Genomic DNA, 230,686 nt, shown 5'->3' on the forward strand with positions numbered 1-230,686 from the left:
GGTGAGCAACTGCCAGAACTACCTGATGGTAATCAGCCAGTTGCGCTCATCGTACGTAATTTAGAACCGTTGTCAGACGCTGATATAGACAAACTAAAAGTCTTTTTTGCAGCGCGTAATTGGCAGCTGTATTTGCAGTCGAAAGGCGTTGATAGCATCCAACGTATTGCGTTGACAGACGCTGATGATTTGAGCGAGCAATTTGGGCGTTTATATTATCAATTGCCAGAGTATGATCTGACTTTTGAATTTATCCCTACTGACTTTACTCAAGTAAATCTATCCGTAAACCGTCAGATGACCAAGCTTGCCTGTGACTTATTGGACTTAAAAGCAGGCGAACGCGTACTAGATTTATTCAGTGGTTTAGGTAACTTTAGCTTGCCACTAGCGCGCCTCGTTGGCGAGACAGGCTCAGTAGTCGGTGTCGAAGGCAGTGAGGCCATGACCAAACGTGCTGCTGACAACGCCCGTCGCAACGGTATCAACAATACTGAGTTTTATAGTCAAGATTTGACTCAAGACTGTACTGATAAGCCATGGGCCAACCAAGGCTTTGACGCACTGTTGATTGATCCACCGCGCTCTGGTGCTTGGGAAATTATGCAATATTTGCCAAAATTCAATGCTGAGCGCATTGTTTATGTCTCTTGTAATCCAGCGACCCTTGCCCGTGATACAAAAGCATTGTTAGAACAAGGCTATCGTCTGACTCATGCTGGCGTGATGGATATGTTCTGCCATACCGGTCATGTTGAATCTATCGCTCGCTTTGAAAAAGTAGCGGTTTAATATTACTAATCTTCAAAAGTGATTAATAGTTAGTAACAACTAATAGTTGAACCTGATTAAAGAGACAATTAAGCGTTATTACAATTATCTAAGTTAACTCAAAGCTTTGATAAGTTTATGCTAATAAATAGCCATTATTTAGCGTAATTGACCACAGCCGTACAGAGGCTCGCTTGATTTGTCACTTTAAAATGAGATAATAGTAAACAATCTTCCTATGTTTTTGATGATGTTTCCAATCGCTACATAGCAAGCATTTGCACTCATAGCTTTATATATTTTACGCGCATTTTATAGCTGCTAAAAATAACATTTTTAGCAGTTGTATTGGTTTATAGCTGACACTTTATGGATCGTTAATTCAGAGTGTGTGCATAGTAGATGAGGTTATAATCAATTCAAAATAGCTAAGAGGAGTCGGCTATGGTAAAAATTCGTGAAGGATTACCGCTGGTGGATGGACAGACCACGCAGGCCGATAGTGCAACACTTGCGGCGCAACTGGTGGCGAGCCAACGCTCTCACCAGTCAGCCAATAGCTATGCCCAAATTCCCCTCGACATCAAATACCAGTTGGCAACTCACAAGTTACATACTACTTTTGATCGCTCAGCTGCACACACTTATCATTTGCATGACCCTCACATTGAAGACGAGTATTTAAATGATACCAATGCGCTATCAAACGAAGAGCTTGAGGCGGTCGACTTAGACCAGGCCAATATCGACGTACCTACTTGGCTAGATAATGTGGCAAAGCGTATTGGCCAAGAGTCAGTACCCAACCTAAGTGCAGCTTGCGAGTTTATTCGCAGTCATATGAATACCAGTGAATCTGAGCGTTCAGGCGCTTATGTGACCGGTATTGGTATGACTGATATCTTGACCTATCTTTACCAAGATGAAGACGCATTGGTCGCGGCCATGCTGTATCGCAGTGCGCGCAAATCAATCATTAGTCTCGCTGAAGTTGAAAAAAACTTTGGTCCAGATATTCTGACGCTTGTTAAAGACACCCTTGCAATGGGTAAGCTGTCGGAGATTATCGAGAGCAATAAACGCTTAGAAGACCATTTCGTCAATAACCAACGTGATCAGCTATCAAATATTTATAGTATGCTCATCTCTGTTACTAACGATGTGCGCGTGGTACTGATAAAACTGGCTGAACGTACTTTCGCCATGCGTGAATTGACTTTTTCTAATCAAGAACGTCAAACGCGTGTCGCACGTGAAGTCATGACTATTTATGCGCCATTAGCCCATCGTTTAGGTATTGCACAGCTAAAATGGGAGCTTGAAGATTTAGCTTTCCGTTATCTCGCGCCTGATCGGTATAAAGAAATTGCTAAGCTACTGTCAGAAAAACGTAGCGAACGTGAGTCCTATATTCAGCGCGTACAAGACAAATTAAATGAATCATTAGCAGACGCCAGTATCGAAGGCGAGGTATCTGGGCGCGTCAAACATATCTACTCTATTTATCGAAAAATGAAGCTCAAAGGCTTATCGTTCGACCAACTTTATGACATTCGTGCCTTGCGCGTCTTGGTCAATAGCCCTTCTGACTGTTATCACGTTTTAGGCCTAGTACACGGCTTATGGCGTTACATTCCTGAACAGTTTGATGACTATATTACTAACCCTAAGTCCAATGGTTATCGCTCGCTACATACTGCTGTAATCGCGGAAAACAAGTCACTAGAAGTCCAGATTCGTACTCATGAGATGCATTTTGAGGCCGAGCTTGGCATGTGTGCGCACGTTAATTACAAAGAAGGTCTGAAGAACAAGAAAGACAATTATCTGAATCAAAGAATCAGCTCATTACGTCAATTATTATCTATCAATAATGAGACACGCAATCAGCCACGCTCAGCTGTGGTAGCGGGCGAAGAGATAGATGATATTGAGTTTGACGAAGAAGAGCAACTCGTTGATTTTGATGAACTAGAACGTATTTATATCTTTAGTCGTGACGGTGATATTACTGAGCTACCAAAAGGCGCGACCGTTCTTGATTTTGCCTACTATGTGCATACTCAAGTTGGCAACCGTGCGCAGGCAGCCCGCGTCAATCAGCGCTATGTGCCACTGACCTATCAGTTGAAAACAGGTGAGCAAGTTGAGATTATCACTAAGGCATCACGTGAGCCCAATCGTGATTGGTTGGTAGCCTCGTTAGGTTATATTCATACCAATCGGGCCCGTTCAAAACTGCGCCAATGGTTTAATAAGCAAGACCGTGATAAGAATATTGAAATAGGTCGCCAAATGCTCAGTAAAGAGCTTGAGCGCCTATCTGTTCATCCTAATAGTATTGATCTAAACGACTATATTCAGCATTTTCATGTCAATACGACCGATGACATTATTGTAGGTCTGGTGACAGGCGATATCGGCCTGAATCAATTGACCAGTCATATCTCTCGTCAGCTACATCTAGAGCCTGAGATTCCATCAGAGAGCTTTGTACCGCATGTAGATAACAGAGATACAGGTAAGCTCGATGCGTATAAAATCCATATCGATGGTTTGGATAATATCGAAATCAATTTGGCAGGTTGTTGTCATCCTGTGCATGGCGAACCGATTGCTGGTTACATCACTTTATCGCGTGGCGTTAGCGTGCATAATCGAGGCTGCCCAGAGTACTTACGTCTGGTCGAGCGTGACCCTGAGCGCAAGATAGAAGCCGCTTGGCAAGTACAGACTGGTCGTTATCAGCCTGTTGATATTCATGTCGAAGCATATGACAGACGCGGTTTGCTACGTGATTTGACACAGATAATTGATAAAGAAAACGTCAATATTCGCCAAGTTCAAACACTAAGTAACGACGACAATATTGCTTTTTTAAAGTTTCATATTGAAGTCTCAGGCTTAGCGCATTTGTCTAAGTTGCTCGCAAAATTAGAACAGCAACATGGTATTTTGCACGCGCGCCGTGCAGTTGTGTAAATAAAACCTTAAGCCAGTCGTTATTTATTCCATAATAGAGTTGTTAAAAAATACTATGCCTGAATTACCTGAAGTAGAAACCACTAAAGCCAGTCTTGCTCCATTGTTGGGGCAACAGGTAGTTGATGTTAAAGTATTTCAGCCAAAGCTGCGCTGGATGATGCCAGATAACTTGAACGAGCTGGTTAATTACACATTAGAGAGTGTTGAGCGCCGAGCAAAGTATCTGATTCTTAGTTTTCTACCAGTAACTGCACAGAATAACGCTCCCATGTCAGCCAGCAAAGTCGAACCGCGTCAGCTTCTTATTCACTTAGGAATGTCAGGTAGCTTACAACAGCACAGCTATGGTACTGATAAGCGTAAACATGATCATTTAGTTGTTATTTTTAATGATAATGCTGATAAAAAGTCTCAGCTACATTACTATGATCCTAGACGTTTTGGTTCAGTACTATGGCATGAGGATTACGGCAATAAACTACTAGATCATCTGGGTCCTGAGCCGCTTTCAAAAGATTTTACCGCAAACTATTTATACAGCTTAATTCAGCGTATTGATTTATCTAGTCAAGATAGCAATGGGGCATTGTCAGATAGTACTAAAACGAATAAGCGACTAAAACCCATTTCCCGAGCGATTAAATCTGTCATCATGGAACAAGAAGTCGTGGTCGGTGTTGGCAATATTTATGCAACTGAAAGCCTGTACTTGTCCGGCATTCACCCTGCTACACCAGCCAATCAACTTTCATACGATCAGATTGTCATTTTAGTGAATCATATTAAAGAAATTCTAAAGAAAGCGATAAAATTGGGCGGTTCGACACTACGAGATTTCACAGTAGCAAGTGGTCAAACTGGTTACTTTCAACAAACTTTAAATGTGTACGGTAGACAAGGAGAAAGCTGTCTACATTGCAGTACGACACTAGAAAACATCAAGCTTACTGGTAGAGCCAGTGTTTATTGTCCAAATTGTCAGCCGTTAAAATAACTAATAATTGATATCCGTTTGTTTGTACTGTGTCTAGATTAAGATAATATCTAGATACAGTATCTATTTTTAAAAGTCTCAAATACTGCCAAAGCTATAGTTAGATTATTCTCATTTTTGTTGCTTATTAGCGCGCATCTTGCTTTAATAGTGCTAGCGCTTACATAAATAGTGCGTATTGTTTATTTTTCTGTAATATTTAGCCTAACTATTGTTGCCGCAAGATTCCTGTGTGAAGATAGCAGCAGCCATTAATCATACTACTATGAGTTTCAGGATATCGTTATGACTGTTAAAGCAAAAACTCAACGCACAGTTAAGCAGAGATTTTTTACTGTATTGGCAACTCTAGGATTGGTAGCTGCAACTATCCAGCCTACTTTTGCAGCTATAGAAATTGATGAAACTGATTTTGGTCCTTCATACGAGACGATGGTAGTTGATACGATTGTCGGTAAACCACTGCAACTCGTGAATGCTGTGGCTGGTACGGCAGCTTATATCGTTAGCTTACCTTTCTCACTTATTGGTGGTAATGCAGATCAAGCACAGCAGAAGCTATTTGTTGAGCCTTGGGATGCGATGGGACGTTGTTTAGGCTGCACAGTTGCAGAAGACAATTATTACAAATCTCAAGTCGTTGATAATAATGTAGTACGTATCGTGGTCGATCAACCGTCAGAAATTCTGATTAATACCAATGATTATGTAGTGGTTACTCCGTAACAATTTGCTTTTAGTAGGCACATCAAATAGTTCACAAAAAATGACTGTGACTATTTCATAGCAAAAAGGCTAACGAGAAGTTAGCCTTTTTTATTGTCAACGAGTTGATAATTTATTTCATAATACTGGTATTACTTAATTTGGCACTGATTTCACGCAGCAACTTCACTTCCTCTGATGGCTCTTCTATTGCTTCTTCTATAACTTCCTCTACCTCTTCAGCACGGCGCATTTTATTGACACCTCTAACCATCATAAAGATGATGAAAGCTAAGATTAGAAAGTTAATAAGCACGGTAATAAAACTACCGTAAGCCAATACAGGAACACCTGCTTCTTTGAGCGCATCATAAGTCATAGCAATACCGTCAGGTGCATCGCCTAAAACTAAGAACATGTTTTCAAAATTAATCTCGCCGCCAAAAATAAAAGCGACAATCGGCATAATAATATCATCTACCAAAGATTTTGTTATGGTAGCAAAAGCCCCGCCAATGATGACACCGACTGCCAAATCCATCACATTGCCCTTGACAGCGAACTCTCTAAACTCTGAAACCATACTCATTGTTTTTTCCTCAAAATTTATCTACAAACCAATAGATATTTATATAATTAGTGTCACACCTAGCTTTCATGTTAATAATTGAATACATTAATACCACTATTCATTCTGTCTGTATTTTTCCAAGATTACAACACAAAAAAAAGCAGTATAAAGTGAACCACTAATAGCTCACCTTATACTGCTCATTTCTTAACCGCTTAGTGCCAGTAAAAACTACTGACACTAAGTGTTCGCGTCAAACATCAATGCTATGAATCACTAAGTAACTCATTTATTGATATTAAGCACCTTTCTTACCACGGCCGTGACGCTTACGCTCACTTTCAGTCAAGTAGCGCTTACGAATACGTACCGCTTTTGGCGTTACTTCGACTAGCTCATCATCTTGAATAAATTCAAGCGCTTGCTCAAGAGTGAACTTCACTGCTGGCGTCAACGTCAATGCTTCGTCAGTACCACTAGCACGTACGTTGGTTAGCTGTTTAGCAGTCGTCGGGTTAACAGTCATATCATCGTTACGAGAGTTAAGACCAACAATCATACCTTCATAAACTTCAAGTTGTGGTTCAGCAAACAACTTACCACGTTTCTGTAGGTTAAATAGAGCAAAACCTAGGCAAGTACCATTTGCCATAGAAACCAATACGCCGTTAGAACGACCACCAACATCACCGATCTTCTGTGGACCGTAATGTGAGAAGCTCGAGGTCATGATACCACTACCTGAAGTCAGGGTTAGGAACTCAGAACGGAAACCGATTAAGCCACGCGCTGGTATGGTTGCCTCAATACGCATACGGCCTTTACCGTCCAGCTCCATGTTAGTCATCTCGCCTTTGCGTAGACCAACTTGCTCCATGATAGAACCTTGATGCTCTTCTTCGATATCGAAGACAACGTTTTCATACGGCTCTTGTAGCTTACCATCAACTTCTTTAACGATAACTTCTGGACCAGAAACACCTAGCTCAAAACCTTCACGGCGCATGTTTTCAATAAGTACTGATAAATGAAGCTCACCACGGCCTGATACTTTGAATTTGTCAGGAGACTCTGTGTCTTCTACACGCAATGCTACGTTATGAATCAACTCACGCTCAAGACGCTCACGAATGTTACGTGAAGTCACGAACTTACCTTCACGACCAGCAAATGGTGAATTGTTTACTTGGAAGTTCATAGATACTGTAGGTTGATCTACTGTTAGTGCTGGTAGTGCTTCAACGTTGTTAGGATCACAAATAGTATCAGAGATGTTTAGCGCATCGATACCTGTGATACAAACGATATCACCTGCTTGTGCATCTTCAACGTCAATACGATCAAGACCATGGTAACCCATGATTTTTAGGATACGGCCGTTACGCGTTTTGCCATGCTTATCAATGACAGTCACTGGCGTGTTAAGTTTAACTTTACCACGCTGAATACGGCCAATACCGATTACACCAACAAAGCTGTTGTAATCAAGGCTTGAGATTTGCATACGGAAAGGAGCGTCAGCATCAACCTGTGGAGGCTGAACAACGTCAACGATAGTTTTGAACAATGGGGTCATGTCGTCAGCTAAATCATCTGCTTCTAGACCTGCGATACCGTTCAATGCTGAAGCATAAACAACTGGGAAATCAAGCTGCTCATCGTTTGCACCTAGGTTATCAAACAAATCAAAGATTTGATCCATTACCCAATCAGGACGTGAGCCAGGACGATCGATTTTGTTAATAACAACGATCGGCTTTAGACCTTGTTCGAATGCTTTTTGTGTCACAAAACGAGTCTGAGGCATTGGACCATCAACAGCGTCAACAACCAAAAGTACGCAATCAACCATAGACATTACACGCTCAACTTCACCACCGAAATCGGCGTGACCTGGGGTATCTACAATATTGATACGATATTCAGTTTCTGAAGTTTTATCTGTCCAGCGGATAGCTGTGTTTTTAGCCAAAATGGTAATACCACGTTCTTGCTCAATATCACCTGAGTCCATTGCACGCTCAGCAATGTTTGCACGGTCGCCAAAAGTACCAGACTGATGTAATAACTTATCAACCAAAGTTGTCTTACCGTGGTCAACGTGGGCAATAATTGCAATGTTACGCAGGTGTTTGATATCGTTCGCCATATAAAATGCTCGTTTCGTCTTAAAAAAATGCAGTAGCAGTAAGCGCTGCTGAATAAACTTTCATCATCAATCAGATAGATATTGAATCTAAGATGACGCAAAAAAGAATGCTATCAAATAAAAAAGTTCAATACAATCAAATATCTATACTGACGAATTCATCATACAGATTGCTATGCTAATGTACATACTGTTAATTTACAGAATGTTTGGGTGGCTAGTATAACATTATTGATTCATAAATTTATGTAATAACTCACTTTTCTCAATACATAAATAAAAAAAAGCCACCCATTGGGTGGCTTTTTTTGTAACTGTATATTTGACTATACGGTTATTTTGCTAATACTTACTGAACAACCATATCTTTAGTTTGTTCAACAGTCATTGTTTTGTCACCAGTGATAATGGCATAAACACGACGGTTCATAGCACGACCTTCTTCAGTGTCGTTTGAAGCGATTGGGTTGTCATAACCATAACCAACAGTCGATAGACGGTTTGGAGCGATACCGAATTCGTTAGTTAGCATAGATTTAACAGCAACGGCACGAGCTTCAGATAGACGTTGGTTATAACGCGCTGAAGGACCAGTCTTAGAAGCATGACCTTCTACACGGGCGGTAGAGTTAGGATACTCACGCATCTTCTCTGCTACTTTAGCGATTTCTGGCTTGTACTGGTTTTTGATAGCTGACTTGTCGTTATCAAAGAATACACGTAGTTCCATTTTCAATTCATCAGTAATATCTACTGGTACTGGACAACCGCGCTCATCAACTACTACATTCATTGGAGTGCCTGGGCATGCATCGATGCTATCAGGTACGCCATCACCATCAGAATCAAGATCAGCTTCAACAACCACTACTGGAGTATTGTCAACTACTGGCTCTTGCATAGGTGGTACTGCTACTGTAGGTGCTAGATGGCCACCTAGTACTACTTCTAGACCGGCCAAAGCCATGCCTTCCCACCAGTTGTTATCAAAGTTATGAATCGCACGAGCTTCACCACGTAGGCTTAGCGCATCGTTGATACGATACATAGCACCTAGACCTAGGTTACCGATAGTATCTTTAGTACCACTGATTTTATCGCCTGAAGAGTCTTTGATTTCAAGTTTAGATTGACCAGCACCAACTAATACATAAGGCTTAAATGCATTATCAGTATAGCCAGTAAACTCTTCAGTACCGATCAAGAAGTTACCAGAAATCATTTCTTGTTCTGCATCAAAATTATCAGAACCATCCTGATCAATAGCATCAGTATCTGATACACCATACTCTACCTGAAACTGAGTAGAAGGAGTCAATTCGATACCTAGTGCTGCTCCAGTATACAAACCGTCTTCTTTATAGTAGTTATCTCCACTACCATCATAGTTTCCTAATAATTCGGCTTGATCGTCATCAGCACCTTCACTGTAATGATAACCTAATAGTAGTGGGCTAATAGTAACGCCAGCGTTAGCTGCTAGTGGAGCAGCAGTTACGGCAAACAAAGCTAAAGCAATTTTATTCAGTTTCATGGACTTCCTCCAAAGGATAATTTTAGTGATGCATTAAGCAAAACCGATTTTCAAGACGTACTAAGATAGACATCTTTTATACGTTTTAAGTTACAAAGCAAAACCAATTAAGAAGTAGCTTAGCTATTATTAATTCAGTTTACAACTTTTTTCGTTAACGAGCTACACATTATTACACGATAATGTTGTAACTAAAACATAATCAGCAGTCTAAGTTACCCAGAACTAACACACCTTACGCTTCTTACCTTTTATATGTCAGCTTATGATAGATAGACAGACGATTGACATCTATTCTCTTGAAGCATTTTATTACATTCGATTTTTTTTCTCTACGAGTTATATGAGATATTCACTAATTGAAACATTTTTTGACAATACCTATATATTACGTTTATATTGTAAAACCTCAATATTTATCCAGTAATCAAGCTGTTAGGTATTACAACTGTTATATATGATCAATTATTAGTAAATGAAGTTATATAGGACAGTCTGTTTATCAGAATGTAAATGATCTATAGAGATGGGAAGGAGTTTTTACTGGAGTATCTGACAGCTATAGGATGTAGCGACTCATGATTCTATTTTACAAGATATTATCTAGGTATAAGTTAGCAACTGCTTGTGTTTTCTCTATATTTATTTATATGAAAAGAAAGTGTACTCTCGATAGTCTCCCAATTTCTAGAATACACTCACTCAACATATTATTTAAATCATTCAAGTATAGCGAAGCATCTTGTGAAAACATTGATAATTTCAATGTTAAACATTTGAAGGGCTTCACTCTCGTTGAACTTATTGTGACTATACTGGTAATAGGCATCATCGTAGCTATTGCAACGCCAAGTATCTTAACGCAGTTAGCACGTATGGAAGCTAAACGCGTTAAACAACAACTCGAAGATGCTCTATCATTGGCCCAAGCTGAAAGCTATATCAGCCGAAAAAACGTATTAGTTTGCTTGTCTAACAACGCGAGACAATGTCATAGAAACAGTGACAAAATGCTCTTACTATTTGTGGATAAAAACGGTAATAATCGCTTTGATCCTCAAGTCGATAATTTGTTGACTCAGCAAATTTTGAATCTGAAATATAGCACAGTAAAATTAAGGGTCGGAGGTAAGCGACACTATATTAAGTTTTGGGGAGATAGTGGTAAGCCACGAGGACATTTCGGTCATATAAAATACTGTCCTACTTCTTCTTATAACAAGTCAATGTATCAAATTTCCTTTAATCAGTCTGGCATTGTTCGGCATAAACGAAATATAGATCATCCTACCAAATGTAATAGCTGATATATACCGTATCCTTAAACCTACTTGTACATTGCCTCTTTCATCATTATCACAGCATTTTCTAATCCTACAAACACCGCATCTGCAATAAGTGCATGACCAATATTCAACTCATATATACCATCAATCTTTGCAATGGCATTAACATTGTCACACGTTAAACCATGACCTGCGTTAATAAGCAATTTATCGTCTAGGCTCTGTGCTGTAGTTACTGCATGTTCGATTCTTTGAAGCTCAGCCAACTGTGCGGCAGTATCATTTGCTAAGCCTGCTTCCGCATAAGCACCAGTATGCAATTCTATCGCGTCTGCACTACATTCTATTGCAGCAGCAATCTGCTTGTCATCAGGATCAATAAACAAAGAAACCTTAATATTAGAGTCTTGTAGCTTATGAACATATTCTTTTAGAGACGTAACTTGCCCTGCAACATCAAGACCACCTTCTGTCGTTAACTCTGCACGCTTTTCAGGTACTAGACATACCCAAAAAGGTTTAACTTCGCAGGCAATTGCAAGCATCTCATCTGTCGCCGCCATCTCTAGATTCATTCTCGTCGACAACTGCCCTGCCATTTCATAAACATCTGCATCTTGTATATGACGACGATCTTCACGTAAATGTATAGTGATACCATCTGCCCCTGCCTTTTCGCACAGTAATGCAGCAGCTAGAGGACTTGGGTAACTTACACCACGCGCTTGACGCAATGTCGCCACGTGATCAATATTCACGCCTAGCAAAGGTTTTTTTGAATTGTTTTCAGATGAGGTAGATACAGAGATACTCATAAAAAATCCTTTGGACAATTAAGCCTAACTTATATAGTTGATACTACGATGATATTGAAGACTATCATTATTGATAACGCTGCTGTTGCTGCCATAACAGACGGCTTTGTAGCGGCTGATAATCAAGTAAATGATCAATAAGATGTCGATGTAGTTTTGACCAATGGCTCAGCGTCTGTTCAGTAATACCTAAGCGTGCCATTTCTATAATATCTGCGCCCTTAAAAACAGTCTGTCCAGACTCACTGGCTAAATGCACAGACTCTTCATTATGTACCAATACAGGAAGCAAACCTACATCCGGTAAAAAACGGTAAGTACAATCAGACTCGATGGGGTCTTCAACGTTGTCATGCGTTAACGTTAAAGTGAATCCTAATTCGGTAAATAGATACTGCTCAAACTGACGTAGACAGAGACGAAGCTCGCTATTACTTAAGGGCTGCTTGAGTTGTTGTAGACTGATTTGATAATGCTGCCACAATACTGGCATTGGGTCTTCAGTAGGTAACAGCCGCCACAGAATCTCGTTTATATATAGTGCGGCATACTGATGTTGACCGCTGATATTAGCGTAAGGTACGGCGTCTAAGACAGCAGGTGTACTACCTTCTTGAACACTATCAGCTTGAGTCGTATCATGCGAGGCAATATTAATTTGACTAAAAGTTTTTAGGTCGCGTTTGCCAGTAGCAAAAAGCTGTAACGGCATAAATAGTGGCGCGCCTTTTTTCCCAACACCATGTATCACACCATGTTGTTGGGAAAAAAGATAATATAAAGCACGCTTTTCCTGATAAGGGTGCTGATGCAATAAATACCCGACGAGCGCTTCATTACGCATTTTTTATTACCTAAATAGCTAAAAGGCAGACAGTATTTTTGAAGCGTTCGTTTTTAACCGCTATCAATAGCCCAAACTGGTCAACGCACGTTCGTCATCAGACCAACCACGTTTCACTTTGACCCACAGCGTTAACATGATTTTTTTACCGAATAACTGTTCCATATCTTTACGAGCATCCATACCAACTTGTTTGATACGCTGACCTTTGTCTCCGATAACGATGGCTTTTTGACCACCACGTTCAACATAGATAGTCGCATCGATAAAAGTACAAGCTTTGCGTGGACGCCCTGTTTTTGGATCAGTATGTGCAGGTTCGTCTTTAAACTCATCAATCTGTACCGTTAAATCATAGGGTACTTCATCGCCTGCACTACGCATGATTTTTTCGCGAATAATTTCACTGGCCAAAAATCGCTCAGAGCGATCAGTGATTTGCTCTGTATCATAAATAGGAGCAGCGACTGGTAAATGCGAAGCAATCACTTCTTGCAAACGATCTAAGTTTTGATTTTTTAGTGCAGATACAGGAACGATATCAGCAAAATCGAAACTGTCGTTAAAAGTTTCGATAAGTGGTAACACACTGCCTTTATCTTTTAGAGTATCTGACTTATTAATAACCAAGACGACTGTTAGATTAGTCTCACCGAGCTTTTGCAAGGTCAATAAATCATCGTCACGCCATTGATCTGAATCGACAACAAACAGTACTAAATCTACATCTACTAACGCTGATACCGCCGCTTTATTCATACGCTCATTAATAGCACGTACTTCGTTACGGTGAATACCTGGTGTATCGACAAACACGGCTTGCATTTCATGGTTTGACAAAATGCCATGAATACGATGACGGGTGGTTTGCGGTTTACGTGAGGTGATAGAGAGTTTTTGACCTAATAAGTGATTCATCAAAGTTGACTTGCCCACATTTGGACGTCCAACAATGGCGACATAACCTGCTCTAAAATCATCAGCCATACGAGCAGTGCCACTCGGTGCAAAAAACTCTTCAATCGCCATATCGTTTTCTACTGTGATATCTTCTACGTTATCGGCGTTCGTATCGACATCTCTATTTTCAATCATATTTTGAGTACTATCTTCATTATTTGATGGCACATCAGTGTGATTGCTCATAAGTTAATCCTATAGGGTTTGTGTCTAGCCCAACTGTCTTTGATACTAAGTTTATTCAGTCACCATTAAAAAAGGGCTAGAGACATTTAAAGTTTTAAAATAAATAATATGTGAGGTAGTTTTAATGTATGCTTTGTAAGCTATAAACCAATCTAAGCTAATACTCTGCATCTAAAAATGCATTAATAGACATCGGCTATACACGTTTTTTGGCAGATCCTGGCAATTTATGTAATTGGTTAATCATAAGCTCTGCTGCTTTCTGTTCAGCAATACGGCGGCTCTCACCAGATTCAGTAATATCAGGGCAGTTATTGATATTAACATGGCAACGTACAACGAAAATTTGATGCGGTGCATTACCACGCGTTTCCATGAGCTCGTAGTTAGGCAAGTCAAACTGTTTAGATTGTAACCACTCTTGCAGCCGACTCTTAGCATCCTTCAACGCTTTTTGGTCATTAACGTTGTCAATCAAATCACCATACCAAGAGAGAACACATTTACGAGTAATATCCATATCTTGACTGTCTAAATAGATAGCACCAATCAGAGACTCTACGGCATCCGCCAGTATAGAAGCACGATTGCGACCACCACCTTTGCGCTCACCTACTCCTAATATAAGATGGTTAGAAAGCTCTAGGTTTTGAGCGATGATAACCAACGACTCTTGGCGCACCAGTGTTGCACGCATACGCGTTAAGCGCCCTTCGTTTTGACTAGGATAACGATGATATAAAGCTTCACCCACAATCATGCCCAAAAGCGCATCACCTAAAAACTCTAGACGCTCATAATTTTTTTTGCTATCAAATGAGCGGTGCGTCAATGCAAGTTTAGGAAGGCTCAAATCATTAAACACATAGCCTAACTTGCGCGTTAAGACTGCTAACCGCTGAGTAAATTCTGAGCTAACAAAAAGCGTGTCGACAGACGTGCTATTTTTTTTAGGAGTAAGAACCGCTTGGGAATGTTGCGAAGTTGGTTTCATGCGTGGCTTGTGGTTATCCCTTCTGTTTTACAGATTTAGTTTAATAAAAGTATATATTGGATTTTGTTGAGGACACTAAAGCGCTGTCCCATATTATGATTATTTATTCTGCGGTAACCATATCAACGTCCCCTTCGAAACGATTCACGATATCGACATTGCTAAAGAACGTATTAGTTACTGCATATTCTTTATGAATGGCCAATTGGCCCGTTTTTTTATTGGTAAAAGTGAATACATCTTCTGCATTGGTGTCATAGTCAGCATTGATAGATAGCTGTTTATTGACACGTTCAACGAATTGCTTGGCTGTCTCGTTATTGTCATTGGCTACTTTAAGCTCTGCACTCAAGAGCTTAGTTAGTTGATAGTCACCAATTTGAGCAGGTACAATGGCCACCATCAGTTTAACCGCGATACCCAACATCATAATAATGAGAACGATGTTTGTCACACTAGCACCGCGCTGCGTGGCAAGACCAGATAACTGCTGCATTATGGAAATCCTCGATTGATAGATGACTATTTTTGATAGCGTTCTGTACCTATAGATTAGATAGTAGAACGCGATTTATTGAATAGTAACGATATTAGCATAGAACCATTATCGATAAATCAATCAATAGCGAATCTTGAGTGCTTAATTGATAGTTCCATTGCGTTCAAAGGTTGGCAAGTTAAGACCAGGTGGTTTATGCATCCAAATATAGACCGCTTTACCCGCTAGATTCTCATCAGGAACGAAGCCCCAAAACCGACCATCAGCACTACGGTCACGGTTATCACCCATGACAAAATAATGACCTTCTGGGACATTAATACGCCATTCTGTCCCTTCTGAGCTAACCACTTCTGGTGACTGCTGCTGTAGAAATGGTGCGTACTGAGCACTGTTCATACCAGTCAAGTAGCGAACAAGATGCTTGTTCTCACCTGGTGTTTCCTCAAAGTACTGCGCCTCACCTTCTTCTTGCTGACCCATTGCAGCTGCACTTTCTTCGGTCAGCTCTTGTCCTGGAGCAATTTGTCCCGGCAGATAAAGCTGTGAAGTCAACTCAGCACTTGCCGAAAAATCTACTGACTGAGTATCAATCGGAATATCATTAATCGCAAGTACACCTTGATCGTAGCTGACAGTATCACCAGGCAGACCGATGACACGCTTAATATAATAAATACTAGGATTTTCAGGGTAGCGAAATACAGCGACATCACCATGCTCAGGAGAGCCTGTATCTAATATTTTATTATAAGTCAGCGGTAGTCTTACGCCATAAGAATACTTGTTTACAGCAATAAAATCGCCCGTATATAGCGTCGGTACCATAGAAGATGATGGAATGTTGAAAGGCTCAATCAAGAATGAGCGCACAATCAATACCACTGCTAATACAGGGAAAAAGTCATAAGCCCAGCGTACTAGTAAGCCTTCTTGACCACGTCCACGAGTTTTACGCTGTTTGAGCGCCAATTTGTCTAATAGCCAAACTATACCCAAGACTACGGTTAACGGCACTAAAATTAAATTGAAATCAAAATCCATACTAGTTTGCCTATTAACGAGCTGCTGCTTTAACGGTTGCTATTTATCAATTAATTGTATTAATCATTGTCAGTTTTACACTAACAATAATTATTCACGACTTACTCCACTTGTAATACAGCTAAGAAGGCTTCTTGTGGAATTTCCACATTACCCACTTGCTTCATACGTTTTTTACCAGCTTTCTGTTTAGATAGTAGCTTTTTCTTACGCGAAACATCGCCACCATAACATTTGGCTAGTACGTCTTTACGCATGGCTTTCACCGTGCTACGACCGATGATTTGGCTACCAATAGCGGCTTGAATAGCTACATCAAACATCTGACGAGGAATCAACTCTTTCATCTTAGTAACCAATGCATTACCACGATAACGTGACTGAGTTTCGTGCACAATCATTGCTAATGCATCTACTTTATCACCGTTAATTAGCACATCTACTCTGACCAACTTATCGACTTGATAACGCTCAAAGTTATAATCTAAAGAAGCAAAACCTCGTGAGACCGACTTTAGGCGATCAAAGAAATCCATGACAACTTCGCCCATCGGAATATCAAATATCAGTTGTACTTGTCGACCCATAAAGCGCATATCAACCTGAACACCGCGACGCTCAATACACAAGGTCATGACGTTACCCAAGTACTCTTGTGGTACTAGAATCTGACAGCGCGCTATTGGCTCACGAAACTCTTCAATATTGTTCGGCTCAGGTAAATGTGACGGGTTATCTACGTAGACAATGTCACCGTTCTTTTTCTCAATTTCATAAATTACTGAAGGCGCTGTGGTGATCAAATCCAAATCATATTCGCGCTCTAAGCGCTCTTGGATAATCTCCATATGCAGCATACCTAAGAAGCCACAGCGGAAACCAAAGCCTAATGCATCAGAGGTGTCAGGCTCAAAAAATAGCGAAGCATCATTAATTTGCAGTTTTTGTAAAGCTTCACGGAATTTTTCGAAATCTGTAGACTCCACTGGGAACATGCCAGCATAGACTTGTGGTGTGACTTGTTTAAAGCCTGGAATACGATCCACATCAGGGGTCTTAGCATGAGTGATAGTGTCGCCTACTGGCGCTCCAGCAATATCCTTAATACCCGCAATAACAAAGCCAACTTCCCCTGCTTCTAAAACACCCGTATCTACAGGCTTAGGCGTAAAGACACCAATCGAGCCGACTAGATGCGCTTCTTGAGTTGATTTGATATATAACTTGTCACCTTTACGTATAGTACCTTCACGCACCCGTACTAAAGAGACTACGCCTAAATAGTTATCGAACCAAGAGTCAATAATTAGTGCTTGCAGTGGCGCTTCACGATCACCAGTTGGTGCAGGAATAAATTCGACCAACGCTTCTAATAGCTTGTCGACACCCAGACCAGATTTGGCTGATACTCGCGGTGCATCAACCGCGTCAATCCCGATGATATCTTCGATTTCTTGAATGACGCGCTCAGGCTCAACTTGTGGCAAATCAATTTTATTCAGTACAGCCATGACTTCTAGGCCTTGATCAACTGCCGTATAGCAGTTGGCTACTGATTGCGCTTCTACGCCTTGCGCGGCATCAACGACCAACAGCGCACCTTCGCACGCCGCTAATGAACGCGACACTTCATATGAGAAATCAACGTGTCCTGGTGTATCGATAAAATTGAGCTGATAACGCTCGCCATTAGGGTGATCGTAGAATAAGGTTACGGACTGCGCCTTAATAGTGATACCGCGCTCACGCTCAATATCCATGGAGTCAAGTACTTGCGCCTGCATCTCGCGATCTTGCAAGGCACCGCACATCTGAATAAAACGATCAGCAAGGGTCGACTTGCCATGATCAATGTGGGCAATGATTGAAAAGTTACGAATATTGGCTAATGCAGTCACAAAGCGCCTACTAAATTAAAGGTGATAGAATAATAAAACTAAAAAATAGATGCCGTTTATCGCAATCAATAAAGTATTGTTATAGTGTTCTAAATGGCTGATCAAAAATAACCGCTCTGGCTCAAACCATCGTTTGAAATATATAACTAAGCACACTAATACTATTGCGTAGACATAAAAGAGTATTCTAGCAGTTTTCCACTGCAAAGTAAGGCGATTTTGTTAGAAGAGATGTGACTTAAAGATAAAATACAGACAGTTTGCTACTTATAGAGGAGGTTTAAGATAACAATGATTCATAGGAATTTTTGAGCATACCATTTATCCGAAGCAAAAAAAAACCAATCTCGATAGATTGGTTTTTTAGTATTGCTATATATGGTGGCGATGAAGAGACTTGAACTCTTGACCTCACGATTATGAGTCATGCGCTCTAACCAGCTGAGCTACATCGCCGTTTTAGGCTGCACATTATGCCCAAGCTGTTGACTGCAGTCAACCCCTAATAAGCATTTTTTGCAAAAAAACGAATTTAATTCAGATTAATTGCAACTATTACTATAACAAACAATAAAAAAGGTTTGGTAAACCGATAAGCCGGGTTCTGTCGTGGACGATCATTCCTCTAGGCGTATCATCGCTAATACGCTCAAGCAACCTACCCGCATCGAACGCGGGCCGCGCCATGCCGATGCCTATTTGGTCTTGCTACGCGTGGAGTTTACCATGCCGTGAACTGTTGCCAGCCACGCGGTGCGCTCTTACCGCACCCTTTCACCCTTACCGATAATACCCTAAGATACTAAAGGCGGTCTACTCTCTGCTGCACTGGTCGTCAAGTTACCCTGCCCAGCCGTTAGCTGGCACGCTGCCCTATGTAGCCCGGACTTTCCTCCCCTGCTCATCTGTTGCCAGTGTGCAGCGGCGATCGCCTAGTCTACCAAGCGCGCTAGTATAGCAAACTTATGACAGTCTGCGAATGTCTTTCGGATTTATTTTTGTGGACAACATAAATAGGCTAAACAAAATTTTCTGGCAGTGTTTCAATATTACCGACCACTTTATCCTTCAGATACGGTATCTGCAGCCAATGCGCTTCGGAATAATGATTGTCCAAATATTTTCGTAGAAACTCAATAGTACTATTTGCGATTTCAGTATCCGTTTGCTCAGCATCATCATGAATATGATTATAAATGACACTATGTACTATTAATCCGCGCGACTTTATAGCTTCTAAACTCAGCAAAGTGTGATTGATGCTGCCCAATCGACCAGAGGTGACCAAGACAATAGGATAGCCTTGCTCGGCAATATAATCTAATATCAGTAGATTCTCTGTGATCGGTACAAGTAAGCCACCTGCACCTTCTAGTAGTACCAGCTCATACTCAGATTGCAGTCGCTTAGTAGCATTGGTAATCATATCAGGATCAAGTGTTTCCCCTGATAATTTAGTAGCCAAATGAGGAGACGCAGGCTTTTTATAACGATGAGCACAAGTCGTAAAATCGAGGTCACATGGCTGCAGAGGAATATCCATTAATTGACGATGCGTAATGATATCATCAGCGATATTCATCTCACCATTATCTGGATTTATCGATACGCCCGTTTGTACTAGCTTTTGAGTGATGACATTTAAGCCTTGCTGCATAAGGGCCTTAGCAAGCAGCCCAGTAGCATAAGTTTTACCGATATCGGTATCGATACCAGAAACAAATAAAACACTCATGGTTGACCTCGGTCTTCTAAATACGTACGCACTACTTTTAGCAACGCTTGGCATAAGATAGCCAGTTCATCATCAGTAATCACGTAGGGTGGCATAATATACACCAGCTTACCAAATGGTCTGACCCAGATACCGTTATCAATCAATAAAGATTGAAAAATGGGCATATCGACCGCCTCATGTAGTTCGACCACGGCGACTGCACCCAAACAACGTACCTCGGCAACACCGTCTAATAACGCGGCTGGTACTAGCTGTTGCTCCATAATGCGTTGCATATTTGCGGTACGCGTTTCAATATCATAAGACGTAATCAAATCAATCGATGCGCATGCAACTGCACAGGCCAGTGGATTACCCATAAAGGTTGGGCCATGCATCAGCGCTGGATAGTCACTATTATGAATGGTATCGGCAATTTTGCGGGTACATAGCGTGGCGGCAAAAGTCATATAGCCACCCGTCAAAGCCTTGCCAATGGTCATGATATCAGGGCTAATAGCCGCATGTTCACATGCAAACAGTTTACCACTACGCCCAAACCCAGTGGCGATTTCATCCGCAATCAATAGTACATCATGCTCATCGCACAGTTGACGCAGCAATTGCAGATATTCAGGACTATAAAAACGCATCCCGCCTGCACCCTGAATAATTGGCTCAATAATAAAACCCGCCAGCTGCTCACCATACTCTACAAAAAACTGAGCTAATGATTCACGCTCATCTACTGTCAAGGCGCGATCAAAGCCAAGTGGCGGCGCAGGAACAAAATGCTGCATCGGTAATTGCTTGCCATATAGGCTATGCATGCCATTGACCGGATCACAGACACTCATGGCATGCCACGTGTCTCCGTAATACCCTGAATGGGTTGATGCAAACTGTTGCTTGGTTGGATGCTTGGCGGCCACTTGATATTGCAGCGCCATTTTTAGTGCCACTTCTACCGCAATGCTGCCACTATCTGCATAAAAAATAGCGTCTAAACCAGTAGGCACAATGTCGAGCAATTTTTTGCCTAAGTCTATCGCTGGCTGATGGGTCAAACCACCAAACATGACATGCGCCATTTTACCCAATTGCTTAATAAGCGCTTCATTCAGTTTTGGATGATTATAGCCATGCACGCTCGCCCACCATGACGACATGCCATCGATCAAGCGCGTGCCATCTTCGGTGATGATATAAATACCCTCAGCTCGATCGATTACAATATTAGAATAAGTGGGTGGCAGGCTAGCATATGGGTGCCAAAGATGTTGCTGATCGAAGTCATTTACGACTTGGATGGATTGCGTGGTTGTTGTTTGCGTGGTTACTTTTTCCATAGTCATCGTGTTGTCCCTAAAACGTTGTAAATCCAAACGTCATCAATCGCTTATAAGTACTCTATTGACCCGTAATACGTTTGTACTTAGATAGCAGGTCGCTTTCAGTCTCGACATGATTGGGATCGTGAGGAATACAGTCGACTGGACAAATCACAACGCATTGTGGCTCGTCAAAATGTCCGACACATTCTGTACATAGATCAGGGTCGATGACATAAATATCATCCCCTTCTGAGATGGCTTCATTGGGGCAAGCAGGCTCGCACACATCACAGTTGATGCACTCATCAGTGATTAATAGTGCCATGAACTGTTCCTTATATTTTTGCTCGTATTAGGGCTTGTCCCTAATTCAAACGTTTATCACTAAATGGGCTAAAAATGGCTAAATCTTTGACAAACGGCGTCAAATAACTGGTCAATATCTCGATATTGTCTGCACTATTTTTCTTGTTTGCCTGCGATTTATCTAATTTTTATCACTATTTTTAAAATAGGGACATGCCCTATTCCTATATGGCTGCTCCTTGCTATTTTAGCAAGTGCTAGCAGCATATCTTTAATACAGCATCTTTTATTTAATATTTAACTTTTTGTCAAATGCTTGCAAAACACAGGGTGGAACGAATTTATTGACGTCACCGCCAAGCTTAGCAATTTCGCGAATCATGGTAGATGAGATAAAGGAGTAATTTTGAGATGGGGTCAAAAACACTGCCTCAAAGTTTTCATCAAGCTCACGATTCATATTGGCTAGCTGAAACTCGTACTCAAAATCTGACATTGCACGCAAGCCACGCAAAACTGCCGTAGCGTTTTTTTCACGCATAAAGTCAACAAGCAGCCCCTCAAAACCAATCACAGATACCTGCGGTAAGTCTGCAAATACGGTTTCGACCAAAGCAACGCGCTCTTCAAAATTGAACAAGGGTTTTTTATGATGGCCTGAGGCAACCGCGATAACGACCTCATCAAATAGCTTGACGGCGCGTGTGACCAAATCTACATGACCGTTGGTAATCGGATCAAAGGTGCCAGGGTATAGAATTTTGGTGTGTAGCTTTGAGGAATTAGGAGAAATAGAGTGGCTCATAGCATGGCTGATATAATCGGTAATATTAGGCCATATGCTAGCAAATTTTGCTCAAACTTAATACTTATCTGCTACATTTGTCCTAACAGCTGATTTACCTTTTCATCAGAGGCTTTGATACAATAGGCAGTTCGACTCATCCATCTCATAATCGAAATAAAAAAAGAGACTATTTATTGGATTAGGATGAGGAATTATTGGGACTGATTAAATAAGGAGCCTGTGTTTTAGGTCATCCTTATGGAGAAATTATGTCAAAAAAATCAAAAAAGCCAGATAATCAGATTTGCGCCAATAAAAAGGCGCGTCATGAGTATTTTATCGAAGAAACCTTTGAGGCAGGACTGGCATTACAAGGTTGGGAAGTCAAAGCCATTCGCGCAGGAAAAATGACCATTACTGAAGCGTACGTCATATTTCGCAATAACGAAGCCTTCTTGTTCGGGGCGCACATTCAGCCATTACTATCGAGCTCAACGCACGTTAGTCCAGACAGTATTCGTACCCGTAAACTGCTGCTAAATCGTCGTGAGATCGAAAAACTATCTGGGGCAATCAACCAGAAAGGTTATGCTTGCGTACCGTTGTCTTGCTACTGGAAAAACTCACTGGTGAAATGCCAAATTGGCCTAGCCTTGGGTAAAAAGCAACATGATAAGCGTAAAACACTAAAAGATCGTGACTGGGAACGTGATAAGCAGCGCGGTTTCAAACAGCATTTAGATTAAGCATTATTTAATCTACGTTAAAAAGGACGGCTCAAGATTTACTGAGCCGTCCTTTTTTGTTGTCTACGATATCTATAAATATTATCGCCCAGCTTTAGCTACCAATAATAACTCATACAAGCATTTAGCAATCCATACTATTATGCAATTTGCTCTTCTAGAGACAATGCTGTCTTTCTACTAGCCTGACGTAATTGCCTAACACCATGAGCAATCAAACACCCAATACCTAACCAAATCAGACCATAGCTATAGATCATCGCTGACTCAAATGGGTTACCTAGTACGGTCACTGCCAAAATAAATAGCAACGCTGGCTCTAGATAGCTCATCATGCCATAGACATTGACTGGTAGCATTTGACTGGCATCAATATTGGTCTTCATCGCCAAGACACTAAGCACACCCAAACCTACTAGCATCATGATAAAGAAACCAGAGCCGCTAACCAATGCCAAACTGCTTGGGGCAAAGAAGAACAAGTAAGCCAGCGCAAAGGGCGCAAATATCGTTAAATCAACCAATAACCCAGTCACGGCACCGACTCCCTGCAGTCGGCGTAAAATGTAATAAACAGGATACGTACCGCATACCCATAGCGTCGCCCAAGAGACACTTTGGGTACGAATAACTTCGCTACCCACGCCTAATGCAGCAAAGGCTACTGCCAACCATTGCAAACGGCTTAGTTTTTCGCCAAAGAGGACACAACCAAACACCACCATCATTAATGGGAATAAGAAGTATCCCATCGCGGTTTGCACACCTTGGCCATTCACTGGCGCCCACATAAATAACCAAAATTGGCTAAGAAATATCGGCGTAGGTAATAGCAACCAAGCCCACTGCTTAGCGCCTTTTAACGCTTTTAGTTTATCGATGTGCAATCCCAGACGTCCACTTACTATTAAGTATCCGACCAACGCTGCCCACATCGCGAGCATGCGCCAGATAAAAACCTGCGTCCCTGACAGTGGCGCTAAGAAACTGCTATACGCATAGAGGACGCCAAACAGTACATTGGACAATATGGCAAAAGACACCCCTAGTATTAATGTGCGTTGTTGTGCGCTACCTGTCGTCCAAATCGCAGGTAGTGGCAAACGTGCAGCAGTCGTTGCTAGCGTATTAGCGAATACATTGGAGAGCATTGAGATAGACATGATAAGCACCGTAGCTATTAATAGATGGTAGAAAACCAATTGCTAGCTCTTTTTTTAAAGCAGCTCTGATTGGTACAGTCTATTTTACTAGGGTGCTTTAATATATTATCTCTATATAGATGTATTAATGAATAAAAATATCAAATATGTATCATATAAATGATTATTTTCTTATATTAGTATTTTTAGTGATAATATTTATAAAAATAGATAGAAAACTCTGCTATTAAGGATGTCCTGATATGAGCCATACTTTAGATAATATTGATAAAGCCATTTTGAACTTGCTGCAAGATGATGCGACATTACCGCTAAAAACTGTCGCAGAGCAAGTGCATGTATCTATCGCGACGGCGCAGCGGCGCATACAGGCGCTGATAGATAGTGATGTGATTACCAAACAAGTGGCCATCGTCAATCCTGACAAAGTGGGCTATGGCCTGACAGCAGTAGTGATGATAGAAATGGAGCGCTCTAACACTTCAATGCAACATCGATTTGAGCGCCTGATGGACGCGCAATCACGAATCATGAGCTGTTATGAAGTATCGGGCGATTTTGATTTCATGCTGATGGTCAATGCAAAGAATATGAGCGACTATCATCAGTTCACGCGCAGCTTACTGACTTACGAAAATAATGTGCGCAATTTCAAAAGCCAGTTTGTGATGAACTTTACTAAGAGTGGGACAAAAATCACGCTAGATTAATTACAATTAGTTAGTCACCGCTACACTTACCTATCATATGACAATGGATGATAAGTAGCTAAATTACATATAAACACTGTACGATATTCACCAGACATCCGAGAAGAAATAAAAACTCGATAGTTAATTTCGTAAGCCCATTTATTAGACAAGGAAGCCTAATCATGACTGACCACACAAATGCTACTCAGAAGAATATGCAATCGTCATTAAAACCGTTAAACCCATTAAATTCAAAAAAGGTAATAGCAGGTGCTCTGTTTGCTACGGTACTAGCCAGCTCAGGCTGTGCGACCAGCTCATTGTTAGACAATAGCGGGCATGTCACCACGAACACAACAAAGCAGATACTGTCTGAAGATCAAATTGTTGCCTTTGGTCGTCCTGCTCAGGCGTTACCAAAAATGCCAAACGCGTCAATGGTTATCGTAGGAGAGAAGAACAGCTACGTTCTCACCCAAGGTGGAACAGAAATGGTGAATTTACTGAGTAATCTCACGCAAGAAAACATTCAAGTGGATAACGACATGAGCTTTCATGTACCCAATAATGATGGGTACTTTCAAGGTGAGATGAAACTGTCTTATGCCAAATTAAAAGATGAGTTTGGGCGCTCAGACTATCAGTTCTTTTTGCAAAATAATGGTAAAGAGTGCACCTCAGCGAGCGATCAACGTATCAATGCTCAGCGCTTTTGTTTTAGCGTTCCTGTCAAAGGCGCTATCTATCCGCAAGTTAGTAACTTAGGGTTAATTCAGTCAAACTATCGCGCACTGACCAAGCCATATACGGTGAGCTTTTATACACAGACTCAGCAAGATGTCGTCACTCGTAGCGGTCCAAATGACGCACAAAAGCTAGTATTGCTACCCTTTGCCCTCGCCTTTGACGTAATTACTTTCCCACTTCAGTTATTAGATTAGATCGTTAAACTACTAGACCGCTCATCGTCTAGTATCAAGGTACACCATGAAAGCTACGTTATAAAAGCCCCTTTATATAAGGCACGTTATCGAAAGGTTTTCCACAATCAATCGTAACGTGCCGACTCAACATTTTAGAATAACTTTTCGACCAGTATTTTCGGATAGTTTTGTTTCGCTTTCTCTGCTGCTCGAAACATCATCTCATCTGCTTCGACAGGACCTGCAACATCGCATAAACATACATAAGCCAACTGCATCAAATTATTTAACAGGTGCTCATTATCAGGTACAGACGGGCGATTGCCTTCTAAAAACTGACTGATGTTAAGACTATGCCCTTTGAAGGTGCGCTCTTGCGAAACAGTTTGGTGCATGGTCAGAAATAGGTTGCGACTTTCTGTTTCTGATAGCTGACTGCGCAGTGCTTCTATGACGGTATAAAATGCCAGAACCAACTCAGAGACAGGGACTGGCGCTTTGATTGCTTTATTATGACCATTATGGCTATTGTGACTATCAGACTCGACAGTCTGCTGACTGTCCGCTTGCAACGTAGCCCAAAAGCCTTTCCTAATATCAGACTTATAAGCTTGCAGCTCAGGATAGCGCCTTGTCACATCCAAGACGCACTGTTGCATCATTTTTACAGAGACAGTCGAGTATCGCTGCCACTGTGATTTAAGCAGTCGCACCTCTTCAGGATGTAGATAGTCGGCAAGTACTTCTGCCATCGCAGTCACAGCTTGGTCTACGGATTGAGTATCAATGTTCATCAGCTCTCTCCTATAAATGCCGCTCAGTTAAACTCTTGGAATCAAACATCTGTTTCTGAAATTCAGGATAACCAAGCTCTGCATGCTCGGTATAATCAAGGCCGCGTTGCTCATGTAAACGGCTTGCTTTTAACCCAAAGCTTAGATCGATAAGCTTATACATCACCAAACCCAGTCCCAGTCCCCAGCCTAACGCTACACCGACGCCCAGCGCTTGTACGCCAAGCCGTGATAAGTTAAATACATCTCCTGTATAAAACAATCCTGCGGCGAGCGTACCCCATGCCCCGCCAAAGCCATGTACTGCCACTGCCGAGACCACATCGTCTACTTTGAATTTTAATAATGCTTGCGATGATAAGATATACACCACTGAAGCGACCGCACCGATAATAATGGCAAATACAGGCGTTGTGGTCGCACAACCTGCAGTAATCGATACCAGACCAATCAAACTGGCATTGACACTATCGCTCAGCAAAATGGCTTTGTTAAGCGATCGTGAAATAAGCATATAGCTCACCACCGCACTCACTGCAGCGACAAAAGTATTGACTGCGATTAAACCAATATTGCCGGTGATAGATAACGTCGATCCCGCATTGAACCCGAACCAACCAAACCATAAGATAAATCCACCAAGCGCCAGTAACGTCATGTTATGCCCTGCGATGAGTCTTGGCGTGCCATCAGGGGCAAAGCGGCCTAGTCTTGGGCCAATGACCAAGATGCCTGCCAATGCCAACCAGCCACCGATAGAATGCACGACGGTAGACCCAGCAAAATCAATAAAACCAAGCTCAGCTAGCCAGCCCGTCCCGCCGAAGTAACCACCCCATACCCAACTGGCAAACACAGGATAAATGAACAAACAAATCAAACATGCCGCCACTGCATAACCGATAAAGGAAACGCGCTCTGCCATTGCACCACTAGCAATCGTCACCGCTGTCGCTGCAAACATCATCTGAAAGAACATCAGTGCCCAGTCCATATTAGACAACGTGACTGGCATAAAGTGATCCGTGCCGACAAACCCTGAATTATTGGTACCCATCATTAGCCCAAAACCAACTAAGTAGAACGCCAGACCACCGATACACATATCGGTATAGTTTTTCATCATCACGTTTACCGCATTTTTCGCTCGTACTGATCCGCTCTCCAGTAGTGCAAAACCTGCCTGCATAAAGAACACCAATACCCCGCCCCAGATAATCCAGGCGATATTTTGATATTCGAGCAGCTGTGCCACGGTCAATGTGTCGGTCCCAGCGGCTTGGGCGCTACCCATCATTGCAAACGATAATGTACTTAGCACCAGCCTATTGTTTAGCGATAATTTTAATAGTTTTGATAATGTCTTTATCGTGTCCAGTCCAACAGATGATGTTCTCATTTTATCTCCAAACACTTATCTATCCGTTCAAATTTTATCGGTGCACTATTTTTACTCATTAATGCACACAAATAAGCCCTAAAAGGGGTGGAGCAAAACCTGTGCCAAAACCTATTATTAGAAATTGAAGGAAGTGTTAAATATAAGAAAACAAATGACCAGTATCAGCCAAATAAGTATTTTGATAAAAATGCTTGAGAGGATGTGGCTATAAATTGAACTAGGGTAGAGAATCATTGTTGGAAGTAAGTTTGATTGAACTAATAATGTGACTGTTCTGTCTAGACTGTTTTTGCCATTATTTTGCTGTGCGGATAGCTTACTTTGCATGAGCAGTTTATCTCACGCTATCAATAACTTATCGGCAATCGTCCCTAATAGAATAGGTCGCATAGTGAAGGCGATTCATGTTAAAATGAGCGCTTTTAAATTCGCCTTTATTATCATTGGGTAATAAGGGCTGTATTTTTAGTGCCATTTTTCTAATTAACAGGTCCGCCCATGTCTGCCGATACCATCGCCCGCACTGCCTTTAAACAAGGCACCAAGCCACTTTATGATTATGACAAACACTGGGCGAGCTGCTACGAGCCGGCGCCTTATCTACCGATGAGCCGCAAAGAAATGGACGATTTGGGCTGGGATGCTTGTGACGTTATCATCATCTCAGGTGATGCCTATGTTGATCATCCAAGCTTTGGTATGGCCATCATCGGTCGCCTATTAGAGTCGCAAGGTTTCCGTGTTGGTATCATCGCTCAGCCAGATTGGAAGAGCAAAGACGCCTTTATGGAATTGGGCAAACCTGTCTATGCGTACGGCGTGACCGCGGGCAACATGGACAGCATGATCAACCGCTATACGGCAGATCGCAAAATCCGTAGCGATGATGCTTACTCTCCAGGCAACGTGGCAAACAAACGCCCTGACCGCGCGGCTATCGTCTATAGCCAACGCTGCCGTGAAGCCTATCCTGATGTGCCTATTATCTTGGGCGGCATCGAAGGTAGTCTACGCCGTATCGCTCATTATGACTATTGGTCAGACAAAGTGCGCCGTAGTATCTTGCTGGATGCGCGTGCTGATGTCTTATTATATGGTAATGCTGAGCGTGCGATCGTCGATGTGGTACATGGTCTGTCTAAGGGCTATAGCTTTGAGCAGATGAGCAAATTGCGTGGTACGGCTTACTTATTGACCCCGACTCGTCGCCATTGGCAAGAAGATATGACTGAGGTTGCGAGTAATGATGTCGATACCGTTGGCCGTGTCGATCCAATTATCAACCCTTATGTAATGACCGAGGACGTTGATAGCTGTTCAATTGAGCAGAGCAAACCATCAGACTCGCCTGTTGGCCAAGCCATGCCTTCATCTATGTCATCGCAATATCAGGGCTTCGTCGCTGAACCAGTTGCCAATAAAGTCATCAACGCTGAGCAAGTCGATGAAGAGACGCAAGTGGTGCAAATGCGCGGCTTTGATAAGCCAATGACGGCACGTAAGCATAAGCTAAAAATGCCACCACGTGAAAAGACGGTGATTCGTCTGCCTGACTACGAGCATGTCAAATCTGACCCTGTACTTTATGCTCATGCAAGTCGTATCCTGCATTTAGAGACCAATCCGGGTAACGCCCGTGCGCTCGTACAGCGTCATAGCAGCGGTGCTGGTAATTCGCATACCTCTATCGACGTTTGGCTCAATCCGCCACCAGTGCCACTCTCGACAGAAGAGATGGATTATGTGTTTGACTTGCCGTATGCGCGCCTGCCGCATCCAAGCTATGGCGATGCGCGCATCCCTGCTTATGACATGATTAAGTTTTCGGTCAATATCATGCGTGGCTGTTTTGGTGGTTGTACTTTCTGCTCGATCACTGAGCATGAAGGCCGTATTATCCAGAGCCGTTCAGAAGATTCAATCTTGCGCGAAGTAGAAGCAATTCGTGATACCGCACCGAACTTTACTGGTGTGATATCTGACCTTGGTGGCCCAACAGCCAACATGTACCGCCTCAGCTGTAAAGACGAAACGATTGAAAAGAACTGCCGTAAGCCGTCTTGTGTCTATCCGGACGTCTGTGAAAACCTGATTACCGATCACAGTAATTTGACCAAGCTATATCGCAAAGCGCGTGATATCAAAGGCGTGAAAAAAATCCTGATTGCTTCAGGCTTACGTTATGACTTGGCAGTAAAAGATCCTGAATATGTGAAAGAGTTGGTCAGTCATCACGTCGGTGGTTATCTCAAGATTGCGCCTGAGCATTCTGAAGAAGGCGTGCTATCGAAGATGATGAAACCGGGCATGGGCAGCTATGATCAGTTCAAAGCCATGTTTGAGCAATTCAGCCAAGAAGCAGGCAAAGAGCAATATCTGATTCCTTACTTCATCGCCGCCCATCCGGGTACCAAAGATGAAGATATGATGAACCTTGCGCTTTGGCTCAAAAGTAATGGCTACCGTGCTGACCAAGTACAGGCGTTTTATCCAAGTCCAATGGCGACCGCGACCACCATGTATCACACGCACAAAGATCCACTACATAAGGTCAGCCGTGATGAAGGTGACATGGATATCGTCAAGTCTGGCAAGCAGCGCAAACTGCATAAAGCATTCTTGCGCTATCATGATCCAAAAAACTGGGTATTACTACGTAAAGCCTTACAAGACATGGGTCGTAGTGACTTGATTGGTAAAAACCGTGGTTGTTTGATTCCACCATTTAACGCCAGTTTAGAAGGGCGTGATGCCGCGCAAGATACTTATCAGTCAGCGCGCAAAAAGAACAGCCGTGTTGGCAATGATTCAGTGAAGCGCAGTAATGGCTCGTCAAACAACAATGCGTCAGCTAAAGGTGCAGCGGGCAAAGGCATGGCGGGTAAAAAGAAAGTCAGCAAAGGTAATTTTCAGACTCAGCATACTGGTCTGCCACCACGTAAAACCAAGTAGTGTTCATAGCAATTAATGTTCATAGTATAAAAACGCATGCTCAATCTAGCGCATGTTAAGTGAAACAAAAAAGCGTCTATCAGCCACTCGTTGATAGGCGCTTTTTTACGCGCTAATTTTATAGACGTGCATTTCATAATTAACACTGTTTACTTTTCACCCTGTCGCAAATTGCAAGTTACATTAGACAGCGGTTGGGTAACGAAGCTAACAGGTAACGAACAATTTCTAACACTGAAATGGTTCGTTTTCGCTACTATAACCCTCATATGCTAAACGCATCATTAAGAACAAGTAAATGACATTAGTAAAAAGCTTTGGAGAGCACTATGAAAATGATAACTAAAATTGCGACTACCCTACCAGTCCTTGCCCTATTGAGCGCTTGTGCGACTACCGCACCAACTACCCCAGATGCAACTGATACGCCAGTTCCAGAAAAAGTAACCGCTGCCTATGATCGTATGGCGCCAGCACCATACGCCTGTACCGATGATAGCAAAATCATGGCAAAGCAATCTATTAATAAAGAACAAGTGATGCTCAACGTCACCTTGCCAAAAGTAAAATGGGCTGAGCAGCCGATCATCCTAAATGGTAAAGTGAAAGGCGAAGTTGCAAGCTATGTAAATGACTCAAACCCAGAAGTCGTCTATGCATGGCACATGAAAGGTGACAAAGGTATCTTTGCGATGAAGTGGGCTGACGGTAAAGAATACCAAGTAAACTGCCAAATCTAACCAGCTAGAGATACGCTCATATCGTAATAGACAAATAGTCGTAATAGACAAAAGCAGTCATCATATAGTGGCTGCTTTTTTATGCTTGTTCGTTTGATGTTTTTATAGAAATGGCTATAAAAGTCAGCATCAGATAGATAGTTGTATAGTCAGTTCAACATAATTTCGATACAAGGAAACCGAGTGCAAGTTATACATTAGTATGCTTAGCGAGGATGACGCTGTAGCGGATTTATATAGACTTGACTATATAGTTGATTCAATTTAAAAGTGGTACAAGGCAGCCGAGTGCAGATATAACTGTGATACTGCAAGCGAGGTTAACGTTGTCATTCTTTTATAGAGGATTAGACTATATCAAAAATTACCATCTAATGTATTTCGCTAGAGAAGCACAAAGAAAGCTGTCAAAATAGCAGGTAGAGCAAATCAATCATGACCAACAATCAAAAGGGTAACTCGATGGCGAAGCGTCTGATAAATATGATGGTAATTGCAACGGCAAGCATGTGGGCGCTGACAGGCTGCGATAACACCGCCGAATCTGTCGATGCCACTGAGCAAACTGCGGAGACAGGAGCAGATCCAACTGCATCGGCAGCTGATACCATCGACTGGTCACTGGTAGATAGCGATGCAAAGCCTGCTGACCCTACCAATTATAAATATCCGTTTGCCATCGATAGTCAAAACGTCCGAGACTATGCAGATTACTTCAAAGTGGACGCTGCGACCGCTCAGCATAATCTGACGGTAAGCATGGCAAGTAACGAAGCGCTATCGAAAGCATTAGATCAACTCAGCGAAACCTATGTCTCACACGAGCTAACCGATGGCAATGAGATGACGCTTATCATTCATACCACGCCTGATGTCGCTGCCAGTCGCTATGATTATGTGCTGTCTGATGACTTTGCTAAAGGACTGGTGCTGCCTATCGTGATACAGCCAGATGGTAAGAAAGGTGATGTGAAAGCGCATGGAGAGATAGCAGAATAAACAGGTTTTTCACTTAGCACGTGGCACCATATCATAGCGCTGATGGCATTACAGTCGTTATGATATAAATGCCCGAATCAGCATATAACCACCCATACCGAACATCATGACGTTTTCGGTTAAAGAGATCGCGCCCAGTGGCACATTACTATCGCCGCCGACGCAGGCGCATTTTAGCTCGCGCTTGTCGATATAGACCGCTTTTATAACAGACACTCCGCCAACTAAGCCAATGCTAAAAGCAACGATACCTGCAATCGGATTGAGCCAAGGTTGATCGGCAAGCATAGCAATACCTGCAAACGCTTCTAAAAACGGATAAACATAGGCATAGCGTACTACGCGGCGTGCCAATAAATCATAACCCAAAAATCCCGTGCTAAACCCTTCTAAATCCTCAAGCTTTTTAATCGCTAATACACACATAGACAACGCAACAAACCACATAAGCGCTTGTATCGACAAGACGCTGACGGCAAAGGCCCAGCATAACGCCAGCGTCATCAGCGCGGTAACAGCAAATATCGCAATGATGGGTGCGTAAGTGGTGTCGTCGTCTGTCTCGGGTTCATGATTGCCCAAAAAGACTTGCAGATCATCATTACCGCCAACGCGCTTGCCATCAATAAAGGTCTGCGGCGTGGTCTTGACCCCAAGCGTATCTTTGACCAATGTATTCTCATCTTGGGTCGTGATATGGCGATCAATGATGTCATAGCCTGCGTGCTTCAGCGCATCCAATGACTTGAGACCAAACGGACATAAATGGTCGGACATCACCATACGAAAGATGATGGCGGACTGCCCGCCTTCTTTGCCGATATGCTCGCCTTGTAGGGTATCGATGAGATGCCGTACTTGTTGGCTTTGGCTGTTGTCTATGGTGTCAGTATTAGATTTATTGTTAGTATTGTCTGCCATAACGCGCTCCTTACGTTTTGCTTATTCGCTGCTTGATAACAGTTTTTCTTATGACTGTGACTATTATCTTATAAGCATCGGTAAGGATGATCTGAATCAGTCTTGTTAACTTTGTTAGGTTTAATGATAAGTAACATTGGGTTTTGTGGGGATGGACTTTTGCTGCGTAGTGAGAAGCAAGCAAAATTTAGGTAAAGTAAAAAGCGTACACTGGAGTAGCACACGCTTTTTCTTAATAGCTAGTAGATAAACGGAAAGGATTGTTCGAGAGTTCAATTTTCACATTAGTATCGCACAGTAGCTTAGCTAAATAAGGTTGGTATTGCGTTGCTGCTGGTGCAATGTATATTTTGTCCAAATGCGCTTTTACCTCTGGCTCATATTCCACGTATAAGAATTTCCCAAATTCCATTCTTATATTCTCATTTTTCAAAGAGGTAATATATACAATACGACATTCTTGTTCTTCTTGGAAAGCTGAATGCTTAACAAGGTATTTAAGAGGTAATAAAATTTCATCAGCTATGCTATTTAGCTCATCTATAATTCTTGAATAATTAATATTTAATATTCGATATTGCTCATTTAAAGAATTAAAGTTCGTTTTTAATTTATCTAAACTTGTTATTACAACCTCCTTTTTACTATCTACGTATTTTGTATACTCTTCCCAGTGCTTTTGAGCTTCATTTTTATCCTCAAACTCATTATAAAAAGTAATTTTGTTTCTTTGAGCTAAATGTATATAATCATTTTTAGCATTTAAATACATACACCTAAATACATTCTGCTTATCTATATTATTATCGTCGGTTTTATCCGTTAATAAGTTAAAATTAACATCTTTCGTCTTTTCTATGTTAATAATATTTATTGGGTCATTTAGTAATTTTCTGTACTTACTATATATATTTCTATCTAAGAAAAAACTCTTATTAAATACTAAGCTAACACCCGAAGCTTCTTTATTATTTTCTTTTCCATATAATCTAAACTGATTAAGACTATCATGATTAAAAGTAAAGCAACTTAAAAAAGCATGGTAATCTACATCTAAATCAACATTTTTTTCAAAATTATCTTTTTTTTCTTTAAGGTAACTAGTTAATAAACTACCTTCACTAGGATCATTGACATTATATATAGTATTAAGTCTAAATAAATTTTTATTATTTTCGGGATTAGTTAATAAGACGTTAGCAACTACAGTACTAGTATAATGTGCAAGTTTTCTTTCATACTTATTTTCATGACTACAATCAACAATTAAATTATCCTGTATTATTAATACATGTCTTAAGGAGTCAAGAAAATATTTAGCGATTTTTTTAGTGTTCTCTTCAAGAAATAGCATACATATTTTTATCAAACAATAGTTTTCATAGGAGTAAGAAGCACCTAGTGAATTAAATAATTTCAAAGCTTCCTTATATTCCTCTTTATTAATAAGCTCACTCCCAAACTTAAACATAACATCTTCTACAGAGAGAAAACCTCCTTTTAGTACCACTTTACTTATGGGTTCAAACTCCTTATTTTCATATAATTTTATGAGCCTTTCGGAAGCCTTATAAACACTATTTACAATATCCTTCTCAATAAGCGCTAAATTTATTTGAGCAAGATAGTAACTTATCTTGTTATCAGTTTCTTTAATCTTACTTAAAGCTTCATATCCCAAACTATAGTCTTCATTAGAATAACTAGTACTAAAAATTTTTAATTGAGCTTCTGTAAATGCTTCACCGCCATCCTTCTCACGAGTAACCTTCTGCAATCCTTCAATCTCTTTGCGAGTTTCTTCGTCCAGACCTTCCATGTCATCAATATTCATAATCTACGCCCCAACCATCGTCAAAAACTCTTCCTCAGCTACAATTTTGACGCCGAGTTTTTCTGCTTTGGTCAGTTTAGATCCAGCCTTATCTCCTGCTAGTAGCGCTGTGGTTTTTGCCGAGATGCTACCTGATACTTTTGCACCCAGTGCTTGCAGTTTGGCTTTGGCTTCATCACGCGCCATGCTATCGAGCGCGCCTGTGATAACCCACGTTTGCCCATCGAGTGGTAGCCCTTCTGATGCGACCTGCTCGACCTTATCCCAATGAACGCCAGCTTCAAGCAATGAATTAATCACTTCGATATTATGCGGCGCACGAAAGAATTTATAGGTCAGCTCGGCAGTGATTTCCCCGACATCTGGGGTTTTTATCAAAGTCTCAATACTGGCCGACATTAGACTATCTAAATCACCAAATTGCTGAGCAAAGTTCTGTGCTGTGCCTTCACCAACACCGCGGATGCCAAGTGCATAGATAAAGCGAGCCAACGTCGTATGCTTGCTAGCTTCGATAGCGTTGATGATATTTTGTACCGATTTTTCACCCAGTTTCTCAAAGGTGACCATCTCATCCGCATGATTGTGCAACTGATAGATATCAGCGACGGTTTTGACCAGACCATGCTCAAAGAAGCTAATCAGCCAACTTGCACCAAGTCCATCGATATCCATCGCACGACGTGAGACAAAGTGTATTAGCGCCTCCGTCTGCTGCGCTGGGCAAAATAGTCCACCCGTACAGCGTGCCAATGCTTCATCTTCTGGCAGCACCACAGGAGAGTCGCAGACAGGACAAGTAGATGGTAGCGTGACTGGCTCGCTATCCGCTGGGCGCTGATCGTGCCAGACACGAGTGACTTTTGGGATGACATCGCCTGCCCGATGGACGCTGACCATATCGCCCGCCCGCACGTCTAAACGTTGAATCTCGCCAAAGTTATGCAAGGTGACATTGCTGACAGTGACGCCGCCAACTTTGACAGGTTCAAGCTTGCCGACTGGTGTGATTTGACCTGTACGGCCGACTTGCCACTCGATATCGTTTAGACGTGTCATCACCGTTTCGGCAGGGAATTTATAGGCCGTCGCCCAGCGTGGCTCGCGTGATAGGTAGCCAAGCTGCTGCTGTAACGCAAGGCTATTGACCTTGATGACCATGCCATCGATTTCAAAAGGCAAACTGGCACGGCTCTCAATCACTGACTCATAATAGGTCTGCGCGGCGCGTGGATTTGCCACTACTTCTACCGCGCTGACCGTAAATCCAAGCTCGGTAAGCCATGCCAACGCCCCTGACTGAGTGTCGATAGTATCTGGCAAACCTTGATTGACCGAATAGCCATAGAAAGCTAATGGACGACTGGCTGCTATCGCTGGATCTAGCTGACGTAAACTACCAGCGGCGGCATTGCGCGGATTAGCAAAGGTTTTGCCCTCGTTCTCTTCTGCCAATCGATTGAGACGCTCAAATCCTGCCTTTGGCATCAATACCTCACCACGTACTTCTAGCAACTCAATATCAGCAGCATCAGCTATCCATAGTGGCAAGTTACGAATGGTCTTAGCATTTTGAGTAATATCCTCGCCTGTCTGCCCATCACCGCGCGTAACCGCTTGGACAAACTTACCGTGCTCATACTTCAGTGAAACCGCCAGTCCATCAAGCTTTAGTTCCATCTCATACTCAGGGTTTTGCTGTGAGTCGCTGAGACGATCATTGACGCGGCGCATAAAATCGCGCAAATCATCATATTCAAAGACATTGCCTAACGACAACATCGGAATGTCGTGAGTGACTTGGGTAAAGGCCGATAGCGGCATATCGCCGACTTGATTAATTGGGCTATCTGGCTGCACCAAATCTGGATATTCTTCTTCAATCTCAAGCAACGAGCGACGTAATTGATCGTACTCGCTGTCTTCTAATATCGGATTATCGAGCACGTAATAGGCATAGTTATGCGTCTTAATCGCTTCAATAAGCGCACGCATTTTTGAGACAATCTCTGCACTATTATTGATACTACTGTCGGTCGAACTGGGTATATTAGATGTCGCAAGTGCTTGGCTTTCTACTTGAGCAGATAGATTTTTAGAATTATTTGATGAGGTAGAGTCAGTCATAGTCGGCGTCTTTTTCGCAATTCAAGATGTCGATATGATAACAAGTTTGTAGGAAGCTCGGTATAGTCAATCCTATATAAATCAGATACTATGTCAGGCTCGCTCAGTCTGCTATCTATGGTTAGCACTTTGCAGAAACTATAGCCCAATAAAAAAGGCAAATAACGTTAATCGCTATTTGCCTTTTATATGATTTCTGATATTAATCAGCTTTTAACTTTCTTAGCTTAGCCTTCGCGCTGCTAACCCTCATAATCACGAACTTGATTACGTAGCTGCTGCTTGTATTCAGGCGTGATTGGTTCGTTCTCTTCATCCAGCATAATCGCATCAAGGTCGCTTGCCATCATATAAGCAATGCTCATCATACTATCGAAGCTGCGCACGGCTTGTGGATGCGGAAGTGATAAGAACACGACGACACCGTTATAAGTGTTGGTCGCGACACTATGCGGATCAAACGGTGCGATACCACTATCGGTGATACCCATCATACTAAACCACAGCATACCCGTACCGTCTTTTTGCTCGTAGCGATGGAACATATTCATCGCGCCATAGCGTAGACCGTATTTATCAATCAACGCTAACAGATCACGACCACGGATAATCGCCGCTGGGCGGTCACGATATTGGTGCGGCAAGATGGTGATATTGATATTGTCTTTGGCATTAATCAACGGGCCGTTTTGCGCGTCATCACCTGACTCTGATAGATGCTGATCCAGTATCGGGCTGTTATCATCGAAGCTCGGCTCTTCTGCCGTATCGATGGTTGGCATCAGGCTATCGGTCGCTGACATTAGGCTAGAGAACGCATCAGGCTCTTGCTCGATATGCATCTGATCTGCGACTTCTACAAACTCAGCACTATCGGCACGGCGTTGCTCTTCTTGCCAGCGCGCGTAGTCTGCTTCATCGATGACGTCATGATCGTCAGCTGCTACATGATCACGCTCGGCCGTTAGTTGAGCGTCAACGTTGGTATGCGTTTGCGTCAATGGCTCTTCTTCAACCACAGCATCTAAGTAACTACGATCTGGACCGATGCTCGTCTCACCTGCGACCGTATCATCAAGGTCTGGCTGATCAACGATGTTGCGCTCGTGACGCGGTATGATGGGAATACCATTTTTATCATAATTGACCGCAGCAGCTTCGGTAGCACCGCGGCGCTTAAAGCTACGAATGACCATAAACAGCCCTGCGAGCACGATAAACGCGGCAATGGCAATCAATATAAACTGAATAACGGTCATGATAAATACATCCTAGTATATATAACAAAAGGGAATACACAAACGAGCATAAATGGCAATATTCTAGCATGGCTGACCTATATCGTCACCACATTGTGTACTTTATAACCAGTATGCTGGACTGAGGTCAAGCTTATTTGCATTTATGCCAATTGATTGATTATATTTGCATCGCGCTGATTCTCATAGCACTTTTAATGTCGGCTATTTTACGCTTAGCTCTCTACATAACGCGCAGCTTCATCGAGCGACACACTGACTAGTGTAGAAATGCCCGCACTTGGCATGGTAATACCTTTTAGCTCATCAGCAATTTGCATCGTTAATTTATTATGACTGATAAAAATAAACTGTAAATCATCTGCTAGCTCATGGATGAGACTGGTAAAGCGCGCGACGTTGGCATCATCGAGCGGTGCATCGACCTCATCAAGGACACAGAACGGTGCAGGATGCTGCTTAAATATCGCAAAAATCAAACTCAATGCAGTAAGGGTTTTTTCACCGCCCGATAGTACCGCCAAGCGACTGTTGCGTTTGCCCTTCGGCTGCGCCATTAAGGTAAGCCCTGCCCGCCATTGTTCGGACTTTGGCGTATTAGCTGGCATCTCGTCAGTGTTCAGTGTCAGGCTAGCTTGTCCACCACCAAAGACTTTGGCAAATAAATTGGCCAGTTCGTTATTGACCGCATCAAGCGTCTGCATAAACAGTGTCTTGGTCGTCTCATCAATAGAGGCAATCGCTTCGGTCAATGTCTGCATACTGGCTGCGATATCTGCCGTCTGCTGTGCGAGTGGATCCAGGCGTTCGTTTACCTCGGCCAACTCTGCGACCGCTGCCAAATTGACTGGCCCAATTTTGCTCAACTGCTGGGTCAACTTGGCGCGCTCAGATTCAAGCTCAGCGATTTTGTCTGGACGGACGCGGCGATCATGAGCGATAAAATCTGCTAGCAAGTTTGAGACGCTCATGCTTTGTTGAGGTTGCTCAGCTTGCGCTTTATATTTATGACTCACACGATAGTAGGCATCTAAAGCGCTTTGCGTATGTGCGCTAGCATCCTCTAACCGCGCTGCACTTAGTGCCAACTCAGTAGCATGACGGGCAAGCTCGCTTTGCTGCGTTTGCAATGTATTTTGCAATGTATCAAATACTGTCTGCTGCTCAGCGTACGTTTGTTTTAATGCCATTAGCGCAGTATCGCGCTCGTTCAATAGCACTTGCTGCTCATCGCGCGTTGTCTGGGCAGACTGTAGCGCTGCTTGTAGCTCTGGCAACTTGGCCTGCTGCTGATCGTGACGCGTCTGTAGACTTTGCTCATTCTCTAACGATTTATCATGTTGTTCAGTTGCACGAGCCAGACTGCTAACACTATGTTCTAAACGCATCTCGTATTGCTGGATACGCAGCTGCAGTGCTTGCCAAGCGTCATCATCAGCTTGACGCGCGCGGTTTAGCTCGCTACGCTCAGCTTGCAGTTGCTGGTTTGTCGCTCGCGCATCTGCTATTTGCGGCGTTAGAGTAGCGATCTCGCTTTCAATGTGTTGTTGTTCTTGCTCAAGGGTTTGTTGCTCTTGCGCCAGTTCTTTCTTTTCCTGCTCGAGCGTTGCTTTATCAGCGTTCAGGCGTTGGCTATCTGCTTGTAAACGCTCGGCATTGGCTCGCTCGGTGGTTAATTGCTGCTGGTATTTATGCTTATCGCGGGTTAACTGCTCAGCTTGCGCGCGCGTTTCTTCCAAACTAATCATCAACGCATCATAATCGCGCTGATTTTTGGCGATAGATTTTTGCTGCTCTTGTATTTTAGTTTCAAACTCATCAAGCAAGTCTTCTAACGCTTGTAGACGCGTACGCTGCTGCAAACGCTGCGTGAGGAATTGGCTATTACTATCGTTCTGCTCATCCTGTGCACCAGCGAATTTGCTTAAATTAATCGTCCCATGACGACTGATGAGCCAACCATCTGCGGTAAGTAGGATAGCGTATAGTGGTAATGATCTTAATACATCAGTAAGTGTATCAACCTCATGCTGCTCACTGGTTTCAAACTGCGCCGTATATATATAACATTGCTGCCAAAGCGCTAATGTAGGCTGTTTAACCAACTGCGATAATGGCAATACTTTATCAATCAAATTATCTGGCAATTCGCTGACAAACTTATGGTCACTAATATTACTTTGCGCCGCGGGCAACCATAAGCTATGACCCGTCTCTATTAGAGTTTTATCTTTTGCACTGGCAGGCGTATTTTGTGCCGTTTGATAAGTCAGTAAATCTGCAACGTCATGCTCAAGCGCTTGCCATAAGCTATTCGCTTGTTGAGAAATGCCATTAGTGTTATTAACGTCTGATTGCTTGGTTTGATTAGCTTGTTGATTAGAGATCAGAACATGGCTGTCTAGCCACAACGCCAAGATATTATCGAGTAGCGTTGCATGCTCCTGCCCTTTCGCACTCAGCTCAATCTGCTCACGTAGCGTTGTGATGGCTAACGGCTGATGATGTATGCCATCGTTATCTGCATTATCCGTCGCGGTAGGTTGAGTCTTTGCTGATTGCTGTTGTGTAGGTTTTGGATGCAATATCTGATGCAAAGTATCGTATTCGCCTGCCAGTAGCGCATGACGCTTTTCATCATCGCTCAGCTCGCTCTGTTGTGCGTTTAGTCTCTGCTGCAAACTATGCGCTTGCGGTTGTATCTCGGACAAGCGTTCATCGACGGCTTCACGTTGACGCTCAACCTGCTGCAACTGCATGCTTAGCTCAGTGACTTGCTGTTCTAGCACCTGACTGAGATCTTGCACCTTATCCGTCTTACTCACATCAGTACTGTCAGATGCAGATGGCGCTATAGACTGCTGTAATTGCTGCCACAGGTTTTGCCAGCTTTGCTCGCGGCGTTGCCATTTATCATAGCTTTGCTGATGACGCTTTTGTGCTTGAGCGTTAATGGCTTGCTGCTGTTCAAGCGAACGGGCTTTATCTTGCAAGCGTGACAGATTGTTTTGCGCTTCGTGCCACGCGCGTTGTAGTGGCTGCTCATTGCGCTTATAGTTATCGCGTTTGTCTGTCAGCTCAGTCAGCTGCGGACGCAACGCTTCTAGCGCTTGATTCTGCTCAGCTTGTTCAGCTTTTAGGCGTTCGATATCAGCGAGTGATTGCGCACGCTGTTGAGCCAAGCCAAACAGTTGCTGCTCAATAGCGGTCAGCTGTGACTTAGCATCACTTAGCTTATGTTCCGCTTGTTGATAGCCGAGCTGCTGCTGATAGTGAGCGCTTTGGGCATCGTCTTTGAGCCATTGCTCTTGATTGATTCGCGCAGTGAGCTTATCTTGCTGAGCTTTGAGCGTGTCGTAGTCAGCTTGAAGTGTCGACACCTCCGTAGCACTACGTTCATGCGCTACTTTCTGCTGTTGATGTGTTTGCTTAGCTTGATACAGCTGCTGAATGGCGAGCTGCTGCTCGATATCAGCTAGTGTTAAAGCCAACTCTTCATAGCGCTGCGCACTAGCCGCCTGCTTAGACAGTGTCTTTTGTTGGCGTAGTAATTCGCTTTGCATATCGTGCAGGCGGGCTAGATTATCCTTTGTTTTCTCTAACTTCTTTTGCGTTTCTTCACGGCGAGCCTGATAGCGTGAGACACCTGCCGCCTCTTCGATAAACTCACGCAGCTGCACGGGGCTAGACTCAACGATGCGCCCAATCATGCCTTGCTCAATTACCGCATAGCTACGTGCACCCAGCCCTGTACCTAAAAACACATCGACCACATCACGGCGACGGCAACGCGTACCATTGATAAAATAATCTGAGCGGCCATCTTTATTTACCTGACGGCGAACCGATAGCTCTTGGTACAAGTTAAACTCGTGGCGAATACCAGTCTGCTCATCTTGGGTATGCTCGAAGGTTAGCTCGACACTGGCGACGCTTTTGGCTGTTTTATCTTGCGTACCGGCAAAGATAACATCACTCATCGCCCCGCCGCGTAACTGCTTGGCAGAGGTCTCGCCTAGCACCCAGCGGATAGCATCAATCACATTGGATTTGCCACAGCCGTTCGGCCCGACGATGGCGGTGATACCATGACGAAAAGTAAAAGTGGTTGGATTGGCAAAGGATTTGAAGCCTGCCAGCTTTAGAGATTTTAAACGCATGAAGAGTCAATAAACTTAGCAAAAACAGGCGGCTATTCTACCTGAAATTGTAGTAGGTTTTTAGGGTTAAACGGCTAAGTGCATAAACGATTTCGATTCAAGGCTTTGATGGAACCCTCGTAACAGTTTTTGCTCCACTTGGCAGACATTATTTTCTACTAAGTAGCGATTATTAAACTCGATAAAGGCTGACCAAGAGATATTTGCTACTTCTAAATAATCGACTATTTCTAACAGCTCTGGCCTTAGTAAATACTGATACTTCCTAGGCCGTTTATAACATAGAGACAGCTCTCGATCTACGAGCGTTTGCTTATTTTGCTTTAGTGCGTCACCACCGATAAATAACAGCAAAAACTTTGCCCCTTTATCGATAAAGCCTTTTGCTAATAAATGCTCGTACATCAAGCAGTACTTTAGGATTGGGTCTGGGTTTTTCCGGCTAGCGAGTTTTAACTCATTGGCTATCAGCACATTCGCCTGATGGTTATAGGCGAGGTTGTCCATATACATTGCTTTTAGCTCTGTACTGTTTTCGAACATACCGCTATTACCATGTGTCGACCATGACCCACTTGGCTCAAAGTTGATAAATTGCTGATAAAATAAGTTTAGATAAACATCGCTGCACAAACTCAAAAAAATATCGAACTCTTTATTGAGATAGTCTTCAGAAAAGAACGTTACGCGGCGCACGGCTTCTCTCGCATTACAGATACCCATCGTTTGCGTTGAATACGTCTCTAGCTGCTCAGTTTCATTCATTTTCGTATTGAGCTTTTTGATGACTGATTGCTCAATCTCTTCTATATTTTTATCCTTTAACTCTGGGTGGGCCGCCCATTCAATGATTTGGCGTACGTATTGCTTTTTAGTGATGCCTAAAATACGCTGCGGCTCCCATGCCAAAAACTCTACCATATTAGAGAGACCCGTCGTCCACGATAACTGGTCTTTTAGATGATTTATTGAGCCGAAAACACGGCGGTATTTTTCTGCAGCTTTCATACTAATAATGTCTCACGGTTTGCATACTAGCTTTATAAAGGTTTGTCATTGCTATAGTCATGCCACTGTAAAAGTATTACAGCGTTAACCTCGCTTGAGGTATCACATATACGTCTACACTCGATTGCCTTGTACTATTTTTAAATTGAATCGACTATACAATATGTCAAGTTTATCTAAGGATTTGAAGCCTTTTAGCTTTAAAGGTTTTAGACGCATAAAGGAACAATAAACATAGCAAAAACAGGCGGCTATTCTACCTGAAATTGTGGTATTTATGGCTGTCATAGACGATACCACCACTCTCTAAGACTATAATCTTTTAAAAGGCAGTCAATGGAAGTTAGTAAAGGAAATAAGGCTACTCTTAAGAAGTGACTATCTGCGTATATTCATCAGCATGTCGTTTAACAACTTTTAATAGGTTATCAGCTTCTCTATCAAATGCTTCTTTAGCAACCTCACACTGTCCGAAACTACCAGAAAATAATTCGATATATAATTTAACGAGTTGTTTAGAAAATTTTTCGTAATCATCTTCTAACAAAGGGAAATGAAGCATGACTAAGGTATCAACTTCAGCCATTAACATCATGAATGTCTCCATTGTAAAATTCAGGTTTTCATTTTTTGAACGATAATATACGCCTTCGTAAGCCATATAAGCTAGGCGATACAACTTAACAGTTAATTGCTCATACTTTTCACGTGTAAAAACTTTCACTTCCTTATTATGTTCTAACTTTAATTTATCAATATCATGCTTATGTATTTGTTTATTCGTTATATAAGGAAGTAGTCCACCAATGAGAACTCCTAACAGACTAGCTATTACTGCAAACATTTTTAACTCTCTATATAATAATCAAAATTAAAAACAATTGGTTTCTTACAACATTCCAAGCCCACTCAATAACAACTGCCCTCCAGCAAATATCAATAATATGCCAAATGCGCGCTTAAGTATCAGCGCAGGTAAGACATGGGCAAGCTTGGCACCGACTTTTGCCATCGCAAAGCTGGCAACTGAAATAAACAAGAATCCTGTGACATGGACAAATCCTATCGTGCCTTGAGGTAGATTGACCACGTCTTGACCGAACCAAGCAAACCCTGCTGCTCCAGCCAAGGCAATTGGTAGACCGCACGCTGCTGACGTGCCGACCGATTGTTTCATCGGCAGCCCTGCCCAGTTCAAGAATGGTACGGTCAAGCTGCCGCCACCAATGCCAAAAATAGAGGACGCCATACCAATACCCGTACCAGCACCAAACTGGACACCGGCCGATGGTAACGGTTTGCCCACCTGCTCTTTATTCGAAAAGAACAGCATTTTTAGAGCGACCAATAGCGCACCGAAACCAATGATAGCCTGTAGTACTTGCCCATCAATCATATCCGCGATACCAGCACCGACCAAACTACCGATGACCAATCCAAGCGCCATCTTGCGCCATACTTCCCAGCGCACGCCGCCGCGCTTGTTATGGGCAGTCAGCGAGCTGATCGAGGTCACAACGATGGTCGCCAATGACGTCCCGATGGCCAGATGAGTGATTACTTCTGGCGAAAAGTCATAAGCGGTAAAAATCCATACCAATGCGGGCACGATAATCATGCCACCGCCGACGCCAAACAAGCCCGCGCTGACACCCGCAAACGCGCCTGCAATCACAAACCACACATATAACATCATAGAACGAACCTTTTATAATACTGACTGGCGCTATAGTACTCACTAGCGCTTAGGCGTGCTTAATTGTATTTGCCAAATCTCAGCGTGACCTTTATGCTGTTTACTCGGTACTGTCTGACCGCAACAATCGCTCAGTATATCAAAGTTTCCTTTAACCACATCGACTAAACTTATGCCGCCACTCACTAGTTTTTCTACCTATTTATCCGAGCTCAATCACCGTCATGTGGCTAGTAGCGCCTCGACCAATAGCGAGCTGATGGAAGCCTTACAAAACGGGTCATTAGATGTCGCCACCGTACACGTTTTGACCGCGGAAACCCAAAGCGCAGGTCGTGGTCAGCACGGGCGCTCGTGGCAATCACCGCGCGGCAATGTCTATCTGTCGCTATACCATCCCGTGCATATGCCAATCAGTGGCTTGCTATCGCTTATCATTGGTCTTGAGCTGGCGAAGATGCCTATCATTCAAACACTGAACGAGCAACTGCAAGCGCAAGGACTGACACCAATTGGGGTGAAATGGGCAAATGACTTGGGGTTTTATCAGCAAGCTCAGAGCCAATCTGAAGAGCTATCTAAAGTGCAATCTGTAACGGACAGCTCGGTATTAGACTCAGTATTAGACTCAGCATTGAATAGTAATGTAGCAAATCAGCGTACCCTACCCTTTAATAAACTGGCTGGGATTTTGATAGAGCCAGTGACGAAAGCTGGCAGGTTGGTTGGTGTGGTGCTAGGTATTGGCCTAAACGTACAGGCAGCACCAAAGCTCACCACACAAACGTCTGAGGGCATGAGTTATCAAGCGATTAGCTTACAAGGCATTAATGAGATGCTACCTTTAGAGACACGATCTGCGAGCCTACCAGACCTACCAATGCTCTATCAACAGATGTGCAAAGCATTGATGGCGGCGATGACACGCTTTGAGCATTTGGGCATAGAGCAGCCAACGGGTCATACTTATTACTTGGATAGTTTTTTGGAGCAGTTTGCGATGATGGATGCGCTATCGGGTCTGCGCTTACGCGTCACCCAAGACTATAATAACGAAGAAAAAGTCGTGACGGGAATCGCTTGCGGTGTCGACACACATGGCTGTTTGCAATTGCGCCAAGATAGCGGTAAGATTTCTACGCTTTTTACTGGACGCATCGACGTTATTTATTAGGCTTAGACAACTATATTGATGAACACCATCATTAACGAGCACTATATAAAGGGACTTTTATGCTCTGGCTTGATCTTGGAAATACCCGCCTAAAATACTGGCTAACCGATGATATCGGACAAATAGTCGCGCATGATGCTAAGCAGCATTTGCAAGCACCTGCCGAACTACTTATGGGTCTGACGGATCGCTTTGAGCGTTATGCGCCTGACTTTATTGGTATCTCATCAGTATTGGGTGACAATCTCAATGCCAAAGTATCAGAGACACTCAGTCGTTTGAATATTCCGTTTGAGTTTGTCCATGTCGATGCAGCACATGCGCTGATGAAAAGTGCTTACAATGATCAGCAGCTCGGCTGTGATCGTTGGCTACAGATGCTCGGTGCGGTCGATAAGAAAAAGCGCCAGTGTGTGATTGGTTGTGGCACAGCGGTAACCATTGATTTGATTGATCATGCTGAGCATTTGGGCGGTTATATTTTCCCTAGCATCTACCTGCAACGTGAATCACTGTTCTCTGGTACTAAGCAAATCACTATCTCGAACGGTACTTTTGATAGCGTCAGTCAAGGCTTGACCACTCAAGACGCGGTGCATCGCGGTATTTTGCTCTCTATCGTTGGCGCGATCAATGAGATTAGCCACCGTCACCCTAATTTTGAATTGATTATGACAGGTGGTGATGCCGCCATTATATCCCAGCATGTTAATCGTCCAGTGCGCTTACGTGATGATTTGCTATTGAACGGTTTGGCAAGATACTTTGATTATCGCAATAAGTCTTAACCGCTTATAGATAATTCGGTTTAACGTTGACATGAAAAAAGCAGCACGTTTTACACGTGCTGCTTTTTTATTTTACTATCATAAAATAGCTAACGTATTGCTAGCTATTGCTTCCATATCTTCTTATTTGGTCTCGTTAAACAGCTCGCGACCGACTAGCATACGGCGAATTTCACTGGTACCTGCGCCAATCTCATATAGCTTGGCATCGCGCCAGTAGCGACCAAGTGGATACTCATTGGTATAGCCATTACCGCCAAATATTTGAATGCCCTCGCCTGCCATCCATGTGGCTTTTTCGGCACACCATAGAATCACACTGGCACAGTCTTTACGTACTTCTCGACTATGACCAGCACCGCGCGCGTCCAACATATCGAGGTTTTTACCCACGGTGTACAAGAAGCTGCGACCCGCTTGCAATATCGTATACATGTCTGCGACTTTGCCCTGAATCAGCTGGAATTCACCGATCGCTTGACCAAACTGCTTACGATCATGGATATAAGGCACGACATTGTCCATCACTGCTTGCATGATACCAATAGGACCTGCAGCCAATACAGCGCGCTCATAATCTAGGCCGCTCATCAGTACCTTGACGCCTTCATTAAGACCGCCCAAGATATTTTCGCTTGCTACTTTTACATTATTAAAAATCATCTCACCAGTATGGCTACCGCGCATGCCGAGCTTGTCTAGCTTTTGTGCGGTACCAAAACCTTCCATACCTTTTTCAACGATAAAGGCCGTCATGCCTTTGCCGCCTAATTCAGGATTGGTCTTGGCATAGACCACCATCACGTCAGCATCAGGACCATTGGTAATCCACATTTTGCTACCATTTAAAATATAGCTGCCGTCTTTTTCTTCTGCTCTTAGTTTCATACTGACGACGTCTGAGCCAGCACCAGTCTCACTCATTGCCAATGCACCGATGAACTCGCCGCTGATTAGCTTTGGCAGATATTTCTGCTTTTGTTCTTCAGAGCCGTTACGTTTGATTTGGTTAATACATAGATTAGAGTGTGCGCCATAGCTAAGCGCTACCGATGCCGAAGCTCGGCTAATCTCTTCCATCGCGACCATGTGGGCGACGTAGCCCATGTTAGAGCCGCCGTATTCTTCAGGAACGGTAATACCATGTAGACCGAGGTCGCCCATTTTTTGCCACAAATCCATTGGAAACTCATCGCTGCTGTCAATCTCGGCAGCACGTGGAGCGATTTCATTTGCTGCAAACTGCTGTACGACATCACGTAGCGCGTCAATATCTTCGCCAAGTTGAAAATTCAATCCAGGTAAACTCATAACCATTCCTTGTGTATAAATATTTAATTTTCGAATTTTAATCTATTTTTTAAAGCCATATTATTTTTAATGTTATCTTTGATGTCATAGTCCATTCAATGTGAAAGTATGGCAAGGCAACCGAGTGTAGATGTATATCGAATACTTCAAACGAGGTTAACGCTGTCATACCTTCACAGTGGGTTGACTATCTACTTAAGACTGACGTTTATTGATTAGAGCACGTGCCACATTTGAGCCATTTGGTCGCTTTAAAAATTCACTGATGCGCTCACCTGCTACGACCAATTTTTCCAAATCGATACCCGTGCTGATACCCATACCATGCAGCATATACACCACATCTTCAGTCGCGACATTGCCCGTTGCGCCTTTAGCATAAGGACAACCGCCCAAGCCAGCGACAGAGGTATCAAACTCACTCACACCCATTTGTAATGCAGCCAGAGTATTGCTCAATGCTTGACCATAAGTATCATGAAAATGACCCGATAGCATAGAGATATCAGCATACTCAAGTGCTGCTTGCAACGCTCGTTGTACTTTAAGCGGTGTGCCCACACCGATCGTATCGGCAATGCCAATCTGCTCTGAACCGATCTCAATCAATCGCTTGGTGACATAAGCTACTTGGCTAGGGTCAATCTCACCTTCATAGGGACAACCAACCGTACAAGAGATCACGCCGCGTACCTTGATGCCTTGTGCTTTTGCTGCCGCAGCCACTGGTGCAAAACGTTTAATACTCTCATCGATACTACAATTGATATTTTTTTGACTAAAGGTTTCGCTGGCTGAGCCAAAGATGACTATTTCATCCGGGCGATGTACGATAGCATTTTCAAAGCCACGCATATTGGGCACCAGTACCGAGTAGCAAACGTCCGTCTGCCGCGTCGGTGCTAGTGCGTCGAGCAACTCGCTGTTATCACCCATTTGTGGTACCCACTTTGGCGAAACAAAACTGGTCGCTTCCAATTTTTTGACACCCGCCGCAATTAAATCATTAATGAGCGTTTGCTTAACTTCAGTCGGTACCGTCATGGATTCGTTTTGTAGTCCATCACGTGGACTGACATCAACAATGGTGACATGGCTTGGATACAAATGGCTCATACTTGTCGTCCTTTTTGTTATTTGCGCTTTGATGAGGCTTTCTTATTAGGCTTCGTCAGCTATGCGCTCTCACTATCGATACGCAATAGCTCATCACCATCAGCGACCAAGTCACCTGCTGCAAATAATAGTTCTGCTACCACACCATCCGTCGGTGCAGTAATGGTGTGTTCAATTTTCATAGCTTCGATGACGGCAAGTGGCTCGCCTTTTTTCACAGTATCGCCAACAGCTACTTTGAATGCAACCACTTGTCCTGGCATTGGCGACTTCAAACTGCCAACTGCTGCTGTATCTTCGCCCACATGTGCCATAATATCAATAAGCGTAATTTCATCACGTCCGCTATCTGTGAATACGTAGACTGTCTCGTTATTTACCCAGCTTTGGGCACTGATACGTGCACCCTCTAACCATAAAGTATGATTGTGCGCGTCACTGCTATCATAGCTGATCTGACCTTCATAAACCGTTTCGGTCTGAGCCGCTACATTGATATTGCTATCATCCTGCGTATTCGCGATTTCTTGACCAATGACGAGCGTAAAACTACTGAGATTATCGCCGCCTTTTTTGCTATCAGCACCACTCGCATTGTGCCAATTACTGATGCGGGCGCTATAAGCCTGCTCATCATAAACCAAGCTAAATGAACGAGTATAATCGCTGTAAGCACGGAAACCCGTTGGCTTGCTAAACGGATCTGAGCCCTGCGTGGTCGCTTCGCTCGCAAGCTGCTGCGCAATAGCAGTCACCACAAGTGTCGATAATCCGAGAGGGTGCTGGTCAAAAAGCTTATCCTGCTCACGCTCTATCAATGCCGTATCGAGATTGGCTTTGCTAAATGAATCGGTATTTAAAATATAACGCAAAAATGCCACGTTGTTTGGCAGACCAACGATACGCGTCTGTGCCAATGCACGATCTAGTCTTGCCAACGCTTGCTCGCGCGTAGGAGCATGCACGATAAGCTTGGCAATCATAGAGTCATAAAAAGGGCTGATCACATCCCCCTCACGTACGCCATCATCGATACGCACATCGGTAATGTTAAAGGTACTATGCTCAGGCTTTTGATAAGTGAATAAAGTTCCTGTCGCTGGCAAGAAATTGTTATCAGGGTTTTCGGCACAGATACGCGCCTCAATTGCATGACCATTGATGGCCAGATCATCTTGCGATTTTGGCAATGGCTGACCCGCAGCAACCAAAAGCTGCCACTCGACCAAATCGACACCAGTAATGGCTTCACTGACTGGATGCTCAACTTGCAAGCGCGTATTCATTTCCATGAAATAAAAATTCATAGAGTCTTCACGCTGCTCAACGATGAACTCAACAGTACCTGCACCAACGTAATCGACAGCACGTGCTGCTTCGATTGCCGCTGTGCCCATCGCTTCACGCATGGCAGTATCAACACCGGGCGCGGGCGCTTCTTCTAGTACTTTTTGATGGCGGCGCTGTACTGAACAATCACGCTCAAACAGATGCACATAATTACCGTGCGTATCGCCAAATACTTGGATTTCGATATGACGTGGTTTTAGCGCGTATTTTTCGACCAACACTTGATCATTACCAAAACTGGTAATCGCTTCACGGCGGCATGAATCTAACAGGTCAATAAAATCGCTGCTTTTTTCAACGATACGCATACCTTTGCCGCCGCCACCTGCACTCGCTTTAATCAAGACAGGATAGCCAATGCTATCGGCCTGCTGCTGCAAAAACTGTGCATCTTGGTTATCACCATGATAGCCCGGTATCAGCGGCACGCCAGCCGATTCCATCAAGCGCTTAGACTCAGACTTGCCGCCCATAGCACGGATAGCATCCGCCGATGGACCAATAAACACCAAACCAGCATCTTGGCAGGCTTGTGCAAAGTCTGCATTTTCGCTCAAAAACCCATATCCTGGATGAATTGCTTGGGCGCCTGTTTGCTTAGCGATAGCAATAATAGCATCGCCTTTTAGATAACTGTCTTTCGGTGCCGAACCACCCAAATAGATAGCCTCATCACAGACAGCCACATGCTTGGCCTCACGATCCGCATCGGAATAAACAGCAACGGTACTGACGCCAAGACGCTTAGCAGTCGCGGCCACTCGGCAAGCAATTTCACCACGGTTGGCGATTAGAATTTTAGAAAACATAACTATCCCTGTGTCTTGTCGTTATTATTTGACGTCTTGTCTATTTGCCCATTTTCCTATCATTGTTCTGCTACTAGTTAGTCTGCCATTAGCCAATCAGGTTTACGCTTTTGCAAAAACGCTTGAACTCCCTCTTTGCCTTGCTTTGATGAGCGGATATCAGCGATACCTTTGACCGTGTCAGCAATCAGCTCATCTGTAATAGGCGCACCAGCGACATCGTGTAATAGCTGCTTGCAGGTTTTGACTGCATCAGGGCTATTTTTGACGACCTTGTTACAGAACGCAGCCACCTCATCGCCCAGCCACTCTTCGCTAACACGTTCATGGATAAAGCCAAGCTGACGTGCCTTCTTAGCATCAAACACTTCAGCACTTAAGAAATAACGCTGCGACGCTCTAGCACCTAGCGCTCGGATAACATAAGGACTGATAGTGGCAGGAGCCAACCCTAAACGCACTTCACTGAGGCAGAAGTTTGCAATTTTGACAGCGATGGCCACATCACAGACAGCAACTAGCCCCATGCCGCCAGCATAAACATCACCTTGAATAGCCGCGACTGTTGGTTTCGAACACTCGTAAATAGTTTTAAGCATTTGTGCCAATTTATCGGCGTCCGCTAGATTCTCTTCATAGCTATAATCTGCCATGGCACGCATCCAATTGAGGTCAGCACCTGCACAGAACGCTTTGCCAGCAGCTGCTAGCACAATGACACGTACCTCATCATCAGCACCAAGTGTATTGAACGCATCGGTTAGCTCAGCAATCATTTCATCGTTAAAGGCATTACGTATCTCAGGACGATTCAATGTCACTGTCGCCACATGCTGCTCCACTTTCACCAGTAGGCTTTTATAATTTTTATCACTGTCTTTTTGCATAACTTTCTCTATATTTTTTATATAAATATTTAAACAAACTCTTGGTCAATCCATAATAATATTAATACAAGGAAACCAAGTGCAAAGACTAAGCGTAGATGTACAAACCATACTTCAAATGAGGTTAACGCAATAGTCGCTTATTATGGGTAGACCTTAGAATGCTTACATTCTAAAAACCCCAAATGTCGTCTCTTCAATTGGTGCGTTATAAGCTGCGCTTAATCCTAAAGCCAATACATTACGGGTATCAGCAGGATCAATTACGCCGTCATCCCACATACGTGCGGTAGCATAATACGGATGACCTTGCTCTTCATACATCTCACGAATCGGCGCTTTAAATGCCGCTTCGTCCTCATCCCTCCACACTTCACCTTTACGATCAAAATTATCACGTTTGACCGTTGCCAGTACTGAAGCTGCTTGCTCACCGCCCATGACAGAGATACGGGCATTTGGCCACATCCATAAGAAGCGCGGGCTATAAGCACGGCCACACATACCGTAGTTACCAGCGCCGAACGAGCCACCGACGATGACTGTGAATTTTGGTACTTTGGCATTAGCCACCGCCATTACCATCTTGGCACCATGACGAGCGATACCTTCGTTCTCGTATTTACGACCCACCATGAAGCCAGTAATGTTCTGGAGGAATACTAATGGGATTTTGCGTTTACAGCACAGCTCGATGAAGTGCGTGCCTTTTTGCGCTGATTCACTGAATAAGATACCGTTATTGGCAATAATACCAACAGGCATCCCTTCGATATGAGCGAACCCACAAACCAACGTCGTACCAAAGCGCGATTTAAACTCATCAAAGGCACTGTCATCAACGATACGCGCGATGATTTCTCTGATATCAAATGGCTTGCGCTTGTCTGTTGGAATAACACCATAGAGCTCTTTGGCATCGTAACGTGGCGGACGCGGTGTGATTTGATTAGGAATATTTTTTGTAGGGCGATTGAGATGACTGACGATATTACGGGCAATCGATAACGCGTGGGTATCGTTTTGGGCTAGATGATCAACCACGCCTGATAGACGGGTATGTACATCGCCGCCGCCCAAATCTTCTGCCGTGACCTCTTCACCAGTCGCTGCTTTTACCAGTGGCGGACCACCCAAAAATATCGTACCTTGCTCTTTAACGATAATAGATTCATCACTCATGGCAGGCACATAGGCACCGCCAGCCGTACAGCTACCCATGACCACAGCAATCTGTGGAATGCCTACCGCACTCAGATTTGCTTGATTAAAGAAGATACGACCGAAATGCTCTTTATCAGGGAACACATCATCTTGGTTCGGTAAGTTTGCACCACCTGAATCAACCAGATAAACGCATGGCAGATGGTTTTCTTGCGCAATTTCTTGTGCTCGCAGGTGTTTTTTGACCGTCATTGGGTAGTACGTACCGCCTTTTACCGTGGCATCATTACAGACAATCATACATTCGATGCCATTGATACGACCAATACCTGCAATTACGCCAGCCGCTGGAATCTCTTCGCCATACATATCATGTGCGGCCATTGGTGCCACTTCTAGGAACGGTGTACCTACATCCAATAAACGCTCGACGCGCTCACGTGGTAACAACTTGCCACGCGCTAAATGCTTGGCTCGTGCGCGCTCTGAGCCACCTTGGGCAACTTTACGCAAGTGTACATACAAGTCATCGACTATCTCTTGCATCGCGGCACTGTTTTGCTGAAAATCGCTTGAGTTTGGACTCAGTTTACTGGTTATGATAGCGCTCATGATATCCCTTTTTTTCTTATACATAGATAGATACGTAGATGTGAGTAGCTTTTCATATAAATGATACTAACTACTATTTTTAAGCGTTGCTCACATATAGTCGATTTAATTTAAAAGTAGTACAAGGCAACCGAGTGCAGATGTATGTGTGATACTTCAAGCGAGGTTAACGCTGTAATACTTTTATAGTCAAATGAATATGGTTAGTCTTTTATTTTTTAGAGCAGATAAGCAAGCTTACTACAAACCCAACTCTTCTTTCATTTGCTCAATGATTTTATATTTTTGAATTTTGCCAGTGATGGTCATTGGATATTCAGTCACAAAGCGATAGTAAGTCGGCACTTTATAATGAGCGATATGCTCACTACAGAACTCGCGTACTTCCTGTTCAGTCAAGCAGCCAGGCTCTTTCGGAATAATCCACGCTGCCAGCACTTCACCATAACGCTTATCCGGTATACCCACGATTTGCACATCACGAATCTTCGGATGACGATAGAGATAATTTTCAATTTCTACTGGATAAATATTTTCGCCGCCGCGAATCACCATATCTTTACTACGACCAACGATTTTGACATAACCATCCTCATCCATGGTGGCCAAGTCACCGGTATGCATCCAACCATCTTGAATCGCCTCACGCGTTTTAAAGCGGCTGCCCCAATAGCCTTTCATCACTGAATAGCCACGCGTGAGCAGCTCACCCGTCTCACCTAACGGAACAATTTCACCTGTTTCTGTATCAACGACTTTCACCTCAAGCGCAGGCTGTACCAGTCCTACCGTCGAGACTTGTTTATCAAGTGGCGTATGCTCATTGGTCTGGCAAGATACTGGACTGGTCTCTGTCATACCATAGGCAATGGTGACTTCGCTCATGTGCATCTTATCGATGACACGGCGCATAACTTCAATCGGACAGCTAGACCCGGCCATAATGCCCGTGCGCAAGGTAGACAAATCAAAGTTTTCAAATTCAGGATGGTCAAGCTCTGCGATAAACATCGTTGGCACGCCGTGCAGACCTGTACATTTCTCTTCTTCGACTGCTTGCAATACGGTTAACGGCTCAAAGCCATCGTTTGGATATACGATACAACCGCCATGTGTGAGAATCGCTAGATTACCAAGCACCATGCCAAAACAATGATACAGAGGTACTGGAATACACAGCCTATCCTCTTCAGTGAGGTTCATGGCTTCACCGATGAAGTAGCCGTTGTTAAGGATGTTACGATGGCTTAAGGTTGCACCTTTTGGCGTACCTGTCGTGCCACTGGTAAACTGTACATTGATAGCATCGGTGTTCTTAAGCTGAGCTTGGCGCTCGGCAACACGGGGATCGTTGGCATCGCCCTCGCTCATCCACGCAGAGAATTTCTGCATAAAACCGAAGGTCTCATCCGACTCTGGCTCATCAATCCAAATGATACGTTCAATCGTCGGAATCTCAACCAAATCAAGCTGAGTGTAGTCTTTGTGGTAAATCTCAGGACACAGCTCGCGAATTAAACTGGCGTAGTCACTGGTTTTGAAATGGCGCATCAGTACGAGCGCTGAGCAGCCCAATTTATTTAAGGCATATTGCAATTCAAAAGTACGGTAGGCAGGATTGATATTAACGAGAATAACGCCGACTTTTGCCGTGGCCAATTGCATGAGCAGCCATTCAGCATTGTTGTGTGACCAAATACCGATACGATCACCAATCTCTAGTCCCATCTCAATCATACTACTGGCTAGCTGATTCACTTGCTGCTGTAGCTCACGATATGTCCAGCGGATATTTTGTTGACGGACGACCAGTGCTTCGCGCTCAGGATATTTGGAAACAATAGCATCAAAAAAATCACCGATTGTCGCTTCAATCAGCGGTACATCAGGACCTTTGTCATAGCTTTTGGTAAGGGGTGCATTGGCTGAGCGTGCGCCCATATTGATACTAGGAATGTTGTTTAAAATGGTATCGAAATCAGGATTTTGAATCATAGCGAGTCCTTTCGTTTTACTTTTTATATTATTTATAAATCGCACTTATTAACAGCCTGCGAGCAAACCTTCTTCCTTGAGCAGGCCTTACATAGCATTCAGCTACTATAACGCCATCAATGAAAGCCTGTCAACAATATCAATACGGTATGTATCATTTAATTAAGAAGTCTGTATTTCTACTTAGTAAAAGGTAACATAGAATCATGGCAAATATTTGACATAAAAAAGCCAGCCACAATATTTATACTATGGCTGGTTTCTACAGAAAATATGGTGTCAATAATGCATAAACCTTTTGTTTTTAATACTGGTTATTGCTCATAGTTTTAAATTACTCTAAACCCAACTCTTCTATCATTTGTTCAACAATCTTGTATTTTTGAATTTTGCCAGTCACGGTCATTGGATAGTCATTGACGAATCGAAAGTAGGTCGGCACTTTGTAGTGAGCAATATGCTCCTGACAGAACTGTCTGACTTCTTCTTCGCTCAAACTGTCTGGTTCTTTTGCAATAATCCAAGCCGCTAGTACTTCACCATAGTGCTTATCAGGTACCCCTACAATTTGCACATCTCGAATCTTAGGATGACGATAGAGATAATTTTCGACTTCTACAGGATAGATGTTTTCGCCGCCACGAATGATCATATCTTTACTACGACCAACTACAGTGATATAGCCATCCTCATCCATCACTGCCAAATCACCAGTATGCATCCAGCCATCAGAAATTGCCGCGCGTGTTTTAAATCGGCTACCCCAGTAGCCTTTCATCACCGCATAGCCATAAGTAAGTAGCTCACCCGTCTCGCCAATCGGTACGACATCTCCCGTTTCCGTATCTACGATTTTAACCTCAAGCGCTGGAAGCACCATCCCAACGGTAGAGACTCTTTTTTCGAGTGGCGTTTGCGAGCTAGTTTGACAAGATGCAGGACTGGTCTCTGTCATACCATACGCAATAGTGACTTCGCTCATATGCATCTTATCCATAACACGGCGCATGACTTCTATTGGACAGCTAGAGCCACCCATCACACCTGTACGCAAGCTAGACAAATCAAAACTATCAAAATCTGGATGGTCAAGCTCCGCGATAAACATCGTCGGTACACCAAGCAAGGCGGTGCACTTCTCCTCTTCAACCGTTTGCAATACGGTCAGCGGATCAAAACCATCATTGGGATAAACGGCACAACCACCATGGGTTAAAATGGCCAGATTACCACCTACCATGCCAAAGCAATGATAAAGCGGTAATGGAATACATAGCCTATCATCGCAGGTTAGCTTCATACCTTCACCAAGGAAATAGCCATTATTTAGGATATTACGATGGCTTAATGTGGCACCTTTTGGCGTACCTGTCGTCCCACTGGTAAATTGCACACTGATTGAGTCTGTATTTTGAAGCTGGGATTGACGCTCGGCAACACGTGGATCGTTGGCATCACCTTCTGCCATCCATGCAGAGAACTTTTGCATAAAATTAAAGTCTTCGTCAGAGTCTGGCTCATCAATCCAAATGATACGTTCAATCGTTGGAATCTCAACCAAATCAAGCTGAGTGTAGTCTTTATGGTAAATTTCAGGACATAGCTCACGGATTAAACTGGCGTAGTCACTGGTTTTAAAATGACGCATCAGTACCAATGCCGAGCAACCCAATTTATTCAGAGCGTATTGCAGTTCAAAGGAACGATAGGCAGGATTGATATTAACAAGGATCACACCGACTTTTGCCGTGGCTAATTGCATCAGTAGCCATTCAGCATTGTTATGCGACCAAATAGCGATACGATCGCCAATCTCAAGCCCCATCTCAATCATACTGCTTGCCAGCTGATTCACTTTCTGTTGTAGCTGTTGATACGTCCAGCGGATATTTTGATGACGAGAAACTAAGGCTTCACGCTCAGGATATCTCTCAACAATAGCATCAAAAAAATCACCGATCGTCGCCTCAATCAGCGGTACATCAATTCCTTTGTCATGGCTTTGGGTAAGCGGCGCATTCGCTGAGCACGCGCCTATGTCAACTTTGGGAACAGCACTAAGAATACTGTCGAAACTGGTTAGCTGGTTCATAACGAGTCCTTTCGTTTTGATACTTGATGTTGGTATTGCCATTTAACTGTTTATGTCAATCTATTATCGTAGAAAGTAGAAGTGCACTACTACAGTAAACACAATATTCTTCCTTGAATATCTTTTATTACTAGACATGATAGTCAAATCACACCCTAACCAATATAGCGCCTTAAATAAAAACATGTCAACAATATCAATACATAATGTATCATTTAATTAGTCACATAAAACTCTTGCTTAAAGAAATCATTATAAGAACATGGCAAATATTTGACAAAAAAAAGCCAGCCACATCATAAATAAGGGCTGGCTCAATCATTAATACTGCGTTTTAAACGTGCTCTCTTAAAACACGCCTATCATTATGCTTTAGGTACGGCAGGGGCAGGCACTTTTATCGTCACAGTTGCACTCACTGCACTGTTATCATCAAGTAAATCCATGATTAGCTCATCGTCGCTTTCAGTCTTCACTTGCCAATTACCTGCTGCTTGCGGTACACCCGTCACAATCACAGAGATGGCTTTATTTTTTAGGCGAATCATCGGCGGCTTATGGTCATAGCCACTATGTTCGTGACCTAAAATATCGTCAGCGATAGTCGCAGCTTGCGCGCGTAATGGCGCAACGTAACGACAAGCGACCCCATTGATAGACATACAGTCGCCGATGGCATAGATATTCGCTGCATTGGTACGTAACGTCGCTGCATCCACTACGATACCCGTACGGCGATCGAATTCCACACCAGCCGCCGCAGGTAATTGCTCATCGACTGTCAGACCTGTACTGGCAATCACATGATCTACAATCAGTGGTTCGAGCGGCTGAGTATCAGTATTGTCTGCATCCGATGATAACGATGCATAGTCCACTTGTAGTTTCTCGGCATCTTCGCTGTCATGGTTATTGTCATCGTCATTAACACGAGTGACAGCTGATACTTGATAACCGCCTAAGAATTGAATACCCTGCGACTCGATCGCTTTGGCGATACGTGCGGTTGCTTTTGCTGGTAACATCTGTGAAAGCGGTGCATCGTTTAGATCAATGAGCGTTACTTTATGACCAGCTTTAAGCAAGTCTTCTGCGATTTCTGTACCCACCATACCAGCACCAACGATCGCAACGTGCTGGCTACCTGTTGCTAGCTTTTCTTGTAGCTGACTAAAACGCTCGATATGATTGACATGCCAGACCAAATCTTGTGGCAGACTTTTAGGAAAGATAGGGTGCGCGCCCATCGCCAGTACCATTTTCTCATAGCCGATAGTTGTCAGCGCATCATCTGACTGTGCAGTAGATCGTACCTGTACAGTTTGGCTCACTGGATCGATATCTGTCACTTGCGTATTGGCTAGCAACGTCACTTCTGCTGTGTTCGCCGCCTCGCTACCAGATGCCCGTACCAAGTCTGATGCTCGTTTGTTTTGGCTGATTGCCATTGTCAGCATTGGCTTATGATAACGGTCGGCACTATCAGCCGTGATTAGGGTAATTGGAATCTCTGTGTCTTTGGCACGAATGGCATCAATGACATGCCAGCCTGCCAGTCCTGCACCAATAATAACGACACCTTTTTTTGCTACTGTATTCGATGCTACAGATAGGTTTTCTACGCTCATACAAACTCCAATATGGTTTATGAATTATTTTAATTATCAAAAATATTGACCGCTATTGTATCAGTAAACAGCCATTCACTCACCTATCTAGCAATTCACTTAGTCAATATCGAACTCCATGCGATGCGCTGTTGCACGCATAGTTTCACTATCTATTAATTTTTCTATACAGTATAGACTTGCATGGATGCCTGCACTTATCCCCGCTGATGTGATGATATTACCAGTATCATCACTAGCATCTACAAAACGAGTATGCGAGATTACATCGATATCAGGATAGGATGCTAAATTATCCAAATCCATCCAGTGCGTGGTTGCTGGCTTACCAGCTAGCAAACCTGCCTTAGCCAATAGCAACGCTCCTGTACACACTGAAAGCGTCAGCTCTGCCAAACTTGCTTGAGTGATAATCCAATTAATTACCACCTTATTATATATTTCTGTTTTTTCGGCACCGTAACCACCAGGGACGATTAAAACATCAATGTCTGGGTGATTGGCAAAACTATAGTCAGGAATAACTTGTAGGCCATTCCTAGCGGATATAGTGGCTTGATGCTCAGCAATAGTTATAACCTTAAAGTGCTTATCATCACTGGCACTGGCAGCATTTTCAGCCAACGAAAACACCTCAAAAGGTCCTGCAAAATCCAGTACTTCTACTTCATTGAACAGTAGTATGCCGACGGTTCGTTTTAGCGTCATATTCAATCCTAACTAAGTTGATAGCGTTAAATAAAATTAAACTCATCTATATTATGACTACTACCTTTCCAAACTTGTTTGATTAATCAGATGAGCCATTTCATCTGCCTTTACCGTTTGCTATCTTTCTAATCCGACAACAATTCTCGCTCTATTTTCAGCGGCTTTATAGTCTCAAAGCTACCTTATTCAAACTCCTTGTGTGTAAACATCATAGGCTCAAAATCGTTTTTCAAATAGCTATACAAAAAAAGCTCAATACAAAGCGCCCTATTAAAGATAGCGTTTAACTGTCTTTAATAAGGCGCTTTGTATGATTATTAGCAGTGGAAAGAAAAGTAAGCTTTAGAACACGTCTTCATATTAGAAATACTGCTATAAACAATCGTAAACCAAAGTGTATTTAATGATTCAAAATCTTCGATAAGAACATCTGCGCACGGTCACTTTTTGCCCCTTCAAAAAACTCATCCTTACTACAGTTTTCTACGATATGCCCTTCATCCATAAAGATAATACGATTGGCTACCTGACTGGCAAAGCCCATCTCATGCGTCACGCACATCATGGTCATACCGTCACGAGTCAGCTCGACCATCACATCTAGCACCTCTTGAATCATCTCAGGATCAAGCGCGGAGGTTGGCTCATCAAACAGCATTGCGACGGGATCCATGGCCAACGCTCGCGCAATCGCAACGCGCTGCTGCTGACCACCAGAGAGCTCCGCTGGATATTTCGCCGCTTGTACCGTCAGACCAACACGATCTAGATAGGCCATCGCTTTTTGTTTGGCCTCAGACTCTTTACGGCCCAACACTTTGATTTGTGCCACGGTTAAATTATCAATAATAGTCAAATGTGGAAACAACTCAAAATGCTGAAATACCATGCCGACACGGCTACGTAACTTGGGCAAGTTAGTCTTCGGATCACCGACAGAGATACCATTGACCATGATGTCACCTTTTTGAAAAGGCTCAAGTCCATTCACTGTCTTAATCAAAGTTGATTTACCACTGCCCGATGGACCACAAACAACAACGACATCACCTTTATGTACATGCGCCGTACAGTCAGTCAGTACTTGAAAATCTCCATACCATTTACTGACATTAGATATCTCAATGACCATCTCATCACTAGCATGACCACTATTGGTAACCAGCCCGCCAAAGGCATTTAAGTACGTATCAGCATTGCTCATCACTGGCTCCTAACCACATTATTTTCGATAATCATTATTTAAAAAAGGTAAATCAAATGCTCAATTCAAGCTCCCAACACTCAAAAGCGCAAGCGATAGCTCTATTAAAATACGCTCAATTAAAACCGCAAACGCTTTTGTAATTGTTGCACGCCAATAGAAGCACTTAAGCTAATCACAAAATAGACAGCACCAGCACCTAGGATATACGGCGTGAGTAATCCCATTAGCTCTCCGCGCACGTAGGCTGCGCGGAAAAAGTCAGTCAAACCAATGGCAAATACCAGTGTCGTATCTTGGAATAAAATAATACATTGCTGCAAAATCAATGGCAGCATCTTACGAAAGGCTTGTGGCAAGATGACAAGACGCATGGTCTGCCCATAAGTCATACCGAGCGCTTTTGCCGCATTGACCTGCCCGCTACCAATCGATTGAATACCAGCACGCACCACTTCTGAGAAGTAAGCCGCCTCAAACATCATAAATGCGACCACACAAGAGGCAAACGCAGCGTCGAGTTGCAGGTACTTACCCGCTACCCAAAGATAAATCATCGGTACAGCAAAGTAGAACCACAGTAATACCAATAGCAAAGGTACAGAGCGAAAGTAATTGACGTATAGTTTGGCTGGAATTTCAAGCGCTTTGATACCTGACAAGCGCATCAATGCCAGTACAGTTCCTAAACTGATACCACCCAAAATAGCCAAGAACAATACTTTTAAGGTGGTAAGCATGCCACCCATCAAACCAGGATAGGCTGTTGCCAATTCGGTCATATTCATTTCTGACCTCCCGCAATAAGCCCAGGCACACGCAATTTACGTTCAATCAATCCCATAATAGCGATTAAGGATAAATTGAAAACCAAATAAATAATCGTCGCGTAAGTATATATCTCGATACTATTTTGAGTGTACTCGCTGATGGTTTTGGTTTGGCTAATCAGCTCCATTACCCCCACGAGCGAAGCCACAGAGGCGTTTTTAAAACAGTTGGTCAGCTCAGAGCTGAGCGGTGGCAAGATAATACGGAATGCTTGCGGTAGCAGCACTTCTTTATAGACTTGAGGAATACTAAACCCTAACGCATAAGCCGCATTAATCTGTCCATCCGGTAATGACTCAATACCTGTCCGTACCTGTTCAACAATACGAGCAGCAGTAAATAAGCCCAAACCGATACTGGCGGATAACATGGCTGAGGTATTCGGAGACAAGTCCTTATACCACCATTCTTGTATCGTCGGCGTGAGCCAGCCAGGGGCGATATAAAACCAAAAGAACAGTTGAACAAGCAGTGGAATATTGCGAAAAAATGTCACATAAGCCGTACCGATTGCACGAGCGGTCTTGTTGGGCAAGGTGCGCATGATACCAAAGATGGTACCCACAACCATAGCGATGGCCCATGCGATACTGCCAATTAATAACAGCCAGCCAAGACCAGTGATCATCCAATGGATATAGAGCTCGTTGCCAATACCAGTCTGCTCAAAGAGCACACCCCAGTTCCAGCTATAATTCATGGTTGTCTCTCCGAGCAACGATTGATAAGCCTATACGTCAAATAAGATTACTGACTATCTGAACGTATAGGCAAGCTATGTTGAGGGACAATGAGCGTTACTGCGCTACTGTTTCTTTAGGCTGAGCGCTGTCATGCGGATTGGCAATCAAGGCTTTTAAGTTGTCTGACATCTCAAAGTTTAGATTGACATTCTTTGGCGGGACTGGGTTCAAGAACCATTTGTCATAAATACTATTAATCTCACCTGAGCTAAAGACATTATTCAACGCTTCATTGACGACGGCTTTGAATTCAGGATCATCTTTACGCATCATACAACCATAAATTTCAAAAGACTGTGGCTCACCAACGATAACCCATTCATCAGGATTTTTTGCTTTGGCTTTTTCGCCAGCAAGGAGTACATCATCCATCATAAAGGCATCAGCACGACCATTTTCTAACATCAAAAATGCTTCGCCGTGGTCTTTTGCTGAGATAATGTTCATATCCATCTTGTTGTCATCGTTGTATTGACGGATATAGCGCTCTGAAGTCGTGCCTGCTGTCGTTACCAGAGTCTTGCCTTTTAGACCTTCAAAGTCTTGAATACCAGAGTCTTTTTTGGTCAACAGACGCGTACCAATTTCAAAGAAACCGTTTGAGAAAGCGACTTGCTTTTGACGTTCTTCGTTATTGGTGGTTGAGCCACACTCAAAATCTACCGTGCCGTTTTGTACCAACGGGATACGAGTCTGCGAAGTGATTAGGTTATAGCGAACGTTAAGATCTGGCATATTTAGCTTTTGCTTAACTGCTTCAACCACTTTCATTTCTAGGTCGTGCGCATAGCCAATCGGCTGATTAGGATCATCAGCAATATAAGAAAAAGGAATAGATGAGTCACGGTGACCGACAACGATGGTGCCAGAGTCTTTGATTTTTTGTAGCGTGCCGTTAGTCGTGGTTTCTGTCGTGGTAGCATCATCTGCTGGCGCAGCATCTGTATTGGTCTGGCTACTGTTGTTACAACCAGCTAAGCTCAATGCCATAAAGGCAGCCAAAGTCAACGGTTTAGAAAATAAGTGGGTCATGGAATACATCCTTTTATCACAAGCTTTTATCACAAGATTGAATGAGTGCTTTGAAGACATGAGTCTGATTGACTGACCTCATTGCCCCGCATCCGTACGGTTGTTGCTATTGTTTATCACAATGCAACTTAATGTTACTGTACAACAAATTTGCAGTAGAGGGTGAATTTTTTTTGAGAGAGTACATATTTATGAATATATTTATATTCTGGCTATAAAATGTTGGCTTATAGCGGCTACCTACTCAGAACTTTGTACAAACAGCTGCTTGGTTATTTAAGCTCGTTATTAACCTTTGCTGCTTATAATCGTCAAGACAGTCTACTAAGTGAGATTGATAAATCGGCAGTAATCCCCATAAAGCAAACAACTTCTCTATACTACAAATGACTTATGACTCAAGATATCCAAGTCCCAAATACGGACAGCCAAACTACTGGCAACCATGGCAGCAACGACATTCGCCAACGTTTCTTTGTTGAAGACTCTCCCGTGCGCGGTGATGTGGTACGCCTATCACGTAGCTACGCGAGCACGATTGCACAAAAGCCCTACCCTGAAGCCATCAAACGCTTATTGGGTGAGATGCTGACGGCAGCGAGTTTGCTAATCAGTACGGTCAAAATCAACGGCCGCCTATCTATTCAGTTGCAGTCATCAGACAGTGACAGCTTACTAAACTGGGCAATGGCAGAGTGCGATCAAGACGGTATCATTCGTGCACTTGCTAGCTGGAAAGGCGAGACGGATGAGCAAGTACAAGCATGGGACAATATGATCCATGCCAAAGAAGCATTTGCTGAGCTTGGTGCGATGGGACAAGGCGTATTGTTTATCAATATTCAGCCTGATGGCGGTGAGCCATACCAAGGTATCGTTGAGCGTAGCCACGACAATCTAGCTGACTGCTTAGCGCATTATCAAAAGCAATCAGCACAGATTCCAACGTTGATTAACTTGGCATCTGACGGCCTGCAAGCCGGTGGTATCTTAGTACAAATGCTACCGCGCACTGCTGAAGAAACGTCTGAAGTTGAGCAAAATCAAGATGCAGGTATCGATGATGATTTGTGGACGCGCTTGTCTGTATTGACGCGCACAGTCAAACCAGAAGAGTTAACCACACTGGATGCCAACGAAATACTCTATCGCTTGTATCACGAAGAAAACATCGTGGCACCTGAGCCTGCGCCTCTATCATTTGGTTGTACTTGCTCACGCGAGAAGTGTGAAATAGCAATCGAGCAAATCGGCGAAGCGGAAGCGTTAGATATCGTCGAAGAGCAAGGCGGTACATTTGAGATGGATTGCGGATTCTGCGGTGAAGTCTATAAGTTCAACAAAAATGACGTAGCAGCAATATTTGCTGAGTAAGTTTTCTTGCTTGCTATAAATCAGTGTTTATAGAATACAAAAACCCCTCAAGTGTGATGCTTGAGGGGTTTTTATTTTTATCATTAAATCGCTACACCGCCACATCTAAACTTCTAGGATAAGAATGTATGCGCGGACGTCCAGCATAGTCACTTCGACCATTATCAAGTAGCCATTCAACCACTTGTTCGCGTACTCGCCTACTATGAATCAGGTTCATATGATTAACGCCATAAAACACTGCTTTATGACCATCTGGCACAAACAAAGCATGCTCAGCGTCATCTTCACCTAAGGCTGAAGCTACCGATACCAAGCTGTCTCCTAGCAGGTCCGTTACCTTAGAATCATAATGCGTCTCAAGCAACGCACTAGCAATAAAGTAAGTCTTGATACCACTTGGCAAGCGCGCAGGATGACGAAAATCTTGTGGTAGTACGCTACGTCCTTCTAATGCTTTCCAATCTGCATCGCGAATACTGCCATGACGTAGATCAATAATACCGGCACTGCGCATATCACCGAGCTTGGCTAGTGAGCCTGCAAACGGCAGCTTGGCAATGATGTCTTGCACATAATTACCGATACGCTCAAGCACTGCTCCATGATGCGGCGAACCTAGCGTGATGAGATTGCCCACGCGTTTTATCCAGTCTAGGCGATCTTGCTCACCATAAAACAGTGCACTGCGAGAGACCAAGCCGCCCATACTATGTCCAACCAGATCTATCTGACTAATATTTGGGTTGTCATCGACCAGCGCTTGTAGCAATTGAGAAAACTTACGGCCGCTACGTGAGATACGTCGGCCCGTATTGTAATCCAAATACAGCACCGTGGTATCAGGCTGGCTGATATGAATGGCCTCGCCCAAATCATTATCCGCTTGGGCTTGCCAGCTCAAATGACTCATACATAGACCATGGCACAAAATAGCGATGCGGCCTGATAGTACTTCATTTTGTGGCTGGCCATCTTGAGTGTATAGCATCATCGGAATGGCGAGCGCATTCTGATTATTGACCAGATGATCACCCATGACACCATTGAGTACATTCACCAGTTTTTTTAGTGAGTCTGGTAGTGGCTGCACTGACTTTTGGAGAATTAGGTTTTTGTATATGCGTAGTACAGACGCCAGATTATTACCGACCATCTGCATGACATGACGTATCGTGCCATAGATACGTCCAGTAAATCCGCGCGACCATTTATTTAAATGTTTGTCATTGAATCGGCCTAGCGGACGAAGAATAACTTCACGGTGGATGGCTTCTACGATTTCTGTAATCTCAACCACACCCATGGTGGCAAGCTGAGCCAATCCTTCAAAAAAATCAGCCAAAGACACAGGTGTTTTGTTGATTCCATCACTGTCATCCGAATCTGCTAGTAGCTTTACCAACTCATCCATATCGATGGCTTCGAGTTGGTCAATTTGCTCATATAGATGACTGTGTAGCGGTACACTCGCATCTGGGACAAAATGCGCATCGAGCTCATGGTGAGTACGAGTATAGCTGCTATCATTTTGAGCGTCGCTGTCACTAACACCGTCGTTATAAAACACATTTGGACTGCTCATAATATTTGCACATTCAGCGAGAAAAGTAATGGTCTATATTATCCTGTAACTGCAGCAAATAGAAGTGAATGGTTTGACTTTAGAGCGGGATGGCGACTAGCAGAGCCAGATTACTGATAGACGGTCTCTTTAACTATTAAATCAATATAATAATAAAAAAACCCAAGCCTTAACTTGGGTTTTTTATGGTTGTGAGCATTTTAGTTGTTTCTATTATCCGCCTATAGCTTATCTATCTACGTCGTACTGTCAGCCGTATCAAATGATTCTGCCAGTATGACATCACCATCCTCGCGAGTAATCATCACAGTCGCTGAGCGAGGAATACTACCACCAGCGACAGCGCCCCATGTGTTGCCAGGATGCTGAATGTTGATAAACAACGTTTTGAAATCTGGTGCCATGGTGATGCCTGTTACTTCGCATCCTTCAGGACCGACAAAGAATCGTTTAATATTATCATTGCTAGCAGATGTGCCAACTCGGGTCGACTGCCCTGCCGATGTGGTCGTCATCGACCCATCACTGACATTGCCTGGCAGAGCCGCGAGCAACATGCAGCTACTGGTATCGGTATAAGCGCCGTCATCTGTCTGAATCCATAAGACACCGCGCGGGTCAAAATATAGCCCATCAGGTGAAGAAAAGTCATTATTGTCATTTAACTGAGAGAGGTTTTCTGCCGATAGATCACTTGGCGCACCAAACAGATAAATATCCCATTCGAAGCTCGTTGCAGCATGGTCGCCGCCCGCTTCTGCCCAGCGAATAATGTGACCATTGTCATTACCAAGCGCTTTTCCGCTTGATTGATAGCTACGCGGATTGGAGGCTGAGACAGGCTGGTCGTCACGTACGCCGCGATATTTATTATTGGTCAATGTCACATAGACATCGCCTGTCATAGGACTGACCGATACCCATTCAGGACGATCCATTTTAGTAGCACTAGCAGCATCGGCAGCTGCACGGGCAAAGACCAATACTTCATCTTGTCCATTGAACGGCAATACGCTGTTGAAAGCATCCAGTCCGTTTTGACCATGGACGAGTGCTTTCCACTCGCCGCTACCATCTTCGTTAAATACCGCCACGTATAGCGTGCCGTCATTCAGATATTTGTCACCTGATTTTAGTCCACCACCGATGTCCGATTTTGACCACATCGCTTTGGAGACAAACTTATAAATGTACTCACCTCGGGCGTCATCACCCATATAGAATACCACTGGCTTACCTTGCTCAACAGGAGCATACGCGCAGTTTTCATGAGCGAATCGGCCCAGTGCGGTACGTTTTTGCGGTATAGAGTTTTGGTCAAATGGGTCAATTTCAGTAATATAACCAAAAGTATTGAAGCCATAGCGATAATCTTCAGCAGCACTGGCACCGACTGCGGTCATATCCCAGCGTGAGAACTCGTCTGCTATTTTGGCATCCTTTGCCTCTGGGGTATGCCATAGATACTCCCAACCTGGGAAGTCCTCCACCGCACCGTAGCGCTCGCGAGCATAGTTATCACCAGCGCTCAATTGACTGGCATCTTGTCCACGGGCAAACACACCCAAAAAGTTCTCTTCGGTAGTCAGATAAGTACCCCACGGTGACAGACCTGCACCGCAGTTATTATTGATACCGCGAGTTTGATAGCCTGTCGGGTCAAACTTGGTCTTGACCAGAGCAGAGCCTGCCACAGGGCCAGCCAATTGCGCTGTTGTACTACTAGTAATGCGGCGATTGTATTTAGAATCAGGTACCATCTCATAACCCATACCATCTGCACGGCGAGTTAACTCAACCACTGAGACGCCATGACAGTTGACTTCACGGCGGACGTCGCTTGCGAGACGGCGGTTTTGAAAGATAGGCGCAGCATCGTTATCTTGAGTGACGTAATAGCCAAATGGACTAAGCTCACTGCTGTTGACGTATTCATGGTTCATGACTAGCAAGCTGTTTTCTGACGCTTTAGCATCGTAAGCGTTACCGTTTTTACCAAAGAACCACATCCCATCATGATTGTCACCCATACGCCATTCAAATGACTCTGCTGATTGCTCACGATTGTCTTTCCAATCCTCGATACCAGAGTTTAGTGGCGTACCAAGTGGTAATATCATCTCTGCCTTGTAGCCTGCTGCTACGGTCATCGTATCCGCTGTTGAATGCGCGACTGCCTCAAACTTTAAAGTATCAGGACGCTTCAAATCACCTTGTGCAGGGATAGCGGCATTATCGTCATTACCAACAATACTGCTATCGTCGTCTTCACTACAACCGACCAAAGGTAATGCGCCAAAAAATGCAGCAGCCGTCAACCCTGTGCCACCTTTTAGGATACTACGGCGGTTCAATCGACGATTGATAATCGTCTGAAAGTCAGTATTATTAGTAGGATTTGAGTCTTCAACCACTTCGTGGGCAAGCGTTCGCTCATTGTTCAATAATGTCATTATCAGTCACCTTGCTATTAGGCTAGATTGGCAGAGAGTTGATCGCGGCTTTATCATTACGACCACAAAAATACGAATTCCGCTTAAGTCTACTCAACCTTTATGACAGCACGCTGAACAATAGGTGACAAACTGATGACAATCGACTGTACTGATGATTATTTAAAAATAGAATAATTAGATAGGTAGCATTGTTTGGCAGTTAGCAAATTTAAAAAATAAAGGCTTAAAAACAAAAACCCCAAGCAATTGCTCGGGGCTTTTAATATGTATCTGTTATCGCAATCAGGCTTACTGTACTTGTGATACCCACTCATGAGCACCCAGTTTTAGCTTAAGCTGATCGCCTGCTTGCAAGACGCCTACGCCACTTGGTGTACCAGTCATGATCACATCACCTGCTTGCAAATTAAAGGCATGACTGATATTGACCAGTAACTCATAGACGGGAAACAGCATCAAAGCACTATCACCATCTTGAGTTAATTTATCATTGATAGTCAGCTGGTACTGTACGTTTTGAAGATTGCCAAATGCTTGCGGATCAAGCCAATCGGCAATCACGCATGCCCCATCAAAACACTTGGCACGCTCCCACGGATGACCTTTTTCTTTTAACTTGCTTTGCAAATCACGCAAGGTCAAATCCAGACCTAATGTCACCCCGCCGATTGCGTGCTGCGCTTGCTCAATCGTCGCCATAGACAAATCAGCGGACAGCTGAATGCATAGTTCAGCCTCATAATGCGTCTCGCCAAACTGCTCTGGATTGGGTCGGATCACATCGCTACGCATAGAAACCACCGAAGACGCTGGCTTCATAAATAGTATTGGCGATGACGGCACTTCATTGCCTAATTCTGCAGCATGCGCCGCATAGTTACGACCTACACAGACCACTTTGCCAATAGTAGCGCGGAGACTATCGTTATGGTTATTAACGCTTTGCTCTTGATTGACACCCGCTGCGATAGCATTGGCTAACGACACATGTGGTGATTGGCTCATATTAGACTCTCCCTGTAAATAATGAATACTTACCAGCACTCCATACTGTCTTGTCTACTGTCACCCTAATGATTTCGATAATCAGCTGCTAACTGCTAACTGCTAACTGCTAACTGCTAACTGCTAACTGCTAACTATGGAATCGTATTGGTAACCACATCTGGTGGCACATAGCTGGTATGACGATTCATGCGCTTTTCAAACAATCTAAAGCTAAATAAGATCACCCATGACAACAGTAAATAAACGATACCCGCGGCAAAGAACAGCTCCATCAAGGTATAAGTACGCGCACTAATTGTACGAGCGACACCCGTGATATCCATCAAAGCGATGGTCGAAGCCAGCGCACTACCTTTTAGCATAAAGATAACTTCGTTGCTGTAGGCCGGTATCACGATACCAAACGCACGCGGCAGTGTAACCCGTGTAAGCTTCTGCCATTTTGACATACCAAGTGCATCAGCAGCTTCAAGCTCTCCAATAGGAATCGTCTGAATCGCACCGCGTATAATCTCAGCGAGATAGGCACTGGTATTGAGGGTAAAGGCGATGATAGCACACCAGTATGCTTGGCTAAGTACTGGCTCCCATAAAAACGACTCGCGTACCGCCTCGAACTGACCCAAACCATAATAAATCAGGAATATCTGTACCAGCAGCGGCGTACCACGAAAGAAAAAGATATATAAAAACGGAAGTATCTGTACGAGCCAGTTTTTCGACAGGCGTAACAATGCCAAAACCAAGCCGAAGAGCAACCCAATAATACCTGAGATCACAACCAGCTGTACGGTCAATACCGCGCCGCCTAGTAAATCAGGGATATGATCAAAAATGACCTGCCAATTCCAATCCATAGTATCTCTCCTCTATCCTATGGTCGATTGACTGTGAGTGGATTGACGGCTTATCTTTTTGGCATAGCGTGCCGCAGGATTGGCGCGCCATTCAAGCCACATCATAAAGCCAGTAATCAACATGGTCAGACCCAAATAAATAATCGCGGCGGCCATATAAAAGGTAAATGGCTGCTGTGTTGACTGCGCTGCTCGTGAAGACTGATACATAATGTCTTTGAGACCCACGACCGATACCAATGCCGTATCTTTGAGCAATACCAAAAACAAATTACCCAGACCAGGCAGTGCAATCTGCCATACCTGCGGCAATGTAATGCGATAAAACGTCTGAAAAGGACGCATACCAATCGCTTGCGCCGCTTCGCGCTGACCTACCGGAATTTCTTGGATGGACATGCGAAAAATCTCAGTCGCATAGGCACCAAAAGCAATAGACAGTGCCATGACACCACCCCAAAAAGCACTGATCTCGACATAGTCGTTATAGCCGAACTTTTTGAGGATGCTCATCAATAATATAGAGCCGCCATAATAAATAAAGAGCACCAATAACAGCTCAGGAATACCGCGCATCGTCGCAGTATAGACAGTCGCAAGCTTACGCAGTAACCAGATGTTGGACATCTTTGCAGTTGCGCCAAGCAAGCCTAAGCCCAGACCAATAATTAAACTGGTCACGGCAAGCTGTATGGTGACGGTAGCGCCGCTTAATAAAAGCGCGCCAAATCCTTGTAAGTCAAACACGATTATCCACTCAGTCTCTTTATATTAGCAATTAGGGCATGTCTTCAATTCAATCGATAGACATCTAAATGGTTTAAAAACGGCTAAATTTTGCCAAACGGCGTCAAATAGCTGACTAATATCTCGATATTATTTGCGCTATTTTCTTTGTTTGACTGCAATTTATCTCATTTTTATTACCATTTTTAAAATGAAGACACGCCCTAGCAAAATATGAGTTAAAAGAATCAGCATCAATAGCTGAACGCGGCGAAACACCGTATTTTATACCAAATCAGTAGGGATGGTCGGCGTCAAAAAACGACGTCAGAAGAATACGATTAGCGCTACGATAATTGACACGGTAGAAATGAGCGCTGATTTTATCATATTCACTCGCCGTGATGTTAATACTGACGCGTAAAAGCTGTGCCTAAACCGTACCTAAACAGATACTTGGACTGATAACCAGGAAAAAAACTGACTAAATTTGAGTAAAACGGATGGGGAATAACGATGACTATGCTCTGAGTATAGAGCACGTTTAGGAATTGATAAAAAAGGACATCGCCATGACAGCGATATCCTTTTGCGAATCAAAACAGTAATTTTGAATCAGTAATTTTTATTGCTATTAGACATCAGCTAGCATCTGCTACCGCTGGCTGTTCAGCAGCTCCTGTGCTGACCGTGCTCGTCTCCGCTGCTGATACCGCAAAGTACTTCTCATTGATTGTATCGTATGTACCATTAGCCTTGATATTGGCTAGAGACTGATTGATTTTTGCCTGTAGCGGATCGCCCGGGCGTACTGCTATGGCAAAGTTATCATTGATATCAATCTCGTCACCTTTTAGCGCGTATTTGCTACCAGCAGGTGAGCCGAGCCACTCTATCGCTGGTAGCTTATCGGAGATCATGGCATCAACACGGTTCGACCCAAGATCCAAAAACGCATTGCTTAGCGTATCATAAAGCTTCATCTCAGCTTGTGGGTAGGTGTCTTCAAACCACTGTGATGAGATAGTCGAGCGCTGTGCGGCAATCGAATTAGAGTCGATATCGCTAGGGTTGCTGGGGTCGAAGCTACTGTCTTTTTTGGCCAAAAAAACCAAAGCATTACTGAAGTACGGATCGGTAAAGCTGACCTGCTCTGCGCGCTCTGGTGTGACCGACATCGCCGCCACAATCGCATCATACTTGCCTGCTTTTAGACCAGGGATAATACCGTCCCAGTCTTGCGCTACAATCTCACAAGTCACCTGCATATCGGCACAGAGTGCCTCTGCTATCTCAACATCAAAACCGCCAAGTGTCCCATCCGCATTGGTATAGTTGAAAGGTGCATACGCCCCTTCAGTACCGATACGTAATACGTCCTCTTTTGTGACTGCCGCTGTATCGGTAGCCTCTGGATTGGTATCGCCTGCATTGTCTTGACCGTTGCTACAACCAGAGACTGCAAAAACAGTCGCTAATGCAAACAACGGTACAGATAGACGACTGGTCGTTATGGTACTCATAACAGATTTGCCAATCGTGGCACAGGCTGGGGCACAATGGTCGCTCATGATCATCCTTGGGTTTTCTTAGTTAAACAACATCCTTTTGAGGAACAAGAATTCGCTCGCTAGACGTCCTTTTAGTTAGTTGCCGCCTCGTCGGCGACCACTACCTCTTCGGCACCATCCGTGACGACTACTTATTGTGCAGCAGCGGTCGAGCTGGTACCAAAGTAGCTGCCAGTGATTTGGTCATAAGTGCCATTGTCTCTTAGCTCAGCCAATGCCGCATTGAATTTTGCAGCCAATGGATCGCCTTTACGGAATGCAATACCCATCGCATCATCGTCACTGCTAATCTCTTGACCTTTGATTTCGTAATCTTTGCCGGCTTCGGTTTTTAGCCAATCAGTACCAGTGACTTTGTCAGACATCATACCGCGTACTCGGCCTGACGTTAGGTCTAGGTACGCATTGTCTTGCGTGTCATATAGCTTGATATCAGCATCTGCATGTTCGTCTTGTAGATACTGTGAAGATACCGTTGAGCGCTGTGACGCAATTGGCTGACCTGCTAGCGCATCGACACTGAGGTCATCGCCTTTTTTGCCAATTAGGATGATGCCGCTATAGAAATACGGGTCACTAAAATCAACCACTTCTTGACGCTCAGGGGTGATCGACATACCAGCGATGGCTGCATCAAATTTTTGTGCGTTCAATCCTGGAATCAAACCATCCCAATCTTGTGAGATCACTTCACACTCAGCTTTCATCTGTGCACACAATGCGTCAACCAGTTCAATCTCATAACCGATTAGCTTGCCATCAGCGTCTGTGTAACTAAAAGGCTTATAGCTTGATTCTGTGGCGATCTTGATATCTAGAGGTGCTTCGGTAGCGGTATCAGCTTCAGCGCTCTCCTCTGGTGCTGCGCTATTGTTACAACCTGCCAACATTAGCATTGCTGCGCTAAGCGGCGCTAGCCACAATGCTTTTTTGCTCATTGAAATTGTCATATCTCTTATTCCTTAATATATTTACCAGCCGTATCATCACTTATTACTGACTACTTTATACTCAACTGTTTCTGCAATACTGAACCGTTTTTTACTTATCAGCATCGCTTGTTTTGAGTACAAACATTCAGGAAAACATTATTGACCAAAGTTCTTTTGCTCAAGGCGTGCAAGCTCACCGTTACTACGGATTTCGCTCAATGCTTTATCAAATTCTGCTTTGAGGCCATCCCCTTTACGCACAGCAATCGCAATGTTGTCATCGTTATCAATTTCATCACCAACAATACCAAAGCCTTCTGTATTGTCTGCTAACCATGATTTGGCAGAGACTTTTTCGGCCAATACCGCATCGCTACGACCAGACTTTAGATCCAAGTAAGCATTGTCATAGTTGTCATACAATTGAACCGTGTTGCCTTCTTTGCCTTCGTAGTTATCCTGTAGATAAGCCCCTGGCGTGGTAGAGCGCTGTCCACCTAGTGTGACATTGTTGATCGCCATCGGATCAAAATTGCCATCATTGTTGGTTAGCCATACCATCGTGTTGGCAAAGTACGGCTCAGTGAAATCGACTTTTTCTTGGCGTTCAGCAGTGATAGACATCCCTGCGACAACCGCATCATATTTTTGTGCCAATAGACCTGGGATAATACCGTCCCAATCTTGAGCGACGATTTCACATTCAGCTTGCATCTGATCACATAGCGCATTTGCGACATCGACATCAAAGCCTGACAAGCTACCATCGGCATTGGTATAGTTGAATGGAGGGTAAGCGCCTTCGGTTGCAATACGAATGGTTTTACCAGTGGTTTCTGCTGCAGGGGCGTCAGCGTTGGTATCGGTTGTTTCATCGGCAGGTTGGCTACAAGCGCTCAACATCAATGCAGCAGTAACGGTCATTGATGACCACAATAGGCGAGAATTCGACATCATACGTTCCTTAAATTCTGATGGGTTTTACATAAGTTTTTGACAGGATTTTCTGACTTAGGGTTCTGATATTTTGTTCTCTGACGTCCCTGCCAGACAAGCAATATAGATAGCAGAATAACAGACAGCCACGAGACGCGACGGCCTATAAACCTTTTGATAATACCTGAGTAAAATATCAAAAACAAACGTTTTGCATACTCATAGTTATCATTGGGCAATAAACAGTCAACAATGGTTACGTTACAGTGATTTTACGTTTGGCAGGGCAAATGGTGGCAAGAGCGTTGCCACCATCTGTATTAGACATGATATTAGGCAAAAAACTAATAATTAGTAACTAAGTAGGACGGTGTGACGCCATAAAGTCTTTAACACGCTCAGAGGTAGGGTTGTCAAAGACCTGCTCAGGTGTGCCAATTTCTTCAACCACACCTTGATGTAAAAAGACGACTTTGCTTGATACTTCACGGGCAAAGCGCATTTCGTGAGTAACGATAAGCATCGTACGTCCCTCTTCTGCTAATTCGCGCATTACCGCAAGTACTTCGTTGACCAGTTCAGGATCTAGCGCAGAGGTTGGTTCATCAAATAATAGAACTTGTGGCTGCATAGCAAGTGCACGGGCAATTGCGACACGCTGACGCTGACCACCAGATAAGTTGGCTGGATAAGCGTCTTTTTTGTCGAGCAGGCCTACTTTATCGAGCAGCTTTTCTGCATCGCTAATCGCTTGGTCTTTTTTAATCTTTAAGACCTGCGTTGGCCCTTCGATGATGTTTTGTAGAATGGTCTTATGCGGCCATAGATTAAAGTTCTGAAAGACAAACCCCACGCGTGCGCGCAAGCTTTCTAGTTGCTTCACGTCTGCTGCTTGTAGCTCACCTGATTTGGCAGGTTTTAGCATCAGCTCTTCATTACCGATCAAGATACGGCCATGATTGGGGTTTTCTAGAAGATTAATACAACGCAGCAACGTCGACTTACCTGAGCCAGATGAGCCCAAAATAGAGATAACATCGCCATCATAGGCAGTCAGGGATACCCCTTTTAATACCTCTAATGAGCCGTAGCTTTTATGGATGTCTTGTAAGTCTAGGGCGATAGGCCGAGTCGGGTTTTTTGCAGTATCAAGCATGGTTCAGCAGACTTCCAATAAATATGAGTGAAAACACGAATAAAATAAGAGCTATATCTATATATAGTACAAGCATCTAGATGCATTATCGTAATATGCCTGATGAGGCAAAGAGAAAAATGCCATATTGTCTCTTATTACGCAGTAAAAAGGCAAATATTGTATTTAACCAACGGGTTAATCAGCTTCTAACAAACTACGAATACAAAAAAGCCCAGACTGCATTTATCGCTCTGGGCTTTATTTTATCACTTTAGAATGCGAGGCGTTGTGTTATCTGATAACTGCCTATTTATAGTATGTGCTTAGTACATTTAATATGGCGCTAGTACATTCTATAGCATGCGATTAGTACGTCGATACATGCTCTGAGTCTTCAGTACCGTCCATCATATCTGCATCTTCTGCTGTTGCCACTGCCACATCATCGTTATTGGTAACGTCCATACCCTCATCATCGGCACTAGCAACGGCAACATCGTCATTGTCGCTCGCTGTTGCACTTTCTTCTACAGAGGTTTGAGCGTCTACAGTAGTATCAGCTTCAGTCTCCATCGGTGTGTCATCTTTTTTGCTACAAGCGCCTAGTGCCAAAGCACCTGCGACCAAACCAACCGTTAACCAATTTTTATAAGTTGTATTTTTCGTAGACATGTTCGTTCTCCATCACTCATCATAATAAGATTAAGTACTATCTACTGATAGCCTTGCTGTTTTAATGCTTACTATACTGAGGATATCTCGCGGCTACCTTAGTATTTACAGCGCAATTCTGTTAAAAACACGTAAAGATATAGTGTAGTACTGATAACGCGATTGTCTTGAATAAATACCGCTTAGCATCAGCAATATTACTTTAAATAAGCCCCTACAAGAGCGCTGCAAAGCGGATTCTGTTCACAAAATCATCTTTACTATCGTCTCAATCTGCTCTATGTTAAATAGCATAATGACCTATCGCTATTTCAGTAGGCATTCAAAACTTCTTTTTTTGCGACATTTTTCGCCTTTTTAGGTACTTTTACCTATATAAAACTGGGTGCTTTTAGTTATAAAAAACCTGTATCACATAAGGAAAATAATTTATGAGTCAATCGAATACTACGGATATTACGACCTATATGCAGTCTGTCGGCAAGCAAGCACGAGCCGCTTCTCGCGCGCTGGCTGCTGCCAATACTGGCGATAAGAACTCAGCACTCTTGGCCATTCATGATGAGCTGGTCAATGCCAAACAAGACATCTTGGCAGCTAATAAAATCGATATGGACAACGGTCAAAAAAACAATCTTGATAGCGCACTCCTCGATCGCTTGGAATTAAACGAAGCACGATTTAACGGTATGCTACAAGGTCTTAAAGACGTCGCTGGCCTTCCTGACCCAATCGGTGAAGTCACTGACATGACCTATCAGCCATCGGGTATACATTTGGGAAAAATGCGAGTACCACTTGGCGTAGTCGGTATGATTTATGAGTCGCGCCCTAATGTAACATTAGAAGCTGCCTCACTGGCACTCAAGTCAGGCAACGCCATTATTTTACGCGGCGGTTCTGAAGCATTTGAGTCTAACCAAGCCATTGCTAAATGCATCATCAAAGGTCTTAGCCATACTGATCTATCAGAACATAGCGTGCAAGTGCTACAGACGACCGATCGTGCAGCTGTTGGTGAGCTGATTACTATGACTGAATATGTCGATGTCATCGTGCCACGTGGTGGTAAAGGTCTGATTGCGCGTATCAGCAACGATGCAAAAGTACCTGTAATTAAGCATTTAGATGGTAACTGCCATACCTTTATTGATAGTGATGCAGATCCTGAGATTGCAATCAAAGTTAGCGTCAATGCCAAAACACATCGCTACGGCACTTGTAACACGATGGAGACGCTACTGGTCGATGAAACAGTCGCAGATGAGCTATTGCCTAAAATAGCTGAGGCCATCGTCGCTGCTGATGATGCAATGCAACTACGTCTTGATGACAAATCACAAGCTATCCTAAATGACAATGCTAAACTTCAAGGTCATTTATCAGCTGCCACTTCTGAGGATTGGGATACTGAATATTTAGCTCCTATCCTAGCGGTAAAAGTGGTCGCAGGTATTGACGAAGCGATTGAGCATATCAATACGCACGGCAGCCATCATACCGATGTCATCATCACTGACAACTATACCAAATCGCAACGCTTCATCCGTGAAGTTGACTCGGCCAGCGTTATGATTAACGCCTCTAGCCGTTTTGCTGATGGTTTTGAATACGGTCTCGGTGCTGAGATTGGTATCTCAACGGACAAAATCCATGCACGTGGCCCTGTCGGTCTCGAAGGTCTGACTTCGCAAAAATGGATTGTTTATGGTCATGGCGAAACCCGTGCTTAATCATATCAGCATTCACTATCAAAACGAGTAATCAGAAACGTCAGCAATTATGCTGGCGTTTCTTCGTTTAAATCATAAATATTTTAGTCAATGCATTTAAATTATAGGGAGCGGTACGACTATGCAAAGTGGCAAGATTAAGCACTGGAATGAAGATAAAGGCTATGGCTTTATCGATGTAGATAATCAAAGTGAAGATGTGTTCTTTCATATTAGCAAAGCAAGACTGGCGAAGCCTATAACGATTGGACAAAGTGTCTATTTTAACAGTGCCCGTAACGACAAAAATCAATTGAGAGCCACTGAAGTGACCTCATCTTCGTTGAGCCTTGACCAAGATACTGCATCAGATGTTCCAAGCTATACACCTACTAATGCTAATAGAAATAGCCATCACAGCACTCGTAACTCAAATCGTAGCAGTCACAATAGCAAACCCAATAAAAGAAGCTTAGGCTCTACGCTATTTAGCCTTATCGCTATAATCGCCGTCGCTTTCTATTTTTTTGGCGATTTAAATTCGACATTGTTTGCTGATAGCATCGAGTCGACAACGGTATCGCAGGACGTCACTAATAATACGAACCAAGCCGCCAATGCTGGTATAACGAGTGATGCACAGGTCGACAACACGATTGCGCTTATTCAGCAAGGCGGCCCGTTTCCTTATCCAAATAAAGATGGCACGACGTTTTATAACCGTGAAGGCAGACTACCTGCTCAGTCGCAAGGCTACTACCGTGAATATACCGTGCCCACCCCTGGTGTCTCTCATCGCGGCGCACGGCGTATCGTCACAGGCGGTAACCCGCCTACTGTCTATTACTTGACTGTCGATCACTATGATAGTTTCCAAAGACTACAGGTGCCTTAATATGAAACGAGCTGATATGAAACAAGCCAATACGGACAAAGCCGATATGAATCGAGAAAGTATGAACCAAGCCATCCACTATGTTAGTCAAAGCCATGTTAATCAAGACCACATTAACCAAAACGGTACAGCACTGGGTACTAGCATTCCTGCGCAGGCTGTTACTATAGCCGTCGGTGACACGCTCGACAAAACTGAGCTATTGACGAGTTTAGCCAAAGCCTGTGACTTCCCTAGTTATTTTTCACACAACTGGGACAGTGCATGGGATTGTCTAACAGACAGTGAAGCAGTTCATTTAAGGCTAGATTTGACAGACGTCAAAAGGATAAACACTGAGGACTTCAATGTCTTTAAAAGCATCATTGAGGATGCCTTTAGAGAATTTGGCAAACCACAATTGTGGGTCATCGTGCCATCTGAGGATGAAGCTTATGCGTTAGAAAATTAGTCATTAAAAGCCTGTATATTGCAAGCTTGACCGCCGATAGTCACCGATAATTATTCGTCATCATAGAAACCTGAATTCGAGATAAAGCCATATTTATCCCGAATTCAGGTTAATTTATTTTATAGAAAGGATTAACCTATGGAGATTACCTTAAACGGTTATTACACCCTGATATTGGCCACCTTAGTGCTGCTGCTTGGGCGGTTTTTGGTGCGACGAGTCAAGTTTTTAGAAGACTTTAATATTCCAGAACCGGTTGCTGGTGGTCTGGTCGCGGCGATTGTTGTCTATGCTCTCAATATGGTTTGGGGATATAGTTTTAACTTTCATCAAGGACTACAGACCGCCACTATGTTGATGTTCTTTGCGTCCATCGGTCTGAGCGCTGATTTTAGTAGGCTAAAAGCAGGCGGCACACCATTACTAATTTTTACTATCGTTGTTTCAGTGTTTATTGTACTGCAGGACGTCGTTGGTGTGGCCATGGCAAGTGCGTTAGGACTTGATCCTTTGCTCGGTCTAGTGACAGGGTCTATCGCTCTAACTGGTGGTCATGGTACAGCAGGCGCTTGGGGAATCACGTTAGAACAAGACTACGGTGTAGTCGGTGCGACGACGCTTGGTATTGCGGTTGCTACTTATGGTTTGGTCGCGGGTGGTATCGTTGGCGGTCCTGTTGCCCGTCGCTTGATTAATCGACTTGGACTAAAACCAACGCCAGCTAACCCTGATCCTAGCGATATCGAAAAAGTTGCTGGTGCACAGTCGTTATATAGCACCAAACACGATGAAGAGTCTGCAGGTAGTAATAAAGATATCTTTGAAAGACCTGATAGCATGCGCTTTATCACAGCGTCCTCTACTATCGAAACCTTGGCACTATTCGCAGGTGCTTTGGCTTTTGCTGATGTAATGGCCATAGTTGCTGAAGGCACCTGGTTTGAGTTGCCGACGTTCGTCTGGGCACTGGCAGGCGGCGTCATCATTCGCAATGTACTAACGATGGTCTTCAATTTTGATATGTTTGACCGCTCAATTGATGTACTTGGTAATGCTTCTTTAAGCCTATTTTTAGCGATGGCATTGTTGTCTTTAAAACTTTGGCAATTGACCGATTTGGCAGGCCCTGTACTAGTCATATTGGTTGTACAGACCATCATTATGATTATCTACGTTTACCTCATTACCTTTAAAATTATGGGTAAAGACTACGACGCGGCTGTATTATCAGCGGGGCATTGTGGTTTTGGTATGGGTGCGACACCGACTGCAATTGCAAATATGCAGGCAGTCACTGATCGCTATTTACCTTCACCTAAAGCATTCCTGATTGTGCCAATGGTTGGTGCGTTCTTTGTTGATATCGTCAATGCCACGATCTTGCAGATATTTACCAAGTTGCCGTTTATGTAGGCTGATGCGGTCACAGAGTAAAACTTGATCCAACGAAAAAAAACCACCTAACAAAAGCTAAGCGGTTTTTTTGTATAAACAGGCAACTCTTTACAGATCGCTTCTACCTAAAGTTTAATAGCTATCTAGAAAATACCAGCCATCGAAAAGCCCGCCAAGAATCATCTTGGCGGGCTTTTTTAATTATCAAGTTATAATAGAATGTTCAATCACATCCATTATTTATACTTTTTAACTTCACCACTTTTCACACGAGCTATGAAAGAATTAACCTCTCTTTTCACAACTGGCATCAAGAAGTATAGACCGATGATGTTAAAGATTGCCATAGCGAACAGAGCTGCATCTGAGAAGTCGATAACAAAGCTAAACTGTACGATGGTACCGATAACAACGAAGATTAAGAAGATAAGTTTGTATATCATCTCGCCGCCTTTACCTTCACCGAAGAGGTAAGTCCAAGCTTTTAGACCATAATATGACCATGAAATCATCGTTGAAAAAGCAAACAACAATACCGCGACAGCTAAGAAATACTGGAAAATAGGCGCCGTTTCCATAAAGGCCGCACGGGTTAGATCCACACCAGTAAGCGCTTGGGTTTGCAAGTTTGCGGCAGTGTTCACCCCAGAGATAGTAATAACAAGCGCCGTCATCGTACAGATAACAACCGTATCAATGAAAGGCTCTAACAGCGCTACTAGACCTTCAGTAGCAGGCTCTTTGGTTTTTACCGCTGAGTGAGCAATAGCGGCTGAACCAACACCGGCTTCGTTAGAGAAAGTTGCACGTTTCAAACCTTGAATCAATGCGCCAATGAAACCACCAGCCACACCAGCACCAGTGAATGCACCCGTGAAAATCTCGCTAAATGCAGCGCCGATATGATTAAAGTTAGCAATCAGTACGATTACCGCCATAGTAATGTACAACAAGGCCATAAAGGGTACGACTTTTTCGGTAACGGTTGCGATGCGCGGCATGCCACCAATGATAACCATACCGACTAAAAACGCTAAACCAATACCAAAGAATACACTGTAATCCGTTGGAATGCTAAAAGTAGAGCTCATGACTGCGAAGGCCTGGTTACCCTGAAACATGTTACCAGCACCAAAGGTCGCCAATATACACATAAGTGCAAAACCAACAGCCAGAAACTTACCTAATCCACCCATACCACGTTCAGCCATACCTCGGCTTAGGTAGTACATAGGGCCACCTGATACGACACCAGATGGTAGTACCGTACGATATTTGACACCTAGCGTACATTCTACAAACTTAGTCGCCATACCGAATAGGCCGACCATAATCATCCAAAAGGTAGCGCCAGGTCCACCAATAGCAAGTGCTGCACCAACGCCTGCGATATTACCAAGACCAACGGTACCTGATAAAGCAGTAGCTAAAGCTTGAAAATGGCTGACCTCGCCTTCTTCTTTGTTGGCGGGATTGGGATCGGTATATTTGCCTCTGACAATATCTAGAGACAAGCCTATTTGGCGAAACTGAATAAATCCAAAGTAAAAGGTGAAGATGAGTGTGGCAACTAATAACCAACCTACAATGAGCGGGAAGCTGACATCCCCAAGAGGTACTGAAAAGAAAATAAGGTCGACGAACCAGCCAAATATATTGGCCATAAAGCCATCGAGACCTGCTCCAAATGCTGCTAAACCTGATTGTTCTGCTGCTTGCGCAAGAGTCGTGCTGAGTAATAGCATCGTTGCGACTAAAGATTGTTTTTTCATGTAAATCCTTTTAGTGAAAATAACATTTATATAATTATTTAATCAATTACAGCGATACTAATACAAAGTGTAACTATTTATTATAATTTGTATTAGTATTATTACTGAATGTTCCATATTGACTATATACTAATACTTTTATATAAACAAAAAAATTTACATATTTTTCTTAATTAAACATCAACTTAGCTCCTTAAAATTAATAGCGAAACTCAATCAAGCTCACTACATTTATCGAAAAATGTTGGTAGTAATTTTCAGGTTAAATAACAGACTTAAATATAATTAAAAGGGCTAAATGGCAATATCAACATAGGTTTGCGTTAAATGCTCTAATATTTATAGAGAGCAATAACAAAAAAACCGCTAAGCAAAAGCTTAGCGGTTTTTTTTATTACCATTCTAAAGTTTACTGATTTTTAGCATAGACTGGTAATTCTGCACAGATAGCTTCTACTTTAGCGCGCACTTCAGTAGCGACCGCTTCGTCACCACGGCTGTCTAGTACGTCACAGATCCAACCTGCCAACTCGCCCGCTTGTGCTTCGTTGAAGCCGCGAGTAGTAATGGCTGGTGTACCGATACGAATACCAGAAGTCACGAATGGTGATTTTGGATCGTTTGGTACAGCGTTCTTGTTGACAGTGATGTGTGCTTCACCAAGCCATTTGTCCGCTTCTTTACCCGTCATTTCTTGCTTAACGAGACTGATCAGCATTAGATGGTTTTCAGTACCACCAGAGATGACTTCATAGCCGCGCTCTTGAACTACTTTTGCCATTGCTTGCGCGTTTTTCACTACTTGCTGCTGATACGTTTTGAAGTTATCTTCTAACGCTTCTTTAAAGCAAACCGCTTTTGCAGCGATAACATGCATCAACGGGCCACCTTGGTTGCCTGGGAATACAGCTGAGTTTAGCTTTTTAGCCAGTACTTCATCACGTGCCAAAATCATACCTGAGCGTGGGCCACGTAGAGTTTTGTGCGTGGTAGTAGTTACTACATCAGCGAATGGTACTGGGTTTGGATAAACACCACCAGCAACTAGGCCTGCAACGTGAGCCATATCGACCAATAGAGACGCGCCTACTTCGTCCGCGATGTCACGGAAACGCTGCCAATCAACTACTTGTGAGTATGCTGAGAAACCCGCGATGATCATTTTTGGCTTATGCTCACGCGCCAAGCTCTCTACTTGATCATAATCAATAAGGCCAGTGCCATCTACCAATCCGTACTGTACGGCATTGTAGTTCAGACCTGAGAAGTTGATATGGGCGCCGTGCGTCAAGTGACCACCAGCGTCTAAGCTCATGCCTAGTACAGTGTCATTTGCCTCTAACAATGCTAAAAATACGGCTGAGTTTGCTTGGCTACCAGAATGCGGCTGAACGTTCACATACTCTGCACCGAACAACTCTTTAGCGCGGTCAATAGCCAATTGCTCAACTACATCTACATGCTCACAACCACCATAATAACGCTTGCCAGGATAACCTTCTGCGTATTTATTGGTAAGGTCAGTACCTTGTGCTTCCATCACTGCTTGTGAGCAGTAGTTTTCAGAGGCGATAAGCTCGATGTGGTTTTCTTGACGAACGCTTTCTGCGGCCATCGCTTCAGCAAGTACTGGATCAAAATCTTTGATAGAAATATCTTTAAACATAGTGATGTCCTAAGTAGTGACTGTCATTAAAAAACGTCATTGAAAAGAAGCTTATAGCCTGCCCACAATAAAACAACTACGGCGTCAACGTCGCTGAAGTACTATTAATACCTCTGCACGCTGTTCTTCTGCAGTCTGTTTTATGGTATGACCATTATTGTGAATGGAGTCTATTAGCAAAGATTGAAATAAGAATAAATACAGGCGACTGACCTGTTATTAACTTGACTGATTCGTCAATAAAATCGATGTACATTTGCATCGATATCATCGCGAAAGATTAAGTGTAACATGAAAATTTGTGCTGTGAGCGCAAAAAAACCTCACCTTAGGATGAGGGAATTAAATGACTATATAACACAGATAAATAGCCAATAAAATAAAGGATTTACCCGCTGAATGTTTTCGCCAATATGCCTTCTTATGTTAATTCAAGCATAAAATATTTTTAAGTGTGGCTAGATATAATCGATTCAATTTAAAAGTAGTACAAGGCAGCCGAGTGTAGATGTATATCAAATACCTTAAGCGAGGTTAACCTAGTAATATTTTTATAGGTCGCTAGTTAAAAACACAGGTAGGAACGTTTCACTGATCATTATCTTACGACCATGCCAGTCATAACGCGTCTGTCGTTGCCAACCGTCATTCGTATGACTGATAAAACGCTCATTTGGCAAGGTACGGCGACGCTTAAATAAAACGTAGCCAATAGGTGTGTTCTTCAAATGCTGAAGACGACGCGACTGACCTTTTAAACTGTTTAAAGGAAAGATACTCTGTGCTTGCACCCATGGCATTTCATCATTGCCATATAGCTGCACTTCCCGCATCCATGCTAGCATTGGACGATTTAGCATCATGCCTCGTACACCCAGCTGCTTTTTTTGACCTAAAGTCAGCGAACGATAGCCTTCAAAGCTGCGTTTTACGCGCAGCGGCTGCCCTGCCTTCTCTTCTAATATAGCAGTGAGAGAACCTTCAGCATTTAGCCAAGGTAAGAGTTCAGTAGGAGGTAGATCATTGGTAGAACTAAAAGAATTGCTGGTCATAGTTTATGGCTAGTATTTTTTAAAGAGTGTTTAACAGTTAAAAGGTGCTTGCAAATAGAAGCAGAGTGAGTCACAGCTGATTGCTGTTATGAATTAGTGCTATGAGTCACTACCATCAAATTCAGGCATATTGTCTGCATTAAAAGGCAGAGCTTCAAAGGCCTGCTGACGATACTGCGCCATATGCATCCGATCTCTAGCACAAAAATCGCCAATCGCTGGTACAAAACGCGGATCATAGATACGGTGGATAGAATGTGTCGTGGTTGGAATAAAGCCACGTACCAGCTTGTGCTCGCCTTGCGTCCCTGGATCAAAAGATATCAACCCTTGCTCAATAGCAAACTCAATACCTTGGTAATAGCACAGCTCAAAATGCAAGCTGTCATATTCACCTAGCGCACCCCAGTAACGACCATATAAGGTGGCATTATTATCGCTATCAGCCTTGTCACCATCAATATTGTCGCTATCAGGTCTGTCATACAAGAACAAACTACTCGCGATAATCTCACCACTGGCGTCGAGTGCTTGCGCAAGCATTATATGCTCAGGCATGCTCGCTGCCAATGCCATAAAAAAATCTATCGTCAAATAAGGTTGTTGCCCGCGTACTGCATAGGTCATCACATAACAGTGATAAAAAGCTTTCCAATCAGCGTCGCTAATAGCATTACCGCACTTTCGCTGGCAGCTAATGCCTTGCTCGGCAACTTTACGGCGCTCAGCCCGAATGGTTTTACGCTTTTTGGCTTTTAAAGTCATCAAAAAAGCATCAAAATCTGCAAATGGCTTACTGTCATTAAGCAAGTCTTTGTTTTGCCATAAGAACTGGCAACCTTGACGCTCAAATATCGGTAGCTCAATAGCAGCTGATTCTACGCCGCTTTCTTGAGCCGCTATCGCATGCTCTACATCAATTTCAGTTGGCATAGATGTGGTGGCGATAGAGGCAAGCTCAGGTGTCACAAACAGTCCATGCCAGCTGGAGGCGCCCACTTGTTGAGCGATATCATCGATACCTGCGATGGCTGTTCTGAGGATATCTTCATTCAAGGTTTCACCTTTTGCCAACCAAACCCTTTGACCAGTAATCGGTGTATACGGTGCGCTAGTGACCAATCGCGGATAATAATCAACACCATAGCGTGCATAAGCTTCAGCCCATGCATGATCAAATACAAACTCACCGCGATGATGACCTTTTATAAATACTGGCATGACGGCCACAGGCTGCAATGTATTTTCTGCCGCGCTATCTACTAAGGTATCGGTGCTCTCTTCACTATCGGCACTATTAGTAGCGCCTGTGACACGATGTACCAAAATAAATATCGGTAGCCACCCTGCCTGCTCACCAATTGCTCCGGTATCAGTCAGCGCTTGCCAAAAAGCAAATGACATAAAAGGGGTATCTGGCGTCTGCCACTCTGTTTGGCTCTGCCAGCTGGTATCATTAATCAGCGCATACTCTAAACTCATATTCACCGTCACTATTATAATCGCGATATATTTATCGATAACCAATCTATTGATGACCTAGACTAGCAAATTTTTACGTCATTGCTGTCACAATTTGCAAAAACTTATCCGCACCTAATAAAAAACCACCAACAATAACGCGGGTGGTTTGTACGACTGCGCTCATGGGCAGTAAGATCAATATAAAACGTCATGAAAAAACAGGAGTTGTATGGAAAAGATGATATCGAAGCCGATGACTGGTAGAATAAGGTTGTTATTAGCTTAGTATAATTCGAAACCATAGGATACGAGCTAAAACAGTATACTTAGTTCATGGTATACGATTGACATCCTATCGGATTTATAGTGGATTGATTATAATGTAGCGTCAGTGATTCACTTTTAGGCAATTTTGCACTGACCGTTAACGTGTTGCCTTTAAATGCTTTTTTCATGAATATTATTAAAAGAAAATGCCTGACTTGTCTTAAAAATTTCTAAGAAGCTACATATGAAGTACTTGTTCTAACCATATCATGGATTATTGCATAGTATCATTGACGCATATTCAACACTATATTTGAGCTTTATTATTAACTACAGCCTAAAGGAAGATCTAACTAAAATGTCAAAAATTATTTATACAAAAACTGACGAAGCCCCAGCGCTGGCGACTCTGTCGTTCTTACCTATTGTCGAAGCATTCACAAAAACAGCAGGCGTTGAAGTTGAAACCAGCGACATCTCTGTTGCAGCGCGTATATTGGCAGAATTCCCTGAATACTTGACCGAAGAACAACGTGTTCCGGACAACTTAGCTGAGCTAGGTCGTCTGACTCAAGATCCAAATACCAACATCATCAAACTGCCAAACATCAGTGCTTCTGTACAGCAGTTAAAAGCCGCTATCAAAGAGTTACAGAGCAAAGGCTATGCCATCCCTAACTTCCCAGAAGATCCACAAACTGACGAAGAAAAAGAGCTACGCAAGCGCTATGGCAAAAGCTTAGGCAGTTCAGTGAACCCAGTACTGCGTGAAGGTAACTCAGATCGCCGCGCTCCTAAAGCAGTTAAAAACTATGCACGCAAGCATCCACACTCTATGGGTGAGTGGAAGCAATGGTCAAGCACGCACGTATCACACATGCATGGCGGCGACTTCTACGATGGCGAGCAATCTATGACATTAGATAAAGCTCGTACGGTACGTATGGAGTTGTTACTTGATGACGGTACTCAAAAAGTATTAAAGCCTAAAATTGCTTTGCTTGATAAAGAAGTCATCGACCTGATGGTCATGAGCAAAAAAGCATTGTTAGAGTTTTATGAGCGTGAAATGGAAGATTGCCGCGAAGCTGGTATCTTGTTCTCACTACACGTAAAAGCAACCATGATGAAGGTCTCACATCCTATCGTCTTTGGTCATGCAGTTAGAATCTATTACAAAGAAGCCTTTGAAAAACATGGCGCTTTCTTTGATGAGCTAGGTATTAACGTCAACAACGGTATGGCAGATCTATACGACAAGATTTCAACGCTACCAGCTTCAAAACGTGAAGAAATTGAGCGTGATTTACATGCGTGTCAAGAGCATCGCCCACGTCTGGCGATGGTTGACTCTTCAAAAGGCATCACCAACTTCCATTCTCCAAGTGATGTAATCGTTGATGCTTCTATGCCAGCGATGATTCGTTCAGGCGGTAAAATGTGGGGCGCTGATGGCAAAATGTATGACTGTAAAGCAGTCATGCCAGAGTCTACCTTTGCCCGTATTTACCAAGAAATGATCAACTTCTGCAAATGGCATGGTAACTTTGATCCAAAAACGATGGGCACCGTTCCTAACGTTGGCCTAATGGCTCAAAAGGCTGAAGAATATGGCTCGCATGACAAGACTTTTGAGTCTAGCGATACTGGTATTGCACGTATCGTCGATGTTGATACTGATGAAGTGTTGCTCGAAAAACGCGTTGAGAAAGGTGATATCTGGCGCATGTGTCAGGTCAAAGATGAGCCTATCCAAGACTGGGTAAAACTTGCCGTACGCCGTGCTCGTGAATCAGATACGCCTGTTATCTTCTGGTTAGACCCATACCGCCCACATGAGAACGAGCTAATCAAAAAAGTTAGAACGTATCTAAAAGATCATGATACTACTGGCTTACACATCGAGATTATGTCTCAGGTTCGTGCGATGCGTTATACCCTAGAGCGTGTGGCTCGTGGTCTAGATACTATCTCTGCGACCGGTAACATCTTACGCGATTACCTAACTGACTTGTTCCCTATCCTAGAGCTAGGTACCAGTGCCAAGATGCTATCAGTTGTACCATTAATGAAAGGCGGCGGTTTGTTTGAAACTGGTGCTGGTGGTTCTGCACCGAAGCACGTTGAGCAGCTGACAGAAGAAAACCATCTACGTTGGGATTCACTTGGTGAGTTCTTGGCCTTGACGGTATCTTTGGAGCATCTAGCAAACAACGACAACAATGCTAAAGCTCAAATCTTGGCGGACACGCTAGATACAGCAACAGAAAAACTGCTACTAAACGATAAGTCACCATCACGCAAAACTGGCGAGTTGGACAACCGTGGTAGCCACTTCTATCTAGCGATGTACTGGGCAGAAGAGCTTGCAGCGCAAGATAAAGATAGCGAGCTAAAAGCGCAATTTACACCATTTGCGCAAAAGCTAAAAGAGAACGAAGAAGCCATCGTTAAAGAACTTAACCAAGCTCAAGGCAAGCCAGTAGATATCAAAGGCTACTACTATGCTGATGAAGCATTGGCTAAGAAAGCAATGCGTCCAAGCGCTTTGTTTAACGAGACATTGGCATCGCTATAATTTTAAGCGATTGCTCTTAAACCATTAAGCCTAATCGCTTTTGGTTTTTATACCCAGAAGCGATTAAGCAAGTTTAAGCTTTAGTAAAAGAACACCTCAACCGTCTTCGAACGTTGGGGTGTTTTTTTGTACTTTCTAAAAACTCTATAAAGAGTGAAATAAAAAAAGCCACCTATTTATATAGGCGGCTTTTAATACATAGTAATAAAATAGAATGCTTAGAGTTTAAGTAGTCTTAGGCTTCCATATGCTTAATAATCGCCTTACCAAACTCCGAAGTACTCATTAAGGTAGCATCTGGCATCAGACGCTCAAAATCATAGGTGACTGTTTTATTGGCAATCGCCCCTTGGATACCACTGATAACAAGATCAGCTGCTTCCGTCCAGCCCATATCACGAAGCATCATCTCAGCAGACAATATCAATGAGCCTGGATTTACTTTATTCTGACCAGCGTACTTGGGCGCAGTACCATGCGTCGCTTCATAAACAGCAATCGCGCCACCTTTGTTTGCACCAGGTGCAATACCAATACCGCCTACTTCAGCCGCCAAGGCATCAGAGATATAGTCACCGTTTAGATTAAGCGTTGCTACTACAGAATAATCTGCTGGACGCATCAAAATCTGCTGCAAAAACGCATCAGCGATGACGTCTTTAATAATAATATCGTTACCTGTTCTTGGATTTTTCATGGTCATCCATGGACCGCCATCTAATGGCTCTGCACCAAAACGCTCTGCCGCTAGCTCATAACCCCAGTCCTTAAATGCGCCTTCAGTGAACTTCATGATATTGCCTTTATGCACTAGGGTCACATTTGGCAAATCATTATCGATAGCATGCTGAATCGCTTTGCGTACTAAGCGCTGTGAGCCTTCTTTTGAGACAGGCTTGATACCGATGCCGCAGTCTTCAGGGAATCGAATACTGGTCACACCCATCTCATCTCTTAAGAAGTTAATAACTTTTTTGGCATCATCACTGCCCGCTTTCCACTCGATACCCGTGTAGATATCTTCTGTGTTTTCACGAAAGATAACCATATCCGTCAGCTCTGGATGCTGTACTGGGCTTGGTACGCCCTCAAACCAGCGAACGGGACGTTGACAGACGTATAGGTCAAGGTTTTGGCGCACCGCGACGTTTAACGAGCTAAAGCCACCACCCACTGGTGTGGTCAATGGACCCTTGATACTAATGACATAGTCTTTTAGAATCTCTAGCGTCTCGCTTGGCAAATAGTCGCCGTCATATACTTTCGCTGCTTTTTCACCAAGATACGTCTCCATCCAAATGATAGACTTCTTGCCGTGATACGCTTTATCAACCGCAGCATTGACTACTTTTATCATGACAGGCGTGATATCTACACCGATTCCATCACCTTCCACAAACGGAATAATCGGATGGTTAGGAACATTTAATGTGAGATCTGCGTTTACGGTTACTTTTTCGCCGTCTCTTGGCACGATAACCTTATCATATGACATCGATGATACTCCTTGGTTGTATGTTGGACGTCGCAAGCGAACTAGACACTTTGTTATGCTAACCGTTTTATTATAGTTGTAACGCTCTGAGCGCTTATCGGCTAAGCAAAACTTTGATGAGTACGACACTTGCGTCATTGATTTGAACAATGTTTAAAGTAGCTTTAAGCTAAAAAAATTAAAGTAAAGACCCAAACAATGATTGTCGCTTGCAGATAGTAGATATCTCTCTATTAAAAATATAAATACCACTATTAGAATGCGGATTTAGAATAACAGCAAATTTATATAAGCGCTGTCCTACTTTTGTAGCAGGTCATGTAGCATACAGCACATTAAATATATCGCCTTTAGTCTTGTCTCTTAATACTAGCTCTACATCAGAAAACATACGCTACAATGATTCATTGTCCATCAAAAACTAGGAAACACCTTTTTATGTCTACTTCTAGTCTCATTTTATTCAACAAGCCTTACGGCGTGCAAAGTCAGTTTAGAGATGATAGTAACAACGACCACACTACCCTATCGCAATACTTTACCGATAAGGCCTTGCGAGTTGCTGGTAGGCTAGATGCTACTTCGGAGGGCTTGCTGATTTTGACTGATGATGGTCGCGTTAATAAAGCAATTACTCATCCGCCAAAAGCCAATGCAGGGCGCAAGCAAGGTAAAACTTATTTAGTACAAGTAGAAGGAACGCCTACTACTGAGCAACTCAATAAGCTCAAACGTGGCGTAGTTTTAAAAGATGGTAAAACGCTACCTGCTGAGGTCAAACACGTCAGTGAAGATGAGCTACCGATGGTACTCTGGCAGCGCAATCCGCCAATACGTGAGCGTAAAAGTGTACCGGACTCATGGCTAATGCTAACTATCTATGAAGGTAAAAATCGCCAAGTTAGACGTATGACAGCGCATGTCGGTCTGCCTTGTCTGCGTTTGATACGTTGGTCGGTTGCAGGGTTTGAGCTAGGTGAGTTAGCTGTTGGAGAGTTTGTACGCGTTCATCTAACTAGCGAACACTGTCGTCAGCTAGGTATTAGCAATTAGTTTGTACCGGACAAACGCTTAGCTGCAAGTATATAATTCTCATATAAATTAAATATATTACGAGCTATTAAACATAGCGTCTCGAATGGGTAAGATTTATCTGCTAAGATTCAGAACTCAATTGGCTGTGTGCAGCCATTAGTTATATAAAGTGGGTCTCGTCCATTTATCATCTAATTTTGTAATAGGGATATGTCATGATTGCTTCTCATCGTTTTGCTTTGCTGGCCACCAGTATTTCTGCTGCGCTTTTATTGAGTGCGTGTCAGCCAGCAGCAGAGAACAATCAATCAATGCCTGTAGAAGAAAGCACTCCTCCAGTGAATGACGTGACACATGCCGAGCATGACAGTATTGGCGACGAGGCATTAACAGACAGCGAAAGCGTCACCGATGAGTCTCAGATGACAGATATGCTAAGAGACTATACGAGATCGATGACTAGAATGCATGATGAGATGATGATTGGTATGGGGTATAACGATCCTGATACCGCTTTTGCTAAAGGCATGTTGGGACATCATCGCGGCGCGGTAGATATGGCAAAAATAGAGCTCAAGTACGGTACTGACGAAGCGATGCGCCAACTTGCTCAAGATGTCATTACGGCACAGCAAGCTGAGATCGATGTCTTAAACAAATGGCTAGCTAGCCACCCTGATGCTGCCAAACCTAAGCCAAATACTGTGGCGATGCAGCAAGCATACGCTAAAAGCATGGAAAACATGCATGGCGAAATGACTTTGGGTGTGGCTGATCCCGTGCCTGATATGGCATTTGCACGCGGCATGCTACCGCATCATATTGCCGCTGTTGATATGGCAAAAGTTCAGCTCGAATATGGGACAGATGAAGAAATGCGTCAGTTGGCGCAAGACGTCATTGATACCCAGCAAACTGAAATTGATGTGATGAAAAACTGGATTGCTGCGCTTGAGGCTGCAAGTAGCAACGAAGATAGTAGCTCTGTAGATGAAAACATAGCGCCCGAAACTACCGATAATAAGAACCCAGATAACCCAGATAATCTAGATAACAGAGCTAAAGAGCAGTAAACGTATATCTTCTCGCCAACCTCTGACCTATCGAGCATTTAAATTGCTTGGATATATCTACAATATTAAAAGTGATTAAAAAACCCTCTTCTAAGCATGATTGCTCGGAAGAGGGTTTTTTATATGGAAGGGTTTTTCGTATGGAAAGGTATTTTATATAGCATTGAGGCTACCGCTTCATAACATTGAGCCATGTCTCCCAACCTGCCTCACCTTTTAATTGCTCATTATCATTGTCTAGCGTCTTATCTCCTTTTGCTAAGCGTAGGCTTACTTTATGAGGAAGTACTGCTCCAGTCATGCCAGTTGTCTCATCTCGCGACTTAACTTTAGTTATCGTTTCGGGTTGAACCTGAACACACATCAGCTCATCACGGCGGAACAAATAGCACTCAACAGGATGCGCTATATTAACCAAGGCGGTAAGTTGTTTCGTATCTGCTTTGATGCCGTCAATCGCAATAATAACATCATGCGCTGAAATACCAGCTCTAGCCGCAATACTATCTCGCATCACACGATTTACCTTAAGCCCAGCTGGCGACTCATTACATCGCATACCCCAAGGCACATGCTTGTCAGCCGTTTCTTTAGTATTCTCCTGTATTTTGACGCCGTTTGCCACTAGCAACGCTTCAATTGGCAACTCTTCCACCCCATTGACGTAACGGCGTTCAAAATCTTCCCATTCTGCTATCGGCATAAACTGCTCAATGACTGAGCCCATATCAGCACTACTGATGCCAATTCGCTTACTGTCATTCTGCTTGGCCTGAGTATAAAAAGCTTTGACCACATCAAACAAACGATAACGACCATCACTATTTTTGAGTAAGATTAGGTCCAGACATAGGGCTACCAACGCGCCTTTATTATAGTAACTGATACCCGCATTGCCTGTGTTTTCATCAGTACGATACAGCTTAATCCAAGCATCAAAGCTCGACTCTGCCACGCTTTGATTACCGCGCCCTGGGGTCTGATAATAGCGATTGATTTGCTCGGCTAGCAGTCGCAGATAATTGACTTTATCAATCACACCTGACGCTTGCAACATAAAGTCATCGATATAAGACGTAAACCCTTCGAATACCCAAAGTAATGGCGTAAATGCCTCACGGCGTAAATCGACATCGATCATGACATCAGGACGCACCGTCTTCACCCACCATGAGTGAAAATACTCGTGACTACATAAGCCTAAAAACCGCTGATAATCTGTACTCGGTAACTTTGGCTCATTGGCACTTGGCAAGTCATTGCGCGGGGTGATAAGGCTAGTCGAGTTGATATGCTCAAGCCCACCATAATCCTGACCGCTAGCAAAGGTCATAAAGGTATAATCGTCAAATGGCGCATCGCCTAACCAATCTACATAGGTCTGACAAATCTGAGTAATATCCTGCTGTAATCGACCTAGATTGGCATTCTGCTTGCCTGACAGATAAAAACTATGATGTAGCGTCTGATGCTCATTATCATGAATAATAAAATCAAACTTTTCTTGTTCTGCGATTTCGAATGGATAATCAATCAACTCGTGATAGTTGGCTGCCTGTAACTTATAGAGGTGCTGACGGTTCGCTTGCTGATTGTCTTTTTGCTGCTGATCAATCTGCAGGTGCGTAGCGTCCAAACCACAGGCCAACAGTACTTTGCTACTTTCTTTGTCTGCAAAAAATGTCTCAGGAACGATTAAGCTAACTTGGGCAGGTGCTTTCTCTTGCCCTTCGACGGCTAGCGCAAGTGAAGTGAAATTGCCATAAAGTCGTTGCTGATCGACATAGGCTGTACGCACAGACAAGTCATAGCAATAGACTTCGTACTCGACGATGACCCTCTGCCCTGCTTGCGCCGCTGGCAGCTGCCATGTATTTTTGTCGATTTTTTGCGCGCGATAAGTCTCTGGCTGCTTGTCACTATCCGCTATTTGAGCCTCTAGTACTTGATAATGTACCGCAGTGATGTTTCGAGCAAACTCGCGCATCAAATAGCTGCCTGGTATCCACGCTGGTAACCAAAGCTGCGGCGCATCGGATACTGCTGTAAAACTCAGTGATACATCGACCAAATGCTCGTAGAAACGGGCGAAATCAAATTGATAGCTTATATCAGCTATCATTTTAGCCTTAGTATCATGATGATTGGTTGAAACATTGCTCGCTAGTTGTTTAGTAGTGGTATTAGCAAATGCAGTCATCGTGTCTCTCATCCTTATTTTTATAATTATGCTAGAAGTCCTGCTCTAAAAAAGCAACTCCTAAACCATGAATAGCCAATCGCTATGCATTAACTATAGAAAATAGCAGTTATTATTGTAAATTGTGGCATTAATTGGCATTTTTTATGTTTTTTGCCTTGAAAGTTATGCGGGCCATCTCAATTAAAGATGCTAACTGCTAAAGTTACTTTAATAAACTGATGATAATTGACTAATGACGTGGCCTTTTGGCTTGCAGATTGGCTTTTTTAGGTTTATTGCAACCGTATTTAATTTTTTACATAGATATATTTAGGATATTTTATGACTACTATCGCAAAAGACACTGCCGTCAAATTCAATTACACACTAAAAGACGACGAAGGCAATATCCTTGACCAGTCACCAGAAGGTCAGCCACTTGCTTATCTACATGGTCACAGCAACATTATCCCAGGCCTAGAAGCACAATTAGAAGGTAAGTCTGCTGGCGAAAAAGTTAATGCAGTCGTTGAACCTGCTGATGGCTACGGCGAATACCAAGAGCAAGCAGTACAGCACGTACCACGTGACAACTTCCAAGGCGTTGATGACATTCAGCCTGGTATGCAGTTCCAGTCAGAAGCTGGCGGCCAAGTAATGTTGGTTACTGTGACTGCTGTAAACGATCAAGAAGTGACTGTTGATGCAAACCATCCATTGGCTGGCAAGCGTTTGACATTTGATGTTGAAATCCAAGAAGTACGTGCAGCAACTGAAGACGAACTAAACCATGGCCATGTACATGGTGCAGGTGGCGTTGAGCACTAATCTCTTCTAGAGTGTAGTGAAAATAGTTAGATAATAAGTTATTAAATTTATCATCTAATCTAAAAGGTCAGTAGCCGATAAGGTTACTGGCCTTTTTTTATACTTATCTCATGGTAAGTTTTGAATTAATATAAATGTATTCATCTATGAGCTGAGTGCTAATTCCGTATACAGGGCTATTCAACTTGAATATACCCAATTAAAAAGTCCCCCATAAAAATTATTAATATCCAGACGTAACAAAGCCGCATAACGACAAGCGTCATGCGGCTTTTATTACCAACCATCCATGTTAGCGTTACGTGATACCTAATCCCGGGGCATCTCATAACTGACAGGCATCCAGCCTTATCATCCTTAATCAGCAAACTACTTATCCCTAGTGCGACCTTTAAGATACCAATCCCTAGTATCAATGAACCGTTTCGTTCAATCGTGCCGTACAGTTATAGTCGCAGATTGACCCTTCGTTGGTAAGAGGTCTAAACGTCAATCTATGTAAGCATATGCTTACATAGATTACGTAACGCTATAATAACTTCACATTATAGCTTCTCTTCAGGGCTAAGCATTGTCTTAGGTTCAGCGCTGAGCATGAGGTAAGCTGCCTCATTGATAAACGCTTCATCCTCTGGTAATTCTGGACGTTCAGCGGCTTTCATACGGCTACGTTCTTCAAATTTTGCGTCCATCGCTGCTTGATAAGTATTCCAGTTAGAGTATGGACGCTCACTAGTTGCGATAAGGCGTTTGTTTTCTGCTTCTAATGAGCGTTTTTCAATTAGCTGCATTTTGGCTCGGCGGCTATTGATATCTAATCGAACAGGTTTCTTTTCATCATCCATGTTACGAATATCATTTAGCGTCGACAGATAAGTAAACTGCGGGTCTTTTTGTTGGCGAATCTTAGACTGCTGATTGAGCGTCGCCAATGTATCACTGGTAAACTTCCCTTCAGGCTTATACGGTGCTGTTCTGATAGTGTCCCAAGGTAATGCTTTTTTCTGAGCGCGCTCGCCAAAGGTCGCATCGTCATAGATATTGACTAGCTCAACGTCTGGTACGACCCCTTTATTTTGCGTACTACCGCCAGTAACACGATAAAATTTACGCTGAGTTAAGGTGGCAGATCCTAAAGCTAAGCTATCGAGCTGAATCTGCGCCGAGCCTTTACCAGTTGTCGTACTACCAACCACTAATCCGCGACCATAGTCTTGAATAGCAGCGGCAAAGATTTCACTGGCTGAGGCCGATGCTAAGTTGGTAATGACCGCCATCTTGCCATCATACAATTGCTCGCCGCCATCGTTGTCACGGTATACTTGAATGTTGCCACGATTATCACGAATCTGTACCAGTGGTCCGCTCTTGATAAAGAAACCTAACATCTTGGCAACTTCATCTAATGAGCCACCAGGGTTATTGCGCAAATCAACCACTAAGCCATCGATATTTTGTTTATTCAGCTCTTTTAACGCTTTTTCAGTATCGATACTGACGCTACGATAGTCTTCACCGTTACGGCGCGCACGATAGTTCAAATAAAAGCTTGGTATCTCTAAAACACCGATGCGCTTTGGTGTCTTATCAATATTAGGACGCTGCACTTCTACCACTCGCTGAGTGACGCCTGACTCTTCTTGCTGAATAATGTCTCGTACTACCGTGACCGTACGGGCGCTAGCATCTGGCGTGTTGGGTTGACGTAGTTTCAGTGTGACCGATGTACCGCGTTTTCCGCGAATCAAGCTGACAATTTCACGCGTTGACCAGCCAACCACGTCCGTCATGGTTTCGCCATCTTTTGCGATACCAACGATCAAATCATTGGGCTTGATTTGACCTGACTTAGCGGCTGGACCACCATCGACCAAAGTCACAATACGGGTATAATCCGGATTTTTGCGATCTGGACGAATAGAGACACCTATGCCTTCCAACTGAAGACTGGACTGGATTTGCAATTCAGTCGCTTGAATCGGTGCATAGTAATTACTGTGCGGATCATAAGTGAGCATCGCCGTATTTAAGATCGTTTCCATGATTTCATCATCTTTAAGACGCTTAAACTGTTCTTGTTGACGCGACAAACGATTTTGCAAAATCTCATTTGGTGTACGATCATCGTTACGTACCAAGTCTTGTCCACGAGTGATATCTGGGTTGCTTAAAAATACTTTCTCTTTAGCTTTTTCGTCTTCTTGACCGAGCGTAATGCTCATCAACTGAAACTTTAACTGACGTTCCCAGTAATCGCGCTGCTCTTTTTTGGTTTTAAAATGGCCGAGTTTTTCACGATCAAGAATGATTGTGTCATTACCTGTCAAATCAATGTCTGTTTTGAGCATTTTGGTGGCCATCGCAAAGTACTCGTTTGAGCGTTTGCGATAACGATCAAACACCTCTACCCCTGCAGATAGATCACCTTGTTTTAGACGAGCGCCAAAGTCTTCAGCGTGTTTTTTCTTCAGCTCATCGACATCAGATTGCAAAAATAACGTATGGTTTGGGTCAAGGCTATCGATATACATTGATAGGATTTCGCTACCAGTCTTACTATCTAAAGGCTGATTAAGATAATGACTGCGATCCAGCAAGGCGGCTACTTGACGGGTAGTGACCTTTTGCTCAGGGGTCTGAACGAAGCTTCCTGTATTGGTCTCGGCGACTGCAGTACCGTAGCTTTGGGTCAGGATAATACCGGCGATGCCCACTGACGCTGCACTGAGTAACCACTGTGCTGGTTGTTTTTTCATCATATGTACCTAGTTATTTGAAGTTAATAGTATTGGGTAATTCATCAGAATTAGAAATGCTCGAATCTGTTATGACCTATAAATGCTGTGTTTTATTCTTATATTTTATGCATCATTAAATACTGATATATAGTCAAAAATCAATCAATATTATCACGCGCATAAATACTGAACTGTCTCAAACTGTATAAGCAATCTTACACGCTACGTCTGTACATACCAAACTTTCTATCACTTTTATCATACATAGCAATTGAGGGCTACCAACATCGATTTGATGACTGAATCTAATAGCTATTAGCAAATTGATTTGACCCCAATAATCTGCCACATTATGCTCAGTTAATAATAGCTGTCATAATAAGACATCTGAACAATGACTGCTAAGCGATAAGACAGCCATAGATAGATCATCAGTCACCCTCATAATATAACCATATATAAAATAATAAGGATCACGCGATGTACGGCGTTTTAATGATAGATATCGATAGTACCGCTTTGACCGCTGAAGATGTTAGCTTGATTAAACAAGCACAGGTCGGCGGAGTAATACTGTTTGGTCGCAACGTCACAGATGCTGCCCAAGTCAGAGCACTATGCGACGATATACGTTATCACAATCAGGATATACTTATCGGTGTGGACCAAGAAGGTGGACGAGTCACGAGGCTACGTGAAGGCTTCACGCCTCTACCTGCTATGGGACGATTGGGTAAGTTATTCAATCAAGACCCAAGTCAGGCCCTTAGCTGCGCCTACGATTGCGGTTATCTAATGGCAGCTGAAGTGCTGGCTGTAGGAATCGATTTGAGCTTTGCACCCGTATTGGATAGAGATGGTATTAGCCAAGTCATCGGTGATCGCAGTTTTCATCATGAGCCGCAAGCCATCACCGCGCTTGCAACACAGTTCATGCGCGGAATGAAAACAGCTGGTATGGCAACCACTGGTAAACACTTCCCCGGTCATGGTGCCATCGCCCCTGACTCTCACGTATCAGAAGCCATTGATACGCGTAGCTTAGATGAAATCATCAATAGCGACATGCAACCTTTTACTCAAACACTACATAGTCTGGACGCTCTTATGCCAGCACACGTGATATTTTCGCAAGTAGACGACAAGCCAGCAGGATTCTCCAAAATTTGGCTACAAGATATTATTCGAGATGAGCTTAAATTTGATGGCGTACTTTTCTCTGATGATTTATCGATGGCAGGTGCAAAGGCAGCGGGTGATGTCAGTGCTCGCGTAAAAGCGGCAATTGATGCTGGTTGTGATATTGCTCTCGTGTGCAACGATCGTGTGGCTGCTCATGAGGCTGCTAAAGCTGCGCAAGATCTGCCTTATCCTAACCAGCAACGTATCAAAACCATGCGCGGCAACATCCCAACATGGAAAGGCGACCTTGAATCTACCTGCCAGCAGTTTGAGTACTGGCAGCAAGCCAAGCAAAATGTTACTCAGACTTTTTTTGATGCGCAAGCTGATGCTCAGACTGCCAAAGCATCCATAGATCCTACTATGTATAAATAATAGCTGGTTCAACTTTCATCGAGCAGCATACAAAAAACCGCACCTTTGTAAAATGCGGTTTTTGTCGTTTGGCTACCTTTGTCTAATTACAAGCAAAATAGGGACATATAAATTAATTGGTTGGGTCTATTGCGGTACCTTGGGTAGCGTCATCACCATCTGGTAGAACATCGTCATTATTATTATCTAGCGGGTTGAGATCCGGATCAAACGACTCATTATCCATCATTGCACTATCGTCTGAACCAATACCTTCGTTATTTACTAAAAACTCTATACGACGATTACGAAAACGACCTTGTTCGGTCGAGTTGTCGGCAATAGGCTCTGATTCTCCCATGCCTTTAGTATCTAATTTACTAGCGTCTACACCCTGAGATACCAAATACTCTTTTACTGATTCAGCACGCTCGAGAGACAACTCCATGTTATAAGAATCAGAAGCTTGACTATCTGTATGACCAATAATCATTAGCTTCATATCAGGTACTTCATTAATGATTTTTGCTGCACGATCAAGTACTGCTTTGTTTACCTCAGGGATAACGGCCTTATCGACTTGGAAATTAATCACTTGAATACTTAAGGCACGAGCCACATCACGTGGATCTGGGTTTTCACCTAGATTATTCATAGCGACATCTGCAGCAGCCAAACTGTCATCAATCTCGCCTTGTAAGTCTAGCGGTCCTTCAGCTTGAACTCTCATGGCAGGTGCGGCTGCTTGTAAGTCGGCGACTAGTTTGTCTAACACAGCTTTGTCAGGAGCATTGACAGTAATGTTATCGCCTTTAATAATCATGCTCGCATTCGGTACGTTTTTAATAATCGGTAGTATCGTTGCTAACTGAGCAGACGCTGGCATATCTACTGCAAAATTATCATCAACATCAGCGCGGCACTTATTAGCTTCATCACCAAATACACCAGTCAAAGCATTCATAACATTGGTTTGTAATGTCTCATCACCTACACTTACACGGCAAGCGTATAACTCATTAGTTTCTCCTGTTGCAATACGCAAAGAGGCAGGTTCGACAGCAGCAACTGCTAATTGCTCGTCACTCTGCGTTTCTTCTTGAGTTGTAGCAATTGGCGTAGCAACAGGTTCAGGATTTTCTTGACACCCTCTTAACAGAGCCCAAGCCAGCGCACCTAAAATAATTAGACCAATAATAGGTAGTAAAGCTTTCATAAAACTGCCGTTTTTATCTTCTTCATGCTGTAACGGTGCAGTACTGACAGTATCTGATATGTGCGCTCCAGCTGGAGCAGCTACAAGAGCACTGGCTGGTAACACTGTGGCTGCCCAAGCAGGAATGTGATGTTGATAGCTATTGAGGTTGTCACTTAAGAATATTGGTACAGGTGTACTACCTGCCAAGCTTTTAATTTCATGAAATGCTAATGGTGCCGCCATTGCAATTAAGCCACGAGACTCGGTGGCATCCACACCATGCTTATTCGCCAACTCACGAGATATTTGATCACGGTGAGTGCCTTCTGTCCATACACGGTCATAAAAAGCGTTGTCATCACGAGCGATGTTTTCGTTCGAAAAACGGTTGAAAGTCTCACTGTCTGACAGACGAGCAGCAAAAATCGCATAGAATTGTTCTAGTAAGTTTTTCTTAGCAGGATTCCCACCATCTTCTACTACTGCGGGACTGACGGTACGTGTCAAATGATTGATGATATCCATAATATGATCCTCTCCTTACTTATTTTTTATTCATTTATTGAGCGTTTGTTTCACAAGATCTTTGCAAGTGATAAGTTATAGCTTCAACATTAGCTACAAATCCAGCTAAACCGAGACTCTTGTTTCGCTACGTTTATTTTTATCTATTATAAGACCATTAAGACTACGTTCACAGTCACCGCGTTGTTGTGCAAATGATACAGTAAGTAATGTTTCGGTTGGCTCACGTAACTGTAGTCTAGAACACATGCCATGTAAAAGAGCGTACCTTATAAATAGTTACCTAACTTGAGCTGGTTCAGCAACGATGACCGTGTTTGCCATCTCATCCACTTCTGAAGGTGAGAAAGGTCCTGATGGTCTAGTCGTTCGATTATTCGAAGGGAAGTTATTCGGAATACTATTAGTGCCATTAGCAGGTAGACTATTGGGCGTATTGTTAAAGCTATTATTATTAGGTAAAGGAGCTGGTATCACACGATCTCCAGTATCATCGTCTGATGCTTGGTATTCGCTAGAGTTGCTAATTATCCCATCATTATTGTATTGACTATTAACTCCCGCCCCGTCATCTACAAACTGGTTATTTGCGTTTGCCCTGTTGTTTGCAGCATCACCAATATTGCTATTATCAGGTAACGGTAATGGTGCTGTACTTTCGACTACCATCGCTGGTACTAAGCTTCGTATTTCTGTGACCAGTTTTTGCAGTAGCATATTGTCTGGCGCTTCTAATGTGAGACGATCATTTTGCACATGCAAACGTGCAAATGATGTTGACCTAAGCATCGTCAAGACATTGGGTAATATCTCCGCAGGCATATTAGCGATTGTGCTTGCCACCCCATCCTTTATGGTCAATTCGCAAATGCTTGCCTGTTCTCCAAAGCTTGTATTGAGCGCCTGTTGCAACGTGCTTTGCAGCGCAGAATCGCCAACGGTTGCACTACAAGTGTACAAATTGCCACCGTTATCTACACCGACAATGAGCTCAACAGGGGTGGTTGTTGGCACTAGAGGCAAAGGCGCTGGCGTTGGTTCACTAGGCACTGTAACAGCAGGCTCCACTGGTATTTCATTATTGGGTTTCACTAATAATGCCCATGCTGCTAATGCAAGCGCAGCAAGAGCTACTATTAACAAAAATACGCGTATTAGTAGATCGTTTCGCTGGTTACGAGTACGCACCTGCGCATGCTTCAAGCTACTGTTTTCTGCTAAATGATAAGCAGCTGGGTTAGCATGAATGGCATCACTACTGGCAATCGTATCATCATCAACTGTTTCGGTGCTTACGTGCTCAACAGTTGATATCTGCTCTATAATTTCTACCTCATTGTTTGACGTCGGTGTGATTATAGCAACCTCTGGAGTAGAATCATCAGGTCTATCCCCTGTGTTGTCATTCATTGACACATTATAACTATCTGAACCGAAGCTTGTTTTTACTTGCTGATTGACACCCTGAGTAATAGTAATCACAGCTGCTGACCAAATAGGTAAATATGGGCGTAATTCAGACTGTCTTTCTTGCAAAAATGCTGGTAAAAACTGCCCATTTGCTAAGTAATGCAGCTCTTGATGAGCTATAGAGGCGGCATTGACAAGTAATTGAGCAGTGATCAACTCATCAATGTGATGTGTGATTGCAAGCTGTTGGATAATAACTTTTTGCAGCCCTCTATCTTCCCACAACTGTTCAAATAAAGAACGTTCGACGCTGCTATCACCTACTATTACTTGATCACTGCGAAGTAATTGTGAATAAATCTGGGGCACAGCTAGACGCGACGCTAAAATCGCATAGAACTGCTCAAGTAGACTAATAGTTGCCACACTGTCACCGCTATTATGTGCGCCCAGTATTACTGGGGTAACGGTTTGTTCTAAATGGTCAATGATGTTCATGGATCGCTGCCTTTTTCGACCTTATTAAAATGCATAAAATAATTGGAATATATAAAATATTCAGCATTTATTTTTCCTTTTATCTGCAGTGTTTAGATAAGATATTTCTTACCTGCATTAGAAAACACTTACAAATAACCTAGTCTTGAACTTAACTCTAAAGTTTTCAATTATTTCGCATGATACACTGCTACATTACTCACTATAAAAGCATAAAAATGCATCGTTTTGTCACATAATAAACATTTGCACTCTTCTAACTGCTGTTAGTATTACTCTATTAGTAATAGAGTAATCAGTAAGAATTTGGAGTCAGCACTATATTAATTATCGGTCATATTTCGTTTTCACTTAGCCCTAACGCTTAGGCTTTGAACTTTGTCATCTAAAGCATTGTCACATATCGGGCGCGACCTAAGGATTTTCCTTTGTTAAACCATACGACCATTATTATCATTATCACTGTTATTGTCAGTTTATTGGCATGGCAAAACAAAAAACTACTCAATCGGCTTATATTTTATCCGCCTGCCGTAAATAATGGGCAGTGGGATCGTTTTGTAACACACGGCTTCATTCATGCTGACAGTATGCATTTGTTGTTTAATATGTTTACATTGTATTTCTTCGGTCGTGCTATTGAAGGGCTATACCAACCGTTTTTGTTTGGCTACGGTTTTGTGGTCTTCTATGTACTAGCTATTATTGTTGCCATGATTCCAAGTTACGTTAAAAACAAGAACAACGCCAGTTATTTGAGTCTGGGCGCATCAGGCGGTGTATCAGCGGTGCTGTTTGCATTTATTCTCTTGGCACCTTGGGAAAGAATTTACTTATTTGCCATTATTCCGATCCCTGCGATACTGTTTGCTGTTGCTTATATATTTTATAGTATCTATGCTGATCGACGCGGCGGCTCAAATATCAATCATATGGCTCATATGTGGGGCGGGGCGTTTGGGGTTATTGCTACGATTGTTTTAGAGCCCAAAGTATTACCACATTTTATAAATGCTTTATTATCACCTGGTTTTTAGAAAATTGTTTAATTTGACTGCTTACTCTTACGTTTGAGACTTAGTAATTTATTATGATTGTAGATATTATCGGTGACATACATGGTTATGCAGATAAGCTGGTTGGTCTGCTAAACCAACTAGGGTATAAGCACAACGGTCAGCACTTTGTGCCACCAACTGATCATCGAGCCTTGTTCATCGGTGATCTGATCGATCGTGGTTCGCAGCAATTAGCCACGTTAGAGATTGTCTTTGCGATGTTAGATGCCGATGTAGCCGATGCAGTAATGGGCAACCATGAATATAATGCGTTGGCATATGCCACGCGCGATCCTGATAATACTAGCCAGTATTTACGCTCGCACAATGATATCCATAGACGCCAACACGAGGCATTTTTGGCAGAGATACCATTTGGCTCAGAGCAACATGAGTACTGGTTGCAGCGTTTATACGAAATCCCATTGTGGATTGAGACCGACTACGCCTGTTTTGTGCATGCCTGCTGGGATACAGACAGCATGGCGTTACTAAAGCCCCTTCTGACTGACGATAACTGTCTGACTCCAGCAGGTTTAGTCGAAACTGCTAAAGAAGATACCATAGCCTTTGACGCTTTGGAACGAGTGTTAAAAGGGGTTGAAACGGGTTTGCCTGATGGCATTGTGATGGTAGACAAAGAAGGTACCGAACGTACGCGAGTGCGAGTACGCTGGTGGCTAGATGAGCTGAATACACGTACCCTGCGTGAAGTGTCTCGTGCTCCATCGTCCGCATTGGCACAAATACCGCCTGATGCACTGGCTGAAAATATTGAGTTTGCGCTAAAAACTCATAAACCTGTGTTTGTTGGGCACTATTGGCTCACTGGCGCCCCTAAGCCACTCAGTCCACAAGTTGCCTGTACTGACTACTCTGCTGCAGTAGATAGCGGTCATCTGACTTGCTACCAGTTAGATACCGAACAACCATTACCATTGACGGTCAATCACTTTGTTCAGCATTATCACGATGAAAAGCATATATAAAATCGTGATATCACTGCAATTAGCGCCATACAAGTATTAAAAGTCAAACTTGGCTTTACGACTGTAGCAAAATTTTTGTATGATGGTCTTTTTGAGGATATCCAATCATGAGCACCACGAATACTGCTGCTAACCAGAACGGTCCAATCACCTCCCCTGCTGGTCAGCCAAAAGTCGGCATTATCATGGGTTCGCAGTCTGACTGGGCAACTATGAGTGCTGCTGCGCAATTGCTTGCAGACTTTGACATTGCTTTTGATTGTGAAGTGGTCTCTGCACACCGTACGCCTGATAGATTGTTTGATTACGCTAAAAGCGCGAAAGATAATGGTCTACAAGTGATCATTGCTGGTGCAGGCGGCGCTGCTCACCTGCCGGGTATGTGTGCGAGCCAAACGCCGCTACCTGTATTTGGTGTCCCTGTAAAATCCTCTATGCTGAGCGGTTGGGACAGTTTGTTGTCCATCGTACAGATGCCTAAAGGCGTCGCTGTTGGGACATTGGCGATTGGTAGCGCAGGTGCTTATAACGCTGCCCTGCTTGCGATTCAAGTCTTAGCCTTGCATGATGACACGATTGCTACTAAGCTGGATCAGATGCGACAGAATCAGACCGAAACCATCCTTGCTAGCCCAACACCAGGTATTATCAGCCCTTAGATAAGTATAGATTGACTAGCATTTTTATCAGAGTCTTTCATATTGATAGCCTAAAAACAAAAGCTATCACGTTATATTTTCAAGCAAATCTTACTAGAGACAAGGTGCATACAGTGCACCTTTTCCTATTTTCACCCATTGCGTTTTAGATTTTAATACATCCCAGACCTCATTCACTTTTATTCAAAGAGCCTGCCATGACTACAGCAAACGCTTATCCTGTTACCCAAACCATTCGTACCATCGGTATTTTAGGCGGTGGTCAGCTTGGTATGATGCTTGCCGAAGCCGCAATGCCATTGGGCTACCAATGCGTGTTTTTAGAAGACAATCCAGAATGCCCTGCCAGCCTATACGGTCGCGTTTTTCATAATGAGCAATTAGAAGACTTTATCGCAACGGCTGATGTGTTTACGTTAGAATTTGAAAACACGCCGACGTCTATAGTCGAACAGCTTACTGACCTATCAAAATCTGGTAGCAAGCAAGGTATGTTCCCACCGTTGATTGCACTTGATATCGCTCAAGATCGCTTAAAAGAAAAGCAGATGTTCAATACGCTTGATATTGCGACAGTGCCATTTATGGAAGTTAATTCCGAAGCTGAGCTCAAGCACGCTTGTAAAGAGCTGGGTCTGCCTATTGTCCTGAAAACCAGCCGAGGTGGTTACGATGGCAAAGGACAATTCGTTATCAAACAAGACAGTGACATTAAAACTGCTTGGTTAGACCTAAAAGACGCCGTCAGTGGTAAAGGCTCGCTCACGCCAACACCTGCTCCATTGATTGCCGAAGGCTTTATTAACTTTAGCCGTGAGGTGTCTATTATTGCAGCGCGAGCGCAAAACGGTCAGGTACGCTGTTACGATTTGGTCGAAAACCATCATCACCATGGTATTTTGGCAAAAACCCAAGCACCTGCGGTTGGTACGAGCCACCTGTTTCAACAGGCAACAGACGCCATTACCAAAGTCATGAATCATCTAGACTATGTCGGTGTCATGGCACTTGAGTTATTTGTCACCAAAGACGCTCGTGGTCATAACACTATACTAGCTAATGAAATCGCGCCACGTGTACACAATTCTGGTCACTGGAGTATCGAAGGCGCTATTACTAGCCAGTTCGAAAATCATATCCGTGCCGTGGTCAACCTACCATTAGGCGATACAGACAACGTGCATCCGGCAATTATGGTCAATGTATTGGGACAGTATCCTGATATCAGCGCAGTCCTAAATATCGATGGCGCTCACTATCATAGCTATCACAAAGCTGAGCGTGATGATCGAAAGATTGCCCATATTACATTGATGCCCAATGACGTGACTGACTTAGAATCTGCCATGGAAAAGCTGGTTGCCATACTGCCAAACAAAGTTGGTTTGGATAAAGAGTACGCGAGTGTCGATACTCCATCTAACACCGCAAATGTAGAGACTAAAAACGACGATTTAGAAAATAATGACGTTAAAAAAGACAGTTTGGCAGAAATTTCACCAAAGACTGAGAAGGCCAAAAAATAATGCAAATTTGGGTGGATGCAGATTCGGTACCATTGATTGCAAAAGATTTAATTATCAAAACAGCTGAACGGACAAAGACCATGGCAATATTCGTGGCCAATCAGCCAATCAAATTACGCAAGTCACCCCTACTTGTCATGACTGTTGTTCCATCAGGATTTGACAAAGCAGATGATTATATCGTCGAGCAGATACAGGCAGGTGACTTGGCTATCACTAGCGACATACCTTTAGCCAATGACATTTTGGACAAAGGCGGCATGGTACTGACGACACGCGGCATGGTCTATGATAAAAATAACATCAAGCAAAAACTCAACATGCGCGATTTTATGGACACCATGCGTGGCACTGGTGTCCTAGAGTTGCAAGAAATGAGTGGACAAAAACCCTATGGCGACCGTGACAAAAAAGCCTTTGCCGATGGCCTAAATCGCTTGGTTCGTTAGTGCTTTTATATTTTATTTGATACCTGTCTATTCTAAACTTGTTAGATGATGTTCTTTTAACAATGCTTGCTTCCTTGCAAACCGTATACACTCTATAACCAAACACCATTCAATCAGCACGCTTTATAACGAAGCGTGTTGACTATTCTTGTTACGCTATATTCAGTTTTTCAGATAAATAAATTTATTGAATAAATTAAATAACAGAATCTAGATAAAAATAGGAATTATTATGAAAATATTAGTCGTTGGTGCAAGTGGTCGTGTGGGCGGTGATTTGGTTAAGCAGTTATTAGCTGATGAACACCAAGTAATCGGTACGACTCGTCAAAAAGAAAAATTGTTTGATAACGATAGCTATACTCAGCTAGATTTAGACATTACCGCCAGCAAAGATTCCATCGAAAAACAACTTGATCAAGATATTGATGCTGTTTACTTTGTCGCAGGATCTGGTGGCAAGAATGTACTAGAAGTTGATTTACATGGTGCAGTCAAAACCATGCAGGCAGCACAAGATAAAGGTATCAAACGTTACATTATGCTGAGTACCGTATTCTCATTGCAGACTGATAAATGGGAAGAAAACCCTGGCATCTCTGACCTGAAGGAATACTATATCTGTAAGCATTATGCCGATCACTGGTTGGTCAACAACAGCACGCTTGATTACACCATTGTACAACCAGGTGCGTTAAAAGAACGCGCTGGCACTGGTAAAATCACTATCGACGATACTAGCTCTGGTGAAAACGCTATTGAAGATGTCGCAACAACATTGGCTGCTGTCCTAACTGCAGATAACACCATAGGTAAAGTATTCAACATGCATAATGGTGATAGCGATATTAATGAAGCGATTACCACTGTATAAGTAAATTTTTTGCGATGTAATTATACATATCAGCTCGTAAAAGCAGCTTGTAGGAAAGGTCGTTATCGATTCGCCAATATCTAATTGGTAAATCGGTAACGACCTTTTTGTTATGTAATCACTCTACAAATAAGCCAAAGACCTCTTATTTAATTACGCTTGTCCACTGGGAAAAGGAATGACTTCTTCCAAACTCTTTGCGCCTGTTATGACCATTAGTAACCTATCGATACCAACAGCGATACCACTAGAAGGCATCAAGTCGTCGGATGCGGCCAACAGATGCTCGTCGATCGGCATTTGAGGCAGATTGTGGCGCTGGCGCAATTGATTGTCTTGTTCAAAACGTGCTCGTAACGCCTGACCATCTGCCAGCTCATCATAGGCGTTGGCAATCTCAATGCCATTGATATACAGCTCAAAACGCTTAGCGATTTTATTACCATCTTTGTCTAAAGCCGTTTTTGCCAGTGCGGCCGTCGCAGGTGGATATTCTATAATCAACGTCGGTAGATCATGTCCTAGATTTGGCTCTACTGCATGACTAAACAGTAAATCCAACCAACTCTGACGACGATTTTCTTCGCTATCATCAGCATTATTAAAATCAAATCCTGTCAAACCCATATCTTCTGCAACGGCTTGCAATGCAGTTAAACTCGCTGTCAACGGATGGATGCCCACGAAGTCCATAAAAGCATCGACATAGCGATAATGACTCATCACAACAGAATGACCATAGAGCGTCTCCAACAACTCATTAAGTTCAGTTGCCATCTCGTCCAGACTATAATGAGGTTGATACCATTCAAGCATCGTAAATTCAATATTATGACGCGTGCCTATTTCGTTATCACGAAAGACAGGACAAATTTGATAAATAGGCACTTGCCAGCTGGCTAATAAACGCTTCATCGCAAACTCAGGTGAGGTATGCAAATAATAAGTGCGCGGGCGGTCCTGATAGGTCACATGAGCTGCTACAGACTGCAAAAAAGTGTCTGTATTGCCTGCTTGGGATAATAGCGGTGTCTGCACTTCTAGCACTTGTCGACTGGTAAAAAACTGACGAATATTGCTGACGAATTGCGCGCGCTGTTGTGCCATCGCAAGTGTCATGGTTGGCGCGTAGCTAGGCTGAGAAGTAATAGGCTGCGAAGAAATGTTATTTGCTTGAGTCATTGGGCTCTACTGCGACTGATGAATAATTGGTTGCTCAGTATCTTGTTTAATTAAAACTGCCACTCACGGCGCAAGTGATAATCACGTCTCAGACCGTCGAAGTCAGCACCATTTACTTGCCCATCAACTGCTTTATTTCGCAATGGGGTATCATCTTGCATGATGTCATAAAATTTTGGCAATCTGTCTGGATACGATTTTAATTCAGACCATAAGAACATATTTAGCGGTAGCAAGTTAGACATAGATTGAGCTGGAGGTATCGCTAATTTTTCACACAAGGCATCATAAATGATTTGTGTGCCACGTAGTTTACCTTCTAGCGTATAGCCTGCGATATGCGGTGTGGCAATAGCAAGCTTAGATAATAAGCTTGCTGCAATCTCTGGCTCATGCTCAAACACGTCTAGCACCACTTGACGTCTAGTACGCTCAATATCTGCTTTAAGTGCGCTTTCCTCAATCACAGGCCCTCGCGCACTATTAATTAACATCGTATCAGCAGGCATCATTGCCAATGCAGCTGCATTAATCAGATGACGTGTTGGGTAATCACTACCTTTAGGGTTCGTCGAATTCTTTTCATTGGTTAAAGGCACATGCAGACTAACCACGTCACTTTGGCTAAGTACCTGCTCCAAGCTAGCATTGTTAGTTTTAGAGGCTGGTAACAGGGGATCATAACCTAGCACCTGCCAACCCAAATCACAGGCATATTGAGCAAGCGTACTACCGATATTACCAAGGCCAATGATACCTAATGTTAATGACGCCGACTGCTGCCAATACTGCGGACGCAAAGTGGAAATAGCCGTCAATACGTATTGAGCCACAGAATGCTTGCTACAACCAGCCGCATTGGCAAAAGTGATATTGCGAGATGCTAGATAATCTTGATCTACATGGTCGGTCCCAATAGTCGCAGACCCAACAAACTGCACACTGTTATTATCAGCCAATAGCGCTTCGTTTACTTTCGTCACCGAGCGTATCAGCAGTACATCTGGCTGTACTTCGGTAAGTAGCGCTGCATCGATATCTCGACCAGCGACAGTAATGATATCAATCGTATGCTCAGTCAGCTGACCAAGCATAGCGTCATTAAAAAAATCATTCAGACTGGCGATATTGCTATCCGCCAAAATAGTGATATTTTTAATTGTACTTAACTTATCGATCTTATTATTCGTCGATTCTGCCCTACTCTCATTTGTCATTATTCATCGTCTCTATCGATAATTTTTACATCGTATTTGCTAGCGACTTGTTATTCTGGTTCATGCACTGAATCTATCGCACGAGGCTCCGAAAGCATCACCTCTTGCTGAGCAAATATCTCATTCTTATGCTGCGATATCCACTCGCGCCATACTGCAAGCCCGATAGCCAACACGACAGGCCCGATAAACAAACCAACAAAACCAAACGCTGTTAGACCACCTAGTACACCAATAAAAATAATGATAAAAGGAATTTTGGTCGCGCCGCTAATGACGATAGGGCGAATCAAATTATCCACCCAGCTAATCACCAGTACACCCCACAGTGCCAAACCAATACCTTCTGCAGTATGCCCTTGACTCAATAGCCAAATCGATACACCGCCCCAAACGAAGGGCGTGCCAAATGGAATCAAGGCAATAATAAAGGTAACAATAGTTAATAAGATAGGACTTGGCGCACCAGCAAAGTAATAGCCGATACCAGCCAATAGCGCCTGTGCCAATGCAGTCAATCCAATCCCGTATACCACCGCACGCGTAGTTGTACCCACAGAGTCAATATAGCCATCGATACGATTACCGATGATATTGCGCAGCGCTTGACGAATCTGCCGAACCAGACTGGTTCCATCTCGGTAAAAGAAGAAAAGCGTCATCAACGCCATACCGAGTTTGGCCAAACTACTGAACACCACATCGAATGCTATTTTGCCATAATATAAATGCGACTGAACCCAAATGCGAAAAGCTTCTAGCGTTCCTTCTGGGTTTTTATTGATACGCCAAAGTACATCTTTGACTTGCTGGCCGATGATAGGTAAATCTTTAAGAGAGTCAGGCACATCTAAGTAACCTACCTTGATACGGTAAATCAAGTTACTAATTAGACTCAAAGCTTCTTGCTGCAAGATAAATACACCGATAACCAGTGGCACGCCTATTATCAGTGAGATGCTCACCGTCATAATAGCGGCGCTAAAGTCTGGGCTTAGCTTCACCTTTTCATGGAAGAAATTATAAATAGGAAAAGTTACATAGGCCAAAATCGCTGCCCACAGCGCTGGTACAATAAAAAACTGCACCACTTGAAAACACAATACGAATAGCACCACTAGCAACGTAATTGCTAATAAGCGCTGAATAATAAATTCTTTTGTCCAGTTTTCAATCATAGCGTATAAACCAAAAGCGGACAGCAAACGATAATTTTGCTGGCGAGTTTATAAATGTGTGATGAATATCAGCTCTTAGACACTGTCTGTAAGCCATATCCATTAGCGAGAGTTGCGAATCATACAAAAAAGCATTGTGTCGGACTTATATTGCTACGGACTTATGAAGTCATATGAGGATTAAGTAATATGACCATTAAATAGTATGACTATGCCCAGTTTCATACCACGAATTCATAGCCATTTATTATTGTAGATAAAATAATAAAAATGCAGCTAACACACTTTATTATGCAATAAAGCGTGTGAATTATATAACGCGTTGTTGTAATCTTTACTTACAACTTTGTCTATGCAAGCTTACTAGATGACGACGATAATGACTAGCGCATAATGCATGAATTTAGTGTGTAAAAATGATGTATTGAAAACTGCTTTTATGTTCAGCTTTTAAACTGTTATCTTATAAGGGAATCCACTGGTGCGTTCTATTTGTCGCGACAATTGATGTTATACTAAAGCAATTATTTTAAGCTTTTCAGTGTAGTTAAGTTTATTTGCACATATTTATTTACATCGTCGTACAGACATCGAATCCTCTGAGCCAGATTTCAACACCTGCTTATACCGTCTTCTTTTAGACTATCATAAGTTCTAATTTTAGGGTGTCGCTATCACTTAGAGTGAGTTACTTGAGCAAAATCATAAGTCTTTTATAAAGGCTTATACGAGATTTAGACTCAGCATATCAGCTCAATATTTGAGCTTGGTATGCCAGAGCGCAGTTTTGAGTTAATTTCGGATTTACTTTGATTTTATTTGAAATCAATACAGACACACCAAATTTTAATAATATATCGATAGGAACAATAACAATGTCAAAAGACACTGATAACCCCAACTCTAACACCTCAAACGAAGCCAGTAAGACCAATAAACCACAAGATACTGTCACTTTTGCTTTAGCTCAATCGCATTTTTTGGTCGGTGATATCGCAACCAATGTCGAAAAAATGCGTACCCTAGCATTACAAGCCCGCGAACAAGGTGCTGACGTTATCGTATTCCCAGAGTTAGCGCTACTAGGCTACCCTCCACAAGATTTATTGCTACGTCCAAGCCTATCAGGCCGCGTCAAGAGCGCTTTATCTACTTTGAGTGATATCGATGATATCGTCATGATTGTCGGCTATCCGCATGTCGATCATCACGGAACTTTTAACTCTGCTGCCATCCTACATAATGGTCATCAAAAAGGCTTTTATCATAAGCAAATTTTGCCAAACTATGGCGTGTTTGATGAGCGTCGCTACTTCGATAAAGGTCGTAATCAAGTTTTATTTGACTATAAAGGCATTACTATTGGTCTGCTTATCTGTGAAGATTTGTGGGAAAAAGGTCCTATCTCTGAGCTTAAAAAGCAAGGTGCTGATTTAATCGTAAGCTTAAACGCTTCACCTTTTGAGATTGAAAAGCAAGACAATCGCAAAACTATGCTGGCCAAGCGTAGCCGTGAAAACAAACTACCTATCGTCTATGTCAATGCTGTCGGCGGGCAAGACGATCTAGTGTTTGATGGCGGATCTATGGCTGTACAAGCTGACGGTAGCATTGCTCATGAAGCACCACGCTTTATGAACCAGTTGCTACTGGCTACGTTAGATGTGAAAACTGCTAAGTTTAACGAGCAGACCAAAGCGCCTCTAACCTTGAGCAGTGAATCTGAAATGTATCAGGCGTTAGTCGTCGGTCTACGCGACTATGTCAACCATTCAGGATTCTCTGGTATTATTGTCGGGTTGTCAGGTGGTATTGACTCAGCATTGACGCTTTGTATCGCTGTTGACGCGTTAGGCGCTGACAAGGTATACGCAGTCATGATGCCATACGAGTACACCTCTCAAATCAGTCTAGAAGATGCTCAAGCACAGGCACGTCGCTTAAATGTTTCTTATACCGTCTGCCCTATTTTTGACGCTGTCGAAGGTATCCGTCATACGCTAGCGCCGTTATTCAATAAGTCACCAGCGGATACGACAGAAGAAAACATCCAAGCGCGCGCTCGCGGTGTTATTTTGATGGCCTTGTCCAATAAGTTCGGGCATTTAGTTATCACGACTGGTAACAAGTCAGAATTGGCAGTTGGTTACTCAACACTATATGGCGACATGGCTGGTGGCTTTGACGTACTAAAAGACGTATATAAGTCTCAAGTTTATAAATTAGCGAGCTATCGTAACCGTTTAGAAGATACGCCTGTTATTCCTGAGCGCGTTATTACTCGTCCGCCATCGGCTGAATTACGTCCAGATCAAAAAGATCAAGACAGCCTACCTGACTACGATGTTTTAGATGGTATCTTGACGTCATATATCGATGAAGATATGGGCTATCAAGAAATCATTGATAAAGGCTTTGATGCTGAGATGGTCGCCAAAGTCATCAAAATGGTAGACAACAGCGAATACAAACGCTTGCAATCTCCTATCGGTACTAAGATTAGCCACAAAGCCTTTGGACGTGAGCGCCGTTATCCATTGGTTAATAAGTGGTCAATCAAAGGTTAATTACTACACACCTCTCAACTTCTACTATCTATAAGTTGAGAGGTACTAGTTAACCAGTTTTACAAGATATCGAATTTTTTACTATTAGCTGGGTGCTTGCCCAGCTTTTTTGGTTTTTATCCACCAAAAATTTCTACACATAGCCATATTTTTTCTACACAGTTTCACCAACTATTTGCCTTAATTATCTTTATTCCTTTTTCGAGTACGTCATGAGTTTGCTAACCGCTAGTGTCTTTCTTCTTTTACTGCTTGCCTTAAGTACCTTTGTCTCTGCTGCTGAGATTGCCATCGCCGCAGGCCGCAAAATCAAGCTCCAAATTATGGCAAAAGAAGGCGATGTTCGCGCACTTGATGTCCTCAATATGCAGGAGCATCCTGGTAGTTTCATCACAGTCGTACAAATAGTACTAAATGCGGTCGCTATTTCAGCTGGTGCCGTGGGTGAATCAGCCATCAGCCCTTATCTCGAGCAGCTATTAAATAGTGAAACGATAGCATCGGTCATATCATTTGTACTCATCACAAGTCTGTTTTCACTACTTGCCGACCTAATGCCTAGGCGTTTGGCCATGTCAAATGCTGAGACGATAGCGGTACGGCTAGTACGCCCGATGATGTTGTTAATATTTATACTAAAGCCCATTATATGGGTGTTCGATGGAGCCGCGAATATCCTGTTTAAGCTTTTTGGCATCTCAACCATACGTCAAGATGATATGACACCAGAAGATATTTATGCAGTGATGGATGCTGGTGCCGAAGCAGGTGTACTAAAGAAGCAAGAGCATCATCTGATAGAAAATATCTTTGATATGCAAGAGCGTACCGTCACCTCAGTGATGAACCCTCGAGAAAATATCGTTTATTTTGATACCAAAACAAGTACCGAAGAAGTCGTGAATATCATGATTGAGCAGCCACACAATAAGTTTTTGGTCTGCCATGATGATGATTTAGAACATATCGTTGGTTATGTGGAATCTCGTAGCTTTCTAGCGTTGGTTTTGAACCAACAAGAAGTTAGCCTGACAAACAAGGCTCTATTGAAGCCAGCACTTTTCGTTCCTGATACGTTGTCTTTGTTTGAAGTATTAGAGATGTTTAAATCTACTGGCGCTGATTTTGCAGTTATTGTAAATGAATATGCACTAGTCGTTGGTGTTATCACCTTAAAGGACGTGATGAGCATTGTGATGGGTGAGTTGGTAACGCTCGAGGAACAACCTATCGTCCAGCGCACTGACAATTCGTGGTTGATCGATGGCATGACCCCTATCGAAGATGTGATTCGTGCATTAGATATCGTTGACTTACCACGCAGTCAAAATTACGAGACTATCAGTGGATTTATGATGTACATGCTCCGAAAAATCCCTAAAAAGACCGACACGATTGAGTATGCCAATTATCGATTTGAGATTATTGCGACTGATAATCTTAAAATCACACAGATGCTAGTAACCAAATTAGCAGATGTCATTTAATTTACGGCTAGTTAAAGAGTGCTTAACTAGCCTATTCACATTTTTTCAAGCACGTTGTCCAAAGATAGCGGTGCCGACACGTACCATCGTTGTGCCGTTTTCTATCGCTTCTGCCATATCACTACTCATACCCATACTAAGCGTGTCCCAGCTATCTAGCTCTGGATAGTCGGCTTTAACCTCTTCAAACAACTGCTTAGTTCGAGCAAATGCGTCCGTGTTTGCTTTAGCAGGGATAATCATCAGACCACGTAACTGTAAACGCTCGTACCCTTTGATCGCTTTTATCAGCTCTGGCAGCTGTGCTGGCAAACATCCGGATTTGCTGTCTTCATTATCGATATTTAACTGTATCAACACATTCAATGGTGGTAGGTCAGCTGGTCGTTGGTCATTTAACCGTTTGGCGATGATATCGCGCTCAACCGTTTGCACCCAATCAAAGTGCTCTGCAATGTCACGTGTCTTATTACGTTGAATACTACCAATATAATGCCAAACGATACTCTCGCCTGCAGGTCGAGCTTTAAGAGCAGTAATTTTTTCGATGGCTTCTTGTAGGTAATTTTCACCAAAATGGTGCTGTCCCTGTTTTGCTAAAATTGCAATCATGTCGGCAGGCTTAGTTTTTGAAACTGCTAGCAAAATTGTATTATTGGGAGATCTACTATCTCGCTCAGATGCCTGTTCATAGGCTTGAGTAATTTGCTCTTTGACTTGCTGCCAATTATTGATAAGCGTCTGGCTATTAACATTGTGATCTTCTTCTTTCATATTCAGCCTTCAATAATTATTAGGTTTCTAAAAAATTTTCAAAAAAATGATTACCCGATATACATGACTATTTTATGCAAATCGTTTAATAAGAAAAAACTAAATATTCTTCATATAGTAATAACCTTAATAAAACTAATTTTGAGTTTTATTAACTTAGTAGATGGTTAAATACTCACAGTCTTGTTATGATATTGTTACATGCTTTAACATATGCTACTGAATGTGCTAGCGATAGTAAAAATAAAATTGGTTATCTCTTTAGCGTTTCTTGTTCCATTGAAATTGCTAATAGATAGTTTACCACGTGCTCTTATAGCATTCTGTTTTACCCGAAATAAGTGATAGGAATAGCGAATTATGGCTGAAAAAAATAATCTAAGCATCGAAGATTTGCTGCGTTTTACAGTTAAACACAAGGCATCAGATTTACATATTTCAGCAGGTATGCCAGCAATGATTCGTGTCGATGGAGAGATGACACGCATCAATATGCCAGAAATGAATCATCAAGCCGTGCATCAACTTATTTACGACATCATGAACGATAAGCAACGCGCTGATTTTGAAGAATTTTTTGAGACAGATTTTTCCTTTGAAATTCCTAATTTAGCACGTTTTCGAGTCAATGCGTTTAATCAGAATCGCGGTGCTGGTGCAGTATTTCGTACCATTCCTTCCAAAGTCCTAACGATGGAAGATCTAGGTATGGGTGATGTATTCAAACGTGTTTCAGAGTTTAAGCGTGGTGTTGTATTGGTAACGGGTCCCACAGGGTCTGGTAAATCAACAACATTAGCAGCGATGATTGACTATATCAATGAAACCCGCAAAGAGCACATTCTCACTATCGAAGATCCGATTGAATTTGTGCATCAATCTAAGAAAAGCCTAATAAACCAACGTGAAGTGCATCGTGATACCTTAGGTTTTGAGCCAGCACTGCGCTCTGCACTACGTGAAGATCCTGATGTCATCCTAGTTGGTGAATTACGTGACCTTGAGACCATCCGCTTAGCTTTAACGGCAGCAGAGACTGGTCACTTAGTATTCGGCACCTTGCATACCAGTTCAGCCGCTAAGACGATTGACCGTGTTATTGACGTGTTCCCAGCTGCTGAAAAAGACATGATTCGCGCGATGCTGTCTGAGTCGTTGCAAGCCGTTATTTCACAAACGCTCTTGCGTCGTCAAACAGGCGGCCGCGTAGCAGCCCATGAAATTATGCTAGGTACCCCTGCTATCCGTAACTTAATACGCGAGAATAAAATTGCCCAGATGTATTCTGCCATTCAAACTGGTGCTGGTGAAGGCATGATCACACTTGATCAGACGTTAAAGAACTTGGTAGGCAGAGGTACTATTAGTAAAGACGTTGCTCGCCCTTACGCAAAACAGCCTGAGGCTTTTTTATAGTTTCAAAAAGATTATAAAAAATGAGCACTAGGGACTATATTTTCATTGGTCTCTACTAGTGACCTCACCCTTATGATTTTAAATAACTTTTAATCGACTTACATCGGATGCAGGTACGATATGGACATTGATAAACTATTGCAGTTAATGATCAATAAAAATGGCTCTGATCTTTTTATTACTGCTGATGTAGCACCTTCCATGAAAGTGAATGGAAAGATACTACCTGTCGGGAAAACGCCCTTGAGTGCTGAGCAAACCATGAGGTTGGTCAAGGGTGTGATGACGCCAAGCCAACGAAAAGAGTTTGAAGATACCAATGAGTGTCAGTTTGCTATTGCTGATGAGGCGCAGCAAGCACGTTTTCGAGTCAGTGCATTTATACAGCGTGATATGGCAGGAATGATTTTACGGAAAATTGAAAATAATATTCCAACGGTCGAAGAGTTACGTTTACCGCCAGCACTAAAAGAGCTGTCCATGAAAAAACGCGGTATTATTTTATTAGTTGGCGCAACGGGTACGGGCAAATCTACTACCCTTGCAGCAATGATAGGACATCGCAATCAAAACTCTCATGGTCATATTATTACGATAGAAGACCCTATTGAATTTGTCCATAAGCATCGCGGCTGTATTATCACCCAACGTGAAGTTGGTATCGATACCCATTCATTTGAAGCGGGCCTAAAAAACACGCTACGCCAAGCACCCGATGTCATCTTAATCGGTGAGATTCGTAACCGTGAAGTCATGAGCTATGCTATTCAGTACGCAGAAACTGGCCATCTAGTGTTTGCAACGTTGCACGCAAACAACGCTAACCAAGCAATTGATCGTATCATTCACTTCTTTGAAACCAGTCGCCATAACCAGTTGTTTATGGATTTGTCATTGAACCTGCAAGCTATTATCGCGCAGCAACTTATCCCCACACCTGATGGTAAAGGAAGACGCGCTGCTATTGAAATCTTGCTAAATTCGCAGCTGATCAGTGACTATATTCGTAAAGGGGAAGTTCATGAAATTAAAGATGTGATGACACGCTCACGAGACAGTGGCATGCAAACCTTTGATCAGGCACTTTTTGATTTGTACGAACAAGGAGAGATAACGTATAAAGAAGCGATTCTACATGCCGACTCCCCTAACGATCTACGCCTCAAAATTAAGCTAAGTAGCAAAAACGGCAAGGCTAATTTAGATGAAGGTGCTGATAGTTTATCGTTAGATGTGAGCTAAGTTATTGAGTTTCCCATACAGAATAGACATATATAAAAACCCTCGTTATAAATAACGAGGGTTTCTTTTATTGTTCGATATCGTAGTACTGGCAGAAACAATCATTGCTAGTGATATAGCAGAAAGTTATTTCGCGCTATCTCTACAGGCTTGATCCGCACAAATACCATATAGCACGAGAGAATGCCCAGATAGTTTAAAACCATGTTTTTCTGCTACTTTCAGCTGCTCTTCTTCAATGACTTCATTATGAAACTCTATAATCTTGCCACACACATCACAAACTAGATGATCGTGATGCTCTTCTTGGGTAATCTCAAATACAGATAGATTGTTTTCAAAGTTATGACGCTCAACAATACCTGCTTGCTCAAACTGTGTTAGGACACGATAGACAGTGGCAAGACCTACGTCTTCACCTTGTTCGATAAGTGCCTTATATACTTCCTCTGCGCTCATATGATGCAGCTCTGCGCTTTCTAATAGCTCTAAAATTTTGATACGAGGTAACGTGACCTTGAGTCCTGCTCTACGTAAATCTTGATTGGTAAAAGAAGCCATAATATCCCTTTTGACTGTGACAGCCTTAACAAATAGAAAATATGAGATAAATAATCAACAAAGATTATTTTTATTTAATATAAAGTAAATGATTAATAATAAACTGATGAAACTTATGCAGACATCTCTCTTATTATTTTCTAAATATCGAGATGCAAGCCTATGAATTTAAAATATAATTAATCTAACTATTCAGATTGTGTTTGGTAAATAATGTCGTAAGTGGTAGGCAATTGCAAGTAAATGACGTATCATTTGTCCAAGATTGTCGGTCAGACTGGTACCACCTAACGCTGGCCACACCTAATTCATTTCTTATGAGTCATCTTACCATGATAAAGACATTAAATTTCCGTCCGTTAAGCCACACAAGCGCATTACGTAAGATCGTTATCACCAGTATGCTTAGCGCTACTGTTGCTATGTCTGGCTGCTCATTATTGAGTGTTTATAAGATTGATTTGCCACAAGGCACAGCGATTACTCAAACCCAAGCCCAGAAGCTAAAAGTGGGGATGAATCAAAACCAAGTTCTTTATACTCTTGGCAGCCCTGCGATTCGAGATACGCTTGAGCCTAAACGCTGGGATTATATCTATGACTACAAAGCAGGCACTGAAGGTAGCCGTAAAGGCATCGCAGATGTCAAAAACGCTAGCCAGCATTTAGTTGTTTACTTTGATGATAATGGTTTGGTCACGCGCATCGAAGGTATTGAGAGTCTGCCAGCATCATAGTTAGCGGAACCTATTAGCTTAGATAGTTAACGGTTTAGCTACGAGATTTATTTTTGCGCTGAGACATAGGATCAGCGCTTAAACTACGATATACCTCGATACGGTCAAAAGGCTGTAGCAAATAGCTTAATGGCTGTTTCTGTGCATAAATCCCTACATGCCAACGTTTCGCAGTTGGCGTGGTGATACCTATTACTTGCTCACACCATTCTGCCAGTTCTACAAATTTCTCAAGCCACCCTGCTTGCGACAATGCTTCATGCAAACTAGTACCTTGTTTAACCTGCAAAGCTAGATAATACTGGCGCTGCTCATCTTCAGCATACGCCAGATATACTGTCATTAGATTGGCTTGCGTAGACTGTGGCACACTGCTGTCACGACCTTCAACTGTTAGCTCAACCACTGCATCACCCAACCTATCAATGCTAGCAGTAATGCTAATGGTACGACTAAACGTATCGCCACTCGCCACAAGTTATAAACTGCTTCATTGCTGAAATTTAACGACTTACGTAGATGGCTAATCTTCATCTGCCAACCCGCAAATACTGATAATAATAGTACAGCAATGCTACTAATAATGACCAAGATCCCTACTAACCATGCTGCCGGAATCGCAACCACTAGTAATAAAGCTACAGCAAAAGTGATTATCAAACTAACTAATAATCCAAATTTATGCGTTAACTGTTGCGTGCTGTAATGTAGCAAATAACTGGCCACAAATAACACCCCACCCCAATATAACAGCTGTCCAATTGGCGGTAGCGACATACCACTAGTAAATAAAGCCACTACTCCTATCAGCAGTTGCAACACCCAAATCGGTAATACTAGCTTGGTTGCACGGTACTCACGAGTAGCCGCTCTGTTTTTTACTTGCTGATTGTTTGCTTCTACCGCTGTGACTGTTTGCTTACTCACCAAGTTCTGACCGAACCAGTATAGTCCTGTACCTGCACCAACACTGACTAATGCTAACGCGACTGCGCGTGCCCATTCCGTCAAACTGACATCAGTCATGGCAAAACCAGCATTTGGCACACCGTTTGCGAACCCTAGCAGCAAACCTATTACTATCAATCCTAAACCAATAGGTAAAGGCGTAACACCCAGCAAGCTTAAAAGTAACGCAATGACCATCAGGCCTGCAGCAACTGCGAAGCTAGGTACATCGGGTACGCTATTTAGCTCAGTTAATGCAGACAATATACCTGTACTTGCGCCAGATATAACCAGCGCTGCAATCACAATAGAAACCAGCGCTGCTAACCAACCAAAGCTGCGCCATATCGGACTGACATCTGCTTCACGAGTGAGCTTTTGCATACCCGCTAGAGGTCCTTCGACACTGCGATAGGCCAATGCTATCTCAGCGTAAACAACTGGTAGCGCAACCAATACCATGGCTAATAGCCATAGTAACCAAAAATCAATCTCACCAATTGACGCAGGTGCAAACCAACGAAATAGCAATAACGGTAGTAGCGCCGAGATAAAATAAGAGGCATAACGGATCATCATAATTTCAATCCAAACGATCTAATTAATACCATTCACAAAAACTGGGTTAGCAAATAAAACAAGTGCAAGTACTACGCATAATAGACTGAACATGTTTGGCAAGGCTAATCGTATTTTGAGAATTGGTATAAAGTGAATAACGATAATTTATAATTATACAGAGCAACGACTGGCTTCTGTAAATGAATTCAGCTAAATACTGTCTTAATGTAAGGGACAAACAGTTATAAAAAAACCCCGAAATCGGGGTTTAGTCATTCAGATATAATCAATATGCGATTCAGTACTCAGTGGCTTTACTCAATGGCCTTCTATGCAAAGCAAAGCATGTATCAGATATTGAATGAGTGCGACTCAATTAGTGAATAGCACTTACATAATCTGACAAGATACGAATGTCACGATCTGATAGTTTCGATGCAACCGTTTGCATCATACCCATCTCACCTTCTTTGGCTGCATCATTGACTCGTTTTTGATCATCGCTATCGATATCATCAACACGTCCAGCGGCACGGAATAGTTTTAGCTGAGTAGCAATATACTGAGCATGCTGTCCACCTAGTTTTGGAAATGCGGCCCAAGTATTACCTGCAGCATCTGGACCATGACAGCCTGCACAGCCAATAACACCGCGCGACTTATCACCGCCCAAGAATAGCTTAGTCGCTTCTTGGTTGGTTGCAGGATTGCCGTAGCCAACGCCCCAAGGCGCTTGACTGGCGTAATAACCTGCTACGTTTGCTAGGTCTTGCTGAGATAGATTAGCAACCTGTGATTGCATGATACCGTTTTTGCGATAACCTGCTTTAAAGTTGACTAGCTGTTTATATAGGTACTTTACGTTTTGGCCGCCAAGGTTTGGCTGTGCAGGAACAATGCTGACGCCATTAAGACCATGACAAGCGGCACAAACGGTTTCTGCAACTTTTTGACCTGCATTGACGTCATATTCAGGAACAATAATAGCAGCTTGTACGCTGAAACTTGCAACGCATAAGCTGGCAGCAGCGATTAACTTTTTCATTGATACAAATCCTACTAGCTCGGCGTAAGCATTATTTAGAGTGATTGCACTGGTAAGATACCTGATATAGCCGCCTCTTTAATCATGAGAATGGCATATATTTTGAGGTCTTGGACACAAGCAGTCTGAAAGTACTTACTAACATCAGGGTTTATTTTCGATTATTATAGCAAGACTTTGTATCATTTGCCTACTTAATCATAGTATCCATCAGTTTTCTGGCAACACAATATACAATATGACGCAAAAACAAAAAGCGCAGATAGGTCATCAACCCAGCGCTTTATTTTCTATGTTCAAATTATATTTATAAGTCAATTATTTGCTCATATATTCGATAAGTTTACGATAATCGTCATCACTACATTTGGCGCAAAGACCACCTGCTGGCATCTGTGGCATACCACCTTTGACGGACTTGATAAGCGTCGGCATACTTTTTTGTTTAATCAGCTGTTGCCATTTGGCACTATCACCTTTTTTAATGGCATTTAACGCCCCACTATCGTGACAGGCTGCACATGAGTTATTATAGGTAGTGGCGATATCCGCCGCACCTGCGCTGCTAATCATAATGCCACTTAATAATAGTGCAGCACTGCTAGCCATTATAGCGGGATAACTCGTGCTAAGAAGTTTACTGATTGAAAACATAGAGCACCTCCTCGTGATATTTCACGTGTCTCATCAATCGTTCTATTAAACATCTCTCGTTAAACATTGTAACAATATATGTCACATAAACATAGAGAATTTGGATATGGCTTTGTTAAAGCTGAGAACTTGTCGTAATGACTGGCCAACTTTAATGTTATCCTACTATTTATATGATGCTAATCGCAGTTATTTCAATAAGTAAGACACGGAATAGTATAGAATAGCCAGTAATATTAAATAGCTACTTTTATGATTTGCACATAACTGTATTGATAAAAAACTGCCTTTTAACTTGATTTACCTATTGCTTTACCAATTACCTGACCGCACCGATGACTTGAATCATCAGCTGACTAAAATTTTATAATCGCATCCAATTTTTTAAGATTAATGAGCCATTTATGAGTACCCCGTTTAACGATGTCGCCGCTGAACATGCCTTGTTCAATACCAAATCTCGTCAGAAAATTCAGCAAACTGAGTTTATGATGTCAGCACCTACCTTTCGTCTCTGTCCTCCTGATATGGGATTGGAAGTCGCTTTTGCAGGTCGATCAAATGCTGGCAAATCATCAGCCATCAACGCCTTAACCAATCAGCGTCAATTGGCTCGCTCGTCTAAAACACCTGGACGCACGCAGATGATTAACTTTTTTAGTATCGGTGATACTGACAGACGTTTGGTCGATTTGCCTGGTTACGGCTATGCAGCTGTTCCGCTAGAGATGAAAAAAGAATGGCAAGTTGAGCTAGAAGAATACTTAGTATCACGCTCAAGCCTTGCAGGTCTGGTTCTGATGACAGACATTCGTCATCCGCTTAAGTTTTTTGATGAGCAAATGCTGCACTGGGCAAACGATGGTGAACTACCAGTACATATTCTGCTGACCAAAGCAGATAAACTGAAGTACGGTGCTTCTAAAAACGCCCTCCTTGAGACTCGTAAACGCCTGAAAAAACTGGGCTTAAACTGTACCATTCAGTTGTTTTCGGCCCTCAGAAAAGAAGGTCTCGATGAGTTGGCTGGGATAATGGGCAACTGGTATGAGTATCAGCTTGATGCAGACAAAATCATCGAGTCTTCTTTTGCATTGCTAGAAGGCGCTGAGTTAGAAGATGCTATTGAAAAAGAAAGCGTTGAAAAAGAGAGCGTTGATAAAGAAAACAAATAGATATCGTTGTTTTTAACAAAAAAGGGTTTATCGCTATTACGATAAACCCTTTTTTATTGTCTGTTTATTAACTCATTATTATCATCGGTGTGCTATCAGAATAACGAGAATTATAAAATTAGCTCTATCCGCATAGCAAATCCACTAGCGCTTGTGGAGTATCAACCTGATAGGTTGGGTTTTGCTTAGCAAGCTCTGCACTGGTTGCCGTACCATAGTTCACCGCTATACTGGTCATGCCTAGTGCTGTTGCCATTTGAATGTCATAGATACTGTCGCCGATAAACACAGCATCAGAAACCTGCTGCTGCGTATAATCCAAGATATCGGTCAACATCTGCGGATCAGGTTTGGAGCCTGACTCATCAGCACAACGCGTAATCGCAAAATAATCATGGCTATCTGAGGCATCTAATACACGATCTAGCCCTTTTCTTTTTTTACCCGTTGCTACGGCGAGCGTTTTGCTTTGCTGTTGCAAAGTTTGCAACATACGCTCTATTGGTTCAAAGAGCGGCGTACTGTGACTATTGGCAATATAGTACTCTGCATAGGTTTGCTGAATGGCAAGCAACTGCGCATCGTTTGCTTGCGGATATAAAATCTTAATCCCATTCATTAAGCTCAGACCAATGATATCTTTTACGGCTTTATCAGTCGTCTTAAACCTGTGTGCTTCCCCAGCTACATGCATAGAATCAACAATCAGGCCGATTGAATCCATTAGCGTGCCGTCCCAATCAAAAATAATCAACGTCTTATCAGACAGATTGTGTTCTGCTGATGGTTGAGTATTTATGACGCTTTCTGAAATTGTAGCTGGTTTGGTCATGGAGTTACCTTAATGAATAAAAGTAGTAAATAGCAGATACTAAAACGTCACGGTGGCTTATTCGTAAAAATAAGATATCGTGACGTTTAGGAAAATACAAAATAGTTTGACTTAAGAATTTATTTTGAAAAACTATTCAGGCAATTTCGTTGTTTCTGGCAACCAATCTGCCATCTCTTCTGGCAATGGCGCAGTAATAGTCTTGTAGCCTGGAATATCTAAGCGCCATGCATGTAAACATAGACGATGGACACCTGATTTATCATGGACGTTATATTTGTCATCACCCAAGATGGCATGACCGATATGTGCTAAATGCACACGGATTTGATGAGTGCGACCCGTCAATGGCTTGGCTTCAATTAAGCTGACTGGCTGACTATTAATCATAAAGCGATCATGAATAATAATATCAGTCTGGCTTTCTTTCGCTTGTGGGTCTTGGCTATCTACTTTCACTCGGCGCTCACCACTTGCAAGCGTGTAACGTAGCAATGGCGCATTGATACGCTGCTCATTAAGCGCAGGTTGACCTTTGGCAAGACATAGATAGTGCTTTTGAATGGTCTTATCTACCAAATGCTGCTGCAATACTTTGAGCGTTGAGCGTTTTTTGGAAATCATAAGTAGCCCTGATGTGTCTTTGTCGATGCGATGGATCAGCTCTAAGTATTTTTTACCTGTCACTTCACGCATGGCTTCGATAACCCCAAAGTCCAAGCCGCTACCGCCATGCACAGCGATACCAGAGGGCTTGTTTAGCACTAACAAACCGTCATCTTCATAGACCACACGAGCCAGCAAGCTTTTGGCAAATTCGGTACTAATAATTGGTTTTTCACGCGTTGCTAGCTCTACAGGGGCGATACGTACCACATCTTCACGCTGCACTCTATCGTGTGCTTTACAGCGCTTATTATTGACGCGTATCTCATCTGAGCGAATCATTTTATAGATATGTGACTTTGGCAAACCTTTTAGACGGTTTAACAAAAAGTTATCCAAACGCTGGTCATGTTGATGGCGCGTTACTTCGAGGTAGTTCACCTTACCGAAGTTGCTAATCTCATCGTCAGCGCTTTGTGGGCGTGTTTTGCTATTAAAAATAGCAGGGGCTTCATGGGTAGTAGCGTCGTCAGTCATTTTTGAGTTTGTCATTTTTAGTTAGGTATTTACACAAAGATTTGCTATAGTTTAGCATGTTGAGCGACAATTAAGCAGAGGCGACAGCAATAATCATTGTTGTTACAAATAGTTGACCACCATTTTATTGCTTGTTAGTTTTCCACTACTTGCCAGTAAAGAGGTTGACGCTATTTATCCTGCTGACCTGACACGTTTCATCTGATTTTAGGGCGCGTTATTTATTTAGAGGTATTACTTACCAAATATAGCCCTACAAATTAAAAATACTGTACTGAATGTTATTCGGTACCATAAAATAAATAGTGACACTAAATACCTTCGAGTTAATAACGCTGATAATAAATCAGCTTATTAACCGATTACAACACAACACTGACTCACTAATTGCATGACAACGACCGTAATCGATAACCAATCATTATTTAATGACTATTTATCTGATGGTTCTTTATGCCAGCATAGTTGAGCAAGTATGGGTAGTTTAGCGTTAGGATCGAAAAGTATATCGATAGCTGCCTAAGTATTGGTGGTCAAACAGATGACGATAACAATGTAAATACGATACCACGCTGACAAGCTGGTCCATTACTCTGTTTGCCAAGTACGCCCCGCTGATAACAAAAGCTGCGACACCTAACCTTGAGACACCCAAGATATTATTGACGTTATACAAAGAACGATAAACAAAGAGTAACCAATTGCTTCGCCTGAATAAACAACCGCTGAATGACGCCACTATATAGTAGCAACCATGACCGCGATATTATTGTTAGACTTTGATGGATGAATGGCAACAGCACCACGCCTTTTTAATATCAGTATTTTTTAGAACTGTAACTGACCCTCGCCCACGCTTACAACGTGCGCTGAAATCACTACCAATAGAACGTACTGAGAATAAGAACGCTTTGACTCGCTGACCCAATCATATATGTACCAAGTTTACTGATGATAAAATATAAGTACCGTAGCCTTACACCCTATATTACTGATATTAACGTGAGCACCGCTCATTACTTCAGGTAAAAAAGAAGCCATTGAAAAAGCCCATGTGCTTTATAAACCCACGATTTACGTTCTACCGTTAATGAACATCTAAACACGCTAATCACAATATTAGCCACACTTGCCACTATGTCCTAAAGACTGTCTTATCGTTGTCATGCGTACTCATAGGATACAAATATGAAACGCATTTTGATCAACGCTACTCAAAACGAAGAGATTCGGGTCGCCTTATGTAAAGGCAATCATCTGTACGATTTCGACCTAGAAAACCGTACTCGCGAGCAAAAAAAATCTAACATCTATAAGGGTCATGTGACCCGTGTCGAGCCATCGCTCGAAGCAGTATTTGTCGAATATGGTTCTCAGCGCCAAGGTTTTTTGCCAATTCGTGAAATCTCTGCTGAATACCTAAGCGGCAACCCACGTGACGAAAACATCAAAAAACTGATCAAAGAAGGCGACGAGCTAATCGTCCAAGTCGAAAAAGAAGAGCGCGGCAATAAAGGCGCTGCCCTATCGACGTATGTCTCATTAGCCGGTCGTTATCTGGTATTGATGCCAAACAACCCTCGCGGCGGTGGTATCTCACGTCAAATCTCAGGCAAACTGCGTGAAGATATGAAGCGTATGCTGAGCAATCTTGATTTACCAAAAGGCATGAGTGTCATCATCCGTACTGCTGGTATTGGTAAAACGCAAGAAGACTTGCAGCACGATCTAAACCACTTGCTCAATATTTGGCAAGCCATTCAAGAACAAAACCAAAAATACCCATCACCGCGCTTGGTTCACCAAGAAGCGGGCGTTGTCACACGTGCTGTTCGTGATTATCTACGTGATGATATCGCTGAGATTTGGATTGATAACGAAAACGCTTATATTGAAGCGGCCGGTTTTATCGATGCGGTAATGCCAAAACAAGCCGAAAAGCTACGCAAATATACTGATTATGAGCCGATGTTTTCGCGCTTTAATATCGAAAAGCAAATCGAAACCGCTTATCAGCGCGAAGTTCGCCTGCCATCAGGTGGTTCAATCGTTATTGACCAAACAGAAGCACTGGTTTCTATTGATATCAACTCAGCTAAGTCAACCAAAGGCTCAGACGTTGCTGAGACTGCTTACCATACCAACTTAGAAGCAGCTGATGAGATTGCCCGTCAGCTTCGTTTGCGTGATATGGGTGGTTTGATCGTCATTGATTTTATTGACATGAATGACAATAAGCATCAAAAAGAAGTAGAAAAACGTCTGATTGATGCGACCAAATATGATCGTGCGCGTGTTCAGTTTGGTGATATTTCTAAGTTCGGTCTGATGGAAATGAGCCGTCAGCGTCTACGTCCTTCATTAGAAGAGTCAACAGGCTATATCTGCCCACGTTGTCATGGCAACGGTATGATTCGTGACTTACGTTCATTGTCACTATCTATCATGCGTCAAATTGAGCAAATAGCTCTTAAAGAACGTCAAGGTGAAGTACAAGCAGAAGTCCCGACAGACATCGCTGCATTCTTGTTAAATGAAAAGCGCGATAGCTTGGTTTATCTTGAGCAAGACAGTGGCACGCGTATCACTATTTTGCCACACGCGCATTTAGAATCACCAAACTTCAAGCTTCACTTCAATCGTGATGGTTTTGCACCATCGAGCTATGAGCGTATCACTGATACTCAGCAACAAGAGCATAGTGACCTTGGCTACAACGTTGACTGGCAGACTGCTGAAAAAGAGCGCCCTGAACAGCAGCCTACTCGCCAGCCTCGTAAAACTGCAGATGATAAGCAGAGCCGCTCAAACACACAGCCGAATGCAGCCACGCAAGCACAGAACGATACGGTAAATCATAGCAATGATCGTCGTAATCATAAAAATACTAACGACGTGTCGCCTGCACATGCACCGCAAGCTAATAAAACTGCTAGTGTTGCCGCTCCAGTAGCACCGCAGACACAGAGTGTCGAAGCTACTGCTCAACCAAAAGCCGTCGCGTGGTTATCAAACCTATTTGCTCAAGCACCGCAAGCTACTACGACACCTAGTGTCAGTAGCCGAGATGCCGCTGAAGCAATCGAAGCGCTAGTAAACACGGGCGCGCAAAGCTTAGGCTCGTTTGGTCAAGTTGATAGCAATGCCTTGAATAGTGCCGCTGCAACTAGTGAGCAGCCAACTCAACAAAACAACAGTCAGAAAAACGACAGCCAACAGTCAGATAATAACACTAACCGTCAACAGGCGCGTCGTAATGACAGCGATGCTGACGACAGCAGCAATGAAGACAGAAGAAGACGTAAGCCGCGTAAGTCTAGATCTTCTAAACCGCGTCAAAGAAAAGAGACGACTGACGAGAATACTGGCAACGTAAACAGTAGCTCAGAAAGTGCTAACTCAAATAATGTTGATGACAAATCGTCTGATACTCAAGACCAAAGACAGCAAGACAAGCGTCAGAACGATAACAGACGCACGAACGATCGCAATCGTAATAACCGCCAAGATAGCAATCAACAGAGCAGCAATCGTAACGCAAGCGAGCGCAGTGATGCTGATAACGAAAACAGCTCTAAAGCAGATGAGCAAACTCGTACTAAGCGTAAATCGCATAGCCAACGCGGCTCACGCGGTAAGCTAGAGCGCGGTGAGACACTAACGGCTGACAGTGTCAAACAGAGCAAGCAGCAGAACGCTAGAAACAACGATGCTGCCAATAGCAAAAATCAATCTAGCGCACGTCGTAATCAAGACCCTAACGAGGTCGTGCTACAGGTTAATGAAGCGCCAACTGAGCTAAAAGCCCCTGAAGTGGTCCATCTATCTTTAGATGATAGCAAATCCACACAGGCCAAAACTCAGCCTAGTGAGAAGCAAAGCGCGACAAATAATGTAGCAAAAGATGAGCGTTCAAACGAAACAGCTGCTCAAAAACCTACTGATAAGCATAGTAGCAATGAGCAGAATATTGATAAGCAAAACACCAGTGCTTCGAATGCTGTTAAGAAAAATGATAACGAAAAAAGTACGGTGGAAGCAAATGCTAATCAGGTAAATAATGATAAGCGTGCATCTACCGAACAAGCTAAGGTGCAAAACGATGTACCTAAGCATGAGCAGGCTGCTGAAGAGAAAAAAGCACCTGTAGTTGTAGAAGCTCAATCGACCTCTACGAGTTACACCGAAAGTAAAGCGGAAGCTCCAACGTCGGCAACTGCTGATACTGAAAAAGCTACAGAGACTCCAAAACAGCAGGAAACCAAGACTGCTGAAAATGTGAGTAAGGGCGATGAAGCTCAAAATACCCAGGCTGACATTAATAGTGCAAGCACAAGTAATGTAAGTAACTCAGCACTCGAGCTGACCCATGAAGCACTATTTGGCGCACGTTACGTGACTGCTGAGAAATTTGGTCAAGCGAGTAACGATCCACGTGTAGTACTTGATCAGCAAGCCGCTCGAGCGGACAAGCCAGCTGCTACTAATGTGCCAGCTGCTACTAATGTGCCAGCTGCTACTAATGTGCCAGCAATACGTGGCACGGTTGGTGAGTTTATTCGTGCCACGCTACCAGAGGCACAAACTCGCTTAGCAGAAGAAGGCATTATCAACTGCTTTATCGCGACTATTGCGTTGCATAATGAGCAAGCTCAGAGTGCTGATAATAGTTCTGATACTGCTAGCCAGAGCTTTGACTTTAGCAACTATGGCTATCAACCATTGGCTGCCGACTACCTTGCACGCTTTGAATTGATGACCCAAGCTGTCAGTCAATTCGCAGCAGCACAAGGTAAGACAGACGTTGAGCCACGTGCTATCACTAAGCGTGCTAGCAACGATCCGCGCGGACAGCACCCTGATTATCAGGAACCCGCTGTATTGAGCGTACCTGCTGAACAAGTAAGTGACGCGGAACCAGCTATCACTGAGCAAACCGATAGCGAAGTCGATGCGCATGACATTGAAGCGACTGCCCTCGCCAATCAGGCTCAAACTGATGATATCAGTGCTAATAGTGAGCAATTGCTAGAAGTCGAGCGTGCTCAGTCAGAGGCTAAGGATGCAGAAGTCGAAATCCCTGCAGAGCAAACTGTCAATGAGGTAGAAGACGCTGCAGAAAACGTGTTAGAGACTGAGCAAACGACTGAATCGGTAGTAGTAGAAGCTAGCAAAGACGACAGTCAGGCAGCTAAGTCTAAGACGACCATAGCCAGCTATAAAAACATGATCGAAAATGTGGCTGAGCAATTACTACCACAGACCGGTATGTTTAATCTGACTACGCCAAAAGTACCAAAGGCGCGCAGTCGTAAGCCTAAGACGGATCACAAAAAGCTGACGCAGGCTGAAAAGCTCGCATCTGATGATACCGACAGCGATAGCTAGTCACATAAGCTCAAACGTAAAAGCCCCAAAGCTATTCGTAGCTTTGGGGCTTTTTATTTTAATACAGTCAAAATTACTTGCTAATTTAAACGAAAGACAATAGAAAGCAGATAAGCTTAGTGTGCAGAAGACGCTGTATCATCTTTACCACGGATTTTATTGACAACAGTAATCAATGCGACAACTGCTGCACCAATGATAAATCCAATAACACCGTTCAGCAGCGTAGTCGTTAGGCTCTCAAAGATACCTGTCAACCCTGCCAAATCTTCTACACCATGATGCAAAAAGCCAATACCATGTACTAAGATACCACCACCTACTAAGAACATAGCCAGTGTACCGGCGATAGATAAGAACTTCATCAGTTTAGGGGCAGCAGCAAACATTACCTTACCGACTTTCTGTTTGACCGTGCTTTCTTGCTCCATCAGATGTAGGCCTGCATCATCAATTTTTACGATACCAGCCACTAGGCCGTAAATACCAATCGTGATACCAATCGCCAAGATAGATAGTACAAGACTACGCTCTAGCAAGGTAGCACTTGCCGTTGCACCCAACGCGATAACGATAATCTCAGCTGATAAGATAAAGTCTGTACGTATCGCGCCTTTGATTTTGTCCTTTTCAAACGCGACCAAATCTACCGTCTCATCCGCATTCGCTTTACGACGAGCATTTTGCTCTTCATCATGCGGCAATGCATGGGGCCAAAAACGATGGATGACTTTTTCTGCCCCTTCATAGACCAAAAACAAACCACCACACATCAATAAAAAAGTAACAAGCGGTGGGTAGATAGCACTGATCAACAATGCTGCTGGTACTAAAATAAGCTTATTGATAAATGAGCCTTTAGCAACCGCCCAAATTACTGGAAGCTCGCGATTGGCTTTGACACCTGTAACTTGCTCAGCATTCAGTGCCAAATCATCGCCCAAAACCCCTGCGGTTTTTTTGGCAGCGACTTTGGTCATGACGGAAACGTCGTCCAATATCACACTGATATCATCAAGTAAGGTTAATAAACTGGCGCCTGCCATGTGTGCTCCTTAAAGCAAATTCGTTATAGTAAGTCGTTCTCAAATGATTCATACAAAGCATTTTATATAGATTTTATGAAAACAATCTAATTAGCATTAGACTACAAGTTCAAGCATATATATTAAATAGCACAAATGTATCTTATTTTTTGAATTTATGTTGATAGCTATTCTTTTATGTTGATAGCTATTCTTTAAAGTTGGCTTTATTGATACTTCTTGGCAGCCTTCCGTTCGCTATTATTTAGCGTAAATATGGTAATATGAAAGCTGTGACTACCTATCTTTTATTATCAATAAGTTATAAAAACCTCTTTAATGTTAGACCTTTAAAACACTGCCAAGACACATTACTATATAGAAAAGTTTATAGCATTTTTTATAACGAACTCATGATTAGGCGCGACGCCTATAGGAAACCCGTATGCCGTTCCCCACTATCAAAAAGACCACTTTGCGTAACCCTCTTTCTCGTACCGTTCTATCTCGTTTTATAATGAGCGCGCTGTTAGTTGGTATCGCTGCTGGCTGCTCAAACAATGCCGCTGATGCAACCAGCAATACCAGTGTTGTAAACGCTGCCCAGACAAAAGCCACTGCTACTAAGCCCTCAGCTGACAATGATGCAACCGTGGTGAAAGCGTTACAGGCGAACCTAAAAAGCTCTGGTATCGAGGAAACTATTGTTTCAGCCGTACCGACAGATATGGATGGCATTTATTGGGTGACCGCTGAAGGTCTACCTTCTTTCTTTACTGATAAAGCTGGCAAGCATATTATTCAAGGTCAGATCATCGCTGTGGGTGATGCCGCTCCGGTTGATATCAGTGCTGCATTGGTTGCGACGACAGCACAAGAAGCGCTAAAAGCCGTCGATAAAAAAGACATGGTGATTTATCCAGCAAAAGGCGAAACCAAGGCCGTCATCTATGCCTTTACCGATGCAGACTGTGGCTACTGTCGCAAACTACATTCAGAAATGGATGATATCAATGCGCGCGGTATCGAGGTTCGTTATCTGGCATGGCCACGCAGTCAAGAGTCTGTACCAAAGATGGAAGCTATCTGGTGTAGTCAGGATCGTAAAGCGGCGATGGATCAAGCAAAAAACGGTGCCAATATACAAGCACCTAGCTGTACCAACCCTGTCCAAGAACATATGGCTCTAGGCTCAAGACTTGGTGTGCGCGGTACGCCTGCTGTGTTTACCGAAACAGGACAACAAGTAGGTGGCTACTTACCTGCAGCAGAATTGGCACAAGCAGTAGGCGCTAATTAATAATTTGAGTTATCAATATTAGTAACTAATATTGGCAATCAAGCATAAATGACATATACATATGCCAAACAAGATTGAAGCTACCGCTTTTTTATAATCGTAAGCTGATATAACCTTGATGACGTTGTCTTTCTAAACTTGGCCTTTATGGTATTAGCCTTCAAGACATTGGCTTTTATGACGTTGCTCTTTATGAGTATGAGATTGTATAGACGTCACAATGCCTTGACGGTATGATACGATAAAGCGCGATGCAAAATGAGCAACACCCTTTTTATTTGAGCTTTTTTTATTCAACTATGATGAAGTAGATAGGCAGGCAGTACTAGGCAATGCGCACAGACATTCTGTTTGATGTCGCAGACTCATTTGACACTGTCGCCGCTTATACTGACTTCATTGTATTTAACCTCTTGAGGATACTGTGAGTAATTCCATCAAACTAGCGATACTTGGTCTGGGCACCGTCGGAACGGGCGTGATCAATCTGATCAATGACAATTTAAATGAGCTAAAACGCCGTAGCGGACGCGACATTATTATTACCGAAGTCGGTACGCGTCGTCAGCGTGATGATATTGATACCAATATCATGCAAAACAGCGATCTGATGGCAATTGCCGCAAGCGACAACGTCGATATTGTTATCGAAGTAATTGGTGGTACCACCTTAGCCAAAGACGTCATTATGCAGGCCATTAAAAACGGCAAACATGTGGTCACGGCAAACAAGGCTCTACTCGCTGAACACGGTAATGAGATTTTCGCCTTCGCTGAAGAAAACAATGTGCACGTTGCTTATGAAGCAGCCGTAGCAGGCGGTATTCCCATTATCAAGGTAATGCGTGAGGCACTTGCTGCCAACAAAATCGACTGGCTCGCTGGTATCATCAACGGTACGGGTAACTTTATCATGACCGAAATGCGTGATAAGGGCCGTCCTTTTGCTGACGTATTAAGCGAAGCACAAGAGCTAGGTTACGCAGAAGCAGATCCTACTTTTGATGTTGAAGGGATTGATGCTGCTCATAAATTGGCACTACTCGCCTCTATCGCTTTTGGTATCCCGCTACAGTTTGATAAAGTCTACTGTGAAGGTATTACTGGTATTACCCTGCAAGACGTAAACTATGCCGAAGAGCTTGGCTACCGTATCAAGCATTTAGGGTTTGCAGTACGCCGCGATAGCGAAAACGATGGTGACGCAGGGGTTGAACTACGCGTACACCCGACACTTATTCCACAAGATGCGCTATTGGCTAACGTCAATGGTGTGAAAAACGCAGTATTGGTTAACTCACATCCACTTGGGCAGACACTCTATTGCGGCGATGGCGCTGGTGCTGGTGCAACTGCTTCTGCAGTGATGGCCGATGTCATGGATTTGGTTCGTGTACTGGGTAGCAAAGACCGCGACGATCAGAGCAACACTGGACATCATGTTCCACATTTAGCATTTATTCCTGACCAGCTATCGGACACACCTATATTGCGCGCTGATCAGATGGTAACTGGATATTATTTGCGTGTGCATGCTTATGATAGCCCAGGCGTATTGGCAGATATCACGCGCATCCTAAGTGATGCTGGTATCAATATTGATGCAATCTTGCAAAAGCCTGCGCATAAAGTAGGTCAAGTGCCGGTGATTATTCTGACGCTACCTGTGGTCGAGAGTCAGATGAATCTCGCTATCGAAAAAATTGAAAAGTTAGAGACCATTACTGATAAAGTGGTACGCATACGATTAGATGAGCTAGCATAAACCACATACTGAAGAAGACAGATGCTTATAATATAAGCAAAAGCTAGCCAATCGGCATCTGATTTCTTGGTAGATACTTAATCAAAACGCACAACAAGGAATAATAACGATGTCAAATGATGCAATTGTAATCCTAAACGGCGCACGTACACCAATGGGTGGCTTTCAAGGCGCACTAAAAGACATGAGTGCTACCGAGCTGGGCGCCGCCGCTATCAAAGCTGCTGTTGAACGCTCAGGTGTTAGCGCTGACAGTGTTGATGAAGTCATTATGGGTTGTATCTTGACGGCAGGTCTGGGTCAAGGCCCTGCTCGTCAAGCCATGCGCAAAGCAGGTCTACCGGATGCGACTGGTGCTGTCACGATCAATAAGCTTTGTGGTTCAGGCCTAAAAGCAGTCATGCAAGCGCATGATGGTATCAAAGCAGGCAGCTTCAACGTCGCTGTTGCAGGTGGCATGGAGTCAATGACCAATGCACCGTATATCATGCCAGGTTCACGTGGCGGCTATCGTATGGGTCATAAAGAAGTCAAAGACCATATGTTCTTAGATGGTCTAGAAGATGCCGATACTGGTAAGCTTATGGGTATGTTTGCTCAAGAAATGGCTGATGAAAAAGGCTATACACGCGAGCAAATGGATGAGTTTGCTATTGAATCATTGAACCGTGCGCTGACTGCAATTAAAGACAACCACTTCAAAGATGAAATCGAGCCTGTTACGTTTGCAACGCGTAAAGGTGAGCAAACTGTTGATACCGATGAGCAACCTGCCCTTGCTAATGCTGATCGCATTCCTACTTTACGTCCAGCATTTGCTAAAGATGGTACGATTACTGCTGCAAACGCTAGCTCAATCTCAGACGGTGCTGCAGCCGTCGTAGTAATGAAAGAGTCACAAGCGAAAGCTGAAGGCCTTGATTATCAAGCTCGCATTGTTGCTACTGCCTCAAACTCACGTCACCCAAGCGAATTTACTATTGCGCCAATCGGCGCCATTGAAAAAGTATTAGCAGGCGCTGGCTGGTCAGTAGATGATGTAGATCTGTGGGAAATTAACGAAGCCTTTGCGATGGTTACTATGGCTGCGATGGACGAGCTAAAACTTGACCATGCTAAAGTAAATATCGAAGGCGGTGCATGTGCCCTTGGTCATCCAGTAGGCTGTTCAGGTGCTCGTATTCTGATTACGCTTATCAACTCTCTAAAACGTACTGGCGGCAAAAAAGGCATCGCAACACTATGTATCGGTGGTGGTGAAGCGGTAGCCGTTGCTATCGAGCTTGCTTAAATAAAGCAGGTCTAACTGACTTAAAGTAAGTTAGCTAACTAATACTTAGATAATTATTGTTTATTGAGAAACCGCATTGCTAATGGTAATGCGGTTTTTTTGTGTCTCTTTTCTTTCGATGAATGTTGAATATTACTCTGTGTAAAGTCTCGTTAACTTCTACCCCCTCCTATGTTATGCCACTTACAGCCTATTACACGCAATTACTGCAAGTGCACATTTTGCTACCTTGCTCATATATCTCATCAAAAATCACGGTGTTAGGATAGCTACAAGTTGATAGGGAAACTATTGATTTGGTCTACCGTTAACTGTAGTACATATGGTTTTGCTAAAAACTAATAACAATATTAACCATTACATTATAAAAAATAAACTCGCAAATAAGGAATACAATAATGAGTCAACTAATCCGTTTAAAAGATATCCAAGCTACGCATCAAGACTTAATTGGTGATGATTATTACGATCCAACACACAAAACAGCCTATGGTGTCAACGAAGAAAAGATCGGTAAAATTGAAGGCGCACTAGTAGAAGACACCACTGGCCGTATACGCTATTTGATTGTCGATGCTGGTGGCTGGTTTAGCTCAAAAGAAGTGCTAGTACCTGCTGGCCTAGCACGTATCGTAGGGGACGACGTGTTCTTTGATAGCTTGACCAAAACGCAAGTAGAAGCCATGGAAATATACGATCACGACTACCAGTACAGCTACAAAGAGCAGTACGAAAGAGATCGTCAAGCATTTACTGCTGATACACTCCCTGTAGAAGATCGCGTTGATATTGCCGATCACTCTTATGACGCGCCAAATACGCTAGAGCTATTAGAAGAGCGTCTAACGGTAAACAAAGACCGTATCGTCGCTGGACTAGTAAAAGTAGGTAAGCATGTCGTCACTGAAGAGCGTAATGTCGATGTAGATCTAGAAGAAGAACATGCCAATATTCAACGTACTAGCGTAGATCGTCCAACAGACCGTCGTATTGGTGACCTCGATGCTACCGAAACAGTTGAAGTTGAACTACAAGCCGAACGTGCTCGCGTCAGCAAAGAAACCTATGTTTCTGAAGAAGTAAACGTTGGCAAGACGACGGATCATCACACTGAAACTTTGATTGAAACCATTCAACGCGAAGAGCTAGATGTTGATGGCGAGGGCAATGTGGTTGACCGTGAAGGTAACTTGGTAGACCGTGATGGTATCACAGCAGAAGACGTGCGCCGTGCTCGTGGCATGTAATATGCTAATAAGTCATAGTTTAATGACCTAAATTTCCTATATCGTCATTTAAATATGATAGTAACAAGTAGCTAAGCTCATCTGTTTAGCCATTAAGATCAGAGCATGTCTCTGGTCTTTTTTGTATTCATAATATGAGCGAATGGTTTATAGTATTAAATGTAGCTAGTTAACATGTGTGGTTGACATACAGCGTTTTAGATTATTAGAAATTCATCATTTTACAATTATAAAGGAATCATAATGACTACTGAAAATGGAAACAGCCTTTACCAAGATGACTTGGATAAAGAACAAAATATCTCAACGAAGCAGACGAATAATACCGTCAATGTTGGACACTTAGAGCTATTAGAAGAGCGTCCTGTAATTAACAAAGAACGCTTAGATGTGGGTAAAGTAACCGTCACCAAGCGTTCACGTACTAAGACTGTTGAAGTGCCAATTGAGTTGGTAGAAGAGTATATTACTATACGTACTGAGTACAATGACGCAGAGAGCCAAGATTTACTCTCTGGTAACTATGATGAAAAAGACATACTGCGCCACGTCGAGCCTTCTTTAGATAGCAAAGCTGTAGTGACCATTAACGGTAAACAAATAGAGATTGGTGATGAGCCGATTGATATTGTAATTTCTAGGCAAGTCGCCACTATCACCAAAGATACCTACGCTATCCAAGAAATCGAAGTCAATAAGAGTACCCATGTACATTCTGATAGTATTCAAGTGGCACTCAAGCATGAAGAGTTAGAGGTGACTGAAGAAGGGTTTCTAGCCAATCAACGCGACACTTAATCTCATAAGAAAAAAGCAACGTAAACGTTGCTTTTTTTGTAATAAGTAACAAACCAAATTTATACTGCTTCATCTGTCTTTTTACATTCATAAGTACGAGCATTATCTGAATCCGAACCAGCGGTACGCATGACGCCAGTTTCACGAGCTTCATGACCAACACGCCATTGGGTAAATCCTTGACCGCCATCGATCGTTGTCGCCACTTCAAACACTTCAGGATTGCTACCTTCATTGGTCTGGTTCAACGTTACTGTACCCATAGCAGTTGCAACCACTACTTGATCACTATCTTCTTTATAGGTAGCTTCGATTTTTAGCTCAGGTGTACATAGGTACGTCATTTGCGTGACACCACTGTTTACCGAGGCAGCCGTATCACCTTCTACTTCATTAAGTGAAGCGTCTTCGGTATCAATGACAGCATCACTAGGTTCAGCAGGCTCCGCTGACATTGGAACGGACTCTTCCGTATTAGCACCCTCATCCATTCCCGACTCTGGCTCTGACTGTTGTTGACAAGCACTGACCGTCAATACGCCAGCCAACAAACTTGTTAAAACTACTGAGCTGCGTACTTTTTTTAAGAATTCTACACTCATGACACTCTCCCAAATAAATATGTTAAACACTATAGCGTGTCCATAAATTCACGCCTATGCTGAATTTGTAAGTAATCAATACAAAGTGTTTGTTGGTCTTAGTCTAGCAAGTTTTAAGTTTGCATAAGCTATCCAACAGATATAAAAAAGCCCTTATCTAATTAAGATAAGGGCTTTTTTAATAGCATTTCAGTATATAGCTAATAATTTGCCATGACTAACGACTAGATTTTACCATGACACTGCTTGTACTTAAGACCTGATCCACAAGGACACGCTGCATTACGACTGATATTCATACCTGCATATGGGTTTGGTTCATTAGCATTACTACTGTTACCTGCTATAGCAGCGCTAATACCAGCTGCGGCAGTACCACTGTTTAGACTACGGCTTTGTGGTTGCGGCTGAGCAGCTGAACCACTCGCATTGCTATCCAAATTATCTACATCGTCATGTTCGAACTGCATTTGCATATGGGCAGCGTTCTCACGTTGCTGAATTTCTAATGCTTCCAGCTCTTCCTTAGTTGGGATATGAACACGTGACAAGTCTTGTACGGTCTCAGACTTAATCGCACCAAGCATCATCTGGAACAATTCAAACGACTCACGCTTATATTCCTGCTCAGGGTTTTTCTGTGCATAACCCCGCAGATGAATACCTTTACGTAGCTGATCCATCTGCGTTAAGTGCTCTTTCCAATGCTTATCTAGACTCTGTAGCATGAAATGACGCTCAAGCTGAGCGGCGTCTTTTTCACCCATCTGCTCACGGCGACTGTGATAACGATCTATCGCCGTTTGAACGATTTTGGTGCGTAGGCCTTCTTCATCCAGTCGGCGATCTTCATCTAACCAATCATTAATTGGCATTGAGATTTTGAACTCGTCTTCTAACTCGTCTTCTAATCCGTCAATATTCCACTGGTCATCAATAGAACCAGGTGGAATGAACTGGTTGATCATGGCGTTATAGACTTCATTGTGCATGACTTCGATAGCTTCTAATAAGTCCATCTCTGCTAATAAATCATCACGCTGACCATAGATAACTTTACGCTGCTCATTGGCAACATCATCGTATTTCAGTAGGTTTTTACGAGCATCAAAATCGCGACTCTCAACTTTGCCTTGCGCGTTTTCGATCGATTTAGAGACCATTTTATGTTCGATGGCTTCATCTTCTTTGAGACCCATTGCACGCATCATATTGACCACGCGATCGCCTGCGAAGATACGCATCAGATCATCTTCGAGCGATAAGAAAAAGCGTGACATACCAGGGTCACCTTGACGACCAGCACGTCCACGTAGCTGGTTATCGATACGGCGTGACTCATGGCGCTCAGAGCCGATGATATGTAAACCACCAGCTGCTACGACTTGATCATGCTTTATTTGCCACTGGGCTTTTAGACGCTGCATCTCCTCTGGACTCACCGCATCGATATCCTCGATAAATGACTGCCAGTTACCACCAAGGATAATATCCGTACCACGGCCCGCCATGTTGGTCGCGATTGTGACTGATGTTGGGCTACCTGCCTGTGCGATGATTTCTGCTTCACGCTCATGCTGCTTAGCGTTTAGAACGTTGTGCTTAACGCCTTCTTGATCGAGCAAGTAAGACAACTCTTCACTGGCCTCAATCGTCGCTGTACCAACCAGTACTGGCGCGCCTTTGGCTTGAATCTCTTTAATTTCGCGAATGATGCCTTTGTATTTGCCTAACTTAGTTAAGAAAATCTGGTCATCCATATCGATACGAGCAATTGGCTCATGCGTTGGAATCACGATAACATCCAAATCATAAGTCGATTTGAATTCTGCCGCTTCGGTATCAGCGGTACCCGTCATACCAGAGAGTTTGTCATATAGACGGAAGTAGTTCTGGAAGGTCGTTGTGGCAAGCGTTTGGTTTTCTGCTTGGATCTCAACGTTCTCTTTCGCCTCGACTGCTTGATGCAAGCCTTCTGACCAGCGACGACCAGGCATGGTACGGCCTGTATTTTCATCAACGATGACCACTTCGCCTTCATCGACGATATAGTGAACGTTTTTGACAAATACGTGATGCGCACGAATGGCCGCTTGAACGTGAGCCAAAAGTGGCAAACGACTTGGGCTATATAAGCTTTCATTTTCACCAAGCTCGCCTACCTCGATTAAGAAGCGCTCGATTTTCTCGTAGCCTTTTTCGCTAATCTCAATCTGGCGATTTTTTTCATCAATCCAGAAATCTTCTTCTTCGTTGTTCTTGTTTGCTTCTTCGTCTTTTGAACGAATTAGCACAGGAATAATCGTATTAATCAACGCGTACATGCGTGATGAATCTTCAGCTTGACCCGAAATAATAAGCGGCGTACGAGCCTCATCAATCAAGATTGAGTCAATTTCATCGATAATACAAAAGTTTAGCGGGCGCTGTTTTTTCTCAGCAAGACTAAACACCATGTTATCGCGCAGATAATCAAAACCGTATTCATTATTGGTACCATAGGTAATGTCGGCTTGATAAGCTTCGATTTTTTCTTGTGGCGGCTGCTGTGAGTAAATCACACCAACAGTCATACCCAAAAATCCGAACAACGGACGGTTCAGCTCAGCATCACGTGCAGCCAAATAATCGTTAACCGTGACCAGATGAACCCCTTTACCGCTGATCGCGTTTAGGTACATGGCCAAGGTTCCCATTAGGGTTTTACCTTCACCAGTTTTCATCTCAGCGATTTTACCTTCGTGCAAGGTGATACCACCGATCAGCTGCACGTCATAGTGACGCATGCCGTTGACACGTAACGATGCTTCGCGGCAGACAGCAAACGCCTCTGGCAATAATGCATCTAAGCTTTCGCCTTTTTGATGCCTGGCTTTAAATTCTTCAGTTTTTTGTTGTAGTTGCTCATCAGACAGGGCTTGTATTTCAGCCTCTCGTGCGTTGATCTTGCTGACCACTTTACGCATGCGTTTTAATTCGCGGTCATTTTTGGTGCCAACCACACTGCCTATAATCTTTGATAACATAATTTTTTGACCTATGGAATATTCGATAATTAGTGCGCATTAGCCAAAGCTTAGCTCTCTGCCTTGTCATCACCCGACTAAGTACTACCTAATTTAGTATCGCCCAATTAAGTGTGCCGTCATTATATATGGTTATGACGCTGATGGATACAAGGGCAACGAGTAGATATTTGCCGCAGTAAAAACCTAGTAGGACGTGTTAAAATAGCGAATACCTTCTTAAATTTCTTAGCTTTTTCAGCGACTTTATTATTTTTCACATTTTGATTTTTATACGCTTGCTACTACTGCATCTTGGCTCAAAATTTGTCGTTAAGCCATTTATCTATAAGTAACTGGCATATTGATAAAGCCAAAGCTATCTATCAAACTCATATATCAGACAAATAACCCTTTAGTATCTCTATCAAAAAATACTCATTACAACCCATTAAAGCACTATAAGAGACTCTGCATGACCGTAAAACCATCTGTACAAAATCAGTCGTCAACGCCTAATTCATCGGAAAAACCCTTATCAAAACAAGAGAACTCTGACTGCTTAAGTATAGGCGATGCCGTCTATAACCTAGCAGACCATACGCCGATGATGGTGCAATATCTAACCATGAAAGCCAACTATCCACAAGCACTGCTCTTGTACCGGATGGGTGACTTCTATGAGCTGTTCTTTGACGATGCTAAGCGTGCGGCGCAAATACTAGATATCACACTGACGCGCCGTGGTACGGATAAGGCAGGCAACACAATAGCCATGGCGGGTGTGCCGTTTCATGCAGCCGATAGCTATATGGCACGCTTGATCGCTGCTGGTCAGACAGTAGTTGTATGCGAACAAATTGACGAATCGACAACTGGCAACGCTGATAATAAGTCTAATGTCCCTGCGATGGGCGACAAGCAAAAGAAAGACAAAAGCAAATCTGCTGCTGGTAGCATCATGCGCCGTGAAGTAGTTAAGACGCTTACCGCAGGTACTATTACTGATGACGCATTGATTGCACCTAATCATACGCCGACTGTGGTCGCCATCGATATTGCAGCTATGAAAACGCAAGACAATAGCCAGACGTTACAAGCAGCCGTTAGCCAGATGGATTTGGCTGCAGGTACACTGACTACCCAGACACTGATAGCAGACAAAAATGATATCGATAATTTGCAAACTCAAATGCTTACTGTATTAGCGCGTTTTGCGCCTAGTGAATGCATCATTAGTGAAGCGCTTATTGATAGCGTTGGCGGCAGCATTGGAAGCAATGATACAGAGTGGCTACTGTGGTTACGACAAAATCTGGACTGCCCTATTATAGAAGTGGCTGCCAATGATTTTCATCGTGAGCATGCCAGTGACACTCTTTGTCAACAGTTCGAAGTCCAGCGTCTCGATGGGTTGGGCATTCATGAGGCTCCACTTGCGCAAACCAGCTGCGCTGCGCTTATCCACTATGCGCGTCAAACTCAGCAACGCCACGTGCCTCAAGTCAACCAACTCATTGTTGAGTACAGCGATGACTACCTAATTATTGATGCTAATAGCCAACAAAACCTCGAGCTATTTACCCCTGTTAGTAGCAATGGCACTTCTTTGATATCTGTGCTGAATCACTGTCAGACTCCAATGGGTAAACGCCTACTTGTGCAGCAAATGAAGCGTCCACTGCGTCAGCATTCACGTATCAGTATGCGTCTAGATGCGATAACTTGTTTGCTGAAACTAGAGAGTAACTCAACTGAATCAAACCAAGATGTAAAAGATGGCTCACTGGTTACACGTTTGCGAGAAACTCTGAATACTATTGGCGATATTGAACGAATCAGCAGTCGAATCGGGCTAATGAGTGCCAAGCCTCGTGACTTACGCAAGCTCGCCGATGGTATCGCTAGTAGCGCCCAGCTTACTACCTTATTGACAGCATCGGGTATCAGTCATGAAGACGCTGGCCTGTTACCAATGTTGATGCAGCAATTGCCAGATCAACTACCTGCTGTTCAATCCGTCGCCGAATTAATTGAGCGCGCTATTGTCATTGAACCACCTGCGCATATCCGCGATGGAGGAATGCTAGCGGCAGGCTTTGATGAAGAGTTTGATCGCCTTACCCATTTGCATGACAATATCCAATCGACGCTAGACGAGATGGTCGATCGTGCCCGTCAAGATAATCAATTACCGAGTCTAAAAATCGGCTTTAATAAAGTTAGCGGCTTCTATTTTGAATTGCCCAAAATGCAGGCAAAGAATGCCCCTGCCCATTTTATCCGTCGGCAAACGCTCAAGAGTAGTGAACGATTTATCACTGATGAGCTAAAGGAAGTCGAGACAGAGTATTTGAGCGCTCAATCTTTGGCGCTGGCGCGTGAAAAGCAGCTGTATCAAGAGCTGCTCACTCAATTAAACCAACATTTAGCTGATCTACAACAGCTTAGCGCGGCTATTGCCCAACTAGATGTGCTAAGCAATTGGGCCCATCTTGCCATGATGTATAACTGGCAGCGCCCAATCATGGGGCTACATACAAAAGACCAAAGCGAATCAGTAGCCAAAAGTCAAACCAACATTGATATTCGTCAAGGTCGTCACGTTGTGGTCGAAGCGGCATTGAATCAAACAAACGCCAATAGCAGAAATAGTAATTCATTAAGTACAAACTACTTTGTCGCCAATGACTGCGCATTAGGTAGCAATGAACATCCTGAAAGATTACTTCTGATTACCGGCCCTAATATGGGTGGTAAATCTACCTACATGCGCCAGACCGCGCTGATTATACTGCTCGCGCATTGCGGCAGCTTTGTGCCAGCAGCTAGTGCTCATATTGGTGATATCGATCGCATCTTTACGCGTATTGGTTCAGCTGATGACTTGGCAGGTGGCAAATCGACCTTTATGGTAGAGATGATTGAGACGGCCAATATCTTAAATCAAGCAACGAATAAATCACTGGTATTAATGGACGAAGTCGGTCGCGGTACTGCCACCACTGATGGTCTTGCCATTGCCAATGCCTGTGTCAATCGCCTAGTCGAGATTGGCTGCCTGACATTATTTGCCACTCATTATTTTGAGCTAACACAATTAACGAATGATATTGGCAATCACCATGCTGATATCCGTAATGTCCATGTAGCAGCCAGTGAGGTTGATGGTCAATTATTGCTATTGCACCAAATTAAAGATGGCGCAGCAAGCTCTAGCTTTGGATTACATGTCGCAAAAATGGCGGGCATCCCTACTCAAGTGCTAAATGATGCTAAGCGCTATTTAGCAGACAACTTACAGTTAGACCATTTAACCGTAGATAAAGCACAAACTATTGATGATAAAAATGAATTAGCTAAGTCAGTAAAGGATAAACGGCAAGAGAGTTATAATGATGCTACTCTCAATCAAGAAGTAAGTCATACCGCTCAAACATCAGACGCATTAAGTAATCCAAAACAAAATCAGCTATTTAGCATACAAGATGAGCTAAGTATGATTGATCCTGATAGCTTAACACCTAAGCAAGCACATGATTTACTTTATCACCTTAAGAAAATCATTAGTCATTAAAGGGAATTGTCAAAGCGTAGTAAAGGCGCTAAAATACGCTTTATTTTCCAACTATTCTATGTAGCCCTTATAGTTGATTTAATTTAAAAGAATTACAATGCAGCTGAGCGCAGACGTATAAATAATACTTCAGGCAAGGCTGACACAATAATTATTTTGAAAGAGATTGACTATATCAGCCAATCCAATAACAGGTAGACCTCACTATGACCTTTGTCGTTACAGATAACTGCATTCTTTGCAAATACACCGACTGTGTAGAAGTCTGTCCTGTGGACTGCTTTTATGAAGGCCCAAACTTCCTAGTCATCGATCCTGATGAATGCATCGACTGCGCACTATGCGAGCCTGAATGTCCCGCCAATGCGATCTTCTCAGAAGATGAAGTACCAAAAGATCAAGAGATGTTTACTCAGCTAAATGAAGAGCTGGCGCAAAAATGGCCAAATATTACTGAGATGAAGGGGCAAATGCCAGAAGCTGAAAAGTGGGATGGTGTGGAAGGTAAAATTCAGTATTTAGAGAGATAGTATTCTCCTCAAAGCATCCGTAATTGACACAACAAAAAACCACCTAATGGCATTTGCTACTAGGTGGTTTTTTATTGTTAGTAATGGAACTATTGAATCAAGGTAATACACGACATGGCGACCCATTAGGAACATCACACTCTATACGTCCATTAGAAGGCTTTTTAGCGACGGCTACAATTTTCTGTTGCGTTTCTGACGTCCAACCTGTTGCATCAGTAATGAATTGGCAAGCGCTGGAGACTGGCGCAACAGGCGATGTGCTATTATCTTGATCATTGATTTCATAAAAAACCTTATTGCTATAATTTTTTGCTTCTGACAAACAACTACCAAGTTGAGCACCTTGGATATATTGCTGATAAATTGGTATAGTAATGGCTGCAAGTATACCAATCACTGTGACTACGATTAACATCTCAATCAGAGTATAGCCAGCTTGAATTAAGAGTACGCGATCTGAAGTTGGCTTCATAGTCATATCAAAAATTATAAATGTTACTTTGAGAGTGCACGCATCGTGCCATGCCTAGTTAATATTTAAAAACTTCAATACTATACTTGTCTATTTTTACTCATGACTAAGTGAAGTATGAAAACCAACATTACTTCAATATAATTAGTCAGAAATTTTGTATTAGCAATTAACCAATTTTGTTAAGTCTCCAATTAAAGTATATATTCCTTAGTTTTAGAATATAAAAAAAGCCAAACAAAGTGGTTGGCTTTTTTTATAGAGTTTAAGTATTTGTACTTTAGGCCGTATCAGAGTAGTAGTCTTATACGTGCTAACTAAAGATTAGAGTTATTGAAGCACACAAGACGCGCCATTGTCAAAATCACATACAGCATTTGCACCCGTACCATTACGTGGTGTACCAGTAATGGTAGTACCAGCAACAGTAGTACTAGCGTCAATGGCAGGGTCAGAACCAATCGAAGCACACGCTCCTGAATCAGCAGCTGGTGCAGCTGGTGCAGTGCGAGAAGCACTTGGATCAGATAAGTAAACATATACTAAGTTAGCATAAGACTTAGTTTCGGCTAAACAAGCAGTATCAGAAGACTTTTGAGTATAGTTCTGATAAGCAGGGATAGCGATAGCTGCTAGAATACCGATAATGGCAACAACGATCATTAGTTCGATTAGGGTAAAACCTTTTTGAGCAGTGTTCATATGAACTCCTTTAGAGGGTATTAAGATAACGAATTCAGGTAACGCTATCTCTAGTTATATAATGTATCTGTATCTCGTACTATTTTAGCTGCATATAATATGCCAACATAAATAAACTTAGGACTGGTGCTTGCTACGTGCTGGCCTATTATCCGTATTTATAACAACTTACCTACAATATCTACAACTACTGACATTAAATGTTACCTTTTGAATACTAATTATTGTCAGCGTTTGTCATTTATAGAAGAAGAAATGCCGATAACTGACGTTTTTTGTCAATTTTGTTAAACCCTATACACTAGTTTCTACTTCCATTCGTTTTCTGTACCACAACTCGTATCGCGGCATTTATATCCTCGATAGTCTAAACTAATTTTGCCATCGTTTTTCATACGCTTGTTTGCTATAGGTGTCGCAGTTATAGTCCATCTAGATGTTAATGGACTTGGAGAGATAGCCACAGTATAGAATGCATCGCCCTGAGGATAATCTTTAACTAAGTCTGTAGTAACCACAGTGCTGTATTTGCCTTGTGCCATTTTGCGACTTTCAAGCTTACTAGCAATATTATGCAGCTCGCTCATCATATCAGTACGATGACCTTTTTCTATATAGCCTTGATAGCTAGGATAAGCAATAGCGGCCAAAATACCGATAATAGCCACGACTATGAGCAGCTCTATCAACGTAAAGCCCCTTTGAGTTCTTAGATTTACGTCATTACTCATCGTTATTACCATACCTGTGAACCATTACCACAATCAGTAGATTGGATATCTATATTATCTTTGGTCATACATCTAACACCAATACTAGTTAACATAATCTTATTGCCATTTTTGACATAGCTTGTAGAGTTAGGTGTGGCTAACATTTTCCATGTTCGTCCTGTAACATTATCGACGCCTGAACTGGTGACTAAGCTTCTAGGCGTGCCAGCTGTATCTCCATCAACTAAAGTAATACGATAAGTATAGTTATCTCCGCTACCTTCAGGAATATTGATGATAGTATTGCCTGTATTTGCGTAACTATAGCTGGTATTACCTGAACTATCGACTGCCTTTGGAACAAAACCTTTATAAGTCAATGCTGATGATCGCCAGCGCTCAAGCTCAAGCTGTAGTTGTTGCATTTTGGCTTGAGTCTCTAACTCTGCATTACGTACGACATATTGGCGATAACTTGGAACAGCAATAGCAGCCAAAATAGCCAAAATAAAAACAACAATCATCAATTCAATTAGTGTGAAACCTTTCTGCACTCTCGTCTTTCTTAGACTATCAGTTGAACTCCGACAGTAATCAATCAATGCGTGCGACGCATTACAGCTCTGCCTAATCATCGACAGACTCCACCAGTTGCTCAAACCATCTGGTTGTGAACAAACGATAGCTCATAGTACTAACGTTACCGCCACCTGATCCACTAGCATTCTTTTTGTCTTTATCAACACTAGCGCCTAAACAGTTACCACCAGGGCAGTTAGTATCGAGTCCTGACTTACCTGTCGTCATGCCTACACCAAAGTCAATACGGTCTTTAGAAGCTACGAGCTCACTAAAACTCTGTGGACCTAACATGATACGACTAGTAGGGCTTTTTGCGTCAAAAGCACCAAAAGCGAGCTCTTGAATACCCTTACCCGCACGTACGAAGCCACCCGTACCATTTAATGAATTATCAGACTTTGTGGTATCCTCCTGCTCGCAGACTCCATAAGGTAGGCAGTAAACTTGACGCTCTGAACCACCAACAATTTGAGCCGAACAACCACTAGTCTCGTCATACTTCATTTCTGGACTGTAAGCAGTCATATAATAAAGACCACCTAGCGCTAAACCATCTCCCATAGCTTTGACATTCTTAACTTGATTATAACCATCGAATAGATTTAGCGGATAGTACCAGCCTTGCTTAGTCGCAACATTTGGACGCATATCTGTTTGTACACTAGTTTTTGTCGCACCAGCCACTTTATTAAACGGCAACTCGGTAAGGTCGCTTGAGGTAAGTTCTTTAGTTGTTAAAGATACTGCTGAATCCTTCGCGTATAACCCTTGGCTAGCAACGTCTCTATCAATAATTCCGAACAACCGATCCGATTGGCTTGGTATAGTATTACGTAACCGCGATATTGGGTTACTTCTATCACCTGATGCAACATTTACTAGCGCAAAAAGTACACCCTTATCTTTGTAAAAACTTACTGAAGGCTGACCATAAAAACGAAGCTGTAAGCCTTTTGCCAGTAGCGCTTTCGAATTGGCATCACTCTTGTTATCACCACTAGCATTGAAAACTCTTACTATACGACGAGTAAAATTATTGATTCCAGCACTGCCACTGATACTTTGACCGTTGCGCAGATCTACACGGAATACTTGGCCACCTAAGTCAGCAAAATATAAATGGTCTATCATACCGTCGTCATCACGGTCTAGCGTAGTGATTTTTCCGACCACACTGTGCTGCATTTCTGGCACTTTAATATGCTTGCCAGAAGCACCTGAATTTCGACCTGAAATGGACCATAATACGTTACCTGTTTTGGCATCAGCGATGTAAACTGCATTACCATCTATCACCGACTTAACGCTGCCTTTACATTCATCAAACTTATTATCTGCAGCGCCTAAGCGGAATGTTGGATCTTCATAACATTCATCATATCCACCACCGAAAATAATCACATCTTTAATACTATTTGTACCCTCTCCAACTTTTATTTTACCTGTAACAGGCTCACTCCACGCTTTGCCTAGTGCTTGGTATCCATCTGTGTTTTCACTCAAACTAAATAGCATCTTTGGGCTATCAATTTTGCTAACGTCTAGTCCATACAACCCTTTTCCACCTTGACGTAAACCTCCGTAAACATATACTTTATCAGCAGTGATTTTTCCAGATGACTTGGAGTTAGGTGCACTAAAGTCATATTTATAGCTTCCTTGCACCGACCACGGAGCATCTACACCAAAAACAGGCGAATTTGCGATAGTACTTGCTGGTTGTAGCGCTTGAATCTGTTTGCTTAGGATGGTTTTTGGGATAAAGGCTAAGCTCTCTTGTCCAGTTTCTGCTGACGCGATATGTAGTGCACCTTCCATTGAACCAAACATCACATAGTCATCTCGGCTACTTTCGTCAGTTGCAACCATGCCAGCATCCGCATCAACTTTCCCATCATTATCACTATCTTTGTTGGTTGCATTGATGTTGGCACCGTAAGTAATCAGTGTCGGTCTTGAATGAATCACACCACCTAACACTTTTATATCACCTGGTGGTGTTGTGATAATTTTTTCAAGTTCTTTCTTGACGTCTGCTGGCGTATTGCCAATACGTGAGGCTTCTGCTGTCGTTGGATTAGAGTCATAGCCCAAAAAGCTGAGTAAATACAATTTAGTCAATGTTGAGTATGAGCTGTCAAGACTATCAAAACCAACGAGCTTGCCCGCAGTTACTCCTACTTTCACTAATGCATTGTTACTTTCTACATACACATTACGTGACGTGTTTTCTGATTTCGTGGGTACTTTTAATTGAGCATAGAACCCACCCGCTGTGATTCTATTATTTACATTGACACTAGCACCAGCTGCATTAGTGACGGTTTCATTACGCGTACTCCAAATATCTTGAGCATCTGGGTTGAGATCATCTGGAAATCCGTCTTTATCATCGTCAGTGTAAAGCCTTTGGTTATCTTTACCGTATAGTGTGCCTTGTTTCACATTATACTTTTTAAGATTCCCTGCCCATATGGCTGTGTCACTACCTACTTTTGGCTCTAGCATTGGCAGGTAAGCATAGGGTTTAACACCCAAACTACTTAAGGGATCTTGTGGAACAGTAATAGTACCTGCAGGTGTACTTGGCAAGTCCATTTTCAGATCTTGTATCACGGATAAAACACTACCAACGATATCCTTAGTGTCCTTAGCAAAATAAAAGCCACCCTGCCCATAGCCACCAACGTTATCATACTTGCCAGACTCCATCCCTAAATTACAAGCATTGCGCGCATCCGAATTACTGGCTGATATTTTCGAGCAATCATAGTATTTTTTATTGTACTTATAAGATTTTCCGTCAGCATCTTTAAATCTATCAATAGTGCGCTCTACTGAGGTGTAGTTGGCAGGATTATCGACTGTATTAAACGAACTACCGAATCCAACCATGGCAGTCTGTACTTGATTTTTTGTACGTAATTGTTTTGCAAATTCGCCCATACATTCCCAGCCACTTGATGAGCTGCTGAGTCCACCACTAGGACAAAAATTTCCTGTCGTGTTCAATGCGGTTGACATCATTTTTTCTAGTGCATCTTTATTTCCCATAGTACTAGGAAAACCGTCTGTTAGTAGATACACCCCTTTTGCACCACATTCTTGAGTGGCGGGCGCAATATATTTGCTACTATTATTATTTACGATAGAACGGTCGTATGTCGACATCATACCACTGTAGCCATTTGATGAATAACCACCTGATGAGCTATTACCCAGCATATAGGCTCCAGCATCGGTAAAAGCTGTAGCCATCGGCGTACCACCTGATGGACTTAAATCTTTCAAGAAGTCATAAATACGGTTCTTTTGGCTAGCATCTAGCGGCTTAGCAGCTACTTTTATCTGCCCTTGATTACCATTATTATAACCAAAAGCCCCAACACCCATAATAATGTCTTGATTAACACTATCAAAAGCTAGCAGCTCTAACATTGCTAGCTTAAGCTTCGACATCCGATCATATATCTTTTCACCTCCTTTCATACAATATTCTAACTTAACACCATTTACTGGATCAGTATAAGTGATGGGACTATAGATAGCGGCAGGAGCACTACCATCGCCACCATCAACTATACATAATTGGTCACCTTCACCTTTTAATCCATCTACGGTATATAACTGTACTATTTGATCAAATGTATATTTTGATGGTACGTCTGAACGGCTATTATAATAATAATAATTTCTATAAGAGTTATCACATCCTCCCCGTCGATCGTAGCTCGTACATATCTCTTCATATGCTCGAAAGACATTCTTTATACCGTACCCACTCTCATCTTCTTGAAAACTATAGCTACCACCCATACTGCCTGATTTATCTAGCATTAGTGTCAATGTGGGCTTATTAGATTCTGTACTCGCTTGATAGATGGTCAAATCACCAAGTTTATTGTAGCTTTCATTACCAGAGCTATTGTAGCTTGTACCTGCCTGAGTCATTGTTGATGCTGTCATCAAGGTAATTACCGACACTACAATAACTGTAGGACGAAACTGTCTTGATAACGGTGTAGTCGATCGAATAAGTTTCATATTGAGCTCCTGCTATATACTGTTATAAACGTGACTTAGTCACTGACTGTTAGGTGTATTATTTTGGAACACCACTGGCTGATAGACTAAGCAGCTCCTGACATTCATCACTTATTCGACCATTACCTTTCCCATAATCTATACAGTTTTCTGAGTTCACCTCGTTCTCTAACTTGACTTCTTTGACTAGAACTTTGGTTGGTACCCCTATTTTAGCTAAGCACTCGTTGCGAGTTTCTCCAAAGTAGGTAGGTTGGCTAGAGTCCTGTTCACTTACGTCTGATACAAACGACTGTGCATTTTCGCTAGGTTTACTAAGACATTTGGTAATCTCGGCATCCGATACATTGGCCATAGCTGGTAAAAAAGAAGCCGAATTGACACGGAAACTTGGAGAGCTACTGGTAGCATCATCAGACGTTATTGACTTACCAAGAGGAACATTTTCGAACGGCGCGATAGGTAAAGACTGTGTGTTAGGCCTAGTTATAGATACCTGAGTCATCACATTTTGGCGGGCATTAACAAAGTCATCAGCGTTATTAGGCCGACAAAAACCGCCTGAACCCGCCCCCCCGATTAGTTTTTTTTGTCCAGATGGGGTCGTAATAGTTGCTTCAGACATTCTAAAAAAATAGTCTTGGCGTGGACGATAACAAAAGACTATTTGATCACCACGATTTGACGTGGCTCCTGTACTCAAAAAATGGCCAAAGAATCCAAGCGGTCCTAAGATTACGGCTTTTTCATTACTGTTTTCAGCATTATTGATGATATTTTCGATGTTTCTATTTGCTGTATCTGAGGTTGTTAATAATAACGTATCGACTTGATCACTGGTAGCTAATCGTAGAGTAGTCATACTGCTACGTACAGCAATGACACCTACAATAATAATTAAGAGTAAGAACATTAGAACTACAATCAATGTGGCGCCACGTTGAGATGTTGTTAGATGGTATTGTGGATATTTGTTCATAATGTTAATACCTAGGCAAGACAGTGTTAGACAACCAAAATTCTATTTAATTACTCGAAATTTGTATTTCTTATCGTAATATAGGACTCGACCACCGTCCGCAGATACTTCTTACTAAGCTCACTATTTAAGGTTAATTTTTTACCTAATAGAGTAAAATCAGATAACCCTTCATCAGTCAAAGCCGCATTATCTGAACGTAATATTAAACCGTATTTTAAACCTACGATAGGTGGTTGCTTCTCCAGCTCTAAGGCCAAATAGTCTTTTATTGTATAGTATTGTGACTGACCACTAGTATTAGTAGATAGCAAAATGTCAAAGTAATCCACATGAGTCATAATCTCTTGACCCGCGTCTCCAAAATCTCTAATTGCATTATTAGTAGTAAACAAAACAGATTGAGACAGATTTTTCTCTGGTTTACCCTGTTCAGCATAATCATCCATTATCTCAGTAATATACTTGCCAGCATCACAATACAAGGAAAGCTCTGTAGGTTTCGATGCATTTGGTGCTCTTAAATAAAAACGTTCTACAATAATCTGTCCGTCAATAATTTCCTTTACTCCGCCAATAGTAACTTCCCTTGGTCCTAGAGCCAGCTGTCCTTCACAATCATACATATCTTGCGGAGCTCGATACTGAATAGTAAGCTGTCCACTTTTTAAATTAAAGTTACTTGTTCCTGTCCATTCATTCTTTTGTGTGCCTACAGTTTGATCGCCAGTATTACTCAACAACGTCACCTTAACAGAAGAGTTATCTATTGTAATATTTTTGGGCAAGTTGGTTGTACCATCAATATCTTTTGAATTACGCAAATTATCAAGTTGCAATTTACCGTCTTTATCTTTTACTGCATTATTAGCGCTTGTTAATATAATACCAGCGCCAGGCTGGTCAGCCGCAATTCTGTCTGCTAATCCTAAGTTTGCAAGGCGAATCTTTTTTTCAATGGTGGGCAGATTGAAGGCTGCATCCTCGACTAACTCTGAGGCAGTAGACTGTATACCTGCTGTTTTAGCATTAATCATATAAACTTGGACGGCAGCAGCCGAGACAAGAAGACCTAAAAACAAAGCCACCATTAGCTCTATCAGTGTGAATCCTACTTGTACCTTACTACTATCATAGCTTCTTAAAATACTCATCAGTAAGCCTCCATGACCAAACAATGTGATCCTCTTTTATAAGAACCATCATTATTACCACAAGCATTTTTATCACTATCATTTAAAGTAGGTAAGGTACTACCCCACGACGTAATAATACATTGTCTAGCATTAATATCAGACATTTCCGGACAAGTTACCATATTAAGCATAATATCTTGTTCGCAAGCTAAGCTGGCCGCTTGCCATGTACTTAAAGCAGCTATCTGCTCTGACGTACATGCTTTTGATTGACAGCTATCTTTATCAAAACTACTATTCAATTTTTTAACGTTAGTACAATAGTCAGTAATACTGTTCGCACCTTTACTAAATTTATTTAACTCTATCGCAAATAGGTCATTAGATACGTTATTTATGCGCATATTTTCTGATAACCCCTTTGAGATACTCATAGCGCGACTACGTACTAGTCCTTCATCAGTAGCATTCAAAGCATTCATCTGCAATGCGCTAAAACCTAGAACAGCGACCGCTAATAGTAGCAAAGCCACCATCACCTCAATCAAACCTACTCCTCTCTGACTGCTTGCCTTAATCATCCACAAGTTCCTCCTGCTACTGTACTTATACCAGCAATCGCAGTAACGATAACTTGCATTGAAGTAGACGGTTTTTCACTATCGCAAATTGTGTAAGTCGCAGCATCAGCACGCTTGCTTGGCCTAAATACTACTGTTGCTTTATCTGTTGTTATTATGTTTTTAGTGCTGTAGCTATAGCTTGCAATTTCACCTGAATTTCCACTCTCTACTACTAAAGTATGATTACTGTCATCAATACTAAATTCGATAGATTGTCGACGAATAACACTTTCTACCTTAGCTTCCTTTAAAGCATTAGTAAGGGTAGCAGCTGTCGCCTTCACCCGTTGATTAGCAAGCTGGGTACTAATATTTGGAGCAGCAATACTCACAATAATTGCTAGTACAGCAATCGTCACCATCAGTTCAATCAACGTAAACCCTGAGCCAGCTGCTCGTAGCGAGGTTGGTAGATTATTTATAGATGCGTTCACATCGTATTCCTATTTCAAACGACCATTGTCTGCTTAGTATTAGTACTTTTCTGAAAGAAATAATAACTTTCCTATGATTTTGAAATTTTTCTACTGGCTTTTCTATTTCAAACCTACTCCATAACATGCAATTTTTGTTCCAAAATATTTGGTAAGTCACATATAAGATACGGTACAAGCCTTATTAATGATAACGGTAGCTAAGCTCGGTCATACTCATAAATTAGATTATTGATCACTAAGAAAGATCCATAACTCATTGCTGAAAATCAATATATCTTGTTAAGAAAATATATTAATAACAACATATACATACGGGACTTCTCACATCTGATTACCATGTGCTAATGCATAGGCGGAGATATGGTAGTTTCTATAGCTTTTAGTATTGATTTTCCTTGCATGCTCAAATGAGACGAATACACGCGCTAAGGCCTGTAAGCTTGCACCTGTGGTAGATACGTCATCAAATAGTAATAAGCGTTTTTTAGGAGGCTTTTCAATTATTGCGAAAGCGTTATCTAAGTTGCTAAGACGTTCGGCACGAGTCAGTCCTTGCTGACTAACTGTATCATCAATACGCTTGACGCCTTGCCATAAAGGAATGTGCCAATGTTTAGACAATTGGGCAGATAGAATACTGACAGGGTCGAAACCACGTTTGACCAATCGTTGACTGGTCGTTGGCATAGCAATAATCACGCTGTTATTACGATGACAGCCATGTGGACGCGGCAATTGACGTATGGCATGTAATAATAACGACAATTTTGTCATATCTTCTTGATGCTTAAATGCTCGGATAGCCTGACGTATTGGATACTCGTAGTAAGTAGAGGCTTGGATAGATAAAGATATACTAGGAGCGATGTCAACTTCAAAAGGTCTTGGTAACCAAGTCATATCGTTGTGACAGTGAGCACAAAGTAAACCACTGCTTAAACAGCTGTTTGCTCGACTACCGATATGTGTAAGAAAAGAGCGTTTCTTTAAGGCTGTTTGTATAGATGGTTCCGATAGCTTATATTGGCTAGATTGCTCTTGATATTGCAATAATTTAGATTGTGGTGTACTACGGTAACGACGGCATAGCTGACAGCGTATGTCTAAATACTCTGCCAGCCATAATCCAGTTTGATAAGGCGCTAAACGGCGCATAAACTAATATTTGTCATAACTTATAATAAATTTCACCTATGTTAGAGTTTTTCTCAAATTGAAGCCCCTTGCAAATCAAAGCCCTTTCCAGTCATTCAAGACGATACCAAAACCGATAGAGGTATTTTCATGATTATAATCTAAGATAGACTCACCATAGCCTTGGAATAACTGCACCATACCATTAACATTCTCTGATAAGGGGTAGATATAATCAATTTGCGCAGCACCTTTATTGGTACTTGGATTATAACGTAACGTACCGCTAATGCTTTGCTGGTCAGGTAAATCGTATAAAAATTTGATATCACCATAACCCATGTAGTCTTCGATATCAGGGTTATCATCATCGCTACTATTCTCACTATTCACTCGAGCCCATAAACGCGGTATGACTGAGAGTCTACCCCACTCTGCACCGGCCATGAGATAAGCACGGTTCCATGAACGCGATAAAGGATCGTCTTGTCCATTCGAGTGATGGACAGCACCTGCGCCCAACATACGCAGACGTCCACCAAAAGGCAGATCTGCTGTCACAGGTTGGGTTAAGAATATTTCAGGTTGATAATCGGTAGCACGGAATGGACGCGAGTTGTCTTCGTTATAAACTTGCCAATGTGATTCTTGGGTATAGCCAAACCATAAGTCAGCACTGGTATCAAACAAATCTTCTGCAACTTTTGTTTTTAGAGATAATTGGAATTTTAGCTCTGTCTCACGTACGTCATTAGAAACAAAAGGATCTGTTTTTTGCGATGGTGTACTTGGATTTAAATTGGGATCGAAAGTATAAAATAACGGCAACAGATAGGTCGGTCGATATGGTCTAACTGTCCAAGTACCACGCTCGCTGTTTTTATCTAGGTCGTAAGATAGACTGAGTGGCGAGAATTTTTCGATGTCTGTTTGAGTAACACCGACATTTTCTAAAATCTGTGCCTCGCTATTCGTTTCAGCATCTACTTCTACGTTGCCACTTGCCTCCAACTTACTGGCTGTAGACTGTTGGCTAGTCATTAAGATGGTATCTGCATCTTCCACTGTCGTACCACTCATCGCCGTTTGAGACTCAGCCAATACTACCTTCGGATTACCTGAGACCGTACTTTGAAAGGTTTTTGCCAAATCAATTGGTTGTTTGGTTGAGGTATAGCTTGGTGTCTTACCTTGTTCAGCTACCTTATCAAAACAGGCTAGACGAGCAGCACTAGACTGGACTTGAGTACATTCAGAAAATAGCTTGGCTTGCTGAGCAATAAATTCTTTGCTAATTATCTTGCCACTTTGTGTACCTACATCAGAAGATATCACATTGTTATCGAGACCCTCTGATAGGTCAAGACCCTCATATTCAAACGCAGCTCCGGGTGCTGGCAGTTCGTTATAGGTTTGAGAGTCATCAGCAGCTTGTACTTGTATCGCGGTACAACTCAACGCAAGCGCAACTGCAATACGAAGAGGCATATGCGCATTCTGGTAAGACGGCTGTTGGTGACGCTGAGTAATGGTATGGGCAAACATAAGTGTCCTTTATCTAACTAGCATTAGCGCCAGCAGAGTATATGAGGTAATTAATATAGCCATTAGCGTTGTCGCTAAAATAGAATTGACTGAGCCTGTCAGCTAATCGCAGATATTAGGAGCGGAAAAAATGACAATTAGCGCTCCTGCTGCATTGTTTCCTTATTGTAATGAAAATATAAGCACGATACTAGCTTTATCGATAGTTAAAATAAGCGCCTATCAATATAATCGCTTATATAACAAATACTTAATAAATATTCTATAGTATGAATTTAATAGCATAAAAAAAGCCAGCATACTTTTCTTAGTATACTGGCCTTCTTAATATTCTTAAGGATTTTCGAAATATCACACTGGTTTCTTAAGTGTTCATTGTTAAATGTTAGTTGTTCAACGCCGATAATGTCTGTTCAAACTCTGAGCGACCAATCTCACCCACTTGCTGATTTACTAGCTGACCATCAATATAATATAGTAGCGCTGGTGGACCAAAGAGTTGGTAACGAGACAACACGGCTTTTGAGTCTGCTGTCGTCTCAGTGATATCGAGCTTCACTAGTTGCCAATCTTGCATCTGCGCTGGACGATTACGAAACAGGTTCTTGTCCATAATGCGGCACTCAATACACCACTCTGCTGTCAAATCGACAATGACATTCGGATTGGCTGCGACAATGGCATCTAGCTCTGCAAGCGTCGTGATCGTCTTATCAGTGGTGCTATCACTATTCACTGGTTGACCAGACGTTGACTGTACCATCATCGGTGCTGCACTCAATGACGCTAGTGGATGTAAGCTATCATCATTGCCCAATGCAGCGCCAACTATTAGGCAAGCCGCCCAAATACCAGCGATAAGGCTCAATGCTTGGGTCAGCATACGACCTTTACCTAGCCAACTCCATGCCCATGTTGCCACGACCATAAACCATAACGCCCATACCATAAGCATGACTGGCGATATAAACACGCGCTCAATCAATAACAGTGCCACGGCAAATAGTAGTAAAGCAAAGCCTTGCTTGACCCAATTCATCCACTCGCCAGCCTTTGGCATAATCTTGCCTTGAGTCGCACCGATTAGGATAAGCGGCGCTGATAAACCAAAACCCAGCATGAATAAAGCGGCAAAGCCGAGCAACGGACTACCAATGGTAGAGACCGCCAATAATGCCCCAAATAATGGCGCAGAAACACAAGGTGACACAACTAACGCTGATAAAAACCCAGCGATCAAACTGCCGCCTGTACTACCAAGCTTACTGTCACCAGCTTGGCTTAAGCCTTGCATCTTTCGACTGATTGTATGCGGCAAACGTATACTAAAAAGACCCAGCATATATAGCGCCAGCAGTATGAAAACAATAGCAAAACTGATGAGAATGATCGGATTCTGCAGCCAACCAATAATACCTAAAGACTCACCGAATACTGCGATAACAGCGCCCAAAATGCCATAAGCAGTCGCTACCCCAATCGCGTAACTGGTGGTCAAGATGACACCGCGTTTGACCGTTGGATTTTGTTCGCGAGCTACAATGTTGGCCACGATAGGTAACATCGGTAACACACATGGCGTCAAAGCTAAGCCTAAGCCTGCTAAAAATAATAGTACTAATGCCAGCCAAGGGTGAGAGGCCAAACCAAAAGGATCGCTATCAACGAAACTGTTATTCAAGGTACTTTCGCTATTGGCCGTCTCGCCTGTTACGCTGCTATTTGCTGCAGAAATCGTATTTGTCGCCGTACTACTATCTAAAGAATCATACTCTACAGCGCTGTCATCAATGAGATCATAGTCAATAGCACCATCGTCTGTCAGTGCTTGCGCCTCATCAGGCAAAGTATTATCAAGCGCTGTTGAGCTTACTTCCTCTGGTGTCGCCTTAGCACTATTCTCTGAATCGGTCGAGCTCGCACTACTCGCAGTACTCTCACTATCTGCTGATACCTGCGTCGATGCAGCTGCAATATCGACAGTCGTATTAATCTTTTCAGGTGGATAGCACAGTCCTGCTTTTGCACAGCCCTGCCAGCCAACGACGATAGCGGCATCATCTATATTCTTGCCACTATTGTTCATCAGTATGGTAGTAGCGACCATATTTGCTTGGTCAAATACCAGTACCTTGCCAAATGTCGGATCATCTATCGAATATGGTTTTTGGCTAAAGGTAAAAGGTGCAGCCGTCACGCCAGCGGGTAGCGTAAGCTTAATTTGCTTTTTATAGACGTAATGTTCAGGAGTGATATCAAAATTAACAGATAACCGCGTACCTGCTTTGACAGGGGTACTATCTGTACTTACCTGAAACGCTTGATCTACTGGCAAGAACTTTGACTTCGATGAGCTTTCACTACTACCGAAAAGGTCGCCTAACCCTGCCGCTTGTACCGTCGATGTCGCTGATAAACCTGTCAACAATGAGCCACTAGCGATGGCAAGCGCTAAGATATGGGATTTTTTCGAATGGGTAGATACGCTAAATGATAAAGACTTTAGTGATGTCTTGATGGACATGAATGGCTACCTATGATTACCGATATTTTAATCAATCTGCTCGCTATTTATCTGCGTGTCGCAGCAATGTCTATCTTGGTTTTAATTTTTTCTGGTGGATAGCATAGCCCAGCCGTTGCACACCCTTGCCAACCAATAATAATAGGCGCGTTTTTGGCGCCCTTACCATTACTCGTCGTCAGCGTCGTGGTTGCAATGACACTTCTTTGCGTAAATACAGGAACCTGACCAAAGGTCGGATCATTGACTGATACTGGTGCTTGATTGAAAGTGAATGGCGTAGCGTTTATTCCTTTAGGGAAGCTCAACGTAAGCTTATCCTTATAGACATAATGCCCTGGCGTAATTTCAAAACTGATCGACAACCGCGTGCCTTTGGAAGTCGCTTTGGTATTACTGACCACCTGAAAGGCTTCATCCACTGGTAAGAACTTTGACTTGGCCGAGGAGCTATTTTTAAATAAGTCGTTTAGTCCTGCTGCTTGTGCACTGATCGATGTCATTGACAGAACCGTTACTAATGAAGTGCTGGCGACGGTTAGAATCAATTTATAAAGGTTTTTAGAAAAGTATTTATTAGACTGTTGAATCGACGACATAGATGATTACCTTGAATTGCAGTTTGCGATGACTATTTTGCTGAGCGCCTAGATATATTTATACCACTGACTATCAAACTTGTACTGAACAGCAGGAAATTTATCTACTGATAAAAAATATCAACCAATAAGGGAATATTGGTTGATATTTATAAATTGTTGAAAGTGCATGGATGAACGAATGTTTCATTCTACAAAGCTATATCAGTATCAGAATTTGTTCACTATACGTCTGTTATTAAGCCTTATAGCTGAGCATAAAGATCCGCATCTTGACCTTCACCACCTTGTTGACCATCAGCACCTAACGAAAATAAATCGTAAGGTCGCCCTTCACTACCTGGTGCAACATATTGCATCTCATTTTCCCAGCCATCAGTTGGATAGCCACCTTTAATATACCCACCTTCAGGATAGTTTTTTGCATCAGCTGGCGGTGTCGTAAGCGCCTCTAGCCCTTGAGCAGTCGTCGGATAGCGCGAGTTATCAACCTTGTACATATCTAGCGCATTTGAGACAGTAGCAAGCGCCGTTTCAGTTGTTTTAACACGGGCCTTATCACTTTGACCAACTACTTTTGGTACCACTAATCCAGCAAGAATGGCTAGGATCACAATAACAACCATAATCTCGATAAGAGTAAATCCTGCTTGATCAGACTTTTTTGTCGCACTGCGCTGCATAGCTGAAGAAGCGGTCTTATGGTCATTTACAACATTCGGATGGGATTGCATATCCTGAATAGTACTTTTTGGCATCACATTTACTTGGAGTTTGTCAGTCATAGTCATCGCTTTGGTCATCACAGTTATGTAAATAGTAAAAGTGGCGTTCTATCGTGGCTCTCATTAATGACATATCAATGAGCTCTGGAACTATTGTCACTATAAACCATGATTTTATTTTTATCCAGCGCTGTGCCTAGTTTGAATTTGGGTTTGCTATTTTAACCAAAGCCAAATATAAGTTGACACCAACTGTATGACTATTAATCCGTGCTTACTATAGCGCGGCGCTTGTGTTTGCCAAAGCAAAAATAGCGTTCGTTCAACAATATACAACAGTGAGCAAACCTTAAGAAAGCTAGTCCAAGGTTTAGCAAGCAAGTTAGGTGATATGAATAGACTAAAAGAGAACTAAATAGACGTTTTGGAGATAGGAAACTGTCTGTATGTAAAGAGTATGATAAATCATCGGCTAGCGACTGAACCTAGCCTGCTAAGTCGTTCATATTGACAATAGGTAGCATAACCGCCATAACAATTATCATGACTACTACGCCCATCAATACCAGCATTAGAGGCTCAAGTAATGATAATAAGGTGCTGATAAAATTGGTTGCTTCAGCCTCCTGCATATTGGCAGCACGGCTGAGCATATTTTCAAGCTCGCCTGAGTTTTCTCCGCTTTTTATCATCTGTACCATCATCGGTGGAAAGTAAGTAGATTTCTCTAGCTGGCTAGACAAGCTAGAGCCTTCTGTCACCCTATCAGCCGCAGTGATAATCGTTTTTTGGATATGCAAATTGGTTGTGACCGCAGCCCCAATATGTAATGCCTCAATCAGTGGCACCCCTGATCGTACTAGTATAGCAAGGGTACTGGCAAAACGCGCGGCATTCAGACCTTTGGACAATCTAGCTAGTATCGGCAATCTAAGCACCACGCTATCAATTGTTAATTTACCTGCTTGCGTTTGGGCAAAACGGTAGAATAAAAATGCGGTACTTGCCAATACCAGTAGTATTAGCCACCACCACTGAGTAATGATATTTGATAGCGTGAGAACGATTTGAGTAATTAAAGGCAGCGCTTGCTCAGACTGCTCAAACACTTTGACAATTTTGGGCACAACGAAACTCATCAGTCCCATAATTACCGCAATTGCCATTACCATCAGGACAATCGGATAGACCATGGCCCCTTGGATTTTCTTTTGAAGGGCAAAACGGTTTTCGGTGTAGTCTGCTAGTTGATTGAGAATAAGATCAAGGTGACCAGATTTTTCGCCTGCAGCAATCGTAGCGATATATAATGGCGGAAAGCTAGCGGCTTGTTGCAGAGCACGTGCTAAGCTGAGTCCTTCCAAGACATGTGAGCGCACTGCAAGTATCAAGGATTTTATATGAGTCTTTGGAGATTGCTTAGCAACCGCTGCCAAGGTTTCCTCAAGTGGGATACCCGCTGCTAGTAGCACAGATAGCTGACGTGTCAGCAATGCCAACTCGTATGCAGACGGTTTTTTGTAGCGGTTCTTGCTCTGACTCTGTCTGTCATTAATAGGGTGGACTTCAACGGGTGTCCATTGCTTATCACGCAACTGCTGGCGAATTTGCCGCGCAGAGTCCCCTTCTAGCAAGCCTTTTTGGACAACGCCATGGTCGTCAAGCGCTTTGAAATGATAGGCAGGCATGGCAGCAGATATCCTAAGAGGCTTACAGGTAGACAGTTATAATTTATGACTTAATAGAAATTTATTAATTTGACATTCGACGCTTAAAAAAGTGGCGTTGAGTCATTACTATCAGGCATCAAACCTTGTAATAATAAGACATCCAGATGCTGCTGCTGTAGTTTTTTATCAAAGTCATTGACCTCAGCGATTAGCATTCTTTCAATGCGTTTGTCACTCGCAAACACGCTCAAGCGCGCACAGATGACAGCCAACTGATAAATGCGTTTTTTGCAATAACCGTCGAGACCTTGTAATAGTCTGACCATATGCGGGGTTTCAAGACTGGCGTAATCATAGTCAGCCACGACTTGCTGGCCAAGAGCTGTGACGCCATAAGTAATCGACAAGTGAGCACAATAGTAACAGCTGAATAAATAACCAACCACATGACCGATATAATAGCCTCGATCGTAGGTAAAACTACTCACGCCAAAATGCCCAAGCACATAACTGTTGAGGCTGCCTTGGTCGCGAATTGGCTTGCCGTGCTTTAACTTACCGACCGTAGCAAAGCACAATGGATTACGACCATCTTGAGTCGTCAGCTGCCAACCGGCGGGCTGCTGTGCAGGCATATGACGCACGATATCTGCAATAATGTCATCGACCACATGCAGCTGCTGCCAGAGTCTTTCGAGCGTATCCGTATCCATCAACCCACGTTTATCAAGCTGCTGCGCAAGTAAATATTGCTGATATTCTACGAATTGCGGCTTCAGGGTTTGTACTAAATAGGTAGGACGCGTATTGGCAGATGCCATATATAACAGTCGAGTACGCTCATGCTGAGCACGATAAAGCGCAACACTCTGCGTAGCGACATTGGTTTCTTGAGCAGCAGGTTTTGCAGCTACTGTAAGGCTATCGGATGACTCAGATGTTACTGTTTCAGTTGTTATTTCATCGGTATCTGACAAGGTAAACATCGTCAATAACGCCGCCTTATCAGGTATCTCTACCGACTCATTTCTCAGCGCATCTTTGCTGACATGCGGGTTCTCTATAGCAGTGTTTTTATCAACATTACTTTCTGTTTTAGCAGTTGTAATAGTCTCTTGTTGGCCATTGCTTCCTGCATCTAGCTTTGCGGTCGGTTCAGTCATAACATACCATCAGCAGCGAAAATAAACATCGTCTCGATCCTTTTATACACCTATCATATAAGGACATATAACGCGTTATAACACTAACGCTTTTGTCTCGACGACTCATCAACCCATAGTACCTGAACACAGACTCAATGTCAGCTGCCCTTAAATAAAATAGCCATAGCAAGTTACCAGAGGTTTTATAGGTATGAGTGACTCAACATCTACAAATAACAAGTATTCACAAATTAAAAAAGCGTCAAGGACATGTAAATGACCTTAGCGCTTCTTATCGAAATTCTACTTAAATAACTTAAATAAACATCAACTAGAACTATGCAAGATTGTTCTGTCGATACTGCTGACGGTATACTTTTGGCGAGACACCATACACACGCTTAAATGCTTGACTAAAAGTCGAATCTGAAGCGTAGCCCACCATCTCGCTGATACGGCTAATACTGTTTTGCTGTAAGCGTAAATAGCGAGCCGCCAATCGTAAGCGGTAATCGATCAGATACGTCAGTGGCGGCATGCCAACAGTGTCTTTGAAACGCTGTGCAAAGCTGGAACGTGACATCCCTGCTACTTCGGCAAGCTGATGAATGGTCCAGCTTTCACTCGGTGCGCCATGCATTGCAGCTAGCGCCTTGGTCAAAAATGGATCCTTCATGGCTTTGAGCCAGTTTTCTGTAGCTTCAGGCAAGCTTTCAATATAAACGCGCAGACACTCAATCATCATGATGCTTGCCCAATGATTAATTACAGCCGTTTTTCCCATACGCTCACGCTCAGCTTCTAGTGTTAGCAGCTTTATCTCTACATCAATCACTTCAAACCGACCGTCAGCGGCATCATTGAGCTCCGGTAATATCGGTGGCAGTACCGACAACAGAGGATTAATCATCTCTTTGTCGTATTTACATTCGATCAGTATCAAAGATGAATTGGGGTCTCCATCGCCATCGATATCAAGTGTACGCTCAGGGCAATTGCTCAATAGTTCATCAAGCGACTCAGCAACCTCGCCATGATGGTTGAGTGCGTAACTCACATGTTTGTGCGCATTCGGAATCATGATCATGTCGCCAGCGCGAGCTTCTCGTAAACCATTACCAACATCGATGCAAAAACCGCCAGACATTACTAAGTAAAATAAAATGGTGTCTTTTCTAGTAATAGAATAAGACCAATTGCCAGTGCCATTTAGACGATAATACTTAGTCTCAAATAAATGCACGTTTTGCAGCAATACACTCAGTGCGTCCATCAATCAATTCCTCAATAATGCAGATTAATAACGATTCATCTTAAAAAATAATAATATTCTTAATAACAAGTTCTTTCGGTTTGCTCTATGCCAATGCGTGCTCCAATAAATAATTCTTATTAAATAATATGGATGTGATAACACTTAAGCATAGTGCATCATTTAAAATGTCATGTCTATTTACTTATTAGACTTACTAAACAGTAATAGAGTAGGTATGGTCATACTAGACCTTAAGGAAAACCTATAGGAAGTGTTGATAAAAATTTGGGGGATTATCTAGTATTGAAGGTGCTATCAATTTTGACCTGTTTAATCTTATAAATACAATACAAAAATAAAATTAAATAGGCACAAAAAAATCGCCATCAAGGGCGAGTGGTATTACTTATATATCTTTATATGAAGGTAATGCAGAATAAAATATGGGGCGACTGATGGGACTCGAACCCACGACAACCGAGATCACAACCCGGGGCTCTACCAACTGAGCTACAACCGCCATAACTATTGCCAAAGAATAGGCAAGATTTGCAGGCTAAATGGTGCGCCTGGCAGGATTCGAACCTGCGGCCACCTCCTTAGAAGGGAGATGCTCTATCCAGCTGAGCTACAGGCGCTCTTAGAGGACTTTTACATACTAAGGCTTACTTTACGACATATTTTAATATATCAGAAACTAAACCGTTATACATAAAAAAAAGCCTGTAAGGCTCTTAAAATAGATGGTCGGAGTGATAGGATTCGAACCTACGACCCTCTGGTCCCAAACCAGATGCGCTACCAAACTGCGCCACACTCCGAAATTCTCTATTATCACGATAGTTTGTTGATTAACTCGTTGTTGGCAATGCCGCTAACTTGTTAATGTTCCTCGCTATCGAGGTGCACATATTAAGGGGTAAAGGCGATTGTGTCAACACCTATTTTCGATTAATTTCAAATAATCGCTAATTTTTCTAAAATTACGTCAATTTCGCCAAAATAGTGACAGCAAGACCCTTTATCCATCAGTCATTCGCGCTGTCATTGATAACGATATTAAGCTTTGTCCAAATGTGGCAGTACTTCACCATTGAGTGTGCCGGTCAAAACATCAAACGGTATTAACCATAAATGGGCATCGGCTGATTTACTACTTTTAATATTATCACTATCACTATCACTATCACTATCACTATCACTATCATAATGATTTTGTTGCTTGAGTACCACTGGCTGTCTATCACTACCTAGCACTGGGTAAACCAACCAGACCTGCCCCGCCAAGTAAGCTTGTGCATAGCTGGTCAATTGATAAGCGTCGCTCGCACTAACTGCAGCGGCATGCGGTAAGTATTTCCACTTAATATCGATGACATGACTGTAGCGACCTTTGGTCTTTTCTGTGGCTGTAGTTTGACTAGCTGCTATATCGTTCTGGTTTTGGCAATCATCAGAGACGGGTTCAAATATCAGCAAATCAGGCCGTATAGACAAGCACGCTAGTCCCTCAGCATCATTTAGCCAGACACTTTGAGTTTGATAAAAAGGACGGTAATTGCTACTAATCTGCTGAAACATCAATGCAATACGCTGACTTGCCCATTGTTCAAAAGCTTGATTCATATCAATCAATAAACACAATCTTAGCTGAGAGCAATTTTGTCTATTTGGATCAATACCGTTACCTGTCGCAGCTGTCGTCTGTTTCAATAGAGAGTATGCCAAGTCTACTAACTGCTGAGCGGCATGCAGTTTTTGCTTTTGGAGTGGTTGAACGTCTAGTTGACGCTTCGCTTGAGCATATATTAATGCTATCTGCTGCATTTCACGGTTGTTGAGCGTAGATACCTGCTGCCATGGCTGCAACAATTTTGAAGAAATAAACTGGGGCAATAAAGGCATCAAGTAAACCAATGCACTCTTAATCAACCGATTGGCCAACATGTCGTGACTTAATACGCTACTTTCACAGATGAACTTATGCGGTTGCATACTATTATGACGCAGTTGTTCTTTGATGAGCAGTCGACCTTGCAGAGATGCCTGATTTTCAATCTGAGCCTGATAATGCTTGGTTGGTTGATAATCCATTAAACGCTGCAAAAACTGCTCAATCAGCCAGTCTGATATAGGCAATACTTTTAACGGTAAAGGAGTGGACTGGGAACTAAACTGACCGAAGTTTTTCGTATTGGGTAGCTTACGATTGTTATGCGCATCAAGATGAATCAAATCCGATAGCATACCCTGTACCCAATGACGGGTCTGGACGATATCATTGCTCTGAGTAGACTGATTTAGCTTTGGCAATATCTCAAGCGTCATGCCACTGGGTAGTAGAATAATACCAATATAGTGCCCAACCTTAAGCTGCCATTGTCCTTGCTTACGCTTGATAGTAAATACTGCAAACTCTTGAGCCATGAGCCAATCGAAGTCAGACGTGTGCAAAAAATCATGCACGGTCAGACGTTGATGCTCAAACACGATGATAACATTCATGGTAGCGACACTACTGTTGGGGATACTAGTCTGGCGACTGCTTACCCTAATAGCATGTTGCTTGGCGGAATATGGATTATTCGTTATCACTGAACAGTCACCCTGCTAGTACAAACGCTGATAGATAGCAGCATGATTAAACTCACCATCCCTAGCAATCAGATCGGCATTAATGGTATAGCTATTCATACTCATAGACTGACCAAGAAAAGAACCCTGCCCTGCAAACATTTGGTGTTCAGCGGAAGCATTGTTTTGGTTGCCCATCGGATTATACAAGTCGTCATTCATCAATGCTTGACTGTCCTGTACGAACTGCTTGCTCGTCGGTTGCTGCTCATCTCTAAAGATATACTGCAGCACCGTAATTTGACCACCAGCTGCTTGAGCCAATTGAGGAATAATTTGTTCAACGAGAGCTGTTTGTAATTGCTCTAACTGAATGACGGTGAACAAAAACGCATGCCCCAACTGTGCTTCTATTCCCAGTGTCTGCACGATACGTCTATTCAAGCCTGTTAGTAATTTACTCAAATCTATCGCACCTGCTTCTGAACCGTCAGATAGGCCGGAATTGCTGTCATAAATTGTCGATAGTAAATCGGGCTGCGGTGGACAATCCACAAAGCGAAAACGTCGGCGTAATGCCATATCAAGTGGTGCTAAAGAATGGTCTTGGGTATTCATAGTGGCATAAATATCGACATTGGCAGGCACACTAAAAGCACGCCCAGAATAAGCCAAACTTACTGTCATCGCATTCGGCTTGCCCGCTCGTTTATCAGGCTCTATCAAACTGAGAAGCTCGCCAAACACCCGTGACACGTTAGCACGGTTAATCTCATCAATAAGCATGGCATAACGCTGATGAGGGTCACGGGCTGCGCGTTGACATAGATTCAGGAATGCTCCATCTTGCACCGCGTAACTCATTTGATTTTGATTAGAGTGGCTGTTATTTGCTTGAGCGGTGCCACTCATGACAGGCCGTATACCTTCTACAAACTCTTCATAACCGTAGGCTTGATGGAAGCTCACCATACTAAAACGTTGCTGACCGATGTTTTGATTTTGAGGGGCTTGGTTGTCACGCTGTGCCTGCTGAAACTCTGCTAATTGCTGCGATAAATCTTCTAGTAGCACTATACTCTCTGGCAATAAATACCATGATCCACTATTGTCTTTATCAAAATAAGCTTGGCTAGCACGTTTATCAAAACTAACTGTTTGAGAGTTCGTAGGGCTATGTCTGCGTAGTTCTAACCAAGCTGTACTGTCCAGATTTTTATCACGTGAGTTCTGAGCAGCTTTGGTCATAAAAAAAGGATGATCAATAATTTCTCGTACCTTTAACAAATCCTGTTGTTCAGCACGTAAATCTAAAAATACCAAACATAATACTTCGCGCCAGCTTAGACCTTGCAGCAGCTGTTCTAATAAGTCTTCATTTTCAGTCTTGGGTAGATAGTCGGTATATTGCTTCGCGATTTGCAGCAATCTATAGGTTTTACCTGTACCAGCAACGCCCGTATAAATAATATTGGTCGGTTCATGAGTAGACATATCAGTCATAACGTTATCCAGCAGGATTGAAAACAGGTTTGAAATAGACATGCTAACATTTTGTCATTATAACGTGGCTGTCTATTGGCATGGTAACTATAGTCAACCCTCTATAAATTAGATACGGTGTCAGTCTAGCTTAGTCTACTATTCGTAGTACTTTCACTCGGCTTCCTTTGTCCAAATGATACTGACATATAAGATAGTTAGGCTACTTTAATTGGCGATCTAAATTGATGACATAACCTAGCAACATAGCCACGCTACTATTGTTTTGTAAGCGCAGCAGTTCATGCTAATAATAGTAGGAAGGCAATGATTGATGTACCATAGTATTTATAGCGATTTTTATAACCTATATTTGTGTCGCTATCATAAAAAGCCATGCTAAGAATGTCATTCAATTCATTTACGTTAAGGAATTTTGTATGTCAGGATTATTAAAAAAACTACCCGCCAAGTTGACCAATAAACTGCCAGCTAAAGTATCTGACAGCACAAAATCTTCAGTTGAAAAACCCAGTAGCACGCTAAAACCAATTAGCAATCAATTTACTAAACTGTTATCAGTCACCAAATATCTGCCTGCTGGTGCACGCTCAAGTATTTTATCTAAAGCCTTTGGCAAGGTCGTTCCCTATGTCGGCACAACTGGCATTTATTATGAGACGGTAGAACCAAACCAAGTTGTCGTTAGTTTAAATAACAATAAAGCCGTTCAAAACCATATCGGCTCTATCCATGCAGTCGCTATCACGTTACTGGCTGAGACAGCAACGGGGTTTATTTTGGGTTTAAACTTGCCCTCTGATCGCATTCTGCTGATTAAATCTTACTCGGTAAATTTTCATCGTCCAATCAAAAAAGGTCAAATTGCTGCTATTGCAAGCTTATCTGATGAACAGCGTTTGGATATCCTAAACACGCCCAAAGGTGAGATGATTATTCCTTGTGTCATCAAAGATCGTGAATCTGATAGTGACCGCGATCCAATTGTGGTTGAGATGACGTGGGCATGGATACCAAAAGCGGAGCTAGAGGCACGCCGCCAAGGTAAAGCGTCTGAAAAAGTCGCAGAAGATGACACTAAAACCGAGGCATCAATCGAAGAAAGCGATGCATCATCTACTGAAAATGAGAGTGATGCCCCTAAGTAACTAGTGGTAGCGAATAACTGGTTAAGTCCAATACGATGCGCTATTTACTTTTTTAGCGCATCTAGCATATTGGTAGCCAACAAACCCATTATAAAAATTTTAAAACTAAAATAACTGGCTGCTCACGCCAGTGATTTTTTGTCTGATACACCAATATTTAGTTCAAAAATTTATACCAGTATTGTGTCGTCCGTTAATGCACTCTCTTTCGTTACTCGTAGTACTTCCTCCAATGTCGTGCGACCTTCTATGACTTTACGTAAGCCATCCGCACGTATCGATGGTGTTTGTTGGCGCGCATACTCTTCGAGCTCATACTCAGCCGTATTGCTATGAATCATACGGCGCAATGTATCGTCGATTGGCACGACTTCATAGATGGCAGTACGTCCTCTGAACCCTGACTGATTACATTTATCGCAGCCAACTGGCTTGGGCAGACGAATTAACTCACTTGCTATATCTTTGGTATCACTTTTAAACATTGACCCAATACCAATTTCGGTAAACAACTTGGCTTGCTCGGTATCAGCAGCCTGCCAGCTTTGACAATGTGAACATAAGGTACGTACCAAACGTTGCGCTACTACGCCAATAAGCGACGAAGACAACAGAAACGGTTCAACACCCATATCCTGTAAGCGAGTGACTGCACCAATAGCAGTGTTGGTATGTAGCGTCGATAGTACCAAATGCCCTGTTAAAGAGGCCTGTACGGCAATCTCTGCTGTCTCTAAATCACGAATTTCACCAACCATCACTACATCAGGATCTTGACGCAACATCGCGCGCAAACTTTTAGCAAATGTCATGTCTACTTTATTATTGACCTGCGTCTGCCCGATACCATCGAGCTGAAACTCAATAGGATCTTCAGCGGTCAAGATATTGCGAGTTTGATCATTTAAATCGGTCAATGCAGAATATAGCGTCGTGGTTTTACCCGAGCCAGTCGGCCCTGTCACCAAAATAATGCCATGCGGACGATGGATTAAGCGTTTTAGCTCAGTATAGTCATTATCAGACAACCCCAAATACGTCATATTCAAACGACCAGCTTGCTTGTCTAATAGACGCATTACCACACGCTCACCAAAGCTCGATGGTAAGGTCGACACACGCACATCGACCTCTCGCCCTGCCAGTCTTAAACTAATACGACCATCTTGCGGCACTCGCTTTTCGGCGATATCCAATTTAGCCATTACCTTAATACGCGAGACCAACAATGGAGCCAGTTGACGTTTTGGTGTGATGATTTCTTTTAGCTCACCATCAACTCGGAAACGGACGACCAAACGCTTTTCAAAGGTCTCAATATGAATATCTGAGGCACTTAAACGGATGGCTTCGGACAACAAGGCGTTGATCAGACGAATGATAGGCGCATCGTCTTGTTGATCCATCAAATCTTCAGTTTCAGGGACGCTATCTGCCAAGCTATCGAGATCAGGGTGGTCCTCCAGTCCAGCAGCAATATGCTGCGACTCTCCTGTATTGCCAGCATAAGCCGCATTCATACGTTTTTCAAAATCGTTCGCGCTGACACTTTCGTAAGTAGGTACACCTCGAATGCCTTGCTGCTGTAAAAACCGTACCGCTTCGTTGATCGCTGACAGCGGAGTAGCTTTGGTGAGTACCAATGTTGGCGGCAATTCAGGATCTATCGCAAGTATGGCCAAAATCTGATGGCGTTTCGCAAAGCTGTATGGCAACTGCATCATAAAGACGGCCCGATAAGTGAGGAAAAGATAAGAAGTACGCACGCCAAGACAGGGTGGATGCCTTGTCCTTAACAGTTCGAATCAAAAAAGACTGCCAGTAAGGTTGCATGAGTTTGTTATAATAGCATTTTGTTTTAGACGGGTATTATTTTATGTGACTGGCGCTTTATACCTATCGCCTAGCACATATTATTACTATTAGAGTTAGCATATCATGCGATTTTTTTGCAGACAGCTTGCCATTGTTTATTACAACTTTTAAATTGCTTAGATTACCCATCATATTTTGTCTGTCCCTTCTCCCGCTCGATATTAGGATTTTCCGTTATGTCAGAGAACGTTAGCACTACTCATCCAACACCACTTTTACAAGATACCTTTACTGTCGGTAGCCGTACCTTTTCTTCGCGCCTGCTGGTTGGTACTGGCAAGTATAAAGACATGACAGAGACTGGAGAAGCCATTGCCGCTTCAGCAGCCGAAATCGTGACCGTTGCTATTCGCCGTGTCAATATTGGACAAAATAGTGATGAGCCTAACTTATTAGATGTGATTTCACCTGATAAATATACGATATTACCGAATACTGCTGGCTGCTTTGACGCCGAAACAGCCATTCGCACTTGTAAGCTTGCTCGAGAGTTATTGGGTGGGCATAATTTGGTTAAGCTTGAGGTATTGGGGGATGAAAAAACCTTATATCCAAACGTTATGGAAACCTTAAAAGCAGCAAAAGTATTGATCGATGATGGTTTTGAAGTGATGGTTTATACGTCAGATGACCCTATCGTCGCACAAGAATTAGAAAGCATGGGCTGTGTCGCTATTATGCCGCTTGGCAGCTTGATTGGTTCAGGACTTGGTCTACTCAATCGTCATACACTTAGCTTAATAATCGAAAACGCCAAAGTACCCGTATTGGTTGACGCTGGTGTCGGTACTGCGTCTGATGCTGCACTTGCGATGGAGCTTGGCTGTGATGGTGTACTGATGAACTCAGCTATTGCCAATGCACAAAACCCAGTAATGATGGCTCACGCAATGAAACATGCTATGTGGGCAGGGCGCGCTGCGTTTTTGGCAGGTCGTATGCCTATGCGTAAGATGGCTACTGCTAGCTCACCACAGACTGGGTATTTCTTTCAATAAATTGAAGTATAGATGACATATCATAATAGAGTCTGTTGAGTATTTACGTATAGCGCTGTCAGTGCTATGGTTGATTGCTTAACACGCTCTATAAAATAATAAAAAATGTTATTTGATTGAAAATCTACTTATTATAATTTTCACATAACACTTATCGTCATAAAAGGATTTATTATGCGACTTCTCACAGCAGTCGACCAGTTGTTTCTACTTCTTGAGTCGCGTAAACAGCCCATGCACGTTGGTGGGCTGTTTGTATTTGAATTGCCAGACAATGCGGATAGCGATTTTGTCTATCAATTGGTAAAACAAATGCAAGAGTCTGATGTGCCGCCCAGCTTTCCTTTTAATCAGGTACTTGAGCATTTAGCCTTTTGGAAAAAAGACAAAGACTTTGATGTCGAGCATCATTTGCATCATGTCGCGCTACCAAGTCCTGGACGCGTACGTGAATTATTGATGTACGTCTCAAGAGAACATGGACGTTTATTAGATCGTGCCATGCCGCTATGGGAATGCCACGTCATCGAAGGTATCCAGCCAGAAGTCGAAGGTGGACCTGAACGTTTTGCATGGTATTTTAAGATTCATCACTCTTTGGTTGATGGCATTGCAGCGATGCGTTTGGTTCAAAAATCCTTATCTCAATCGCCAACCGAACCAGTTACTCTCCCTGTCTGGTCGTTGATGGCGCGCCATCGTAACCAAGTAAACGCTATACTGCCTGCCGAACGATCTATCAGGGGCATCATAAAAGAGCAGATATCTACCATCAAACCTGTATTTACAGAACTGTTAGATAATGTAAAAAACTACGGTGATGAAGGGTACGTCGGTACTTTTGATGCCCCGATGAGTATCTTGAATAAACGTATATCAGCCTCACGGCGTATAGCCGCACAGTCTTATGATATACAACGGTTTAACGATATTGCTGAAAGGCTCAAAATTAGCAGAAACGATGTGGTACTAGCGGTCTGTGCAGGCGCTATTCGCCGTTATCTAATCTCAATGGATGCGCTACCAAGCAAACCGTTGATTGCATTTGTACCGATGTCACTGCGTACTGACAATAGTATATCAGGCAATCAGCTGTCATTTGTGTTGGCGAACTTGGGTACGCATTTGGACAATCCACTACGCAGGATAGAGCTTATCCATCGTAGTATGAATCATGGCAAACGTCGCTTTCGCCGCATGAACCAAGCGCAGGTCATCAACTACAGTATCGTCTCATACGCGTGGCAAGGCATTAATTTGGCAACAGGACTGTTTCCTAGGAAACAGGCATTTAATCTGATTATTTCTAACGTGCCTGGTTCTGAAAAACCGCTGTACTGGAATGGCGCACGTCTGCAATCGCTGTACCCCGCTTCTATCGTCTTTAATGGTCAAGCGATGAATATCACTTTAGCCAGTTATCTAGATAAGATTGAGTTTGGTATCACTGCCTGTAGCAAAGCATTACCGCGTGTACAAGACATGCTAATGCTGATAGAAGAAGAGCTGCAGCTGCTAGAAACTACCAGTAAAGAGTTAGCATTCAAAGGCATTACTGTCGAAGATAAAGCAGGCAATAAGGGTAATGATAAAACAAAAAAGCTGGCTCCATAATGGAACCAGCTTTTTTTCATTCATACTCAATCTAGATATCAACTACATCTAGGCACTGAAAGCGCTAAACATTAATACCAATGAGGTTAATGTTTAGATTGCGTCACCCCAGATTGGTACAACTGTTTGCATCAATGGCTTGAGTAGTTTCACATTACAAGCGAAGATAGAGCCTGATGTCATAGAGTTGTGCGCGCCAGTATGATCAACCACTACACCGCGTGCTTCAGTTACGATAAGCTCGCCCGCTGCGATGTCCCAAGGCTTGATAGACATTTCAAAATAACCGTCAAAACGACCAGCGGCAACATAGCATAAGTCAAGCGCAGCTGAACCCATACGACGTACCTGACCACCTGCCTCAGATATCTTCTGTAAGCTCTCAAAGTGCTGTTTAGCATAAGAAATAACTTCGCCATTGCGTTTACGCTCAAGCGGATGTCCGGTCGTAAAGAAACCGCCATCAATGGCTTTGCGCTCGCTCACTTGCATACGGCGATTGTTCAAACGCGCGCCTTTACCGCGGCTCGCTGAGAACATCTCATCACGTACTGGATCATAGACCACACCGTGCTGGGTAACGCCTTTATGCTGTACTGCGATAGATACGCAGAACTGCGGTACGCCGTGGACAAAGTTCTTAGTGCCATCTAGTGGATCGATAATCCAGCACCAGTCAGCATCTTCGCCGCGGCCTTCTTGCATACCGAACTCTTCACCCAAAAATGAATGATTAGGATAGCTGGCTTTTAGCGTCTCGATAGTGAGCTCTTCGCTAAAGCGATCAATGCGAGTAACCAGACCATCAAGTCCTTTAGACTCAATATCTAACTCGATTTTGTGGCGGTTTTGATGCGCATATAAAATCTCTTTACCAACTTTTTCAGCAGTACGCGCTGCGATGACGACCATGGGTTCCATAAATAACCTATTTGCTTGATGAATGAATATAAAAAATAAGACTAACTCTGTGCCCACAACATGCCAAACAGCCGCCGCATCACACCACATCTATGCGATTAAAAACGTGTCTTTTATAAAAAAAAACTTATAAAAGACACCCGCATTATACTAAAATTGTTCGATAAAAACGAAAAAACCGTCACGCTGACCCAGCCAGTACTTTGGCGATCATCTAAACTGCGCAAGTTGTAAAAAAGTCATCACCTACGGCTAGCAGGCGTTTGCTCTGTTTAAGGAGCTTATATCGATTTTAATTAATACCCTTTTAACGCATTAATTTTTTAAAATAATATTGTAACGCTTACGATAAGAGCATTTTGAGCTGTTTAGTCACGCCTTCGACATCCAGACCACAGTCAACCAATTGCTCTGCTTGTGAGCCATGGGCGATAAAACGATCAGGAATACCGATGTTAGCAATAGCTGGACGATTTATCTTAAAGGCAGCCGATTCATTGAGTAAGTATTCATTCACTGCACTACCCGCGCCGCCCATAATCATATGCTCTTCTAGGGTTGCTATATGAGTGACTCCTTGCGCTAATAACATCTCAAGCATTGCCGTATCTAGCGGTTTTACCCAGCGCATATTGACCACCTGTATCTGGCAATCTAACGCTACATTATTATTAATTAGAGTTTCTGCAGCTTGCTGAGCAGTCGCGACCATCGTACCAAAAGCCAATAGTGCCAATTTGTAAGGCGCATTAGCTATACCTAATACTGACTCGACAACCGCTTCTCCAACTTTATAAGTTTGGGCGGGCTGTTCAATATCAGCACCCGTACCTGTACCACGCGGATAACGTACAGCCGTGCACCCTTGATACTCATAGCAAGTATTGAGCAAATGGTAGCACTCGTTCTCATCTTTTGGCGCTGCAATCACCATATTAGGCACACAACGTAAGAATCCAAAATCAAATACGCCAGCATGCGTCGCACCGTCTTCACCGACTAGACCCGCTCGATCGATGGCAAACATCACATCGAGATTCTGTAGAGCCACGTCATGAATCAGCTGATCATATCCACGCTGCAGGAACGTTGAGTAAATTGCAACAATAGGTTTGACACCCTGAGTTGCCATCCCAGCCGCTAGCGTGACAGCATGTTGCTCAGCAATGGCCACATCAAAGAAACGCTCTGGAAACTGACAAGCAAAGTCAGTCATTCCTGAGCCTTCTTCCATAGCTGGGGTGACAGCTAGTAGCTTATCGTCTTCGGCCGCTTTGTCACATAAGAACTGCCCAAATACTTGCGAATACTTTAACGCTGGCTTTGTGCTTAGTTGTTTCGTTGGCTGCTCTATAGATTCAGCTTTAGACTTTTCGGGATTATCGACTGGCAATTTACTGATTGCGTGATAACCGACTGGATCTAATTCTGCTGGTGCAAACCCTTTACCCTTAGTGGTATAGATATGCACTAATACTGGGCCTTTTACTTGCTTCGCCAGTGAAAATACGCGCAGTAGCTCAGGAATATTATGACCATCAAATGGACCAAAATAGGTAAAACCAATGGCTTTAAATAAGTTATCTTCTAGCTGCGGAACGTCACGCATCTCTTTGTGACGCTTGCGGCGATCAAACGCTTGCATATCAGGACGATGGCAGAGCACTGGCTCACCTAACTCAGAGATATCCACTTGATAACCTGATTCCCAAAGCATTGCCAAATGACGTGAAAATCCGCCTATAGAGCAAGATATCGACATATCATTATCGTTTAGGATGACCAGTAAATCAGCATCTTGCTGTACTGCGTCATTCATGGCCTCAAATGCCATGCCACCTGTCATCGCACCATCACCAATGATGCAAGCAACCGTCTGCGCGCGGCCTTGATAACGCAGTGCGAGGCTCATGCCCAGACCAGCTGAAATAGAGGTCGATGAATGTCCTACGCCAAAAGTGTCATAGACTGATTCTGCACGCTCAGGAAATGCCGTCAGACCATCTTTAGATCTAATAGTACCTAGCTGCTCACGGCGACCTGTCAGTACTTTATGAGCATAGGCTTGATGACCCACGTCCCATACGATTTGGTCTTGCGGCATATCTAACAAATAATGCAATACAATGGTCAGCTCGACCACACCCAGATTAGCACCGAAATGCCCACCACTCTGACCAGCTGAATATAATAGAAAAAGGCGCAATTCATCAGCCAACGTAATCAGCTTGGCAGTTGAAAATGTACTGAGGTCAGTAGGTGTATCAATTGTATCAAGCAATGGTGTATGAGGACGCACACGTGGAATCACAGTATAGGTCTGCTGTAAGCTTGATAGCTGCGCAGCAGAATCCCGCACTGAAGTAGATAGGGACTGAGACTTTGGAGAATGAGGTGACTGCTGCATAAAGTGTACGATACCTACCAATCTGCTGACAAGACGTGTCTTTAAGATATAGCGGTCACTATAACTAAAAGACGTCAATAATACCTACATCATTATTGATGTAATCGACCATATAATTATTCATACAATTTTTGTATTTATGTAGCTGCGCTACTTACGACAGTAGACACGCTGTCATAATAGACCGCGCATCAAAACTAACGTTTTAATATCAAAACACTGATGCTTCAATGGTCTTCACTGCTAAGGGATGACATTATGCCCTATTATTTTGCATCAATAGCGGATGTTAGTGACGACATAGTAATGTAAGGGTAAAGACTTGTCACTGTATCCGTCAAAATAGTATGGCATAATAGCATTTTTTTTTAATTGTCGCTTTAATCATCGTGCGTCGTCTGTGAACTTTGTGTGTTTTTATAATAAATACAATGAGCACACTGTCTTTATGAACAGGTTATACTGGTATCATCTTAATCTTAACAGTAAAGTTTAGGTGACCTGCTCATCTCAACTAATAGTTATATCGAAAACAGTAGTTATCTCGAACAGTAACCGGCTCAAACAGCGCTCGTTTCACATAGCAATAACATACTTTTCACCGCCACGACTTTAGGCTTATGTAGGACAGCAATGTCATATCAATTTATCACTAGTGCCAAATTACCCACTCGTCACGGCGAGTTTGATATTCATATCTTTGAAAATAGCGAAGGTCAAGAGCATGTCATGCTGACCGTTGGTCTAGCTGTGGTCGATCAACAGACAGATGATGTGGCTAGTCAACCCTCAGACGACACGATATTGAGCCAAAAGAATGAATCTATAGCGAAGCAAGTGCCACTCATTCGCATTCATTCTGAATGTCTGACAGGCGACGCGTTTAGCTCATTGAAATGCGACTGCGGTCCACAGCTCAATACTGCCATGCAAGCTATCCAAGAGTCAGGTTGCGGTGCGATTTTGTATTTGCGTCAAGAAGGCCGCGGTATTGGTTTGACCAATAAGATTCGCGCGTACGCCCTCCAAGATCAGGGACATGACACGTTGGATGCAAACCTCATGTTAGGCTTGCCTGCTGATGCGCGTATCTACGATATGTGTGGTCCGATGCTTGCCCATGTCGGTGTCGACGCTGTCAGGCTCATCACCAATAATCCAAACAAAGTCGCTTATCTGACTGAGCATGGTATTGATGTTATTGAACGGGTGCCATTGTTAGTCGGTGTCAATGATGTGAACGCTGAATATCTAGCAACCAAACGTGATCGCATGGGCCATTTGTTTGATAAAAATATCAATCTTGATATAGACGCTTCTCTGGATACAGACCTTAATACAGCCATACACCTGAATAAATAGATATCTTATGAGTATTATAAATACGGATAACGAAACAGACTTATCAACGGTAGAATCAGTGACAACGCCAACCAATAACGACATCATGCGAGTGCGCGAATTTTTGGTTGATTTACAGGCACGCATCTGTGAATCGCTAGAAGCACAAGAGCGCGATGGCAGCACTAATGACAACGAGCATGCGACCTTTGTTCCTGATGACTGGGAACGTCCTGAAGGCGGTGGCGGTCGGTCATGCGTATTAGCAGATGGCGAGGTCATCGAAAAAGCGGGCGTCATGTTTAGCCATATTCATGTACATAACCTACCTGCCTCTGCGACCGCGCGTCACCCTAATATCGCTGGACGTAAAGCTCAAGCAATGGGCGTGTCACTGGTTGTCCATCCCAGAAATCCAAACGTGCCTACGAGCCATGCCAATGTGCGTTTATTCGTAGCGGAAGCGGAAGGTGAAGCACCTATCTGGTGGTTTGGCGGTGGTTTTGATTTGACGCCATTCTATCCGGTACTCGCTGATTGTGTACATTGGCATCAAGTCTGTCATGATCTATGTGCGCCTTTTGGAGACAATATTTACGCTGATTTTAAGCAGTGGTGTGACGAGTATTTCCATCTGCGCCATCGTGATGAGCAGCGCGGTATTGGTGGTCTGTTTTATGATGATGTCAGTACTGAAAGTCGTGGCTGGGATTTTGAGACCTGCTTTAGCTTTATGAAGGCCGTGGGTAACGGGTATCTTGACGGTATCATGCCTATTTTTGAACAACGTAAAAATGCGCCTTATACTGAAGCGCAGCGCGAGTTTCAACTCTATCGTCGTGGCCGCTACGTCGAATACAATCTGGTCTACGATCGCGGAACGCTATTTGGACTACAAAGTAACGGACGTATCGAGTCAATTCTAGTCAGTATGCCACCGCTTGCCAGCTGGCATTACCGTTTTGAGCCTGCTAAAGGGACGCCTGAGTTTGAATTGACCGATTATTATCTAAAGCCACGTGATTGGTTAGCACTGTAGTTTTCGTAAATATCAAGGCATTCATATTTTTGGAAAACATTAAAAAGGTCAGCCTCTATCGCTGGCCTTTTTTTGTTATCAATACTATTTAAACGACCCACTCTCACGCTGTTATCGTAAAAAAAATGTGTTGTATAGCTACACCTAAAATCACCGCAACCAACTATAAGCAACCACAACCAAGTTAAGTTATGCTTATTTAAAATATTACGAGGATATAACAACTATTTAATTACCATAGTGAAGATAACCGTTACAATAGAAGCCATTCTTTAGTAGCAACTGTGCTCAAAAGAGTTTAAAGCAGTATTTGTATAACTATATTGTACGACAAAGCGAGCGTTTGTAATCGCGCTTACTATTAGCCAGGTTTAAAGGAGTCAGTCATATGGCACAGGTTCATACCAACAAATCTTTCAAGTCTCTGTTTAGCATTACTTTGATGGCGGCTGCACTCGGTCTAACAGCCTGTAGCACGTCAACAGGATCTAGCCCTGACGTGGAAGCACGTCAAAACAGCATGAAAAACTGGGGCGATGCAATGGGCTTCATGGGTGATATGGCAAAAGCACCTGACACATTTGATGCGGACTTATTTAAAGAACAAGCGGCGTTCTTGGCAGAAGATGCCGCCAACCCTTGGAGTCATTTTGAAGACCCAGAAGCGGTAGGTAATGCTACTGAAGCAGTTTGGTCTAATGCTGATGGCTTCAGTGCTGAAGCTGAAAACTTCCAAAAAGTCACTGCTGAGCTAAACGCCGCCGCACAAAACGCCACTAGCATGGACGATGTTAAACCTGCCTTTGGACAAGTTGGTGCAAGCTGTAAATCATGCCATACCGACTTTAGAGCAAAAGACGAATAGAGCTTTATATTTATAGCAAGTCGACAAATATAACAAAACCGCCATATCAATTGATGTGGCGGTTTTTTTAGTTTTCTAAATATTATTAGATATCACATTTTTGACACTAATTGAATATTTCACCGAGTGTGCTACTCTGCCACTGTTTTATTCACGTCCACAATGTCTTGCTGCTCGTTCATTTTATTAACGATTGCACTCACTGAAGGATCACTCAAATCAATCGTACGTATTGGGAATGGAATATTTACGCCCGCTGCATCCAACGAGTTTTTGATACCTACAATTACTTGATGAATCGAGGCAACCTTGTTGGCTTGCGTACCATCTTCGATAAACCAGCGTACCATTAGATCGATAGACGAACCGCCGAAACCAGTAGCAATTACGCTTGGCGTTGCTTTCTTCGAGACGCTCTCTATCTTATCTAACGCCTTGATAATCTCAACTTTGGCCGCTTCAATATCATCTTCATAACCGATACCAACTGCGACTTGCAGACGGCGCTGCTTATAAGCGGTATTGACGGTCAACGCCGAAGTATAGAGATCTGAGTTTGGAATCACCACTTGCCTGCCATCATAAGTCTTGATGGTGGTTGCACGGATTTTGATATCTTCGACTGTTCCTTCATAGTCGCCTGAGACAATCTGATCACCGATACGAAACGGCTCTGAAATCAGGAGCAAAATACCAGAGAGCAAGTTTTGAAAGATATCTTTAAAAGCAAAACCGATAGCAACGGAACCAATACCAAGCGCGCCAATCAGCTTAGCAGGGGTAAATCCTGGTACTGCAATAACCATCGCTATCATAAAACCAATAAAGAAAATAAGCGCCCCGCCTACCCGCTGAAACACTTTGACCAAGTTCTGATGCCGACTACGACTACCTAATAATTTGTGAACGATTTTTTTGAAGACAATCGATAAAAACCAAAAAATTAGGATAACGATAATTGATGCGACAAAATATGGGATGCGCTCAACAAAGCCAACCCATATCTCATTTGCCGAACCAAGAATGCTTTGATAGGTTAATCCATCCGTCGTCGTAGACTGCGCAGCTGTCTCAGCACTCAGTGTCGTTTCTGCCTCAGAGGTAGGCATCTGGGTGATACTCCTTTATTCTATTTATTTTTATTAACGCACTTATCTTAATAGGTGCTGTCATTCTGACAACTAGCCCATCAAATCGGCCTGAACGATTTCGATCCAGTAGCCATCTACATCTTTGATAAAAGCAATGTTCTTCATGCTGCCGTCTTCTGGACGTTTTTTGAATTCGACGTTGTTTTTATCGAACCAAGCAACCGCTTCATCCAAGCTTGGAACGCTAAAACAAATATGACCAAAACCCTGTGGATCTTGATTTCCGTCATGATAGCTAAAGTCAGCTTTTGTCTCGGTACCGTAGTTGTGCGTCAACTCTAAAATACCACGCTGACGGAAAGCGAAAATTTCTAGATCATCGCCAGTTGGCAGGTTCTCGCGCTCGCTCTCGGTCAATTTAGCCAAAAAGTATAAGTCAAACCCCATGTCAGGGAACTTCTTAACGGCAAGCAAGGTCATGCCCAAGACACCAGTGTAAAACGCTAGCGATTTAGCAGGATCTTTGACACGCAGCATGGTGTGGTTAAAAGTAAAACCGGTCGTCTGTGATGAGATTGGCTGAACGCCATCAGTATTAACGCTGCTAGCAGGCTGGTCTATTGCGTCGTTATTGTTGTTAGATGAAGTAGACATAATTATCCTAATATAATTCAAAAATAAATACATAAATACGCAAATCACGATGGTCATGATTTGCGTCGTTCTCTTATCATAATAAAAAATGGCGAAATAACTGATAGGGTTTTGTAAGAATATGAACAAGGTGTGTTCATCTGTATGCCCTAACTAGCTAGTTATCTAAAGCTATCTAAGACTGACTAGCTATCTAAAAAACGCACTTTTCCTGTCTCTAAGTCATACTCAGCACCGACTACCAATAGCTGACCACTATTGGTTAAGTCCTCTAATGCACGTGAGCCATGCTTTAGCTGACAGACAGACATACGTACGTTAGCGCGGATAGAGCGATCGACTAGCTCGTCTGCATCGACGTCTTGACCATTGGCAGTTGCCAATTCGTGCAAGTTATAAACGCTTGGGCGAATACGATCAACGATAGATTGCAAGTTAGGTGAATAGTTCTGTTCAGGATTAATCAATGTCTCAACGCAAGCCGTGACAGCGCCGCATTTTGAATGTCCAAGTACCACGACCAATTGCGTGCCAAAGGCTTCGGCTGCAAACTCGATTGAACCAATTTGTGATGGTGCAACCACGTTACCCGCGACTCGTATAACAAACAAATCTCCCAAACCTTGATCAAAAACAATCTCAACTGGTACTCGTGCATCTGAACAACCCAAAATAATAGCCAATGGATTTTGATCCTTGACTAACTCTGGACGGCGCTGCATATACTCATCGGTACTGGTGAGGCTATCAACGTAGCGTGCATTACCTGCTTTTAAAAGCTCAAGTGCTTCTTGACCTGTGGTTGGACGTATATCGGTAGGCATGAGAGATCCTTTATCATCAATAATATTAGAGTTATAAGCTGTTTTGCATATATGTATTCAAGCACAGATTGGCTAATTATCGCCAAACTATCAGGCTAATCATGTTTGTCAGCCATAACGTGATTGTATAGGAATAAAAACCAAAAAACGGTAAAAAAGTTTGTCTAAATCTCTTTAGGTGAATGTAGTCACATCTAAAAATACAGCTGTATATATCGCTGCTACGACAGTATGACTCGCGTAACTTATAACGAACTTGCACTGAATTATATCAAGGGTTTGTTATAATACGCAGCACTCAGGCAGCATTTAGACCGCGCTTACGCTCATGCCAATCCCTATAATGACAGCCAGCTGCATATAGCTATTGGACGCTTAGGAACAGATATTATGACCGATTTATCTCAAAATACGCATAACACCTCTGCGTCACCTCATGATGATCAGGTGCTGCTGCAACTGACTGGTCTAAAAAAAACCTACGATCAAACTGAAGTCCTAAACGATATCAACCTTGATATCAAACATGGTGAGTTTTTGACGTTACTTGGCCCATCAGGCTGTGGTAAGACGACATTACTACGCTTGATTGCAGGCTTTGAGCAGCCGAACGCTGGGGCGATATATTTGGATGGCGTACAGATGGCAGGCTTGTCCGCTGATAAACGTCCAGTCAATACCGTATTTCAGCAATATGCGTTGTTCCCTCATATGAGCGTCGCCCACAACGTGGCTTATGGCCTAAAGCTAAAGAAAGTCCCAAAAGACGAAATCCAAAGACGCGTCAGCGAGATGCTAGCGATGGTACAGCTAGAGCATTTAGCCAACCGCAAGCCGCAAGATTTGTCTGGTGGTCAACAGCAGCGAGTTGCGATTGCACGTGCGGTGATTAACCGACCTAAGCTCCTATTACTCGATGAGCCATTATCCGCGCTCGATCACAAACTACGTTTGCAAATGCAGTCTGAGCTGAAGCGTTTGCAACGTGAGCTAGGCATTACTTTTGTCTTCGTGACCCATGACCAAGAAGAAGCGCTGTCGATGTCAGACCGTATTGCTGTGATGAAAGACGGTACGTTCCAGCAAATTGGTACGCCTATCGAGATATATGAAACCCCTGCCAATCTGTTTACTGCCAAATTTATCGGCGAGACTAATTTGTTTAGAGCTGAAGTCAAAGGTGTCCATCCAGACCAGCCAGATCGAGATGGCAAAGTGACTAACGGACGTATCGAGGTCGAAGTCTGTGAAGCGCAAGCGCAAGAAGAGCCGACCACCTTACGCAACTTACGTCGTCCCAATTTTGCCAATGACGTGCAAGTGGGCGATATCGTTAATTTACTACTTCGCCCCGAAGACTTACGAATATATGATCCAAAAGACAACGAACATAGCGGACTGTTAGGTCGTGTCATCGAAAGTAACTATAAAGGCAGCACCTTAGACTCGATTATCGAACTGGCCAATGGTCATATCATTAAGGCGTCTGAGTTCTTTGATGAAGATGACCCTAGCTTTGATTACAAGCTAAATGAAGGCGTCAAAGTCTCATGGGTAGATGGCTGGGAATGGGTATTGCCAGAAGACTCTGAAGCTATGCCAGACACGACTGTACAAAAGGATGGTAGCTGATGGCTCGCAACCACTTAGGCAGTAAAAGTCCATTTCGTACTGCCACGCTTTGGCTAATCTGGGGTTGGCTACTGATATTTGCGCTGTTGCCAAATATATTGGTCATCGCTGTCAGTTTTTTAACCCGTGATAGTAGTGCCTTTATCAGCTTACCTGTTAGCATCGACAGCTATGTGCGGATGATTGACCCTTTGTATTTTGAGGTATTTGTCCACTCATTATGGATGGCAGGTATTACAACGGTAATCTGTCTACTGCTTGGCTACCCTTTTGCATGGCTAATTTCCAAAGCGAAAGTGCGCTGGCAGCCGCTGCTTATGATGTTACTGATACTGCCATTTTGGACCAACTCTTTGGTACGGACGTATGCATTAAAGCTGCTCTTTGCTAACAATGGCTTGATTAATAAATTACTATTAGCCATCGGTGTAATCGATACGCCAATCGATATTTTATATACCCAAGGCGCGGTGATTGCAGGTTTAACCTACTTGTTATTTCCATTTATGGTACTGCCACTATATGCCGTATTTACTGACTTACGCAATGACATGCTACTGGCTTCTCAGGATTTGGGTGCAACTAAAACACAGACCTTTTGGCATGTGGTACTGCCATTAACGACCCCTGGAATTATTTCTGGTGTACTGCTCGTGCTATTGCCTGCGATGGGCATGTTTTATGTGGCAGACATCTTGGGCGGTTCTCGTAACCTGTTGGTCGGTAATATCATCAAAAACCAGTTTTTGGATGCGCGTGACTGGCCCTTTGGCGCAGCAGCCAGCGTATTACTGACACTGGCGATGGCAGTATTATTACTTGCCTACCGTGCCAGTAGTCGCCGTATTGGCAAGACTGACTTTAACGAGGTGGCCTAATGTCTTATAGCTCACCGAACAACAAAACTCGTCCGCTCAAGATTGGTAGTATCGCCGCCAAAAGCTATCTCGGACTGATTTATGCCTTGTTGTACCTGCCCATCATTGTCTTGGTGGTAATGTCCTTTAACAAATCAAAAATTGGCTATAACTGGGGCGGCTTTAGCTTAAAGTGGTACGAGTCACTGTTTAACAACCAAGCGATGCTCGATGCGTTTTGGCACTCTATTGTATTAGGGTTGGTGGCAGCAACTGTCTCAACTTTGATAGGCACACTCACTGCCCTAGCCTTACATCGTTATAATTTTCGCGGTAAAGGCTTACTAAATGGGCTGCTGTTTGTACTTATGATGTCGCCTGAGATTGTATTGGCTATTTCATTGCTAGCACTGTTTTTATTGATTGGTTTACAATTGGGCTTTGTCTCATTGCTATTGGCGCACATTACTTTTTGCTTGCCATTCGTTGTCATTACCGTCTTTGCGCGGTTGAGTAGTTTAGATGAGCGTTTAATGGAAGCGGCACGCGACTTGGGTGCTAACGAATCAACCATGGTGCGCACCGTATTGATTCCAGTTATCTTGCCAGCGGTTATGGCAGGTTGGTTGCTGGCTTTTACCCTATCGCTAGATGATGTGGTGGTTTCGACCTTCGTCACAGGACCCAGCTATGAGATTTTACCGCTACGCATTTATTCTATGGTGCGCGTAGGACTCAAGCCAGAAGTCAACGCCATTGGTACGTTATTACTGGTTGCTTCACTAGTATTGGTCGTTATCTCACAGTTGTTGTTACGAAAGCGCTAGATATTGATTGATGACTAATTGCCTATTAACTGAGCATTAATACCGGACTATGAGTGAAAGTCAGCGCTATATTGGCTATAATGAATTTTTCTCACCTTAGCGGTTAGGTTATATTATGCTTGAGCTACGTCATCTTAATACATTAACCGCGCTACGGGCGCATGGTTCACTTGCAGCAGCGGCAGATGAGCTACACGTTACCGCCTCCGCTGTTTCGCATCAATTAAAAGAGCTTGAGAACTACTACGACATCAGTTTGGTCAATCGTCGGACGCGCCCGCTTAGTTTTACACCCGCAGGTAAAGCAGTATTGGCATTGGCAGACAATATCCTACCGCAAGTAACTCGTACCAAATCTAACCTTAAACGCTTAGCACATGGTCAAGCAGGTAGATTACGCCTAGCGTCTGAATGTCATAGTTGCTTTGATTGGCTCATGCCAATACTTAACCACTATCGCCGTGAGTGGTCAGATGTCGAGCTGGACTTTGCCACAGGGTTTGAGCCTGAGCCGCATCATCTACTCATGGAAGGTGATATTGATCTGCTTATCACTACCAGTGATTTACCGCTCGACGGTATCAGCTATCAGCCATTGTTTGAGTACGAAAGTCGTTTGGTACTCTCCCCAACGCATGATTTAGCTGCTCAAAAATTTATTGAACCTGATGATTTGATTAACGAGACATTGATTGCCTATCCAGTAGAAGCCAAACGTCTCGATATCATTGCTAATTTTATGACGCCAGCACAAGTAAGCTTTGAGAGTGTTCGTACGACAGAGCTGACCGCGATGCTAATTCAGTTGGTTGCTAGTGAACGCGGCGTAGCAGCATTGCCTGATTGGGTGGTTGCTGAATACGAGAGAAAAGGCTGGGTCGTATCACGACCACTAGGAAAGGGTGTGCATTGTCAGCTGTACGCCGCTACGCGTACCTCAAGTAAAGATACAGCATACATGCAAGGATTTGCCAGTTTATTGGAAGGGATTGTAAAGCCAGTTTAATATTCCACTGTTTATTACATTTTTTGGTTATAAAATATCGTTCGCTTTCTTACGTTATGATAGGCGTTGGGGAAAATGATGGTTCCCTAGTGAGGACTTGAAACTTAGGCTGTAGGCTAGTGGTAGCGATTATTCGAGTTGTTGGAGTAACAGCAGTGTACTTCATGGTGTACAGAACGTTAGTTTTTCAAGCTCAAGAAACCTTGGATAGAACTATTGCTGAAGTTTTAAGTGCCACTATAGGGAGTTATTTTACCAACTGATAAAAACCCTTCTTTAAAGTTTCCTCAAAATCCCAACATGGGGATGATTTACTATATTCTATAATTGTAGAAATATATCTTTCACTCTCTGTAGCTTTCAACCTATATTTGTCTTTACAAAAAAAGTATAACCCCTTCTCCTGATAATCTTTTTTGTATTGTATCCAACCATCGGCTTTGATTTTACTTATATTATCGTCAGTTATACCACTACTATCTTCAAACGTTATTCCGTAACGTAACGAGCTACTACCTCTGCTCATTCGACCTTCAGATATTGAATTGCTCTTAAAAACCTCCTTTAAAGGGGGGTGCAAGCTGCTCTCGAGCAATAACTTCACTTTTTTTAACGTTTTCAAGATAATTTTCAGGCGTTTCTAACTTTTCTTTAAGTAACATAGCCATAATTAAAACAAATACTCCAGAGAAAAATATATTAAATGTGCGCTGACTAAAAAAACCTTTATTATCTTCTTTCATGCCTTTCTCTCATTAGCGGTAAGGCTTTTTAATATATAACTGGCAGTTCGATGCGCTATACAGGCTTCGAACTAGAGTCAGATAGCTATAGCTACGTTAGTTTTTAGCAAGTAAATTAAATAAAGCTTTCAGCCCACAGGTCAATGATAATAGGTACTTGGCACAAACCAAAATTCTTTATTTTTCAAGCAAACTATTCATTTTTTCTTGAGATATTAGACCCTTTATACACATATCCGCAAGAAGATCTGTTCTATCATCATCTCCTTGCTTAATTTGAACTATCAAACAATCAAAATCTTTAGATTTAATAATAGTTAATAATTTTCTTTCAAGAATTAGTGAGAGCTCTTCGGACACTTTGAAATCACTACAAAGCACATAAACCACAAAATCTATAACAAACATTTCCACGTCTGAAAATCCAACTTCAAAACTGTAAGTAACGTAGTCTAGCGCCTTATCATAAGTTAGATCTGTTTCTGGCTTAGAAACTAAGTTTGAGTAAAAACTATCAAGTACACTATGTCTAATATCTGTATAACTTACTGACTGCATAAATTCATCTCCTTGAATTTTAAGGTATACCCCAACGGAACCAGCTATTTCACTCTTCAAACGTATTAATAGACCACTTAAAACAGACTGCTATCATGGAACCACTTATAACAGACTATTAAACGATTAATATCTATCAACGCCTACAAAACTAGCTTAAAGAAATAAAAGCCAAGTGCGGTTGCCAGTAACGTTAGCCCAACATGCAAACCGATGAGCGCTAAACCTGCTAGCAACCGCCCATCATGAATAAAGCCAAATACCTCCGCACTAAACGTACTAAAGGTAGTTAACCCACCCAAAAAACCAGTTATCACAAACACGCGTACATGATCGGACAAGTTGCTTCCCATGCGCTCGAACCATACTAGCGCAAGCCCTATCAGCAGTCCGCCTAAAATATTGGCGCTCAGAGTACCGAGTGGCACCCAACCGTGCAAAGCATTAAAACGCGATAGCCACGCTCGCAAGCAAGCACCGAATGCTGCGCCCAAACCGATAGCAAGCCACTGCATAGACTGTCCTTAATTCATATAAACGTGTTGGACCAAAGGCTCAATTACACGGCTGGCAACTCTGTCATTGGCCAACGCGGAATACAGCTAACAGCCAAATCATCAGATTGTCCTGCTTGCAAGCGCTCAAAACCTGCGTAAGCAATCATCGCACCATTGTCCGTACATAGCGCAGGCGGTGCATAATGAACCGTCGCATTGATCTTAGCCAGTTCCGCTTCTAACGTCTCGCGCAGATGAGTATTGGCACTGACCCCGCCTGCAATTACTAAGCGGCTCATATCTGCTTGCTTAAGTGCTTTGACACATTTTTTCACTAGCGTGTCGACCACTGCATGCTGAAAACTCGCGGCAATATCAGCACGAATCTGTGGATCACTATCAGCGCCATTACCCGACCCTCCTGAATGTGGCGTATCTTTAATCAGATTATGTACGGCTGTTTTCATACCACTAAACGAAAAGTCTAGACCGCGATGTAGCATTGGTCTTGGTAGTGCATAAGCATCAGGATTACCAGTTTCTGCCAGTTTGGCAATATTAGGGCCGCCAGGATAAGGTAAACCTAGCATCTTAGCCGCTTTATCAAAGCACTCACCCGCCGCATCATCTATCGACTCACCCAATATCTCATAACGACCAACACCATGAGCGGCAATGAGTAACGTATGCCCACCAGATACTAGTAGCGAGACAAAAGGAAATGCCGGAGGGTTCGCGCCCATAAGCGGCGCCAAAAGATGCCCCTCCATATGATGAATACCAATCGCTGGAATATCCAAACCATATGCCAAGCTACGACCAAACAGTGCGCCTGTCATCAATGCACCAATAAGACCAGGTCCTTTAGTATAGGCAATCGCATCGATGTCGCTTTTTTTCATATCGCATTGCTCTAGCAGCTCATTCAATAACGGCACGAGCTTACGAATATGATCGCGGCTAGCAAGCTCAGGCACAACGCCACCATAAAGTGCGTGCAGCTCAATTTGTGAGTACAGTACTTGCCCGACCAAACCTTGGTTGTCGCTATTTATTTGCTCACTATCAAAAATCGCCAGCCCCGTCTCATCACAAGAGGTCTCTAAGCCCAATACTTTCATACTTTTGCCTTTATACTTTCGTTTTCGTGCTATTTTTGTCGCACTTTTATCTTACATCATTTTGAGAAATTGGATAACGAATACAATCAGCCACACACTATCTCAAATTCGCTTGATACAGCTGTATACTCTAAGACTAGCATGACAAAAAATGTGCATAAAAAAACCGTCATTGTCAGTCACAATGACGGCCAGTTTAGCAAATTTCAATAGCTGACATACTCTATATATATCGTATCAGCTTACCGACGCTAGCATATAATCAACAGCCGCTTTAACTTGTGCTTCGCTGACACCGTTTACCGCTTGCGCAGGCATTTTATTAAAACCTTTAGCCGAGTGCATGTACAGCGTCTCTTTATCTTTGGTCAAACGAGCTGTCCAAGCCGCTGTATCACCATACTTTGGCGCATCGAGCAAACCTGCAGCATGACAAACCTGACAGTTTGATTCATACAGTTTAGCACCTGCATCTGCTGCCAACACTTCAGGCTCAGAATCAGCTTCAGGTGTTGTCACTGCTTCATCTACTATTTCTGCAGACTCTGTTGCTGCTTTTGGTTGGGTATCTGTTTCTGGATCAACCACAGACTCAGATGTCGTGCCTTCGGTTTCTGCTACAGCTTTCTCTTCTACAGCAGTAGCAGGTTCATTGGCTGCTGTAGACTCTTCCGTAGCTGTGTTATCACCGCTACAAGCACTCACTGCAAATACCACACTCATGCTGATCACAGACAATTTCAGCTTGTTCATATACGGTTGTATATCAATCATGGTTTTACCCTTACTTAGTCAGTCTGCAATCAATTAGAGATGCGCTATATCAGCTTAAAGTACTTACGTATACGACCAACGACTGTTTAATAGTCAATTGAGCTAATAGTCAACTGAACAATAAATTACTCAGCAGTAGCTGCAGCTGTATCGTCAGTAGCCGCCATATCAGCACTGTCAGTAGGAGCAGTGGCTGTATCCGCACTATCGGTAGCTGTTGCTTCTGCAGTATCAGCGTCAGCCGTTCCTGCTTCAGCAGTAGCTGTACCGTCAGCTTCTGTACTAGCTGCATCAGTCGCTGGCATTGGTGCTGTCTCTGGGAATTCCATTTCTTCTGCTTCAGGCGCGTTTTCGCGTGCCAACTCAGCCGCTTCATCCACCATATCGATTGCCATTACTTCTTCATGCTCTTCGCCGCCACTACAAGCGCTCACGCTCACACCTAAAGCTACGATAAGTGCCATGCTTAATGCCGTGTTAAATACTGTTTTTTTCATTCCAACATCCTCAATAAAATACACACAAAACGGTTCATAGACTTACTATAATATGGGAATTATCATAGCATAAACTCCAATCAAACCGTTATAGACGGTAGGGATTTTTTATTGATAAAGCGTTGTATATATGTCGAATTCATAGTTTGAGAGCCAAATTCAAATAGCTATCTAATTGAATACCTTATCAGCAATAAATACTTAAAATCATTGACTTTGTTGGTATTTTTTATTAAAATACCTGCCCTTACGCTAATGCGTGAGAATTGTCCTAGTTTGAGCTGATGCCAGTAATCTTGAGATATTACGGCTAAATACTAATACACAGCCAAACTAATGCCCTTATATCTCATCCTAATCGAGGAGTCTTCATGCCTGCAGTTAAGGTTAAAGAAAACGAACCAGTTGATATCGCTATCCGTCGTTTCAAACGTGCTTGTGAAAAAGCTGGTGTATTATCAGACGTACGTAAGCGTGAGTTTTATGAAAAACCAACGCAAGTACGTAAGCGTAAAAAAGCTGCTGCCGTAAAGCGTTATAAGAAGAAGTTACAACGCGAAACTATTCGTACCACTCGTATGTACTAATCAGTAATCTGATTAGTTAAGTACAAGCGCTACACTAACGCCACTGTTATCAATTGATATCAGTGGCGTTTTTTATGCTACAATTTTTGTTATTGCTGCTGACATAATTTTTTATTAAAACCACCATCAGCAGGTTTTGTTTTAAAAATTTAACAAACAACCTCTAACGAATAGCATTTAACAGATCGATAAGGATAATAGCAGTGAGCCAACTTAAACAGACGTTATCAGACAATATCAAAGTTTCAATGAAAGCTCGTGAGCTTGAGCGCGTCAAAGTACTGCGCAATGTACAGTCAGTAGTGAAACAAATCGAGATTGACCGTCAGACAGAACTTGATGATGCCCAAGTATTAGAAGTTTTGCAAAAACAGCTAAAGCAGCGCCAAGAGTCACTAACTATTTTTACAGAAAATGGCCGTGATGACTTGGCCACAAAAGAGCAGTTTGAGATTGATATCATCAACGAGTTCATGCCGCAGCAAATGAGTCAAGATGAGATCATGGCATTGGTAAATGCTGAAATCGCTGAGCAAGGTGCTACGTCTATGCGCGATATGGGCAGCGTCATGGGTGTCTTAAAGAATAAGACAGCTGGCCGTGCTGATCCTGCTTTGATTTCTAAAATGGTTAAAGACGCGCTACAAGGCTAACACTTGCTATTGATTGGCAGGCTAATCTGTACAACTAACCGCCTAGGGCTTAAAGTCTTTGGCGGTTTTTATTGCTTTAATTTCAGCATTAATATTAGCTAGTAATGGACGAGCACTATTGGCCTGATCTGTGGTTTGCAGATTTTCCGTCAACTGTTTGGCTTGTGTCAAAGAGGTCAGGGCACTCTCATAACGCCCATTCCATAGCTGATCATAACTGCGATAGCGCAATGCATTAATCGTCGCGATATTGGCTAACTGTGGTGAGGTGGTGGTTTTAGCAAGTTTTTCATTGGCAAGTTGCAAGCTTTGCCATGCATAACGGTCGCTTGGCTGCTGTTCTGTTAGTGGCTTCAACAGCGTTTGGGCTTTTATCGGTTGATTACTATTAGTCAGCGCTTCGGCCAGATAAAGACGTAAATCACGGCGCTCAGGATATAGGCGCTGTTGGCTCTCCAAGACATCTACAGTTTGTTGCCATTTTCTTTGTTCACTCAATAGCTGACTGTAGGTAATCGACAATAAAGGCTCTAAATTTTGACGCTGCGTGCTTGATAACGCATTTATCTCGGCCAATACCTTATTAGCATCTGTAAAACGCTGCTGCTCTCCATACCACCTCATCAATGCCAGCTTGGCACCCAGACTGTTTTTGGCAGCGGTTGTGAGCGTCACTTCAGAGGCATGCTTGCCGGTACTTTGTACACGCCAATAGAGCAGATCAAACAATGCCTGATGACGCTGCTGCTGACTCAGTGATAACGTAGGATACTGCCCAGCACGGCTCTGTGACTCGCTCAACCGCTCGTTACTCAGAGGGTGTGAGCGTACAAAGCTCGGTAAGAATTGATTCTCAACTTGATTTAACTGACTCTGTTGATTCATTGTGGCAAAGAACCGTGGCATCGCCCGAGGATCATAACCTGCTTGGGTCATAATCTGCATCCCTACTCGGTCAGCCTCACGCTCGTTACTACGGCTAAACGCCATGCTGCTATTCATAGAAGCCGTTTGACTGCCCATCATCACAGCCGCAGCGGCATCACCATCGACAGCTGAGGCAGCAATCGCAGCTAGCATACCGCCTAGCTGCATCAGCAAGGCTTTTTTACGTTCGTCAGCGCCGCTTTCGTAGTGCCGTTGACTGATATGTGCAACTTCATGCGCGACGACGCTTGCCAGCTCATCCATGCTACTAGCTGACAGTATCGTCCCAGTATTGATACCTATTACGCCGCCAGGCGCTGCAAAGGCATTGATACTGGGGTTATCAATGATAACAACGCCAAGTGGTGCTTGCTGACGAGCTTGAGCATTGAGACGCCACGTCATGTCTTTTATCGTTTCTTGTACCCAAGGATCATGCTCCATTCTGACGCGGCCATTGATATTCTGTAATGACCACTCGCCAAGCATTTTATTCTGATATTGCTCAGCAAAGCTCAAGCCTTGCCCGCGCAGATTTGGTAGATCTAGCGTTTGCGGATCTGTGACTTGCCACGAGCTATCAGCAAATGGCAGCGTTTGACTCTCACGACTATGCGCACCGCTGGCTATGGCTAGTAGCATTATTGACAACCCTACCTTGATACCATTTGGCAAAGCTACACTCATAAAATGACGTTTACCTTTTTGCTTAGACAACATAAGTGGCAAGCCTGCAGAATTTGTGGCTACTAAAGAGCTGTTGCTGTCAGGTCGCTTCGTTCTATTAGCGTGGTACAAGTGCATATCCTATAAGATAATTGACGACGTCTTTTCGACTATACGAGCTTGTCTATATAAGGTCAATTCTACAATGCACTTAACTACCAATAACTTAGCCACCCGTCACGATTGCGCAACATGGCTGTGTAATTATTCATTGGGCTATTATTTATGCAGTAAATCTCAAGCGTATAACTATTAATCGGGCAATTGCCAATCGTGCAACTCTTAGTTATATGATTCTAATGAACCGAACGCAGCGTTGATTATATTCAACTGCAACTATACATTGGCTATTTGGTATAATAAGCAATAATGATAGTAGGTTTAGATGACTGTGATGACGACCTCATAATTTATGATTGATAGATTATGTTCGTACTCAACATCAAAGCCTATTGCTAATAAAACAAATTAAAATATAGATATCTACAAGGTTTAAGTTATGCCCGCTGCTAGTGAATTAGTCATCAAACGTGTGTCGCATTCTATACAGTTATCAGCGAATTTGACTGATGCACAGCAGAACGACATTACAAGTTTACTAGAGCTACTACCAGCTGAAAGTCATAATTCAGATGATGTAGCTATAGAGCAATCTGAACTAAATATAAAAGGTTTTGTTGATGGACGCGGTCTTGCATGCCCGATGCCATTGTTAAAAACTAAGGTCGCATTACGTGACGTAACAGTTGGAGAATCACTGTATGTGGTTGCAACCGACCCTAACTCACAAGCTGATATCACAGCGTTTAGTCGACAAAGTCAGCAATCACAGGCGACAGATTGTTTAGAGCTAGTGGTCAATGAAGTTACTGACCACTCGTCAGTTGATGGCACATCATTACAGCGTTTCGCTACAATATATCACTTCATCATTACCAAAACTGATAGCAACTAAGCGCTGCTATCCTTTACAATTAAATCATAAAGATTTTTATCTGACTATTTGCTTAACTATTTAACCAAGGTCAAGAATATGGCTAATACTTCTACTGATGCTGTAAATACAAATAAAAGAGATGGCTCAGCTCCTATAAAAAACGATGCACGCGATGCTGCATTAAAAGCCGCTGCTCAGCGACCACCTTATGACGCGAGTACATTGGGCAATACTAGTACGCGCGACTTAGTACCAGCTATGCCAACTCACCTGTCAGCACCAGGGGTAAATTTGGGTGCGTATATTAATACTGTTCATCAAATCCCTATTTTGACGCCAGTACAAGAGCAAGAGCTGGCGCATCGCTATTATGACGAAGGTGATGTTGAAGCCGCTCGCCTACTGGTGATGTCGCATCTACGTTTTGTGATTCATATCGCGCGTAGTTACTCGGGCTATGGATTGCCGCAAGCAGATTTAATCCAAGAAGGTAACTTAGGATTAATGAAAGCGGTTAAACGTTTTGACCCAAATAAAGGCGTACGTTTAGTATCCTTTGCCGTACATTGGATCAAAGCTGAAATTCATGAGTTTGTGATTCGCAACTGGCGTATCGTCAAGGTTGCGACCACCAAGGCTCATCGTAAATTATTCTTTAACTTGCGTAGCCTTAAGAAGACTAATAATCAGCTAACACTAGAGGAAGCGGATGCTATTGCTAATGACTTGAATGTCACACGCAAACAAGTGTTAGAAATGGAATCACGTCTAACCTCTTATGACGCTTCGTTTGAAGCGCAGTCAAGCGATGATGATGATGGTCGCTACGCCCCTCAGCTATTTTTGGAAGACGGTATCGATCCAGCTGAGCAGTTAGAGGAAGCGGATTGGGAAGAAAACAACTCATCAGCACTCATCGCTGCTATGGGTACTTTAGATGATCGTTCGCGTGATATCGTCGAACAGCGTTGGTTATCTGAGCAAAAATCCACCTTGCATGAGTTAGCTGCAGTTTACTCTATCTCAGCCGAACGCGTCCGTCAGATTGAGAAAAATGCCATGGACAAAATCCGTGATGCGATGACCATTGATAGTGTGATTTTACCAGATGATATTCAGTAGCCTTAAGATGATACGAGTTGTTCAATGTTAAATTGGATCGGTATTGCAGCAATTAATATGGCTATTGCTGTTACACTAGGCGCGTTTGGTGCGCATGGTTTAGAAGGTCATGTCAGCCTCCAACAGCTCGAGTGGTGGCATACGGCAACGCTATATTTGTTTATACATGCACTTGGATTATTGCTTGTTGGCTTACTGATTCGTTTGAAATATATTACTCAGATGACCGCTTGGTTACTACAAATTGGCATTATTATTTTCGCTGGTAGCTTGTATGCCATGACGCTTGGTGCACCGCGTTGGTTCGGTGCGATTACACCTATCGGCGGCGTTCTTATGATTGCAGGTTGGCTATGGCTGGCCGTTTCCGCCTTTCGATTGAAGGATTCAGTTAACTGAGCTACTCGATAGTAATTGTGATTTTTAGCTCTTTACATTAGCTGCAATGAATTATCAGTAATAAAATGAAAGATACGTAGTGAATAGCAGATAAACAGGAATTTTAATTTAGTAGGGAGTATTTAGTATGAGCACCATTAGTGTCAATGGTAAAAGCTTGCAAACCACTCATCAGACTGTACAACTGGTTATCAATGAGCTTGGTCTTAGTCAGGGTCGTTACGCTGTGGAAGTCGACGGCGAGCTGACGCCAAAGAGCGAGCTTGCTCAACTGCGTATCGTAGAAGGTATGAATATCGAAGTAGTACAAGCCGTCGGCGGCGGTTAATAATGTTTAGACAGATAAGCTTGAGCTGACAGCTAGTTCATTTTCGTTCTAAATTTACGAGTACTAAAAAAGACCTCAACGTATTACACGTTAGAGGTCTTTTTTTATGTCAATTACAAACTAGTGCAGCACCTACTTATAAGTTTTTTATTCTCTTAGTCTACTTTCAATAGCTTGTAACGATAGTGTTCAAATTTTTAAACTCGAACTATGCCGCTGGTACTGCTTCTGCAGGGGTTAGATCCTGATAGCGACCATCGCGTCCTGCACCCTGAGTCTTTTTGCGCTCTTGACGGGTTTTATACTTACGTACTTGTCTATCTAGCTTGTCTGCCATCTCGTTAATGGCTTTATACATATCATCTTCATACGCTTGGACAAACATTTCTTGACCCGAGACACGCATAATTGCTTCAGCTTTATGGCTCTTTTTACCGCCGTCGCTAGCACCGCTATTGTCTAACGATAAAATCACTTGAATACTTTGTATCTGATCAAAGTGACGCTCTACTTTTTCAAGCTTCTCGCGTACTGCTGTGTCCATAGCTTCGGTAACGCTGATATGATGACCACTGATAGAAACATTCATATTGTTGTCCTTTTATTTGTAACTTACAATCAACAGATGAGGTAGCATTCTTGCTCTTATCATCCTGCCTTACCACTAACTACACCAAGGCCTCTAGTAATGTGTCGACGTATCCTTTTATCGTCTCCTTTATTAGTTATAAATAAATACTATAAATCGGCACTTGGTTTTTGTTGTTGGTATGACTCTAATTTGTCATGAAAATCGCCCAGTAGCAAGCCGTTAAATTGTAATTAAGTGTAACAATACCTATTATTTCTATTTGGTTTCTATATAATCAAAAAATTTTATTTTTTATATCTGTATTACACTATACAGACAGGTAACCATTAACCTTATAGAAAGGTAAGACTAGATAGTTAGTATTTCTGTTTGCGCTGAGTAGACGAGCCAATATTCATTGCTTCACGATATTTGGCGACGGTTCTTCTGGCTATATCGATACCATCTGCTAACAGCTCATTTTTGATACGACTGTCTGATAATGGCTTTTTGGGATCTTCATCAGCGATGAGCTTTTTAATCATGGCACTGATAGCGGTCGATGAGATATCTCCATCAGCACTACTTACGTGAGATGAAAAGAAGTGTTTCAAAGAGAACAACCCTTGCGGCGTCAAGATGGTTTTACTGGTGGTAAGGCGTGAGACCGTAGATTCATGCAAGTCAACTTCTTCAGCAATTGCCTTTAATATTAGGGGTTGCATGGCGGTTGCACCATGCTGCAGGAACTCTTGTTGATAGCGTACAATGCTAGTCGCTACTTTGAGTAGGTTTTGATTGCGCTCTTCGATACTACGAATAAACAATCGAGCATCGGTGAGGTTTTCGCGCAGATATTGATTGTCAGGGCTGTCATCGCCACGCTTGACCAAATTGGCATATTCTTGGTTTACGCGTAGCTTTGGTAAGGTATCTGGATTGAGGCGTACATACCAGCCATCCTCTTCTACTTCAGAGTTACTTGTCGCCTTATTGTTTCTAACAGGTGTGACCAACACATCAGGAATATCATAGCTCTCAGGCGGTTGGGCATAGTCGGGCTGGCTAGACTGAAAAAGCAGTCCTGGCGAAGCGTTTAAGGTACGTAGTAGCGTAAGCGCAGGTGTAATATATTCTGGTGCAAGCCCTGTACGTTCAGTCAGTGCTTTAATATTATTACTGACTAAATGCTCGCTCGCTGATAGCAGCGCTTGGGCTTCTTGTAGATATTCGGTGTGAACATCTAGCTTAGATAGCTGAATCGATAAGCACTCGCTTAAATGACGCGCCCCTACGCCAACAGGATCACAGGACTGGATAATACGTAATACCGTCAAGACTTCTTCTTTTTCAACGCGCTCATCCCATTGATAGAAACTTGCCATCGTATCAAAGCTCTGCAGTAGCTCATCTATATCAATTCGAATAAAGCCCATATCATCCATGGAGTCTATTAAATATTCTGCAATCAGCGTATCGGCCTCTGATAGACGCTTAAAGTTCAGCTGCCAGCGCACATGATCTTGAATGGTAGACGATGTACCGCCTTGGTAACTATCAAAATCTTCATCACCCCTACTATTGCCAGAGCCCGTTGCGGTGGAGGCGTAGTTACCCGTGTCAAAGCTACCTATATCAAAGCTATCGGCATCAGAACTGCTATAGCTATCTACATCTATTGCACTATCATCGATATTAGGCTGTTGAAGCTTATCCAAACTATCACTGAAGCTATCACTACTATCGCCACTGTACTCTGTACCGCTAGTAGGTACTGAGTCGAATGAGTCACTGCTACTTTGATTCCAGCTATCAAGCGTCAACGGCTCGCTCCACTCCTCTATTTCATCGTCACCACTGTCGTATTCGTCATCGTTTTCGATACGTTCAAGTAATGGATTACTATCTAGTTTTGCCTGAACCTCTTGTGCGAGCTCAAGACTAGAGAGCTGCAGCAGTTTTATGGCTTGCTGCATTTGCGGGGTTAGCTTTTGTGAGTTGCTCAGCGTGGTCGCCAATCCGAACGACATACTCATGGGCGGCTTATTGCACTCCGATCTTAGTGATATTGTGTTTATTCTGTCAGTAAAGGTAACGACATAAATCTTATCAGGACATGACGATAGCATTTTTTGCCACAATTTTGCTATGATAATTTATGTTTTGTCCGGATACGTTTGGTTTGCTATCGATAGTAGACTATCGTCTTGGCAAGGATGAGCAATCCATAAATACGAGCAGTCTGTTCATTACCGCGAAAATATTATAATAAATAAATTACGGCAAATGACCAATACAGCTCATACCCAATAGGAATATTGTCATGAATCTAAACAACCATCAACTGAACGTCGCTGCTATTCAAATGAACAGTCAGCAGAATGTTGAGGATAATCTAGCAGATATCAAAGCATCCATCACAGATGCACAAGCTCAAGGTGCTGAGCTCGTTGTATTGCCTGAGAACTGCTGTAGCATGGGGCAGCAATCTGCTACTGCTGAGCGTTTTGATGATTTATCAGCGACGATAGCAGACTACGCCCGCACCGCTGGTATCCATGTACTAGCAGGCTCGTTACCCTGCCATTATCGCCCTAATGGCACTGTCGTTCCTGATGGTAGATTGCGCCAAGTGAGCCAGCTGTTTGCACCAGATGGTACCCGTGTCGCACGTTACGACAAGATTCATCTGTTTACCGCAACTGTAGCCGATAAGCATGGCAGCTATAACGAAGCGGCGACCTTTGAGCCGGGTACCCAGACCATAATTGCGCCACTAGCAGTAGGCAATACAGTCTATCAACTCGGCATGATGGTATGTTTTGATTTGCGTTTTCCGGCATTGGCGCAGCGTCTGCGACAAGCAGGTGCTGAACTGTTGAGTGCACCTTCTGCCTTTACGTACTTGACTGGGCAAGCACACTGGTCGCTGCTGTTACGAGCGCGTGCTCTAGATAGTCAATGTATGGTCATTGGCGCAGCGCAAGGTGGTGATCATCTCTACAAAGATGGTAGTACCCGCCAGACATGGGGACATGCAGCTATTACAGCGTTTGATAGTAGTGTTATCGCAAGCTATGACGATAGCGAGTTGGATAAACAATATGCCATCGTCATGGCGTCATTAGACAAGCAAGCGCAAGAGCAAGGCCGCCAAAAACTACCTATCTTTGATTGCCATCGTTTGGCGTAAATTGTGAAATTCAGTGGATTTCGTGCCTAATTGCTAAGGCAATTCTTCATTTTGAGCATGAGTTGCTCGTGGATGCGCGCGATCATAAACCTGCGTTAATTTTGCAAAATCAACGTGAGTATAAATTTGCGTGGTGCTAATATCACTATGCCCGAGCATCTCTTGTACAGCGCGCAAGTCACCACTGCCTGACAGCATATGTGATGCAAAACAATGACGCAATAAATGGGGATACATGTTTTGGGCGATACCTGCGCGAGTAGCAGCGACTTTTAAACGCTGCTGCACGGCCCGTGTTGATAATCTGGTGCCGAGCTTTTCACTGATGAACAATGCGTTATCCATTTGCTCTACCCATAGGTTACGATGCGGTAAGTAGCGACTAATCGCTTCTGCAGCCTTTATCCCTAATGGCACTAGGCGTGTTTTATTCCCTTTACCCGTAACTCGTACCCGCAAATCAGATAAGTCTACATCTGCCATATCGAGTGCAACCAATTCGCCAACACGCAAGCCACTACTATAGAGCAATTCGAACATAGCCTTGTCACGTAACCATAAGCGTGCTTGCTCTGGTGTATCAGGAATCTCTTGATCGAGTAGCTGAGTCAGTAAATCGACATCAGCGATAGAAGGCAACGGTCTAGGACTGCGCTTCAGCTGATAGCCAGTGGTTGGGTTGATACGTGCCAGCTCTTCTTCAATCATCCAACCATAGAAATGCCGAATCGCAGACAACTCTTGCTGAACACTGGCAAGCGCTAACTTGTCTTCATCAAGACGTTGACTAATATGCTGGGCCAGTTGCCGTTTATCACAGCGTGTCCACGTTAGACGTTTACCACGCAAAAACAACGCCAGTTGATTTAAACCAGCGAAATAAGCGGTCAGAGTATGCGGCGAATGGTTGCGCACAGACAACGTATTGAGCCAACGATGCACAGGTGCGAGTAGCTCTCGTAACGCAGCGTCTGACTCTATAGTGGCGGCTAGCTCAGTAGATAGCCAAGGTGCTGAGCTAGCCGCCTGACTGTCTTTATTAGTAGACATAACCATATTAGAACCATCCTTGGCATTTATACGATTGGCCTAACAACAGTTATCAGCCTTCAGCATTGGGTTTAAGACCTGCTTGTGCCATTAGGCCATCTGGACTAAATACACCTTCGTAGACGAAAGCGGTCGGACCCGTCATCGTAACTGAATAACCTGGCTGCCACTTGATAATCATGCTACCACCGTATAGCTGTGCGCGGACTTCTTCACCTTCGTCAAGCCAGCCTTCACGTATACCAACGGCTACTGCTGCACACGCGCCTGTACCACAAGCTTGCGTTTCACCCACTCCGCGCTCGTACACACGTAGACGAATGTGGCGCTGATTCATCACCTGCATAAAGCCCACATTGACGCGGTCTGGAAATGCAGGATGCGACTCAATTGCCTTGCCTAAAATCTCAACTTCGGCATCGAGTACGTCATCGACTTTTATCACAGCGTGCGGATTGCCCATATTGGCAACGTACAGCTGTACAGGTGTGCCATTTACATCAAGATGATAGGTGTTTTGGATTTTGGTCGTCGCTCTTGGGCTAAATGGAATCTCATCTGGCTCAAATTTAGGCTTGCCCATATCGACATCTACCCAACCGTAACGATCAGTAGTCAGGGAAATAATACCGCTGGCCGTCTCAACGCGTAGACGCTGCTTAAATGACAGTTTACGTGCTTGTACAAAACGTGCGAAACAACGCGCGCCATTGCCGCATTGTTCGACTTCGGTGCCATCAGTATTAAAGATACGATAACTGAAATCGACATCAGGGCGCATCGGTGGCTCGACTACGAGCAGCTGATCAAAACCAATGCCTAGGTGACGATCGCCCAATAACTGCACCAAATCCTTGGTCAAATCTAAGCGCTGGGTCACTAAATCAATGACCATGAAATCATTACCCAACCCATGCATTTTAGTAAACTCTATTAGCATATCTTTGATGTCCTATCCTATTTTTATGTATGCCTTATCTTAGCACGCTGTCAGATACAATCATAATAATACCAATCCCAAAAAATACGATTAGCGGTGTCAAACTTGTTTAGTCTACAGTGAGTAGTACTTGCACTCGTTTTCCTTGCTACTCGAATTTTTGTGAATGGTTTTGCTTTCAACTAAAGGCATGCCTTCAATTAAAAATCAGCTTTAATTAAAAACACTTCCCTCAAAATCCAGTCATAAAAAAACCCATTGTCATTATCACAATGGGTTCTCTTCAACCATCAAATACGGCGATAGTTTTGGCTCGTCTTTAGTTTTGGCTCGTCTTTAATCGCCTTACTGCGCCTGCCACAACGTTTCATCTGCATATAATGCTTCAATCGTTTCGCGCTTGCGGATTAGCTGATGACTGTCGCCTGACACCATCACTTCGCTAGCACGTGGGCGTGAGTTATAGTTACTACTCATGGTAAAACCGTAAGCACCTGCACCTGTGATGACCAGTACATCGCCTGTAGCCAATGACAGTAGACGGTCTTTTGCCAAGAAATCACCCGTCTCACAAATCGCGCCAACGATATCCCACGGCTGCGTACCATCCGTATCAATACCAGCACTAGGTAACACACTTGGAATCACCGCCATTTCAGCTTGATATAAAGCAGGACGAATCAAGTCATTCATCGCGGCATCAACGATCGCAAAGTTTTTATGCTCAGTCGGCTTGAGTACGTCAACTTGAGTCAATAGCACTCCTGCATTAGCAACGATACTACGTCCTGGCTCAAAGAACACAGTCAAGCCAAGCTCGCTAAGTTTTGGCAATAAAGCTTGGGCAAACTCATCGATAGACACAGGTGCCTCATCAATATAGCGCACACCTAAACCACCGCCCAAATCAATATGCTGCAACTCAATACCAGTGTCACGTAAGCTATGTATCAGCTCAATAATTTTATCTAACGCTGCAACAAATGGCTCTACCTCAGTCAACTGCGAGCCAATATGACAGTCAATACCAACGATGTCGATATGTGATAAATCGGCTGCTTGCTGATAGACCGCTAATGCGTCTTCGTGAGTGATACCGAATTTATTGTCTTTAAGACCTGTTGAGATATATGGATGGGTTTTGGCATCGACGTTAGGGTTGACGCGTAACGAGATTGGCGCAGGCTTATCAAGTGACTTTGCTACTTCATTGACTAGGGTTAGCTCGCTGATAGATTCAACATTAAAACAGCCAATACCTTGAGTCAGCGCGTATTCGATATCACTATACGTTTTGCCCACACCTGAAAACACCACGCGTGATGCTGCGCCACCTGCCGCTAACACACGCATAAGCTCACCGCGAGAGACAATATCAAACCCAGCGCCCGCCTGTGCCAAGACACCAAGCACGGCAAGGTTAGAGTTTGCTTTTACGGCATAGCACACTTGATGATTCAGACTGGCAAAGCTATCAGTATAAGCTTGATAAACGTCCAATATTGCCTGCTTTGAATACACGTAGCAAGGTGTACCATATTGTTTTTCCAACTCATCGATACTGACCTGCTCCATATACAATGCATCGTCGCGATAACTTAGCGCTGGCAAGTGAGCACTCAACGCTTTCGGGTCAACATATAGCCCTTGCTCAGTTTGGATAGTAACGGATTCGCCAGTAGTAGAATCGGTCAAGTCAGCAGGTAGTTCAGAATGACTCATATAAACATCTCTAATATAATCAGATTATCAAGGGTGAAAATTAAATTTAGGTAGCAAAGCTATTTAGCCATAACAGAATCGATGGTTAGTTAAGCAGTCAATTGAACTGTTAATTAAAAAGCACCTAACCGCTATCCATTGGCTCAGCTTAGCGATTATTAGCCTAGTAATTTTTAGCTTAAGCAATCAATAGTCGTTGGGATCGGTACTAGGCTCAGGCAGTACCATTTGCTCTTCTAGGTAGCGGTTTTTTTGATAGTTATCATCGTCGATACCCGCAAAGGCTGCATCTTGTGGATGGCTAGTACTATCCAGTACAGACGCACTGCCCTCTATCGTTTGACTACTAGAGTCTGCCAAATATAGATCGCCTTTTTGCCCGCAGCCTGACAATCCTACCATAACCACACTGCCAATGAATAAAGTGGCAACAACCTGACGGCTGGTATGAGCGAACGAGCTAGCATGCTTGGCTGCTGAGGGGCTGTGTATAGTAGACATATAATAGATAACCTGTGAGCTTACGACGGCATAATGGCGATAGTAAATCGTGATAAATAAAAAATAAATGGACAGCCAAACCAGCAGTTAAAGCACTGTCGCTATGACCATTTTAATCATAGCATTATTACATAAAGCTGTACGGATACTGAATATGATTGGTGAATAAATTTGCGTGATGTTGGATATTTTCTAAAACATTAGTCGAATTTTTATAGTAATATCGTTTGCGAGCTTAGATATGAATGTATGACATATGGGTGTCTCGACAATATTTCTTACAATTTCGTGAGCAATAGCCCTGTTATGCCACCCATACAAGTTATCCATTTATAGTTCTATAACTCACTGAATATAATTGATTTATTTTCTATTTAGCCATTTATTAATCACACACTTTAAACCTTGCCCCTGTCGTGGTGTAGAAACAAAAATGTGTTACATTATATTCCCAGTTTGCGGCGGCAATAGGATGCTAGCCTGAGATGCATACGCATTACCTCATGAGCATGGATGCATAGCACTGTCAGAAATAGTAGCCCAAGTATAAACAAAATCGCCAATATACTTGCTTGATATGATCAGCATGGATATGGCTGATGTTTATTTACTCGACGGTTATCAACTTCATCAATTCCATATAATAATGACATCATGTCTCAGTGACCCTCACTACAGCAGTTGAGATATCAGCGATGTAGCATTTGATGATAATAAAACAGGACGTGGCAATAGACGTCTTTTTTGTATCGAACGAACGATATAATTGATTTGCCCTTTATAAAAACCAATCTAAGGATAGAGTATGAGCGCCAACCTAAGCACCACTTTTGATGATAAGAACAGTGAAACATCAACCCTAACTAGCCCCACTTTAGTCCTCAACTGCGGTTCGTCTTCTATCAAATACGCGTTGATCAGCGATGACAACTCTACCCGTATCACCGGTCTTGCCGAAAACTTAGGTCTCGATACAGCCCGTATCAAACATACCACGCTAAATGGCGATAAGTTAGAGATTTCTATCCCTGGTGGTAGTCACAAACTTGCACTGCAAAAAATTCTAGAGCTACTAGAGCAATATCACTTTATCGCAGTCGGGCACCGCGTGGTGCATGGCGGCCGTGAGTACTCTGAAGCGGTTCGTGTTGATCAGCATGCGTTAGAGGAAGTGAAACGCCTAAAGATATTGGCTCCACTACATAATCCTGCAAATGCTTTGGGTATTGAAGCGGTTCAAGCTATTTACCCTGACATTCCACAAGTTGTGGTATTTGATACCGCCTTTCACCAAACCATGCCGCCTGTCGCCTTCCGCTATGCGTTGCCAAAATATCTATACGAAGAGCACAAAATCCGTCGTTACGGCTTCCATGGTACGTCTCATGCTTATGTCTCAGAACGTGCTAGCCAAATCACCGAAGCAAAAGGTCCTCATGGCTGGATAACCGCGCATCTAGGCAATGGTTGCTCAGCAACCGCCGTATACGATGGCAAGAGTCTCGATACCAGCATGGGTCTGACCCCGCTTGAGGGACTGATGATGGGCACACGTAGCGGCGATGTCGACCCAAGCTTACATATGCATCTAAAGCGTCAGCTCGGTATTAGTCTAGAAGAAACGGACAAGATGCTAAATAGTGAAAGCGGTCTGCTTGGTATCTCTGGTCTATCAAATGATTTGCGTACTATTGAGCAAGCCGCGAGCGAAGGCCATAAAGATGCGCAGCTCGCCATCGAGATGTTCTGTTACCGCGCTGGTAAATACCTTGCCAGCTTAAGCTGTGCACTGCCTGAATTTACCGGTATTGTTTTCACTGGTGGTATTGGCGAAAACTCTGTCACCACGCGCGCAAGTATTTTAGCCGTCATGCGTCATTTCGGTATCAAGATGGACGCTGAAAAGAACGCTGGATTGTACGGTGGCCAAGAAGGCAGCTTTCAAGCAGAAGATAGCAGTGTCGAGCTGTGGGTAATACCTACAGATGAAGAATACCGCATCGCTCAAGAGACTCGTCAAGCATTGAACTTAGTATAAGACGATTGATTATAATGCCTAGCGCTTATCGTTCTAGACGCTTATAAAAAGCTGAAAACAAATAAGATAAAGTGCTTGGCGTTTTTATACTGCATTTTTCATGCTGCTCAAAATGACTCGACGTCTAAAATAAAATAAATTGTAGGACATATTATGCAAACCATTTTACTTGTTCCCATTAGTCGCGGTATCGGTGTGACATCAGCCGCACTAGGGCTAATCCGTGCCTTTGATTATAACGGTATCAAAGCGGGCTTTATGAAGCCGTTTTTGCAAGATGATACGCTAGACAAACAGCACAGCTTAGACAGCTCAAGCGCATTGACCATGCACGCATTTGGCCTAAATCCGCCTGACTCTATCAGCCGTCAACACGTCGAGCGTATGCTAGGCGATGACAATCTTGATGACTTGATGGAAGAAGTGATTGCCAATTTTCATACGATCGATGATGGTCATGACGTGATTATCTGTGAAGGTCTGGTGCCAACCACTGAGACCTCTTATGCTTCACAAATCAACCGTGCACTTGCCCACGCGCTCGATGCCAAGATTATATTTGTCAGTACCGCTGATATCAGTAAACCTGCCTATTTAGCAGACAAACTGGATGTCCATGCTCGTGAGTTTGGCGGTGTCATCGATTCACGGACACTCGGTGTGATATTGATGCGGGTACAAGACGTGCCGAACACCTTTGATAATCAACCTGTCGCGCCTGGTGAGGCCATTGTTAGCTTAGATCCGAACTTCCTGCAAGAGGTTCAACGCTTATCGCCTTCGTTTAATACCGAAGTGTTCCGCCTTATCGGGGTGGTGCCTTTTAGTGACTCCCTATCTGTGCCCCGCACGTGGGATATCGCGACTGAGCTTGATGCGACTTGGTTAAATGTCGGCGAAGCAAAGACACGTCGTATCAATCGTATCAGCTTAACCGCTCGTTCAGTGGCGCGCGTCAACGAAGTCTTTAAGCGTGGTACGTTAATGGTGGTGCCTGGCGATCGTGATGACTTACTGTTGGCTGCTGGATTGGCCTGTATCAATGGAATTCCATTGGCAGGTCTGGTGTTGACAGGTGGTATCACTCCAAGCGATACAGTTGCTGAGCTTTGGCAATCAGCGCTCAAAACTGGCATACCTGTCATGAGTGTCGAAAGCGACAGCTACGAGACGGTACAGAGCCTGATGCATATGAGTTCTGAGATTCCAAGTGATGATACAGAACGTGCTGATGAAGTGGCTCGTTATGTGGCTGCGCATTTGGATCTAAGTTGGATTAAAGAATACTTCAGCCGCAATCATGAACCGCGTCTGTCACCATCAGCATTTCGCCATCAATTGGTCAAAAAATCACAACACGCTAAGAAACGTATTGTGCTGCCAGAAGGCGCGGAACCACGTACGGTCGAAGCGGCCTGTATCTGTCAAAGTCGTGGTATCGCCAACTGCGTATTACTTGCTAAACGCAGTGAAGTTGAGCAAGTAGCCAAAAACCGTGATCTAACGCTACCTGAAGGGTTAGAGATCATCGATCCTGATAACCTCGATATGAGCAAATATATCGCTGCTGTCGTAGAGCGCCGTAAAGGCAAAACCACTGCGGAAGTCGCTGCTGAGTACCTAAAAGACACGGTCTATCTAGGTACTATCATGCTCCAACTAGACGAAGTCGACGGTCTGGTCTCAGGTGCGATCCATACCACTGCCAACACAGTACGTCCAGCATTCCAGTTGATTAAGACCGCACCGCAATACTCACTCGTGTCATCAGTGTTCTTTATGCTGCTACCTGAGCAAGTGGTCGTCTATGGTGACTGTGCGATCAACCCTGATCCTAACGCTGAAGAGCTGGCAGAGATTGCTATTCAATCAGCACAGTCTGCTGCTGCCTTTGGTATCGATCCAAAAGTTGCGATGATCAGCTACTCTACTGGCTCATCAGGCGCAGGCGCGGATGTCGAAAAAGTTGCCCGTGCGACCCAAATCGTTCGTGAGCGTGCACCAGACCTCAAGGTCGACGGCCCACTACAGTATGATGCGGCGTCTGTCATGAGCGTCGGTAAGCAAAAAGCACCTGACTCACCTGTCGCTGGACAAGCCAACGTCTTTATCTTCCCTGACCTCAATACTGGTAACACGACGTATAAAGCGGTACAGCGTAGTGCCAACGTCGTCAGTGTCGGCCCTATGCTACAGGGCTTGAATAAACCCGTGAATGATTTATCACGCGGTGCCTTGGTCGACGATATCGTCTATACCATCGCGTTAACTGCTATCCAAGCGTATAGCGATTTGATTTAATCGTTGTAAGACTTACCCGTTAAATTCCTATATAACGCCGACTATCATTATGATGGTCGGTTTTTTATTGGTACTGTGGGGTCAGACAATGGTGACAGATGCTCGTCTGCCCTCTACAATAGCGCTATCATCAAATTATTTACCCTAAAAAGGTCAGCTGGTAAAAGAGCAAGGTACATCAACGACTACTTGCGTCGTACCTACTTTTATACATTTATTTATGCCAAATACGAGCAACAGCCCTCAAGAGAAAACACCTGCACCTGCCATTCGTGCCTACCTTGGCGGCTCGTTCGATCCCGTACATAATGGTCATTTAGAAGTCGCGATGTCTGTCTATCAGCACCTACTACCAATCGCCGAGCAGAAACAGCGTCCCCTGCATGTGTCTTTATTACCCAATGCACGTTCGCCATTTAAGACGCAAAGTACAGATGCTAATCATCGCTTAACTATGCTAAAACTAGCGACGGAGAATACGCCGATACATATCAATGAGCTGGAGCTATGGCAAGCGCCGCCTGTCTATACGATCGACAGCGTACGCACATTAAGACAGCAGTATCCTAATGACAGTTTGATATTTATCATGGGTATGGATGGCGCGCACAGTTTGGACAAATGGAAAGATGGATTACGGCTCACTGACTATGTCAATCTATGGGTGTTTAATCGTCAGAGCGGTCCTAATATGAGTGATGGCATCAGCGAAAAATTTACTGACAGTATTATATCTTCTGAAAATAATACAGCGACCACGCAAGATATTGCTACTCTACAATCGCAATTGCCGTTGTCATTGCAGCCCCATATAATAGACTCACCTATCGAGCTGTTAACTCCAACCATTCAGCGCTCGACAAATAGCTTAAACTCAAATAACACTGATCCGACTAGCCCTGACCCCAATAACACTGACTTGAAAAACGCCAATCAAGGACGCATTTATATAGATCCGCGACCCATTACTGCGGTATCAAGCACACAAATACGTGAACAACTACAGAAACTAGACGATCAAACAAATAAAATGCCAGTCGCTCAACGGCAAATCGCATCTATAGCATCAATAAATGATATCATTAGCAATACTGAATCTAATCCATTAGCTAAATGGCTAAATCCTGCTGTTTATCAATATATTATCGCCCATCAGCTATATTCTGCTGCTCAATTCCGTTAAAATCGCCTTATCTATGTCATTTTGCCTATCCTGTCTCTATGCGTGACTGACAACATATGATCAGTCGGATAAGACAAATTGACGTTTTACCCCTTTATTTTACATATTTACGATTCAAGAGATTAAAATTTATGACCAACACCATGACTGCAGAACGCCTAACAGAATGCTTGACCCTAGTACAAAGCGCTCTAGATGATATGAAAGCAAAGAACATCACTGTAATGAATGTAGAAGAGTTGACTGACGTAACAGAGCGCATCATCATTGCTGATGGTACCTCAAAGCGTCATGTACGTGCGATGGCTGATAGCGTCGGCGCTGAAGCTAAGCAAGCTGGTTTTATGCCACTTGGCCGTGAAGGCGGCATCGACTCTGATTGGACGTTGATCGATTTGGGCGCGGTTGTCGTCCACATGATGACGCCACAAGCACGTGAGTTTTATGACCTAGAAGGCCTATGGTCATCACCTGAGCAGTTGGCTGAGCTGGTTGCTACGCCGCGCGAAAAGAAAACTGCGGGTCGTCGTAACAAAAACAAATAAGATTGTCAGTAACGATATTCGTTCAAAATTAAGAAACGCTCCACCAAAAAGGCCAGAATACTTATTCTGGTCTTTTTTTATGTAAATTTTATGATGATGAACCAGTATAATCAGATACATCACTGAGTACAGATAAGCTCATTTCATATTAATATTTATTAGCCGCTAACATTAAACCGCCAAAATTAAGCCGCCTTAGCCTATTCATTCTACCTATTAGGAAACCTTATGAGCGCAGAATCGAACACGTCATCACCTGAGCAAACCTTAACAGATTTTAACCAAGACTTGCCCCTACATATCGCTACCCTCACTTGTGTCCGCGCTGGCAAGTCTATGCCATTTGCCCGTGAAGAAATGAGCGCCATTGATAAAGCACCTATCAAATCTCCTGTCACCGTCAACTTTATGGGCTTAACCACTGATGAGCAAGCCGACCGTAAGCATCATGGCGGCCTACTCAAAGCCGTGCATCAGCTAGCGCCTGCAACATATGAAAAAATCAATGCAGAATTCAGTTTAAAGGTTCGTGTCGGTACGCTAGGAGAAAACCTTACGACTGAAGCCGTCGATGGTTTGCCTGAAATGACCGAATCTACGGTTTGTATTGGTGATGTTTTTCAATATGGTGGGCATTTTGACAACGGTCAAGACACTAGTAATGATGATACTAGCGTTCAGCTACGTATCGTCCAACCGCGCCGTCCCTGCTACAAAATCAACGACCAAATCGGTCAATTTACCAAAGTACCAAATATCGCGGCATGGGTCAGCAAGCAAGGTATCTCTGGTTGGTATTTCCAAGTTGTACGCGCTGGCGTTATAGACGCTGATTTACCCGTATATTTAGTTGAGCGCCCTTATCCGTTTGCGACATTAGAGACGCTATGGCAACTGGCAAACTCAAAAGAAAAGTTTGATGCTAATGTGATTGAACCTTGGCTCGCGATTGACTGTTTAGAGGACAGTTGGAAAAAGGTTCTGGCTAAAAAAATCCAACAGGATTGAAAAGGTAACACTCAACAAAAACCTTTAATATGAATTTTCTATTTATAAAAGATAGCCAGTACCCTGCGTAACGGCGTCACAAGGTTTTTCATGTTCTATGTCAGCTCCATAATAAACACTCTCTCCTTCTCTATGTTTAATCGTGAAGGAGCACTCCATGAGTGAAAAGACAGAAAGTATCAGCTACCTACAAGCGATAGCGATTAGCGTCGGTGCGATTATCGGCTGGGGTGCGTATGTCATGCCAGGCGATTTGTTTTTACCGCAGTCACAGCTATTAGGCTCTTCTGTCGCTATTATTATCGGTACTTTAGCCATCTATATGGTTGCACGTGCCTATATTAATTTGCTGACCCAAACGCCAGAAAACGAGTCAGGCGGCATCTATTGGATTGAAAAATACATCAATCGCAAGCATGCCTATATTTATGGTTGGGGCGTTACGATAGGCTATATTTCTATTATCGCGCTCAATATATCAGCCGTCGCTTTGCTACTGCGCTATCTGTTACCTAGCGGCTTACAATTAGGCTATCTGTATACGATTGCTGGTTGGGAAGTCTACGCCAGTGAAGTGTTCTTGTGCAGCGCGGCTATTATTTTGTTCAGTTATATCAATCTAAAAGGTGTACGAGTCGGCGCAAAAATCCAACTCTATATTGCCCTCTTTATGATTCTATCAGTCACCGCGCTGTTTTTTGCCTCGCTTTGGATGACACCAACGAGCCAAACATTTGTGCCAACTGATATGTCTAGCAGCTCTATCACCAGTCTGGCATGGTTACCTATCTTGGCCGTTATGCCATGGGCGTATGTTGGTTTTGAGACCACACCGCAGATTTCAAAAGCCATTAGCGATTCAAAAACCAAGACCAAAAGCATTATCCTAATTTCACTTATCGCCGGTGTGTTGTTTTACTTTTTAATCAACTACTTTACCGCGCTGAATATGAGCTTTGACTATCAAGCAATTAAAGACAGCCATTGGGCGACAGGTGAAGGCATAGACAATCGGATTGGTAGCATCGGCATTTGGCTGCTATCGATCGCTATGATTGGCTCGATAATGAGTGGCATCAACGGCTTTATATTGTCATCGGTTAAGCTCTTAGAATCTATGGGCGATACGTCATTATTGCCCAGTGTATTTACGGATAAACACAACCAATTCAGTAAGCAAAAGACCGTTATATTGATATGTTTGGTGTGCCTACTCTCTCCTTGGCTAGGTAGAAATTATCTACTCGATATCGTGACAATGGCGTCCTTGGGCATCACCGTTGGCTTTGCTTATGTCACGACCGCCGACCTCATCAATGAGCGAAAAAAGAAACAAGCGGGTCTGCTAAATTATCTCTCTGTATTAATCAGTGTGGTCTTTATATCGCTATTGCTACTACCATTTTCACCAGCGGCGCTGTCATTCAATGCTTATGTTTTGCTAGGATTCTTTATTCTGCTCGGGGCGATTGGTTATAAAAAGATCGCAGTTCATTCTAATGTTAATTAAACATAAATAGCATTTGCTAGTTGGGCACAATAAACATCAAACGCAAACGATGCTATATGCTATCACCGCAACTATTCCCACACAGAGCATTTCATGGCAAAAAACATTTTCTCGATGGCATTGGCATCAGTATTAATATCATCTTCTATGCTATCGCTCGTGGGCTGCGTAACAACGTCAGCGCCGCGTTATGTCATCGACAGCGATAGCTACCAAGCGACTGGCAAAAGCGAGCGCATCAAAACCATCGTCCTGCACTATACGGTCTCTGATAATGAGCGCTCGATAAAGACATTGACCACGGGCAATGTGAGCGCGCACTATCTAGTATTAGACAACGACGACAATAAAATCTATAACTTAGTGCCAGAGAGCGAGCGCGCATGGCATGCAGGTGATGGCGGCTTTGCAGGACGGACGATATTAAACGATACCTCTATCGGTATCGAGATCGTCAATAGCGGCGTCAAGCCTGAATATCGAGACGCGCTAAAAAATGACATGCTCGACTATCATCTTTATGAGCATTATGTGGCATTTGATGAATTGCAGATTAAGAAAGTCGCACAACTGGTGCAAGATATCGCCACGCGCTATGACATCTCACCGAAGAATATCATTGGTCACTCCGATATGGCACCCTCGCGCAAGATAGACCCCGGTGCGAAGTTCCCGTGGGAGCGACTGTATTTCGATTACGGTATTGGCGCTTGGTATGATGAATTTGATAAGCAATTCTTTATGAATCAAGATGGATTTGCGTCGGCCACGATACCTGAGATCAAGCAAGCGTTTCGCAAATATGGCTATCAAATCAACGATACCGATACGTGGGACAAAGCCAGTCGCGATGTCGTCTATGCGTTTCAGCTGCACTTTAGAGCGCAGCAGCCAACGGGTAATATGGATAGCGAGACCTATGCGATATTGCAGGCACTAAATAAGAAATATGCTGGTCGGGATGATTTTTATTAAAGAATACAGACTATCAGGAGACATAAGTCATGAATAACTCTCAAAAAGATGAGCAAGATGATCTGCAAAAATATCTAGAAGAAAAAGCCAAGCAAGAGCAGGAGCAGAAAAAGAAAGAGAAACAAGAACCTGAACCACTCTCTGCCTATGATGCTTGTGTACTAAAGGAAAGCGCCAAGATTAATGAGTTGATCGCTGAGGCTCAGAAGCGCCCCAAAGATGACTAACTGGATAGACGGTAGTTAACGATCAAGACTATAAAAATGCGCAAGTTGCTGTCTTATGTTTTAAGACATAGCTAAGCCGCTATGAAACCAATACTATAACCAAACAACGCTATATCACTTTATAAAAGAAGGCCTATCTACCAACTATTTATGCTATTTATTGCGATAGGCAAATGATAAAATCACCGCTCACAGGGTTATAGATAGTATCACTGCTCGCACCATCTCATTGGCTTCCCGCATTGTTGGTTTTATCATTGGTTTTAATGATGGCTAAGATGCTGCGCAGATTCGATAGCCTAGCTCTATTACCAATATCTTTATTATCAAACGAACACCAATAATACTAAAAAAGGAATATTTATGTATCAAGCCTTTCAAAAACACCTACAACAAGAAATCAGCGATATACGCGAGGCAGGACTCTATAAAACCGAGCGCGTTATCACTTCTCCGCAAGATGCACTCATCAAGATCGCCGATGGCCGTGAGATGCTTAACTTCTGTGCCAATAACTACCTTGGACTGTCTGACCATCCTGAGATTAAAAAGGCGGCGATCAAAGCCATTGAAGACTCAGGTTACGGCATGTCATCGGTGCGTTTTATTTGTGGTACGCAAGATTTGCATAAGCAATTAGAAGCGGCGATTTCTAAGTTTTTTAATACCGAAGATACGATTCTTTATGCCGCCTGTTTCGATGCCAATGGCGGTGCCTTTGAGCCACTATTGACCAGCGAAGATGCGATTATTTCTGATTCGTTAAATCATGCCTCAATCATTGATGGTGTGCGCCTGTGTAAAGCTGCGCGTTATCGCTACGCCAATGCGGATATGCAAGATTTAGAAACGCAATTGCAAGCAGCACAGGCACAGCGTTTTCGTTTGATTGTCACCGACGGTGTGTTTTCAATGGATGGTAATGTCGCGCCAATGGATGAGATTTATGCGTTGGCACAAAAATATGATGCCATGGTGATGATTGACGAGTCGCATTCAGCAGGTGTGGTCGGTCGCACTGGTGGCGGCGTGACTGAATTGTTTGATCTACGTGGCGATATTGAGCTGATCACTGGTACGTTAGGCAAGGCATTTGGCGGTGCTATTGGCGGCTTTACCACGGGTAAAAAAGAAATGATTGAGATGCTGCGTCAACGCTCACGCCCGTATCTATTTTCAAACTCTATTCCTCCTATGGTGGCTGCCGCTGGGGTAAAAGCGTTTGAAATGCTATCGCAAGACAATACCCTACAAGACCAATTGCATGAAAATACCGCCTATTTTGTGAAGCAAATGCAAGATGCAGGCTTCGATATCAAGCCTACCGAATCGGCCATTTGTGCAGTGATGCTCTATGACGCCAATGTCTCACAGCAAATGGCAGACGCACTGCTTGAAGAAGGCATTTATGTGATTGGCTTCTTCTATCCTGTCGTGCCCAAAAATGAGGCTCGCATTCGTGTGCAGCTCTCTGCTGCTCATACTCGCGAGCAGCTCGACCAGTGTATCGCCGCCTTTATCAAAGTCGCCAAGCAAATGAAGGTGATTGATTAAGCGTCATTCAAAACTTATCTAAATTCAATAATTAAGTACAACACAGCTAAATAAGAGAAAAGTATGAAAGCACTGGTTAAAGCTCATGCCAAAAAAGGCATCTGGATGCAAGACATGCCAGAACCAACGGTCGGCATCAATGACGTTAAAATTAAAATTAAAAAAACCGCTATTTGTGGCACAGATTTGCACATTTATAAGTGGGATGAGTGGTCACAAAAGACCATAAATACGCCGATGATTATCGGACACGAATACGTCGGTGTCATTAGTGAAATGGGCGATGGCGTCAAGCATCTTGAAGTAGGTGACCGAGTCACAGGCGAAGGCCATATCGCTTGCGGGCATTGCCGCAACTGCCGCCGCGGTAAGCTACATGTATGTGAAAACACCATAGGCGTAGGCGTCGACCGTGATGGCGCATTTGCCGAATATTTGGTGATACCTGCCGATAATGTCATCAGACTCGATGAGCGTATCAGCGATGAGATGGCCGCCATTATGGACCCTTTTGGCAACGCGACGCATACCGCTTTATCTTTTCCTGTACTGGGTGAAGATGTGCTGATTACGGGTGCGGGTCTGATCGGGTCAATGGCAACAGCGATTTGCCGCTTTGCTGGGGCACGTAATATCGTGGTCAGTGATATCAGCGATTATCGCTTAGAGCTTGCCAAAAAAATGGGCGCGACGATGACCATCAACCCAGCCAAAGGTGAAACCATCGAAGGCGCTATTGATACCTTGAAAATGCACGGCTTTGATATTGGGCTTGAGATGTCAGGCTCGCCTCAGGCCTTTGATTCGATGATTAGCAATATGTATAACGGCTCTAAAATCGCGCTCTTGGGTATTTTGCCTAACACTACCACGGTGGATTGGAGCAAGATTATTTTTAAGGCGTTAACCTTAAAGGGTATCTATGGCCGTGAGATGTGGGAGACGTGGTATCAGATGGAGCAAATGCTGATTAGCGGTATTGATTTGACGCCAATCATCACCCATCGCATGCACATCGATGACTTCCAAGAAGGCTTTGATATTATGGAAAGTGGACAATGCGGTAAGGTGATTTTAAGCTGGGATTGATTTTGGCGATTCAGCACTTGATCAGCCATGGTTAGGGTGTACATTGTCACGACTGATAAAACGGCACTGATTTCAGTGCCGTTTTTTTCGGATATTAAGAAGTGATAAGATTTATGAGTTGATTGCTGAAGTGTGAAGAGCATTTAGAGGATAAGTAATTTTGATTAAATCATTCTGTATAAAAAAAATGATCTTAATCGATATTTTTACTTTTTAACACATCATATGATGTTATAATTTATAAAAATTACATGGATGAAACTAATATGTACCAAGCACCACAGTATGAAATCTTCAGCGACCTAGATAGCCGCAACACAGATGGTGAGCTTATAAACAATAGCGAAGCTGTGGAAATTTTGAAGAATAAATTCGGTTTTACTCCTCAAGTCATTTTCGATGCTATTCAAAAAGCTGATCAAAATTTCAATATGAAAACTAAGGTAAACTGTGCAAGCGGTATAGCACGTTGGGGTGACATTGGGGAAAACATAGCCCTACAATTAATTTCTAACGAAATCGAATTTAGCCGAGGTCAAGGACAACCTACATTAACCATCGTTGATAACAATATTCAAATTATTATCATGTCCAGTAATGACGCTTTAGGTGATATGAATTTGCCGATTTCCTCCAACTGTTCAAAAGGTATTGAGACGAAACACAAAATTGATATAAATAAATATAGAAATATGACTAGCGAGAAACTAGAAACTTGGGTTCTGTATTATCCTTCAAGAAAACACGAAATTTATCAGGATGATGCTCCAAGTCTAATTTATGAACTTGCAAGACCAATGTCTTATATAGTAATGGATGATGGAAAAATTTTTCCAACTGACCATGATTGTAGATTGATGTTTTCTTCAGATTCAGAAAATGAGGTTCAGTCATATATGAGTGAGTTTGCTGATGAATCAGTGAACGAGGACTCGTTTGAAATTGGGTATAAAAATGCGAGCAATGAAGAGTAACTTTGAATTCAATAAGCGCCGTCTAAAAATAGCTAAAGACTTAAAGGGGAAAACAAATAAAGATCTAGCAAATATATTGTCATGTACTGAAGCTACAATTTCAAATTATTTGAACGAAAATAAACCTTCAGTACCTGATTTCGAAAAAGTAGTTAAGTTAAGTGAGTCATTAAACCTACCTTTTGACTTCTTTAACTCTACTTTCAAAACACAAGTAGTAGATGAGCAAATTTTCTTTCGTTCATATAGCCGTATAAAAGCTCAGTACAGAAACTCTGCACTTGCTTACAGTGAGTTTGCAATTCAAACCTTGGAGTATTTTGACAAAACAATATCTAATCTTCCCATTTTCCAAGGCTTCGATATTGATACTTTGGTTAATGAGCCTGAAAAAGCTGCTTTAACACTTCGTGGCGATTGGCAATTAGGTATTCTACCGATTAAAAACATTATTGCCCTACTCGAATCACATGGTATTGCAGTATTCCGTTTGCCAATGGAAGTAAAAGAAGTTGATGCATTCTCTTTTTATCATGATGGGCGACCTATAGTATTTTTGAATACAGCGAAGTCAGCAGAAAGAATGCGCTTCGATGCTGCTCATGAACTTGGTCACTTAGTTCTGCACAGTGATGATAAAAATGTACTTGAAAATATGAAGGACAAAGAGCACGAAGCTGATAGGTTTGCTTCCAGTTTTTTAATGCCGAAAGAAGCATTTGTAGTTATGGCTCCAAACAATCTAAATCTGCCGAATCTAATCAGCTATAAAAAATACTGGAAAGTGTCTCTTGCGGCTATGAACTATAACTTACACACTAATGGATTATTAACTGATTGGCTTTATCGTTCTAATTGTATTGAGTTTAGTAAACAAGGATATAATAAGTTAGAACCTGAACCTATTGAACGTGAACGACCGATTCTACTTAATAAGATTATTAAGGTTCTCTTAGAAAAAGAAGGTAGGAATTTTTATGAGAATATTGATTTTGGCTATCAAATTTTAGATGATATAACGTTCAAGTTAATTAGTGAAAACACTAAGCCTAGACTGAAGTTACTCTAAAAGCATTACTCAAAACACAAAAAAGGTGAGCATTACGCCCACCTTTTTTTATGCTTACAACAATACTCTAAACGAACTTAGCCTATCTAAACCAAGCGCGAGCGTTGCGGAACATACGCATCCACGCACCGTCCTCATCCCACTCTTCTGGTTTCCAGCTGTGGTTATAGGCTTTTAGGTTACGCTCAGGATGTGGCATCATGATAGTGACGCGACCGTCAGTGCTACATAGACCCGTGACACCGCCGAGCGAACCGTTTGGATTGAGCGGATACGTCTCGGTTGGATGGCCTTGGCTGTCGACATAACGCATCGCAAGCTGACCGTGTTTTGCCATACCGTCGATTTCTGTGTTGTCTAGCGTGGCATAGCCTTCACCATGCGCCACAGCGATTGGCAAGATGCTGTCTTGCATCCCTTTGAACAGGATAGACTTGGTACGCTCGACTTTTACGTTGACCGTACGCGCTTCAAATCGAGCTGATTTGTTAGCAACGAAGCGTGGGAAGTTTTCTGCACCTGGAATGAGGTCTTTTAACTGAGCCATCATCTGACAGCCGTTACAGACACCTAATGAGAAGGTATCAGGACGGGCAAAGAAGCGGACAAACTGCATGCGTAGCTCGTCATGGAACAAGATAGAGTTCGCCCAACCAGAGCCAGCGCCGAGTACATCACCATAACTAAAGCCACCACAAGCGACCAGACCGTCGAAATCACGTAGATTGATACGACCACTCAGTAGATCGCTCATGTGTACATCGACCGCTTCAAAGCCAGCTTGAGTAAAACCTGCTGCCATCTCTGTCTGACCATTGACGCCTTGCTCACGCAAGATAGCGACTCTTGGCTTATTCTCGCGGCTTGCCAAGTATGGCTCTTCAACCTTTTGATTCAGATCAAAGTTCGGCGCAGCGATCAGACCTTTATGGCTCGCGTCGCTAATCAAGTCATACTCTTGCTGTACGCACGCTGGATTATCACGGCGACGCGCGATTTGATAGCTGACCTGCGTCCATGCTTGCTGTAACTCGCTACGGCTAAAGCGTAAGGTGTCATCACCCTTAAGCGTTGGCGTTTGAATTAGTAGGCTGTCTTCTTCAGAGCTTTGTCCAACGAGGCTTAGCATGTCGCTCACGTTATGCTGATCTGCTAGCTCCATCAAAGTAGCAACGTTTTCTGGCAATACTTGGATAACTGCGCCCAGCTCTTCACTGAACAGTTGACCCAGTAAGTTGTCATCATTTAATGACAGCTTGATACCCTGACGGCTAGTGAACTGCATCTCAGCGATGGTTGCTAGTAAACCACCATCACCGATATCGTGATAAGCGCTGATGACGCCTTGCGCGTTACCCGCTTGGATAAAGTTAAAGAAGTCGATCAAGTCGCTCGGCTGCGCCAAATCTGGGCAGTCGTTACCTAATTGGCTAAGTGTTTGTGCAAGGATTGAGCCACCTAGACGCAGTTTCCCTTTAGATAAGTCAATACGATAGAATGCACTGTCGCCATTGATGAGTTCAGGGGTGAGCGTTTTTGCCACATCAACGACAGGGGCAAATGCGGTCACGACCAAACTCATTGGCGACACGACAGATTTATCAGCGCCCTCTTCATCACTCCAGTTGGCACGCATCGATAGCGAGTCTTTACCGACTGGGATAGCGATACCGAGTGCTGGGCACAGCTCTTCACCGATTGCATGTACCGCATCGAAGAGTGCCGCATCTTCTGCATCATCACCACACGCTGCCATCCAGTTCGCTGACATCGTGATATCAGACAATTGAGCGATACGCGCACCAGCGATGTTAGTAATCGCTTCACCGACCGCTAGACGCGCAGATGCTTTTGGACTGATAAGAGCAACAGGTGTACGCTCGCCAACACTCATTGCTTCGCCAGTCATTGGCTGACCATCTAATGCCACCAAGCCAGAAGCCGTCACTGCGCAATCTGATACAGGCACTTGATAGCGACCTACATACTGATCACGCACGACCATACCCGTGATAGAACGGTCACCAATGCTAATCAAAAATGATTTGCTAGCGACAGTTGGATGACGCAATACATCGGTGATTGATTCGGCTAGATTCACATCACCAAGCTCTAATGCTGGCAATGTGCTCTCAGTACGCTCAAAGCTGCGTTGCATTTTTGGTGTACCGCCGAGCAGTACTTGCATCGGCATATCGACTGGTTGCTCGTCCAACAGCTCATCATCAACGATTAGCTGACGGATATCAGTCGCCTCGCCCAAGATGGCATATGGGCAGCGCTCACGGGCACAGATCGCATCGAACTGATCTCTGCTCTCTGGGCGAATCGCTAGCACATAACGCTCTTGCGCTTCGTTTGACCAGATGGCCATTGGCGACATGCCAGCTTCTAATGATGGAATCTTACGCAAGTTCAGATGCGCGCCCATTTCATGGTCATTGACCAGTTCTGGCATCGCATTAGACAGACCACCTGCCCCTACATCATGTAAGGACACAATTGGGTTGCCGTCTTTACTGTTATTGCTTACATCGACATCATTGCCCGCTAGTGCCCAGCAGCGATCAAGGACTTCTTGGCAACGACGCTCCATCTCAGCGTTATCGCGCTGAACTGAGGCAAAGTCTAAGCCTTCATCAAGGTCACCACTATCGACTGACGATGCGGCACCGCCGCCCAGACCGATTTGCATTGCAGGGCCACCAAGGACGATGAGCAAATCGCCTTTTTTGATTGCATTCTTTTCAATCAGATTGCGTTTGATATTGCCGTAACCACCTGCCAGCATGATTGGCTTATGATAGCCCCGCATCTCGCTACCGTCTTTTGCGGCAGAAGTGTCTAGCTGAAAACTACGGAAGTAACCGCATAGATTTGGACGACCAAACTCGTTTGAAAAATTGGCACTGCCTAATGGCGCTTCGGTCATGATCTCAAGGCTAGTTGCCATACGATCTGGCGTGCCATAAGCCTGAGTGCTCAATTGACCTGACTGCTCCCACTTTTCGCTAAGCTCTGGGATATGCAGATGTGACACGTGGAATCCCGTTAGACCCGCTTTTGGCTTACCGCCACGGCCTGTCGCACCTTCGTCACGAATCTCACCGCCCGCACCCGTCGCCGCACCCGAATAAGGAGCAATTGCCGTTGGATGATTGTGCGTTTCAACTTTCATTAAGATATCGATGTTCTCTTGATGAAAGTCGTAAGGATGGATTGAGTTGGCATCCATCGCGTCAGTCGGAATAGGATAAAAACGCATGCCATCAGAACCAGCCATCACAGCGGCGTTGTCTTTATAGGCTGATAAGATACCTTGTGGGTTCGACTGGTACGTGTTTTTAATCATTTGGAACAGTGATTTTGGCTGTGCTTCGCCGTCAACTGTCCACTGGGCATTAAAGATCTTATGACGGCAATGCTCTGAGTTGGCCTGTGCAAACATCATCAGCTCAACGTCAGTTGGGTTGCGTTTCAACTCATTGACATAGGCATTCATCAGATAGTCGATATCTTCACTTGATAACGCAAAGCCGAATTCTGTATTGGCTGATTCTAGTGCTGACTGACCTTGTCCGATCACATCGATATGATTTAGTGATGCTGGCGCTTGATCATCAAACAATTTGCTGACATCGCTCAAGTCATAAACCAAGCTCTGAGTCATACGGTCAAACAATAACTGCTCGGCGTCTACTGGTAGTTTTTCGCCTGCGTCACCGTCTATTTTTTCATCGAGGGTTAACGTATAAACAACGACACGCTCAACACGATTGATCTCGATTTCACAGTTATTAAAGATATCTGTCGCTTTACTTGCCCATGGCGATA

At 43.0% G+C, this 230,686-nt stretch carries 182 protein-coding genes, 4 tRNA genes and 1 other RNA gene (2 of these 187 only partly in view); 72 read left to right on the forward strand and 115 right to left on the reverse strand.

Annotation, left to right across the window (positions count from 1 at the left end):
• From rlmD to DXK30_RS07445, 4 genes are all read left to right on the forward strand, one after another.
• On the forward strand, window positions 1-792 hold the 3' portion of the coding sequence (gene rlmD, locus DXK30_RS07430) for a 23S rRNA (uracil(1939)-C(5))-methyltransferase RlmD (RefSeq protein WP_390178033.1). 780 nt of this gene lie to the left of the window's left edge; 792 of the gene's 1,572 nt are visible here — the last part of the coding sequence; its start codon lies beyond the left edge, outside the window; the stop codon is at window positions 790-792.
• 423 nt (window positions 793-1,215) lie between these two features.
• Entirely contained in the window at window positions 1,216-3,753 is a 2,538-nt protein-coding gene (locus DXK30_RS07435) for a RelA/SpoT family protein (protein WP_114701173.1), read from the forward strand.
• A 55-nt stretch (window positions 3,754-3,808) separates the two neighbouring features.
• Window positions 3,809-4,750, forward strand: coding sequence for a bifunctional DNA-formamidopyrimidine glycosylase/DNA-(apurinic or apyrimidinic site) lyase (gene mutM, locus DXK30_RS07440; protein ID WP_114701174.1), 942 nt, complete (start codon window positions 3,809-3,811; stop codon window positions 4,748-4,750).
• A 285-nt stretch (window positions 4,751-5,035) separates the two neighbouring features.
• Window positions 5,036-5,476 (forward strand): hypothetical protein, encoded by a 441-nt coding sequence (locus DXK30_RS07445; protein ID WP_114701175.1) that lies wholly within the window; start codon window positions 5,036-5,038, stop codon window positions 5,474-5,476.
• A gap of 112 nt (window positions 5,477-5,588) precedes the next feature.
• Here DXK30_RS07445 and mscL read toward each other — a convergent pair whose 3' ends face one another.
• The 3 genes from mscL to DXK30_RS07460 all read right to left on the reverse strand — a co-directional run bounded on the left by mscL (window position 5,589) and on the right by DXK30_RS07460 (window position 9,709).
• Window positions 5,589-6,044 carry a large conductance mechanosensitive channel protein MscL gene (gene mscL / locus DXK30_RS07450; protein ID WP_114701176.1) on the reverse strand — a complete coding sequence of 152 codons (456 nt, stop codon included), beginning with the start codon at window positions 6,042-6,044 and terminating at the stop codon, window positions 5,589-5,591.
• Between the two features lie 280 nt (window positions 6,045-6,324).
• On the reverse strand, window positions 6,325-8,175 hold the full coding sequence (gene typA / locus DXK30_RS07455; protein ID WP_057758402.1) for a translational GTPase TypA: 1,851 nt from the start codon (window positions 8,173-8,175) through the stop codon (window positions 6,325-6,327).
• A gap of 349 nt (window positions 8,176-8,524) precedes the next feature.
• Complete coding sequence (locus DXK30_RS07460) at window positions 8,525-9,709, reverse strand: OmpA family protein (RefSeq protein ID WP_114701177.1); 1,185 nt, start codon at window positions 9,707-9,709, stop codon at window positions 8,525-8,527.
• A gap of 578 nt (window positions 9,710-10,287) precedes the next feature.
• Here DXK30_RS07460 and DXK30_RS07465 point away from each other — a divergent pair.
• The gene (locus DXK30_RS07465; protein ID WP_227670705.1) at window positions 10,288-11,016 is read left to right on the forward strand and encodes a GspH/FimT family pseudopilin; all 729 of its coding nucleotides are present in this window, start codon (window positions 10,288-10,290) and stop codon (window positions 11,014-11,016) included.
• Between the two features lie 20 nt (window positions 11,017-11,036).
• On the opposite strand, the gene DXK30_RS07470 is transcribed toward DXK30_RS07465, so the two are convergent.
• From DXK30_RS07470 to coaD, 13 genes are all read right to left on the reverse strand, one after another.
• Entirely contained in the window at window positions 11,037-11,810 is a 774-nt protein-coding gene (locus DXK30_RS07470; protein ID WP_114701178.1) for a pyridoxine 5'-phosphate synthase, read from the reverse strand.
• A gap of 67 nt (window positions 11,811-11,877) precedes the next feature.
• The gene (gene recO, locus DXK30_RS07475) at window positions 11,878-12,654 is read right to left on the reverse strand and encodes a DNA repair protein RecO (protein ID WP_114701179.1); all 777 of its coding nucleotides are present in this window, start codon (window positions 12,652-12,654) and stop codon (window positions 11,878-11,880) included.
• A 63-nt stretch (window positions 12,655-12,717) separates the two neighbouring features.
• Window positions 12,718-13,683, reverse strand: coding sequence for a GTPase Era (era, locus tag DXK30_RS07480; RefSeq protein WP_227670726.1), 966 nt, complete (start codon window positions 13,681-13,683; stop codon window positions 12,718-12,720).
• Window positions 13,684-13,996: 313 nt separating this feature from the next.
• Window positions 13,997-14,794, reverse strand: coding sequence for a ribonuclease III (gene rnc / locus DXK30_RS07485; protein ID WP_114701181.1), 798 nt, complete (start codon window positions 14,792-14,794; stop codon window positions 13,997-13,999).
• A gap of 103 nt (window positions 14,795-14,897) precedes the next feature.
• Window positions 14,898-15,290 (reverse strand): DUF4845 domain-containing protein, encoded by a 393-nt coding sequence (locus tag DXK30_RS07490; protein WP_227670706.1) that lies wholly within the window; start codon window positions 15,288-15,290, stop codon window positions 14,898-14,900.
• A gap of 144 nt (window positions 15,291-15,434) precedes the next feature.
• A complete protein-coding gene (gene lepB / locus DXK30_RS07495; RefSeq protein ID WP_114701183.1) occupies window positions 15,435-16,337 on the reverse strand; it encodes a signal peptidase I in 903 nt (300 codons plus the stop codon).
• A gap of 101 nt (window positions 16,338-16,438) precedes the next feature.
• Window positions 16,439-18,235 carry a translation elongation factor 4 gene (lepA, locus tag DXK30_RS07500; protein ID WP_114701184.1) on the reverse strand — a complete coding sequence of 599 codons (1,797 nt, stop codon included), beginning with the start codon at window positions 18,233-18,235 and terminating at the stop codon, window positions 16,439-16,441.
• A gap of 379 nt (window positions 18,236-18,614) precedes the next feature.
• Window positions 18,615-18,691, reverse strand: a tRNA-Met gene (locus tag DXK30_RS07505).
• A gap of 121 nt (window positions 18,692-18,812) precedes the next feature.
• Window positions 18,813-19,179, reverse strand: an RNA gene (rnpB, locus tag DXK30_RS07510) — RNase P RNA component class A.
• Between the two features lie 74 nt (window positions 19,180-19,253).
• Window positions 19,254-19,970 (reverse strand): dethiobiotin synthase, encoded by a 717-nt coding sequence (gene bioD / locus DXK30_RS07515; protein WP_114701185.1) that lies wholly within the window; start codon window positions 19,968-19,970, stop codon window positions 19,254-19,256.
• On the reverse strand, window positions 19,967-21,307 hold the full coding sequence (gene bioA / locus DXK30_RS07520) for an adenosylmethionine--8-amino-7-oxononanoate transaminase (RefSeq protein ID WP_227670707.1): 1,341 nt from the start codon (window positions 21,305-21,307) through the stop codon (window positions 19,967-19,969). The genes bioD and bioA overlap by 4 nt, the downstream gene beginning before the upstream one ends.
• Before the next feature lie 55 nt (window positions 21,308-21,362).
• On the reverse strand, window positions 21,363-21,611 hold the full coding sequence (locus DXK30_RS07525; RefSeq protein ID WP_021814308.1) for a YfhL family 4Fe-4S dicluster ferredoxin: 249 nt from the start codon (window positions 21,609-21,611) through the stop codon (window positions 21,363-21,365).
• Window positions 21,612-21,878: 267 nt separating this feature from the next.
• Window positions 21,879-22,397 carry a pantetheine-phosphate adenylyltransferase gene (gene coaD / locus DXK30_RS07530; RefSeq protein ID WP_102078894.1) on the reverse strand — a complete coding sequence of 173 codons (519 nt, stop codon included), beginning with the start codon at window positions 22,395-22,397 and terminating at the stop codon, window positions 21,879-21,881.
• A 251-nt stretch (window positions 22,398-22,648) separates the two neighbouring features.
• Here coaD and smpB point away from each other — a divergent pair, with 251 nt between their 5' ends.
• On the forward strand, window positions 22,649-23,125 hold the full coding sequence (smpB, locus tag DXK30_RS07535; RefSeq protein WP_057758370.1) for an SsrA-binding protein SmpB: 477 nt from the start codon (window positions 22,649-22,651) through the stop codon (window positions 23,123-23,125).
• A 140-nt stretch (window positions 23,126-23,265) separates the two neighbouring features.
• Here smpB and rarD read toward each other — a convergent pair whose 3' ends face one another.
• Window positions 23,266-24,288 carry an EamA family transporter RarD gene (rarD, locus tag DXK30_RS07540; RefSeq protein ID WP_240314094.1) on the reverse strand — a complete coding sequence of 341 codons (1,023 nt, stop codon included), beginning with the start codon at window positions 24,286-24,288 and terminating at the stop codon, window positions 23,266-23,268.
• A 242-nt stretch (window positions 24,289-24,530) separates the two neighbouring features.
• Between rarD and DXK30_RS07545 the strand changes: the two genes are divergently transcribed.
• Both DXK30_RS07545 and DXK30_RS07550 read left to right on the forward strand, forming a co-directional pair.
• Window positions 24,531-24,998, forward strand: coding sequence for an Lrp/AsnC family transcriptional regulator (locus DXK30_RS07545; RefSeq protein WP_114701186.1), 468 nt, complete (start codon window positions 24,531-24,533; stop codon window positions 24,996-24,998).
• 164 nt (window positions 24,999-25,162) lie between these two features.
• Window positions 25,163-25,921 (forward strand): YidX family protein, encoded by a 759-nt coding sequence (locus tag DXK30_RS07550; RefSeq protein ID WP_114701187.1) that lies wholly within the window; start codon window positions 25,163-25,165, stop codon window positions 25,919-25,921.
• Between the two features lie 134 nt (window positions 25,922-26,055).
• Here the strand turns inward: DXK30_RS07550 and DXK30_RS07555 are convergent, their stop codons facing one another.
• Window positions 26,056-26,697, reverse strand: coding sequence for a hypothetical protein (locus tag DXK30_RS07555; RefSeq protein WP_114701188.1), 642 nt, complete (start codon window positions 26,695-26,697; stop codon window positions 26,056-26,058).
• 10 nt (window positions 26,698-26,707) lie between these two features.
• A complete protein-coding gene (locus tag DXK30_RS07560) occupies window positions 26,708-27,994 on the reverse strand; it encodes an ammonium transporter (protein WP_114701189.1) in 1,287 nt (428 codons plus the stop codon).
• Between the two features lie 603 nt (window positions 27,995-28,597).
• Between DXK30_RS07560 and DXK30_RS07565 the strand changes: the two genes are divergently transcribed.
• The 3 genes from DXK30_RS07565 (at window position 28,598) to DXK30_RS07575 (ending at window position 32,790) form a co-directional block, all read left to right on the forward strand.
• Entirely contained in the window at window positions 28,598-31,051 is a 2,454-nt protein-coding gene (locus tag DXK30_RS07565) for a YgiQ family radical SAM protein (protein ID WP_114701190.1), read from the forward strand.
• Window positions 31,052-31,380: 329 nt separating this feature from the next.
• Window positions 31,381-31,791 carry a hypothetical protein gene (locus DXK30_RS07570; protein WP_114701191.1) on the forward strand — a complete coding sequence of 137 codons (411 nt, stop codon included), beginning with the start codon at window positions 31,381-31,383 and terminating at the stop codon, window positions 31,789-31,791.
• A gap of 435 nt (window positions 31,792-32,226) precedes the next feature.
• Window positions 32,227-32,790, forward strand: coding sequence for a hypothetical protein (locus DXK30_RS07575; protein WP_227670710.1), 564 nt, complete (start codon window positions 32,227-32,229; stop codon window positions 32,788-32,790).
• 57 nt (window positions 32,791-32,847) lie between these two features.
• Here DXK30_RS07575 and DXK30_RS12720 read toward each other — a convergent pair whose 3' ends face one another.
• From DXK30_RS12720 to DXK30_RS07610, 8 genes are all read right to left on the reverse strand, one after another.
• Complete coding sequence (locus DXK30_RS12720; protein ID WP_162799520.1) at window positions 32,848-33,711, reverse strand: MauE/DoxX family redox-associated membrane protein; 864 nt, start codon at window positions 33,709-33,711, stop codon at window positions 32,848-32,850.
• Window positions 33,712-33,943: 232 nt separating this feature from the next.
• On the reverse strand, window positions 33,944-35,545 hold the full coding sequence (locus DXK30_RS07580; protein ID WP_114701192.1) for a type 1 periplasmic-binding domain-containing protein: 1,602 nt from the start codon (window positions 35,543-35,545) through the stop codon (window positions 33,944-33,946).
• A gap of 3 nt (window positions 35,546-35,548) precedes the next feature.
• On the reverse strand, window positions 35,549-37,540 hold the full coding sequence (gene ligA, locus DXK30_RS07585; RefSeq protein ID WP_390178035.1) for an NAD-dependent DNA ligase LigA: 1,992 nt from the start codon (window positions 37,538-37,540) through the stop codon (window positions 35,549-35,551).
• 374 nt (window positions 37,541-37,914) lie between these two features.
• Window positions 37,915-38,931: a cell division protein ZipA gene (locus DXK30_RS07590; protein WP_114701194.1), complete on the reverse strand. Its 1,017-nt coding sequence runs from the start codon at window positions 38,929-38,931 to the stop codon at window positions 37,915-37,917.
• A gap of 215 nt (window positions 38,932-39,146) precedes the next feature.
• Complete coding sequence (locus DXK30_RS07595) at window positions 39,147-43,091, reverse strand: AAA family ATPase (protein WP_114701195.1); 3,945 nt, start codon at window positions 43,089-43,091, stop codon at window positions 39,147-39,149.
• Window positions 43,092-43,157: 66 nt separating this feature from the next.
• Entirely contained in the window at window positions 43,158-44,099 is a 942-nt protein-coding gene (locus DXK30_RS07600) for a hypothetical protein (protein ID WP_114701196.1), read from the reverse strand.
• 367 nt (window positions 44,100-44,466) lie between these two features.
• Window positions 44,467-44,943, reverse strand: a complete 477-nt coding sequence (locus tag DXK30_RS07605) for a hypothetical protein (protein ID WP_114701197.1) — start codon at window positions 44,941-44,943, stop codon at window positions 44,467-44,469.
• Window positions 44,944-44,988: 45 nt separating this feature from the next.
• Window positions 44,989-45,792, reverse strand: coding sequence for a sulfite exporter TauE/SafE family protein (locus DXK30_RS07610; RefSeq protein WP_201508140.1), 804 nt, complete (start codon window positions 45,790-45,792; stop codon window positions 44,989-44,991).
• Between the two features lie 175 nt (window positions 45,793-45,967).
• Here DXK30_RS07610 and DXK30_RS07615 point away from each other — a divergent pair, with 175 nt between their 5' ends.
• Together DXK30_RS07615 and DXK30_RS07620 are read left to right on the forward strand one after the other, a co-directional pair.
• Window positions 45,968-46,969 (forward strand): biotin--[acetyl-CoA-carboxylase] ligase, encoded by a 1,002-nt coding sequence (locus DXK30_RS07615; protein ID WP_114701199.1) that lies wholly within the window; start codon window positions 45,968-45,970, stop codon window positions 46,967-46,969.
• 59 nt (window positions 46,970-47,028) lie between these two features.
• The gene (locus DXK30_RS07620) at window positions 47,029-47,757 is read left to right on the forward strand and encodes a pantothenate kinase (RefSeq protein WP_101205592.1); all 729 of its coding nucleotides are present in this window, start codon (window positions 47,029-47,031) and stop codon (window positions 47,755-47,757) included.
• A gap of 123 nt (window positions 47,758-47,880) precedes the next feature.
• Here the strand turns inward: DXK30_RS07620 and DXK30_RS07625 are convergent, their stop codons facing one another.
• The 13 genes from DXK30_RS07625 to DXK30_RS07685 form a co-directional block, all read right to left on the reverse strand.
• Window positions 47,881-49,068, reverse strand: a complete 1,188-nt coding sequence (locus DXK30_RS07625) for an isovaleryl-CoA dehydrogenase (protein ID WP_114701200.1) — start codon at window positions 49,066-49,068, stop codon at window positions 47,881-47,883.
• Window positions 49,069-49,263: 195 nt separating this feature from the next.
• Window positions 49,264-50,184, reverse strand: a complete 921-nt coding sequence (locus DXK30_RS07630) for a hydroxymethylglutaryl-CoA lyase (RefSeq protein ID WP_114701201.1) — start codon at window positions 50,182-50,184, stop codon at window positions 49,264-49,266.
• Between the two features lie 59 nt (window positions 50,185-50,243).
• Window positions 50,244-52,343: an acetyl/propionyl/methylcrotonyl-CoA carboxylase subunit alpha gene (locus DXK30_RS07635; RefSeq protein ID WP_114701202.1), complete on the reverse strand. Its 2,100-nt coding sequence runs from the start codon at window positions 52,341-52,343 to the stop codon at window positions 50,244-50,246.
• A 77-nt stretch (window positions 52,344-52,420) separates the two neighbouring features.
• Complete coding sequence (locus DXK30_RS07640) at window positions 52,421-53,230, reverse strand: enoyl-CoA hydratase/isomerase family protein (RefSeq protein WP_114701203.1); 810 nt, start codon at window positions 53,228-53,230, stop codon at window positions 52,421-52,423.
• Window positions 53,231-53,395: 165 nt separating this feature from the next.
• Window positions 53,396-55,006 carry a carboxyl transferase domain-containing protein gene (locus DXK30_RS07645; RefSeq protein ID WP_114701204.1) on the reverse strand — a complete coding sequence of 537 codons (1,611 nt, stop codon included), beginning with the start codon at window positions 55,004-55,006 and terminating at the stop codon, window positions 53,396-53,398.
• A gap of 240 nt (window positions 55,007-55,246) precedes the next feature.
• The gene (locus DXK30_RS07650; RefSeq protein ID WP_114701205.1) at window positions 55,247-57,001 is read right to left on the reverse strand and encodes an AMP-binding protein; all 1,755 of its coding nucleotides are present in this window, start codon (window positions 56,999-57,001) and stop codon (window positions 55,247-55,249) included.
• A gap of 334 nt (window positions 57,002-57,335) precedes the next feature.
• Window positions 57,336-59,093, reverse strand: coding sequence for an AMP-binding protein (locus DXK30_RS07655; RefSeq protein ID WP_114701206.1), 1,758 nt, complete (start codon window positions 59,091-59,093; stop codon window positions 57,336-57,338).
• A gap of 365 nt (window positions 59,094-59,458) precedes the next feature.
• Window positions 59,459-60,721 carry an FAD-dependent oxidoreductase gene (locus DXK30_RS07660; RefSeq protein WP_114701207.1) on the reverse strand — a complete coding sequence of 421 codons (1,263 nt, stop codon included), beginning with the start codon at window positions 60,719-60,721 and terminating at the stop codon, window positions 59,459-59,461.
• Between the two features lie 99 nt (window positions 60,722-60,820).
• Window positions 60,821-61,429 carry a DJ-1/PfpI family protein gene (locus DXK30_RS07665; RefSeq protein WP_114701208.1) on the reverse strand — a complete coding sequence of 203 codons (609 nt, stop codon included), beginning with the start codon at window positions 61,427-61,429 and terminating at the stop codon, window positions 60,821-60,823.
• A 403-nt stretch (window positions 61,430-61,832) separates the two neighbouring features.
• Window positions 61,833-62,564, reverse strand: coding sequence for an amino acid ABC transporter ATP-binding protein (locus DXK30_RS07670; protein ID WP_057762314.1), 732 nt, complete (start codon window positions 62,562-62,564; stop codon window positions 61,833-61,835).
• Between the two features lie 191 nt (window positions 62,565-62,755).
• Window positions 62,756-63,424 carry an ABC transporter permease subunit gene (locus tag DXK30_RS07675; RefSeq protein WP_101205580.1) on the reverse strand — a complete coding sequence of 223 codons (669 nt, stop codon included), beginning with the start codon at window positions 63,422-63,424 and terminating at the stop codon, window positions 62,756-62,758.
• Window positions 63,421-64,167 carry an amino acid ABC transporter permease gene (locus DXK30_RS07680; RefSeq protein WP_057758328.1) on the reverse strand — a complete coding sequence of 249 codons (747 nt, stop codon included), beginning with the start codon at window positions 64,165-64,167 and terminating at the stop codon, window positions 63,421-63,423. Before DXK30_RS07680 ends, DXK30_RS07675 begins: the two co-directional genes overlap by 4 nt.
• A 97-nt stretch (window positions 64,168-64,264) precedes the next feature.
• Window positions 64,265-65,242, reverse strand: a complete 978-nt coding sequence (locus tag DXK30_RS07685) for a glutamate/aspartate ABC transporter substrate-binding protein (RefSeq protein WP_114701209.1) — start codon at window positions 65,240-65,242, stop codon at window positions 64,265-64,267.
• Between the two features lie 393 nt (window positions 65,243-65,635).
• On the opposite strand from DXK30_RS07685, the gene hslO reads away from it, so the two are divergent.
• Complete coding sequence (gene hslO / locus DXK30_RS07690) at window positions 65,636-66,616, forward strand: Hsp33 family molecular chaperone HslO (protein WP_114701210.1); 981 nt, start codon at window positions 65,636-65,638, stop codon at window positions 66,614-66,616.
• A gap of 91 nt (window positions 66,617-66,707) precedes the next feature.
• Here hslO and DXK30_RS07695 read toward each other — a convergent pair whose 3' ends face one another.
• The 10 genes from DXK30_RS07695 to DXK30_RS07740 form a co-directional block, all read right to left on the reverse strand.
• The gene (locus tag DXK30_RS07695) at window positions 66,708-68,201 is read right to left on the reverse strand and encodes a PGAP1-like alpha/beta domain-containing protein (RefSeq protein ID WP_114701211.1); all 1,494 of its coding nucleotides are present in this window, start codon (window positions 68,199-68,201) and stop codon (window positions 66,708-66,710) included.
• A 236-nt stretch (window positions 68,202-68,437) separates the two neighbouring features.
• Window positions 68,438-70,654, reverse strand: a complete 2,217-nt coding sequence (locus DXK30_RS07700; RefSeq protein WP_114701212.1) for a PhoX family protein — start codon at window positions 70,652-70,654, stop codon at window positions 68,438-68,440.
• A gap of 291 nt (window positions 70,655-70,945) precedes the next feature.
• Entirely contained in the window at window positions 70,946-71,662 is a 717-nt protein-coding gene (locus DXK30_RS07705; protein WP_114701213.1) for a fumarylacetoacetate hydrolase family protein, read from the reverse strand.
• Window positions 71,663-71,796: 134 nt separating this feature from the next.
• A complete protein-coding gene (locus DXK30_RS07710; RefSeq protein ID WP_114701214.1) occupies window positions 71,797-72,522 on the reverse strand; it encodes an ABC transporter permease in 726 nt (241 codons plus the stop codon).
• Between the two features lie 12 nt (window positions 72,523-72,534).
• Window positions 72,535-73,269 carry an ABC transporter permease gene (locus DXK30_RS07715; protein WP_114701215.1) on the reverse strand — a complete coding sequence of 245 codons (735 nt, stop codon included), beginning with the start codon at window positions 73,267-73,269 and terminating at the stop codon, window positions 72,535-72,537.
• A gap of 620 nt (window positions 73,270-73,889) precedes the next feature.
• Window positions 73,890-74,819, reverse strand: a complete 930-nt coding sequence (locus DXK30_RS07720; protein ID WP_114701216.1) for an ABC transporter substrate-binding protein — start codon at window positions 74,817-74,819, stop codon at window positions 73,890-73,892.
• 131 nt (window positions 74,820-74,950) lie between these two features.
• Window positions 74,951-75,769 carry a transporter substrate-binding domain-containing protein gene (locus tag DXK30_RS07725; protein ID WP_114701217.1) on the reverse strand — a complete coding sequence of 273 codons (819 nt, stop codon included), beginning with the start codon at window positions 75,767-75,769 and terminating at the stop codon, window positions 74,951-74,953.
• A 138-nt stretch (window positions 75,770-75,907) separates the two neighbouring features.
• Window positions 75,908-76,708, reverse strand: coding sequence for a transporter substrate-binding domain-containing protein (locus DXK30_RS07730; RefSeq protein WP_201508116.1), 801 nt, complete (start codon window positions 76,706-76,708; stop codon window positions 75,908-75,910).
• A gap of 337 nt (window positions 76,709-77,045) precedes the next feature.
• Entirely contained in the window at window positions 77,046-77,843 is a 798-nt protein-coding gene (locus DXK30_RS07735) for an ABC transporter ATP-binding protein (RefSeq protein WP_057758311.1), read from the reverse strand.
• A gap of 348 nt (window positions 77,844-78,191) precedes the next feature.
• A complete protein-coding gene (locus DXK30_RS07740) occupies window positions 78,192-78,497 on the reverse strand; it encodes a hypothetical protein (RefSeq protein ID WP_114701219.1) in 306 nt (101 codons plus the stop codon).
• 431 nt (window positions 78,498-78,928) lie between these two features.
• On the opposite strand from DXK30_RS07740, the gene DXK30_RS07745 reads away from it, so the two are divergent.
• From DXK30_RS07745 to gltS, 4 genes are all read left to right on the forward strand, one after another.
• Window positions 78,929-80,230, forward strand: a complete 1,302-nt coding sequence (locus DXK30_RS07745; RefSeq protein ID WP_114701220.1) for a glutamate-5-semialdehyde dehydrogenase — start codon at window positions 78,929-78,931, stop codon at window positions 80,228-80,230.
• Between the two features lie 121 nt (window positions 80,231-80,351).
• Window positions 80,352-81,104, forward strand: coding sequence for a ribonuclease domain-containing protein (locus DXK30_RS07750; protein ID WP_114701221.1), 753 nt, complete (start codon window positions 80,352-80,354; stop codon window positions 81,102-81,104).
• A gap of 1 nt (window position 81,105) precedes the next feature.
• Complete coding sequence (locus DXK30_RS07755) at window positions 81,106-81,555, forward strand: barstar family protein (RefSeq protein WP_227670711.1); 450 nt, start codon at window positions 81,106-81,108, stop codon at window positions 81,553-81,555.
• Between the two features lie 138 nt (window positions 81,556-81,693).
• Complete coding sequence (gltS, locus tag DXK30_RS07760; RefSeq protein ID WP_057758303.1) at window positions 81,694-82,968, forward strand: sodium/glutamate symporter; 1,275 nt, start codon at window positions 81,694-81,696, stop codon at window positions 82,966-82,968.
• 218 nt (window positions 82,969-83,186) lie between these two features.
• Here the strand turns inward: gltS and DXK30_RS07765 are convergent, their stop codons facing one another.
• The 4 genes from DXK30_RS07765 to DXK30_RS07780 form a co-directional block, all read right to left on the reverse strand.
• The gene (locus DXK30_RS07765; protein ID WP_114701222.1) at window positions 83,187-84,722 is read right to left on the reverse strand and encodes an alanine/glycine:cation symporter family protein; all 1,536 of its coding nucleotides are present in this window, start codon (window positions 84,720-84,722) and stop codon (window positions 83,187-83,189) included.
• Between the two features lie 409 nt (window positions 84,723-85,131).
• A complete protein-coding gene (glyA, locus tag DXK30_RS07770) occupies window positions 85,132-86,388 on the reverse strand; it encodes a serine hydroxymethyltransferase (protein ID WP_114701223.1) in 1,257 nt (418 codons plus the stop codon).
• 551 nt (window positions 86,389-86,939) lie between these two features.
• Window positions 86,940-87,440: a chorismate--pyruvate lyase family protein gene (locus tag DXK30_RS07775; RefSeq protein ID WP_114701224.1), complete on the reverse strand. Its 501-nt coding sequence runs from the start codon at window positions 87,438-87,440 to the stop codon at window positions 86,940-86,942.
• Window positions 87,441-87,539: 99 nt separating this feature from the next.
• Window positions 87,540-88,922, reverse strand: coding sequence for a GNAT family N-acetyltransferase (locus DXK30_RS07780; protein ID WP_114701225.1), 1,383 nt, complete (start codon window positions 88,920-88,922; stop codon window positions 87,540-87,542).
• Window positions 88,923-89,529: 607 nt separating this feature from the next.
• On the opposite strand from DXK30_RS07780, the gene DXK30_RS07785 reads away from it, so the two are divergent.
• The gene (locus DXK30_RS07785; RefSeq protein WP_114701226.1) at window positions 89,530-91,749 is read left to right on the forward strand and encodes an NADP-dependent isocitrate dehydrogenase; all 2,220 of its coding nucleotides are present in this window, start codon (window positions 89,530-89,532) and stop codon (window positions 91,747-91,749) included.
• Between the two features lie 235 nt (window positions 91,750-91,984).
• On the opposite strand, the gene icd is transcribed toward DXK30_RS07785, so the two are convergent.
• Window positions 91,985-93,244, reverse strand: a complete 1,260-nt coding sequence (gene icd / locus DXK30_RS07790; RefSeq protein ID WP_114701227.1) for an NADP-dependent isocitrate dehydrogenase — start codon at window positions 93,242-93,244, stop codon at window positions 91,985-91,987.
• Window positions 93,245-93,682: 438 nt separating this feature from the next.
• On the opposite strand from icd, the gene DXK30_RS07795 reads away from it, so the two are divergent.
• Both DXK30_RS07795 and copM read left to right on the forward strand, forming a co-directional pair.
• On the forward strand, window positions 93,683-94,297 hold the full coding sequence (locus tag DXK30_RS07795) for a pseudouridine synthase (RefSeq protein ID WP_114701228.1): 615 nt from the start codon (window positions 93,683-93,685) through the stop codon (window positions 94,295-94,297).
• 197 nt (window positions 94,298-94,494) lie between these two features.
• The gene (gene copM, locus DXK30_RS07800) at window positions 94,495-95,352 is read left to right on the forward strand and encodes a CopM family metallochaperone (RefSeq protein WP_114701229.1); all 858 of its coding nucleotides are present in this window, start codon (window positions 94,495-94,497) and stop codon (window positions 95,350-95,352) included.
• Window positions 95,353-95,521: 169 nt separating this feature from the next.
• On the opposite strand, the gene DXK30_RS07805 is transcribed toward copM, so the two are convergent.
• Entirely contained in the window at window positions 95,522-97,474 is a 1,953-nt protein-coding gene (locus DXK30_RS07805) for a M61 family metallopeptidase (protein ID WP_114701528.1), read from the reverse strand.
• A 402-nt stretch (window positions 97,475-97,876) separates the two neighbouring features.
• On the opposite strand from DXK30_RS07805, the gene DXK30_RS07810 reads away from it, so the two are divergent.
• Window positions 97,877-98,362 carry an FKBP-type peptidyl-prolyl cis-trans isomerase gene (locus DXK30_RS07810; RefSeq protein ID WP_057758283.1) on the forward strand — a complete coding sequence of 162 codons (486 nt, stop codon included), beginning with the start codon at window positions 97,877-97,879 and terminating at the stop codon, window positions 98,360-98,362.
• Window positions 98,363-98,907: 545 nt separating this feature from the next.
• Here DXK30_RS07810 and DXK30_RS07815 read toward each other — a convergent pair.
• On the reverse strand, window positions 98,908-101,118 hold the full coding sequence (locus DXK30_RS07815) for a carboxy terminal-processing peptidase (protein WP_114701230.1): 2,211 nt from the start codon (window positions 101,116-101,118) through the stop codon (window positions 98,908-98,910).
• A 462-nt stretch (window positions 101,119-101,580) separates the two neighbouring features.
• Between DXK30_RS07815 and nagZ the strand changes: the two genes are divergently transcribed.
• On the forward strand, window positions 101,581-102,657 hold the full coding sequence (gene nagZ / locus DXK30_RS07820; RefSeq protein WP_114701231.1) for a beta-N-acetylhexosaminidase: 1,077 nt from the start codon (window positions 101,581-101,583) through the stop codon (window positions 102,655-102,657).
• A 112-nt stretch (window positions 102,658-102,769) separates the two neighbouring features.
• Here nagZ and DXK30_RS07825 read toward each other — a convergent pair whose 3' ends face one another.
• Entirely contained in the window at window positions 102,770-104,359 is a 1,590-nt protein-coding gene (locus tag DXK30_RS07825) for an OmpA family protein (protein ID WP_114701232.1), read from the reverse strand.
• Window positions 104,360-104,638: 279 nt separating this feature from the next.
• Window positions 104,639-106,267, reverse strand: coding sequence for a hypothetical protein (locus DXK30_RS07830; RefSeq protein ID WP_114701233.1), 1,629 nt, complete (start codon window positions 106,265-106,267; stop codon window positions 104,639-104,641).
• Between the two features lie 428 nt (window positions 106,268-106,695).
• On the opposite strand from DXK30_RS07830, the gene DXK30_RS07835 reads away from it, so the two are divergent.
• The 6 genes from DXK30_RS07835 (at window position 106,696) to DXK30_RS07860 (ending at window position 111,822) form a co-directional block, all read left to right on the forward strand.
• Window positions 106,696-107,304 carry a rhomboid family intramembrane serine protease gene (locus tag DXK30_RS07835; RefSeq protein ID WP_114701234.1) on the forward strand — a complete coding sequence of 203 codons (609 nt, stop codon included), beginning with the start codon at window positions 106,696-106,698 and terminating at the stop codon, window positions 107,302-107,304.
• 53 nt (window positions 107,305-107,357) lie between these two features.
• Window positions 107,358-108,314 carry a metallophosphoesterase gene (locus DXK30_RS07840; protein ID WP_114701235.1) on the forward strand — a complete coding sequence of 319 codons (957 nt, stop codon included), beginning with the start codon at window positions 107,358-107,360 and terminating at the stop codon, window positions 108,312-108,314.
• Window positions 108,315-108,421: 107 nt separating this feature from the next.
• Window positions 108,422-108,973: a 5-(carboxyamino)imidazole ribonucleotide mutase gene (gene purE / locus DXK30_RS07845; protein WP_114701236.1), complete on the forward strand. Its 552-nt coding sequence runs from the start codon at window positions 108,422-108,424 to the stop codon at window positions 108,971-108,973.
• A gap of 197 nt (window positions 108,974-109,170) precedes the next feature.
• Entirely contained in the window at window positions 109,171-110,499 is a 1,329-nt protein-coding gene (locus DXK30_RS07850; RefSeq protein ID WP_114701237.1) for a 5-(carboxyamino)imidazole ribonucleotide synthase, read from the forward strand.
• Window positions 110,499-110,948: a YaiI/YqxD family protein gene (locus DXK30_RS07855; protein WP_114701238.1), complete on the forward strand. Its 450-nt coding sequence runs from the start codon at window positions 110,499-110,501 to the stop codon at window positions 110,946-110,948. The genes DXK30_RS07850 and DXK30_RS07855 overlap by 1 nt, the downstream gene beginning before the upstream one ends.
• Before the next feature lie 232 nt (window positions 110,949-111,180).
• Window positions 111,181-111,822: an NAD(P)H-binding protein gene (locus DXK30_RS07860; protein WP_114701239.1), complete on the forward strand. Its 642-nt coding sequence runs from the start codon at window positions 111,181-111,183 to the stop codon at window positions 111,820-111,822.
• A gap of 153 nt (window positions 111,823-111,975) precedes the next feature.
• Here DXK30_RS07860 and epmA read toward each other — a convergent pair whose 3' ends face one another.
• The 3 genes from epmA to DXK30_RS07875 form a co-directional block, all read right to left on the reverse strand.
• Window positions 111,976-113,004, reverse strand: coding sequence for an EF-P lysine aminoacylase EpmA (gene epmA, locus DXK30_RS07865; protein ID WP_114701240.1), 1,029 nt, complete (start codon window positions 113,002-113,004; stop codon window positions 111,976-111,978).
• A gap of 50 nt (window positions 113,005-113,054) precedes the next feature.
• Window positions 113,055-114,164, reverse strand: coding sequence for a 4-phosphoerythronate dehydrogenase (locus DXK30_RS07870; RefSeq protein ID WP_114701529.1), 1,110 nt, complete (start codon window positions 114,162-114,164; stop codon window positions 113,055-113,057).
• Between the two features lie 107 nt (window positions 114,165-114,271).
• Complete coding sequence (locus DXK30_RS07875) at window positions 114,272-115,399, reverse strand: AI-2E family transporter (protein ID WP_114701241.1); 1,128 nt, start codon at window positions 115,397-115,399, stop codon at window positions 114,272-114,274.
• An 875-nt stretch (window positions 115,400-116,274) separates the two neighbouring features.
• Between DXK30_RS07875 and DXK30_RS07880 the strand changes: the two genes are divergently transcribed.
• Both DXK30_RS07880 and DXK30_RS07885 read left to right on the forward strand, forming a co-directional pair.
• Window positions 116,275-117,966 (forward strand): NAD+ synthase, encoded by a 1,692-nt coding sequence (locus DXK30_RS07880; protein ID WP_114701242.1) that lies wholly within the window; start codon window positions 116,275-116,277, stop codon window positions 117,964-117,966.
• A gap of 212 nt (window positions 117,967-118,178) precedes the next feature.
• On the forward strand, window positions 118,179-119,453 hold the full coding sequence (locus DXK30_RS07885) for a hemolysin family protein (protein WP_114701243.1): 1,275 nt from the start codon (window positions 118,179-118,181) through the stop codon (window positions 119,451-119,453).
• 45 nt (window positions 119,454-119,498) lie between these two features.
• On the opposite strand, the gene DXK30_RS07890 is transcribed toward DXK30_RS07885, so the two are convergent.
• Entirely contained in the window at window positions 119,499-120,227 is a 729-nt protein-coding gene (locus tag DXK30_RS07890) for a YggS family pyridoxal phosphate-dependent enzyme (protein WP_114701244.1), read from the reverse strand.
• Window positions 120,228-120,587: 360 nt separating this feature from the next.
• Between DXK30_RS07890 and DXK30_RS07895 the strand changes: the two genes are divergently transcribed.
• Window positions 120,588-121,643 carry a type IV pilus twitching motility protein PilT gene (locus DXK30_RS07895; protein WP_114701245.1) on the forward strand — a complete coding sequence of 352 codons (1,056 nt, stop codon included), beginning with the start codon at window positions 120,588-120,590 and terminating at the stop codon, window positions 121,641-121,643.
• A gap of 120 nt (window positions 121,644-121,763) precedes the next feature.
• Window positions 121,764-122,885: a PilT/PilU family type 4a pilus ATPase gene (locus tag DXK30_RS07900; protein WP_114701246.1), complete on the forward strand. Its 1,122-nt coding sequence runs from the start codon at window positions 121,764-121,766 to the stop codon at window positions 122,883-122,885.
• Window positions 122,886-123,011: 126 nt separating this feature from the next.
• On the opposite strand, the gene fur is transcribed toward DXK30_RS07900, so the two are convergent.
• A complete protein-coding gene (gene fur / locus DXK30_RS07905) occupies window positions 123,012-123,446 on the reverse strand; it encodes a ferric iron uptake transcriptional regulator (protein ID WP_057758249.1) in 435 nt (144 codons plus the stop codon).
• A gap of 317 nt (window positions 123,447-123,763) precedes the next feature.
• Between fur and DXK30_RS07910 the strand changes: the two genes are divergently transcribed.
• The gene (locus DXK30_RS07910; RefSeq protein WP_057758247.1) at window positions 123,764-124,183 is read left to right on the forward strand and encodes an outer membrane protein assembly factor BamE; all 420 of its coding nucleotides are present in this window, start codon (window positions 123,764-123,766) and stop codon (window positions 124,181-124,183) included.
• A gap of 34 nt (window positions 124,184-124,217) precedes the next feature.
• Here the strand turns inward: DXK30_RS07910 and DXK30_RS07915 are convergent, their stop codons facing one another.
• From DXK30_RS07915 to DXK30_RS07930, 4 genes are all read right to left on the reverse strand, one after another.
• Window positions 124,218-124,589: an RnfH family protein gene (locus tag DXK30_RS07915; RefSeq protein ID WP_227670713.1), complete on the reverse strand. Its 372-nt coding sequence runs from the start codon at window positions 124,587-124,589 to the stop codon at window positions 124,218-124,220.
• Window positions 124,577-125,710, reverse strand: a complete 1,134-nt coding sequence (locus DXK30_RS07920) for a hypothetical protein (RefSeq protein ID WP_114701247.1) — start codon at window positions 125,708-125,710, stop codon at window positions 124,577-124,579. Before DXK30_RS07920 ends, DXK30_RS07915 begins: the two co-directional genes overlap by 13 nt.
• 358 nt (window positions 125,711-126,068) lie before the next feature.
• Window positions 126,069-126,737 carry a c-type cytochrome gene (locus tag DXK30_RS07925; RefSeq protein WP_101205531.1) on the reverse strand — a complete coding sequence of 223 codons (669 nt, stop codon included), beginning with the start codon at window positions 126,735-126,737 and terminating at the stop codon, window positions 126,069-126,071.
• A 318-nt stretch (window positions 126,738-127,055) separates the two neighbouring features.
• Entirely contained in the window at window positions 127,056-127,391 is a 336-nt protein-coding gene (locus DXK30_RS07930; protein WP_114701248.1) for a c-type cytochrome, read from the reverse strand.
• Window positions 127,392-127,795: 404 nt separating this feature from the next.
• Between DXK30_RS07930 and yihA the strand changes: the two genes are divergently transcribed.
• A complete protein-coding gene (gene yihA, locus DXK30_RS07935) occupies window positions 127,796-128,566 on the forward strand; it encodes a ribosome biogenesis GTP-binding protein YihA/YsxC (protein ID WP_114701249.1) in 771 nt (256 codons plus the stop codon).
• A 124-nt stretch (window positions 128,567-128,690) separates the two neighbouring features.
• On the opposite strand, the gene DXK30_RS07940 is transcribed toward yihA, so the two are convergent.
• Window positions 128,691-129,398 carry an HAD family hydrolase gene (locus DXK30_RS07940; RefSeq protein WP_114701250.1) on the reverse strand — a complete coding sequence of 236 codons (708 nt, stop codon included), beginning with the start codon at window positions 129,396-129,398 and terminating at the stop codon, window positions 128,691-128,693.
• A gap of 132 nt (window positions 129,399-129,530) precedes the next feature.
• Window positions 129,531-130,541, reverse strand: a complete 1,011-nt coding sequence (locus DXK30_RS07945) for an RluA family pseudouridine synthase (RefSeq protein ID WP_114701531.1) — start codon at window positions 130,539-130,541, stop codon at window positions 129,531-129,533.
• 1,188 nt (window positions 130,542-131,729) lie between these two features.
• On the opposite strand from DXK30_RS07945, the gene DXK30_RS07950 reads away from it, so the two are divergent.
• On the forward strand, window positions 131,730-135,929 hold the full coding sequence (locus DXK30_RS07950; RefSeq protein ID WP_114701251.1) for an Rne/Rng family ribonuclease: 4,200 nt from the start codon (window positions 131,730-131,732) through the stop codon (window positions 135,927-135,929).
• A gap of 116 nt (window positions 135,930-136,045) precedes the next feature.
• Here DXK30_RS07950 and DXK30_RS07955 read toward each other — a convergent pair whose 3' ends face one another.
• On the reverse strand, window positions 136,046-136,975 hold the full coding sequence (locus DXK30_RS07955) for a DUF808 domain-containing protein (RefSeq protein WP_114701252.1): 930 nt from the start codon (window positions 136,973-136,975) through the stop codon (window positions 136,046-136,048).
• A gap of 496 nt (window positions 136,976-137,471) precedes the next feature.
• Between DXK30_RS07955 and DXK30_RS07960 the strand changes: the two genes are divergently transcribed.
• The 5 genes from DXK30_RS07960 to DXK30_RS07980 all read left to right on the forward strand — a co-directional run bounded on the left by DXK30_RS07960 (window position 137,472) and on the right by DXK30_RS07980 (window position 143,355).
• Window positions 137,472-138,254, forward strand: coding sequence for a DsbC family protein (locus DXK30_RS07960; RefSeq protein ID WP_390178036.1), 783 nt, complete (start codon window positions 137,472-137,474; stop codon window positions 138,252-138,254).
• A 424-nt stretch (window positions 138,255-138,678) separates the two neighbouring features.
• Window positions 138,679-140,019: a homoserine dehydrogenase gene (locus DXK30_RS07965; protein WP_101205523.1), complete on the forward strand. Its 1,341-nt coding sequence runs from the start codon at window positions 138,679-138,681 to the stop codon at window positions 140,017-140,019.
• Between the two features lie 109 nt (window positions 140,020-140,128).
• Window positions 140,129-141,310, forward strand: coding sequence for a thiolase family protein (locus tag DXK30_RS07970; protein ID WP_102090797.1), 1,182 nt, complete (start codon window positions 140,129-140,131; stop codon window positions 141,308-141,310).
• A 398-nt stretch (window positions 141,311-141,708) separates the two neighbouring features.
• Window positions 141,709-142,557: a DUF2382 domain-containing protein gene (locus DXK30_RS07975; protein WP_114701254.1), complete on the forward strand. Its 849-nt coding sequence runs from the start codon at window positions 141,709-141,711 to the stop codon at window positions 142,555-142,557.
• 243 nt (window positions 142,558-142,800) lie between these two features.
• Window positions 142,801-143,355 carry a YsnF/AvaK domain-containing protein gene (locus tag DXK30_RS07980; protein WP_114701255.1) on the forward strand — a complete coding sequence of 185 codons (555 nt, stop codon included), beginning with the start codon at window positions 142,801-142,803 and terminating at the stop codon, window positions 143,353-143,355.
• Window positions 143,356-143,414: 59 nt separating this feature from the next.
• Here DXK30_RS07980 and DXK30_RS07985 read toward each other — a convergent pair whose 3' ends face one another.
• Entirely contained in the window at window positions 143,415-143,957 is a 543-nt protein-coding gene (locus DXK30_RS07985) for a hypothetical protein (protein WP_114701256.1), read from the reverse strand.
• Window positions 143,958-144,181: 224 nt separating this feature from the next.
• A complete protein-coding gene (gene secA / locus DXK30_RS07990; protein ID WP_114701257.1) occupies window positions 144,182-146,983 on the reverse strand; it encodes a preprotein translocase subunit SecA in 2,802 nt (933 codons plus the stop codon).
• A gap of 454 nt (window positions 146,984-147,437) precedes the next feature.
• Here secA and mutS point away from each other — a divergent pair, with 454 nt between their 5' ends.
• Both mutS and fdxA read left to right on the forward strand, forming a co-directional pair.
• The gene (mutS, locus tag DXK30_RS07995; RefSeq protein ID WP_114701258.1) at window positions 147,438-150,539 is read left to right on the forward strand and encodes a DNA mismatch repair protein MutS; all 3,102 of its coding nucleotides are present in this window, start codon (window positions 147,438-147,440) and stop codon (window positions 150,537-150,539) included.
• Between the two features lie 206 nt (window positions 150,540-150,745).
• On the forward strand, window positions 150,746-151,069 hold the full coding sequence (fdxA, locus tag DXK30_RS08000; protein WP_101205516.1) for a ferredoxin FdxA: 324 nt from the start codon (window positions 150,746-150,748) through the stop codon (window positions 151,067-151,069).
• 97 nt (window positions 151,070-151,166) lie between these two features.
• Here the strand turns inward: fdxA and DXK30_RS08005 are convergent, their stop codons facing one another.
• From DXK30_RS08005 to DXK30_RS08110, 22 genes are all read right to left on the reverse strand, one after another.
• Complete coding sequence (locus DXK30_RS08005) at window positions 151,167-151,544, reverse strand: pilin (protein WP_162799521.1); 378 nt, start codon at window positions 151,542-151,544, stop codon at window positions 151,167-151,169.
• A gap of 330 nt (window positions 151,545-151,874) precedes the next feature.
• Window positions 151,875-152,246: a prepilin-type N-terminal cleavage/methylation domain-containing protein gene (locus DXK30_RS12945; protein WP_114701260.1), complete on the reverse strand. Its 372-nt coding sequence runs from the start codon at window positions 152,244-152,246 to the stop codon at window positions 151,875-151,877.
• Window positions 152,247-152,554: 308 nt separating this feature from the next.
• On the reverse strand, window positions 152,555-152,977 hold the full coding sequence (locus DXK30_RS08015; RefSeq protein WP_114701261.1) for a type IV pilin protein: 423 nt from the start codon (window positions 152,975-152,977) through the stop codon (window positions 152,555-152,557).
• A gap of 5 nt (window positions 152,978-152,982) precedes the next feature.
• Complete coding sequence (locus DXK30_RS12880; protein WP_114701262.1) at window positions 152,983-153,594, reverse strand: type IV pilin protein; 612 nt, start codon at window positions 153,592-153,594, stop codon at window positions 152,983-152,985.
• Window positions 153,587-157,585: a pilus assembly protein gene (locus tag DXK30_RS08025; protein WP_114701263.1), complete on the reverse strand. Its 3,999-nt coding sequence runs from the start codon at window positions 157,583-157,585 to the stop codon at window positions 153,587-153,589. Before DXK30_RS08025 ends, DXK30_RS12880 begins: the two co-directional genes overlap by 8 nt.
• Window positions 157,586-157,643: 58 nt before the next feature.
• Window positions 157,644-158,447, reverse strand: a complete 804-nt coding sequence (locus tag DXK30_RS08030) for a hypothetical protein (protein ID WP_162799522.1) — start codon at window positions 158,445-158,447, stop codon at window positions 157,644-157,646.
• A gap of 167 nt (window positions 158,448-158,614) precedes the next feature.
• Complete coding sequence (locus DXK30_RS08035; RefSeq protein ID WP_114701265.1) at window positions 158,615-159,718, reverse strand: PilW family protein; 1,104 nt, start codon at window positions 159,716-159,718, stop codon at window positions 158,615-158,617.
• Window positions 159,718-160,281, reverse strand: coding sequence for a type IV pilus modification PilV family protein (locus tag DXK30_RS08040; protein WP_227670714.1), 564 nt, complete (start codon window positions 160,279-160,281; stop codon window positions 159,718-159,720). Before DXK30_RS08040 ends, DXK30_RS08035 begins: the two co-directional genes overlap by 1 nt.
• Window positions 160,278-160,685: a pilus assembly FimT family protein gene (locus tag DXK30_RS08045; protein ID WP_114701533.1), complete on the reverse strand. Its 408-nt coding sequence runs from the start codon at window positions 160,683-160,685 to the stop codon at window positions 160,278-160,280. Before DXK30_RS08045 ends, DXK30_RS08040 begins: the two co-directional genes overlap by 4 nt.
• Before the next feature lie 396 nt (window positions 160,686-161,081).
• The gene (locus DXK30_RS08050) at window positions 161,082-161,915 is read right to left on the reverse strand and encodes a ComF family protein (protein ID WP_227670718.1); all 834 of its coding nucleotides are present in this window, start codon (window positions 161,913-161,915) and stop codon (window positions 161,082-161,084) included.
• 75 nt (window positions 161,916-161,990) lie between these two features.
• On the reverse strand, window positions 161,991-163,439 hold the full coding sequence (locus DXK30_RS08055) for a phospholipase A (protein ID WP_114701266.1): 1,449 nt from the start codon (window positions 163,437-163,439) through the stop codon (window positions 161,991-161,993).
• Window positions 163,440-163,824: 385 nt separating this feature from the next.
• Window positions 163,825-165,963, reverse strand: a complete 2,139-nt coding sequence (dsbD, locus tag DXK30_RS08060; protein ID WP_114701267.1) for a protein-disulfide reductase DsbD — start codon at window positions 165,961-165,963, stop codon at window positions 163,825-163,827.
• Between the two features lie 47 nt (window positions 165,964-166,010).
• On the reverse strand, window positions 166,011-166,562 hold the full coding sequence (locus tag DXK30_RS08065) for a protein-disulfide reductase DsbD domain-containing protein (protein ID WP_114701268.1): 552 nt from the start codon (window positions 166,560-166,562) through the stop codon (window positions 166,011-166,013).
• Window positions 166,563-166,807: 245 nt separating this feature from the next.
• Window positions 166,808-167,245, reverse strand: coding sequence for a type II secretion system major pseudopilin GspG (gspG, locus tag DXK30_RS08070; RefSeq protein ID WP_114701535.1), 438 nt, complete (start codon window positions 167,243-167,245; stop codon window positions 166,808-166,810).
• Between the two features lie 527 nt (window positions 167,246-167,772).
• Window positions 167,773-168,975: a type II secretion system inner membrane protein GspF gene (gspF, locus tag DXK30_RS08075; RefSeq protein WP_114701269.1), complete on the reverse strand. Its 1,203-nt coding sequence runs from the start codon at window positions 168,973-168,975 to the stop codon at window positions 167,773-167,775.
• 83 nt (window positions 168,976-169,058) lie between these two features.
• Window positions 169,059-170,120 carry a hypothetical protein gene (locus DXK30_RS08080; protein WP_114701270.1) on the reverse strand — a complete coding sequence of 354 codons (1,062 nt, stop codon included), beginning with the start codon at window positions 170,118-170,120 and terminating at the stop codon, window positions 169,059-169,061.
• A gap of 319 nt (window positions 170,121-170,439) precedes the next feature.
• Window positions 170,440-171,375: an AraC family transcriptional regulator gene (locus tag DXK30_RS08085; protein ID WP_114701271.1), complete on the reverse strand. Its 936-nt coding sequence runs from the start codon at window positions 171,373-171,375 to the stop codon at window positions 170,440-170,442.
• A gap of 426 nt (window positions 171,376-171,801) precedes the next feature.
• A tRNA-His gene (locus DXK30_RS08090) sits at window positions 171,802-171,877 on the reverse strand.
• A gap of 41 nt (window positions 171,878-171,918) precedes the next feature.
• Window positions 171,919-171,995 (reverse strand) — tRNA-Arg (locus tag DXK30_RS08095).
• A 106-nt stretch (window positions 171,996-172,101) separates the two neighbouring features.
• Window positions 172,102-172,178: transfer RNA gene (locus DXK30_RS08100), tRNA-Pro, on the reverse strand.
• Window positions 172,179-172,416: 238 nt separating this feature from the next.
• Window positions 172,417-173,952 carry an McrC family protein gene (locus DXK30_RS08105; RefSeq protein WP_227670720.1) on the reverse strand — a complete coding sequence of 512 codons (1,536 nt, stop codon included), beginning with the start codon at window positions 173,950-173,952 and terminating at the stop codon, window positions 172,417-172,419.
• A 15-nt stretch (window positions 173,953-173,967) separates the two neighbouring features.
• Window positions 173,968-175,476, reverse strand: a complete 1,509-nt coding sequence (locus DXK30_RS08110; RefSeq protein WP_114701273.1) for an McrB family protein — start codon at window positions 175,474-175,476, stop codon at window positions 173,968-173,970.
• A gap of 377 nt (window positions 175,477-175,853) precedes the next feature.
• On the opposite strand from DXK30_RS08110, the gene DXK30_RS08115 reads away from it, so the two are divergent.
• The gene (locus DXK30_RS08115; protein ID WP_114701274.1) at window positions 175,854-176,582 is read left to right on the forward strand and encodes a DUF4442 domain-containing protein; all 729 of its coding nucleotides are present in this window, start codon (window positions 175,854-175,856) and stop codon (window positions 176,580-176,582) included.
• Between the two features lie 170 nt (window positions 176,583-176,752).
• Here DXK30_RS08115 and gspE read toward each other — a convergent pair whose 3' ends face one another.
• Complete coding sequence (gene gspE, locus DXK30_RS08120) at window positions 176,753-178,306, reverse strand: type II secretion system ATPase GspE (protein WP_114701275.1); 1,554 nt, start codon at window positions 178,304-178,306, stop codon at window positions 176,753-176,755.
• A gap of 327 nt (window positions 178,307-178,633) precedes the next feature.
• Here gspE and DXK30_RS08125 point away from each other — a divergent pair, with 327 nt between their 5' ends.
• Both DXK30_RS08125 and DXK30_RS08130 read left to right on the forward strand, forming a co-directional pair.
• Window positions 178,634-179,455 carry a thiazole synthase gene (locus tag DXK30_RS08125; protein ID WP_101205496.1) on the forward strand — a complete coding sequence of 274 codons (822 nt, stop codon included), beginning with the start codon at window positions 178,634-178,636 and terminating at the stop codon, window positions 179,453-179,455.
• A 174-nt stretch (window positions 179,456-179,629) separates the two neighbouring features.
• Window positions 179,630-181,069 (forward strand): WS/DGAT/MGAT family O-acyltransferase, encoded by a 1,440-nt coding sequence (locus DXK30_RS08130; protein ID WP_114701276.1) that lies wholly within the window; start codon window positions 179,630-179,632, stop codon window positions 181,067-181,069.
• 93 nt (window positions 181,070-181,162) lie between these two features.
• Here the strand turns inward: DXK30_RS08130 and DXK30_RS08135 are convergent, their stop codons facing one another.
• Complete coding sequence (locus tag DXK30_RS08135) at window positions 181,163-181,990, reverse strand: inositol monophosphatase family protein (protein ID WP_114701277.1); 828 nt, start codon at window positions 181,988-181,990, stop codon at window positions 181,163-181,165.
• 343 nt (window positions 181,991-182,333) lie between these two features.
• Complete coding sequence (gene dxs / locus DXK30_RS08140; protein ID WP_114701536.1) at window positions 182,334-184,397, reverse strand: 1-deoxy-D-xylulose-5-phosphate synthase; 2,064 nt, start codon at window positions 184,395-184,397, stop codon at window positions 182,334-182,336.
• Between the two features lie 633 nt (window positions 184,398-185,030).
• Between dxs and ribA the strand changes: the two genes are divergently transcribed.
• The 3 genes from ribA (at window position 185,031) to DXK30_RS08155 (ending at window position 187,642) form a co-directional block, all read left to right on the forward strand.
• Window positions 185,031-185,759 (forward strand): GTP cyclohydrolase II, encoded by a 729-nt coding sequence (ribA, locus tag DXK30_RS08145; protein WP_114701278.1) that lies wholly within the window; start codon window positions 185,031-185,033, stop codon window positions 185,757-185,759.
• A gap of 7 nt (window positions 185,760-185,766) precedes the next feature.
• The gene (gene hemF / locus DXK30_RS08150) at window positions 185,767-186,777 is read left to right on the forward strand and encodes an oxygen-dependent coproporphyrinogen oxidase (RefSeq protein ID WP_114701279.1); all 1,011 of its coding nucleotides are present in this window, start codon (window positions 185,767-185,769) and stop codon (window positions 186,775-186,777) included.
• Between the two features lie 388 nt (window positions 186,778-187,165).
• Window positions 187,166-187,642, forward strand: coding sequence for a c-type cytochrome (locus DXK30_RS08155; protein WP_114701280.1), 477 nt, complete (start codon window positions 187,166-187,168; stop codon window positions 187,640-187,642).
• A gap of 131 nt (window positions 187,643-187,773) precedes the next feature.
• Here the strand turns inward: DXK30_RS08155 and DXK30_RS08160 are convergent, their stop codons facing one another.
• The 3 genes from DXK30_RS08160 to DXK30_RS08170 form a co-directional block, all read right to left on the reverse strand.
• Window positions 187,774-188,751: a mechanosensitive ion channel family protein gene (locus DXK30_RS08160; RefSeq protein ID WP_114701281.1), complete on the reverse strand. Its 978-nt coding sequence runs from the start codon at window positions 188,749-188,751 to the stop codon at window positions 187,774-187,776.
• Between the two features lie 72 nt (window positions 188,752-188,823).
• Window positions 188,824-189,387 carry a lactoylglutathione lyase gene (gene gloA / locus DXK30_RS08165; protein ID WP_114701282.1) on the reverse strand — a complete coding sequence of 188 codons (564 nt, stop codon included), beginning with the start codon at window positions 189,385-189,387 and terminating at the stop codon, window positions 188,824-188,826.
• A 185-nt stretch (window positions 189,388-189,572) separates the two neighbouring features.
• Window positions 189,573-190,211, reverse strand: coding sequence for a carbonic anhydrase (locus DXK30_RS08170; protein WP_114701283.1), 639 nt, complete (start codon window positions 190,209-190,211; stop codon window positions 189,573-189,575).
• Window positions 190,212-190,601: 390 nt separating this feature from the next.
• Here DXK30_RS08170 and potA point away from each other — a divergent pair, with 390 nt between their 5' ends.
• From potA to DXK30_RS08190, 4 genes are all read left to right on the forward strand, one after another.
• Window positions 190,602-191,843: a spermidine/putrescine ABC transporter ATP-binding protein PotA gene (gene potA, locus DXK30_RS08175; protein ID WP_114701284.1), complete on the forward strand. Its 1,242-nt coding sequence runs from the start codon at window positions 190,602-190,604 to the stop codon at window positions 191,841-191,843.
• Window positions 191,843-192,721 (forward strand): spermidine/putrescine ABC transporter permease PotB, encoded by an 879-nt coding sequence (gene potB, locus DXK30_RS08180; RefSeq protein ID WP_114701285.1) that lies wholly within the window; start codon window positions 191,843-191,845, stop codon window positions 192,719-192,721. The genes potA and potB overlap by 1 nt, the downstream gene beginning before the upstream one ends.
• A complete protein-coding gene (potC, locus tag DXK30_RS08185) occupies window positions 192,721-193,527 on the forward strand; it encodes a spermidine/putrescine ABC transporter permease PotC (protein WP_114701286.1) in 807 nt (268 codons plus the stop codon). The genes potB and potC overlap by 1 nt, the downstream gene beginning before the upstream one ends.
• Window positions 193,528-193,642: 115 nt before the next feature.
• Window positions 193,643-194,533: a LysR family transcriptional regulator gene (locus DXK30_RS08190; protein ID WP_114701287.1), complete on the forward strand. Its 891-nt coding sequence runs from the start codon at window positions 193,643-193,645 to the stop codon at window positions 194,531-194,533.
• Window positions 194,534-195,084: 551 nt separating this feature from the next.
• On the opposite strand, the gene DXK30_RS08200 is transcribed toward DXK30_RS08190, so the two are convergent.
• From DXK30_RS08200 to DXK30_RS08225, 6 genes are all read right to left on the reverse strand, one after another.
• Window positions 195,085-195,276 (reverse strand): hypothetical protein, encoded by a 192-nt coding sequence (locus DXK30_RS08200; RefSeq protein ID WP_114701289.1) that lies wholly within the window; start codon window positions 195,274-195,276, stop codon window positions 195,085-195,087.
• A gap of 177 nt (window positions 195,277-195,453) precedes the next feature.
• Window positions 195,454-195,834: a hypothetical protein gene (locus tag DXK30_RS08205; RefSeq protein WP_114701290.1), complete on the reverse strand. Its 381-nt coding sequence runs from the start codon at window positions 195,832-195,834 to the stop codon at window positions 195,454-195,456.
• Window positions 195,835-195,977: 143 nt separating this feature from the next.
• Complete coding sequence (gene crcB, locus DXK30_RS08210; RefSeq protein ID WP_102078044.1) at window positions 195,978-196,349, reverse strand: fluoride efflux transporter CrcB; 372 nt, start codon at window positions 196,347-196,349, stop codon at window positions 195,978-195,980.
• Window positions 196,350-196,393: 44 nt separating this feature from the next.
• Window positions 196,394-197,452: a tRNA (adenosine(37)-N6)-threonylcarbamoyltransferase complex transferase subunit TsaD gene (tsaD, locus tag DXK30_RS08215; protein ID WP_114701291.1), complete on the reverse strand. Its 1,059-nt coding sequence runs from the start codon at window positions 197,450-197,452 to the stop codon at window positions 196,394-196,396.
• A gap of 237 nt (window positions 197,453-197,689) precedes the next feature.
• Window positions 197,690-198,226 (reverse strand): c-type cytochrome, encoded by a 537-nt coding sequence (locus DXK30_RS08220; protein WP_114701292.1) that lies wholly within the window; start codon window positions 198,224-198,226, stop codon window positions 197,690-197,692.
• Window positions 198,227-198,351: 125 nt separating this feature from the next.
• A complete protein-coding gene (locus DXK30_RS08225; RefSeq protein WP_114701293.1) occupies window positions 198,352-198,723 on the reverse strand; it encodes a hypothetical protein in 372 nt (123 codons plus the stop codon).
• 371 nt (window positions 198,724-199,094) lie between these two features.
• Here DXK30_RS08225 and rpsU point away from each other — a divergent pair, with 371 nt between their 5' ends.
• The gene (gene rpsU / locus DXK30_RS08230) at window positions 199,095-199,310 is read left to right on the forward strand and encodes a 30S ribosomal protein S21 (protein WP_010195908.1); all 216 of its coding nucleotides are present in this window, start codon (window positions 199,095-199,097) and stop codon (window positions 199,308-199,310) included.
• Between the two features lie 203 nt (window positions 199,311-199,513).
• Window positions 199,514-199,963 carry a GatB/YqeY domain-containing protein gene (locus tag DXK30_RS08235; protein ID WP_114701294.1) on the forward strand — a complete coding sequence of 150 codons (450 nt, stop codon included), beginning with the start codon at window positions 199,514-199,516 and terminating at the stop codon, window positions 199,961-199,963.
• A gap of 42 nt (window positions 199,964-200,005) precedes the next feature.
• Here DXK30_RS08235 and DXK30_RS08240 read toward each other — a convergent pair whose 3' ends face one another.
• Entirely contained in the window at window positions 200,006-201,577 is a 1,572-nt protein-coding gene (locus DXK30_RS08240; RefSeq protein WP_227670724.1) for a M48 family metallopeptidase, read from the reverse strand.
• 538 nt (window positions 201,578-202,115) lie between these two features.
• On the opposite strand from DXK30_RS08240, the gene DXK30_RS08245 reads away from it, so the two are divergent.
• From DXK30_RS08245 to thiS, 4 genes are all read left to right on the forward strand, one after another.
• Window positions 202,116-202,571: a sulfurtransferase TusA family protein gene (locus DXK30_RS08245; RefSeq protein ID WP_114701295.1), complete on the forward strand. Its 456-nt coding sequence runs from the start codon at window positions 202,116-202,118 to the stop codon at window positions 202,569-202,571.
• 240 nt (window positions 202,572-202,811) lie between these two features.
• Window positions 202,812-203,675: an RNA polymerase sigma factor RpoH gene (gene rpoH / locus DXK30_RS08250; RefSeq protein ID WP_197099889.1), complete on the forward strand. Its 864-nt coding sequence runs from the start codon at window positions 202,812-202,814 to the stop codon at window positions 203,673-203,675.
• 24 nt (window positions 203,676-203,699) lie between these two features.
• Entirely contained in the window at window positions 203,700-204,074 is a 375-nt protein-coding gene (locus tag DXK30_RS08255; RefSeq protein WP_114701297.1) for a DUF423 domain-containing protein, read from the forward strand.
• A gap of 127 nt (window positions 204,075-204,201) precedes the next feature.
• Window positions 204,202-204,402, forward strand: coding sequence for a sulfur carrier protein ThiS (gene thiS / locus DXK30_RS08260; protein WP_101205102.1), 201 nt, complete (start codon window positions 204,202-204,204; stop codon window positions 204,400-204,402).
• A 208-nt stretch (window positions 204,403-204,610) separates the two neighbouring features.
• Here thiS and hpf read toward each other — a convergent pair whose 3' ends face one another.
• Window positions 204,611-204,991: a ribosome hibernation-promoting factor, HPF/YfiA family gene (gene hpf, locus DXK30_RS08265; RefSeq protein WP_102078036.1), complete on the reverse strand. Its 381-nt coding sequence runs from the start codon at window positions 204,989-204,991 to the stop codon at window positions 204,611-204,613.
• A 359-nt stretch (window positions 204,992-205,350) separates the two neighbouring features.
• Window positions 205,351-207,009 (reverse strand): RNA polymerase factor sigma-54, encoded by a 1,659-nt coding sequence (gene rpoN, locus DXK30_RS08270; RefSeq protein WP_114701298.1) that lies wholly within the window; start codon window positions 207,007-207,009, stop codon window positions 205,351-205,353.
• 287 nt (window positions 207,010-207,296) lie between these two features.
• Here rpoN and DXK30_RS08275 point away from each other — a divergent pair, with 287 nt between their 5' ends.
• Window positions 207,297-208,166: a nitrilase-related carbon-nitrogen hydrolase gene (locus DXK30_RS08275; RefSeq protein ID WP_114701299.1), complete on the forward strand. Its 870-nt coding sequence runs from the start codon at window positions 207,297-207,299 to the stop codon at window positions 208,164-208,166.
• A 33-nt stretch (window positions 208,167-208,199) separates the two neighbouring features.
• Here DXK30_RS08275 and DXK30_RS08280 read toward each other — a convergent pair whose 3' ends face one another.
• From DXK30_RS08280 to lptM, 4 genes are all read right to left on the reverse strand, one after another.
• Window positions 208,200-209,222: a tyrosine recombinase XerC gene (locus tag DXK30_RS08280; RefSeq protein ID WP_114701300.1), complete on the reverse strand. Its 1,023-nt coding sequence runs from the start codon at window positions 209,220-209,222 to the stop codon at window positions 208,200-208,202.
• A gap of 46 nt (window positions 209,223-209,268) precedes the next feature.
• A complete protein-coding gene (dapF, locus tag DXK30_RS08285; protein ID WP_114701301.1) occupies window positions 209,269-210,156 on the reverse strand; it encodes a diaminopimelate epimerase in 888 nt (295 codons plus the stop codon).
• Window positions 210,157-210,501: 345 nt separating this feature from the next.
• On the reverse strand, window positions 210,502-211,878 hold the full coding sequence (gene lysA / locus DXK30_RS08290; protein ID WP_114701302.1) for a diaminopimelate decarboxylase: 1,377 nt from the start codon (window positions 211,876-211,878) through the stop codon (window positions 210,502-210,504).
• 186 nt (window positions 211,879-212,064) lie between these two features.
• Entirely contained in the window at window positions 212,065-212,379 is a 315-nt protein-coding gene (gene lptM, locus DXK30_RS08295) for an LPS translocon maturation chaperone LptM (protein ID WP_114701303.1), read from the reverse strand.
• Window positions 212,380-213,184: 805 nt separating this feature from the next.
• Here lptM and DXK30_RS08300 point away from each other — a divergent pair.
• The 12 genes from DXK30_RS08300 (at window position 213,185) to DXK30_RS08355 (ending at window position 226,852) form a co-directional block, all read left to right on the forward strand.
• On the forward strand, window positions 213,185-214,417 hold the full coding sequence (locus DXK30_RS08300; RefSeq protein WP_114701304.1) for an acetate/propionate family kinase: 1,233 nt from the start codon (window positions 213,185-213,187) through the stop codon (window positions 214,415-214,417).
• Between the two features lie 153 nt (window positions 214,418-214,570).
• A complete protein-coding gene (gene pta, locus DXK30_RS08305; protein ID WP_114701305.1) occupies window positions 214,571-216,718 on the forward strand; it encodes a phosphate acetyltransferase in 2,148 nt (715 codons plus the stop codon).
• A 220-nt stretch (window positions 216,719-216,938) separates the two neighbouring features.
• On the forward strand, window positions 216,939-217,901 hold the full coding sequence (locus tag DXK30_RS08310) for a nicotinate-nicotinamide nucleotide adenylyltransferase (RefSeq protein ID WP_114701306.1): 963 nt from the start codon (window positions 216,939-216,941) through the stop codon (window positions 217,899-217,901).
• A gap of 131 nt (window positions 217,902-218,032) precedes the next feature.
• A complete protein-coding gene (gene rsfS / locus DXK30_RS08315; RefSeq protein ID WP_057758112.1) occupies window positions 218,033-218,446 on the forward strand; it encodes a ribosome silencing factor in 414 nt (137 codons plus the stop codon).
• Window positions 218,447-218,674: 228 nt separating this feature from the next.
• A complete protein-coding gene (locus DXK30_RS08320) occupies window positions 218,675-219,454 on the forward strand; it encodes an MOSC domain-containing protein (protein WP_114701307.1) in 780 nt (259 codons plus the stop codon).
• A 157-nt stretch (window positions 219,455-219,611) separates the two neighbouring features.
• Window positions 219,612-220,964, forward strand: coding sequence for an APC family permease (locus DXK30_RS08325; protein ID WP_114701308.1), 1,353 nt, complete (start codon window positions 219,612-219,614; stop codon window positions 220,962-220,964).
• A gap of 93 nt (window positions 220,965-221,057) precedes the next feature.
• Window positions 221,058-221,939 carry an N-acetylmuramoyl-L-alanine amidase gene (locus tag DXK30_RS08330; protein ID WP_114701309.1) on the forward strand — a complete coding sequence of 294 codons (882 nt, stop codon included), beginning with the start codon at window positions 221,058-221,060 and terminating at the stop codon, window positions 221,937-221,939.
• A 29-nt stretch (window positions 221,940-221,968) separates the two neighbouring features.
• The gene (locus DXK30_RS08335; RefSeq protein WP_114701310.1) at window positions 221,969-222,166 is read left to right on the forward strand and encodes a hypothetical protein; all 198 of its coding nucleotides are present in this window, start codon (window positions 221,969-221,971) and stop codon (window positions 222,164-222,166) included.
• Between the two features lie 363 nt (window positions 222,167-222,529).
• Window positions 222,530-223,720, forward strand: coding sequence for a glycine C-acetyltransferase (gene kbl, locus DXK30_RS08340; protein ID WP_114701311.1), 1,191 nt, complete (start codon window positions 222,530-222,532; stop codon window positions 223,718-223,720).
• A 63-nt stretch (window positions 223,721-223,783) separates the two neighbouring features.
• Window positions 223,784-224,809, forward strand: coding sequence for an L-threonine 3-dehydrogenase (gene tdh, locus DXK30_RS08345; RefSeq protein WP_114701312.1), 1,026 nt, complete (start codon window positions 223,784-223,786; stop codon window positions 224,807-224,809).
• Window positions 224,810-225,075: 266 nt separating this feature from the next.
• Window positions 225,076-225,783, forward strand: a complete 708-nt coding sequence (locus tag DXK30_RS08350) for a hypothetical protein (protein WP_114701313.1) — start codon at window positions 225,076-225,078, stop codon at window positions 225,781-225,783.
• A complete protein-coding gene (locus DXK30_RS08355) occupies window positions 225,764-226,852 on the forward strand; it encodes an XRE family transcriptional regulator (protein WP_114701314.1) in 1,089 nt (362 codons plus the stop codon). Before DXK30_RS08350 ends, DXK30_RS08355 begins: the two co-directional genes overlap by 20 nt.
• Window positions 226,853-226,934: 82 nt before the next feature.
• Here the strand turns inward: DXK30_RS08355 and purL are convergent, their stop codons facing one another.
• Window positions 226,935-230,686, reverse strand: partial view of a phosphoribosylformylglycinamidine synthase gene (purL, locus tag DXK30_RS08360; protein WP_114701315.1) — the 3' portion only. Its footprint extends 250 nt past the window's final position; the window shows 3,752 of its 4,002 coding nt (coding positions 251-4,002); the start codon falls outside the window, past its right edge; the stop codon is at window positions 226,935-226,937.

Source organism: Psychrobacter proteolyticus, from assembly GCF_003350005.1.
Lineage (GTDB): Bacteria > Pseudomonadota > Gammaproteobacteria > Pseudomonadales > Moraxellaceae > Psychrobacter > Psychrobacter proteolyticus.

Bases quoted from the DNA above. Each gene is read 5' to 3' on its own strand.
- DXK30_RS07435 (WP_114701173.1), top strand. From the start codon at position 1,216: ATGGTAAAAATTCGTGAAGGATTACCGCTGGTGGATGGACAGACCACG.
- mutM (WP_114701174.1), top strand. From the start codon at position 3,809: ATGCCTGAATTACCTGAAGTAGAAACCACTAAAGCCAGTCTTGCTCCA.
- DXK30_RS07445 (WP_114701175.1), top strand. From the start codon at position 5,036: ATGACTGTTAAAGCAAAAACTCAACGCACAGTTAAGCAGAGATTTTTT.
- mscL (WP_114701176.1), bottom strand. From the start codon at position 6,044: ATGAGTATGGTTTCAGAGTTTAGAGAGTTCGCTGTCAAGGGCAATGTG.
- typA (WP_057758402.1), bottom strand. From the start codon at position 8,175: ATGGCGAACGATATCAAACACCTGCGTAACATTGCAATTATTGCCCAC.
- DXK30_RS07460 (WP_114701177.1), bottom strand. From the start codon at position 9,709: ATGAAACTGAATAAAATTGCTTTAGCTTTGTTTGCCGTAACTGCTGCT.
- DXK30_RS07465 (WP_227670705.1), top strand. From the start codon at position 10,288: ATGATTCTATTTTACAAGATATTATCTAGGTATAAGTTAGCAACTGCT.
- DXK30_RS07470 (WP_114701178.1), bottom strand. From the start codon at position 11,810: ATGAGTATCTCTGTATCTACCTCATCTGAAAACAATTCAAAAAAACCT.
- recO (WP_114701179.1), bottom strand. From the start codon at position 12,654: ATGCGTAATGAAGCGCTCGTCGGGTATTTATTGCATCAGCACCCTTAT.
- era (WP_227670726.1), bottom strand. From the start codon at position 13,683: ATGGCGATTGAAGAGTTTTTTGCACCGAGTGGCACTGCTCGTATGGCT.
- rnc (WP_114701181.1), bottom strand. From the start codon at position 14,794: ATGAAACCAACTTCGCAACATTCCCAAGCGGTTCTTACTCCTAAAAAA.
- DXK30_RS07490 (WP_227670706.1), bottom strand. From the start codon at position 15,290: ATGCAGCAGTTATCTGGTCTTGCCACGCAGCGCGGTGCTAGTGTGACA.
- lepB (WP_114701183.1), bottom strand. From the start codon at position 16,337: ATGGATTTTGATTTCAATTTAATTTTAGTGCCGTTAACCGTAGTCTTG.
- bioD (WP_114701185.1), bottom strand. From the start codon at position 19,970: ATGAGTGTTTTATTTGTTTCTGGTATCGATACCGATATCGGTAAAACT.
- bioA (WP_227670707.1), bottom strand. From the start codon at position 21,307: ATGACTATGGAAAAAGTAACCACGCAAACAACAACCACGCAATCCATC.
- DXK30_RS07525 (WP_021814308.1), bottom strand. From the start codon at position 21,611: ATGGCACTATTAATCACTGATGAGTGCATCAACTGTGATGTGTGCGAG.
- coaD (WP_102078894.1), bottom strand. From the start codon at position 22,397: ATGAGCCACTCTATTTCTCCTAATTCCTCAAAGCTACACACCAAAATT.
- smpB (WP_057758370.1), top strand. From the start codon at position 22,649: ATGTCAAAAAAATCAAAAAAGCCAGATAATCAGATTTGCGCCAATAAA.
- rarD (WP_240314094.1), bottom strand. From the start codon at position 24,288: ATGTCTATCTCAATGCTCTCCAATGTATTCGCTAATACGCTAGCAACG.
- DXK30_RS07545 (WP_114701186.1), top strand. From the start codon at position 24,531: ATGAGCCATACTTTAGATAATATTGATAAAGCCATTTTGAACTTGCTG.
- DXK30_RS07550 (WP_114701187.1), top strand. From the start codon at position 25,163: ATGACTGACCACACAAATGCTACTCAGAAGAATATGCAATCGTCATTA.
- DXK30_RS07555 (WP_114701188.1), bottom strand. From the start codon at position 26,697: ATGAACATTGATACTCAATCCGTAGACCAAGCTGTGACTGCGATGGCA.
- DXK30_RS07560 (WP_114701189.1), bottom strand. From the start codon at position 27,994: ATGATGGGTAGCGCCCAAGCCGCTGGGACCGACACATTGACCGTGGCA.
- DXK30_RS07565 (WP_114701190.1), top strand. From the start codon at position 28,598: ATGTCTGCCGATACCATCGCCCGCACTGCCTTTAAACAAGGCACCAAG.
- DXK30_RS07570 (WP_114701191.1), top strand. From the start codon at position 31,381: ATGAAAATGATAACTAAAATTGCGACTACCCTACCAGTCCTTGCCCTA.
- DXK30_RS07575 (WP_227670710.1), top strand. From the start codon at position 32,227: ATGACCAACAATCAAAAGGGTAACTCGATGGCGAAGCGTCTGATAAAT.
- DXK30_RS12720 (WP_162799520.1), bottom strand. From the start codon at position 33,711: ATGGCAGACAATACTAACAATAAATCTAATACTGACACCATAGACAAC.
- DXK30_RS07580 (WP_114701192.1), bottom strand. From the start codon at position 35,545: ATGAATATTGATGACATGGAAGGTCTGGACGAAGAAACTCGCAAAGAG.
- ligA (WP_390178035.1), bottom strand. From the start codon at position 37,540: ATGCGTGCGCTTATTGAAGCGATTAAGACGCATAACTATGCCTATTAC.
- DXK30_RS07590 (WP_114701194.1), bottom strand. From the start codon at position 38,931: ATGACCGTTATTCAGTTTATATTGATTGCCATTGCCGCGTTTATCGTG.
- DXK30_RS07595 (WP_114701195.1), bottom strand. From the start codon at position 43,091: ATGCGTTTAAAATCTCTAAAGCTGGCAGGCTTCAAATCCTTTGCCAAT.
- DXK30_RS07600 (WP_114701196.1), bottom strand. From the start codon at position 44,099: ATGAAAGCTGCAGAAAAATACCGCCGTGTTTTCGGCTCAATAAATCAT.
- DXK30_RS07605 (WP_114701197.1), bottom strand. From the start codon at position 44,943: ATGTTTGCAGTAATAGCTAGTCTGTTAGGAGTTCTCATTGGTGGACTA.
- DXK30_RS07610 (WP_201508140.1), bottom strand. From the start codon at position 45,792: ATGTTATATGTGTGGTTTGTGATTGCAGGCGCGTTTGCGGGTGTCAGC.
- DXK30_RS07615 (WP_114701199.1), top strand. From the start codon at position 45,968: ATGCCGCCACTCACTAGTTTTTCTACCTATTTATCCGAGCTCAATCAC.
- DXK30_RS07620 (WP_101205592.1), top strand. From the start codon at position 47,029: ATGCTCTGGCTTGATCTTGGAAATACCCGCCTAAAATACTGGCTAACC.
- DXK30_RS07625 (WP_114701200.1), bottom strand. From the start codon at position 49,068: ATGAGTTTACCTGGATTGAATTTTCAACTTGGCGAAGATATTGACGCG.
- DXK30_RS07630 (WP_114701201.1), bottom strand. From the start codon at position 50,184: ATGAGCCATTTGTATCCAAGCCATGTCACCATTGTTGATGTCAGTCCA.
- DXK30_RS07635 (WP_114701202.1), bottom strand. From the start codon at position 52,343: ATGTTTTCTAAAATTCTAATCGCCAACCGTGGTGAAATTGCTTGCCGA.
- DXK30_RS07640 (WP_114701203.1), bottom strand. From the start codon at position 53,230: ATGCAAAAAGACAGTGATAAAAATTATAAAAGCCTACTGGTGAAAGTG.
- DXK30_RS07645 (WP_114701204.1), bottom strand. From the start codon at position 55,006: ATGAGCGCTATCATAACCAGTAAACTGAGTCCAAACTCAAGCGATTTT.
- DXK30_RS07650 (WP_114701205.1), bottom strand. From the start codon at position 57,001: ATGATTCAAAATCCTGATTTCGATACCATTTTAAACAACATTCCTAGT.
- DXK30_RS07655 (WP_114701206.1), bottom strand. From the start codon at position 59,093: ATGAACCAGCTAACCAGTTTCGACAGTATTCTTAGTGCTGTTCCCAAA.
- DXK30_RS07660 (WP_114701207.1), bottom strand. From the start codon at position 60,721: ATGAGCGTAGAAAACCTATCTGTAGCATCGAATACAGTAGCAAAAAAA.
- DXK30_RS07665 (WP_114701208.1), bottom strand. From the start codon at position 61,429: ATGACGCTAAAACGAACCGTCGGCATACTACTGTTCAATGAAGTAGAA.
- DXK30_RS07670 (WP_057762314.1), bottom strand. From the start codon at position 62,564: ATGGTCATTGAGATATCTAATGTCAGTAAATGGTATGGAGATTTTCAA.
- DXK30_RS07675 (WP_101205580.1), bottom strand. From the start codon at position 63,424: ATGAATATGACCGAATTGGCAACAGCCTATCCTGGTTTGATGGGTGGC.
- DXK30_RS07680 (WP_057758328.1), bottom strand. From the start codon at position 64,167: ATGAATTATAGCTGGAACTGGGGTGTGCTCTTTGAGCAGACTGGTATT.
- DXK30_RS07685 (WP_114701209.1), bottom strand. From the start codon at position 65,242: ATGACCCACTTATTTTCTAAACCGTTGACTTTGGCTGCCTTTATGGCA.
- hslO (WP_114701210.1), top strand. From the start codon at position 65,636: ATGACTCAAGATATCCAAGTCCCAAATACGGACAGCCAAACTACTGGC.
- DXK30_RS07695 (WP_114701211.1), bottom strand. From the start codon at position 68,201: ATGAGCAGTCCAAATGTGTTTTATAACGACGGTGTTAGTGACAGCGAC.
- DXK30_RS07700 (WP_114701212.1), bottom strand. From the start codon at position 70,654: ATGACATTATTGAACAATGAGCGAACGCTTGCCCACGAAGTGGTTGAA.
- DXK30_RS07705 (WP_114701213.1), bottom strand. From the start codon at position 71,662: ATGAGCCAATCACCACATGTGTCGTTAGCCAATGCTATCGCAGCGGGT.
- DXK30_RS07710 (WP_114701214.1), bottom strand. From the start codon at position 72,522: ATGGATTGGAATTGGCAGGTCATTTTTGATCATATCCCTGATTTACTA.
- DXK30_RS07720 (WP_114701216.1), bottom strand. From the start codon at position 74,819: ATGAGCGACCATTGTGCCCCAGCCTGTGCCACGATTGGCAAATCTGTT.
- DXK30_RS07725 (WP_114701217.1), bottom strand. From the start codon at position 75,769: ATGACAATTTCAATGAGCAAAAAAGCATTGTGGCTAGCGCCGCTTAGC.
- DXK30_RS07730 (WP_201508116.1), bottom strand. From the start codon at position 76,708: ATGATGTCGAATTCTCGCCTATTGTGGTCATCAATGACCGTTACTGCT.
- DXK30_RS07735 (WP_057758311.1), bottom strand. From the start codon at position 77,843: ATGCTTGATACTGCAAAAAACCCGACTCGGCCTATCGCCCTAGACTTA.
- DXK30_RS07740 (WP_114701219.1), bottom strand. From the start codon at position 78,497: ATGTCTACGAAAAATACAACTTATAAAAATTGGTTAACGGTTGGTTTG.
- DXK30_RS07745 (WP_114701220.1), top strand. From the start codon at position 78,929: ATGAGTCAATCGAATACTACGGATATTACGACCTATATGCAGTCTGTC.
- DXK30_RS07750 (WP_114701221.1), top strand. From the start codon at position 80,352: ATGCAAAGTGGCAAGATTAAGCACTGGAATGAAGATAAAGGCTATGGC.
- DXK30_RS07755 (WP_227670711.1), top strand. From the start codon at position 81,106: ATGAAACGAGCTGATATGAAACAAGCCAATACGGACAAAGCCGATATG.
- gltS (WP_057758303.1), top strand. From the start codon at position 81,694: ATGGAGATTACCTTAAACGGTTATTACACCCTGATATTGGCCACCTTA.
- DXK30_RS07765 (WP_114701222.1), bottom strand. From the start codon at position 84,722: ATGAAAAAACAATCTTTAGTCGCAACGATGCTATTACTCAGCACGACT.
- glyA (WP_114701223.1), bottom strand. From the start codon at position 86,388: ATGTTTAAAGATATTTCTATCAAAGATTTTGATCCAGTACTTGCTGAA.
- DXK30_RS07775 (WP_114701224.1), bottom strand. From the start codon at position 87,440: ATGACCAGCAATTCTTTTAGTTCTACCAATGATCTACCTCCTACTGAA.
- DXK30_RS07780 (WP_114701225.1), bottom strand. From the start codon at position 88,922: ATGAGTTTAGAGTATGCGCTGATTAATGATACCAGCTGGCAGAGCCAA.
- DXK30_RS07785 (WP_114701226.1), top strand. From the start codon at position 89,530: ATGTCAAAAATTATTTATACAAAAACTGACGAAGCCCCAGCGCTGGCG.
- icd (WP_114701227.1), bottom strand. From the start codon at position 93,244: ATGTCATATGATAAGGTTATCGTGCCAAGAGACGGCGAAAAAGTAACC.
- DXK30_RS07795 (WP_114701228.1), top strand. From the start codon at position 93,683: ATGTCTACTTCTAGTCTCATTTTATTCAACAAGCCTTACGGCGTGCAA.
- copM (WP_114701229.1), top strand. From the start codon at position 94,495: ATGATTGCTTCTCATCGTTTTGCTTTGCTGGCCACCAGTATTTCTGCT.
- DXK30_RS07805 (WP_114701528.1), bottom strand. From the start codon at position 97,474: ATGATAGCTGATATAAGCTATCAATTTGATTTCGCCCGTTTCTACGAG.
- DXK30_RS07810 (WP_057758283.1), top strand. From the start codon at position 97,877: ATGACTACTATCGCAAAAGACACTGCCGTCAAATTCAATTACACACTA.
- DXK30_RS07815 (WP_114701230.1), bottom strand. From the start codon at position 101,118: ATGAAAAAACAACCAGCACAGTGGTTACTCAGTGCAGCGTCAGTGGGC.
- nagZ (WP_114701231.1), top strand. From the start codon at position 101,581: ATGTACGGCGTTTTAATGATAGATATCGATAGTACCGCTTTGACCGCT.
- DXK30_RS07825 (WP_114701232.1), bottom strand. From the start codon at position 104,359: ATGGATATCATCAATCATTTGACACGTACCGTCAGTCCCGCAGTAGTA.
- DXK30_RS07830 (WP_114701233.1), bottom strand. From the start codon at position 106,267: ATGAACATCATTGACCATTTAGAACAAACCGTTACCCCAGTAATACTG.
- DXK30_RS07840 (WP_114701235.1), top strand. From the start codon at position 107,358: ATGATTGTAGATATTATCGGTGACATACATGGTTATGCAGATAAGCTG.
- purE (WP_114701236.1), top strand. From the start codon at position 108,422: ATGAGCACCACGAATACTGCTGCTAACCAGAACGGTCCAATCACCTCC.
- DXK30_RS07850 (WP_114701237.1), top strand. From the start codon at position 109,171: ATGACTACAGCAAACGCTTATCCTGTTACCCAAACCATTCGTACCATC.
- DXK30_RS07855 (WP_114701238.1), top strand. From the start codon at position 110,499: ATGCAAATTTGGGTGGATGCAGATTCGGTACCATTGATTGCAAAAGAT.
- DXK30_RS07860 (WP_114701239.1), top strand. From the start codon at position 111,181: ATGAAAATATTAGTCGTTGGTGCAAGTGGTCGTGTGGGCGGTGATTTG.
- epmA (WP_114701240.1), bottom strand. From the start codon at position 113,004: ATGACTCAAGCAAATAACATTTCTTCGCAGCCTATTACTTCTCAGCCT.
- DXK30_RS07875 (WP_114701241.1), bottom strand. From the start codon at position 115,399: ATGATTGAAAACTGGACAAAAGAATTTATTATTCAGCGCTTATTAGCA.
- DXK30_RS07880 (WP_114701242.1), top strand. From the start codon at position 116,275: ATGTCAAAAGACACTGATAACCCCAACTCTAACACCTCAAACGAAGCC.
- DXK30_RS07885 (WP_114701243.1), top strand. From the start codon at position 118,179: ATGAGTTTGCTAACCGCTAGTGTCTTTCTTCTTTTACTGCTTGCCTTA.
- DXK30_RS07890 (WP_114701244.1), bottom strand. From the start codon at position 120,227: ATGAAAGAAGAAGATCACAATGTTAATAGCCAGACGCTTATCAATAAT.
- DXK30_RS07895 (WP_114701245.1), top strand. From the start codon at position 120,588: ATGGCTGAAAAAAATAATCTAAGCATCGAAGATTTGCTGCGTTTTACA.
- DXK30_RS07900 (WP_114701246.1), top strand. From the start codon at position 121,764: ATGGACATTGATAAACTATTGCAGTTAATGATCAATAAAAATGGCTCT.
- fur (WP_057758249.1), bottom strand. From the start codon at position 123,446: ATGGCTTCTTTTACCAATCAAGATTTACGTAGAGCAGGACTCAAGGTC.
- DXK30_RS07910 (WP_057758247.1), top strand. From the start codon at position 123,764: ATGAGTCATCTTACCATGATAAAGACATTAAATTTCCGTCCGTTAAGC.
- DXK30_RS07920 (WP_114701247.1), bottom strand. From the start codon at position 125,710: ATGATGATCCGTTATGCCTCTTATTTTATCTCGGCGCTACTACCGTTA.
- DXK30_RS07925 (WP_101205531.1), bottom strand. From the start codon at position 126,737: ATGAAAAAGTTAATCGCTGCTGCCAGCTTATGCGTTGCAAGTTTCAGC.
- DXK30_RS07930 (WP_114701248.1), bottom strand. From the start codon at position 127,391: ATGTTTTCAATCAGTAAACTTCTTAGCACGAGTTATCCCGCTATAATG.
- yihA (WP_114701249.1), top strand. From the start codon at position 127,796: ATGAGTACCCCGTTTAACGATGTCGCCGCTGAACATGCCTTGTTCAAT.
- DXK30_RS07940 (WP_114701250.1), bottom strand. From the start codon at position 129,398: ATGACCAAACCAGCTACAATTTCAGAAAGCGTCATAAATACTCAACCA.
- DXK30_RS07945 (WP_114701531.1), bottom strand. From the start codon at position 130,541: ATGACTGACGACGCTACTACCCATGAAGCCCCTGCTATTTTTAATAGC.
- DXK30_RS07950 (WP_114701251.1), top strand. From the start codon at position 131,730: ATGAAACGCATTTTGATCAACGCTACTCAAAACGAAGAGATTCGGGTC.
- DXK30_RS07955 (WP_114701252.1), bottom strand. From the start codon at position 136,975: ATGGCAGGCGCCAGTTTATTAACCTTACTTGATGATATCAGTGTGATA.
- DXK30_RS07960 (WP_390178036.1), top strand. From the start codon at position 137,472: ATGAGCGCGCTGTTAGTTGGTATCGCTGCTGGCTGCTCAAACAATGCC.
- DXK30_RS07970 (WP_102090797.1), top strand. From the start codon at position 140,129: ATGTCAAATGATGCAATTGTAATCCTAAACGGCGCACGTACACCAATG.
- DXK30_RS07975 (WP_114701254.1), top strand. From the start codon at position 141,709: ATGAGTCAACTAATCCGTTTAAAAGATATCCAAGCTACGCATCAAGAC.
- DXK30_RS07980 (WP_114701255.1), top strand. From the start codon at position 142,801: ATGACTACTGAAAATGGAAACAGCCTTTACCAAGATGACTTGGATAAA.
- DXK30_RS07985 (WP_114701256.1), bottom strand. From the start codon at position 143,957: ATGAGTGTAGAATTCTTAAAAAAAGTACGCAGCTCAGTAGTTTTAACA.
- secA (WP_114701257.1), bottom strand. From the start codon at position 146,983: ATGTTATCAAAGATTATAGGCAGTGTGGTTGGCACCAAAAATGACCGC.
- mutS (WP_114701258.1), top strand. From the start codon at position 147,438: ATGACCGTAAAACCATCTGTACAAAATCAGTCGTCAACGCCTAATTCA.
- fdxA (WP_101205516.1), top strand. From the start codon at position 150,746: ATGACCTTTGTCGTTACAGATAACTGCATTCTTTGCAAATACACCGAC.
- DXK30_RS08005 (WP_162799521.1), bottom strand. From the start codon at position 151,544: ATGAAGCCAACTTCAGATCGCGTACTCTTAATTCAAGCTGGCTATACT.
- DXK30_RS12945 (WP_114701260.1), bottom strand. From the start codon at position 152,246: ATGAACACTGCTCAAAAAGGTTTTACCCTAATCGAACTAATGATCGTT.
- DXK30_RS08015 (WP_114701261.1), bottom strand. From the start codon at position 152,977: ATGAGTAATGACGTAAATCTAAGAACTCAAAGGGGCTTTACGTTGATA.
- DXK30_RS12880 (WP_114701262.1), bottom strand. From the start codon at position 153,594: ATGATTAGGCAGAGCTGTAATGCGTCGCACGCATTGATTGATTACTGT.
- DXK30_RS08025 (WP_114701263.1), bottom strand. From the start codon at position 157,585: ATGAAACTTATTCGATCGACTACACCGTTATCAAGACAGTTTCGTCCT.
- DXK30_RS08030 (WP_162799522.1), bottom strand. From the start codon at position 158,447: ATGACTACTCTACGATTAGCTACCAGTGATCAAGTCGATACGTTATTA.
- DXK30_RS08035 (WP_114701265.1), bottom strand. From the start codon at position 159,718: ATGAGTATTTTAAGAAGCTATGATAGTAGTAAGGTACAAGTAGGATTC.
- DXK30_RS08040 (WP_227670714.1), bottom strand. From the start codon at position 160,281: ATGATTAAGGCAAGCAGTCAGAGAGGAGTAGGTTTGATTGAGGTGATG.
- DXK30_RS08045 (WP_114701533.1), bottom strand. From the start codon at position 160,685: ATGGTGACGATTGCTGTACTAGCAATTATTGTGAGTATTGCTGCTCCA.
- DXK30_RS08050 (WP_227670718.1), bottom strand. From the start codon at position 161,915: ATGCGCCGTTTAGCGCCTTATCAAACTGGATTATGGCTGGCAGAGTAT.
- DXK30_RS08055 (WP_114701266.1), bottom strand. From the start codon at position 163,439: ATGTTTGCCCATACCATTACTCAGCGTCACCAACAGCCGTCTTACCAG.
- dsbD (WP_114701267.1), bottom strand. From the start codon at position 165,963: ATGTCCATCAAGACATCACTAAAGTCTTTATCATTTAGCGTATCTACC.
- DXK30_RS08065 (WP_114701268.1), bottom strand. From the start codon at position 166,562: ATGTCGTCGATTCAACAGTCTAATAAATACTTTTCTAAAAACCTTTAT.
- gspG (WP_114701535.1), bottom strand. From the start codon at position 167,245: ATGCAGCGCAGTGCGACAAAAAAGTCTGATCAAGCAGGATTTACTCTT.
- gspF (WP_114701269.1), bottom strand. From the start codon at position 168,975: ATGCCTGCCTATCATTTCAAAGCGCTTGACGACCATGGCGTTGTCCAA.
- DXK30_RS08080 (WP_114701270.1), bottom strand. From the start codon at position 170,120: ATGACTGAACCGACCGCAAAGCTAGATGCAGGAAGCAATGGCCAACAA.
- DXK30_RS08085 (WP_114701271.1), bottom strand. From the start codon at position 171,375: ATGGACGCACTGAGTGTATTGCTGCAAAACGTGCATTTATTTGAGACT.
- DXK30_RS08110 (WP_114701273.1), bottom strand. From the start codon at position 175,476: ATGTCTATTTCAAACCTGTTTTCAATCCTGCTGGATAACGTTATGACT.
- DXK30_RS08115 (WP_114701274.1), top strand. From the start codon at position 175,854: ATGTCAGGATTATTAAAAAAACTACCCGCCAAGTTGACCAATAAACTG.
- gspE (WP_114701275.1), bottom strand. From the start codon at position 178,306: ATGATGCAGTTGCCATACAGCTTTGCGAAACGCCATCAGATTTTGGCC.
- DXK30_RS08125 (WP_101205496.1), top strand. From the start codon at position 178,634: ATGTCAGAGAACGTTAGCACTACTCATCCAACACCACTTTTACAAGAT.
- DXK30_RS08130 (WP_114701276.1), top strand. From the start codon at position 179,630: ATGCGACTTCTCACAGCAGTCGACCAGTTGTTTCTACTTCTTGAGTCG.
- DXK30_RS08135 (WP_114701277.1), bottom strand. From the start codon at position 181,990: ATGGAACCCATGGTCGTCATCGCAGCGCGTACTGCTGAAAAAGTTGGT.
- dxs (WP_114701536.1), bottom strand. From the start codon at position 184,397: ATGCAGCAGTCACCTCATTCTCCAAAGTCTCAGTCCCTATCTACTTCA.
- ribA (WP_114701278.1), top strand. From the start codon at position 185,031: ATGTCATATCAATTTATCACTAGTGCCAAATTACCCACTCGTCACGGC.
- hemF (WP_114701279.1), top strand. From the start codon at position 185,767: ATGAGTATTATAAATACGGATAACGAAACAGACTTATCAACGGTAGAA.
- DXK30_RS08155 (WP_114701280.1), top strand. From the start codon at position 187,166: ATGGCACAGGTTCATACCAACAAATCTTTCAAGTCTCTGTTTAGCATT.
- DXK30_RS08160 (WP_114701281.1), bottom strand. From the start codon at position 188,751: ATGCCTACCTCTGAGGCAGAAACGACACTGAGTGCTGAGACAGCTGCG.
- gloA (WP_114701282.1), bottom strand. From the start codon at position 189,387: ATGTCTACTTCATCTAACAACAATAACGACGCAATAGACCAGCCTGCT.
- DXK30_RS08170 (WP_114701283.1), bottom strand. From the start codon at position 190,211: ATGCCTACCGATATACGTCCAACCACAGGTCAAGAAGCACTTGAGCTT.
- potA (WP_114701284.1), top strand. From the start codon at position 190,602: ATGACCGATTTATCTCAAAATACGCATAACACCTCTGCGTCACCTCAT.
- potB (WP_114701285.1), top strand. From the start codon at position 191,843: ATGGCTCGCAACCACTTAGGCAGTAAAAGTCCATTTCGTACTGCCACG.
- potC (WP_114701286.1), top strand. From the start codon at position 192,721: ATGTCTTATAGCTCACCGAACAACAAAACTCGTCCGCTCAAGATTGGT.
- DXK30_RS08190 (WP_114701287.1), top strand. From the start codon at position 193,643: ATGCTTGAGCTACGTCATCTTAATACATTAACCGCGCTACGGGCGCAT.
- DXK30_RS08200 (WP_114701289.1), bottom strand. From the start codon at position 195,276: ATGAAAGAAGATAATAAAGGTTTTTTTAGTCAGCGCACATTTAATATA.
- DXK30_RS08205 (WP_114701290.1), bottom strand. From the start codon at position 195,834: ATGCAGTCAGTAAGTTATACAGATATTAGACATAGTGTACTTGATAGT.
- crcB (WP_102078044.1), bottom strand. From the start codon at position 196,349: ATGCAGTGGCTTGCTATCGGTTTGGGCGCAGCATTCGGTGCTTGCTTG.
- tsaD (WP_114701291.1), bottom strand. From the start codon at position 197,452: ATGAAAGTATTGGGCTTAGAGACCTCTTGTGATGAGACGGGGCTGGCG.
- DXK30_RS08220 (WP_114701292.1), bottom strand. From the start codon at position 198,226: ATGATTGATATACAACCGTATATGAACAAGCTGAAATTGTCTGTGATC.
- DXK30_RS08225 (WP_114701293.1), bottom strand. From the start codon at position 198,723: ATGAAAAAAACAGTATTTAACACGGCATTAAGCATGGCACTTATCGTA.
- rpsU (WP_010195908.1), top strand. From the start codon at position 199,095: ATGCCTGCAGTTAAGGTTAAAGAAAACGAACCAGTTGATATCGCTATC.
- DXK30_RS08240 (WP_227670724.1), bottom strand. From the start codon at position 201,577: ATGAGTGTAGCTTTGCCAAATGGTATCAAGGTAGGGTTGTCAATAATG.
- DXK30_RS08245 (WP_114701295.1), top strand. From the start codon at position 202,116: ATGCCCGCTGCTAGTGAATTAGTCATCAAACGTGTGTCGCATTCTATA.
- rpoH (WP_197099889.1), top strand. From the start codon at position 202,812: ATGCCAACTCACCTGTCAGCACCAGGGGTAAATTTGGGTGCGTATATT.
- DXK30_RS08255 (WP_114701297.1), top strand. From the start codon at position 203,700: ATGTTAAATTGGATCGGTATTGCAGCAATTAATATGGCTATTGCTGTT.
- thiS (WP_101205102.1), top strand. From the start codon at position 204,202: ATGAGCACCATTAGTGTCAATGGTAAAAGCTTGCAAACCACTCATCAG.
- hpf (WP_102078036.1), bottom strand. From the start codon at position 204,991: ATGAATGTTTCTATCAGTGGTCATCATATCAGCGTTACCGAAGCTATG.
- rpoN (WP_114701298.1), bottom strand. From the start codon at position 207,009: ATGAGTATGTCGTTCGGATTGGCGACCACGCTGAGCAACTCACAAAAG.
- DXK30_RS08275 (WP_114701299.1), top strand. From the start codon at position 207,297: ATGAATCTAAACAACCATCAACTGAACGTCGCTGCTATTCAAATGAAC.
- DXK30_RS08280 (WP_114701300.1), bottom strand. From the start codon at position 209,222: ATGGTTATGTCTACTAATAAAGACAGTCAGGCGGCTAGCTCAGCACCT.
- dapF (WP_114701301.1), bottom strand. From the start codon at position 210,156: ATGCTAATAGAGTTTACTAAAATGCATGGGTTGGGTAATGATTTCATG.
- lysA (WP_114701302.1), bottom strand. From the start codon at position 211,878: ATGAGTCATTCTGAACTACCTGCTGACTTGACCGATTCTACTACTGGC.
- lptM (WP_114701303.1), bottom strand. From the start codon at position 212,379: ATGTCTACTATACACAGCCCCTCAGCAGCCAAGCATGCTAGCTCGTTC.
- DXK30_RS08300 (WP_114701304.1), top strand. From the start codon at position 213,185: ATGAGCGCCAACCTAAGCACCACTTTTGATGATAAGAACAGTGAAACA.
- pta (WP_114701305.1), top strand. From the start codon at position 214,571: ATGCAAACCATTTTACTTGTTCCCATTAGTCGCGGTATCGGTGTGACA.
- DXK30_RS08310 (WP_114701306.1), top strand. From the start codon at position 216,939: ATGCCAAATACGAGCAACAGCCCTCAAGAGAAAACACCTGCACCTGCC.
- rsfS (WP_057758112.1), top strand. From the start codon at position 218,033: ATGACCAACACCATGACTGCAGAACGCCTAACAGAATGCTTGACCCTA.
- DXK30_RS08320 (WP_114701307.1), top strand. From the start codon at position 218,675: ATGAGCGCAGAATCGAACACGTCATCACCTGAGCAAACCTTAACAGAT.
- DXK30_RS08325 (WP_114701308.1), top strand. From the start codon at position 219,612: ATGAGTGAAAAGACAGAAAGTATCAGCTACCTACAAGCGATAGCGATT.
- DXK30_RS08330 (WP_114701309.1), top strand. From the start codon at position 221,058: ATGGCAAAAAACATTTTCTCGATGGCATTGGCATCAGTATTAATATCA.
- DXK30_RS08335 (WP_114701310.1), top strand. From the start codon at position 221,969: ATGAATAACTCTCAAAAAGATGAGCAAGATGATCTGCAAAAATATCTA.
- kbl (WP_114701311.1), top strand. From the start codon at position 222,530: ATGTATCAAGCCTTTCAAAAACACCTACAACAAGAAATCAGCGATATA.
- tdh (WP_114701312.1), top strand. From the start codon at position 223,784: ATGAAAGCACTGGTTAAAGCTCATGCCAAAAAAGGCATCTGGATGCAA.
- DXK30_RS08350 (WP_114701313.1), top strand. From the start codon at position 225,076: ATGTACCAAGCACCACAGTATGAAATCTTCAGCGACCTAGATAGCCGC.
- DXK30_RS08355 (WP_114701314.1), top strand. From the start codon at position 225,764: ATGCGAGCAATGAAGAGTAACTTTGAATTCAATAAGCGCCGTCTAAAA.